We start from the raw sequence: 206,145 nt of genomic DNA, 5'->3' as shown, positions 1-206,145 counted from the left end.
TGTTTTGTTGTTCGGTGTTCGCCACGGTGCATGGACAGTCCGGCCGAATGGACGACAGGCAAGGATCGGTGACGCATCCCTGCCGTTAGTCCATGCAACCTGAAAGCGATCGCCAAGCGATCCGCAAATGACCCCGCAGCCCGGGCCCCCATGGTGATCGACGCGACAAGCGGGAGCCGCTGACGAGCGAGGCGATGAAATCGCCGCTTGCCCGTTGCGCGTCCGTTGTCCGGCATGCCAGGGGTGTTGCCCGGGTTGCGCTTGCGCCACGCAGCCCGTGTGGTGTTTGGACCCGGATTGTACCCCCCGCCCTAAGTTATCCACAAAGGATAAGTCTGTGGATAAGTTGTGAAAAAGCAGTGGATTGTTGTGCACAACCCTAGTTCTGGCGCGGGTTTCCGGGTAGTCAAAACGCGGGAAAACCCAGTCGAAACAGTGACTTCGCTCACCTTGGCCAACCCCGGGTGGCACCCCTGAAGAAAAAAAACTTACCCACTGGCGATTGTGGACAATGAAATACAACGGCCTGTTGCGTGTTTTTAAGGCAGGGGTGCTTCACAAGGCGCTAATCCATCTGCAGTCTTGACACGTCGCGCGAAACTCAGTTAAATGGCGGGTTCTGCGATGCCGCAGGGGATCACGTATGCGCATCGCCGGGTCTGACCTGTTCCGTGCAAGACTGGTGCGAATCCTTGGTGTTTGACTAAGCTGAGACGCGCCGGAAACAGCTGGATTGGCCGGAACAGGCAGCGGGCCGGGCAGGCTGATGGGGTTGGAACGGATGCGTTGGTTTTACGGTTTTACGCTTCCGCTCCGGCAAGATTCCCTCCCACAACTGCTTCGCGCGGCGTCGATGTCCGATTCGTCGGTGCCATCGATTCGCGAGATACACGGCCGGCAGCAAGATCACCACAGCAGTCGGCAACACCGCAAACCGCGGCAGCCCCATGCGAACCATACGCGGCGGCGCCCGGCTTAACGCCGGAAGCCGGGCGAGCCCAGATCAACCAGAGAGTGCAACATGAAACGTACATACCAACCTTCCGTTACCCGCCGCAAGCGTACCCATGGTTTCCGCGTGCGCATGAAGACCCGCGGCGGCCGTGCCGTCATCAACGCGCGTCGCGCCAAGGGCCGCAAGCGCCTGGCAGTCTAAGGGCCTGGCGACCGGCCACGGCGGTGCAGCAGCTTGCGCCGCCTTGGCCACTCGCCTCGCCTTTTGGACGGCCGGTAGCCAGCAGCCAAGCACAGCTTTTCCGCTCGCTTTGCCTAGCGTGACTACCTTTGCCTACCCTAAAGCCGCGAGGCTCACAAAAACGGATGAGTTTTCATCCGTTTTTGCATTGCGTCCGCGCCGACGCAGCCAGCATTTCGTGCTGTATGTGGGCGAGAACGGCCTGCCGCAAGCCCGCCTGGGCGTGGTGGTGGGCAAGAAGTTCGCAGCGCGTGCCGCCGAGCGCAACCTGGTCAAGCGCATGGTGCGGGAACTGTTCCGCCAGCGGCAGGACAAACTCGCGGGCCGCGATGTGTTGCTGCGCCTGCAGGCCAAGTTTCCGCGCGCGGAGTTTGCCAGCCGCACGGCGATACGCCGGGTGTGCCTGGCCGAGCTGACCGGCTTGTTCGAGGTAGCGGTCAAGCCGCTTGCCCCGCGCCCTGCTGCCCCTTCCGGGGTGTCGCCGCCAAAGTCCGCCGAGGCTGCGCCCACGGAAGTCCCGCCCTCGGGCGCTCCTGCCTGACACCGGCCCGCTGCCATGAAGCGAATCCTGCTTGCCCTGCTGCGCATCTACAAGATCGCCCTGAGCCCGTTCTTTGGCTCGCAGTGCCGCTTCCTGCCCACCTGTTCCGATTACGCCCGCGAAGCGATCCTGTGCCATGGCGCAGGGCGCGGCAGCTGGCTGGCCGCTTGCCGGCTATGCCGTTGCCATCCGTTCACGGATGGCGGGTATGATCCGGTGCCACCGGCATCGGCAACCAAGCAAGACCGGGCTCGCCCCGCGACTGGCCACCCAGTCACGATCCGGCTACCCCGCCCCTGATTTCCCCCGACCACAGCGAGACATGGATATCAAACGCACCATACTCTGGGTCATCTTCTCGATGGCCCTCGTGCTGCTCTACGACAACTGGCAGCGCGCCAACGGTCACCAGTCGATGTTCTTCCCGAGCGCGACGCAGCAGGCTCCGGCAACCGCAGGCGGCGCTTCGGCCCCGCAAAGCGATGTGCCCAAGGCCAACGCAACGGCCGGCGCCGCCGCAGGCGCTCCGGCGTCCGTGCCGGTAGCCGCGGCCCAGCCCAGCGGCGAGAAGATCGTGGTCAGCACCGACGTGATGCGTGCCCAGATCGATACCGCCGGCGGCATCCTGACGCGCCTGGAACTGCTGAACCACAAGGAGCATGACGGCAAGCCGGTCGTGCTGTTCGAGCGTGACCAGACCCGCACCTATATGGCCCGTTCCGGCCTGATCGGTGGCGACCTGCCCAACCACACCACGGTGTTTACCGCTTCGGCGGGCCCGCGCGACCTGGCTGGCTCGGACAAGGTGTCGGTGACGCTGACGGCGGAGAAGGACGGGGTCAAGCTGGACAAGACCTATACCTTCCACAAGGGCAGCTACGTTGTCGACACGAAATTTGCCGTGACCAACGACAGCGGCAAGCCGATCTCGCCGACGCTGTACATGGAACTGACGCGCGACGGCAGCAAGGTCGAGCAGTCGCAGTTCTATAGCACCTTCACCGGCCCGGCCATCTACACCGACGCCGACAAGTACCACAAGATCACCTTTGACGACATCGGCAAGGGCAAGGCTTCGGTCCCCGCGGCCGGTACCAGCGGCTGGGTGGCGATGGTGCAGCATTACTTTGCCTCGGCGTGGATTCCGCAATCGGGCAAGGAGCACAGCTTCTACGTCGAGAAGATCGACAACAACCTGTTCCGCGTGGGCGTGCAGCAACCGCTGGGCTCGATTGCCCCGGGTGCCACGGTGACCACCGATGCGCGCCTGTTCGCCGGCCCGCAGGAAGAGCGCATGCTCGAGAAGATCACCCCGGGCCTGGAACTGGTGAAGGACTACGGATGGCTGACCATCCTGGCCAAGCCGCTGTTCTGGCTGCTGGAAAAGATCCACGGCTTCCTGGGCAACTGGGGCTGGTCGATCATCGGCCTGACCGTGCTGATCAAGCTGGTGTTCTTCCCGCTGTCGGCGGCTAGCTACAAGTCCATGGGCAAGATGAAGGACCTGCAGCCCCGCATGACCGCGATGCGCGAGCGCCACAAGGGCGATCCGCAGAAGATGAACCAGGAGATGATGGCGCTGTACCGCACCGAGAAGGTCAACCCGCTGGGCGGCTGCCTGCCCATCGTGATCCAGATCCCGGTGTTCATTGCGCTGTACTGGGTGCTGCTGTCGTCGGTGGAAATGCGCGGCGCGCCTTGGCTGGGCTGGATCCATGACCTGTCGGTGCCGGATCCGTTCTACATCCTGCCGGTGCTGATGGCCGTGTCGATGTTCGTGCAGACCAAGCTGAACCCGACCCCGCCGGACCCCGTGCAGGCCAAGGTCATGATGATCATGCCGCTGGTGTTCTCGTTCATGTTCTTCTTCTTCCCGGCTGGCCTGGTCATGTACTGGGTCACCAACAACGTCTTGTCGATCGCGCAGCAATGGCAGATCAACCGGATGCTTGGCAAGAACAAGGCGAAGACCGCCGCAGTGGCCAAGGGCTGAAGTTGAAGTTGCAGTGAATCGATGCCAACGGGTGGCAAACCCGCTGGTGACAAAAAAGCCCGGTGCGATGCACCGGGCTTTTTTTTGCTTCACCAGCCGCGCCTGAACGAAGCCGACGATGCGCCAAAGCCGTTTGGAATGACGACGGCTGTTACTCCCTCTCCCCTCAGGGGGAGAGGGTTGGGGAAAGGGGTGGCTTAGCTAGGAGCCGCGTGAAGTGCAGCACGATGTGGCTGGCGCAGGCGCCCCCGTATCACTCGGGCGCGTGGCACACCGCTTCGATATTGTGGCCGTCCGGGTCCAGCACAAAGGCGCCGTAATAGTTCGGGTGATAGTGCGGGCGCAAACCCGGCGCGCCGTTGTCCCGGCCGCCGGCCGCCAGCGCGGCCTTGTAGTAGGCATCCACCTGCGCGCGCGAGTCCGCGCGAAAGGCGATATGCAGCGGTGGCTGGTTGGGCGTGCCGTTGCTGATCCAGAACTCGGGCTTCTCGGGCGGGCCGAAGCCGGCCACGTCGGTGTGGCCAGTCACGCTGGCGGGCAACTCCATGTTCTTGATGAAGCCGAGCGCGGCCAGCGCGGCGGTGTAGAAGGCCCGGCTCTTCGCGAAATCGCTGACGACAACGCCTGTGTGATCGATCATCTTGCAGTGTCTCCTTGGGTGTTTTTTGTCGTCCGGCGTTGGCCCGGTATTGGCGCAGTGCTGGCTCAGGCCAGGTCGAGCACGCTCATGGTGGCGTTGAAGCGGCTGACCAGCACCGCCTCGCCGTGCACGCTGGCGAAGACATCGGCCTCCACCACAATGATGGTGCGGCCGGATTTCAATACATCGGCGCGGCAGGTCAGGCGATCGCTGCGGGCGGCGCGCAGCAGGTTGATCTTGAATTCGGCGGTGACCACATGGCGCCCGGTGTCGAGCATGGTGCTGGCGGCCGCGCCGGCGGTGTGGTCGGCCATGGTGGCTTGCACGCCGGCATGCACGATGCCGCCATGCTGCAGGTGGCGGGGCGTAACCAGCAGTTCGCTCTCGCACCAGCCCGGCCCGCAATCCACCAGCCGGATGCCTACATCCGCGACAAAGGCAGCCTGGCGAAAGCCGGCCTCGATGGTGTCGCGCAGCAAAAGCCGTTCTTGTTCGGTGGACATGGCGCTGCTCCTCGCACGGGTGGTGATCGGGTACGGCCTTGTGATGCCTATTGTGATGGCTGGCCGGCTGGCGTTGCCTGCACGCATTGCAACCTGAAGCGCGCGGGCTGTCAATGGAGTGCGGCGCAACCGGCACAATCGCCTACACTGATTAGACGTGCACTGAAACGTGCACTGAAACGCGCCCGGAAACATGCCCTGAAGCGGGCTTGCGCAAGCTCAGGCTGTTCCGGTAGCTATGCCCACGCCGATACGTTATGCGCGCCGCCAACCTCCCCATGCAGCTGCACCCCCGCATGCGCGCCATCGATGCCTTCATCGAGCTTGGTGATGCGGGCCTGGCGGCGGTTGCCGATCAGCTGGATGCCTTGCACCGGCGCGACCATCCCGATGATGTGCATGCGTTGCGTGTCGCGGTGCGGCGTCTGCGCGCCGTGTGCTGGGCATTTGCCCCGGCCTTGCCCAAGGCCATCCGCGCGCGCTGGGATGATTGCCTGCGCAAGCTGGCGCAGGCCGCCAGCGATGTGCGCGACTGGGACGTGTTCGTCAGCGCGACCTTGCGCCCGGCGCTGGACTTGCAGCCTGAGGATCCGGTACTGCTGGCGGTGCTTGACACCGCGACTGCGCGCCGCCACTACGCGCGCGCCACCATGCTGGCGCAGCTCACCGAACACCAGCACTGGCCACTGCCCGTGCTGCACCGCGACCTCATGCACCTGGGCGCGGACGGCGCGCAGCGCGCGGGCGCTGCCGCGCAGGACCGGCTGGCGGAGTTCGCGCGCCGGCGGGTGCGCCGCGCAAGCAAGCGCGTGAAGTCGCTGGCGCGCGCCGCGCGCTCGAAAGACCTGGCGCGCGTGCATCGCTTTCGCATTGGCAGCAAGCGGCTGCGCTATGTGATCGAGGCCTTGGAGCCGGTACTGGCCAAGCGCTATGGCAAACGCCTGCTCGGCAAGCTGGTGAAGCGCCAAGGCAGCCTGGGCGACCTGATCGACGGCGCGGTGGCACGCCGCCTGATGATGGAGTGCCTGAACATGCCCGCAGCGGATGTGCCGGGGGCCACGGACGTGCCGGATCGATCTGCGACAATATCGCCATGACTGCCACGACCGCCATGACCGCAACCCACTCCCTCCAGCCTCGCTCCGCTCGCACCACGCCCATCGCCGCCATTGCTACCGCGCCGGGGCGCGGCGGCATCGGCGTGGTGCGCGTGTCCGGCCCCGACGTGAGCGCGATTGCGCAGGCCGTGTGTGGCCAGGCGCTGAAAGCCCGCCACGCCACCTACCTGCCGTTCCTGGATGCGCACGGCAAGGCCATCGACCACGGCCTGGCGCTGTACTTCCCCGCGCCGCACTCGTACACCGGCGAGGAAGTGCTGGAGTTGCAGGGCCACGGCGGCCCGGTGGTGATGCAGATGCTGCTGGCGCGCTGCCTGGATGCCGGGCGCGAGATAGGCCTGCGCCTGGCCGAGCCCGGCGAGTTCACGCGCCGCGCCTTTCTGAATGACAAGCTCGACCTGGCCCAGGCGGAAGCCGTGGCCGACCTGATCGAGGCCAGCACCGAAGCCGCCGCGCGCTCGGCCGCGCGCTCCATGGAGGGCGTGTTCTCCGACGCCATCCGCGCGCTGGTGGAGCAGGTGATCCACCTGCGCATGCTGGTGGAAGCCACGCTGGATTTTCCCGAGGAAGAGATCGACTTTCTGGAGGCGTCCAACGCGCGCGGCCAGCTGGCCAATATCCGTGATGCGCTGGGCGGCGTGCTGGCGCAGGCCAAGCAGGGCTCGCTGCTGCGCGAGGGCTTGTCGGTGGTGCTGGCGGGCCAGCCCAATGTGGGCAAGTCGTCGCTGCTCAACGCGCTGGCCGGCGCGGAGCTCGCCATCGTCACGCCGATTCCCGGCACCACGCGCGACCGCGTGCGCGAGACCATCCAGATCGAAGGCATCCCGCTGCATATCATCGACACCGCCGGCCTGCGCGAAGACGCCACCGACGAAGTCGAGCGCATCGGCATCGAGCGCACCTGGGAAGCCGTGGGCCGCGCCGACCTGGTGCTGCACCTGGTGGACGCGGCCGACTACGTGGAACACGGCTTGTCGGAAATCGACGACGCCATCGACGACCGCCTCTCCGGCCACCTGCCGCCGGGCTCGCCAATCCTGCGCGTGGTCAACAAGATCGACCTGGCGCCCAAGGTTGGCGAGCGCCACTTCGGCGCGGATCGCCCGCACGTGGTAGCCGCCATCGGCCCGAACCCGGCGGAGGTATGGATCTCCGCGCGCACCGGCGCGGGCATCGACCTGCTGCGCGGCCAGTTGCTGCGGCTGGTGGGCTGGCAATCCGGCAACGAAGGCACCTTCCTCGCGCGCGAGCGGCACCTCACCGCGCTGCGCAACGCGCAATCGCACCTGGACCTGGCCGAAGAGCGCGCAGCGCAAGAGGCGCAGGCGCTGGACCTGTTCGCCGAAGAACTGCGCCTGGCGCAGGACCATCTCAACAGCATCACCGGCGAGTTCAGCAGCGATGATCTGCTGGGGACGATTTTTACGCGGTTTTGCATCGGCAAGTAATCAGTTACCAAACGCCTGCAACGGACGCCCGCGAAGCAGCCCGTACCCGAGTGCTCGCGCCGGACGAGATCGGGACCATGTTCCGAGCAAACTACGCCTCTGACATCCGTCACCCGCTCAAGCTGACTGCGCACTTACCGGTGCTCATCATGGTCCGAAAGTCCGAACTGATTGAGGCGAAGGGCGACCAGTTCGGCCTGGACGCCGCAGTCTGGCGCATCCCTCTGACGCTATGAAGCTGCGCAAGGAGCCTGGGTCTACCTGTCCGCCCAGGTCGTGGAAATGCTGCGCGAGATCGGACTACGTACGTCTTCCCATTCACTCGCGGGCACCTTGAGGCCCCGATCGCGATTTCGCCTCTCAGGGGTAGTTCCGCCCTCGAACTCGATTTGTGCAACAACGCTGGCGAGCCCGGCCTGTCTGGTTCCGCCATCAGCGGGATGTCAGGACTTGTCAGCTTTTGCGGCGGGTGGCTCGCTAGCATGGACGCCCATCAGGAATTCCCGGCTTGTTGCCATCCTTGTTCCCTTTCGCGCGGAGACAGAAGACATGAAGAAGATTGCCACCATCCCCTTGGCCCGGCCGGCCATCGCGTCGCTGTGCCTGAGCCTGTGCCTGGCCGCCTGCGGAGGCGATGGCGACAATCCGCAGAGCGCGGGTTCCCCCAGCGGCGGGATCAGCAGTGGCGTCAGCGGCGGCGTCAGCTCCGGCTACAGCATCAGCGGTGTCGTCAGCGGCCTGGCCAGCGGCTTCTCGCTTCAACTGCTGAACAACGGCGCCGCCCCGCTGACACTGACCGCGAATGGCGCCTTTACCTTCGCCGCCCCCGTTGCGCTCAACAGCGCCTATGCGGTCACGATCGGTACGCAGCCGCTTGGGCAAACCTGCTCGGTGAGCAGTGGCAGCGGCGTCGCCACAGCAGCGGTGACGAACGTGACGATTTCCTGCGGCGCAGTGCAAGCGCGGGTGTCCACCCTGGCGGGTTCCACAACGGCGGGCTCCGCCGACGGCACCGGGACCGCCGCTTCGTTCAAGAGCCCGTTTGGCGTGGCGCTCGATGCAAGCGGCAACCTGTACGTGGCCGATACCGGAAATTCTGAAATCCGCATGATCACCCCGGCAGGCGTCGTCACCACGCTGGCCGGCTCCACAACGGCGGGCTCCGCCGACGGCACCGGCGCCGCCGCATCGTTCTGGGGGCCAACCGGGATTGCGGTGGATGCGAGCGGCAATGTCTATGTGGGCGACTCCACCAACAACAGGATCCGCAAGATCACCCCGGCAGGCGTCGTCGCCACGCTGGCCGGGACCAACACCCGGGGCTCCACCAACGGCTCCGGCGCCTTTGCGTCATTCAGCAATCCGCATGGCGTAGCGGTTGATGCGAGCGGCAATGTCTACGTGGCCGACTCCGGCAACAACCAGATCCGCAAGATCACCCCGGCGGGCAACGTCACGACACTGGCCGGCTCGAGTACCGCTGGCTTCGCGAACGGCACCGGCGTCTCCGCATCCTTCTCCAATCCGATTGGCGTGGCGGTCGATGCCAGCGGCAACGTCTATGTCGCCGATACCGGCAACAACGCTATCCGCATGATCACACCAGCAGGCGTCGTCACCACGCTGGCCGGCTCGGGCGCCACTGGCTTCGTCGACGCCACGGGCACTGCGGCAGCGTTCAACTCCCCCTATGCCGTAGCGGTCGACTCGAGCGGCAACGTCTATGTAACGGACAACAGCAATAATGTGATCCGCAAGGTGACTGCAGCCGGCGTCGTTACCACGCTGGCGGGCTCCAGCACGACTGGCTCGGCTAACGGCTATGGTACGGCAGCAACGTTCTGGGCAGTGGATGGTATTGCTGTCGATACCAAGGGCACGGTCTACGTGGCGGATGCGAACAATAACCAGATTCGCTTGATCCAACCGGCGCAGTAAGAAGCGGCGGACACAAGACTGCGGCGCAAGACCCCGCCGCACCGGCATGCACCGTGGGCCGCACGCCCTCCAGATCCCGCGCGCGACGACTTAGCGTCGGCGCGGGGGGAATGTCAGCGCGCGGAAACAGGCGTGCCTGAGCGGTGCGCGTCAGCCCTATTTCACCGGCATGCAGATCCGCGTTTGCAACTGCGCGGGCGGCGTGGTGCGAGGATCGTTCACGTATTGCTCGAACATGGGAAAGTCCGCCGGCACGACCCCGCTGTTCGGCAGCCATTCCGAGAACATCCAGTTGTACGCCTTGCCCATCTCGTTGTAGGGGCCTGTGTAAGTCAGTATCGCGCAGCGGCCCGCCGGGATGTCGAATCGCTCCAGTTCCTCGCCCAGGTCGGCATCCGGCGCCACCGGCATGCCGGCCAGCGAGCGCAATTGCGCTGCCGGCACCTGCTCGGGATCGCTGAAGTACACGCCAAAGCCGGTGGCGTCCGGGCTGGCAAGGCCCCGGCTGGCCGCCAGCATGAAGACGCGGGTGAACACCGGGCCGATTTCCTGATAGCTGCCACGATGGGGCAGCGTGGCCAGCACGGTGCCGGGAAAGGTTTCGATCGTGATGGGATACATGCCTAGCTCCTGAGGGTTGAAGGGACCGGAGCGGGCTGCGCGATACCGCCCCGGCGGGATGCCGAAGGCCGCGCCAAATGCCCGGTTGAATGCCGCGTCCGACTCGTAGCCGGCGCGCAGCGCCACATCACGCAATGAAACTTCGGTACCCGCCAGCGCGATCGCCGCACGGTGCATGCGCAGGCGTTGTAGTCCGTCCTGCAGAATGTTACGAAGCCAAGCGTGGCAAGGCCATGGCGAGAATTGGGGTGATGGAGAACTCCCAGAAGGAATATGAATCTGATCCCCTTTCTGGGAGTTTTCGACTTGCCGATGAGCACGCCCGACTTTTTCCGTAGCCGCCTTGACGCCATGATCGACCTGCGCCATCCGCTGGCGGTTCTGGCCATGCGTATGCCGTGGCCGCAGATCGAGGCGACGTTGGCGCCAGTGTTCGCACGCCAGGCGCGAGACGGACAGTTGGAGGTGGGCGAGGATCTGTTCGGCCCGACCCTGGCGGTGGCGGGTGCCGGTATCAGTGCCGCGGGTCGGCCGCGGTTGCCGATCCGTCTGATGGTCGCACTGCTGTACCTCAAGCATGCATACAACGAGAGTGACGAGTCGGTGTGCGAGCGGTGGGCGCAAGACGTCTACTACCAATATTTCAGCGGCCAGGAATACTTCGAGCCCCGTCTGCCATGTGACCCGACCAATCTGGTGCGCTTCCGGCAGGCATTGGGCGAGGCCGGCGTCGAGGAGTTGCTGGCGACCACGATTGCCGCTGCCGTGCAGATGGGCGCGATCAAGCCGGCTGAGTTCGAGTGTGTGATCGTCGACACCACGGTCCAGGAGAAGGCCATCGCCTATCCGACCGACAGTCGATTGCTGGATGTGGCGCGTGCCAAACTGGTCCGCCTGGCCAAGCGTGCAGGCCTGAACCTCAAGCAGACTTTCGAGCGCGAGGGCAAGAAGCTGCGCCGCAGTGCGGGCGGATACGCGCACGCCAAACAGTTCAAGCGACTGCGTCGAGTGCTCAAACGCCAGCGCACCATTCTCGGCCGGATCCTGCGGGATATCGAGCGCAAGTTGTCCGGGACATCGGACGCCATGCAAGCCACGATGCAGCCATGGATCGAGCGGGCGTGGCGAATCTGTCGGCAACGTCCGAAGGACAAGAACAAGCTCTATGCCTTGCACGCCCCGGAAGTCGAGTGCATCTCGAAGGGCAAGGCGCGCCAGCCGTATGAGTTCGGCGTCAAGGTCAGCCTGGCAGTTACTGCGAGCCAAGGCCTGATCGTCGGTGCACGCAGCTTCCCCGGCAATCCCTACGACGGCCACACACTGCATGCCCAGCTCGAGCAGACCACCATCCTGCTGCAGGAGCTGCCCGGCGCCCCGAAACCCAACACGGCTATCGTCGATCTGGGATATCGCGGCGTGGATGCCGAGGTGGCTCCGGTGAAGATCGTGCATCGCGGGCGAATCAAGACGATGAACCAAGTCCAGCGCAGAATGCTCAAGCGGCGCCAGGCTGTCGAACCCGTTATCGGGCACGTCAAGGCGGATCACGGACTACGGCGCAACTGGCTCAAGGGCGAAGCTGGTGACGCACTGCATCCGATCCTTTGTGCTGCTGGCTTCAATCTGCGCTGGCTGCTGCGGGCCATCGTCCGCCTGGGACTGTCGGCGGTATTTTTTGTTTTCCTGCTGCTGCGCTTGCTTGGCCGAACCGTTGTGCCCGTCGGCCAGCTCGCCCTGCCGAAGCTGCGGGACTGAAACTGCCGGTGCCGCCCTTTATCACCTCTTTTGCAGCTCAAGCCAATTTTGCAGGACCGACGTTGTACCGTGGCGTTCACCGTTTCTCCCATCATGGCGCGATAGACGCGATGGAAGTGGTACGGCGACAGGCAGGCCAGGTCGGCCAGCTGGTACAACTCCGGGTCCGCATCGGGGTGGCTTGCCAGCCAGCGCAGGACGGGTTCCATGCGTTGGGCGTACTGGATTCGGGTCTCGGGTTTCATGTGGTCTCCATGGCGTGCAATCTACCGGCGGCCGGTTTGCAGATTTTGCGGTTTTTTTGTGGCTTGGCTAGCGCAAAGTGCAGGCAAGCGCATGCGGATTGATTCCGGCAAGCTGCGCCGCACAAACCGGTCAGCCCTCGCCCCTATGAGTCCGCACACCCTCCTATACTGAAATCCCACCCCCATTTCGCCCGGCGCTGGTCCACGCGGCTGCCAGCGCGCGAGCCAATCGCAGAAGTGCCGCGCGGCAAGCCAACCAGGCAAGGCAAGCACAGGAAGCAGGGGCCTGAATCCCGCAGCGGCATCGACGCCAGGCGTGTAGCGTGCCGCGGATGTACGCGGGGGTTCACACGAGAATTCGCACGAGAATTCGCACGGGTTCCTGTCCATGCAAGACCGGCAAGGAGATCATCATGACCAACGCGCAAGGACAAATCGTCGGCACCCTGAACCACCTGATCGAGGTCGGCAAGGACGGCGAGCTCAGCTGCACGACCGGCGCCCGCGAGGTGCATAACCCTGAGATACGCGCGATCCTCACGGGGACGGCGGAGTCGTGCCGTGCCTCGGTGATGGAGTTGCAGGCACTGGTGACATCGCTGGGCGCGGAGCCCCGGGATCGCGGCAGCATGGGCGGCACGCTGCATCGCGGCTGGATGGAAGTGCTGCACGTGATCGCGCCGCACAACGACGATGCGGTGCTGCAGCTGTGCGAGCGCGATGAGGAAACGGCAAAGCGCGAGTACCAGTCGGCACTGACGAAGGACATGCCGCCCGAGATCCGCGCGGTGGTGCAGCGCCAGTACGAGGGCATACAGTGGCACCACGATCGCATCCACGCCATGCGCGGGATGCAGATTCACTGAGGCTGCGATGCGCTGATCGTCGGCAATCCCCTGCGATCAGCAACAAAGACCGCAGCAAGGACCGGTTGCCTGCCTGACGCCTGACGAACTACCAGACGAACGGGACCAGCCGGTATCGCACCCGGGCCGCATAGGCCGCGTAGCCCTTGAGGCCGCGCTGCAGCTCGCGGTCTTCCATTGCCGTGCGAAACACGATGCCGCCAATGAGCACCAGCGATGCGGCCACGCCGTACCAGGAGCCGAGCATCAGCGCATTGGCCGGCAGGAACACCAGCATGGTGGCGTAGAGCGGGTGGCGAACCACGGCGTAGGGGCCGCTGGACACCACCCGGTGCCCGCGCTCGGCCTGGATCCTGACCACGGCCGCGAGGAAGGTGTTTTCGTGAATCACGCGGTCGATCAGGAGAAATGACAGCACCACCAGCACCGCGCCCAGGCACTGCAGCCACAACGGCATCGCGGACCAGTGAAAGCGCACCGCATCCAGGCCCATCAGCACCATCCAGGCGATCCACGCCACGAGCACGAACGGCAGCAGGATCTTGTCCCAGAACGGCTGGCCGCGTTGCAGCGGCATCTTCATGCGCTCAGCAAGCAGTGCGGGATCATGCCGCGCGAGGCGTTGCGTGAGCCAATAGCCACCGCCAAAAAACACGATGAGATAAGCCCAGGCGGCGGGCCAGGCCAGCGTGCCCGCCGCGCCGAACAGCAGGGCCGCAAAGAGCAGGCCCTCCGCCGCCAGCGCCATTCCGACCTTGAATCCCATGGCGCCTGCCTCCTTGCCGGCGAACCGGTAGCCGCGCGTTTGTCGTTTCTCCACGTTAGCACGCTCTTGGTATGCCGGCGCACAGAGCGCGCCCGCGGGGCGGGCTAGATTTCATCCCGCATGCCCACCGGTTGCGCGCGCCGCGCGCGGCCACCGCGACGCCGCAGAGCGTCGTGGCGCGGCGGCAAGCGAGGGAGGCATGGCAAAGTACCGCGCCTCCCCCGACACCTTGAGGGGGTGAGACAGATGAGCCGTCGCGTTCTAGAGCTGACCGGGCTTCGCAGCGTCGCGGTCATGCTGGTGGTCATCAGCCATGCGGAGCACATGGCCAAGGGGGGGTACACGGGATTGCTGGCGCCGCTGCGGTATTTCGCGAACGGCGGCGTCGGCGTGTTTATCTCGTTCGTGCTGAGCGGCTTCCTGATTACGGAGCTGCTGCAGGCCGAGTGGCGGGCCTGCGGCTCCATCAAGCTGATGCGTTTCTACGGCCGCCGCGCGCTGCGCATCTGGCCGGCTTTCTATGTCTACCTGATCGCGATGGGCCTGTTCGGCATTGTCGGGCTGATCGATGTGGACGCGCGGCAGCTCCTGTTTGCGGCCGCGCACCTCTGGAATTACTCCGAGATGCTCGGGCTGGGCAACGTCAACATGGCGCATCCCGCCGGCGCGTGGCTGCTCGGCCATTTCTGGACGCTGGCGCTGGACGAGCAGTTCTACTGGCTGTGGCCGCCGGTGCTGTTGCTGCTGCTGCGCGGCAAGGATCCGCGCTGGCTGGTGCTGGTGATCATGCTGATGCCGCTGGTGCGGGTGCTCTGCTATTTCACGACGCCTTCGTTGCGCGGGCAACTGGGGTTGATGCTGCACACGGGCGTGGACCCGGTGCTGATGGGATGCTATATCGCGCTGGACCGCGAGCGGCTGAAGGCGCAACTGAACGCACGCTTTGCCGGCGCGTTTGCGCTGCCGGCGCTGATCCTGGTACTGCTGCTTGGCCTGCCGGTCATCGGCACCCTGGCCGGCGGCATCTGGACGGCGACCTATGGCCCGGTGGCGCTGGCGGCGGCGGCGGGCCTGCTGATCCTCGCCGTGGTGGAGCGGCCCGAGTTGTGGATATCGCGGCTGCTCAGGAGCAAGGCCTTTGTGTTCGTGGGCACGATCTCGTTCAGCTTGTACGTCTGGCAGCAGCTGTTTACCAGCACGGCGTCGCCGCTGGCGCTGCGCTTTCCCTTTTGCATCCTGGAGGCACTGGCAGCCGCGACGCTGAGCTACTTGCTGGTCGAGGCGCCTTTCCTGCGGCTCAGAAGCTGGCTTGGCAAGCGAGCGCGGGCAACAGCCCTGGAGACGGTGAGCGAGGAGGGCGGCGCGCCTGCGCGCAGCGTCGAGGCCGAACCGCTCCAGGACTTGCCGCAGCAGGCCTTGTAAGCGGGCGTTGCGACACGCCGGCCCGTGGGTCGGCCTGTGTTGGCTGCCACACCAACGCAGGCCAGGCCGCGCGGTACCTTTTGACATTGCACCACGGCAGCCCGGTGGGCTCGCCCGCGCCGGGCGTGGCCATCGCAGGCAGGGAGTAAACATGAACCGAGACGGTACACACGTTTGCGCGCTCGACGGTGTGCGGGGCCTGGCGGTCCTGATTGTCATGCTGTATCACTTTGCCCATGTGAGCCTGGTGTCGGACCTGCCGCTCGACCGCTTGTTCTACCAGTTGTCGATGACGGGGTGGATTGGCGTGGATATCTTCTTTGCGCTGTCGGGATTCCTGATCACGGGCATCCTGCTGCGCACCAAGGGCGCGCCCAACTACCTGCGCGCGTTCTACGGGCGCCGCGTGCTGCGCATCTTTCCGCTGTACTACTTCTACCTGGCCGTCCTGTTTCTGCTGCTGTTCCCGCTGATCTCGCACCGCGTCGGCGCCATTGAGCAGGCCAAGCTGGAGGCGGTGCAGGCCAGCTGGCCGTGGTTCGTGCTGTATCTGTCCAACCTCAAGCAGGCGCTGACCGGCACGTTCTTCGGGGCGGGCGCGGGGCATTTGTGGTCGCTTGCCATCGAGGAGCAGTTCTACGCCGTGTGGCCCTTGCTGGTGCTGCTGCTGCCGCTGGCCGCCATGCGCCGGCTCTGCCTGGTAGTGCTGGCGGGAACGCTGGCGGTGCGCGTCGGCATGGTCTTGCAAGGCTATAGCGCGGACGCCATTTCGGTGTTCACGCTGGCCCGGCTGGATGACCTGGAGGCGGGCGCGCTGCTGGCGATGGCGGTCCGGCGCGGATTGCACTTCAAGCCCTGGCTGGTGAAGGCGGCGCCGTTGGCGCTGCTGGTGCTGGCGGGCGGGCTGGCGGCCATGGGTTCCCGGCTGGAGTCCAGCCCGCTGATCTATACCGTGGGCTTCTCGGTGGTTGCCGTGGTGGCGGTGGGCCTGGTCTACGCGGCCTGCGCCACGGACCGGCACGCCGTGTTCAGCAACCGGTACCTGGTGTTCCTGGGCAAGTACAGCTACGCGCTTTACGTGTTCCACCCCATCATCCGCGTGGCGGCGGTCAAGGCGTTCGGCGAGCCACGCCTGCTGTTCGGCAGCCAGATCCCGTGGCAGCTTGGCTTTTCGGCGGCGTGCCTGTGCGCCTCCATCGCGGCGGCCTTGCTGAGCTGGCACCTGATCGAAAAACGCTTCCTGGGGCTCAAGGACATGTTGTTCCCCAACCGGGTTCCCACACCAGCGCCGCCCCCGCCATCCGCCGCCTTGCCGGCGCGGGACACATTTGGCGCCGATCCCGCCAGGCGCGGGCGGCCCATCATCTAGGCGCGCTGATGCGCGGCGGGCGGCGGCCTGGCAATGCCGGGCCGCCGCCCCACCGATGAATCGCATGCGGGCACGGCCAACCGCTACAATGGGCCGTTTCAGCGAACGAGCCCCTGCCATGACCGATCATCCCCGCTTTACCCTCAATCGCTCGCTCGTCGTATTGGTGCCGCAGCAGCCTTTCTTCGAATGGATCATGGCCGTGGATATCGACCCGGTAGCCACGCTGACCCTTGAGCATGTGCGCGAGGACCAGAGTGTGTTCCTGGTGCCGGACGATGTCTCGACCACGTCGGAAGCGCTGCAATGGGTGGAACAGCGCTGGCGCGGCTTGTTCGAATTCATGCTGGGGGAGTGGTTCGACGAAAGCCTGTGGCCGCAAACGCTGACGCTGCAGCAGTTCCGTGACTGGTTTACCGTGCAGCACCACTCGATGGTGTTCGACATGGCGCCTGACACCCCCATCGAACATGAAGACTGGGAAGACGAGGACGAAGACGACGACGAAACCGGGCTGCGGCACCTTCATTGATCGCGGCTTGCGGGTTGCGGCTTGATGCGGCGCAGCCCGGCAGCGCCGTAGCAAGCCAGCCTTACGTCACGCCATCGCCATGAAGTGCATGCGCATGCCCACTTGGATCCCCACGCGGCACCCAGCCCAGGCTGTGGACAAGTCTGTGGAGAAGACCGAACAACCCTGTGGGCAAAGCTGTGGGCAACTTTTTTGGCAAGCCCCGCCCGAACACCTGGCCTGGCACCGCCAGGCCTTGCCACAGGCGGGCTGGCAGCCGAGCCGAGCGTGCCGGCACGCGGCGCGCGCGCTCGATGCGCGCAGCCGGCGCCTGACAGCGCAATGGCCTATTCAATGGCCTATTTCTATCGCAGGAAACCCCGGATGTTGAACCGTACCCAGCAAATCCTTATCGGCGTTGTCGCCCTTGCCGTCCTTGGCATGTTGTGGCTCACCGGCAACCATGAAGAACAGCAGGAAGAGCCGGCCCCCGAGGCGGTCGCGGCAGCGTCCGCGGCGGTGCCGGAGCCCAACGCCGGCGCGCGCGGCGTGCCCAAGAACGGCACGCTGGACCCGATCAGCATCGACCCGAACCGCTCCACCGACATCCTGCCGCAATACCAGGCGGACACGCTTGTCGACGATTACCAGGAGAACGCCGGCGCGGCCAACGACCGCTACCTGGGCAAGTATTTCATCGTGGAGGGCGTGGCCAGCGGCGTGCGGCGCGAGGGAAACGACACCGTCTTCCTGGATATCCGCTCCAATAGCCCGACCCTGGTGGTGCGCGCCAGGCTCCTGCCGATCCAGATCTGCGGCCCCGCCGGGCGCACCTGCGAAGTCGAGGCACGCGGCACCATGGTCCGGCGCGGACAGAAGGTGGCCGTGGAATGCACCGGCGCGGGCCAGGTGGAGGGCTCGCCTATCCTCGAAGATTGCCTTGTGCGTGGCGGCGCGAACTGAGCGCGAGCCCTGACTTACCCGGATTTACCCAGATCGACATCCAGCATGCAAACCCTGCTTTCCGTACTCGCCCTGACCATCCTGATCGTCACCGTGGTGGGCCTGGTCTCGCCACCGTTCATCAGCAACGCCTTCCTGAAGGGCCGCCCGGTGGGACGCCTGCAGATCCTGCTGGTGGGGGTGTTCCTTGCCGCGATCTGCCTGATGGTGGTGGGCACGATGGCCAGCGGGGGGGCGGCAACGGCCTGAGGCCACCAACCGGGCCAAGACCGCGCGCCATGGCGACGGCTGCCTCTCCCTTTCCCCTCGGTTAACCGGTACGCCAATCGCCACTCCGGCGGCATGTAGGACACGTCCCACAGCAGGATCGGTGCGCTATCGATAATGGCGCGTTCCGGCGTTGTCTATCTTTCCATCACGATACGAACAAACGTCAACGACGGGACAAGGCAAAGCGGCCCGAAGCTCCCCTGGAGCGAGGGCCGCGCTGAATATCATGATGGAAGATCTCTCCCGGGGTACGCTGCCTGCCCCGCAAGTCCAGCAAGCCCAGGCACTCGCCAACATCCTCGCCATCACGCGCCGCGAGTGGCAGGTGACCGGGCTCGGTCACCTCGCCGTGGATCATGGCCGCACGGGCCGCCGCCGCGACCAGCTCGCGCAGCGCGCGGCCCGCGCCTTCGAGGCGCAGGTGATGGCGCTGCGCTGCCGCCAGGCCATTGTGCTCTAGGCTAACCTCGGGCGAGCCACAGAACCGTAGCAGAACCGGCGCAGAACCGGCACAGGACCGGTTTACCCGCTCTGTTCCAACGATTGCCGCCGCCGCAATGGCCTAAAGTTGCCTGGCGCGCTTGCCGACAACACGGTTCGGCACCCTTGCACCAGCGTTTCCAGGAACATCATGAAAAAAGCACTGCTAGCCGCCAGCCTAGGCTTGCTGGTCACCGGCTGCGCCACGTACCAGGCCGTCGTCCCGGTCGACCGCGGCGACCGTATCGCCTCCATGCAGCCGGCCGACGGCACGCTGTTTTGCGTGATCGCCAACCCGGGCAGCGGCGGCAATGCCTATGCGGAATTCATCCGCGACGCGGTGCAGCAGCGCGGCTTTGAGTTCAAGATGCTGTCGCCCGGCTCGTCGGTAGCGTCGTGCCCCTATACCGCCACGGTCTACATGCAACGCCAGACCTACTGGCGCGATTTCCTGAGTACGGCGGAGATCATCGTCTATATCAACGGCGAGCGCGCCGGCAAGGCGAACTACGACGCCCTGCGCAGCGCCGGCGGCATCAACCTGAGCAACCTGGTCCCGCCCGAGATGAAGATCGACGAGCTGTTCGAGCAATTGCTGCCCGGCATGCGGCCAAAGCCGTCCACGGCCGGCACGCCGGCCGCGCCGCAATCGCCAGCTACGCCAGCCTGAACACCTCCGCCGCCTTGACGACGGCGTACCCATTACAGCGATAAGTGCGTATTTACGCACTTAAATCAACCGATCAGCCTACCAGCTGCCCCAGCCGCACCACGGTCACGCCCGGGCGCAGTTGGCGTAGCGACGGCATCACCAGCACGCAATCCGGATACGGCGTGACCACCGGCTCGCCGTCGCGCCAGCCGATCACGGTGCCGGCTTCGGCGAAGGTTTCCAGCCCGGTGTATGGGCCGGCGAAGCGGAAATCCATGCTGCTGGCAACCACCGGCTCGGTCACGCGTACCACCCGCTGCGGTGCCATGGGCAGGAGCCAGCCGGCAGGCACGTCACCCGCATCGATCACGCCGGCATGGAGCAGGAAGCGCGCGGTGCTGTCCTGGGCCACGCCCACGGCAGCGGTTTCCCAGTGCTGGCCGCATTCGATCAGCAGTGCGTTCCTGGCGCTGGCCGGGTCGCCAAAGCCTTCGTAGTCACGCATGCGCCGTCCTTCCGGATGGCCCTCGTCCACGATCACATTGGCGGGCGCGCCCACGGCGCGCGACAGGGCGATGCCCTTGTCGAGCGGGCCGGACACGATCAGCGGCAGGCTTTTCTCGTGCATGGAGTGCAGGTCGAGCAGCAGGTCAACGGTGTCGATGACCGGGCGCATGGCGCGCGCGCGGCGCAGCTCGGACGAGTCACGGGTGGTGTCGTCGAGCACGGCGGCCGTCCACACGCGGTTGAAATCCTGGTCGACATAGCGCGACGCATCCGGGCGGGCGGCATCGAAGCTGTGGTACGCGTCGACGTTGGCAAAGGCCAACGTCAGGCGGCCGCGGCGCGGGCGCAGGCCCAGGTCCAGCAGCACCTTGACGGTGATGGCGCCGCACACCTCGTTGCCGTGGGTCAGCGCATTGACCATCACGTGCGGGCCGGGCACGCCGCTGTCGAAGGTGTGGACGTAGGGCACGCCGGCGTTGCCGGCGGCGTAGGCGGAGATATCGGGGAATTCGACTTCAACCGGGTAAGCGTCGAAGCTGGGGGCAGTGGTCGTCATGTTTTTGATCGGCAAGAGTGCCAAGTGATAGCGACTGAACAGCGAAAGTAGCGAATGAAGCGGGAGAAGGCGGGCGAGCGGCAACCGCCGGCACCGCCACTTGCGACAAGCAAATGGTACGCCTGCCGCCGTCCGCTTATTCGTGAATGCCGGCAGTCTGGACGATGCTCTTGTACTTCACCGTCTCGCGCTTGATAAAGCTGGCGAACTGGCCCGGGCCGCCCGGCGCCACTTCCACGCCGGCCTCGGCCAGCTTTTTCTTCACCTCGGGCATGGCCAGCACCGCCTGCATCTCGGTGTTCAGGCGATCGACCACGGCGCGCGGCGTATTGGCCGGCGCCATCAGGCCAAACCACACCCCCATGTCCACGCCCTTGAGCGCGCTGCTTTCCGCCAGCGCGGGCACGTTGGGCGCCACCTGGGCGCGGTGCCCTTCGGTCACGCCGTAGGCCTTGACCCGGCCAGCCTGGATATGCGGCAGCGCCGACGACAGCACCATCACGGCGAGGTCGATCTGGCCGCCGAGCAGGTCGGTGGACATGGCGGACGCACCCTTATAGGGCACATGGGTGATGTTGACCTTGCCTTGCTGCTTGATCAGCTCGCCGGCCAGGTTCAGCGGCGTGCCCACGCCGGACGAGGCATAGGCCAGCTTGCCCGGCTGCGCCTTGGCCAGCGCGATCAGCTCATCGGCGTTCTTGGCCGGCAGCGCGGACTTGCCCACCAGCACCATCGGCTGGGTGCCGACAAAGGTGATCGGCGCCAGGTCGCGCTCGCCGTCGTAGCGCACCGCGGGATTGGTCAGGCGCGCGATCGAGACCTCGCTGCCCGAGCCCATCAGCAGCGTGTAGCCGTCGGCGTCGGCCTTGACCACCTTGGACGCACCGATGGTGCCGCCCGCGCCGCCCAGGTTCTCGATCACCACGCTCTGGCCCAGGCGCTTGCCCAGTTCCGGCGCGATAGTGCGCGCCACCAGGTCGACGCTGCCGCCCGCGGTGTAGCCCACCACCAGGGAAATCGGCTTGGTCGGCCAGCCCGAGGCGCTAGCGCCGCCGGCAAGCAGGCAGAAGGATGCGGCAGCAGCCGCACGCAGCAGTTTGTTCATGGCAGGTCTCTCCGTTTCTAGATTTGCGCCGTATGCAGACAGGCAAGGTATGCAGGCATGCGGCGATCTTAGAGAGCGTGCGGGCGCAGCAACGTGCGGCTTTGGCAATGGCGCTTGCCGTTTTGGCAAGGGTGGGGGGTGGGTGGGGCGAGGGCGGGATCAGGCCGCTGGACCCGGCGCGTGGCGCCGGACAGCTAGCCGGCCACCGCCGCATGCCAGAAGGCCTCGCCCAGCGCCCGCATGGGCGCGCGCGGGCGATACAGCAGGATCTGCATCACGAGGTCCGTGTCGCCGCCGACCTCCAGCCCGGCGCGCACCAGGCGCCCGGCGTGCAGGTCATCGGCGATCAGCCGCGCGGGCAGCCACGCCAGGCCCATGCGCTGGCGCACCATTTCATGCACGGATTCGGCGAAGTCGCTGACCGCGATCACGTCGAGCCGGCTGGCCAGCCCGCGGCGCGCGATCTCGCCGTTGACCATGCGGCCCAGGGTCAGCGTCGGCGCGTAGGCGATCATCGGCACCGGGGCGCGCTGGCCGCGCGCGAGCAACTTGTACTGTGGCCCGCCGCCATCGGCCGCCGCGCTCACGCAAACGAGGCGCTCCTCGCCCACGAAGTGGTACTGGTAGCGCGCGCTGTCCAGCGTCACCGGCTGCTCTGGGGAGTTGTAGCAAAGCAGGAAATCCGCGTCGCCTTCGGTGAAGATCGCCAGCGCGTCGTGCGTGGGAAAGGTGGAAAGCCGCGTGCGAAAGCCCGCCGCCGCCTTGTCGTTGCGCAGCGCATGGCGCAGGCCGGCCAGCCACGCTGGCACCATCGAGCGCGCCAGCGTCTTGCCGGTGACGATCACCACGGTGCTGGCATCGGCCCGATGCGCCGCGCGCAGCGACATGCGCGTGTCGTCCAGCGTGCGCAGCGCGCTCTGCGCGGCCTCCAGAAACTGCCGCCCTTCATCGGTGAGGCGCACCGGGAACACGCTGCGATCGATCAGCGGCGCACCCGCCCAGACTTCCAGCGCCTGCATGCGGCGCCCGAATGCCGGCGGCGTGACGTTGCGCAGCTCCGCCGCGCGCGCAAGGCTGCCGGCCTGGGCCAGGCACACAAAATCCTCCAGCCAGCGGATATGCATAAGGACTCGCGCCAGGGCGCGCGCAGAAGTTGAATGGGGACGTTCCGGGCAAATGCCGCCGTCGCGAAGCGCGGCGCTGCGAATATTGTAGCTGTAGCTGTACGTGCCCCGGCGCGCAGCGCGCGGCATGCGACACACGGCAGCCGCACGACTCGGGTAGAATTTTTGCCATGGCCTTCTTCAAGCGCAGCGCTGCGCCCACCTCCTCGCCGTCATCCGCGTCCGCCGCCCACGATGCCGCCGGCTCCGGCCATGGCAATGGCAATGGCACGCCGCCGGAATACACCATCGACGAACTCGCGCGGGCGGCCGGCACCACGGTGCGCAACGTGCGCTCCTACCAGGACCGCGGCCTGATCGATCCACCCGAGCGGCGCGGCCGGGTGGGCATCTACACGCAGACGCACCTGGGCCGGCTACGGCTGATCAACCACCTGCTGGCGCGCGGCTACACGCTGAACAATATCCAGGAGCTGCTCAAGGCCATCGTGGAGGGGCACGACCTGCGCTCCATCCTCGGGCTGGAATCCGCCATCAGCAGCCCGTGGACCGATGAAGTGCCGCGCCACTATTCCTACCTGGCGCTGGCCAAGCTGTTCGGCCGCGCGATATCGCGCCCGGCGCTGGCCAAGGCCATCGCGCTGGGGCTGCTGGAGCCGGACGGCATGGGCTACCTCGCACGCAGCCCGCGCACGCTGGCTGCCGGCGCGGAGATCGCGCGCGCGGGATTTCCGCTGGAAGATGTGCTGTCCATCGTCGAGCACGCACGCGGGCACTTCGAAGCCGTATCGGACCGGATCGTGGCCATGGTGGTGCGCGAGCTGGACCGCTTCGGTGAAGGCAAGCTGCCACCGCCGCAGGACGTGCCGCGGCTGGTGGATATCCTCTGGCGCATCCGCCCGCTGGCCATGGTGGCGGTAGAAGCGGAGATGATGCGGGCCATGGAACAGTCGGCCAATAAATACCTCGGCGACCGCGTGGCGGCCATCATCGAGCACTTGCACGACGCGCCGGAAGACGGCGGCGCGGGCAACGCGCCAAAGGCCGGGCCGCGCAAGGCCAGGCGCTGATACAGGGACGTGCCCGCTCTAGCCCGCTAGCTAAAGCGCCACCATCTGGAAATCGCCCTTGCGCATGCCGCAATCGGGGCAGCTCCAGTCTTCCGTCACGGCACTCCATGCCGTGCCGGGCGCGATGCCATGCTCCGGCATGCCAGCGGCTTCGTCGTAGACCAGCCCGCAGATTTCACACTGCCAGACCTTCATGCCGCGGCCCTCACCGAAGGCGCCCGGCTGGATACGCCGGCCCGCGCGGAGTTGGCCTCGATCTCCGCGATCAGCGGCTCGATGCGCGCCAGCTGCGCACGGTTGTCATGATCCCACGGGTGGAAGCCCGGCCGGAAATAATCGAACCACTCCGGAATCATCTTGCGCAGCACGCCGGGCTTGCCCCACAGGAAACGCATCACGCCGCCAAAGCCGCCGAGCTTGTTGCGGCACTCGCGATCCGCCATCACCAGCCGGATGTGGAACACGAACACCATCGCCCAGAACGTCACCGTGGTGGTGAGCATGGTGAAGGTGCGCAGCAGATAGCGAGATAGCCCCGGCTTCATCACGGCATTCCACACGTCGTAGGCCACTGCCTTGTGCTCGGTCTCTTCCAGCGCGTGCCAGATCCACACCTGGTGGTAGCCGGGCTCGGAGCCGCCCATCTGGTCCGGGTCCGCCAGCAGCCCGCCGGCAAGCATGGCGGTGTAGTGCTCGAGCGCGATGGTGTGCGCGAGCTGCCATGACTTGGGCAGTATCTTGCGCAGCACGTTGAGCAGTTTGCCAACGAACCGGTCGAGCGGCTCGGCGGGCAGGCCCGCATCCGTCATCAGCCGGTTGTAGAGAATGTGCTCGCGCGTGTGCATGGCCTCCTGGCCGATAAAACCCGCGATGGCACGCTTGAGCTCGGGGTCGGTCACATCGTCGCGATAGGCGCGCACGCTGTCCATGAAGAAGCGTTCGCCCGCCGGAAAGAAGATCGAGAGCGCGTTGACGAAGTGGGTGACATGGCGGCCCCGCACGTGCCAGTCGCCGATGCGGCTGGCGGGCAAGTGGGGATGCACATCGCGTCGGACTGGCATCATGATGAGTACTCCTGTCGATTCGTGGAATGCGTCGGGTGCGTCGGGTGCGTTGCGTATGTCGGCGGTGGCCTCAGCGCCCGTCGAGAAAAGGCAGCAGGTCCGCCGCCACGCGCTGCGGATCCTCTTCCATGGGGATATGGCCCAGGCCGGCGTAGCGCTGCAGCCGCGCCCCCGGGATGCGCCCGGCAAAGGCTTGCGCATGCGCCGGCGGGATCCAGCGGTCACGCTCGCCCCACAGCACCAGCGTGGGCGAGCGGATGGCGTTGAGCGCTTGCGTGTCGAGCGCGTCGAAATCCAGCTTGGGCACCATGCGGCCCACCGCTTCGCGGCTGCCCTCGGCGTAGAAGAAATCGACATAGCGGCGGAAGGTGCCTTCGTCCACCCGCGAGGCATCGCCGTAGACGTCGCGCGTGGCGGCGCGGATCACGCACTCCGGCAGCAGCCACGGCGCCGACCAGCGCACCGGCGCGTGGTTGAACAGCGCAATATAGAGCGGCAACTTCATCGGGAAACCGGCGGCATCGATCAGCACCATCTTGTCGACGCGCCCTGGATGGCGCGCGGCCATGTCCCATGCGATCAGGCCGCCCAGCGAGTTGCCGATGACGCTGGCGCGCTGCAGGTGGATGGCGTCGCAGAAGGCGTCGATGAAGCGGCGGTACGTGTCCACATCCATGGTGAGAATGCGCCCGCGCGCATCGCGCAACGGCCCGGTCAGGCCAAAGGGCGGCAGGTCCACGCGCAGCACGCGATAGCGTTGCGCGAGTGCCGGCAGCACGCCTTGCCAGGTGTGCAGCGAAGCGCCGAAGCCATGGATCAGCAGCAGCGGCTCGCCGCCGGGCACGCCTTCATCGGTGTAATGCACGAGCGTGCCCATGACCTGCACCCAGCGCGAGGCGGGCAGCGCGTAGCGTCTGGCGAGCGTTTCACGCGAGAGGCTGAACAGCCCGACGCGGCCCTGGCCGAACCAGCGCGTGAGCGCGCCGGGTGGCTGCGAGAGGCGGCTGTCCGCCGGCATGGCGACGCGGTTCATTGCGCGTCTCCGCCATTGCCGCCGGCCTTGGCCGGCACCGTGCCGGGCACGCCCGCGGCGGGCTTGCCGAGCGGGCCTTTGCGCCGCGCGTCGAACACCACCAGCTTCTGGTAGGCCGCGGGCAGCAGCCGCGCCATCATGTCGGCGGCAACCGCATCCGGTCCGATCAGCACGCGGCGGCGGTTGTGGCGCACACCGTTGAGGATCACGCGCGCGGCCTTGTCCGCCGTGGTGATGAAATACTTCTCGAACTCATCGCGGCCCTGCTGCTCATCGTGCACGAGGAAGCCGGTGACGTTCGCGGAGATGCGGCTGGCCTGCGCAATATTGGTCTTGATGCCGCCCGGGTGCACGCAGGTCGCGGACACGCCGCAGGCCTGCATGTCGAGCTCCTGGCGCAGCGATTCCGTAAAGCCGCGCACCGCATACTTGCTCGCGTTGTAGCCGCTCATGCCGGGCTGCGCGAAGATGCCGAAGATGCTCGACGTATTGATCACGTGGCCTTCGCCGCTGGCCTTCAGGTAGGGCAGGAACGCCTTGGTGCCATGCACCACGCCCCAGAAGTTGATGCCCATGATCCATTCGAGGTCATCGTAGCTCATGCCCTCGATGGTGCTCGACAGCGCCACGCCGGCGTTGTTGAAAATCAGGTTGATGCGCCCGTGCGTGCGCGCGGCCTGTTCGGCCCAGGCGTACATCGCGGCGCGGTCCGATACATCCACGCAGTGCTGCGTGAACACCAGGCCTGGCGCTGCGCGCATGACCTCGGCCACCGTCTGCGCGAGGCCTTTTTCATTGCGGTCCGACAGCGCCAGCTGGCAGCCTTCGCGCGCCAGCGCGAGCGCCAGCGAGCGGCCCATGCCGGAGCCTGCGCCGGTAATGGCGGCCACCTTGTTCTTGAAATCCTTCATGCGGTGTCTCCTCGGTGTGCTTCTGGTCTGGCTCGTGGCCGGGCACGCGACGCGCTCACGCCTCGATGGCCCGGTTGGCTGCGTTGGCTGCGTTGGCTGCGTTGGCTGCGTTGGCTGCGGGCGCGTGGTGCATCAGCGGACGGATCTCGTAGTCAGCCATGCGAAAGCGTGCGGTGGCGCGGCGGAACTGCCAGGTGAACCCGGGCCACAGCGTGGTGTTCTTGCCGGTCTTGGGGTCGAGGTACCAGCTCACGCAGCCGCCCTCCGACCACACCGCGCCCGCCAGCTTGCGCTGCAGCCCGGCGTTGTAGTCGCGCTGCGCGGGCGGGCGCACGTCGATGGCCTGCACACGCTGCTGGCCCATGGCCTTGAGCGCGCCGAGGATGTAGTTCACCTGCGACTCGATCATGAACACCATCGAGCTATGCCCCAGGCCGGTGTTGGGCCCCACCACCAGGAACAGGTTGGGGAAGCCGGCCACGGTGGTGCCCAGGTACGCCTCGGCGCCATCGCGCCAGGCGTCGAGCAGGTCGGCGCCGCGCTGGCCGAGGATGGCGCCGCGCGGAATCGGGTCGGTGGCGTGAAAGCCGGTGCCAAAGATGATGCAGTCCGCCTGGCGGCGGGTGCCGTCGCGCATCACGATGGCGTCTTCCTCCACGTGGTCGATGCCTTGCGCCACCACATCCACATTGGCGCGCGCCAGCGCGGGGTAGTAGTCGTTGGAGATCAGCACGCGCTTGCAGCCGATGGTGTAGTCCGGCGTGACGGTGGCGCGCAGCACGGGATCGGCGATCTGCCGCTTGATATGGCGGCGCGCGATGCGCGCCACCACCGTCATCAGCTTGGGATGCACCACGAAGCCAAGCACGCGCGACTCCAGCGCCCAGTAGATGCCGGTGCGCATGAGCTTTTGCGTGAGCGGCAGGCGGCGGAACAGCCAGCGCTCGGCGGTGGACACCTTGCGATCGGGCTTGGGCATGATCCACGGCGGCGTGCGCTGGAACAGGTCCAGGTGGGCCACTTGCGCAGCGATCTGCGGCACGAACTGGATGGCGCTGGCGCCAGTGCCGATCACCGCCACGCGCTTGCCCGCCAGCGCGTAGTCATGGTTCCAGTGCTGCGAGTGAAACGCCTCGCCGCGAAAACGCGCCAGGCCCGGGATATCGGGATACGCCGGCCGGCTCAGGCCGCCCATGCCCGACACCAGCACGCGAGCGCGCACGCGCTTGCCATCGGCCATGTCGAGCTGCCACGTGCCGCTGGCGTCGTCCCACGCGGCGCGGCGCAGTTCGTGGTTCAGGCGCAGGTGGGGGCGCAGGCGGAACTGGTCGGTGCAGCGCTCCAGGTAAGCACGGATCTCCGGCTGCGGCGAAAACATGCGCGACCAGTCGGGGTTGGGCGCGAAGGAGAACGAGTACAGGTGCGACTGCACATCGCAGGCGCAGCCAGGATAGTGGTTGTCGCGCCACGTGCCCCCCACCGAGCCGGCCTTCTCGAACAGCGCGAAGTCATGCAGGCCTGCCTGCTTGAGGCGGATCGCCATGCCCAGCCCGGCGAACCCGGTACCGATGATGGCGATATCGATGTGCTCGGCAGGGCCGGGCCCCTGCGGTGACGGCTGGGCTGTGGATAACTCCGGGGGCAGGTCTGCTGGCGCATTCATAAGGCGTCTCTCGTGTCGCTTGCGTGCACGGCGGCATGCCGTATTGCGTCGCAACATCATTGATTGTGACATTGATGGATGTCATCGTAGGCACGCCAACGCCCGGGGTCAACCCGGAGATTTGAATCGCCATTCTAATTTTTAGCGGATTTTATTAGTGATTTGAGCGCATGAAACAGGTAAAAAGCGCGCTTTTCCGCACCGGAGGGCGTACCCGCCGCTGCGTTTGAAACCGCCTCCTATCTGCCAGATATTGCCGACAGGCGACGGTGGCTATCCCGGCGCGCGGCCCAGCAACCGCTTGCGCCAGGCGTTCGGGGTTTCCTGCGTCCAGCGTTTGAACGCATGGCTGAACGCGCTTTGCTCCGAAAAGCCGAGCAGCATGGCCAGCTGGGCGAGGCTGATGGCGGGGTCGGCGAGGTAGTGCTCGGCCTGGGCGCGGCGCACCCCGTCGACCAGCGCGGAGTAGCTCAGCCCCTGCGCCTGCAGCCGCCGCTGCAGCGTGCGCACCGGCAAGCGCAGGTGCGCCGCCACCGCCGCGATCGGCACCTCGCCCCGATGCAGCGCTGCGCTGATAAAGGCACGCGCCTGCGCGATCTCGCCGGTGCCGTCCGCCTCCAGCGCGCGCAGCTGGACCTGGGCGATGCGCGTCATCTGTGTCTGCATTTGCGCATCGGCCTGCATCGAAGGGCGCGCCAGCAACGCGGGATCGATGTGCATGGCGTGGCGCCCGGCGTTGAAGACCACCGGGCAGCCAAATACCCGGCCGTAATCGTCGGCGTGGCCACCGGGTGGCGGCGCGTGGGGGAACTCGATGCGCTCGGCAAAGAAGCCGTCGCCCAGCAGCCAGCGGGAAAAGCAGATCCACGTGGCCATGTGCAGCTCGTGCGCGTGGCGCGACAGCGGGCCGTGCTGCGCCTCCCACGTCATCCACGCGCCCTGCGCCGTTTCATGCAGGCGGGTGCGGCCGATATCGTTGGCCAGCACCTCGTAGCGGATGCCCTGCAGGATGGCCTCGCGCACCGTGGGCGTGGTCAGCACCACATAGCCCATCTCGGCATAGTGGCGCGGCCGGAACGCCGCGCCCGCGTGCAGGCCCGCCAGCGGATCGCCGGCAGCGCGCTCCAGCGCATCGAGCAGCGCAAGGTAGTGCGCAACGCCGATGCGCGTGGCGGGGCCGGCCGCGCTGTCGAGCAGGGCGGGATCAAGCCCTGCCATCACGAGCTGGTCGGCCGGCGCGATGCCGGCGGCCTCGCCATAGTCGAGCACGGTGCGCAGGTAGGGCAGCGACACGGTGCCGGGCGTCCGGGCAACGTAAGCCGCGCTGGCGGTGTCGGTGATAGCGGCGGCGGGGAGCGCCGCGTTGGCGCGTGGCATCAAATCACCTGTCATGCGGGATCAAGACCGGGGCCCGATCTTTATCCAAACTGCGGCGAGCGTCAATGCGGGGTATCGGCAACGCCCACCGCAAGGCCCGTGCAATGCCCGCACCATGCACCCGCAAGCCACCCGCAAGCAGACGGATCAGCGCAAAAAAAGGAGACATACCATGCACACCCCAGCCACCGAGCCGCGCGCGCTGTCGCGGCGCGGCTTTCTCAAGATTGGCTTTGGCTTGTCCGCCGCGCTCGCGTGCGCCGGCCTGGTCCCGGCATTGTCCGGCTGCGCGCCCGCGCACAAGCAACCCGCCGCCGGCATGCAGTTCCTGCGCGAAGGCGACGTGGCGTTGTTCACCGCCTTGCTGCCCGCCGTGGTGGCGGAGCTCGCCGAGCGCGAGCGCGGCCCGCGCGAACTGCAGCTCGGCCAGGCCGTGCGCAATGTCGACGCCACATGCGCCGCCATGGATGCCAACGCACGCGCGGAACTGCGCAAGCTGCTCGACCTGCTCGCCATCGGGCCGTTGCGCTGGGTGCTCGCCGGCGTGGGCCAGGACTGGAAGCAGACCGATACGCAGCAGGCACGCCAGTTTCTTGCGCGCTGGCGTGCCAGCCGCTTCGCCACCTTGAATGCCGGCGCCGTGGTGCTGGTCAAGCTCAGCAGCGTGGGCTACTACCTGCTGCCGGCGGCGTGGGCGGGCAGCGGATACCCCGGCCCCAATCCCGCGGTCTTTCGTGCGCTGCACGCCTGAAATCCCATACACGAGTCCCTCATGGCCATTCCCGATATCTATAGCGCCGGCATCGCAGCCGGCTGGAACGTGGTGGACGGCGCTGCGCTGACCGCGCCGATTTCGCTCGACGCCGACGTTGTCATTGTCGGCAGCGGCGCCGGCGGCGGCGTGGCCGCCGAGATCCTCAGCGAAGCCGGTCTGCGCGTGGTGCTGGTGGAGGAGGGCGCGCTGCGCACCTCCGACAGCTTCAAGGACATGGATGAGGGCCGCGCCTATCGCGAGCTGTACCAGGAGGGCGCGGCGCGTGCCACGTCCGATGGCGCCATCGCTATCCTGCAAGGACGCTCGGTGGGCGGCAGCACGACGGTGAACTGGTCGTCGAGCTTTCGCACGCCAAAGGAAACGCTGGCGCACTGGGCCGCGCACCACGCGGTAAGCGGCCACAGCCCCGCGGACATGGCACCGTGGTTCGAGCGCATGGAGGCACGGCTGTCGGTGGCGCCGTGGGGCATGCCGCCGAACAACAACAACGATGTGCTCAAGCGCGGCTGCGACAAGCTGGGCTGGGAGTCGCACGTGATCCCGCGCAATGTGAAGGGCTGCTGGAACTCCGGCTATTGCGGGCTGGGCTGCCCGGTCAACGCCAAGCAATCGATGCTGGTATCGACCATTCCCGCCGCGCTGGCCAGGGGCGCCACGCTGGTCCACCGCGTGCGGGTGCGCGCGCTGGAGCATGACGGCAAGGCGGTCACCACGCTTGCCGGCGAAGCGCTCGGCGCCGATGGCCGCACGCCTTCGGGCATCGCGGTGACCGTGCGCGCACGGCACTACGTGGCGGCCGGCGGCGCCATCAACACACCGGCGCTGTTGCTGCGCTCGCGCGTGCCGGACCCGTATCAGCGGCTCGGCGTGCGCACCTTCATCCATCCGGTCAACCTGAGCGTGGCGGTGATGCCCGAACAGGTCGACCCGTACTACGGCGCGCCGCAATCGATCGCCTCCGATCACTTCCAGTGGAAGGATGGCGCCACCGGCCCGATGGGCTACAAGCTGGAAGTGCCGCCCTTGTTCCCTGGCATCAGCGCGGGCGTGTTCAACCAGGTGGGCGAGGCGCTGCGCGCCGACATGGCTGCGCTGCCGCATACCAACGCGATGCTGGCGCTGCTGCGCGATGGCTTTGTGGCGCAGAGCGAAGGCGGCCGTGTGCGCATTGCCGACGATGGCAGCCCGGTGATCGACTACGACATCAGCGACTATGTCTGGGACGGCATGCGGCGCGCCTGGCTGAGCATGGCCGAGGCACAGTTCGCCGCGGGCGCGCTGCGGGTGCGCCCAGCCCACCTGGACGCGCCGTACTACGACAGCTGGGCGCAAGCCAGGCAGGGCATCGCCACGCTGCCGCTGGCCAAGTTCCGCGCCGCGCTGTTTACCGCCCACCTGATGGGCGGCTGCGCCATGAGCGACCAGCCGCAGGGTGGAGTGGTCGACAGCCATGGCCGCCATCACCAGCTGGCCAACCTGTCGGTGCTGGACGGCTCGGTGTTTCCGACCAGCATCGGGGCGAACCCGCAACTGTCTGTTTTTGCACTCAGCGCGCAGAACGCCCAGGCGCTGGCTGGGCAGCTGGCCCGATGAGCGCCGCTCGCCCCCCTTTAGCAGGGAAGCAAAATCCGGCATGGCGCGCGTGGCATGCAGGCACAATCCAATCCAGTTAGAGGCAACGCTCCAAAATTGCACTTGTGAAACGCGCGCAGCGCTAGCTAGGCTCCGTACAACTGTTTCAAGCATCCGTTTGCCGTCAGAGCAGGGAGCTGCTGCAGTGTGTGGAGTTTTGCTGGGGTTGTACGGCATGACCATAAGAGAGACGCCCCCCTATGAAGACCGGAAAAGGCACGGCAGGAGACACCAAGGCCCGCATTCTCGACGCCACCGAGCGCTTGTTCATCGAGGTTGGCTACGAAGGCACCTCGCTACGGCAAGTGACATCGCGCGCGATCGTCAACCTGGCCGCGGTCAATTACCACTTCCGCAGTAAAGACATCATGATGCAGGCGGTCCTGGGCCGCCGGCTCGATCCGCTCAACACGCGCCGCCTGGCGCTGCTCGATGCCTGCGAGGCGCGCTGGCCGGGCGCGCAGATCCGCTGCGAACACGTGATGGGTGCGCTCTTCGTGCCCGCGCTGCAAATGGCGCGCGAGCCCGAAGTGGGCGGCCCGTCGTTCCTGCGGCTGCTCGGGCGCGTGTATTCCGATACCTCGCCATTCATCCAGTCTTATCTGCTCGGCCATTACGCGCCGGTGTTCGGCCGCTTCTCCGATGCCTTCGCCCGCGCGCTGCCCGAGATCCCGCCGCAAGAACTGGGCTGGCGCCTGAACTTTGCGCTCAAGGCGCTGGCCGGTGTGCTGGCCGGCGAGGAGCTTGGCAACCTGCTGCCGGCCTTCACGCAAGGCAAGGACCTGAGCGACGCGCACGTGCTCGCGCAGTTGAGCGCGATGGTGGTGGCTGCGCTCAAGGCACCCGTGCCCGCCAGCCAGCAACTGTGCGCGCTGCAGGATGTATTCCAGATCGGCGCGACCCAGCATGCTGCGAAGCATGCCGAGCAAGCCGCGCTCCATGCCCTGGTGGCAGAACAGGCGCAACGCGCCGACACCCTTTCCGCTGCCGTGCGCAAGACACGCCGCGCGGCACGCAACGAGGGCGCGACACGCGCCGCCGTCACCAGCATGGCGGTGCGCGGCGCGCGCGAGCACCCCATCGTCTTCCCGAGCAATCCGCTCGACGACTGGATGCGTACCCGCTCCAGAACCTAGCGGCGCGCTGGCGCCGGTCAACAGCCGGCGCGAGCCTGGCCGCCTCCAGGAACCCGAGTTGCGAGAGCCCCGCTTGCGCCAGGCATCCGGCCGTCCTTAGCCCGGCATAGCCGCAGCGATCCGCACTCAGGCATTCCGTTCTCAATGACACCACGCGTGCGCCCCGCGCACGCGGTGGACCGCTGTCGCCCGCGTTTTCCGCGCGTTTTGCGCGCGGGCCGACGCCACAACTGGAGATCCGCATCGTGAAAGCCTTGTATTCCCACGCGCTTGGCGCATCCGTATTCGTATCCGTATCCGCATCGAGAATGCCATTGCCCTTGCTGCGCCACCTCGCGGCCGCCTTCGCCTTCCTCTTCGCGCTCGCGTTGCCGGCACTCGCACAAACGCAGCCGCAGGCCCCCGCCGGCTCCGGCACCGCCTACGACGGGCTCACGGCGCAGCAGCAGGCCGCGCTACTGTCCAAGCAGATCGCCAGCGGAGAACTGGCGAAGCTGCCCGACGAGCAACTGCTTGCGGCCATCAACGCGCTGCAGCCCGAGGCCGCGCTGCTGTGGGCCAAGACCGAGATGAACCGCTACCCCGAGTACGAGTACTGGATGACGCGCCAGGAGCGCCTCAACGGCCAGTGGCAAGAGCAGCCCGCGCGCATGATGATCCGCTACCGCCACGCGCCGCGCCAGCTCTATGCGAAGTGGCTGCCGGGCGGCAGCCAGGCCGGCCAGGAAATCATCTACGACGAGACGCAGCGCAAGGATGAGATGTACGGCCACCTCGGCGGCATGCTGGGGTTCACCTCGATGTGGATCGCGCTCGATGGCACCATCGCGCGCGCGCAGTCCAACCATACGGTGCGCGACCTGGGCTTCCAGTACGTGGTGTCGATGCTCGAGCGCGATGCCAGGTCGCTGCGCGCGGCCGGGCTCTCGGAGAAGTTCACACGCGCGGACATCGTGCAGGAGCAGGGCATGCGCATGGTCGCGCTCACCTGGGACCTGCCAGCCGGCGCGCCACGCTATTACGCCAAGCGGGTGCAGCTGATGCTGGACCTGAAGAACCCCTGGCCACGCGTGGAAACCGCCTGGGATGCCGAGGGCAACATGGTCGAGAAGATTGTCTTCGAGAAGGCGGTGCGCAAGACCTTTGACGCGAGCGCCTTCGACGCGAAAAACAGCGACTACAAGTTCTGATGCGGTATCACCGTGCCCGCCAGGCAGCGCCGCGCGCGTTTGAATCCGCTTGCGCAAGCACGCGCGCAGCGGTTTGAACAAACGGCACGAGCGCTTGCGCAGCGGTGGCAAGGGCACGGCGCGCCATGTTTGGAACGCGCACTCTATTGACGCTCGCTTGCCCCGGCAGCGAGAGTCGCTGCACGGAAAAGAACGATGCGTTGCCGTGCATTGCGGCACGCAAGACAAAACAAAACGGCACCACGCGCGACACAGCGCTTCAGGAGACAAGCATCATGCATCAGCATCCTTGGCAGCACGGACAGGATCGGCAGCATACGCCGTGGAGGCGTCATCATGGGCAGCGGCTCCTGCGCTACGCCGTGGCGCTGCTGGGTGCCACGATGCTGGCCGCCTGCGGCGGCGGCGGCGGCGGCGATAGCGGCAGCAGCGGTGGCAGCACCGCCGCTGCCACCAGCTCCGCCCCGGCCACACCGGTGCGGCTGTGTCCCGCGGCGCTGGACTACACCACCACCTTCACCGGTGGCACCGGCTCGGGGGAACTGGTCAAGGTGCAGATCGACACCAGCAAGAAGACCTGGCAAGTGACCTTCCTCGACTCCTCCGTGCCGCGCACCACGGGCACGGTCCTGCCGACCCGCAGCGACACCACCGGCGGCCAGAACGTGATGACGGGCACGCTGTCGCAGGAAACAGGCCTGCCCACCGACAAGCTCAACCAGTGCGCGTTCCAGCTCAACGGCGCGAGCCTGGACCCGAATCGCCCCGCGCGGCTGTTCGTTGGCGAGGGCGTGGCGGGCGGCACCATTCCGGGTGCGCGCATCCAGTTCAATGGCGTCCTGGGTGCGGGCGCGGTGCCGGATACCACCTTCCCGTATTTCCAGTTCATCGGCTTCGCGCAGACCGAAACCGACCTCACCAAGATCGCGGGCCAGTACAACGGCTACGGCTTTCACGAGGTGCCGTCGAAGAACTTCCAGACGGTGGCGCAGGACTACCGCATGGCGCTGGCGGCCGACGGCTCGTTCCAGGTGTGCGACAACAAGACGGGCGGCACCTGCTCGCAAAAGGGCAAGAACTTCGTGCCCCAGGCCAACGGCAGCCTGATGTCGGCCAACTACAAGGGTGAGATCGATCCGCCCACGCTCGGCGCCACGCTGGGCCGCGCCTACCTGATCGTGGGCAAGCTGCGCGGCCAGCTGGTCCCGGTGATGATCCGCGTGGGCTACGCCAACGGCTCGCTCACCAACGGCATGGCACTGGGCGCCGACGATGAGATCGGCATCGGCATGATGGCGCCGGCCGTCGCCGTGACGCAGGGCACGGTCAACGGCGAGTACGTCGGCGTGGACAGCAACTTCGCCTACCGCACCACCGCGCTGGTGGCGGCGGACGCGGCCATGCTCGACCCGTTCCACCCGTCGGATGCCTCGCTCGCCACGGCGCTCAAGCTGGACTTCTCGCAGCAATTGCCCGGCGTGGTCACCACCACGCGCAAGGATGGCGCGGCGGCCAGCCCCACCGGCAAGTTCATCTTCACCGGCGGCGTGTTCGGCTTCCTCGAGTCGCGCAGCGGCAGTCCGTACTTCACCATCGGCGCCTTCGTGCAATGACGGCCATGCAATCCCACTTATTCCAGGAAGACAAGATGACGAAGAATGCCTTTCGTTTGGCAGCGCCATTGCTGATCGCCGCGCTCGCCTGGCTGGGCGGCATGCCCAGCGCCCATGCACAGAAAGCCGGCGACAACGTCGTCGCTGCCGGCTGGTTCCACATCAACACCAGCGGCAACAGCAGCCCGTTCACCACCAGCGTGATCGATGCGCCCATCAACGGCCCGCTAGGCTTGCCGTCGTCATTCACGGCGCCGGGCAGCAGCATCAGCACATCCAACGCGGACACGCTGGGGCTGACCTTCAGCCACTTCTTCACGGACCACATCGCGCTCACGGCGGTGGGCGGCATTCCGCCCAAGTTCAAGCTCTACGGCCACGGCAACCTGATCCCGCCGGGCCCGGCGGGCGCGCTGGGGCAGCAGCCGCTGGGCGACCCGGGCCTGAACCCGATCATCACCAGCGCGCGCCAGTGGAGCCCGGCGACGATGGTGCAGTACCACTTCTTGGAGCCTACCGCGCGCGTGCGCCCTTTCCTGGGCATCGGTGTGTCGTACAACTTCTTTACCAACATCGAGCTCAACCCGGCCTTCGCCGCCTCGGTCAACAACAACCTGGGCGCCACGCTGGCCGCCGGCGCCGGCAAGCCGGGGCCGACATCGGTGGAGGCCAAGGCGTCGAACTCGTTCGCGCCGGTGTTCAACATCGGCGGCTCCGTTGCGATCACGGACCAGTGGGGCCTGACCGCATCGGTCACCTACATTCCGCTCAAGACGACGTCATCGATGATCATCAAGGCGTCAGACGGCACGGTGTTGTCCACCTCCAAGGCCACCATCAGCCCGAACCCGCTGATCATGTTTGTGGCGGCGACGTATAAGTTCTGAAGGGGGCAAGACGCTTGCCATGACGAGGGCAGTCACTCCCTCTCCCACGAGTGTGGGAGAGGGGGGCAACCCAGCGCTAGATCAAGGCGTTCAAACTCTCGCGGCCGGTACCGTCACGGTCTTGCGCACGGGGCTTGAGAGCACCAGCGATGTGGTCACCGAGCCGTGGGCCGCGAGCGTGTCGACCACGTGCTCCAGGTCGGCCGGATCGGCGATGGCGCAACGCACGATAAAGCAATGCGCCCCGGTCACGCGATCGGCGCTCAGCACTTCGGGCATGCTCTCGAACAGCTTCACATACTTCTGGATATAGGCGTGCGTGGTCTCGATATGGATGATCGCCTGCAGGCCAACGCCCAGCGCGCGCAGGTTCACCCGCGCGCCGTAGCCCTCGATCACGCCCGCGTCCTCCAGCTTGCGCACGCGCTCGCTCATGGCGGGCTGCGACAAGCCAATGCGCTTGCCCAGCGCTGCCAGGCTCTGGCGGGCATCGGCCTGCAGCGCCTCCAGGATCAGTCGGTCTTTCTTGTCCAGCTCCATCCCATTCTCCTATGGCACCTGTTGCGCGGCGCCGATGAATCATCGGTGCGCGATGCCGATTTCCGATGCCTTGCCATTCATGGCGATGGCGTGCTGCGATTATGCTGGAACTCAGTGCAGCGCAATGCGCAGCCCGATATCCTTCCGGAGGCAATATGCAACTCATCGGCATGCTCGACTCACCCTATGTGCGCCGCGTGGCCATCTCGCTGCGGCTGCTGGACCTGCCGTTCGAGCATCGGGCAGTCTCGGTGTTCAGCACGTTCGCGCAGTATCGCGCGATCAATCCCGTGGTGAAGGCGCCCACCCTGGTTTGCGACAACGGCGTGGTGCTCATGGAGTCCAGCCTGATCCTGGACTATGCCGAGACGCTGGCCACGCGCAGCCTGATGCCCGCGCAGCCCGGCCAGCGCCAGCACGCCTTGCGCGTGATCGGCCTGGCGCTGGCGGCGTGCGAGAAGACGGTGCAGATCGTCTATGAGCGCAACCTGCGCCCGGCGGAAAAGCAGCACGAGCCATGGATCGATCGCGTGCAGGGACAGTTGCATGCCGCCTGCGCGGCGCTGGAAGCAGAACTGGCAGGGGCCGCGCTTCCCGCGGAGGAGCGCTTGCTCACGCAGGCGGACGTGACCGCCGCCGTGGCATGGAGCTTCACGCAGCGGATGCTGCCGGCATGCGTCGAGGCGTCAGCCTATCCCGCGCTGGCGGCATTCGGCGCGGCCGCCGAACGCCTTGCCGTGTTCAAGGACACGCCGCAGACCTGATCCACGGCCGCGCTACGCGCGCAGGGCTTTCGCCATCTCGCTCGTGGCATGCCAGCCCAGCGCGACATACAGGGACCGCCCCATCTCGGTAGCGTGCAGGATCGCGTACTGGAGGTCGCGCCTGGCGAATTCGTCCTCCGCCAGCTGCATGAGGCGGCGCCCCAGCCCCTCTTTGCGATGCGTTGCCTCCACATACACGTTCAGCACGTAGCCACGCTTGTCCTGCGTGGGATGGGCCGGATGCGGCGGCCAGTCGATCGCCATCAGGCCGATGCCACCCACCGGCTGGCCCTGGTCCACCAGCACGAAGCCGAAGTAGCTGCCATCGCGCAGGCGTGGCACCAGCCACGGCCGGAACTGCTGCGTCATGGCCTGCAGGACCTCCTCGCTGCGCCCGGCCTCGCGGAACATGGACTCGCGATGACGGCAGACCAGTTCGACATCATCGGCACCAAGAGGGCGGACTTCCATGGCGGGCTACCTTGGGGATTGGCGTGGGTGGTGGGAGAGACATCTGCGCGGCGCGCACCGCCATCCTAACGCAGTGCATTGCGATTCGGAAAACTTCCCGCCTACGCCATGGCACGAAGCCGTGCCATAAAAAAAAAGCGAAGCGCTGTTGGCGCTTCGCTTCGAGGCCATCCGGGCAGGCCGCACCGGATGGCAGGACGAATCCTTCTGCCTTACTGCGTGGTCACTGCCGGCTTGACGTCCGCCGAGGCCACCGGACCGGTCTCGCTCAGGCCGCCGCCAAGCGACCGGTACAGGTCGATGGCGTTGTTCAGGCGCAGTTGCCGCGCCTGGATCAGAGCCTGGTCGGCCGCGAACAACTGACGCTGCGAGTCGAGCTGGTCCAACTGACTGGCCACGCCATTCCTGAAGCGCACCGTCGACAACTCGTAGCGCGCCGCCTCGGCGTTGCGCACCTGCTCCTGGCTGGTCACCTGCTCTTCCAGCGTGCCGCGCGCCACCAGTGCATCCGCCACTTCCGCGAAGGCCGTCTGGATGGTCTTCTCGTAGTTGGCGATCTGGATGTTCTTGCGCACGTTGGTCAGGTCCAGGTTGGACAGGTTCCGGCCGTAGTCGAAGATCGGCAGTACCAGCTGCGGTGCGAACGACCACGCGCCGGTGCCGGAGTCGAACAGGCTCGAGAAGGTCGGGCTGATCGCGCCAGCATTGGCGGTAAGCGTAATGCGCGGGAAGAACGCCGCGCGCGCCGCGCCGATATTGGCGTTGGCGGAGAGCAGCAACTGCTCGGCCTGGCGGATGTCGGGACGCTGCTCGAGCAGGTCCGACGGCAGCCCTGCCGGGATGTCGCTGATGATGCGCTCGTCCGACAGGCGCATCGGTGCGGGCAGGTTCTCGATGGTGCCAAGCGGCTTGCCCACCAGCACCTCAAGCGCGTTCTGCGCCTGCGCGCGCTGGCGTGCCAGCTGTGCGGCGGAAACGCGGGCCTGCGCCACCAGCGACTCGTTGTCGCGCAGGTCCAGCGCCGACGTGGCGCCCGCATCGAAGCGTTGCTTGGCCAGGCTCAGCGTGTACTCGCGCGTCTTCAGCGTGTTCTGCGCGAGCTCGTACTGCTCGGCGAAGGAGCGCTCGGACAGGTAGGCCTGGGCAACTTCGGAGACCAGCGAGATCTGCGCGGAACGGCGTGCTTCCTCGGTGGCGAAGTACTGCGACAGCGCCGCGTTGGACAGGCTGCGCACGCGGCCGAAGAAGTCCAGCTCGAACGAAGTCACGCCGGCGCCCGCCTGGAAGTACTCGGAGACGTACGGCTTGCCGGTGGCCGACTGCAAGGCGGGGGTGCGCGAACGGTTGAAACCGCCGGTGGCGTTCACCGTGGGCAGCAGGTCGGCGCGCTGCACCTGGTACAGCGCGCGCGCTTCCTCGATGCGCAGCGCGGCAGTGCGCAGGTCGCGGTTGTTATCCAGCGAGGTGGCGATGAGCGCTTGCAGGCGCGGGTCGCGGAAGAACTCGCGCCAGCCGATCTCGCTCGCCCGGCGGGTTTCGCCGGTCTTCACCTCGGCGGCTGCGTAGCCTTCCGGCGCGGCCGGGAAGCTGGTGGCCACCGGCGGGGCAGGGCGTTCATAAACGGGTGCCAGTGTGCAACCCGAGAGGACGCCCGCCACCAGCAACAGCGTGGTCAGTGTCTTTGTCATGTCAGATTCCTTCCTTGGGTTCGAGCCCTTGCTCGTTCAGCATCTGCTCGCGCTTGCTGCCCTTGAAGCGGCTACGGATCACCACGAAGAACACCGGCACCAGGAAAATCGCCAGCACCGTGGCCGTGATCATGCCGCCGATCACGCTGGTACCGATGGCGCGCTGGCCACCCGAGCCCGCGCCGCTGGCGATCGCCAGCGGGAGCACGCCCAGGATAAAGGCCATCGAGGTCATCAGGATCGGGCGGAACCGCAGGTGCACGGCTTCGAGCGTAGCGTCGATGACGCTGCGGCCCTGGGCCTGCAGATCCTTGGCGAATTCCACGATCAGGATGGCGTTCTTCGCCGACAAGCCAATCGTCGCGATCAGGCCCACCTTGAAGTACACGTCGTTGGGCATGCCGCGCAGGGTCACGCCGAGCAGCGCGCCGAGCACGCCGAGCGGCACCACCAGCAGCACCGCGACCGGGATCGACCAGCTCTCATAGAGCGCGGCCAGGCACAGGAACACGATGATCAGCGACAGCGTGTACAGCATCGGCTCTTGCGAACCGGCCAGGCGCTCTTCATAAGACTGGCCCGACCACTCGAAGCCGAAGCCCGGCGGCAGCTTGGCGAAGTTGTCTTCCATGATCTTCATGGCTTCGCCGGTACTGCGTCCCGGAGCGGCCTGGCCAGCGATCTTCACCGCCGGCAAGCCGTTGTAACGCTCCAGGCGCGGCGAGCCCATGATCCACTTGGAGGTGGCAAAGGCAGCGAACGCAACCATGTCGCCGTTGCTGTTCCTCACGCGCAGCTTGGTCAGGTCGTCGGGCAGCTTGCGGTCGTTGCCGTCCGCCTGGGCGATCACCTTGCGCACACGGCCTTCGTAGATGAAGTCGTTGACGTAGGATGAGCCGAACGCGATGGCCAGCGTCGAGTTGATATTGGCCACCGAAACACCCAGCGCGCGTGCCTTCTCGCGGTCGATGTCGATCTGCAGCTGCGGCGCGTCTTCCTGGCCTTCGGGGCGAACGCCCACCAGCGCAGGATTCTTCGCGGCCATGCCGAGCATCATGTTGCGCGCTTCCATCAGCTTGGCGTGACCCTGGCCGGTGCGGTCCTGCAGGCGGAAGTCGAAGCCCGAGGAGTTGCCCAGCTCGGAGATTGCCGGCGGGTTAAGCGGGAAGATGATGGCGTCCTTGATGAAGGACAGCGCACCAAACGCCCGGCCAACCAGTGCCTGCGCGGTCTCGTCCTTGCCGGAGCGGTCCTTCCAGTCCTTCAGGCGCACGAACGCGATACCGCCGTTCTGGCCGCGGCCGAAGAAGGAGAAGCCCGCCACGGTGATCATCTGGTCCACCACCTTGGATTCCTTCTGCAGGTAGTAGTCCTCGATCTGCTTGAGCACGCCGATGGTACGTTCCTGCGTGGCGCCGTTGGGCAGCTGCACCACCGTGATCATGTAGCCCTGGTCTTCCTCGGGGAGGAAGGACGAGGGCAGGCGCTTGAACAGCACCACCATGCCGACGATGATGAGCGCGTAGATGATCAGGTAGCGCCCGGCGCGCGCCAGGATGCGGCCCACCATGCTCTGGTAGCCGGTGGCGGCGCGTGCGAAGGTGCGGTTGAACCAGCCGAAGAAACCCTTCTTCTCATGGTGGTGGCCAGCCTCGACCGGCTTGAGCAACGTGGCGCACAGCGCCGGCGTGAGCGTCAGGGCCAGCAGCGCCGAGAACGCGATCGACGCGATCAGCGACAGCGAGAACTGGCGGTAGATGTTACCCACCGAGCCCGAGAAGAACGCCATCGGGATGAACACCGCGGTCAGCACCAGCGTAATGCCGACGATAGCGCCGGTGATCTGGCCCATGGCCTTGCGCGTGGCGTCGCGTGGCGAGAGTCCTTCCTCGCTCATGATCCGCTCGACGTTTTCCACCACCACGATCGCATCATCCACCAGGATACCGATCGCCAGCACCATGCCGAACATCGTCAGCACGTTGATGGAGAAGCCGAAGGCCAGCAGCATGCCCGTGGTACCCAGCAGGGCCACCGGCACCACCACCGTCGGGATGATGGTCGCGCGGATGTTCTGCAGGAACAGGTACATCACCAGGAACACCAGCACCACGGCTTCGACCAGGGTCTTGATCACTTCCTCGATCGAGATCTTGACGAAGGCCGAGGTGTCGTAAGGCACGGTGTACTGGTAGTCGGCCGGGAAGAACTTGGAGAGCTCTTCCATCTTGGCGCGCACCGCGGTGGCCGTGGCCAGGGCGTTGCCGCTCGGGGCCAGCTTGATGGCGATGGCCGCCGACGCCTTGCCGTTGGTACGGGCCAGCGTGGAGTAGTCGGCACCGCCGAGCTCGACGCGGCCGATGTCCTTGATGCGCACCGAGGAGCCGTCCGGGTTCGTGCGCAGCAGGATGTTGGCGAACTGCTCCGGCGTGGTGAGGCGGCTCTCGGTGGTGACGGTGGCGTTGAGTTCCGTGCCCTTGGGCGACGGCGTGCCGCCCAGCTCGCCCACGGCGACCTGGACGTTCTGCTCCGAGATGGCGGCGGTGACGTCCTGCGGCGTCAGGTTGAAGCCGGTCAGCTTGGCCGGGTCCACCCAGATGCGCATGGCGTACTCGGTGCCGAACAGGTCGGCCTGGCCCACGCCCGGCACGCGGCGGATCGAGTCGATCACGCTGGACGAGATGTAGTTGCCCAGCTGGATGGCGTCGGCCTGCCCGGACTTGGACGTGACCGTCAGGAACATCATGTAGTTGTTCCCGGCCTTGTCCACGCGCACGCCCTGCTGGCGCACTTCCGCCGGCAGGCGCGCTTCCACGCGCTTGAGGCGGTTTTGCACCTCGACCGAGTTCAGGTCGATGTTGGAGCCCGGCTGGAAGGCGATCGTGATCGTCGACAGGCCGGTGGCTTCACTGGTGGAGTTGTAGTAAAGCAGCCCGGGAATGCCGTTGAGCTCTTGCTCGATCACCGTGGTGACCGAGTCTTCAAGCGTCTTGGCGGATGCGCCCGGATAGGTCGCCGTGACCGAGATCGTCGGCGGGGCGATGTTGGGGTACTGGGCGATCGGCAGTTGCACCACCGACAGCAAGCCCCCCAGCACGATGATCAGCGCAAGCACCCACGCGAACACCGGCCGGTCAATAAAAAACTTGGCCATAACACTGGCTCCCTTCGAATTGCGCTGTGATTAGCCCTGCTTGGCGTCGGCCTTGTCCGCGGTCACCGCGGCAGGAGCCGAGGCTCCGCTGGCGGCCGGCTGCGCGTCGGGAGCCGAGGCGGCGGCGGTCTTCGAGACAAACGGCACGGCCTTGGCGGGCGCGCCGACCTTGACCTTCTGCAAGCCCTCGACGATCACCTTCTCGCCACCCTTGAGGCCCTCGGTGACGATCCAGCTCTCGCCGATGGCCTGGGGCGCCTTGACCGGCACGGCCGCGACGTTGCCGTCGCCGCCCACCACCATCACCGATGCGCCTTGCGCATTGCGGATCAGCGCGCGTTGCGGCACGGTCAGCGCGTTTTCGTCCACGCCTTGCTCGATCTTGACGCGCACGAAGGTGCCCGACAGCAGCTCGCGCTTGGGGTTGGGGAACTGCGCGCGCAGCGTGATGGCGCCGGTGGTCGGGTCAACCGTCATGTCCGAGAACAGCAGCTTGCCGGTTTGCTCGTACTCGCGGCCGTCCTCGATGAACAGGTGGACGCGCGCGCCACCGTCGACACCCTTGACCTTGCCGCTCTCGATGGCGCGGCGCAGCTTCATCACTTCGCTCGCGGGCTGGGTGAAGGTCACCCAGATCGGGTCGACCTGCTCGACCGTGGCCAGCTTGGTGGCTTCGCCGCTGCCGACCAGCGCACCTTCGGTCACCAGCGCGCGGCCCACGCGGCCGCTGATGGGCGCGGTGACGGCGGTGTAGCCGAGGTTGATCTGGGCGGTGGAAACGGCCGCCTTGGCCGAGGCGATGTCGGCAGTGGCCTGGCCCGCGGCCGCCACGGCTTCGTCGTATTCCTGCTTGCTCACCGCGTTGACGGCGACCAGCGGCTTGTAGCGCTCGGCCTTCTGGCGGGCGGCCACGGCGTTGGCTTCGGCGCGGGCAAGGCTGGCCTTGGCCGACTCGAGCTGTGCCTGGTAGGGCGCGGGATCAATCTTGAACAGCAACTGGCCTGCCTTGACCTCGCCGCCTTCCGTGTAGTTGCGGGACAGCACGATGCCGGCAACCCGCGCCCGCACTTCGGCGGTGCGCACGCCTTCGAGGCGGCCCGGCAGTTCATTGATGACAGAAACGGTCGTAGGCGTGACGGTAACGACACCCACTTCCGGCGGCGGCATGGCGCCGCCCTGTGGCTTCTTTTCGCCGCAGGCGGACAGCGCAAGCGCCGACAACACGGCAGCGGCAACGCAAGTAATACGTTGGGACTTCCTCATCGATAACCCCATGATGGCAATTTGAGATCGGCCGCATGTGCTCCCGGTGTCGCTTCCGGATACGGCGCGGCCCACCGCTGGCAGATGGCACAGAGGCGGGCAAAAAGAGTAATGCTAGCCACAATTTGCAACACTGACGTGGCACATGCGACGAAAGGTTGCAAATTAGTAACGACATGCCGACATGGCAGCGTGAACCGTGGAGCGGTGCGCGCCGCCGTCTGCCAGGCCATCACGCCGATGGGCTGGCCGAAAGTCAGGCGAACGCGTATTATATATACATTCAAGCATGTATGTAAGAACTTGTTGCAACGCGGCGATAACCGCTCTATATAACCCACGTCCTAACGCGCCAGCGCGGCGCGCACAGTGCAAGGCGGGCTTCACTGCCAGCACTCAGGGAGACAGAACCAGACCGGTCCGTCGTGGCCGGCACCAGAGAACATCATGGTCCGACGCACAAAGGAAGAGGCGCTTGAAACACGCCATCGCATTCTCGACGCGGCCGAGGCGGTCTTTCACGCCCGCGGCGTTGCCCGCCCTTCGCTAGCCGATATCGCGGAGGCGGCCGGCGTGACGCGCGGCGCCATCTACTGGCATTTCAAGAACAAAAGCGATGTCTTCGCCGCAATGTCCGACCGCGTCCACCTGCCGCTCGAGGCCCTGTGCGAGCCGGGACGCATCGCCAGCCAGGAAGACCCGCTTGCCAGCATCCGCGACATCTGCGCCTTTGTGATGCGCCAGACCGTGGAAAACCCGCAATGGCGGCGCGTGTTCGAGATCGTTTTCCACAAGTGCGAGATGGTGGCGGACAACGGCGCCATCTTCGAGCGGCAGCGCCAGTCGCACCAGGAGGGCACGGTGAAGATGCGCGAGCACCTGCGCATGGCTGTCGACCGCGGGCAGTTGCCGGCCGACCTCGACCTGGACCTGGCCGTCAATGTGTTCCACGCCTCGATTGGCGGAATGCTGTCGCACTGGTTGTTCGCCCCCGAGGATTTCGATCTCGAGAGCAATGCCGAGCGGGTGGCCGATGCCTTCATCGACACCCTCAAGCTCTCGCCGGCCTTGCGCCAGGGCTATGTGGCGCGTCCCGTGCCGAAGCTAGAGGAAGAAGTGGCCTCGATGTGCCAGGAAGCCAAGAAGAAGGCCGAGGCCGAGACCGAGACCAGGCGGGCTGCGCAGACTCTCGCCACCAAAGCGCTACCGGGCTGATCGCCACAGCGGCGCGCGAGCCACTCAGCCGCGCACGGCCTCGCGCCAGCGCGCCAGGAAATTGCGCTTGCGCAGGGTGTCCTGCGCCGCCAGCAGGCCGGGGCCGACGCTGATCGGCTTGAGCGCGTAGCCCAGCCGCTCCGACAGCGCCGCGGCGGTGTGCTCGCTCTCGGTGTCGGTGCGGATCGTGTAGAGCTGCGAGGCGCTCTGCCCCAGCAACGTCTGGCCCGCACGCGAGAGCAGGAAATCCAGCCATAGCCGGGACGCGTTGGGATGGGGCGCGCGGCGCGCGATGAAGGCCACGCGCGACATCACCAGCGTGTAGTCGCGCGGCGCGATGACATCGATCTCCGCCCCGCGCTCCATCAGCGACAGCGCGTACGAACCCAGCAGGTTGTAGCCCATCACGAATTCGCCGGAGGCGATGCGCTCGATCATGTTCGCGGTGGACGCGGACAACTGCACGCCGCAGCGCCCCAGCGCCTGGGCCAGGTACCAGAACTCATCGCCCATGCGCGCGTCCTGCTGCGCCAGCAGGTAGCCCACCCCGGACTTTTCGACATCGTAGGTCACCACCCGCTGGCGCCAGCGCGGTGTGTTTTCCTGCAGCAGGCGCGCCAGGCCGGTGCGGCTGCGCGGCGTGCGCATGCCGGCAAAATGGCGGCGGTTGTAGACGATCACGGCAGGCTCGAAGGTGGTGCCCCAGGCTTCGTCGCGCCAGGCAGCCCACGCCGGCAGGCCGGCGCGCTCGGGCGAGGGGTAGCGCAGGGCATGGCCATCGTTGACGAGCTTGATCTGCAGGTCCATTGCCGTGCTCCATAGCACGTCGGCGTAGTCGGGGCCGCCCACCTGGCCCGCGCCCAGCGCGGCGCTATCGGCCAGGAAACGGCCGTTCAGCTCCAGCGTATTGAGGTCCTGATAGCGCACCTTGATGCCAGGGTAGCGTGCCTCGAACGCGGCCAGCAGCGGCCGCGCGATCTCCACGTCGGTGGAGGCATGCACGTTGACCGAGCCTTCCTGCACGCCCCGCGCGATGATCTCGGCGTAGCTTGCCGGGTAGCCCGCCGGCACCGGCGGCACGCCCTGGGCATGCACGCCATGGCTCAGCCCCGCCAGCGTAGCCGCTGCGGCACCGGTCATGACGCGCCGCCGGTGCCAGCTTGCGGGTAGTCCGGCAACCGTGGAAGAAGGCACGAAGGGGGAAAGCAAGGGGGATGGGGAAGGGGGCAGCTTGCGCAAGGCGGGAACCATCGGTGGTGACATCGGTGGCCAAAAGGGGCCATGGCGCACTCGCCGCGCGCAGCCCGGGGCGGAGGTATTATAAGCGCCCGCGGCGTGTCCTCGCGGGGGCGGCGGCCTTGCCAGCCATGGCGGCAAAGCCTTCGCATGATTTCAAACGGACGCTTATCTGGCAGGGGAGGACCGCCGTGCGCTTATTGCTGGTGGAAGACGAGATTGAACTGGCGCGCTGGGTTGCGCGTGCCCTGGAGCAGGGCGGCTTCGTCATCGAGCATGTGGCCGATGGCCTGCAGGCCGAGGCGCGGCTGATGGCCGAGGAATACGACGTGGTGGTGCTGGACCTGCGCCTGCCCGGCAAGGACGGGCTGGCCGTGCTCAAATCCATGCGCGGGCGCGACGACCGCACCCCGGTGCTGATCCTGACCGCGCAAGACACGCTCGACGAGCGCGTGCGCGGCCTCAACCTCGGCGCCGACGATTACCTGCCCAAGCCCTTTGCCATTGCCGAGCTGGAAGCCCGCATCCTGGCGTTGATCCGGCGTAGCCGCGGCCGCGCCCATCCGCGCCTGCAGTGCGGCACGCTGGTGTTCGACGGCGAAACGCGCAGCTTCACGCTCGAAGGGGCGCCGCTCGCGCTGACCCCGCGTGAATCGACCCTGCTGGGCGCGCTGCTGGCCAAGAGCGGCCAGCCGCTGACCAAGGCACAACTGCTCGACAAGGTGTTCTCGCTCGATGCCGACGTCAGCCCCGATGCCATCGAAGTGCTGGTCTACCGGCTGCGCAAGAAGCTCTCGGGCCACGGTGTGACCATCGTCACGCTGCGCGGCTTCGGCTACCTGCTGGAACCGGAAGGACAGCCCTGATGCTGCGCCGCCTGCCACGGCACTGGTTGCGGCGCTGGCTGCAAGGCAGCCTGCGCCGCCAGTTGCTGCTGCTGCTCGTGCCCGCGCTGGCGGCCATGATGGCGCTCGACACGTGGCTGACCTACGGCACGCTGCGCGATGCCGCCAACGCAGCGTACGACCGCTCGCTGTACGGCTCGGTGCGCGCCATCGACAACGCCATCGGCATGGCCGGCGAAAGCGTGCAGATCGCGCTGCCGGACGCCGCCATGGAGATGTTCGAAACCGCGGCGCAGACCCATGTCTTCTACCGCGTCTCGCTGGAGCGCAACGGCAAGATCGAAACCGTCACCGGCTACGACGACCTGCCGCTGCCCAAGGGAGCGATCGCCAGCAACCAGCCGCGCTTCTACGACGCCGACTATCGCGGCGACCCGGTGCGCATTGCCGTGCTGGCGCACCCGGTGTATCGCCCCAACGCCCACATGCGCGTGATCGTGCAGGTGGCCGAAACCGCCGAGCCGCGCTTTGCACTGATCGCCACCGTGTGGCGCGGTGCGCTGGCGCGCGACGTGCTGCTGATCCTGATCAGCGCGGGCATCCTGGTGGCCGGCATCACCTATGTGCTGCGCCCGCTGGCGCGCGTGCGCGACGACGTGCAGGCGCGCTCCGCCGACGACCTCACGCCGCTGGCCTTCGACCATGTGCCCATGGAAGTCCGCCCGCTGGTCGATGCGGTCAACCTGCACGTCTCGCGCTCGGCCGCCATGACGCAGGCCCAGGCGCAATTCATCGCCGACGCCGCGCACCAATTGCGCACGCCGCTGGCCATCCTCAAGACGCAAGCCGAATTCGCCCAGCGCCAGCTTTGCGCCAGCGCCGACCCGGCGCGCGCGCGGGATGCCGCAGGGGAGGCGGTAGGCGGCATCGTCACGCAGCTGGAGCAGGCCGCGCGCCTGACCAACCAGTTGCTGGCGCTGGCGCGGGTACGGCAGCACCCGGGCAGCGACGCGCCCGGCGACGCCGAACCGCTGGAGCTGATCGACGCCGTGGCCGTGGCCGAGCAGGTGGCGCTGGACTACTTGCCGCTGGCGCGCGGCAAGCAGCAGGACTTTGGCTGGGAGCGGCCGCAGGGACTGGCGCTGCCGGTACGGGCCGATGCCGCGCTGTTGCGCGAAGCCTTTGCCAATCTTGTCCACAACGCGATCCAGTATTCGCCGCGCGGCAGCCGCATCACGCTTTCCGCCGCGCGCATCGGGGACGCCGCCCGCCTGGTGGTGGAGGACGACGGGCCCGGCATTCCTGCCGAGGAACGCGAGAAGGTATTTGCACGGTTCTACCGCCGGGTCGGGAATGTGGAACCGGGCTCCGGCCTGGGGCTGGCGATTTCCCGCGAAATGGCGGCACGCTTCGGGGGAACGGTCGCGCTGGGAATCGCGCTGCAGGGCAAAGGGGTTCGGGCGGTCCTGTCGCTGCCGATCGGGGAATGAGAAGACATGAGAGGGCGCTAAAAAGACCAAAAAGTCTAAAAAAGCAAATGTCCATACATCCATCCCCACGTAAACCCCACCCCATTACCTGACAAATTGACAGCCTTTTGACAGTTTCTACCCCCTAGAATCGCGCCATGGCCGCCGTACCGGCCAGACCAAGTCAGAAAGCCAAAGAACAAGTCCGGCATGCAAGCGCTGCCAGGGACAGGAGACAACGCCGAGCCACCCGGTCAACGCACGCAGGGCCGGCGCACCGCACGACTCTCCCGCCCCCGACAGCCCGCTTCACTTTCACTGCCAGCCGGATACCTCCGGGGTCGGTCCTCGCCAGCAACGCCGGCAACCGTTCACCGGCAATCCTCTGAACAAGAACAGGAGACCGTAATGCGTCGTTCGATTCATCGCTTTGCCCACGTCGTCATGGCTTCGGCCGCGATCACCGCCACCGTGGCTGCCGCGCCCGCGTTCGCGCTCGACAGCGTGAAGTTCATGATCGGCGCCAACCCGGGCGGCGGTTTCGACCAGACCGGCCGCTCGCTAGGCGCGGCGCTGGTTTCCGCCGGCGTGGCCAAGACGGCCTCATACGACAACAAGGGCGGCGCGGGCGGCACCATCGGCCTGACACAGTTCGTCAATACCGACAAGGGCAACCCCAACGCGATGATCGTCACCGGCGCGGTGATGGTCGGCGCCATCGAAACCAACCATCCCCCGGTCACGCTGAAGAACGCCACCCCGATCGCTCGCCTGTTCGCCGACACCATGGTGATCACCGTGCCGGCGAACTCGCCGCTGAAGTCCATGAAGGACCTGACCGCGCAGCTCAAGGCCAACCCGGGCAGCGTGAGCTGGGGCGGTGGCTCCAAGGGTTCGATCGACCACATCCTGGCGGGCCTGGTGGCCAAGGAAAGCGGCGTGGACCCGAAGAAGATCAACTACGTGCCTTTCCAGGGCGGTGGTGAAGCCTCGGCCTCGATCCTGGGCGGCCACGTGACCGTCGGCCTGGCCGGCGTGTCCGAGTTCCTGCCCTTCATCAAGAGCGGCAAGATGCGCGCGCTGGCCGTGACCTCCAAGGACCGCACCGCCGATATCCCGACGCTCAAGGAGCAGGGCATCAACGTGGAGATCTACAACTGGCGCGGCGTGTACGGCGCGCCGGGCATCACCGCCGAGCAACGCAAGGCGCTGGTGGATGCGGTGGTCAAGGCGACCGAGACCCCCCTGTGGAAGGAAACGCTGGCCAAGAATGACTGGACTCCGTTCCTGCTCACCGGCGACGAGTTCGGCAAGTTCGTGGACAGCGAGTCGGCCCGCCTGGGCGGTTCGCTGCGCGAGCTGGGCGTAGCAAAGTAAGCTGCCCCGCCTGAGCGTTTCACTGCTTGATCGTTTCAGCGTTTTACCTGTCGGCCCTGCCTGCGGCGCACCGTAACGCTCGGTGCGCATGCGGCAGGCGGGGGTCCGGTGTCCACCTGCGATACCCAAAAACCAAACTACACATCGCCGGACCCCCGCCTTAAGCGGGGACGACAAACCGCGGGACGCCAAGGGCCGGACAACACGGCCGCAGGCACCGCTTGAAGGAGCCACTTCTAATCATGAAACCCTCACACCTGGCGATCGGCATTGCCGTATTGCTGCTCTCCGCTTTCTACTTCGTCGGCCTGTCGGGCATCTCCGGCGACGAGGGCTATGCCGGCCTGTCGCCGCGCTTCATGCCCACGCTGGTTGCCATCGGCCTGGCCGCATGCGGCGCGGCGCTGACCTGGCAAGGCATTCGCGGCGGCTTTCGCAATATGCCGGAAGAAGACGCCGAGCTGCCTGACGCCCCGCACAATTTCCGCGGCTTCCTGTGGGTGGCCGCCGGCCTGGTGGCCAATATGGCGCTGATCGGCACGCTGGGCTTTGTGCTGGCGTCGACCCTGCTGATGGTCTGCGTGGCACGTGGCTACGGCAGCAAGCGCTTTGTGCGCGACGCCCTGATCGGCCTGTGCATTACGTTGCCGATGTGGGCACTGTTTGAATTCCTGCTCGGCATCAATTTGCCGTTGCTGCCCGTCGCCGGGTTCTGAACGGAGCTGATGATCCATGGATACGCTTAACCTGCTGATGCATGGCTTTGCCATCGCCATCACGCCAATCAACCTGATGTGGGCCCTGGTGGGCTGCTTCCTGGGCACCGCCATCGGCGTGCTGCCGGGCATCGGCCCCGCGCTCACGGTAGCGATGCTGCTGCCGCTGACCGCCAAGGTGGAACCCACCGCCGCGCTGATCATGTTCGCCGGCATCTACTACGGCGCCATGTACGGCGGCTCCACCACCTCCATCCTGATGAACACGCCGGGCGAGTCGTCGACCATGGTCACGGCGATGGAAGGCAACCTGATGGCCAAGAGCGGCCGCGCCGGCCCGGCGCTGGCCACCGCGGCCATCGGCTCGTTCGCCGCGGGCACCATCGCCACCGTGCTGCTGTCGATGTTCGCGCCGGTCGCGGCCGACGTGGCGCTGCAGTTCGGGCCCGGCGAGTACTTCATGATCATGCTGCTGGCCTTCACCACGGTGTCGGCGGTGCTGGGCTCGTCCTTGCTGCGCGGCATGACCAGCTTGTTCCTGGGCCTGGGCATCGGCCTGATCGGCATGGACTCGCTGTCGGGCCAGACGCGTTACTCGATGAATGTGCAGGAGCTGTACGACGGCATCGACATCGTGGTGGTCGCGGTCGGCCTGTTCGCGGTGGGCGAGGCGCTGTTCAACGCCTTCTTCCCGCAGCCCGCGGGCGGCTTCAACAAGCTCAGCTCGGTCATGATGACCAAGTCGGACTGGAAGCGCTCGGTGCCGGCCTGGATCCGCGGCACCATCATCGGCTTTCCCTTCGGCCTGATCCCGGCCGGCGGCGCGGAGATCCCGACCTTCCTGTCTTACGCCACCGAGAAGAAGCTGTCCAAGCACAAGGATGAGTTCGGCACGGTGGGCGCGATCGAGGGCGTGGCTGGCCCCGAGGCCGCCAACAACGCCGCCGTGACGGCCACGCTGGCTCCGCTGCTGACGCTGGGCATCCCCACCTCGAACACCACCGCGATCCTGCTGGCGGCGTTCCAGAACTACAACCTGCAGCCGGGCCCGATGCTGTTCCAGACCTCGGGCGACCTGGTGTGGGGCCTGCTGGCATCGCTGTACATCGGCAACGTGATGCTGCTGGTGCTGAACCTGCCGGCGATAGGCCTGTGGGTGCGCATGCTGCGCATCCCCACGCCGCTGCTGTATGGCGGCATCCTGATCTTCGCGGGCCTGGGCGCCTACGGCATCCGCCAGTCGTGGTTCGACCTGCTGCTGCTGTTCATCATCGGCGTGCTGGGCATGGCCATGCGCCGCTTCGACTTCCCCACCGCACCGGTGATCGTGGGCATGATCCTCGGGCCCATCGCCGAGAAGCAGCTGCGCAATGCGCTGTCGATCAGCCAGGGCGACTGGTCGATCTTCGTGACCCAGCCGATCTCGGCCACCATCCTGGCCATGACGGTGGCGGTGGTGCTGATCCCGCGCATCCTGGGCTGGCTGGCCCGGCGCTCGGCGCGTGGCAAGGTGGCTGACGCCACCGGTTGATTAGCGCAAAATGCGGGCAAGGCCCGGCACTCCAGGGTGCCGGGCCTTTTCATTTGTCGCGCCATGGCATCGGCCGCGCTATCTCTACATTGCGCTCCACCACAAGAACATCGCGCCGGCGCCCCGCGCGCCAGGCCGCTGCAACATGCCCTTTCTCCTTCACCGCTGGCGTCCGGTCCTCTTGACGCTGCTGCTCGGCCTGGCCGCCGCGCTCGTTTGCACGCTGCTGCACACGCCGTTGCCATGGATGATCGGCCCACTGCTGGCGGTCGCCATCGCGCGCATGCGCGGCGCCGACCTGCGCGCGCCCACGCAGGCGCGCAATGCCGGGCAGTGGGCCATTGGCACCTCGCTCGGGCTTTACTTCACGTCCGACGTGGTGGCGCGGCTGATCGAGTTCCTGCCGTATATCGTCGCAGGATCGCTGTTTGCGCTGCTGCTCGGCTGCGGCGGCGCCTGGCTGCTGCGCAAGACCACCGGCGTGGCGTTCAAGACAGCGTACTTCTCCACCGCCATCGGCGGCGCGTCGGAGATGGCCAACCTGGCCGAGCGCAACGGCGCGCGCATCGACCAGGTGGCGGCCGCGCATTCGCTGCGCGTGCTGATGGTGGTGGTGGCCGTGCCCGCGCTGTTCCAGTACGGCGGCATCCACGGGCTTGACCCATACGTGCCCGGGCCACGCACGGTGGACTACCTGTGGCTGCCCGTGCTGATCGCGATCACGGTCAGCGTGGCGCTGGTGCTCAAGCACTTCAACCTGCCCAATCCCTTCGTGATCGGCACGCTGCTGGCGGCCGCCGTGCTGACCGCCTCGGGCATCGAGTTGTCCGCCATCCCCACGTGGATGAGCCGCGCCGGCCAGTTGATGATCGGCGTGTCGCTGGGCGCGCGTTTCTCGCGCGACTTTCTCCATACCGCGCCGCGCTTTCTCGGCGGCGTGGCGGTGTACACGCTGGCGGCGCTGGTGCTCTCCGCGCTGTTCGGCTGGGGCCTGTCCGCACTGTCCGGCGTGCATCCCGCCACCGCCATCCTCGGCACCACGCCCGGCGGCATCGCCGAGATGTGCATCACGGCCAAGGTGCTGGAGCTTGGCGTGCCCCTGGTCACCGCCTTCCACGTGATCCGGATGGCCTTCGTGGTGCTGTGCACCGGCCCCCTGTATCATTGGCTCAAACATCGTGCCGCGCCGCAGGAGACGGAATAGCAACCTGGCCCGGCCCCATCCCAGACAAACGGGCGTGCCATGCCAGAGCCAACGCTAGAACCCACGCCGGAATCCGGCTTCACGCTTGCCGATATCGACCACACCCTGCAGCGGGTCCTGGCGCCATGGGTGCGCCAGCTCGGGCTGCGTGCCGAGCACGTTGATGCGCAGGGCGTAACGCTGCGCCTGCCTTTTGACGAATCATTTCGCCATGCGGGTGGCGTGGTGTGCGGCCAGGTGCTGATGTCCGCCGCCGATACCGCCATGATCGTGGCCGTCGCCAATGCACTTGGCGCCTTCAGGCCGATGACCACCGTCACGCTCACCACCAACTTCATGCGCCCGGTGATCGAGGGCGACGTGCTGGTGCGCGCCAATGTGCTGCGCCTGGGCAGGACCGTGGTGTTCGGCGAGATCGAGCTGACCGGCACCGATGGCAAGCTAGCCGTGCAGGCCACCACCACTTACGCGCTGCTGTGAGCGGCACATCACCCAATTGCACGCCAAATCGCACGCCAAATTGCACGCAATCTCCCAAGCTATCTCCATGCCTGAGCCCCGCAGCCTGACGCCTGCCCCCATCCCGCCCGCCGCCGCCTCGCGGTTCGACCAGGTGGTGTTTGCCGGCGGCGGCAACCGCTGCTGGTGGCAGGCGGGCTGGTGGGATACGGTGGCGCCCGAGCTGGGGCTGCGCCCGCGTGTCATCACGGGGATTTCGGCCGGGGCCGCCACGGCGTGCATGATCTATACGCACGACTCCCGCCAGGTGATGGCGTACTACGGCGAGGTGCTTGCGGGCAACCGGCGCAATGCGTACTGGGGCAACCTGCTGAGCAAGCAGCGCGTGTTTCCGCATTACGGCATCTACCGCACGGCATTGCTGAACATCTTCGGCGAGGGCCGCCTGGCAAACCTGCAGACGGCGCCGGAGATCCGCATCGGCGTGGCCCACATCCCGCGCTGGAGCGGCCCGCGGCTAGCGGTGATGGCCGGGCTGGTCGCCTACAACATCGAGAAACACTGGCTCAAGACCTTGCACCCGCGCCTGGGCCGCAAGCTGGGGTTTCATCCCGAGTTCGTGCGCGCGCAGGACTGCGGCTCGCCCGAGCAGCTGGCGGACCTGCTGCTGCAATCGTCCTCGACCCCGCCCTTCACGCCGGTGCTGCGGCGCGACGGCCGGCCCGTGCTGGATGGCGGCATGGTCGACAATGTGCCGGTCGACGCGCTCGACGCAACGCCCGGCAACGTGCTGGTGCTGGTGACGCGGCTCTATCCGCGCCCGCGCCGCTTTGTCCTGCAACACGGCGCGCAGCGCCGGCTCTACCTGCAACCTTCGCAACGGGTTCCGATCTCGAGCTGGGACTACACCCAGCCCGGCGCGATGATCGGTGCCTACGAACTCGGCCGGCGCGACGGGGAAACCTTTTTGCGTGACTGGCCGTCTGTCATGAAGACGGAGCTTGGCACCGCCGGGTAGCGCTCCAGCGCGCCGGCCGTGCTCGCGGCTCCGTCATCACGATGTGCAATGCGGCCTTCGCGCCGCCACAGGAGGCATTGATGACGAAACGCCAGGCAAGATCCACGACCGAGCGCCAGAGCGCCCGCAGGGCCAGCACCGAGCAGGCTGTCGAGCGAGTCCCCCGTCGTGGCAAGCGCAAGCCCGGCACGCAGCGCGAAGCGGATTTCGTGGTGATCGGTGCCGGCTCGGGCGGCGTGGCGGCTGCGCGGCGCGCGGCCACGCTGGGCGCGCGCGTGGTGCTGGTGGAGCGCGACGCGATCGGCGGCACCTGCATCAACCGCGGCTGCGTGCCCAAGAAAATGCTCTCGTATGGCGCCAGCCTCGCGGCCATACTGTCAGGCTGCCTTTCGCACACCGGCGGCAAGGAAGACTGGAGCGATGCCATTGTGCACGTCAACGCCGAAATGGCGCGGCTGCACGTGGCCTACACGCACCGGCTGCAGCAAGCCGGCGTGGAGCTGCTGCGCGGCGACGCCACGGTCAGCGCCGCCGACCAGGTACAGGTGGGCGCCGAGACCATCCGCGCCAAACGCATCCTGATTGCCACCGGCGCACGGCCGCGCGCGTTGCCGGTGCCGGGTGGCGAGCTGGCCTGCACCTCCGACGACATCTTCACCTGGCAGAGCCTGCCAGCCTCGCTGGTGGTGATCGGCGGCGGCTACGTCGCGGTGGAGCAAGCCTCGATCCTGTCGCGCTATGGCGTCAAGGTGGAGATGCTGGTGCGCGAGGCACGCCTGCTGACGCGCTTTGACCACGAAGTGGCCGAGGCGCTGGCCGAAGCGCTCGCCGCCAAGGGCGTGCGCCTGCATTTCAATGCCGAGGTGACGCTGCTGAACCAGGCCAACGGCGCCATCGACGTGTGCTACCGGCAGCATGGCAATGACCGCATCCAGACCGTGCGCGCGCAGGCGGCGCTGGCGGCGATCGGGCGCGACCCGCATTGGGACGGGCTCGGCCTGGAGGCGCTGGGCATCGCGAAAACGCAGAAGGGCGGCATCCAGGTGGACCGCTCGTTGCGCACCAAGGTGCGCTCGATCCATGCCATTGGCGACGTCATCGACGGCCTGCACCTCACGCCGGTGGCCGGCGCTCAGGGCCGCTGGCTGGCCGACCGCCTGTTCGGCCGCCGCGACGACCGCGCGGATTTCGACCTGGTGCCAACGGCGGTTTTCTGCGAGCCGGCGATCGGCAGCGTGGGACTGACGGAGCATGCGGCCATCGAGGCAGCTGGCAAGCCGGAGCGCATCCACACCGTGGTGCGCCGCTTCGTCTCGCTTGAGAATCGCTTTGCCGGCAGCGAGCAGGCGTCGATGGTCAAGCTGGTGGTGAATGCGCGCAGCGGGCGCGTGCTGGGCGCCCATATGATGGACAACGCCGCGCCCGAGATCATGCAGGCGTTTGCCGTGGCGGTGCGGCTCGGGGTGAAGCTGTCGCACCTGCAGACCACGGTGCAGCTGCATCCCACCGTGGCCGAGGAGCTGTTCGGCTAGGCGCGCCGCCGGATTCAGGCCGGCTCGGCCATTGCCGCCGGCTTGGCGCCCTCGCACGGATCAGGCCGCTTGTGCACCGGCACCAGCACCACGCGATCATAGGCGCCGATCTCGTGGCCGCTGGCCTGCTCCAGGTAACCCACGCTGTAGATCGCGCCCGGCTCGGCGGCGAGCCAGCGCGGCGCGCCCACATCGCGCCGCACGTGGCCGTTGCCGGCGATCAGCACGGCGCCGCGGTCGGCGTATTCGCGCATGGAGGCCGCCATGACCGCATCGCGCGCGGCCTGCGCGTCCAGCATGCCGGGCAGCATGGACTTGGGGAAATTGCCGCAGTGGCCACGGTCAAGCACCGCGGTCTGCTCGGTCACCACGTCCGCGGGCAGCGGCGCGGCGAGGCCGAGGCGCTTGCGCTGCGTCGCATCGAACACGCCGTCCAGCCCGTCGCGCACGATCTTGCTTGCATCCGCGCGCGACAGGTTGGCCGCCACCAGCGGCAGGTCGTAGCGCAAGGCCAGCGCCACTACCGGCGTGTAAAGCTCCCACTGCCAGCTCTTTCCACCCGCCTGCGCCACGACATACGCCGCGTCGCCGGGCCGCTCGCGGCGGGCGCGATCGATATCGGCCTGGCGCTCGCGGTCGAACTGTTCCATCGCGATGGCCGGGCGCCAGCCGGCTGCCAGTGCGTCGGACAACGCCAGCAGGCGCCGCTTTTGCCCATCGGCGTTGTCGTGGACCTCGCCCAGCAGCACATAGGTCTTGCCGGTGAACTGATGCGCGACATCGCCAGCCACGGCGGCGGGTGGCGTGCCGGCGCAACCGGCGAGCGCGGCGAACATGGCGGCCGCGAGCGCCAGTGCGGCGGCGCGGGTAGGGACATAACTGGCTAGGCTGGCAACGCTGTGACGAATCCGCATGGCTAAGTAATCCTGGTTGCGATGGCTCGCTTGTGCTCATTATTGCGCAGTTTTACCGCGCGGCCGCGGCTTCCGGCACATACACCATCGAGCCGTCCTGCAACCGGTACGCCACGCCGGCCTTGGTGCCGTCACCGCTGCCGACCTGGCCGCTGGCCTGGTAGCGCACGACCTTCTCGCCCTGCTTGGAGACGATCTCCATGTTGGGCTTGCCCGGATTGGTGATGATGGTGACGTCCGCGTGCGTGAACGGGTTCATCGGGTTCTGCGCGATGGCCACCAGCAACGCGGCGATCACCACCAGGAACACGTCGATCAGGTTGACTACCGACAGGATGGGATCGTCGGCCTCGCTCTCCTCCAGGAACTTCATGCGTCCACCTCCCACTGCGGTTGATGCTTGCCCAGCCACACCAGCTCCTCGGCGAGCCAGCGGCGACGCACGTTGACCACCCAGAAGGTGATGCTGGCAGCGATCAGCGCAAGAATCACCGCGGAAAACGCGATGGTGAGGTTCTCGCCCACGTTGGCGAGGTTGCCCCCGGACAGGCCCTTGAGCGCGGGCCCCATCGGGATCATGGTGGCCACCAGTCCTAGCATCGGCGCGACGCGCGTGGCAATGCGCGGCCACTCCAGCAGGCGGTGCGCGGTCACGTCAAGCGTGTCCGGGTCCTGGATACGGTGGCGCAGGGCGAACGCGACCAGCACATAGCCGCGCCCCGTCTCAATGCCGTGACGGCGGCGTTGCCAGCCTTGCGTGATGAACTCGCCGAGCGCCCAGAAGGCGTACAGGAACAGCAGCCCGATCAGGGCCAGCGTCGGAAACAGGAACAACTGGCCGACGTCGTACATCAGGGTTTCAAGCAGGGTAGGAGTCATGATGCGTCAGTGGGTTTCGGATTGCTTTTGGAAGAAGGGCGCAGCGCCAGCGCGGCGGCGCGCGCTGAGGGCGCCGCCCAGCATGGCGCCAGCCAGTGCGATGCCGCCGGCAAGCCACGACAGCACGGGCACGAGCGCCGCAGCGGGAGGCTTTTTCTCGACCAGTTGCATGCCTTGCACCGGCACCGTTTGCGGCTGTGCCTTGGGCTCGGGTTGCGGCTTGGGCTGCGCCTGCGCTTGTGCTTGTGCTTGCTGCCGGGCAGGACGCGGCGGCGCCAGCGGGGCCGCGGCCTTCGGCGCGGCGGCGGGCGGTGCCGTCGGAGCCTGCGTGCCATAGCCCGCGGCGCCGGGCGCCATGGCCTGCTGCTGCACGTAGCGATTGAAGCTGCGGTTGTCGCTGCGGATATCGTGCCGCTGCGACAGCGCCCGCCACCTGTCGGCCAGCGTCTTGAGCATCTCGGGATCGGCCCGCCAGTAGCCCTTGCGCGCGGCTTCCAGCATGCGCTCGATTACCTGCGCCTGGGCCTGTGGCGCGTTCTGCTCGAACCATGCGTCCAGGCCGAGCTTGTGCTTGTCCTTGACGTAGACTTCGGCGAACTCGGTCCACTGGTCGTCGCGCACAATCTCCGGCGCGACCGCGGTCCAGCCCCAGAAATTGTTCACGGTATCGAGCACGTTGAGCGCGCCGCTATAGCCCTCGGCCTTCATGCCTTCGATCCAGCCGGGATGGAAGTAGCGCGTGCGCAGCTCGGTGGCGAGGAAGGACGCCGCCGTCTGCGTGCGTGCGCTGTTGGCATCGCGCAGGTTGGAGATCAGCAGCTCCGGCGCCTTGCCCGTCAGGTGGCGCACGGCCAGGCCGATGCCACCGAGATACTGGAAAGGATCGTCGGTAGTCAGCATGCCGTACAGGTTGGAGCTACGCGCCAGCAGCGCGCCCTCCACGCCCTTGAGGTTCTCTGCGTAGAGATTGAGTTGTGGCAGTTTCTCGCCCCACGTCTTCTCGTCGGGCCCATAGCCGTATTGCATGCGCGCGAGATAGAGCTTGGCCAGCTTGGCGTCCGCTTCCTTGCCGCTACCGAAGCTGTCGCTGGCCAGCGTAGCGTCGTTCAGTCCCGTGCCATAGTTGCCGGTCTCGCTGGCGAAGACGCGCGTGAGCGCCAGCGACTCGATGCGCTCCGGGGTCATGTCCGCGGCCTTGCGTTGCGCCAGCCGCGCGCTGAGCGCGCGCGTGCTGGCGGCAACGGCGTTGTCGGGCTCGGGCTGCGCGGCGGCGAGCTTGACCGCTTCGGCCAGCCACTTGATCAGGTTGGGAAAGTGATCGCGATAGAGGCCGGTAGCGGACAGCACCACGTCCACGCGCGGCCGCTTGAGCTCGGCGGCGGGAATCGCTTCCACGCCGACCACGCGGCCGCCGCCGTCCCACTTCGGGCGAATGCCCATGGCGGCCATCGCCTGCGCCTCCAGCATGCCCTGATGGCGCATGGTCTCCACGCTCCACAGCGAGAAGGCCAGCTTGGTGGGCCATTTGCCGTGGCGCTTGCGCCAGTCGGCAATCATGCTCTCGGCCGTGGCCTGGCCGGCCTGCCACGCTTCGCGGCTAGGTACCTTCGAGGGATCGAACCCATACAGGTTGCGCCCGGTCGGCAGTGCGTCGGGATGGCGCACCGGGTCGCCGCCGGTGCCGGCCAGCACGTAGCCCCCGGCCAGCGCGGTGAGGATGGATGCGCTCTCCGGCGCGGCATCCAGGCTGGCGTACAGCGTGCGGGCACGCTCCATGTCTTCGCGCTGTCTGGCGTCGGCAAGGTTGGTCAGCGGCGCGCCGTCGATCACGTACTTGCGCAGCATGGCGTACGGCGCCGATTGCGCGAGCTGCTTGTAGTCGAGCGCGAACAGTTCTTCCGGCTCGTCGGGAAACACGCGCTTGAGCCACGGTTGCCCGAGCATGGCCATCACCGTGTACAACCGCAGCTCGGGATCCTGCGACTGGCCGAACGTATGCAGGCCGTAGGGCTGCAATGCCCCGGCGAGCTCGTGCAGATGCGTGTGCAGCGCATCGAGGTATTCGGCAAACTGCGCGCTCGCGCGGGCTTGCGGCCAGCCCATGTCGTCGAGCAGGTGCATGCGCGCGCTGCGCTTGAGGATGTCCTCGCGCAGCGTGTCCTTCACTGCGCCGTCGTCCTGCTGCAGGTAGTTGTGCAACTGGTCGTGCAGCGCCGACAGATCCGTGTGCAGGCCCGCCGGCTTGAACGGCGGCGTCTGGTGGCTGACGATGGTGGCGCGGCCACGGCGCTTGGCCTGCAGTGCCTCGCCGACGTCATCGACGATATAGGGATAGATCACCGGCACGCTGCCGAGCACCAGGTAGGGCTGGTCGGTCACGGACAGGCCGCGCTCCTTGCCCGGTGTCCATTCCTGCGTGCCGTGGGTGCCGTAGTGCACCAGCGCCTCGCGCCCTTCGCGCGCCCACAGGTAGGCCGCCATGTAGAAATGGCTAAGCGGCGTCTTGGTGGAGTGATAGAGCGCTTTCTCGGCGGCTTCGTCGCGCTCGCCGCGTGGCGGTACCGGCATCAGGGCCACGTTGCCGAGTTGCAGGCGCGGGATGGCGAAGCCGGCCACGCCGTTGCGCCGGATCGCCATCGACGAGGCTTCGGGTTCGCCCCAGCGCGCGCTGACCTCGGCGCGAAACGCAGCAGGTTGCGCGTCGTACCAGCGGCGGTATTGCGTCATCGGCATCCACACCGCGCGATCCGCGTCGAGCAGCGCGGCAAGTTGTCCATCGCGATAGAAGGGTGCGAGCAATGCGCCCAGATCACGCTGCAGCGCGAGCGCATCCGCAGCATCGGTACGGTAGCCGGCCCCATGCAATGCGGCCAGCGTGGACGACAGGCTGCGCGGCAGGTTGAGGAACGATGCCGACAGGTTCTTCTCGCCCGCCGGATAGTTGTAGAACAGGATCGCCACGCGCTTGTCGGCGTTCGGCGTGCGCTGCAGGCGCGTGAGCGCCAGCGCCTTGTCCGCCACGGCATCGAGCTGCGCCGGCAGGCTGACGATACTGCCGTCCTTGTGCGAGGTGGCTGCGGCCAGCATGGGATCGCTCACGCCGGCCAGCTCGGGCTGCACGAGGTAGAAGGGCGTGTCCGTGAGGCTGATGCCGTGCGGGTCGCGCTCCCAGTCCTGCGCGTCGCCCTTGCGATAAGGCATGACCTGCAGCACCGGGATGCCGAGCGCCTCGAACTCCGTCTTGCGGCCAGCCGCGTTGAGCATGATCTGGCCGTTGATGAGCACGTCGACGATGCGCTTGCCGCCAGGCGCGGCCATGTGCTGCACGCCGCCCGCCTCCATGACGCCGCTATAGAACACCAGCGCGCGCGCGCCGCGCGCTTCGATGCGCGCGATCAGGTCGTCGATAAAGGCACTGTCCAGCCCCGACACGTAGGCCTGGTGGATGGCGACGCCGATCACCGGTTCACCGGCGTGGCCGGACACCTTGAGTGCATCTTCCGGCGAGGCCGTCACCACGCTGGCAAGCCGCGGATGGTAGTAAGCGGCCTTGGGGAATACGACTGGCGCGGGAATAGCGTTGTCCACATGCAGCTTGAACTGCTGCGCAGCCAGCGTGCGCATCATCGCGTCGAAGTTGGCACGGCCGCCATTGACGTAGTACGCCTGCAGCTTCGCGCCCAGCGCGTTATCCACGCCGTGCGCGTCGAAGCGGTCAGTGGCAATCAGCAGGCGCGGCACGCGCGCATGGGTCCACAGCGGCCCGAGCTTGGCCAGCATCTCGGTGACGATATGGTCGCGTGGCGCATCCAGGATCAGCAGGCTGGCGCCGTCGATAAACGGCGCGATATCCTGCGCGTTCATGCGCTCCAGGTAGCGCGCATCCAGCGTCATGCCGTGCGCGCGCGCCATGGCCTGCAGCGGCTCGAACTTGCCGGCGGGCACGGGCGAGGTGGTCAGCACCGCGATGCGCGGCGCTGCCGACGCTGGCTGCATGCCGAGCACCAGCCAGGTTATCCACAGCAGGCACAACGCGCGGACAAGCCGCATCCTGGTTTTATCTTGTGGGGACATGTCGGTCGATTCGCCTCTGGTCAGAACGACAGCTTCACGCTGGCGGCAAAGGTGCGTCCTGGCTGCGTATAGAAGTCCAGGCCCGGCTCGCTGGCGGCCACGCTGCCTTGGCGCACATCGCCCCACAACCAGTACTTTTTGTCGAACACGTTATTCACCGAAAGCACCAGGCTGGCGTAGCGGTTAAAGCGCCACCAGCCCTGGATGTCGGCCACGCCATAGCCGCCCGGCTTGAAGTAGGCGAAGGAGGTGTCGTCGGTGCGCGTCACGGCGCGCGCGCCGCGCCAGCGCAGGCTTGCGCCCTGGCCCTGGCTGCTGCTGCCGCGCTCCCACGTCAGCGCGGCGCTGGCGCGCAGCGGCGAGACGCTGTTGAGGGGCTGGCCGGTCTGCTCGTTGTTGCCGTGCGCGTAGGCCACGGCGCTGTCCACGCGCCATTGCGGCAGGAAGCGGTAGCTGCCGCGCCACTCGGCGCCGTAGATGCGCACGCTGCTCTGGTTGCGGTACTGGTATGTCGCGCGCAGGCCGGCAAGACAAGCGGGATCCGACGGGCAGCGCAGCGCGACTTGCTCGATGAAGTCCTTGTAACGGTTGTCGAACACCGCGACGCTGGTCTGCACGCGTTCATCCGTATAGCGCGCGCCGATCTCGAACGAGCGGCTCTTCTCCGGGTTCAGGTCGCCATTGGGCGCGGCGCCGTAGCCCTGGATGGTGTTGCGAAAGCTGCCGTTGATCTCCTGGTAGTTGGGCGCGCGGTATCCGAATACGTACTGGGCCCACAGGTTGATGCGGTCGGTGGCCTGCCACAGCGCGGAGAGCTTGGGCGACAGTGCCGAATCGCTCTTGCTGATGGCGGGCTTGGAAGCCACGCTGTTGTAGAGCTTGTCGTCATCCGGGCCGAGCGAGTAGTGGTCAAAGCGCAGGCCCGGCGTGAGCGTGAAGCGGCCGCCGGCGAACTGCAGCTCATCCTGCACGAAGATGCCGGTCTGGCGCGTTTCGCCCTTGGGGAAATCGTGGATCGGGAAGTTGTCGCCGGCCAGCGATTTGGACACCACGCCGGTGGTGCGGTTGTAGGTGGTGCCGTCGCGCATCTCGCTGGTCTGGGTACGCAGGAAGTCCACGCCGGTGATCAGCCGGTGGCCGACAACGCCGGTATTGAACGACTTGTCGGCCTGCAAGTTGAAGCCGGTCTGCTGCTGGCGAAAACCGAACAGCAGGTTGACGTCACACAGGCTGGTGCCCGCGGTGGAGCCCGAGCAACCCGAACTGGTACGGCTGCGCACCTGGTTGGTCACGGTGTTGGACTCGCTCTCCTGGTAGAACACCGACGCGCTCAGGCGATCGATGACGCGGCTGGCCGGCTTCCATTCGTAGTCCAGGCTGACGCGGTTGCGCGACAGGTCCTCGGTGCCGTTGGCGGAGGTCACGCGCGGCAGCGCGGTGGACAGCCGGCGGATATCGGTGAAGGTGTCGTTGTCGCGATGCTCGTAAGTCAGCTTGAGGCGATGGCCCGCGGCCGGGTCGAGCACGATCTTGCCGAGCCACGCGTTGGTCTCGCTGTTCTGCGGATTGGCCTTGGTGCGGCCGGTCGACGTGGTGTCGTTGCCACCCATGCTCTGCACTTCGTGCCCCTTGCGGTGCGCGTACATGAACAAGCCCTTGATGGTCTCGTTGCCGCCGGCCACGCCCGCGGTCTGGCCGAAGCTGCGGTCGATGCCGTTCCACGACAGCCCGGCTTCGCCCCCCACCGCGCGCCCGCGCATGATGTCTTCGGGATCCTTGGTGACATACGACACCACGCCGCCGATAGCGTCCGAGCCGTACAGGCTGGACGCCGGCCCGCGCAGCACCTCGACCCGCTTGAGGAAGGAGAACTCGGGCGCGTCGCGCGTGGCGCTGGACAGGTTGGAGGGGCCGCCGCCGTTGTAGTAGTCGGGCAGGCGCACGCCATCGACCATCAGCAGCACACGGTTGTCTTCGATGCCGCGGATATTGATGCTGCCGGCACCAAAGCGGCGGCGGTCGCGGGGCACATCGATATCGGGCTCATCGGCGAACAGGGCGGTCTCGTCAACGGGCTGGGCGCGTTCGATCCGGCTGGCGTCAATGGCGGTGATGGTGGAGGCAACGGCATCGGCGCGCTCCTCGGTGCGCGTGGCGGTGACCACCACCTCGCTTAAGTGGCGGGCCGGATCGGCGGCCGGCTCGGCAGCCAGGACGGGACCGCCAAGGGCGGCGCAGACGGCGGCGATGGGCGTGACTCGGGTGACTCGGATAGAGGCAGAGGCGCGCAAGCGCGCCAGACAGCGGCGTTTCATGGAATTTCCCCAAAGAAAGCGAAACGCTGGCTGGCTAGTGCGAAGACTGTGGCTGGCTCGCGTGGTCAGGCGTGGCTCGGCGAACCCGGTCACGCATTATTGAGAATGCGAATTATTATCAATAAGTAACTATTTGTAAAGCATGGATCACCACAATCCCTGCCCCCGCGTACGGAGCGCCCCGATTGGTGGCAATGCCGCAACGAAGCCGCAACGCTGCCGAAACAAAAAGGGCGGTGCCGACCGATCCGGCACCGCCCCCGAGGCGTCGCGATTGGCTACGGCAGCACGCTCAGTGCGCAGCCTCCCCACCCACCAGGGCCGGCAGGCGATTGCCTTGTTCGTCGATCTGCAGCGGGCCGGTGCCCGAGAACCGATCGAGCGCCAGATAGATCACCGGCGTGATGAACAGCGTGATCACCTGCGAGAACAGCAGGCCGCCCACCACCGCCAGGCCCAGCGGCTGGCGCAGCTCGGCGCCCGCGCCCAGGCCGAGCGCCAGTGGCAGCGCGCCCATCACGGCGGCGAAGGTCGTCATCATGATCGGGCGGAAGCGCAGCAGGCAGGCCTGCCGGATCGCGCGCGCCGGGGCCATGCCCTGCTCGCGCTGCGCCGCCAGCGCGAAGTCGATCATCATGATGGCGTTTTTCTTGACGATCCCGATCAGCATCAGCACGCCGATGGTGGCGATCAGCGACAGCTCCACATCGAAGAGGAAGAGCGTCAGCAGCGCGCCAACGGCCGCCGACGGCAGGCCGGCCAGGATGGTCAGCGGATGGATGTAGCTCTCGTACAGCACGCCCAGCAGCGTGTAGATCACCGCGAGCGCCGCCACCAGCAGCAGCACCTGCGTAGCCTGGGACGACTGGAACACCGCCGCGTCGCCGCCCCAGCTCGTGAAGATCGAGCCAGGCATGGCGATCTCTTGCTTGTAGACATCGATCTTGGCGGAGGCCGCGCCAAGCGCCGCGCCCGGCGCAAGGTTGAACGACACCGTCACCGAGGGCAGCTGGCCCTGGTGGTTCACGGCAATTGGCCCGACCCGGCGCTCGGTAGTCGCGAAGGCGGAGATCGGCACCATCTGCCCGGTCTTGCTGCGCACGTAGAGCTTGGAGAACGCGGTCTCGTCGGCACGGTCGATATCGGCCGCCTGCAGGATCACGTAGTAGTTGTCGATCGGGGTATAGATGGTCGACACCTGGCGCTCGCCAAAGGCGGAGTACAGCGCCTGGCGCACGTCCTGGATCTGCACGCCCAGCGCATTGGCCTTGTCGCGGTCAATCGACAGCTGCGCCTCCAGGCCCGATTGCTGAGAATCGCTGGTGACATCGCGGAACAGCGGATCGGCGCGCATCTTGCCCATCAGCTTGTCGGAGTATTCCTGCAGCTGGCCGGCCTTCACGCTTTGCAGCGTGTACTGGTAGCGGCTCTTGCTCTGGCGCCCGCCCAGGCGCAGGTTCTGCACCGGCGAGAAGTAGACCGCCAGGCCGGCGATGCCCGACACGTCCTTGCGCAGGGACTCCACCACCTTGGCCATCTTGGGGCGCTCGCCCAGCGGCTTGAGCTCGATGAACATGCGGCCCGTGTTGATGGCGGGGGAGGGGCCGCCACCGATCGAGATCACGATGCTGCGCACCGCCGGGTTCTTGCGCATGCGCTCGGCCGCATCGCGCAGTCGGTCGGCCATGGCGTCGAAGGAAATATCCTGCGGGCCTTCGGCATTGACCTGGATCTGCCCGATGTCTTCTTCCGGGAAGAAGCCCTTGGGGATCATCACGAACAGCACCGCGGTCAGCACGAAGGTCAGGCCGGCCACCGCCAGCACCGACTTGCGGTGCGCCAGGCACCAGTCAAGCCCGCGCGCATAGCGGTGGAGCGTGAATTCGAACAGGTTCTCGAACCACTGGGTGGAGCGCAGCCCGATGGTCTGCTTCTGCACGATGGCCGGCGCGTGGCTGGCATCCGCGTGGTCGCCATAGGCATGTTGCGACTCGTCGATCGGCACGTTCTCGGCCGACAGGAAGCGCGCGCACAACATCGGGATCAGCGTGAGCGACACCAGCGCCGATACCAGAATGGCCAGCGACACCACCGCCGCGAACTCGTGGAACAGCAAGCCGATCACGCCCGGCATGAAGAAGATGGGGATGAACACCGCCACCAGCGAGATCGAGATCGAGAGGATGGTGAACCCCATCTCGCGCGAGCCGACCAGCGCGGCCTTGAGCGGCGGCACGCCCTCCTCGATATGGCGCACGATGTTTTCCAGCATCACGATGGCGTCGTCCACCACCAAACCCACGGCGAGCGTAATGGCCAGCAGCGACACATTGTCCAGGCTGTAGCCGAAGGCCTTCATCAGCGCCACCGTGCCGATCAGCGAGATCGGCAGCGACACGGTGGGAATCAGCGTGGCGGCGGCGCGGCGCAGGAACAGGAAAATCACCATCACCACCAGCCCGACGGTCAGGGCCAGCGTGAACTGCACGTCGTGGATGGATTCGCGGATCGACTGCGAGCGGTCGTTGACCACCGCCACGTTGACCGAATCCGGCATCTGCTGGATCAGGCGCGGCAGCGCGTTCTTGATGGCGTCCACCACCGCCACCGTATTGGCATCCGGCTGGCGCAGCACGGCCAGCACGATCGAGCGCTCGTTGTTGAGCCAGCTGCCGGTCTTGATGGTCTCGACGCTGTCTTCCACATCGGCCACGTCAGACAGCCGCACCAGCGCGCCGCTGGGCTGGCTGGCCACGATGATGTTGCGGAACGCGTCGGCGCTGGCAAGCTGGCGGTTGGCCTGGATGGTGAGCGTCTGGCGCGCGCCGTCCAGCGTGCCGACCGGCGTATTGGCGTTGGCGCGGTTCAGCGCCGTGGCCAGCTCATCCAGCGTGAGGCCGCGCGCGGCAAGCGCGTCCGGGTGGGCGCGCACGCGCACGGCGAAACGCTTTTGCCCGAACACCTGCACCTGCGCCACGCCTGGCAAGGTGGCCAGGCTGGGCGAGATCAGGTTGTCGCCGAAGGCGTTGAGCTCGGCCAGGCTCATGGCCGGCGAGTTGATCGCCAGCAGCAGCACCGGCGCATCGGCCGGGTTGACCTTGCGGTACGACGGCGGCACCGTCATTTCGATCGGCAGCGCGCGCTGCGCGCGGAACAGCGCCGCCTGCACGTCCACGGCCGCGGCGTCGATGTCGCGGTCGTTGTTGAACTCGATGGTGATGCTGGAGTTGCCGAGCGTGTTCGACGAGCTGATCACCGACACGCCGGGAATGGTGGCGAACTGCTTTTCCAGCTGGGTCGCCACCGAGGCCGCCATGGTCTCGGGGCTGGCCCCTGGCAAGGTGGCCGTGACCTGGATCACCGGCGAGTTGAACGACGGCAACGCCGCGATCGGGATGGTGGGGTAGAGCGCAATACCGGTGACGATCACTGCCAGGCATAGCAGGATCGTCATCACCGGGCGGCGGATACAAAGCTCGGACAGGGTCATGGTGTCAGTGCCCTGGGCTCAGTGCTTGGCATTGGCGTTCGCATCGGCGGCGGCAGCGCTTGCCGCGCCGGCCTTGGCCGCGGGCGTCGCTTCCCGCACCATGCTGCCGGCGCGCAGGTTCTGCGCGCCTTCCACCACCACGCGCGTGCCGGGCGGCACGCCCTCGATCACGGCGGCGCTGGCAGTGGAGACCTGCACCTTCACCGGCATCGGCTTGACGCGGTTGTCCGCCTGCACCGCATAGACAAAGCGGCCTTCCGGCCCCGTCACCACCGCCTGCGGCGGCACCGACAGCGCGTTCTTCAAGGTCTGCACCACGGCGTCCACGTTGGCATACGTCCCCGGCCACAGGCGCTGCTCGTCGTTGTCGAACTGCGCCTTGACGCGGATGCTGCCGTACTGCGGGTCCACCGTGTTATCCACAAAGCTGATCTTGCCGGTCACGGGGGTCTTGCTGCCGTCGTTGGGCAGCGCGGTCACGGCAACAGGGCCGGCGTGCAGGGCCTCGCGCAGCGCGGCGAGCTGGCGCTCGGGCAGGGTGAAGGTGACGGCAATCGGCTGCACCTGGGCGATGGTGACCATCGGCAGGGCGCTGTTGGGCGTCACCAGCGAGCCGGGGAACATGTTGATCACGCCGGTGCGCCCGCCGATGGTGGCGCGGATGGCGCCATAGCTGACCGCCACGCGGCTGGCCTCGATGGCGGCCTGGTCGGCGCGCAGGGTGGCCTCAAAGCCGTCGACCTTGGCCTGGGCCGTATCCACCGCGCTCTTGGAGATGAAGTTTCGCTCCAGCAGCTCATTGCTGCGCGCCAAGGTGCGGCGAGCATCGTGCAGGTCGGCCTGGTCGCGCATCAGCTGGGCCTGGGCCTTGGCGAGGTTGGCCTCGTCCATGCGGGTGTCGAGCGTGAAGAGCAGGTCGCCCGGCTTGACGGTCTGGCCCTCCTTGATATGCACGGTGCGCACGGTGCTGGACACTTGCGGGCGGATCTCCACCGTGGCGAGCGCACTCACCGTGCCGTTGGCCGTCACCCGCAGCGGCACGTCGCCCTGCTGCACCACGGCGGTCGTCACCACCACCACGGGCGGCGCCTTGGCCGCCGGCTTGGGCGCCGTCCAGGCACGCCAGCCGAACCATCCGCCAGCAGCCAGCGCGATCAAGACCGCGCCGAGCAACCAGGGCGACATGCCCTTGCCGGTACCCGTGGAAGAACTCCACTTAGCGTCGACGAAGCCCTTGGCCTGGTCGATCCCGTTCGTTTTCATGTGAGGACTCTCTGACAGTGCGCGCAAAATGCGCCCGCTCCCCCGTGGCCCGGCCTTCTGGGAAGCCGGTGCCGCGCCGCGGAAAACCGCTAGTAGTACAGGATCAGGGGCGTTGAAGGCCAGTACCCATGCAATCCGCGCCATTACAAACTATTACAGCGCGGAAGGATGCCTGCTTGTATCGCGAGCCAAACATTATCAGAAAAGCGGGGCCTGGCGGCCATTGCGTTGCCGGGTGTTGATGCTTTCTATCGCCACGTCGCGCGGTCCTGGCTCGATGACCACCGCGGCGCCGGCCTGGAGATCGCCCGGGGTGGCCACGCTCAGGTAAAAGCCGGAATACCCGCTTTGCACCATATGCTTGATCGCATGGCGGTAGCCCATCACGGCGTTGAACTTGTAGCAGGGCTGGCGCGGCGACTCCACCCGGAGCACGACGTTGCCAATGCGCAGCAGATCCCCCACCCACAGATCGGTCTCGAGCACGCCCTCCAGGGTCAGGTTTTCGCCCATGGCACCCGGCACGAGCGGCTTCTCGGCTTCAGGCAGCCGTGCTTCCCGGCGGCGCGCGTTCCACCAGTCGTAGTGTTCGGCCGGGTAGGCGTAGACCGCCTTGTCCAGGCCACCATGCACGCTCAGGTCAGCCTGCTCGTCGCCTGCCAGCCCCAGCGGGCGCACCGCCACCGACAGCGGGTGCAGCAAGGTGCTGAGCGGATGCTTGCGGATGCCGGACATCACCACCGCCTCGGTGCCCACCGCCGCCACGAAGAGCGGGACCGCCTTGCCAACGCTGATGGCGATGAGGCGCATGCCGTTGGATGTGCTCATGCCGTCTCCTTGATCCTGTGTTCTTTATCTTAGCGCCGGGATTTTCCAAACAGCGGTATCAAGCGGCTGCCGCGTGTGCGGCGCCGCACGGCTGGCGGCTTTGTCTGCTTTGTCCAGCGGGTTGTGAGTCGGCTGGCTCAGGCCTGCTGCCGTGCCGTCTCGCGCAGGCACCAGCGCTGCCCCAGCACCCGCGCCCGCTGCGACACCACCAGTGCCAAGAGCATCAGCGCTGCCGCCCCCCAGTGCAGGGAGTCGGGGCCGGCGGTCGCGTAGATCGCCGCACCGCCCATCGCGCCCAGGGCCTGGCCGAGGTAGATGGAAGACGAGTTGAGCGAGATCGATACCGCCGCGCGCTCCGGCGCCAGCGCAACCAGCCGCGCCTGCTGCGCGCTGTTGGTGGCAAAGCCGCCGACACCCCACAGCATGAAGATCAGCACCAGCGCCACCGGCCCCAGTGTCGCCAGCGGCCACAGCAGCATGGCCGCCAGCGAGGTCAGCATGGCGGCCTGAACGATGCGCGCGGGCGTGGCCCGGTCCATGCGCGACGCCGCCAGCACATTGCCGCTGACGCCGCAGGCGCCGTAAGCCAGGAACATCAGGCTGAGCGTGCCGCCGCTGATGCCATGCACGTCGCGCAGCAGCGGGGCGATATAAGTAAACAGCGTGAACATCCCGGCCGACTGGATCATGGTGGTGGCCACCACCAGCACCATCGGCGTGTGCCGAAGCACCGCGCCCCAGGCCGCCCGGCCCACCGGTTCCACATACAGGCGCGCAGGCAAGGCCCGCCACACGCCCACCGACGCGCCCAGCGCCAGCAAGCCCACCAGCCCCATGCTGAAGCGCCAGCCCAGCGTGCTGGCGATCCACGTCCCCATCGGCACGCCCACCACGCTGGCCACGCTCCAGCCCAGGAAGACAAAGCTGATGGCGCGCCCGCGCGTCTGCGCGTTGACCAGCAACGGCAGGGTGGCGGCAGCCTGCGGGGTGAAGATGGCCGCGCCGATGGCAGTCAGGAAGCGGATCGCCATCAGGCTGGCAAAGCTCGGCGCAAAGGCCGCGGCCAGGTGCATCGCTGCATAGACCAGCAATGAGCCCGCCAGCAGCAGCCGGCGGTCGATGCGCGAGCCGAGCGTGGCGAACAAGGGCGCGCCGACGCAGGTCGCCAGCGCAAACACGGAGATCAACTGGCCTGCGGTGCCGGCTCCAAGCTGGAAATCGCCGGCAATGTCATTGAGCATGCCGGTGACGATCATCGCGCCGGTGCCGATGACAAAATTGCCAAGGCACAGCATCACGAGCCTGGGATCCATGGCGACAGGGCGGGGAATGGAGGTGCGGAGGACGGAAAACGCGGCCAGAGGCCGCGCGGGAAGTCCGAGTGTAGCGGTTTTGCCCGGTTCGCGTTGAGCGTAGCGCACTCGCCGGCGAGGATGCCGGCTTGGGCGCCTGCGGGCTGGCGCTTAGCGTGACAGCGCCGGGGTCAGCGCCTTGGGATTGGCGATGCTGTCATGCTTGCCGCTCAGCACATCGAGGATGTTCTGGAAGGCGATGCGGAAGTACATCTCATAGCTTTCGCGTTCGACATAGCCCAGGTGCGGCGTGCAGATGCAGTTTTCCATGCGAAGCAGGGCGTGGCCCTGCAGGATGGGCTCGGACTCGAACACATCGACCGCCGCCATGCCGGGGCGGCCGCGGTTGAGCGCGGCCAGCAGGGCGTTTTCCTCGACCAGCTCGGCGCGGCTGGTGTTGACGAACAGCGCGGTGGGCTTCATGCGGGAGAAGTCGGCCAGCTTGACCAGCCCGCGGGTCTCGTCATTCAGGCGCAGGTGCAACGACAGCACATCGCTGTCGGTAAACAATTGCTCCTGCGACTCGGCCACGGCCAGGCCGTCCTCGCGCGCGGCTTTTTGCGAGTTCTCGCGTCCCCATACCAGCACATGCATGCCGAAGGCGCGGCCGTAGCCCGCCAGCAGCTTGCCGATCTTGCCGTAGCCCCAGATCCCGAGCGTCTGCCCGCGCAGCACCTGGCCCAGGCCGAAGTTGGGCGGCATGGTGGTGGACTTGAGCCCGGACTGCTGCCACGCGCCATGCTTGAGGCTGGCCACGTACTGGGGAATGCGGCGCTGGGCCGCCATGATCAGGGCCCAGGTGAGCTCGGCCGGGGCCACGGGCGAGCCCGCGCCTTCCAGCACCACCACGCCGCGCTCCGTACAAGCCTCGACGTCCACATGGCCGCCAACGCGCCCGGTCTGGCTGATGATCTTGAGTTTGGGGAGTTTTTCCAGCAGTTGCCGGGTGATGCGCGACCGTTCGCGGATAAGCACTACGGCTTCCACATCGGACAGGCGTGCCGCCAGCTGGCCAACGCCCTTGACAGTGTTGTTGAACACCTTGACGTCGTGACCATCGAGCAGGCTGAAGCACGACAGCTTGCGAACGGCATCCTGATAATCGTCGAGTACGGCAATCTTCATCGGAGACTCTATTTTGGCTATCGCAAGGTGCGCACACCCACATTGCGGCGCACCCATCAAAGTTATAGTTTTAGCATCTGCCGCCCGACACCGCACCGAGTGCGCAACGTGGCGGGAACAATCCCGCGCGACGCGAAAGTGAGCCGGCGCACAGGCAAACGAGACAATACGGCATGGCCCGGAATCGCGCACAAACATTGCTGCGGAGCAAAAAACAGCGGCGCGCGGCGGTGGTATCCTTGCCGGTTTCGGTGCCGCCCCAGATTGTCGGTCGAGCCTTGCTCCCGACACCCGGGCCGTGCCGGACAAAGCCTGCGCGGCCCTGCCACAGGCGAAGCGCCACTGTAGCGCAGCCGCGGGGCCTGTCGCGACCTTTTGCGCAGTTCCGGTCGCTGCGCAGTTGTAACGGGATGTGACGATCCTGGTCAGAGCCGCCCTACGCGGCCCGGTGCGGAACCCACGGCGAATTGCCGCGGTCTGCCCAGGTCATGGGGCGCTGCCAGCCGTCTCCCGACCGCGGCAACCGGCCAGGCTTTGCAAGATTTCCTTTACGCTTTGGAGTAGCAGTATGAACCACCCCACCATGCAGGGCACGCCCGCACTCAACGTACCGGCCTGGGTCAAGCACCAGAAGCTGGTCGCCTGGGTGGCCGAGTTCGCGGCCCTCGCCAAACCCGACAATATCTACTGGTGCGACGGCTCGCAGGAAGAGTACGACCGCCTGTGCGAGCAGATGGTCGCCGCCGGCACCATGAAGCGCCTGAACCCGGCCAAGCGCAAGAACTCGTTCCTGGCGCTGTCCGATCCGTCCGACGTGGCGCGTGTGGAAGACCGCACCTTCATCTGCTCGCAGAAGAAGGAAGATGCCGGCGCCACCAACAACTGGACCGCCCCAGCTGAAATGCGCCAGACGCTGTCCGGCCTGTTCGACGGCTGCATGCGCGGCCGCACGCTGTACGTGGTGCCGTTCTCGATGGGCCCGCTGGGCTCGCCGATCGCCCACATCGGCGTGGAACTGTCGGACTCGCCGTACGTTGCCGTCAATATGCGCATCATGACCCGCATGGGCCGCGCCGTGTTCGACGTGCTGGGCACCGATGGCGAGTTCGTGCCGTGCGTGCACACCGTGGGCAAGCCGCTAGCTGCCGGCGAGAAAGACGTGGCGTGGCCGTGCAACCCGACCAAGTACATCGTCCATTTCCCGGAAACGCGCGAAATCTGGTCGTATGGCTCGGGCTACGGCGGCAACGCCCTGCTGGGCAAGAAGTGCTTCGCGCTGCGCATTGCTTCCACCATGGGCCGCGACGAGGGCTGGCTGGCCGAGCACATGCTGATCCTGGGCGTGACCTCGCCGGAAGGCAAGAAGTACCACGTGGCCGCCGCGTTCCCGTCGGCCTGCGGCAAGACCAACTTCGCCATGCTGATCCCGCCCAAGGGCTTCGAAGGCTGGAAGGTCACCACCATCGGCGACGACATCGCCTGGATCAAGCCGGGCCAGGACGGCCGCCTGTACGCCATCAACCCGGAAGCCGGCTACTTCGGCGTGGCCCCGGGCACCAGCGAGAAGACCAACTTCAACGCGATGGCTACCCTGAAGGAAAACGTCATCTTCACCAACGTGGCGCTGACCGATGACGGCGACGTGTGGTGGGAAGGCATGAGCAAGGAAGCCCCGGCGCACCTGATCGACTGGCAGGGCAAGGACTGGACCCCGGTCATCGCCAAGGAAACCGGCGCCAAGGCTGCCCACCCGAACGCCCGCTTCACCGCCCCGGCCGTGCAGTGCCCGTCGATCGACGATAACTGGGACAACCCGGCTGGCGTCGCCATCGATGCGTTCATCTTCGGCGGCCGCCGCTCCACCACCGTGCCGCTGGTGACCGAGGCGCGCAACTGGACCGAAGGCGTCTACATGGCCGCCACCATGGGCTCGGAAACCACCGCCGCCGCCGCTGGCCAGCAAGGCGTGGTGCGCCGCGACCCGTTCGCCATGCTGCCGTTCTGCGGCTACAACATGAGCGACTACTTTGGCCACTGGCTGGCGCTGGGCAAGAAGCTGGAAGCTTCCGGCGCGAAGCTGCCGGGCATCTACTGCGTCAACTGGTTCCGCAAGGATGAGGCCGGCAACTTCGTGTGGCCGGGCTTTGGCGAGAACATGCGCGTGCTGTCGTGGATGATCGACCGCGTCGAAGGCCGCGGCAAGGGCACCGACCACGTGTTCGGCACCTCGCCCAGCTTCGAGGACCTGAACTGGGAAGGCCTGGATTTCACCAAGCAGCAGTTCGAGCAGGTCACCTCGATCGACCACGCCGCCTGGCAGAAGGAGCTGGCGCTGCATGAGGAGCTGTTCACGCAACTCAAGCACAACCTGCCGCAAGCCCTGGTGGATGCCAAGGCCGCGCTGGCCAAGCGCCTGGCTGCCTAAATAACAGGCACATCCGCCAAAGCCGTCGAACAGGCTAAAGCCAGGCGCCACGACGACGGCCGTCTCTCCCCCCTAAAGCCCACTCCGTCAACGGGAGTGGGCTTTTTTCATTTCACCATGACTCCAGCACCGAACTTCGCTGGACTACGCCGAAACCCGATGCAGCAGGTTTATCAATAACTTAGGCGAGTTCAACATATGCCGGTGCTTTCCGAAACCTGACCCGGCTTCCCCTCTGCTGGCCCCTACATGGCTCTTGGGAATCGGGTCTTTCCGAGGAGTCATCGTGGCAAAACTCAAGCTCACCAAGTCCGCAGTCGATGCGGCGCTACCCCAGGCGCAGGCCGTCGAACTCCGGGACACGCTGGTGCCCGGCTTCCTGTGCAAGGTTACACCAGCGGGCCGCAAGGTCTTCATGCTCCAGTACCGCACGAACGCCGGCGAGCGGCGCAAGCCCGCTCTGGGCCTGTACGGGGAACTGACCGTCGAGCAGGCCCGCTCGCTGGCCCAGGAATGGCTGGCCGAGGTGCGCCGGGGCGGCGACCCCAGCGCGGCCAAGGCCGCTGCCCGCGCAGCCCCCACGGTCAAGGAGCTGTGCACCAAGTTCATGGAGGACTACTCCAAGCAGCGCAACAAGCCCAGCACCCAGCGGGGGTATCAGGCCGTCATAGACCGCTGCATCGTTCCGATGCTGGGCCGCATGAAGGTGCAGGATGTGAAGCGGCCGGACGTGGCCACGGCGATGAAGAAGATGGCCCACAAGCCGGCCGAGGCGAACCGCGCTTTCAGCGTGATGCGCAAGATGTTTAATCTGGCCGAGGTATGGGGCCATCGGACGGACGGCACCAATCCCTGCCGCCACGTCCCGATGTACCCCAACGGCAAGGCCACCCACCTCATCAGCGACGAGGACATGGGCAAGCTGTTTCGGCGACTGGAGCACATCGAGGCCGAGGGCCTGGAGAACTACGTCATCCCGCTGGCGATCCGCCTGCAGTTCGAGTTCGCCGGTCGCCGCTCCGAAGTCGTCACGCTCGAATGGGCTTGGGTGGATCTGGAAAACCGGCGTGTAGTCTGGCCCGACAGCAAGACCGGCGGCATGTCCAAGCCCATGAGCGAGGAAGCCTACCGGCTGCTCTCGACGGCCCCACGGCAGGAGGGCAGCCCTTACGTGCTGCCTTCTCCGCGCCACCCCGGCAAGCATCTGACCACGGGCGAGTACTACGGCGGCTGGAGCCGCGCCCTCAAGGCGGCGGGCGCGGCCCATGTGGGCACGCACGGCATCCGCCATCGCTCGGCCACGGACATTGCCAACTCGGGTATCCCTGTCAAAGTCGGCATGGCGCTGACGGCGCACAAGACCGTGGCGATGTTCATGCGCTACGTTCACACCGAGGACGACCCTGTGCGCAAGGCCGCCGAGTTGGTGGCGAACCGGCGCAAAACGATCACCGAGGCGCAGCGGCCTGCGGAGGTGGTCGCATGACCAGGAAGACGCCTGCGGCGGTGGGAGCCGCACCCGCCGCCGTACCTGCCGGCTACGCGGGCATCCACGGCGGCATCGTGGAACTGCTCGATGCCGCGCGCCAGGCAGCAGCGCGCAGCGTCAATGCGCTGATGACGGCCAGCTACTGGGAGATTGGCCGCCGCATCGTGGAGGCCGAACAACAGGGCAAGCGGCGCGCGGGGTACGGCGAACAGTTGATGGCCCGGTTGTCCGCTGACCTGACCGCGCGGTTCGGGCGGGGCTTTGGCGTCAACAACCTGGAGAACATGCGGCGGTTCTTCCTCGCATACCCTGTTTCCGAGATTTCCCAGACACTGTCTGGGAAATTGGACAACGAGCTGCCTGATGAGAAATCCCAGACGGTGTCTGGGAAATTGAGCCTCGCCGAGCTGGCGCAAGTGTTCACGCTGCCGTGGTCGGCCTATGTCCGGCTGCTGGTGGTCAAGGATACCCATGCCCGGCGCTTCTACGAAACCGAGGCACTACGCGGCGGCTGGAGCGTGCGCCAGCTTGACCGGCAGATTGGCAGCCAGTTCTACGAGCGCACCGCCTTGTCCAAGGATAAGGCGGCGATGCTGGTCAAGGGAGCTGTGGCGAGGCCCGAGGATGCCGTCACGCCCGACGACGCGATCAAAGACCCGTATGTACTGGAGTTCCTGAACCTCAAGGACGAGTATTCGGAATCCGATCTGGAGGCCGCGTTAATCCAGCGGCTGGAGGATTTTCTGCTGGAGCTGGGCGAAGGCTTCACCTTCGTCGGCCGGCAGCGGCGCTTGCGCATTGACCAGACTTGGTATCGGGTCGATCTGCTGTTTTTCCATCGCAAGTTGCGTTGCTTGGTCATCATCGACTTGAAGCTGGGCAGCCTGACCCATGCGGACGTGGGCCAGATGCACATGTATTGCAACTATGCCAAGGAACATTGGGCCTACCCCGAGGAAAACCCGCCCGTGGGCTTGATTCTGTGCGCAGACAAGGGCCATGCGCTGGCGCGGTATGCGCTGGAAGGCTTGCCTTCGAAGGTGATGGCGGCGAACTACCGTACCGTGCTGCCGGATGCCGAACTGTTGCAGAAAGAGCTGGAAACCGCGCGGCACCTGTTGGAGTTGCGTACGTCGAAGTAGTCCCGGAAACTCCAGCAATAGCCGGGCGTCCTGGCGTGCCGCCGTCGGGTTCACGGGCTGCACCCCGCGCCTCTTATCGCTCTACGCTTCCGAGGCCGCGTCTGGCCCCGTCTTGTGGACGGCAAGTTCGTAGCCAACTTGAACCGGAACGACCTCTCCTTTGACTACCTCACGCCCGGTTAGATCCAGCACCCGAACCTTGGATGGCCCATACCGTGCCGGGTCTGGTGAACCCGGTGTCGGAAAGGGAAGAATTGAAACTGGCTGACCGTTCAGGGCGAGGTCGTGTTTTTCCGACGGTAACTGCACTTGGAATACCTCGTTCCCGTAGGCCAGTACCAAGAACATGTAGGGATAGTTCGCGACGTGAGCTTTTCGCCGCAGGACAAATGCGGCGATCAAATCGTTCGGCATTGGCCCTGGCTGAAATGTACGAATGATCGGGCACTGATCCGCAAATCGACGACTGTGGTCGGTTGACCTCACCCAACTCATCAAGTGCGGGAAGTTTCCGACTTCTTCGTCGGGGAGCAATGTCAGGCCAATCTTCATGAACGCCTTGAGCACTGCGACCGGCGTATAGGAATCGCGCTTGAGCTGAAAGGTGATCCGCTGGTTCGCTTCGTCTATCTGGTAAAGCGGGTCATCCTCATACGAGGTGATATTGAAGCCCGCAGCGCCGTACTCGATTCGCCAGCCTTTCCCGTCGCCGCCTTTCTTCAAGGTCGGCACGCCAGTTTTTCCACGAATGCGTGCGAAGGTACGTGTTGGCTTCGACCAGTTGCCTAGATCGTTCTCGATGCCGCGTCCAAACCCTTCATTGCAGTCGTCGCACTCATACGCGCTCTCTATGCTCTTGTTGCCGAGTGCTTCCGGTATCGCATGAGCGACCTTGCGGAAGGTCACCTCGGGCGGCTTCCTACCGCAAAACCTGCAAGTGCGATTCTGCCTGTCGCCGAGGACAACCTTATCTCCTGGGCGCAGGAACCATTGCCGCAGCATGTCGTAGTGCGTTTCGTAGAACTTGATATTGGCTTCGAGAGAGGTCATGAAGCTTTCGTTTTGAGATGATGGTTGAGCGCCTATGCGCGCGATACACGGCATGCAGGCCGGATTGTCGTTTGATCCGGCCCTTGGGCGTCGCAAAACGCCCAAGCGCACTGCGGCCGACGTGTCGGCGACGCTGTGTGATGACTTGAGCACCGAATGGGAAAGGTTGATGCTGCGAGTCTCCGAAACTCGATGAAAGTACCTTGAGCCGTCTACGGCGCTGCGGCAAGTGACGCGACGGCAGGTCCGGCCTTACGCTTCTTGGCCGTGTTCACGTTGCGTGTCTCGACCTGTCCGCGCCAAGTCTCCAGCGCCATGATGTCGGCGAGCAGTTCATCGGGTTCTGGGACGGCGACACCACCCATGAGTGCCTTATCGTGCGCGTAGTTCGAGCACTTTGTCATGCCCGCGTTCACTTGCGCGTAGTCATCATCCTCAACTACAACACCGGCCAGCCGCTGCGTCTCGACACCTTTGCGGAAGCGAAGGATGACCTCTCGCAGTAGTACTTCCTCGACGGCACGTTCCCATGCCATGCGCAAGCGGAAATAGGCATCGACGGTCTGCCGTCTGTGTTCTTGCTCTTCGCCGTCCTTGTGGAGTTTGGCGATGGCTTGATGCTGGGCTTTCAGGGCGCTGACGCGCTTGCTCGCGGTCTTTCCCTCGAATGGTAGATCGGGGTCTGCAACCCCGAAGCCCTCTGTGCGGCGGGTCAGACTTTGGGTTGCGATAGGGACACCCGCCAACTTCGCTTCTTCGACCAACAGGCACAGGAAGTAGATGTCATGGGTAAATACCGCAACCTGCCGCCGCGCTGCCTCTGCAGTCAGGCGCTTTGCCACACGTTCACGCCGACGGTGATCGAGAGATGACACCGGATCATCGAACACGATGCCGCCCTGCCCCCCATTTAGGCCGACCTCGGCAAGGAAGGAACCGATCGCGATCGCGCGCTGCTCGCCCTCGCTCAAGATCTCGCCCGGACTGCGGCTTTGTGGTAGTTCCAGCTTGAGCTTGTGCAGGGCTTTACCTCTATCCGACCGGCTCTGCAGCGAAACGCGCAACGTGCCGACACCGAGCGCCTTGAATTCGCGGTTCAGGGCGTCGGCCAGTTCCTTCGACACAACCTTCTCCGCCAGTTCCGACGCCTTTAACGAGATGGCGTTGGTCTTCACGGCAGACAGGCACTTCGTGAGCTTGGCCTGGTGGGCGAGTCGATTGACGGCGGTGACGACAGCATCCTTGATCTGACTCAGTCTTACCCGTGCATCCAGTTCCAGGAACTGCTTCTGCAGGGTCGCACGGGCCTTTTCGTCCGAGGCCTTCTCCAAGGTCACCGCTTCGGCATTCAACTTGTCAGCCAAAGCCTGAAGGCGCTCGGTCGGATTGACCAGAGGTTGACTGACGTCGTCCCACTGATGCGAGATCACTGCCGCTTTGATGGCCACCTGACGGGCGGCCAGGAGCGGCTCGAAAGCCTTGGCATCGGCGGCCAGTTGCGGGTCCAAGGCCTCGATTTCTCCATATGTCACGTCGTCGAGATTCAGCGTGAGAACCTGCGCAGCGAACGGCTTGTATTCCGCGTACAGGGCAACACGGCGTGCCTGGGATGTCTTCTCCGCTTCCTGTTGAATAAAGGCTTCGAAGCGCAGCAAGCGGTCGGAGCCTTCGGCAAGGGGTTGTTGGCAGAGCGGGCAAGGTGCGTCCGCGCCCAGCGCGGGGAACGATTTTTCTGGGTGGGACTCGATGGCGAACTTACGCGCTGCCTCGAATAGTTCACGCCATGTCTCGCCGCCAGTAGCCGGCAGCAGGTTCTCACCTTCCTTGAACTGCTTCGCGGCGAGGGCGGCTGCAGTCTGCGCCGTGCGATAGCTGTCTGCCAGACCTTTCAGCTTGGCGACGACAGCTTGATCCACCTGTGCGCCTTTGCTGGCCGCATTCGCTGCGATAGCTGTGATACGGCGAGCGCGCAAGCGCAGTTGCGCAGCCTTCTCCTTCGGGTTGTTCTCCTTTAGGCTCTTGTCCAGAGACGCATGCTGGGTCAGTTCCTCTGGGGTCACCGTTGCTAGCGCTTCAATCTGGGCAAGGGCCGTCTTGGCGGAAAGCGAGGCGACTAACTTGCCGACGGGTGTGTCGCCTTGCAAGGGCGCAAAGGCGGACAGATCAGCGGCGGATTGGGTGTATTCGGTTTCGATCGCCGTCTTCAACTGCTTGCAGACTTTGGCCAGCCCTTCGAATACATCGAGCCCGTAGGGCACATAGGAGAAATCGTCCTCTCTGTCGAGGTAGGCGCGAGCGCAACGCGAGTCAAAAATCGCAAATGACGAAAGCGCAGCAGGAGCCGCTTTGCCGTGGAGCCAGTGTGCATCTTGCGCAACTCCGTCGATTGCGATTTCGAATGTGGCTTCCGGAGTCCCGGCTTTGCCTGCAGGCAAGTTGGCGTTCGGATGAATAGCCTCCGTCTGATCGCGCGCACGACATGCGCGCTTGAGCACACGGGAGTACCCCGATTTGCCTGAACCGTTATCGCCATAGATGACGGTCATTCCAGAGGCGCCGAAGGGCAGACGCTGGTTCTCCGCAATCGCGTTGACGTGCCGCATGCTCTTGATGGCTCGCAGCTCAACGTGAGTTGCCGCTTGGACCGGAGCGGGAATCTGATCTGCCGTCAGCGGCTTGGGCTTGCGGTCTTTGGGATCTGTGATGCCATGTGCCGCCTTGAGTAGCGCGAAGAGGTCATCCTGATCCTCTATCGTGAGCGTTTGCTTGGCCAGCAGGCGGGCCACCGCATCGCTCTGCCACTCAGGCAACCCCTTCGTCCAGTCCAGTATCTCCTGCAATATCGACATAGGCCCCTCCCGCCGTCGTGTCATTTATCGTCCAGAAGCTCTCCCGATTCGCCGTACAGGCCATGGGAGCGCTGTTGCAAACGGAAACATTATGACCCCCCAGGGTTTCGCTGCAAGGCTCGCGCACAGTGCCTGGCGTTTCGCACCAAACCGCCACCACGCGGCATTGCCTTCTCATGCATTTGGTAGCGAGAAAACCCTTCGCCCTAAGTCCGCTCAGATACGTCCATCAATTGCACCTCCGATTTCCGTATGTCATAGCTGATGCCTTTGATTTCGCAGATGACTATGGACTGGGGGACAAGCTCCAACGTCGAATCGGTTTTTTCCAAGAAATCCCATTCATCGTTGAGCGATGCGGGATCTTCTTTGTACCAAACCTGTGGATGAAACCATTGATCACCCTCATCATCCGTTTCGTATAGATAGGCATTTAACTCGCGCCCATGTCTCTTGAAAAATCTCTTTACGAACGATGCCTTGTTGAATAGCGTGACGTTGAGCGGGCGCCTGTTTTCGGATGCTGGCACCTGCGCAGAGCGGAAGATTAATCCATCCAAATTGAGCTTCGCATGGGTGGCGAGATAGTCGGATATCACTTGTGTCAACAGATAGCCATCCTCACTGTGCTCAGGGAGGACGGGCTTGGTGAGTACTCTTTCGAGTTGAGAAAGGAACTTCTGTCGTCGCGCGATTTCCAGTGATGACGCATCGAACATGCTGCGATTTATGACAGATGGAATTTGCGGCAGGCGTGTCAAATCCAGCAATCGTATTGAACGAAGAATTTTGAATTCTGCAACCGCAACGCGGCTTCCAACGGGAGGCCGTACCTCGGCAATCGCGACATCTGGCGAATTGGCGCCGTAGAACATCGAGATGCCTCTGGCGTTCATGCGTCCCGCACCGCCAACACCCGAAGGGGCCCCAGTTGAGCGTCTGGGTCTTCCAGCGCCTTCTCCAAGGCATCGTCGTTCTGAAAAACACGTGCGCGGAAAAGAGTTCCCAGTTCATGACCGGGGCCGACCTCGACAATCAAAGGCTCGCCCGAGGCAGTGACATCTTTGTCTACCTTGTCGAAGACCATCTGGAGCACTTCGAGTGCGTCTGGGTTAACAAACCTAGTGCGTGTCCGAAGACTTTCCTGCATGTCATGCCATCGGCGATGAAGCCAGTGGTCTGCTACGCCAGTTTTAATGAATAAGGCGTCCGCCTCTGGTGCCTGGCCATCGTATGCATCGCGTTCCCAGATGGCCCACACGATTTCGAATAAATCGTCGGAAAGCGCATGGGATGCGGGTTCTACTTCTTGCTGAATGATCTCCTGGAGTTCATCCCCGAGAGACGGATACCCATGATCCTCACGAAGAATATTGTCGGCAACTTGATAGTTGTCCTGGAACTCGTGGTCAAAAATCTGTGCGATTTCATCTAGCCCCAAGGTCGGTGCGTTCCGTCCGCAATAGTCACACGCTACATCGGTCGTTTCGCTGGCACTTATCTTCTGGCTTAGGAACTTATTGCCGATGCATGTGCCACAGACTGCCTTTTCATCTAGATCGACTCCGCTCAAGATACTGCTCCATTATTTTTGAGTTGCTTTGTCCCCGGCGCCACACTGCACAAGCAGACGAAATCCTGCTAGGCAGGCGCCATGTCCCGGCCCTTTTCATGGGCGTGCCATCGCTAGATTAGCGTAACGACCAGTTACCAAGTTCGGCGCTCATGCTTTGTCGGTTGTGGATGCAGGGCGTCCCCGGCCAAGAAACATGGCCGGTCGCGCTGTCGTGCTGCGCATCGAGCCGCCTGCAGCGTCTCGCCCCATGCGGGCTTCCATCGTTCCCTCGCTCCGCTCGGCTGACGCCTCCGGCCCGGCTTCCAGCTTCGGGCCTGCGCGCTTGCGCTTGCCGTGCGGTCGGCACACAGGGAGGGCCGTTGCCATGTCCAGCCGTCTTCCCTGACTCCATCACCTTGTCAGCGACCGTAGCCCGCTCCCGTAGGCCGTCAAGGCGCGCAGGGCCGTGTCCTCGGCTGCGCCTGCGGGCCGCACCCACCCTGCGCTTGTTTCCTTGACGGCCCCCGTCCGCGCGCTCCTTTGGCCGCGGGCGATGAACTCAGGAAAGACGGTGGCAACAGGGCCAACCGGGTTCCTCGTGCCGACCGCACCGAACAGCCGAAAGGCTGGGCTCCGAATCTAGGAATCCGGTGTGCGGTTTTCTTCAACAGCCTCAGGAGAAAGACCATGCAACTCGCATCCCGCTTCGCTCACCACTCCCCCGCATTGCGCAGCGAAACCCCGCTGTCCGATGACCAGATTCGCAGGGTGGCCCCGTCCATCTTCGCGGACGCTCCGCATGAGAGCCGTTCCGAGCGGTACAGCTACATCCCCACCGCCGCCGTGTTGACCGAGCTTCGCAAGGAGGGTTTCCAGCCCTTCATGGTGTGCCAAACCCGCGTGCGCAACGAAGGCCGGCGCGAGCACACCAAACACATGCTGCGCCTGCGCCACTCCAACCAGATCAACGCCCGCGAAGCCAATGAAATCATCCTGCTGAACTCGCACGACGGCACGAGCAGCTATCAATTACTGGGTGGCATGTTCCGCTTCGTTTGCAGCAATGGCCTTGTCTGCGGCGACACCATGGGCGATGTGCGCGTGCCCCACAAAGGCGACGTGGCCGGGCATGTCATCGAGGGCGCCTATCAGGTGCTAGGTGGCTTCGAGCATGCGCAGGAATCGCGCGAATCCATGCAGGCCATCACGCTGGATGCAGGGGAATCGGAAGTGTTCGCCCGCGCTGCGCTGGCCCTCAAGTACGACGACCCGACCAAGCCCGCGCCCATCACGGAATCGCAAATCCTGATGCCGCGCCGGTTCGATGACCGCCGCCCCGACCTGTGGAGCGTGTTCAACCGCACGCAGGAGAACTTGACCAAGGGCGGATTGGCTGGCCGCGCCGCCAATGGCCGCAGGCAGCGGACCCGGCCCGTGCAGGGCATCGATTCCGATGTGCGCCTGAACCGCGCCCTGTGGCTGCTGGCCGATGGCATGCGTCAGCTCAAGGCCTGAACCGTTCCCCGCCGGAGGGGCGGTTCCCCTCCATTCCCTTGTTTCACTCGATTGGAGATTCACCATGAACGCCGTTACCTACACCGAAGCCCAAGCCCTCGACACCCGCGCCAACGTGCTGCAAGCCGCCGACCCGAGCAAGCCCATGATTCTGGTTCCCCTGTCGCGGCTGGTGCTGCGCCCCACGGGCCGCAACGTGCGCAAGACCCCGCGCATGTCCATTCCCGAACTGGCCGCGAGCATCCAGCGCGTGGGCTTGCTGCAAAACCTGATCGTGATTCCCGCTGCCGATGGCGAGCATTACGAGGTGGTGGCCGGTGGTCGCCGCCTTGCGGCCCTCAAGCTGCTGGCGAAGAAACACCGCATCGCCAAGGATTGGCAGGTGCCTTGCCTGCAAGTGGCCGATGGCACGGCCCGTACCGCGAGCCTCACCGAGAACGTGCAGCGCGAAGCCATGCATCCGGCAGACCAGTTTGAAGCGTTTGCGGCATTGGTGGCCGAAGGCCGCCCCATCGAAGACATTGCAGCGGATTTTTCCGTCACGCCGCTGGTGGTGCAGCGCCGCTTGAAGCTGGCGAACGTCTCGCCGCGCCTGATGGCGAACTACAGGGCCGATGCCGTGACGCTCGATCAGTTGATGGCGCTCTCCATCACCGACGATCACGCCGCGCAGGAGCGTGCGTTCTACGATGCGCCGCTGTGGCAACGCAGCCCTCCGCGCTGCGCGAACGCCTGACCGAGCGCGAGATTGACGCCTACCGCCATCCGCTCGTGCGCTTCGTGGGGCTGGATGCCTACGAGCAGGCAGGCGGCGGAGTTCGCCGTGACCTGTTCGCGGAGGATGACGCGGGCGTGTACCTGAGCGACGCCGCCTTGCTGGAACGGCTGGCGCAAGACAAGCTGGCAGGCATCGCCGCCGAGGTGAAGGCCGAGGGCTGGGCTTGGGCCGATGCCACGCCCGGCATGACCCATGCCGACCTGCACGCCTTTCAGCGTGCGCCGAGGGAGCGGCGCGCACCCAACAAGCGCGAAGCACAGCGCATCGAGAAGCTGCAAGAGAAAATGCGCGCCATTGGCGAAGCCGTGGACGCCGCGATGGATGCCGAGGACGAGGAGAAGGCCGACGCCTTGCAGGAGGAAGGCGAAGCCCTGGGCGAGCAGTTGCAGGCGCTGGAAGAAGGCTTGCGGGGATACGGCGCGAACGTGAAGGCCGCAGCCGGTGCCATTGTGACCATCGACCGCAACGGCGAAGTCGTGATTCATCGCGGGCTGCTGCGCGAGGCCGAAGCTAAGGCGCTGCGCACGCTCGAAAAGCTGCGCCAAGGCTTCAGCGACCCGGACGCCGCGAACGATGACGAAGGCGAGGAAGACGAAGCGCCCAAGACAGCAGCGATTTCCGACCGACTGGCTCAGCGCCTGAGCGCCCATCGCACGGCTGCACTGCAAATCGAGGTAGCCCGGCATCCACAGGTGGCGCTGGCCGCGCTGGTGCATGGCATGGTGCAGACCGTCTTGCAGGGCCGCTACTACGGTCATGATCTACCGCTGGGCGTGCGCCTGACGGTGCAAGACCGGCTGGAAGGCATGGCCCCGGACTGGCCCGATTCACCCGCCGCCGTGGCGCTGCGCGAATTGCAGCAGGCGTGGGGCGGCAAGCTGCCCGACGACAGCGCCGAACTGTTCGCCGCGCTGCTGGCGATGGAGCAAGGCGAACTGGTCAAGCTGCTGGCCGTGTGCGTGGCTTCGACCGTGGACGTGGTGACGCCGCGTGCCACGGTACAGCAGCCGGGCGCGGAACTGGTGCAGGCTGTGGGCCTCGACATGGCCGCATGGTGGAGGCCGACCGCAGAAGGCTACTTCAAGCACGTTCCGAAGGCAGCGATTCTGCAAGCCGTGGGCGAGTTGGTGCCCGAGAGCGTCAACCGGCTGGCGAAGCTCAAGAAGGCCGACATCGCCAGCGAGGCCGAGCGGCTGGCGGATGGCACGGGCTGGATGCCTGCGATCTTCAAGGCCGAAGGCCCACAGGAGGCAATGCAGGAAGAAGGCCCGGAGCAGGACGCACCGGCAGATGCCGAGGCCGTGGCGGATGAACCCGCCGAGGCGCTGGCCGCTTGACCCACGCCGAAGGCAAGCGCCCCGGCCTTGACCGGGGCGCTTCGCTGGAAGGAGAACAACCCATGACCCGCACCACGACCAGCCGCCCACACATGGCGGCGACCTACGCCCCCGGCACGGTTCGCGCCCGCCGCTGGCACGGCGAGAGCGACGTGCGCGGCTATCGCCCGCCCTCGGGTTGGATGGCCTGCGCCGACCTCACCGACATTCACCCCATCACGGGCCGCGCCTTGCCGCGTGCCGTGTGGTGGATCATCGAGACAAAGGAATAACCGCGATCAGCACCGCGCCCAGGCCGTTCCGCCCTGGGCGCGGTGGACGCAAAAATCCGGGCGCGGCAGTGGCCGCGCCCGGTGTTGAAGGCCAACAGCCCAATCAGAACACCGCCGCCTGATCTGTCGCTCAGACGACCTGTTAACGGCATCGTGCGATGCCTTCCTTGCCTCCCGGCAAACAGCGAGTGCTATTAAAGTGAAGTGATACGGGAGGCAATATCTGATGAGAAAACAACATCGTCCACACGGCAAGGCCCCTACTGCATGGGAAGCCGACATTCTCAAAATCCGGGCTTTTGAGATGGTGCTGATCCTTTTCTATATGGAGGATCTGCGACGCTTCATCATGGGTTCCATCGAGGCCACCGACAAACTGCATGGGGTGAATCGGCTGAGTGACGGCAAACCCAAAACCAAGGAAGGCAAGAAACTGGAGTTTGCCCGTGCCGTGTTGGTATCCGATGGGGTCATTAACCAGGCCGAGAGCGATGAACTCAAAGAACTGGTGGACTATCGCAACATCATTGGGCACACGATCCATGATCTGACCGTGGATGTGGGTGCCTATTCCGATCTGACAAGGCATCACCCCGAAACCTTCAAGCCGATGCCTTTGTATGACTACACGGCTGCCAAGCGGGCCAAGGTGCTCAGCGAGAAAGTGAGTAAGGGCATGATGAAGAAGTTCATGATGATGGCCTCGCTCGACTTCTTGGCCTTTGAAGCGGCGGAGAAGACCTATATTGCGGAAATTGAGCGACTGAAGGAGCGGGTCAACAAGGGCATTGAGAAGGCCAACAAGGTGATCGTCGAGACGAACCGCGTCATCCAGGCTATTCCGAAGTCGGTCATGGAATCGGCCCAACCTGGCCACCCGAGGAACATCAAGGAAAGCGGCGCCCTGAGCAAGCGCGGAGCGGAGTGCGTTTTCCAGCTCTTTGAAGCCCATGTCACCCCATTGGCTGTGGCTTACCTGATGAGGATTTCGCATCGTTCGGCCGCGCATTGGTTTGCCAAGTGGCAGGCCAGCAAGGCATAGACGTTTTCCGTCTGCGCTGTTCGGCTGAATACGCTGGGCGTGTCGGCGCAAGCGCCGCCGGGCTTTCGGGCTGCGCCCCGTGCCGTCTTTGTCGTCACGGCCTTCGGCTTTAATCCCTCACGCCTTCGCGCCTGCGGCGCTGCGCACTATGTTTGCCTCCAGGGGAAAGCCCTGCGGGCTATCCCCGCCGCGCAGGGCTTGGCGCCCCTTGATACCGCCAACCCGGCTGCGCCGCATCGGCCCGGCCAGCGCCCCGCCGTGTGGGCAGCGCGCTGGCGAACACGCTGGCGCTTGCTGCGGCAGGTTGTGCGGATGCGTGCCGTCCTCGACGCTGGCGGTCCCTGCCCATCACGTCTCGAAGGACGGTTTACGGACAACCCGCACGGCATCGCTATGGAGCTTCCACGCCACGCCTCAAGACCGGCGCCGCAGGGCGCGGCGGAGGCGTTCTTGTCTGTCGTTGGGTGGTTGCCCTGGCCCGCGTCAGGGGGCGAGCCAGTGCAGCCTTCGAGCGGGATGCCGAGTCTGCCCTGTCTCCTTTCGGAGGGGAGGTGGTTCGGCCCAAGGCGTCCTTGTGTTGTTGTGAATCCTGGCAGGGGCGCGGCTGCGCCTCGGGCTTCATGGCTGCAACCGTCCAGCGAAAACAATTTCCCCTGCACTGCGTGCATTCCTCGCGGGACAAATTCTTTTCGCCTCCCGGCCCTCCACTGCGTTGCGGCCGCAAGCGGTGCAGCCCGCCCGTCCCCCGCCGGCCGGATCACAACAAGGACGCGATGGGCGCGAACCTTGTTCCACCAAAAGGAGATCCATCATGGCCAACATCGGCACCTTCACCGCAGACAAAGACGGCTACACCGGCACGCTTCGCACCCTGACGCTCAACGTCAAGGTCAAGCTGGTGCCCAACGACAAGGGCGACAGCGAGAAGGCCCCGGACTTCCGCCTGCAGGCCGCCAGTCACGACATCGGCGCGGCGTGGAAGAAGACTAGCGAGGCCGGGCGGGAGTACATCTCCGTGACCCTCGACGATCCTTCGTTCCCGGCCACGGTCTACGCCCGCCTGATCGAAGGCGAGAACGGCACGCACGACCTGATCTGGTCGCGCAGCAAGCCTCAGGCGGCGTGACCGCCACCAGCGCCCCGCCTACGTGGCGGGGCGCTGTGCTGCTTTCGTCGCACTGTATGGAGGCAGCACCATCACCAGGGCTCGTGTCGAGTTGCTTCCGTCTGCGTTGAGTCTGTGGCTGCAAGAATGGCCGGGCGTGTCGGTGCGGTGCACCGCCGGGCTTTTCGGGCCACGCCCCGTGCCGACTTCGCCGTCACGGCCGTCCGGCTCCAATCCCTCACGCCTTCGCGCCTACGGCGCTGCGCGCTTCACTTGCCCTCCGGGGATCGGCACAAGGCCCATCCCCGCCGCGTTGCACTTGGCGCCCCTTGAACACCGCCGAACCGGCGGCGCCGGATCGGCCGGGCCGACGCCCGTTACCGCACATCCTCTTTCTTCGTCACGGCTTTCAGCTCCTGCCGCACCTGCGCGAGAAGCTGCTCGGCCTGCTGTGCGTCGTCGCCAGCGTAGGCCAGCGTCAGTAGCGTGAGCGGATGGATTTCCATGACCTCGCACAGCTCGGCCAGCTTGTTCAGGGTGGGGCTTTTGCGATCGCGTTCCAGCGAACTCATATAGGTGCGGCTGGACACGTCGGAGAAGGCTTCCTGGCTCAGACCACGCGCCTTCCTGATGGTTTTCAACGCCTCTGACAATGTGTGCTTCGCCGCCACTCTTGGAACTCCCCAAAATCCAAGATGACATCCGATTGCGCCCTATAGGGCTACAATCTATAGTGTTCATTCAAACTGCCAGGCGCCTTTCTGCTTTTACGGAAACCCGTTTTTACGGATGCGGACAGAACCACAAAGCCGCATCCGTGCCTTGGCGTGAAGCCGCAAATGCGGCTTCACGCTTCAGCGGATTTGTTCAATAAGGGGCCGCCGATGAACCGACTCATCACCGAGGACGAGCGCAGGGAGTTGCTGGCCCACGGCCAGGCCCGTGCCGACGGCGAGGCCATCGACCCGCTGCCCGTCGTGCGGCTGTTCACCCCGGATGCACACGCCATCTGGCTGCTGACCGCGCTCGATCCCGCTGATGCCGATACGGCCTATGGCCTGATCGACCTGGGGATCGGTATGCCCGAGCTGGGCCACATCAAGCTGTCCGACCTGGCTTCCATCGTGGGGCCGCGCAAGCAGCCTGTGAGGCGGGATCGGTATTTCCAGGCAGTTCGCCCGCTGTCGGAATATCTGCGGCAGGCCCAGGAGAACGGTTCCGTCCTTGATTGAACCGCCATGCTCCGGCCAAGCGAGGCGCATTGAGACTATTTCGATCTCATTCCAGACCTGTCGGGTCTGAATTCAGACCATTGCATCAATCCCAGGCGGGTATGACCCAATCAGTCACGATCCTTTTTACAGGTTCGGGCACGGTGTTTCTTGCCGCGTGCCCCATTCTGGTCAGGCGGCCGTCGTTTTCGGACGGGATTCGCAACGCACCGGAGCCAATTGATTTTGATACCGCATGTTACATGCTTGAGTTGATGCAGATGATGTTTTTGATCTGGATGCGGTAGCTCCGTTTCTGATTCGCCCGTGGCGGCGTTCCTGCGGTTCGACAGGAGTTTTCGCCATGGTCAATCCTCATCACGTCGCGCACTGGTATCCCACTGCTGCGTACCTCTACATCCTGGGCCTGGACATGTTGGCGTTGGCCTGGGAGTACCTGCGCAGACACCCCGACTACCGGCTCGACTGGCTGCGCCACCATCGCCGGCGACAACCAGCACATTCAGCGGCACATGCAGCCGCGCAGCGCTGGGGCTTGCGCCTGTGGGAAGACCCGGCCTTGGATGCGCGTGACGCGCATCCGGCCTGGCTGCCTGGCCACGATGCCGTGGTGCAGCTCTACCCGGATGCCGATCCGCCGCCCGAGGCGGACGTTTTCGATGTCTGGCGCATCCCTGGCCACAAGCAGTTGATCCACGATGGCAAGGGGCTCGCTCTGATCGCACGCAGCCCCGGCCGTTGGCAGCGCTTCGCGCTCGCGCCCGGGTTGGAAGACGGCATGGCCGTCGCCCATGCCCATCGCGGTCGCGGCACCACCCATGCGCCCGACACGCCCGCGCCCATGGCGCGGCCCAGGCCGCCGCCTTCGGCGCTGCTGGAGCTTCACACCCTGCAGGCGCTCGACGCCACCCTGGCGGGTGCGTCCTTGCGGGAGGTGGGCGAAGGACTGTTCGGCGCGGACGCCGTGGCCGATTGGTACACCGACGGCGGCCTGCGTTCCAAGGTGCGCCGCCTGGTGCGGCGCGGCGAAGCGCTGATGTGCGGCGGTTACCGCCGCCTAGCACAACTGCCCCCGCTTGAGAAGGGTCGTTTTGAAGGGGACGCAAAACGACCCTGAGCAAGAGGGCTTCGTTTTCTGAGACTGCCTCCATCCGGTTGCGCTGTGTGGCCGGAGCCCTGCAACCGATGGAGGTTCTCACCATGCGTCCTGCTCCCTTGCGGCCTGCCGCCGCTACCGCCACTGCCTCGACCGCTGCCGCGCAACCGCAGCGCTATCTCACCAACGACGAAGCGGCCGACTACCTGCGGCTGTCGCCGCGCACGCTGGAGAAGCAGCGCGTCCTGGGTGGTGGCCCCAAGTTCCGCAAGTTCGGCCGGCGCGTCATGTACGCCGTGGCCGACCTCGATGCCTGGGCTGCCGACCGCAGCTTCGAGAGCACATCCGATCCCGAGTACGCCGAGCACCACTCGGCGGACAGCCGTGCGCGCTGACCGCTGGAGCGCGGGAGGCCATCGCCATGTCCAGCCCCTCCGGGGCCGTCCGGCAAGAGCGCGAACAGCTCGACCTGTTCCGCGCCCTGCCGGGCGACATGGCGCCGCGCGACAGCCAGGACTTGATGGCCTTTCCGTTCTTCTCTCTGGCGAAGTCGCGGCGCACGGCGCCGATCGACTTCCAGGCGGGCGGCGTGACGATCCGCGTGGAAGGCACGGCGGAGCATGGCATCGCCACGATCTGGGATGCGGACATCCTGATCTGGGCGGCCAGCCAGATCGTGGAAGCCCGCGATGCGGGCCTGCGCCCGTCGCGCCTGATGCAAGTGCGTCCCTACGAGATCCTGCGCTTCATCGGGCGCGGTACGTCGCTGCGCGACTACCAGCGCCTCAAGGCCGCGCTGGATCGTTTGCAGTCCACGACGGTGGCCACCTCCATCCGCGAGACGACCGGGCGACGCTTGCACCGCTTCTCGTGGATCAACGAATGGAAGGAGCTGGCCGACGCCCGCGGCACGCCGCTGGGCCTCGAATTGATCCTGCCCGACTGGTTCTACGCGGGCGTACTCGACGCCGCCCTGGTGCTGACCATCGACCCGGCGTATTTCCGGCTGACGGGTGGCATCGAGCGCTGGCTGTACCGGCTGGTGCGCAAGCACGGCGGGCGGCAGCCGGGGGGCTGGCAGTTCGATTTCCAGCACCTGTACCGCAAATCGGGCAGCGTGGCGCGGTACTACGACTTCGCCGCCGACTTGCGGATGCTGGTGGCACGGCAAGCCCTGCCGGGTTATCTGCTGGGCATCGAGTATGTTTCCTACCTGCCTTCGCCGCTGCTGACATTCCGGCCCGTGCCGGCCACGGCACGGGGATAACTGCGGCAAAGCCTGTGGACGGGCTCGTGCTATCAGGCAACGAAAGTCTCGTGCTATCAGGCAACGAATCCTCGTGCTATCAGGCAACAAAACCGCCCGCAAACCCAGTTCTGGCGCGGGTTTGCGGCCTCTCTAACTTCCCTAACTTAAATTCTCTAACTTTTAGTAGAAGCGCCGCGCCACGGTGGACAACCACTCCGCGGCCAGCAACGCAGCGGCAACAGCCGGGCTTTCCAACACGGAGGGCCAGGCCATGATCGTTGCTCTGCTCAACCAGAAAGGCGGCGTGGGCAAGACCACGCTCGCCACTCACATCGCCGGCGAGCTGGCGATGCGCGGGCAGTCGGTCATCCTGCTGGATGCCGACCCGCAAGGCTCCGCGCTGGACTGGACGCAGCGCCGCAGCCAGCAAGGTTTGCCACGGCTGTTCGGCGCTGTGGGCCTCGCCCGCGAAACGCTGCACCAGGAGGCGCCAGAACTCGCCAGGCGGGCCGATCACATCGTCATCGACGGCCCGCCGCGCATCGCCGCCTTGGCGCGCTCCGCGCTGCTGGCGGCCGAGCGCGTGCTGATTCCTGTGCAGCCCAGTCCCTACGACCTGTGGGCCAGCGCCGAGATGGTGGCGCTGATCCGCGAGGCGCAGGTGTTCCGGCCTGCGCTTCGCGCGGCCTTCGTCATCAATCGGCGCGTCAGTACCACCGTGATCGGGCGCGAAGCACGCGGCGCTCTGGCCGAGCAGCCACTGCCCGCGCTGCGCTCGGAAGTGCATCAGCGCATTGTTTTCGCCGACAGCGTGGCCGCTGGCCGGCTTGCACGCGAGGCGGCGCCCGACAGCGCCGCCGCCCGCGAGATCACCGCGCTAGTGGACGAACTGCTGCGGTGGCCGTCATGACAGCGAAACCGCCACTCAGCAGCAAACGCCCGGCCAAGCGCGTCGGCATCGGCGCGCGCCCACCGGCGAATCCGCACGCTGAGGCGTGGATTCGCCAGGGCAGCGCCGACGACCTCCAGAAGGGCGACCTCTACACGGCCCGCCTGACCCTCGACATCACGCCCTCCATGCGCTCGCGCATCAAGGTGTCGGCCTTCACGCAGGGCGTGACGGTGGCCGATCTGCTGCGCGCATTGCTGGAACGGGAGTTCCCGGAGCAAACACCATGACTGCATGCGCTTTGCCTGCCGCTGACGCGGCCACGGCGGCACCGTCGCCACTGCTGGCCGCGCTCGCTGCGCAACCAGCCTCAACGCCGCTGACGCGCGTTGCACTGGCCTATGTTGACCAGCGCATCGACATTTATCTGCGCTTCGGCGAGCCGGCGCACATCATTCGGTTCGACCGCTGGCGGCGCTGCGCGGTGTTCCTGCCGAACGCCGTGTTCTGCCGCATCCGCTGGCAGTCCAACGACTACGGCACGATCCGCTGGCAGCTCATGGTGATGCAGACGTGCACGCCATTGGATGGCGCGCAGCGCATCCCCGGCGTGCAGCCGGGCGCGCGCTTGCTGCTGCACGCCGAAGGCGAAACCAGGTGCGCGCCGTGCTGGAGCGCATCGACGCCATCGAAGCGCTGGGCATCGCGTCTGCTGCCGTCTCGCCCGCGTACTGGCGCACGCTCGCCAACCGGCTCGCTGCGCGCCTGCCGTTGCCTGAATACACCGCCGAGAGGCACGCCGCCTGCCTGGCAGGGAGGGCGTTGCCATGACGATCCTCTCCACCATCGCCAGTACGTCCGGTGGCACGTTGCGTCCTCGCTCGCGCCTGCGCGCTCGCCTCGGGCTGGCGGGCCTGTCCGCCTGCGGCCTCGCTGCGCTGGCCTGGGCGTCCTTCGTGCACCCGCTGCCACGCCTGACCTACAACCCGTCCGATAGCGTGGCGGTCGGCTGGTATCGCGTCGATCCACTCGATCCGCGTACGGGCTCGCTACCAGCGTCATTGCGCGTGGGCAGCATCGTGCTGACCACGCTGCCGCCGGACGCTACTGCGCTGGCAGCGCAGCGCGGCTACCTGCCGACGCGCGTGCCGCTGCTCAAGCGCGTGGGCGCGATGGCACCGCAGGAGGTGTGCATCACTGGCGGCAGCGTCCGCATCGACGGCGTGCCGTCGGCCGCCGTGCTGTCCGCCGACCGCTGGGGCCGGCCGCTGCCATCCTGGAGGCAGTGCCGGCAGCTCCAGCCCGGCGAGCTGTTTCTGCTCAGTGTCACCAACCCGGCGTCTTTCGATAGCCGGTATTTCGGGCCGGTCAGCGCTGCCGCCGTGATCGGCGTGGCGCATCCGGTCTGGCTGGAGAAACGGCCATGACCGCCGCACTCGCGCTGCACGTCGCCGTGCATTGCGTCGTGCCACCGGGCATGTCGTCTCGGTGTATGGCGTCGCGCACTCGCGCATGTCGTGCGCGTGCATTCGCACCGCACTTCACGCGGCACTTTGCGCGGCATTCGGCGCTGCTGTCCGATGTGCCACTGATTGCACCGCAGGCCGGCGACTCGCTGCGCATCGGCGTACAGCCCGTCGTGCTATCAGGCGTGTTCGCGCTGATACAGGTGCCATGTCGCTGCACATGGCGTGCCCGTGCCTTCGCGCGGTACGCCGCGCTGCATTCGGCGCAGCCGTCCAAAGTGCAGGCGTCTTGCCTCGAACATGCCGGGCCTGTGGCCCTGGCCGCGTTTGCCGGGGCGCTGGCTGCTCACGCAGCAGCGCCACCGGGCCGCAGCGGCCGGGAGCGGATGCGGGAGGCCAATGCGGAAGGCAAGACAAAAGGGTTCGGCACCTGTCGGCCCGCAAAGCCAGTCTGCACATGGGGGTGGCGCGACACGCAGCAGCTTCGCCACCGTGCCGCGTGGGGCGCGAAGCCCGCGCCGATGCGGGCATGTCCGCGTGCTTCGCACGCCCGGACACGCCAGAACTTGCAAGGAGCACAGCCATGACCGACCGTCGCGACGACGATTTCCGCATCCGTCCCAGCGCCCCGAAGAACCGGGGCCAGAGCTTCGTCTCCAAGGTACTCAAGCAGGCGGGCAAGGCCAGCAGCGGCAAGTCGGCGGTGCGCCGTCCTGGTGGCAGTAGCAAGAGTGCCGGCTCCGGCCAGCGGCCCGGCTCACGCTTGGGACGCGGCCACACGGCGGCGCGCTTCGCGGGGGCGAAGCTCACGTCCATGTCGCGGCGTGTGACCATCAAGACGCTGCTGCTCAATCAGCACCGAACCAGCCCGCAGTCGCTTGCCAAGCACCTGCGCTATATCGAGCGCGATGGTGTGGGCCGCGATGGCGAGTCGGGCCAAGCCTACGGGCCGCAGACCGATGCCGCCGACCTCGATGCGTTCAAGGAACGCTGCGCCGACGACCGGCATCACTTCCGCTTTATCCTTTCGCCCGAAGATGGCGCGGAGCTGGAAGACCTGCGCACCTATACCCGGCACCTCATGGGTCGCATGGAGGCCGACCTTGGCACGGGCCTCGATTGGGTGGCCGTCAATCACTGGAACACCGACAACCCGCACACGCACATCGTCGTGCGCGGGCGCGACGACACCGGCAAAGACCTCATCATCGCGGGCGACTACATCGCCGATGGGTTCCGCCATCGCGCCGCCGAACTGGCGACCGAATGGCTGGGGCCACGCACCGAGCTGGAGATCCAGCAGACCTTGCGGCGCGAGGTGGATCAGGAGCGGTGGACGAGCCTGGATCGCACCTTGAAGCGCGAGGCCGGCGACGATGGCATGGTGCATGTCGAACGGCTCAACGAACCCCGACTGCAACGCCAGCGTCTGCTGCTGATCGGCAGGTTGCAGCGTTTGCAGCGCCTGGGCCTGGCCGACGAGGCCCAGCCCGGCACGTGGACCGTCCACAACGATGCGGAAAAGACCCTGCGCGCCCTGGGCGAGCGCGGCGACATCATCCGCACCATGCAGCGGGCCATGCGCGGCGAGCCGCGCGAACTGGCGGTGTTCGAGCCTGGGGACGATGGCCGAACCATCCTCGGCCGCGTGGCCGCGAAGGGGCTGGCCGACGAACTGCACGACCGGGGCTATCTGGTCATCGACGGCGTGGACGGCAAGGCCCACTACGTTGCGCTCAACGCCCGCGACGAGCTGGCGAACTATCCGACCGGCGCCGTGGTGGAGGCAAGGAGATCGGCTGACGTGCGCGCGGCCGACAAGAACATCGCCGCGTTGGCGAGCGATGGCCTGTACCGCACCGACCACCACCTTGCCATCGCGCAGGGTCAGGCCGTGCCCGGCCGCGATCCGCAGGAAGTGGTCGCGTCCCACGTCCGCCGGCTGGAAGCCTTGCGCCGTGCCGGTATCGTGGAACGGGTGGCCGAGGGGCTATGGAAGGTGCCGGACGACCTGCCCGAGCAGGGCCGTCGCTACGATGCGCAGCGCCTGGGCGGCGTGGCGGTGGAGCTGAAATCGCACCTGCCCATCGAGCGGCAGGCCCGCGTGATCGGAGCCACCTGGCTCGACCAGCAGTTGATCGGCGGCGGCTCGGGCCTGGGCAACCTGGGCTTTGGCAGCGAGGTCAACCAGGCGATGCAGCAGCGCGCCGAATTCCTGGCCGAACAGGGGCTGGCAGAGCGGCGCGGGCAGCGCGTAATCCTCGCGCGCAATCTATTGGCGACACTACGCGATCGGGATGTGATTCGGGCTGCCAAGGATATTGCCACCGAAACCGGGCTGGAACACCGTCTGGCGGCCGATGGCCAGCGCGTGACCGGCATCTACCGGCGCAGCCTCATGCTCGCCAGTGGCCGCTTTGCCATGCTCGATGATGGTATGGGGTTCAGCTTGGTGCCATGGACGCCGGTCATCGAACAACGACTCGGCATGCTGATTTCTGGGCAGGTACATGGTGGCACCCTATCCTGGCAAATCCGACGGCAGCAGGGTTTATCCGTTACCTGACGCCAGCAGCGATTGAGCACCTACCGACCGGATGCGTCTACAGCCGTTCAGCGTCCGGCAAACTGCGGGACTCGCTTTGCGACGAACGCGTGAACCGCTTCCAGCGAATCTGTGGTTTTCGAGGCTCGATTCATTTCGGCCGCCTCCAGCCTCAATGAGGTCGCCAGATCACTCTCGAAGGCAGCGAGTTGCAGGCGCTTGGCGCCCGCATAACCTTGCGTTGGTCCGACCGAAAATTGCACCGCCATACGCCGCGCTTCGCCCAGCAGGCTCTCGCCAGGAACCACTTTCTCGACCAATCCCCAGGCCAAGGCCTCGTCCGAACTGACTACGCGATTGGTCAAGATCATGTCTCGTGCGCGTCGTCCACCCACTGCGCGTGGAAGTAGCCAGCTGATGCCGAAATCCCCCGCGTATCCGAGGCCGGTATGGGCCGCCACAAACTTCGTCCCACTTGCGGCAATCAGGTAGTCAGAAGGCCAAGGCAAGCCCGAGACCGCCTCCGGCTACCGCGCCTTGTACGGCGCAGACTACCGGGAACGGCAGGCTGGCGAATTGAGGAATCATGCTTTCGGCCACTCTCAGTTCGTCATCGACCAAGGTAGACAACGCATCGCCTGCGGCCACCATTTCTTCGATGTCGCCTCCGCAACTGAACATCCGGCCCTCGCCGCGCAGCGGCAAAGCTCGGATCGAGCCATCGCGTTCGACATCTGCAATGACACCAGCGAGCACGTTTACGACCGACGTGCTCAACGCATTCATTTTTTTGGCGAGTTGAGTGTTATGGTCGCGACGGCACCATTCTTTTCGAGAATTACCGGATTTCCAGGCATGCTGACGTTCCCTGATTGATCAAAATTTCAGCGTCAGCGTCAGCGCGGCGCCATGCGAATGGCACCATCCACACGAATGGACTCGGCATTCATGTAGCCGCAAGTAACGAGAAACTCGACGGCCTGCGCGAATTCATCGGGGTCGCCTAAACGCTTGGGGAAGGGCACGCTGGCCGCCAGCGCCTGTTTGACGTTGTCCGGCAGACCCAGCAGCAACGGTGTACCGAAGATCCCCGGCATGATGGTGTTGATCCGGATCCCTTCGTCCATCATGTCGCGCGCGATTGGCAGGGTCATGCCCACGATGGCTGCCTTGCTGGCCGCATAGCTGGCCTGGCCGACCTGGCCGTCCTGCGCGGCGGCCGAAGCAGTGTTGACGATGGCGCCGCGGTCGCCATCGGCCAGCGGCGCGAGCGTCAACATGCCCGCAGCTGACTTGGCGATGCAGCGGAAGGTGCCCACCAGGTTGATCTGAATGATGCGATTGAAACGATCTGCCGCGCATGGGCGGATTTCGCCGGTTTTCTTGTCGCGGCTGACAGTCTTGACGGCATCGGCAGTGCCGGCGCAGTTGACCAGAATGCGTTCCTGCCCAATGGCCGCGCGGGCCTTGGCGAAGGCGGCGTCCACCTGCTCCTCGGACATCACGTCCACATTGCAGTAAACGCCGCCGAGTTCGCTAGCCAACGCCTGGCCGACGGTTTCGTTCATGTCGAAGATGGCGACTTTGACGCCATGGCTGGCCAAACGCCGGGCCGTGGCGGCTCCCAGGCCGGAAGCGCCCCCGGTGATGACGGCAGAGATGTCGGAGTTCAGTTGCATGGTTTTTCCTCGATGGGTGAGAAACAGGCGTTATTGGCCGGTAAAGTTGGGTGTGCGCTTGCCTAGGAATGCCGCTTGCCCTTCCAGGTTGTCGGCCGAACGCAAAGCGACGAGGAAATTGCGCTTCTCATGCTCCAGGCCTTGCGCGAGCGGAGTCTCAAAGCTGGCCAGTGCCGCATCTTTCGCCAGCGCCACGGCCAGCGGCGAATTGGCTGCAATCCGGTTGGCCATCGCCAACGCCGTCGGCAGGGCCTGGCCATCAGCCGTCACTTCGGCGACCATGCCTGCATCGCAAGCCTTGCGGGCGTCGATGAAATCGCCGGTCAGCAACAGGGCCATGGCCTTGGACTTACCGATAGCGTGGATCAGGCGCTGCGTGCCCCCGGCACCCGGAATGGCGCCCAGCTTGACTTCCGGCACACCAAAATTGGCAGACTCGCCAGCGATCGCGATGTCGCAGGCCAGCGCTAATTCTGTGCCGCCGCCCAGCGCGAGCTTTTCCACCGCTGCGATGACGGGCTTGGGGAAGCGCTCCAGTTCCGACCAAAAGTGGCCGCCTGCTGCCGCACGATCGCCCAGCAGTGGCTCGGCGCGCAGCGCATCGAAGGCCGTGATGTCGGCCCCGGCGCAGAACACGCCCTCGGCGCCGGTGATGATGACCGCGCGCACGGTATCGTCGTCGCGCAGTTGCACAAGCTGCGCACGCAGGCCATCGAATACCGCGCGGTTCAAGCTGTTCTTCGCGCGCGGGCGGTTGATGGTCAAGGTGGCGATGGCGCCATCGCGGCTGACGAGCACTTCGCTGGCTTCGCTCATGGTGGCCCCGCTCATCCAAGCCGCTCGATGATGGTGGTGTTGGCCGTGCCCGAGGCCTCGCAAATCGTCTGCAGGCCATAGCGGCCGCCCCGGCGCTCCAGCTCGCACAGCAGGTCAGTGAGCATGCGCGCGCCGGTAGAGCCCAGCGGATGGCCGATGGCTATCGAGCCGCCGTTGACGTTGAGGCGGTCGTCCAGGATGCCGAACTCCTGCTGAAACATCAGCGGCACGCCGCCGAAGGCCTCGTTGACTTCGAACAGATCGATATCGTCGAGGGTCAGACCCGATTCCTTCAGTGCCTTGCGGGTGGCGTCGAGCACGGCGGTGAACTGGATCACCGGGTCGGCGGCTGCCACGGCGGTGCTGACGAAGCGCGCACGCGGCTTCAGGCCGTATTGCTTGGCGTAGGCACGGCTGGCGATCAGCAGCGCGGCGGCACCGTCGCTGATCTGCGATGAGTTGGCGGCCGTGGTGGCGCCGTCGGCGGCAAACACGGCTTTCAGCGTGGCCATCTTCTCGGGGTTGGGGTCCGCGCGCACGCCCTCGTCGGCGGCGACGATCGGGCTGTCCGGATCAGCCGGATCCTCGGTCAGCCGCACCAGTTGATCCCTGACGCGGCCAGCCTGCGAGGCCTCGGTGGCCCGCCGATGGCTACGCACGGCGAAGGCATCCAAGGCCTCGCGCGTGAGACCGAAGCGCTTGTTCATCAACTCCGAGGAAGCGCCCTGCGGTATCAGCGGGTTGTCCTGGTAGCGCGCCAGTTCGCTCGGGCTGTATTGCGAGCCCAGCGGCGCGCCGGGCTTGAACGACGGCGGCATGGGGGCCTGCGACATCGACTCGACCCCGGCACCGATGACCAGTTGGTAAGCGCCCGCCCGGATGCCATGCACGGCAAAGCTCACCGCCTGCTGGCCCGACCCGCATTGCCGATCGACCGTCACCGCCGGCACGGATTCGGGCAGCCCCGCCGCCAATACGGCATGACGGCCCAGGTTGCCGTGCTGCTGGTCCCACTGCAGCACGCAGCCGACGATCACATCGTCCAGATCGGCCGGGTTGATGCCGGAGTGCTCGACCAGTTGGCGCAGCGTCTCGCCCAACAAATCGACGGGATGCCATTTCTGCAGGCGCCCGCCGCGCTTGCCCACGGGGGTGCGCAGCGCACCGACGATGACGGGTTCATGGTCATTCATGTTGTTCTCCTGGTTCAAAAGGTTGGCTCACTCGGCGTAGCGGCCCGCATGCTCGGCGCGGATGCGCTTCTTGTCGAGCTTGCCGACGCTGGTCTTGGGGATGGCTTCGACGAACAGGACCTGATCCGGCCACTGCCACTTGGCGAAGGCGCTGCCCAGGTACTCCTTCAGTTGTTCCTGGGTCGCCTGCTGGTCGGGCTTGAGCACCACCAGGGCTAGTGGCCGTTCCTGCCACTTCGAATGCGGAACGCCGACCACGGCGGCGTCGCGCACGGCGGGGTGGCCCATGAGCAGGTTTTCCATGTCGATGGAAGAAATCCATTCGCCGCCGCTCTTGATCACGTCCTTGATGCGGTCGGTAACTTTGAGGTAACCGTTCTCGTCCACCGTTCCGACATCGCCCGAGCGCCACCAGCCGTCTTCCAGGAAACGGTCTGCGGAATCAGGCATGTCGTGGTATCTGGCCGTGATCCAGGGGCCGCGCACGCAAATCTCGCCCGCTGACTTTCCGTCGTGCGGCAAGTCCTTGTCGTCGGCATCGAGGATGCGAATATCCACCCCGGTCAGCACCAGACCCTGCTTGCGCTTGAGGTTCCACTTCTCTTCCTCGGTCAAGCGCTTCTTGAGCGTGGACTTGAGGCGGTTCATCGTCACCAGCGTCGTGGCTTCGGTGGCGCCGTAGGCGTGCACCACCTCAGCACCCGTGAGGTCGTAGAAACCGATCATCATCGACAGCGGCGGCTCGGAGGCGCCAGACAGCATGCGCATGCGGCTGAAGTCCGGCTTGACCTGCATCGTCTCGATGTACTGCAGCATGGGCTGGAAGATGGCCGGTGCGCCGTTGGTGATGGTCACACCCTCAGCGATCATGGCGTCAACCAGCGGCTTGGTGTCTTCGGCAGCGTAGCGGCCCGGCAGCACGATCTTGTCGGCCAGCAGCGTGGCGGCCTGTGGCAGGCCCCAGCACTGCCCGTGGAACATGGGCGTGATGAGCATGACGCAGTCGTCCAGCGTCATGCCCAGATTGGTGGCCATGGCCGTGGAGTGCAGATAGATGCCGCGGTGCGAGTAGTACACGCCCTTGGGCTTGCCTGTGGTGCCGGTGGTATAGCAGGCGCTGTAGGCCGAGGTTTCGTCGATCTCGGGCCAGTCGATCTTCGTGTCGGCGGCGGCCAGCAGGTCTTCGTAGTGCAGCAGCGGTTTCAGCGTGGTCTTGATCTGGTCCAGCGGCTTGTCGGTCATGACAATCCAGCCCTTGATCTGGGGCGAATTCGCTGCGACGGATTCGGCAAGGGGTAGCAATGACTCGTCTACGCAAACGTAGGACACCTTGCTGTGGTCGACCACGTAGCCCAGGTCCTCTGGGCCCAGGCGCAGATTCATCTGCAACATGACAGCACCCAGGCCGGGAATAGACCAGTACAGCTCGAAGTGACGTCGGCTGTTCCAGTCCAGGATGCCGACCCGGTCGCCGGGCTCGACACCGAGCGCGCGCAGTGCATTGGCGCTGCGGCAGATGCGCGCGTAGCAGTCCGCGTAGGTGTAGCGATCCCAGCCGCCATCGGGTGTGCGGTAGACGATCTCCTGGTCCCCATGGGTGCGCGCGGCGTGCCGGATCAGCGTCGTGGTGTTGAGCTGGCGGTCGTTGCCCGTGGTGGACGGGCAGCCGCGGACGATGTGGGTGGTAGCAGTCATTTCTTTGTCTCCTGGGTGGTGGTTGCGTTGAGTGCCTGGAACCGTGGGGCCGAGGCCGCTTCGATGGCGCCGAAAGAGGTGGTCTGGTAGATGCCCCGTGCCGCGTTGTGCGGATGCCGCACTGCCTCGGCCAGGCTGAGCACGGGTGCAAAGCAGGCGTCGCTGCCTTCAAGCAGCGCGCACCAGTGCGCCTGGGGCTGGGTGCGGATGAGGGCCGCGATGCGCTCCTTCAACGCTGGCCACGCCGCCGTGTCGTACTGGTCTGCAGGGTTCACGTCCGCCAGGCCCAACTTGGACAACAGCAATGCGTAGAACGGCGGCTCGATCGCGCCGAGGCTGATGAAGCCGCCGTCGGCGCAGACGTACACGTCATAGAACGGCGAATCGTGGAACGGGCTCGGCTGTGCGCCGTCGATCTGCCCGTTGGCGCGAATCCAGTGCACCAGCGTGCCCAGCATGGCCACGATGTCCACGATGGCTGCGTCCACAACCCGGCCACGGCCGGTGGCCCGTGCATCGACCAGCGCGCAGGCGATGCCAAAAGCCATGCCTAGCGCCCCGGCACCGTCCCCGAGTACCGAGGGCGGCACGATGGGCGCCTGCCCCCTGTGCGCCGACAGCGACAGCAGGCCCGTCAGCGCGACGTAGTTCAGGTCGTGGCCCGCGGCGTGGGCAAGTGGCCCGTCCTGGCCCCAGCCCGTCATCCGGCCATAGACCAGCCGGGGATTGAGCGCCGCGCAATCTGCGGGGCCGAAGCCCAGCCGCTCCATCACCCTTGGGCGAAAGCCTTCGATCAGAGCGTCGGCCTGGGCAATCAGTTCCAGTGCGCGCGCCTTGCCACCGGGCGACTTCAGGTCGATGACCTCGACCTTCTTGCCGCGGTGCAGCGGGTTCTCCACCGCCCCGCCCAGCCGCTGCGCCCCAGCAGCCTGCTCGGCCCGTGCCAGCGCGATCACCTCGGCGCCCATGTCGACCAGCATCCTGGCGGCCAGAGGGCCTGGACCGATGCCCTCAAACTCCACCACACGGACGCCGTGCAGAGGCAACTGCAGCGTGTGCGGCATGTTCACAGCTTCCTCGAAACCAGGTCTTTCAGGACCTCGTTGGCGCCGCCGTAGATCTTCTGCACTCGCGAAGCGGCATACATCCGCGCGATCGGATACTCGGCCATGTAGCCGTAGCCGCCGAACAATTGGAGACACTCGTCCACCACGCGGCACTGCTGTTCGGTGCACCACCACTTGGCCATGTAGGCGGCCTCGTTGTCGAGTGTGCCGTCCAGCAGTCTCTGTGTACAGTCGTTGACGAAGCTGCGCACCACATGCGCGATGGTCGCCATCTCGGCCAGCTTTTGGCGCGTTGTCTGCATGTCGAACAGAGGCGCACCGAATATCTTGCGCTGCTTCGTGTATTCGATGGTGAGCTCCAACGCCCGGTCGATGACGGCCGCCGCCGGCACTGCAATGACCATGCGCTCGTAGGGCAGCGCGCCCATCAGTTGCCCAAAGCCTTGGCCTTCAACGCTCCCCAGCAGTTGGTCGGCTGGAACGCGCACGCTGTCGAAGAAGAGCTCCGCCGTGTCCGAGGCCTGCATGCCAATCTTTTCAAGCAGGCGGCCCACACGAAAGCCTGGCAGGTTCTCGGTCTCCAGTACGAACAGCGACACCCCTTTGCTGCCCGCGCCACTGGTGCGCGCCGCGACGATCAGCAGGTTTCCGGTGAAGCCGTTGGTGATGAAGGTCTTGGCGCCGTCGATCACGTAGTAGTCGCCGTCGCGCCGGGCCCGGGTGGAGATGGCCTTCAGATCCGAGCCGCAGCCCGGCTCGGTCATCGCGATTGCGGCCAGCATCTCGCCGTTCGTCACCTTGGGCAGCCAGCGCTGCTTTTGCGCTTCGGTGCCAAAGTCCAGGATGTAATGCGAAGCGATGGTGTGCACCGCGATATTGACCGGCATCTCGGCCTTGGCCAGTTCGTCCTGCACCACCAGCTGGTAGGCGAGGCTGGCGCCGGCACCACCATAGGTCTCGGGCATCTCGGGCAGCAGAAAGCTCATCCCGCCGAACGGACGCCAGACCTCGCGCGGGATGTAGCCCTGGCGGCGCCATTCGTCGAGCCGGGGAGTGAATTCGGCGGCAACGTAGCGACGCACCTGCTCGCGAAAAGCGTCGATCTCGTGGTCCATCCAGGCGTGGCGATACAGCTGTGGCAGCATGGGCATGTCTCCTTGTATGTTGGCTTCTGACCCCGCACCGGGCGTTCCGCACAGCGCCACTGCCGAAGTGTTTTTGGGGATGCGACAATCGTAATAATTGGCCCCTGCAAGGGCGATAGCGGATTGCCTCAATCAACTGACAAATAACTTCTTTTGGCCCGCGCGACCGGCGTTGGCTCCTTCGATCACACGCAATGCTGCAACCCGTCTTCACCGCTCCTATCTTTGCCGTGCATGGCCTGCTGGACGGCGCGCGCGGCAAGGGGCTGGCCACGCAAGAATGGCTGAAGGGCGTGCTGGGGCGCGCCGGCATCAGCGAATCGCTGCTGGAGCTCGAGGATTCGCGCGTAACCGTGGAGCAGTTCAACGCGCTATTTATCGCTGTCAAGGACAGCCTGAACGACGAGTGCCTGGGCTACCTACATGAGCGACCCATGCGCCCGGGCAGCTTCGCGCTAATGGTGCGCAGCGCGTTCACTGCCCATTCGTTGTCATGCGCCCTGCGTCGCCTGAGCGAATCCTTCGCCCTGCTGCAGGACGACGTGACGCTGGTGCCCGTGACCGAGGGCGCGCTGGGGGGCTTCGCGCTGGAGATGCGCGGCGGCCCGGGCGCACATGCCGAATTCCTTCATGCACATCTGCTGCGCGTGTTCTGGCGCTTGTTGCTGTGGCTGCACGGCGGCCGGCTGGTGCCGCAGCGATTCGACTTCAATTTTGCGCTGCCGCTCCATGCGATGAGCTACGGGCGCATCTTTTCCGGTTCGCTGTGCTTCGGGCAGCCGCGCACGGCCGCCTGGTTCGACGCCGACGCCTTCAAACTGCCGGTGCGGCGCGATCGGGACGCGCTGCAGTCCTTTCTGCGCGCCACGCCGGGCAACGTGGTGGGGCCGCACCTGAACGAGCGCAGCGCCAGCGCGCGGGTCCGCATGGTGCTGCAGCTGGCCAACCCCGAATGGCCCGACCTGCCCGTCACCGCGCAGCGCCTGCATATGTCGGTGAGTGCGTTGCAGCGGCACCTGGCCACCGAGGGCACTTCCTTCCAGGCACTGAAGGACCAACTGCGGCGCGACATGGCGATCGTGCGCCTAACCAGCAGCGAAGCCTCGCTCATCGCCATCGCCGCCGACCTGGGCTTCACCGACAGCACCGCCTTCCAGCGCGCCTTCAAGGTCTGGACCGGCAGCGCGCCGGGAGCCTACCGCGCCCGCTCGCGTAGCCCGCAGCACCCTACATAGAGGCATTCGACCAATTCCGGCACGGCCACGAGGCTGTAGCCGACCACCGAGAAGATCGGCGCCTTCATAGCTGCCGGGTCTTGGCCCACATCGAGCGAGGCTTTCGTGCGCTCAAGAGACTGTTTGCAGCCCTGGCAGTTGCACCGACGGCAGCGCAGCGACAGGCTGCGCCAGGAAGCAGACGCTTTCCGTCAGCCTATCGAGGTCATTCGTCATTGCCACCGTTGAGGCTGACTTCTAAGCTTCCTAAGCTAAAACTGAGCTCGCACTGCATAGGAGTGATGGCTCTGCGCCATTAGGAGCAGCACTGCCAGAATGTAAATCAAGCATCATGACCCACGCAGCCCCGGCACTCTCGTATCCGTTCTCGGATCTCCCACTCCCTGGCCAAGCCACGGAAATCAAGCCTGGTGTGCTGTGGCTGCGCATGCCGCTGCCGTTTTCCCTGGATCACATCAACCTCTGGGCATTGAGCGACGGTCCTGGTTGGGCGGTCGTGGACACGGGCATTCGCAGCGTGGACGTCAGGAACGCGTGGCTCGCCTTGCTCGCTCCGCAGGGGCCGCTAGCCGGCCGACCCATCTCCCGTGTGATAGCGACGCACATGCACCCGGATCATGTGGGCATGGCGGGATGGTTGACACGTCGCTTCGAATGCGCGCTTTGGATGACACGAGACGAGTATTTGAGCTGTCGGGTGATGCTTGCCGATACGGGGCGGGAAGCGCCAGTCGATGGCGTTCGCTTCTATCGGAGGGCCGGATGGAGCGACACCGAGGTGGATGAGTACCGCACCCGGTTCGGTGACTTCGGTAAAATGATCCATCCATTGCCTGACAGCTTTGTGCGGCTCACGGATGGCCAGATGTTGCGGATCGGGGACCAGGAATGGGAAGTCATCGTCGGCACAGGACATTCCCCCGAGCACGCGTGCTTCTACTCGCGCGAACTGGATTTGCTGATATCGGGGGATCAGGTTCTTCCCAGGATCAGTTCCAATACCTCCGTGTACGCCACCGAGCCGCATGCGAATCCTCTGCAGGGCTGGCTCGATTCCATCGACCGGTTGATGCAACGCGTACCTGGGAGCGCCCTGATTCTGCCTGCCCACAACGAACCTTTCCATGGCCTGCACCTACGGTTGGAGCAACTGCGTGCGAGCACCGTCAGAGGCACCGACCGCGTCAGGCAACAACTTGCGCAGCCTCTGAGGGTCATCGACCTGGTTCGCGCCCTGTACCGTTCGTCCATTGTTGCGGAGCAAATGCACCTCAACCTCTCGACCGGAGAGACGCTCGCCCACCTAAACTATCTCGACCAGCGTGCGGAAATCGTGTCTGCAGAAGACGAAGACGGCGCAATGCGCTATCGGCTCGCCTGATGCACTAATTTGCCCTCAAGGATATAGAAGTAACCCAATCAAGCCTGTCATTGACTGGGTTCTTTGCTGATGTGTTTCGAGAGCAATGAGTCCTTGCACCAGCGCGTCGTGTACGGCCTCCAGTTCTTTGAACACCGTGTTGGCAAACCAATCCTGGCACGGCACCTTCCACAGATGCTCGACCGGGTTCAGCTCAAGGCTGGCAGAAACTCTAGGCGCATATTCTGTGGCACATCCAAGTGACCCGCGATGTGCCAACCCGCCTGATCCATGACCATCATGATGAAATCGACGGCATGGCGTCGCGCCATCTCGGCCAGGAACACCTGCATCGTCTCAGCGTTGGCCCAGGGCAGCACCAGAGAGTCAATCACGCCATCGTGCGTGCTGACGGCGGCGAAGGCCGTACAGGGTCTGGCGTTGAGGCGTGCGCCGACGATGGGGCGCGAGCCCCTGGGCACCCAACACTGCCGGGGTGTTCCCAGCAGGCAGAAGCGCCCTTCGTGCTGGAATATCAGCCGCACGCGGCGACCATATTCAGCTTGACGCCTGACCTCTTGGCGCACTTGAACAGTGCTCTCAGAAAGGGGCCGTTTGTCATTCGATCGGGGCGCTTCGTCATCGCGGCTCGCAGCACCGGCACCTAGGATTCCTTGTGTGCGCTGGACGACATGTAGCGGAGCGGCGATGACCGCCGCCCCACGATCCAGAGCCTAACTCAAAGGAGACAAACACGTGTGCCAAATCGACATGCAGAAGCTCGCCGACGACGCTCGCTTTAACCGCTTTCATGCCAAGGTGCTTCTGTGGTGCCTGTTGATTCTCATCATCGACGGCTATGACATCGCCGTGGTGGGCATCGCCCTGCCGTCCATCATGCAGCAGATGGGCGTGAACGCATCGACTGCCGGTTTCATGGCCAGTTCGGCCCTGTTCGGCATGATGTTCGGCGCCATGGTTCTGGGCACGCTGTCCGACCGGATTGGTCGGCGCTGGGCCCTCTCCATTGGCGTCATGCTGTTCAGCGTGTTCACCGCGGCCGCCGGATTCACCAAGGATCCCATCAGCTTCAGCGTGGTGCGCTTCATCGCGGGCCTGGGGATTGGCGGTGTGCTGCCGGTCATCGTGGCACAGATGGTCGAGTACTCGCCCAAGAAGATCCGCAGCCTGATGACGGCGCTGATGACTTCGGGCTACGCACTGGGCGGCATCCTGGCCGCGGTGCTCGGCAAGCAGCTGATCGGCGAGTACGGCTGGCAGGTCGTTTTCATCGCAGCGGGTGTGCCGGTCCTGCTGATTCCGTTCATCCTGAAGCTGGTGCCGGAATCAATGACCTACCTGATCTCGCGCAGCCGCAACGGCGAACTGGCCGAAGTGGCCCGTAATCTCCAGCCGGGAGTCAAGCACCCGGCGGACGCCCAGTTCGTCGTGCCCACCGCCGACCGCGTGGCGGGTGCGCCGGTCTCCCGGCTGTTCCAGGACGGGCGAGGCCCGAGCACGGTGCTGTTCTGGATCGCCTTCTTCTCGGGCCTGTTCATGGTCTATGCGCTCAGCAGCTGGCTGACCAAGCTGATGGCTATGGCTGGCTACAGCCTGGGGTCTGCCCTCAGCTTCGTGATCGCGCTGAACGTTGGCGCCATCATCGGTGCCGTGGGAGGCGGGTGGCTCGCCGACAAGTTCAACATCAAGTGGGTGCTGGTGGGGATGTATGCGCTGGGCGGCGTGCTGCTGTACCTGATGACGTTCCAGACCTCGACCGAGCTGCGTTATCTGATCATCGGCGCGGTCGGCGCCTGCACCACCGGCGCGCAATTGGTGGCCTATGCCTACTGCGGGCAGTTTTACCCGATGTCCATCCGCTCGACCGGCATCGGCATGGCCTCCGGCGTGGGGCGCCTGGGCGCGATCGCGGCGCCGCTGCTAATCGGCCAGATCGTTGCGCTTGAGCTGCCGCTGGAGCAGAACTTCCTGGTGATCGGGGCTTTCGGAATCATCGGCTCGATCGCTCTGGCGTTCATCAGGCATGGCGGCCCGGCGTCGGTGGGCCCGCAAGAGGCTGCACGCGAGTTGCGCCCGTCGCAACAGACGCCGCAAAACGCCTGATCGTAGCCATCAAGGAAATTCGCTGTGTCTGTCTACATAGCCCCCCTGCGCGAAATGCTGTTCGCCATGAAAGAGGTCGGCGGCCTGGACGCGATCTGCGCCCAGCCCGACCATGAAGAAACCACGCCCGACCTGGTCGAGGCCATCCTGCAGGAGGCGGCTAATTACGCCGCTGGCGTGCTGGATCCGCTCAACCGCCCCGGCGACGTGCAGGGCGCGCGCTGGCACGATGGTCGGGTCACGCCCGCCGACGGCTTTCGCGAAGCCTGGGCCAGCTTCTGCGAGAACGGCTGGAACGGCATGCCCGCTGCCACCGAATGGGGCGGCCAGGGCCTGCCCACGCTGGTCTCCACCGCCGTGCTGGAGATGTGGAAGTCGTCCAACCTCGCGTTCAGCCTGTGCCAGATGCTCACGCTGGGCGCGGTGGAGGCCATTGCGCACCATGGCAGCGACGCACTCCAGCGCCGCTTCCTGGCACCCATGGTCGAGGGCCGCTGGACGGGCACCATGAACCTCACCGAGCCCCAGGCCGGCTCTGACCTGGCCGCGCTGCGCAGCCGTGCCGTACACGAGGGCGACCACTACCGCGTCAGCGGCAACAAGATCTTCATCACCTGGGGCGAGCACGACATGGCCGAGAACATCGTGCACCTGGTGCTGGCGCGCCTACCCGATGCGCCACCGGGGGTGAAAGGCATCTCGCTGTTCCTGTGCCCGAAGTACCTGGTCAACGACGATGGCACCCTGGGCGAACGCAACGACTTGGCCTGCACGTCGATTGAGCACAAGATGGGCATCCACGGCAGCCCCACGGCGTCGATGAGTTTTGGCGACAGCGGCGGCGCTATCGGCTACCTGGTCGGCGAGCCGCACCAGGGGCTGGCCTGCATGTTCACCATGATGAACCACGCGCGGCTGAACGTTGGCCTGGAAGGCGTGGGCATTTCCGAGCGCGCCTACCAGCGCGCACGCGCCTATGCGCTGGAGCGGGTGCAGGGCAAGCCGCTGATCAGCGGCAGCACCGCCATCGCAGGCCACCCGGACGTGCGGCGCATGCTGATGGACATGAAGGCCCGCACCGAGGCCATGCGCGCGCTGGCCTACTTCTGCGCCGGTCAGATGGACCGCGCCGCGGGCCACGCCGATGCGCAGGAGCGCGCGCAGGCGCAGGCCCTGGTCGGCCTGCTGATACCGGTGGTCAAAGGCTGGTGTACCGACAGCGCGCAGGGCATCACGTCCGACGGCGTGCAGGTGCATGGCGGCATGGGCTACGTCGAGGAAACCGGCGCCTCCCAGCACATGCGCGACGCGCGCATCACGACCATCTACGAAGGCACCACGGGCATCCAGGCCAACGACCTGATCGGCCGCAAGCTGGCACGCGAGGGCGGGCGCACGCTGAAGGCGCTGCTGGGCCGCATCGACGGCGATGCGCGCCGGTTGGTCGAATCGCCCGATGCAGTGCTGGCGCAGATCGGCCGCGCGTTGGCAGCCGCTGCCCAGGCGCTGGACGAAGCGGTCGACTGGCTGCTGGCCCACGACGGTCAACCCGCGCAGTGCGCGGCGGGCGCCGTGCCCTTCCTGCGGCTGGCGGGCACCGTGATCGGCGGCTGGCTGTCGGCGCGCATGGCCGAAGCCGCTACCGCGCAACTCGCGGCGGGCGCGGGCGATGCGGGCTTTCTCGGTACCAAGCGCGCCACAGCCAGCCATTACGCGGCGCATGTCCTGGTGCAGGCGCCGATGCTGCGCGACATCGTCACGGGCGGCGCCGCCAGCACGCTGGCCCTGGCGGACGATCAACTCTGAATGATCCTGAAAGGAAACCCTCCCATGAAAATCCTGGTTCCCGTCAAGCGGGTGGTTGACTACAACGTCAAGGTCCGCGTCAAGAGCGATGGCAGCGGCGTGGACATCGCCAATGTCAAGATGAGCATGAACCCCTTCGACGAGATTGCCGTCGAAGAGGCTGTGCGGCTCAGGGAGAAAGGCGCGGCAACGGAGATCGTCGCCGTCTCGTGCGGCGTGTCTCAATGCCAGGAGACGCTGCGCACCGCCATGGCCATCGGTGCCGACCGCGGCATCCTAGTCGAGACCAATGAAGAACTGCAGCCGCTGGCCGTGGCTAAGCTGCTCAAGGCCCTGATCGACAAGGAACAGCCCGGCCTCGTGATCCTGGGCAAGCAGGCCATCGACGACGACTGCAACCAGACCGGCCAGATGCTGGCGGCGCTGGCCGGTCTGCCGCAAGCCACCTTCGCCTCCAAGGTCGAGCTCGCCGGCGACAAGGCAGCCGTGACCCGCGAAGTGGACGGCGGCCTGGAAACCCTTAGCCTCACGCTGCCCGCGGTCATCACCGCCGACCTGCGTCTGAACGAACCGCGCTACGTCACCTTGCCCAACATCATGAAGGCCAAGAAAAAGCCGCTGGACACCATCAAGCCCGAAGACCTCGGCGTTCAAGTCGCCCCGCGCCTGAAGACCCTGAAGGTGACCGAACCCGCCAAGCGCGGCGCCGGCGTGAAGGTGGCTGACGTGGCCGCCCTGGTCGAAAAACTCAAGAACGAAGCGAAGGTGATCTAAATGTCGGTACTCGTTATTGCTGAACACGACAACGCATCCATCAAGGGCGCAACCCTGAACACCGTGACGGCTGCAGCCGCTTGCGGTGGCGACGTGCACGTGCTGGTGGCCGGCCACAATGTCGGCGCTGCCGCACAAGCCGCCGCCCAGATCGCCGGTGTCGCCAAGGTCATCCACGCCGACGCCGCAGGCTTGGCCCACGGCCTGGCCGAGAACGTGGCCGCCCAGGTGCTGGCCATCGCCGGCAACTACAGCCACATCCTGTTCCCGGCCACGGCCGGCGGCAAGAACGTGGCCCCCCGCGTGGCCGCCAAGCTCGACGTCGCCCAGATCAGCGACATCACCAAGGTGGTGAGCGCCGACACCTTCGAACGCCCCATCTACGCCGGCAATGCCATCGCCACCGTGCAAAGCAGCGACGCCACCAAAGTCATCACCGTGCGCACCACCGGCTTCGACGCCACAGCGGCGACCGGAGGCAACGCAGCAGTGGAAACGGCAACCGCAGCGGCAGACACCGGCAAGAGCAGCTACGTGGGCAGCGAAATCGCCAAGAGCGACCGGCCCGAACTGACGGCGGCCAAGATCATCGTCTCCGGCGGCCGTGCGCTGGGCAGCAAGGAAAAATTCGACGAAGTCATCACCCCGCTGGCCGACAAGCTGGGCGCGGCCATCGGCGCGAGCCGCGCGGCGGTGGATGCGGGCTACGCGCCCAATGACCTGCAGGTGGGCCAGACCGGCAAGATCGTGGCGCCGCAGCTGTACGTGGCGGCGGGCATCTCGGGGGCGATCCAGCACCTGGCGGGCATGAAGGACTCCAAGGTGATCGTGGCGATCAACAAGGACCCGGAGGCGCCGATCTTCAGCGTGGCCGACTACGGGCTGGAGGCGGACCTGTTCGCGGCTGTGCCGGAACTCGTCAAGGCCTTTTAACTTGGATGAGATACACCATGGAGCTTCGGCATTTGCGTTGCTTTATAGCGGTGGCCGAAGAACTTCACTTTGGCCGCGCAGCGGAAAAGCTGCACATCGATCAGTCCCCTTTGTCGCGCACCATCAAGGAGATAGAGGAAGAGCTCGGGGCGCAACTGTTCACGCGAACCACGCGAAGCACCCGCCTGACCTTTGCCGGAATGGCATTCCTGGAGCGGGTGCCGCGAATCTTCGAAGCTCTGAAACAGGCGTGTGACGGCGTCAAGTCCGCCGCCAGTGGGTTTCAGGGACAGTTGCGCATCGCTTTGTCCGATGGCATCACGCCCTCGCGAATGCCGACGCTGCTGGCACGGTGCCGAGAGGAAGATCCAGAGATTGACATTCGGTTATTTGAGGTGCCGTTGGACCAACAGATCAAGGGTCTGCACGATGACCTGTATGACGTCGGCTTTTCGATGGCCGAAGAGGTGGGCGACGGCATTGTGGTCAGGCCTGCGTGGGAAGACGAGCTGATGGTGGCGGTCCCAGCTCGCCATCCTGTGCTGGCCCACAAGCACGTTCCGTTGGAAGAAGTGCTGCGCTATCCGCTGGCGCTATGCGATCCGGCGATATGCGAAGGCCATGCACGCCAAGTTGATCGCGTTTTGCAGCGCTACGAGCAACAGCCACTGATCGCCCAGCGCGTGGCGTCCTATGAGGTGATGATGACCTTAGTCTCCGCCGGATTGGCACTTGGTTTGGCGGGCGCCGCGCACATTGCATCCGGCCGTGGGCCAGGTGTTGTGGCCCGGCGCTTGGCGGGCAAGTCGCAGATGCTGGCCACGTATCTGCTGCACCGTGACGTGGAGCCCTCCGAAATGCTGGCTCGGTTCATCGCACGAGTGGACTCCATTGATTCGGCGGATGGCTCCAGCGCCGCCGAGGACTCCTGATCCACCTGCTGAAAGGACCCAAGCCATGCCCCGATTCCTGTCGCTGCTGATGGCCGCTGCACTGACAGCCTCCTGTGGGCCATCCCAACCGACGGAAACCGTGGACTTCCTCGTGGCCCATCCTGAGCGTCTCAAGGAAGTCCAGCGCCTGTGCAAGGAAGAGCGCGCGAAGGCCGGCGAAGAACTCTGCCGACGTGCCGCCGAAGCCGCGAATCGCCGCTTCTTCGGTGATCGGCCGGAGCAGAAGCCTCAATAGGGCACCCCTCCGTCGCGGCGCCGCGACGAAGGTCTCACTGTTACCTCATCACGCCGCAGCGCGCTCGCGCATGCGGCATTTTTATTGTCTTCGCCACAGCAATAAGTCTGGCTCTTTTGGCCTGAATCCCCGCCACAACGGTCTTTGACCGACCTGCACGCTCGCCTTGATCCTCGGCACTACGGCACGTTCCTGTGCCGTAGTGGGAGGTTGACCAATGCAAGGAACGAACGTGCTGTTCGGTCAGATTGCCGTTGTCTTCGGCATCGTGATCGCTGGCGTATGGAGCGCTACGCAATGGACGGCCGCCGCCCTGGGCTACCAGCTACGCCTGGGCTCGCCGTGGTTCGATTTCTTCGGCACGCCGGTCTATCACCCCTGGCGCCTGTTCGAGTGGTGGTTCTTCTTCGACGCCTACGCGCCGCATGTCTTTGACGTGGGCGGTGCCATTGCCGCAGGCAGCGGCCTGATCGCGGTGGTGGTTGCCATCGGCATGTCGATCTGGCGCTCGCGCCAGTCCAAGCTGGTCACGACCTACGGGACGGCTCGCTGGGCCAACGCGGAGGACATTTGCAAGGCGGGGCTTGACCAGCCTGCGGGCGTGTTCCTCGGCCAGCATCGCCAGCAGTACCTGCGACATGAAGGCCCAGAGCATGTTCTGACCTTCGCGCCTACCCGCTCGGGCAAAGGCGTGGGCCTGGTGGTTCCCACCTTGTTGAGCTGGCCTGCATCGGCCGTCATTCACGACATCAAGGGCGAGAACTGGAGCATCACCGCCGGCTGGCGCTCGCGCTTCTCGCATTGCCTGCTGTTCAACCCGACCGATGCGAAGTCGTCGGCCTACAACCCACTGCTGGAGGTGAGGCGCGGCGCGCACGAAGTGCGCGACGTGCAGAACATCGCAGACATTCTGGTCGATCCCGAAGGAGCACTGGAGCGGCGCAACCATTGGGAGAAGACCTCGCATGCGCTGCTGGTTGGGGCCATCCTGCACGTGCTCTACGCAGGCGAAGACAAGACGCTGCGCGGAGTCGCCAACTTCCTCAGCGACCCGGCCTGTCCCTTCGAGCTGACCCTGCATCGGATGATGACCACGCCGCACATCGGTGGTGGGCCGCATCTGGTGGTGGCATCGGCAGCGCGCGAAGTCCTGAACAAATCGGACAACGAGCGTTCCGGCGTGTTGAGCACCGCCATGTCATTCCTCGGCCTGTACCGCGACCCCACGGTGGCCGAAGTCACCTCGCGCTGCGACTGGCGCATTGCCGACCTGATCGCGGCCGAGCATCCGGTGTCGCTGTACCTGGTGGTGCCGCCTTCGGACATTTCGCGGACGAAACCGCTCATTCGCCTGATCCTCAACCAGATCGGGCGACGGCTGACGGAATCGCTCGACGGCAGCGATGGCATCGCGCGCCGCCACAAGCTGCTATTGATGCTCGACGAGTTCCCCGCGCTCGGACGGCTCGACTTCTTCGAGACGGCCCTGGCCTTCATGGCCGGCTACGGTATCCGCAGCTTCCTCATCGCCCAGTCGCTCAACCAGATTGACAAAGCCTACGGCCAGAACCATTCGATCCTGGACAACTGCCATGTCCGGGTGACGTTCGCCACCAACGACGAGCGCACCGCCAAGCGCATCTCCGAAACGCTGGGCACCGCGACCGAGCTGCGCGCGCAGCGCAACTACGCCGGCCACCGGCTCGCGCCATGGCTCGGGCATCTGATGGTGTCGCGCCAGGAGACGGCACGTCCGCTGCTCACGCCGGGCGAGGTAATGCAGCTTCCGCCCGACGAGGCCGTGGTGATGGTGTCCAGCGTGGCGCCCATCAAGGCCAAGAAGCTGCGCTACTACGCGGACAGCAATTTCAAGCGGCGCGTGCTTCCGCCGCCGGTGCTTGCAACCCTGTCCATGCAGGGGCGCTATGCCGATGTGCCACCGGAACGCGCCGACGACTGGAGCGGGCTGGCGATTCCCGCCATGCCGGTCGCACCGACGGCCGACGCCGCCGATGGGCTGGAGAACCTGGGTTCGGCCGACGACAGCGGCCCACGCCGCCAGCCCGAACTTTCCGAAGCCGTCACCTACGACCCCGACCTGGTTGCGCCCGCAGCCGACCTCGGGCTGCTCGATGACGACGACATGCCGCATCCCCTTCCTCGCCAGCTCGATCCGGCCCTGCAGCGCACGGCCCGGCTGGCTTCCCTCGACCCTGACGACGGAATCGACCTATGACCCAACACCGCCTCAATGTGTTCATCCAGCCGGAGCACAGCAAGCGGCTCGATGAACTGGCCGCCAAGAAGGGCGTGTCCAAGTCCAGCATCGTCGCGGCGGCCCTGGCCTCCTGGCTGTCGCCCGATGCGGCCGACCAGCGCGAGGCGGCAATTGCCAAGCGGCTGGACCGCCTGTCGCGCCACGCCGAGCGCCTGGAGCGCGACCAGAACATTGCCATCGAAACATTGGCGCTGTTCATCCGCTATTTCCTCACGGTGAGCACACCCGTGCCCGAGGCCCATCAGGATGCCGCTCGCGCCCAGGGCAAGGCCCGCTTCGAGCAGTTCGTCGAACAGCTCGGACGGCATTTGCTGCGCGGGCGCAGCCTGGTGCGGGATGTGGTGGAGGAACTGCACACCGATCCGACGCGACCGGAGGGCGCTGCGGCCGTCGCGGATGCCCAGGAGCGTGCCTTATGAGCGCCGTTCCTTCCTCCTTCACGGCCACCTCGCTGGATCGCCGCATCCAGATGCTGCGCACGGCCATGGGGCCGCTGATCGCTGCCGCGCTCGAAGACCCAGACGTGGTGGAAATCATGCTCAACCCGGATCGCACGCTCTGGGTGGATCGCCTGTCCACGGGCCGCGCGCCGATGGGTGTGGAGCTGTCCGAGGCCGATGGCGAACGCATCATTCGCCCGTCGCTGCCCATGTCGGCGCCGAAGTGCATCGCGGCCAGCCGCTGTTGACGGCCGAACTGCCGGAAACCGGCGAACGCTTCGAGGGCATCCTGCCGCCCGCTGCGCCGGGGCCGGCCTTCGCGTTGCGCAAGCGCGCCGTGGGCGTGATCCCGCTGTCGCGCTACATCGAGGACGGAATGATGACCGCCGCGCAGGCGGGCCTGCTGGTGCGTGCGGTGCGCGAGCGCCAGAACATCCTGATCGCCGGCGGCACCAGCACGGGCAAGACGACTTTAGCTAATGCGCTGCTCGCCGAGATCGCAGCCACGGGCGACCGCGTGCTGGTGCTCGAAGACACGGTGGAGCTGCAATGCGCGGCGCGCGACCACGTGCCGCTGCGCACGCGCCAGGGCGTCGTGTCCATGACCGAGCTGGTGCGCTCGTCCATGCGCCTACGCCCGGATCGCGTCGTCGTCGGCGAGGTGCGCGGCGCCGAGGCACTGGATCTCATCAAGGTCTGGGGCACGGGTCACCCCGGCGGCATCGCCACGATCCATGCCGGCTCCGCGCTGGGTGCGCTGCTGCGCCTGGAGCAACTGATTCTCGAAGTGGCGGTGAACCCGCCCCGTGCGCTGATCGCGGAAGCGGTCAACGTGGTCATCCACATCGCCGGGCGCGGGCGCAAACGCCGCATCGAGAGCATCGCCCGCGTCGTCGGTTTCGATGGCGTGGGCTACCACCTGGCGGATGCGCTGGAGGCTCCATTCCCGGAGCTGCTGCCGCAGTCCGACCTTTCTTCTCTGTCCCCTGACCACTCTGGAGAACTGCCATGACGCAGATGATCGTTCCTGCTTTCCGTACTTCCGCAAATCCTCTTCGCCAGCCCGCGCGACTGGATAGCCTGGCTCGCCCGGCCATGCAGGGCTTGTTGCTCGCGGCGCTGATGCTGCTGCTCGCAGGCACTGCTCAGGCCGCCGGCTCCAGCATGCCCTGGGAAGGGCCGCTGCAATCCATCTTGGAGTCAATCCAGGGCCGGTGGCCCGAATCATTGCGGTCATCATCATCATCGCCACGGGCCTGGCACTGGCCTTTGGCGATACCTCGGGCGGGTTTCGCAAGCTGATCCAGATCGTCTTCGGTCTGTCGATCGCGTTCGCGGCTTCGAGCTTCTTCCTGTCGTTCTTCAGCTTCTCGGGCGGGGCCGTCGTATGAACGCGGCCCACGATGGCGTGCAGGGCAATTCATACGGTTCTTTACCCGGCTTCGAGGTGCCACTGCACCGCTCGCTGACCGAGCCGATCCTGCTGGGCGGCGCGCCGCGCACGGTGGCGATTGCCAATGGCACCTTGGCCGCGGCCGTGGGCTTGGGCCTGCAACTGTGGATTCCGGGCCTGGTGCTCTGGATCGCCGGCCATGCGTTGGCGGTCTGGGGCGCGCGTGTCGATCCGCAGTTCATGCAGGTCTTCGCGCGCCATATCAAGCACCGGCCGCTGCTGGACGTGTAGGGGCAAAGGGAGATATCGCATGCTGAACCTTGCCGAATACCGCCAGCGCCCGGCCTTGCTGGCTGACTGGCTGCCTTGGGCCGGGCTGATCGCTCCGGGCGTCGTGCTGAACAAGGATGGCTCCTTCCAGCGCACGGCGCGCTTTCGGGGGCCAGACCTCGACAGTGCCACGCAGGGCGAGCTGATCTCTACGTCAGCACGGTTGAACAACGCGCTGCGCAGGCTGGGTTCGGGCTGGGCCTTGTTCATCGAAGCCGAGCGCCGGCCCGCCGCCAACTACCCGCACTCGGAGTTTCCCGAGCCGCTGTCCTGGCTGGTGGACGAAGAGCGACGGGCAGCCTTCGAGGACTCCGGCAACCATTTCGAGAGCGGCTATCACCTCACGCTGGTGTATCTACCGCCCGAGGAGGCCCGCGCCCGTGCGGTCGGAATGCTGTACGAGAACCGTCCGACCGAGGGCGTGGACTGGCGTGAGCGCCTGACCGCGTTCGTCGCGGAGACGGATCGGATTTTCGACCTGCTCGATGGTGTGATGCCGGAGATTGCGTGGCTCGATGACAGCCAGACGCTGACCTACCTGCACTCGACTATTTCCACGCGGCGCTACCGCGTGGGCGTGCCAGAGGTGCCATTCCACCTCGATGCCTTGCTGGCCGATTCCGCGCTGATCGGCGGACTGGCACCGATGCTGGGCGACCAGCACCTGCGCGTGGCGACGGTGCGGGGATTTCCAACTTCGACTTGGCCGGGGATTCTGGATGACCTCAACCGTCTCAGCTTTGCGTACCGCTGGAGTACGCGCTTTCTCTGCCTCGACAAAGCCGATGCGGAAAAAGAGCTTTCCCGCCTACGCCGCCAGTGGTTCGCCAAGCGCAAAAACGTCATCGCGCTGCTGCGCGAGACGATCTTCCAGCAGGAAAGCCCGCTGGTCGATACCGACGCCAGCAACAAGGCCACCGATGCGGATGCTGCCTTGCAAGAGCTGGGCAGCGATCAAGCGGCCTTCGGCTACGTGACGGCGACCGTCACAGTCATGGACGCGGATGCCGCCGTGGCCGACGAGAAGCTGCGCAGGGTGGAGCGCGTCATCCAGGGGCGTGGCTTCGTCACCATCCCCGAAACGCTCAACGCCGTGGATGCGTGGCTGTCGTCCATTCCGGGCCATGCCTACGCCAACGTCCGCGAGCCCATCGTCTCGACGCTGAACCTGGCGCACCTGATGCCGGTGTCGGCGGTATGGGCCGGGCCGGAGAAGAACGCGCATCTCGACGGCCCGCCGCTGATCGTCACGCGCACTGAGGGCGCGACGCCGTTCCGGCTGGTTACGCACATCGGCGACGTGGGCCACACGCTGGTGGCTGGGCCAACCGGTATGGGCAAGTCCGTGCTGCTCGCCACTTTGGCGATGCAGTTTCGGCGCTATCGCGGCTCGCGCATCTTCGCCTTCGACATGGGGCGCTCGATGCGCGCCACGATCCTGGGCCTGGGCGGCGAGCACTACGACCTTGGGCTGGATGGCGAGATCGCTTTCCAACCACTCGCGCGCATCGACCGCGAGGGCTACCGCACCTGGGCGGCTGAATGGATCGAAGGCCGTTTGCGGCATGAGGGCGTGGCCGTCGGCCCCGAGGAGAAGGTGGCCATCTGGTCGGCGCTGGGAAGCCTGGCCGGAGCTCCGGTGGAGCAGCGCACGATGACGGGCCTTTCCGTACTGTTGCAATCGAACGCGCTGCGGCAGGCGCTCGCGCCCTATGTGCTCGGCGGCGCCCACGGCAAGCTGCTGGACGCGGATTCGGATCGACTGGGCTCCGGCTCCGTGCAGTGCTTTGAGATGGAAGAGCTGATGCACAGCAAGGCCGCCGTCATGGCCGTGCTGCATTACCTCTTTGCACGGTTCGATGAACGCTTTGACGGCGCACCGACGCTGCTGATCCTCGATGAAGCATGGCTGTTCCTCGATGACCCGGTGTTCGCGGCGCGCATCCGCCAATGGCTCAAGACGCTGCGCAAGAAGAACGTGAGCGTCATCTTCGCCACGCAGAGTCTGGCGGACATCAAGGATTCGAGCATCGCGCCCGCGATCATCGAGAGCTGCGCGAGCCGCATCTTTCTGCCGAACCCGCAGGCGACCGAGCCGCAGATTCGCACGATCTACGAGGGCTTCGGTCTTAACAGGCGGCAGATCGAAATCGTCACTACCGCGCAGCCCAAGCGCGACTACTACTACCAATCGCGCCTCGGCAACCGTCTGTTCGACCTCGACCTGGGCGCCGCGACTTTGGCCTTCGCGGGCGCCTCCACGCAACAAGACCAGCGTGACATCGACGCGGTGCTCGCTGCCGCTTCATCCGTCTCCACCCCGTTCGCAGCCGCATGGCTGCGCCACCGCAGCCTCGATTGGGCGGCCGATCTGCTGCGCGATTTCCCCGGCCCCGCGCCGGGTGCCGCCCCCATCCCCAGCCATCTCCAGGAGAACCTGCCATGAAGCCCCATGCCCACAAGCTCGCTGCGCTGACCACCGCCTGCGTGCTCGCCTTCGGCATCGCGCAGCCCGCGCATGCACTGTTCGGCGTTGGCGACATCGTGTTCGATCCGACCAATCTGGTGCAGAACACGCTCACCGCCGTTCGCACGCTGGAGCAGATCAACAACCAGATCCGCCAGCTCCAGAACGAAGCGCAGATGCTCATCAACCAGGCGCGCAATCTGGCCAGCCTGCCGTCCAGCGTGGTGGGCCAGTTGCGCGCGAACCTGGCGACCACTCAACGGCTGATCGCCCAGGCCAAGGGCCTGGCCTACGACGTGACGAGCATCGACCGCGAATTCGCACGCCTGTATCCCGAGCAGTACGCCGCCACGGTGAGCGGCAATCAGATGTACCGCGATGCGCGGGAGCGCTGGAAGCATACGCTCAATGGCCTGCAGACCACCATGCAGATGCAGGCCCAGGCCTCGCAGAACCTGAGCGACGACGAAGGCGCGCTGGCCGACCTCGTGGGCAAGAGCCAGTCGGCCGTCGGCGCCCTGCAGGCGATGCAAGCCATGAACCAGTTGCTGGCCCTGCAGGCCAAGCAGTCCATCCAGACGCAGCGGCTGCAGATCACGCAGGATCGCGCGGCCTCGCTGGAGCTGGCGCGGCAGGCCGCTGCCGTGGAGCGTGGCCGCGAGGTGAACCGGCGCTTCGTGGGCACTGGTACGCCGTACACGCCGCAGCCCGTGAACTTCTACAGCCGCTGACGGAGCCGGGCCATGAACGATGTTTCGGTCATTGACCGCTTCCTCGACGTTTTTTCGCGCTACATCGACTCGGGATTCGGCCTGGTGCAGGGCGAGGTGGCGTTCCTGACCGCAACGTTGATCGTCATCGACATGACGTTGGCCGGGCTGTTCTGGGCGATGGGGCATGCCACCGGCCAGGGCGAGGACGTGATCGCCAAGCTGATCCGCAAGGTGCTGTACGTGGGTGCCTTCGCCTACATCATCGGCAACTTCAACACCCTGGCGGGCATCCTGTTCCGTTCCTTCGCCGGGCTGGGCCTGACGGCCAGCGGCTCGACCTTGAGCATGGGCAACTTCCTGCAGCCGGGACGGCTGGCCAAGGCCGGTATCGACGCGGCGGCACCCATCCTCGACCAGATCCGGGAGATGGCGGGCTTCCCCGAGGTGTTCATCCACATCGCGCCCATCGTCGTGCTGTTCCTCGCGTGGCTGGTGGTCATCGTCAGCTTCTTCGTGCTGGCGGTGCAGCTCTTCGTCACGCTGATCGAGTTCAAGCTGACCACGCTGGCGGGCTTCGTGCTGGTACCGTTCGCCCTCTGGAACAAGACGGCGTTCCTCGCCGAGAAGGTCTTGGGCAACGTGGTGTCCTCAGGCATCAAGGTACTGGTGCTTGCCGTCATCGTGGGCATCGGCTCGGGGCTGTTCGCCGAATTCCGGATACCGCCTGGCTCCGAGCCCTCCATCGACCAGGCACTGGTCATCATGCTGGCCTCGCTGTCACTGCTGGCCCTGGGCATCTTCGGGCCGGGTATCGCGACGGGGCTGGTGTCCGGCGGGCCGCAGCTCGGCGCGGGTGCGATGGCCGGTGCTGCCATCGGCGCGGCCGGAACCGCCGTGGTGGTCGGCGCCGCGGCCTCTGGCGTCGGCAGCGCCGTGGCGGCCGGAGCGCGCATGGCACCTGCCGCCGCCAGGATGGCTGGGGACGGTGTCCGCTCGATGGCATCGACCGCCAGCGGCGCCCGGTCGGCGTACCTGGCGGGCTCCGCCTCAGCCGGTGGCGGCCTCGCCGCCGCTGGCGTGGGCAATGTCGCCAAGACCGGCGCACACGCGGCCGGGCAGAAGGTGGCCGACGGAGCGCGCTCGATGAAGGAGCGCGTCGCCGCCGCCTTCCGACCCGATGACGCCGAATCGACGTCGGGGCAGCTGCTGGGACGCAGAGCAGCAGCGAAGCCGCCGCACCGCCCCCATCCACCGAGCAGCCCGCCTGGGCCAAGCGCCTGCATCGCAGGCAGCAGCTCACCCATGCCGCGACCACCGCCGCCCACACGCTGCGCGGCGGCGATGGCGGCAGCTCCAGCCAGGGCCCAAGCCTTCGCGATTCCGATTCATAAGGAGAACTTCCATGCGATTCAAACGACCGCAGGTGCGCTACGCCGACACACCGCAACCTGCCACTCCGTACCAAGCCGCAGGCCAGGTGTGGGACGAACGTATCGGCTCGGCCCGCGTGCAGGCAAAGAACTGGCGTTTCATGGCACTGGGCTGCCTCACCTTGGCCGTGCTGATGGCGGGCGGCCTGGTCTGGCGTTCCGCGCAGTCCATCGTGACGCCCTACGTGGTGGAGGTGGACAACGCGGGCCAGGTGCGCGCGGTCGGCGAGGCCGCCACGCCATATCGACCCAACGATGCGCAGATGGCCTATCACCTGGGCCGCTTCATCGGGCTGGTGCGCTCGCTGTCCATCGACTCCATCGTCGTGCGACAGAACTGGCTCGATGCCTACAACTACACCACGGACAAGGGTGCCGTGGCGCTCAACGAGTACGCCCGCGTGAACGATCCGTTCGCGCGCATCGGCAAGAGTCGGTGACGGTGCAGATCAGCAGCGTGACCCGCGCCAGCGACCAGTCGTTCAACGTGCGCTGGACGGAGACGCGCTTTGTGAACGGTGCGCTGGATCGCACCGAACGCTGGAACGCAGTGGTTTCCATCGTGCAGCAGACGCCGCGCACCGAGCAGCGGCTGCGCAAGAACCCCCTGGGTATCTACGTCAACGGCCTGTCGTGGAGCCGCGAACTGGAAGGAAGCGAAGGAGCAAAACCATGAATTATCTTTTGCGTAAATCCGCCTTGCCGGTGATCCTGCTGGCATCCACCGTCCTGTTTGCAGGCTGCGCTTCGCAGGGCAAGCCGCCGCCGGCCATCTCGCTCGATGAGCCGGTACAGGCCCAGCCGCTGCCGGAGCCGCCTGCGCCTGTGGAGGTGGTGGCCGTGCCGCAGGTATTGCCGATGCCGGCGCAAATAAAACCTGTGCCGGATACCAAGCCCACGCCGGAGCCCGCCGATGAAACCGTGCGGGTGTCCCGCGCCAACGCCGAGGCGCGCATCGCGCCGACGCGCGAGGGCTACGTCAACGCAATCCAGGTCTGGCCCTTCACCGATGGCGCGCTGTACCAGGTCTATGCGGCCGTGGGCCGCGTGACGGTGATCGCGCTCCAGCCGGGTGAGGAACTGGTGACGGTGGCCGCTGGCGACACGGTGCGCTGGATCGTTGGGGACACATCGAGCGCCAGCGGCGATGCGTTGCGCGTGAACGTGATGGTCAAGCCGATCCGCTCGGGGTTGAAAACCAATCTCGTCATCACCACCAGTCGCAGGACGTATCTGCTGGAGCTGACCTCGACCGAGAAGACGTGGATGGCTTCGGTGTCCTGGGAGTATCCGAAGGACAAGATGCTGGCCTTGCAGCGCCAGGCACAGGTCGCGAATGCGGCTGCGCCGTTGGACGCTGGCCTGTCGCTGGAGAAGATCCGTTTCCGCTACGCCGTCAGTGGCAGCAATCCGCCGTGGAAGCCGCTGCGGGCCTTCGATGACGGGGAGAAGGTCTACATCCAGTTTCCGCCGGGCATCGCGCAAGGCGAGTTGCCGCCGCTGTTCGTCATCGGCGCGCAGGGTGACGGGCAGTTGGTGAACTACCGCTTCCGCTCGCCGTACTACATCGTGGACCGCCTGTTCGGCGCGGCCGAGCTGCGCCTGGGTGGTGGCAAGGGCACTGATGGCGACGTGGTGCGGATTGAGCGCACGGATGGCGCTTCGAGTGGCACGCGGAGGAACTGACCATGAGCCAGGACGATTCTCCTGACCTTGCGCCGCAGGCGGGCAAGGTGGCACCCGAGGCGGTGGCGCTGCGCGCGCAGCCGCGTCCGGTCACGCGCCTGAACCGGCGCACGCTGGCCATCCTTACCGGCGGGCTGTCGGTCGCGGTGCTCGGGGCCACGATCTGGTCGCTGCAGCCGCACCGGCGCAATGCGGGCGAGCAGCCCGAGCTGTACAACGTCGATCGTGTCTCGAAGTCAGAAGGGCTGGATGGCCTGCCTTCGGACTATTCCAAGCTGCCGGCCAAGGTGCCGGAGCTGGGGCCGCCGCTGCCGGGCGATCTGGGCCCGGCCATCGTGAAGTCGCAGCAGCCGGTGACGCCCACCTATGCGCCACCAGGCCACGATCCAGAGGATGCAAGGCGCAAGGAGGCCGACGCGGCCGCAGCATCCTCGGTGTTCTTCCGCTCGGGCACGCCCGGCAAGGGTCTAGCGACAGGCTCGGCGCAAGTCGCCGCCGCCGGTCCTGCATCGGCTTTGGCGGGATTCGATCCACTGGCCGCCGGGCCGGCCTCGACGGCGGCTCAGCCCACCGACCCCACCGCAGCGCAGAACCGGCAAGATCAAAAAGAGGCTTTCCTGAAAGGCGGCTCTACAGAAACCCGCAATTCCGGGAATCTGCAAATGCCGGCCTCGCCGTACCAGGTCATGGCAGGCACCGTGATCGCCGGGGCGCTGGTGACGGGCATCAAGTCCGATCTGCCGGGCGACGTGATCGCCACGGTGACGGAGCCGGTCTACGACACGGCCACGGGCAGGTTCCTACTGATCCCGCAGGGCTCGCGCATCCTGGGCAAGTACAACAGCCAGGTGAGCTACGGGCAGAGCCGCGTGCAGGTGGTGTGGAACCGCATCATCCTGCCAGACACGTCTTCGCTGAAGCTCGACAACCTCGCGGGCACTGATCCGGCCGGCTACGCCGGCCTGGAGGATGGCGTCGATTGGCATTGGGATCGCGTCTTTGCCGGTGCGGCGCTGACAACGCTGCTGGGCGTGGGTGCCGAGCTGGCCGCACCGGAGAACCGGCAGAACGGCAACCGTATCGTGATTGCCGGGCGCGACAGTGCGCAGGACAACATCAGCCAAGTGGGCCAGGAGATGACCCGGCGCAACATGAGCATTCAGCCGACCTTGACGGAGCGACCGGGCCTACCAGTGCGGATCATCGTCAATCGCGATCTGGCGTTGCGACCGTACCAGCCGGTGTTCTTCCAGCGGGGAGCAATGCGATGAGCACCACCAAGAAGCTGCGGCTCGGGCCGCTGCCCAAGACTGAAAGCGTCAAGCTGACCTTTGCCTGCCCGGTCAGCCTGAAAGCCGACCTTGACCGCTACGCAGCGCTACACGCGCAGACTTATGGCGAGGCTGTGGACGCAGTGACGCTGATTCCGCACATGCTGGAGGCATTCATCGCTGGGGATCGGGGGTTTAAGCGCAAACATGAAGCAAGTCGCGGCCTATAGGTGAGTGATCCCGAAGCCGGGTGCGTACCTCGGAGATCTTGGTCAACAAATTTCGCGAGAACTCTCCCTTGGGGGATGCGTCGGAGCAGACCTCCCATTAAAATTTTTAACAGAGTCGCTACGACTCTGCGGCAGCACCACAGGAGGGAACTATGAAGCGTCTCTGGATCGTACTGGGAGTGTCCGTCGCGTTTGCACTGGGCGGGTGCAGCGCAACAACGTCAGCCTATGTGAAGGCGGGCGAAGGTTTCACCGAGACCATGGATGGCGCGAAAGCCAGCGTCAAGCTGCTGGCCGACCAGCGCACTCGCGTGGCGCGCGTAGCGTATGCCGACAACTTGATCGTGCGTGGCCAGACTGCTGGCGGCACGGTAGAGAAGGAATTCGGCGACTTCGTCTGCAAGGGTGCAGGCGCGTTGGTCGACGCGCGTTCCGGCATGAAAGTGCTAGGGCAGTACGGCAAGTCTGTGAACGACCTGCTCAAGAAGCCTGATCAGGACGTGGCGAGCTTGTGGGAGTCGATGGCGACGATCGAAGAGCGGCAGGCAAAGCTCAAGAAGCCCAAGCAGTCCACGGAACAGTCGGATTGCGCAGACGAAGTGGCTGGACTGCTAGCGATGAATATGCCCACCGTGCAGGAGTCAGGCCTGCTCGCAGGCATCCTGACGATTCAGACGGTGATTGATGGTTTGAACAAAGCGGTAGTGGCCGTGATGAGTATGCAAGACGAGGCGGCCCGAGCCAAAGCATTGCAGGTCTACATCACCGCCAACACGAAGACGGTCGCTGACTTGATCGACAAGGTTGGCCAGATCAGCCCCGAATACGATGATCTTTGCCGTAGTGATACTGGTAAGCATCGCATTTTTTGCAAGGTCTACACAGAGAGGCCCGATGGCGCAGCGGCGGACTACGTGATCCCCGAGCCGAACAAACTTGCGGCGCAATTGCTGTGGCAGAAGTGGGCGTCGCTGCGCCAGCCGTACCTACACTTCCAGTCCTTTTCAGCGGCCGCTCCGGCCGCGCGCACGCCGCAGGAAAGGCGCGCGCCATGGACATGGCTTTGCGCATCCATCGACAACTCGGGGAATACGACGCACTGCGCGTCACCCCGTCGCCGCAGATGCTGCCCGGCGGCCTGCGCGAGGCACAACAGGCGCTGGTTGACGTAGCCGAAGGCAAAGTGCCACCGGGCACTGGCTGGGGCCGCATCATGGCCTGGGCTAAGACTTTGGGTGACGTAGCGTCAGGCCTGGGCGATGCGAAGAAGGCCATTGAAGGGGATGCTGAATGAGTACACACCGTCAACACTGGCTTCGTCGAGGCATTGTGGTCGCGGTGTTGTGGGGCAGTACGGTTTGCGCCTGGGCACAGGTGGAGAAAATCGCGTCGCGGATAGAGGAGCTGGGGCCGACACAGCAGCGTCAGCTCCAGGCGCTGATGGCGTCACGCCAGGAGCGAGGTGGCGCTCAATTGTTCACCGACGAGGAGGTCCGCACCGTCCGCGCCGCTGTGCCGACCGCGGTAACACCGCTGCCCAAGTCGGACATCGATCAACTATCACTGCGCATTCACAATGTGTTTGGCTCACGCGGCAATTACATGGATCGCATCGTTAGCGGCGATCCGGTATTTCCGGTCTGTCCAGGGTGCAACGATGGACTCGGTAAGACTTGCCACCAATCATCGTCGCAATCTCGCAGAGCCACTGCCAGTAGTCTGCTGACCCAGCGCCCTCATTTGGCTGAAGCGGTTGGTGGTCTGTACTTGATACAGGTGGATAGTCCACCGCAGCTCATGGGCACGGTTTTCGTGCTGCAAGGGCGTATCGTGACCAACGGGCATGTCTTGCTTAATGCAACTCAACCGACTGGGTCAGCCGACGTGCGTAAGCTCAAGCCTCAATACCGTTTGGAGGCAGTGTTCGGTGCCGGTGGAGTACGCCGAGTGGTCTTACCGGCAGATTCACCTTGGCGCCGTCATCCAAGTCTGGATCTCATTGTGACTGCATGGCCTGTAGGCGCGGTGGCGCCAATGGGGCTGACGCTTGCGACAGGGACACTCGCCACCAGCACGTCCGTGGCGCTGCTGGGTTTTCCGTCGGTAAACAACAATACGGATCGGCCTGAGGACGTTGATCGGGCTTTTGGCCGCTGCCCGGAGGTGCCTGTCTCCGAGCCGTCCATGGTGATATCAATGGGCCAGATCACGTCAGTGTCTGATGTGACCTTGGAGCACGATGCCAACACCATGGGCAACAGTTCCGGCTCACCGCTCATTCGAATGGCCGACGGCTTGGTTGTCGGAGTGCAGCGTGCCGACGGCCTGTCGTCGGATCGCAATTTGGCTGTGGTAGCAAGCGGGCTGGCCGAACTGGTGCTGGCCGCAGCGCCATGACTAGCGATGCGTACATTGGCAGCCGCGCACTCGTGCCTGCTGATGCGGCGGTCCATGCGCTACCTAACATTCCATATGGACAAGTTTTGATTCCGTCCCAGCCACCGCTGTGCGGAACCGGCAAGACCAGAAAGAGGCTTTCCTGAAAGGCGGCTCTACGGAAACCCGCAATTCTGGGAATCTGCAGATGCCGTCCTCGCCATACCAAGTCATGGCCAGGACGGTAATTGCGGCGGCGCTGGTGACTGGCAGCAAATCCGATTTGCCGGGCGACGTGATCGCCACGGTGACTGAGCCTGTCTACGACACGGCCCAGGCAAGCTCCTGCTAATCCCGCAGGGCTCGCGCCTCATGGGCAAGTACAACAGCCAGGTGAGCTATGGGCAGAGCCGGTGTGGAATCGCATCGTCCTGCCGGACGCGTCTTCTCTGAAGCTCGACAACCTCGCGGGCATCGATCCGGCCGGCAACGTCGGCCTGAAAGATAGCGTCGATTGACATTGAGATCGGTTTTTTGCTGGCGCGGCTCTGGCCACGCTGTTGGGCCAGGGCGCCGAGCTGGTCGCGCCGCAGAACCGGCAGGACGGCAACCGCGACCTCGTGCTGCTGCCGTGCCAGCCTCTGTTCTTCAACCAGGGAGCCGCGAAATGAACACCACCAAGAAGCTGCGTCTTGGGGCGTTGCCCAAGACCGAGGCCACGAAGCTTACGTTCTCTTGCCCAATCAGCCTGAAGGCTGAACTCGACCGCTATGCCGCGGTGTATGCACAAACCTACGGAAAAGCGGTTGATGCGGCTACGCTGATTCCGTACATGCTGGAGGCTTTCATGGCGAGGGACCGGGGCTTCCACCGCAAAGCGCAGAAGAGCCTGCCGGTGCGCGCTCCAGCCTGAACTTGCTAAAATGGTGCCATGCACGGGTAGGTGCTGGCCGTCCGCAATGGCAAAGTTCACTCACTACCAATGGCGATTTCCATTGGAATCTTGATCGGATTCCTACTGAGCGGGCCCTAGGAGTCTTCGATTGAGAAACCAATGAAGATGAACACCATCACATGGGTCGATCTGGCCCGCCTCAAGAAGGCCGCCAAGGCGGCCAAAGCAACACTCCCCGACCTGACGCATATGCAACGGCTCAATGCCATTGCCGCGGCCGAGTATGGAGTGCGCCACTTCCACGAACTGGAGAAGCGCTACGACGCGCAAGTGGCCAGCCACGTTGACGTGGACGGCGGTGCGCACCACTGCCGCTTCTGCTCCTTCACCTTTGATGGGACGCTGCCAGCTGACATCAAGGCGCACAGCGAGCGGCATCAGCTCTTCGCGGAAGCGCAGGCGACGCTGGGCTTCGTACCCATGTCGTACAAAGAGCGCGAGCAGGTCAAACGCACCGGATACGAATGGATGCGTTCGCCCGATCCGGGAACTCAGCGGCAAGGTGCGCTGGCTGTTCTGCTGTCCCACTTCGAACGCTCGATGGAGCACGCCGTCGACGGCGGGCGTTGGCACAAGCACCCATACTTCGTGGAGTACCTGGCGTATGCGCTGCCCGGCGCTGGCTTTGTTCCTGAGTCGATCCGACAGCGGCTTGCCAAGGAGTTCGGCGATAAGCCTGGGGGCATTCCGGCTGGCGCTACGGACTGGCCGTCGCAGGCCGCCGTCAAGGTGACCCGTTCGGCCTCAGATGCCGCTGCCTCTGTGCGGCTTCGCGAAAGTGTGTCGCAGGCGGCGAAAACTGCCGCAGAAGGATTGGTCGCTACCTGACTTGGGCTGCCCAAAGGAGGGGGAATTCCCCCTCCCGAGCATGACGGTGTTTGCCACCGCCATGCTCCCATATGGCACCTAGCTCACGAAGGCCAACCGCCGAAGAGTGCCCCGATCCGAGCCTAACTGCTTGTGGCGTATGGGAATTTACGCCCGATGCAGATCCACCTTGGGGACTTGACATTGGACATTTTTCATTGGGACCCGGTCGGGCCGCCCTCCGTGCTCCCTTGTTCCACGGCGAACTTCACCAGCTCCGCGCGGCCTTCGATGCCCAGCTTGCGCCGCAGGTTGAGCCGGTGGGTCTCGATGGTCCGCACCGACACGCCCAGCGCGGCGGCAATGTCCTTGTTGGCCTGGCCGCGGCCGATGCAGTTGAAGATATCGCGCTCGCGCGGGGTAAGCGCATCGAGCGGCCCGGCGGCCGGGGTTTGCTCGGCCATGCTGCGGGCAATGCGGGCGCTGTAGAAGACGCGGCCGGCCAGCACTGCGGCAATCGCGGCCATCAGCTCGTCGGCGGGCGCATCCTTGAGCACATAGCCGCGCGCGCCGGCGCGGATCGCCTGGCGCACGTATTCGAGGTTGTCGTGCATCGACACGATCAGCACGGCCAGCTCGGGATAGTCCTCATGCAGCGCGGCGGCCAGCGCGATGCCGCCCATGCCTCGCATGGCGATGTCGGTGATGACCAGTTCAGGCATGTGCTCGGCGCTGGCCCGCGCCAGCCAGGCCAGCGCGGCCTCGCCGTCGTCGGCTTCGCCCACCACGGCAAGCTCGGGCTGCAGGGCGAGGCGCATGCGCATGCCGTCGCGCACCAGCGCATGGTCGTCGATCAACAGGACGCGGGCGGGGGCGGGGGTCATGAGTGGGGGTTTCCTTGTGAATCTGGCGAATCCGGCCAATCCGGCGAATCCGGGTTGTGGCGTGTGGCCGGCTGCGGCGGCACCACCGGCACCGCCGCGCTCAGCCGGGTCGAGCCCGGCCCGGAGACGATATCGAACTCGCCGCCCAGCGCGGCGATGCGCTCGCGCAGGTTGCGCAGGCCGATGCCGCGCTTCGGATCGAGCTGCATGCGCGCCACGTCGAAGCCGGCGCCGTCATCCTGCACGGTCAGCCGGGTAGCGTTGGCATCGAACGCCAGCACCAGCGTGACATGGCGCGCATGCGCATGCCGCTCCACATTGGTCAGCGCTTCCTGGGCGATGCGATAGAGGGCTGTGGCCTGCTCATCGGCGAGTTCGCGCGGCTTGCCCGTGTGCGACACGGAAATCTGCAGCCCGCTGCCTTCTTGCATCTCGCGTGCCAGGTGCTCCAGCGCGGCGAACAGGCCAAGGTCATCAAGCAGGGCAGGCCGCAGGTTGCGCGCCACCCGGCGCACCTCATTAAAGACCGTATCCAGGCGGACCAGCGCCGTGCCGAGCACGGGCGCCACCGACTGGCCTTGGTCCGGGGCCATGCGCAGGCGGTTGGCGGCCGTCTCCAGCAGCAGCTTGACCGACACCAGCAACTGGCTGATGCCATCGTGCAGCTCGCGCGACAGCCGCGCGCGCTCCTCTTCCTGCGACTGCACCACGCGCTGCGCCAGCTGCCGCAGCTTGGCGTCGGCCTCACGGTGCTCGCTCACATTGAGCGCCAGGCCGCTGGCGGCCACCAGCAGGATGCTGATCGCGGCAATCACGCCGATCCACGCCATGGTCTCGCGGATATCGGTCTCCGCCCGCGCATCGAGCTGGCGCAGGGTGCGCTCCACGTCGTCGAGATAGATGCCGGTGCCCAGCATCCAGTTCCACTCCGGCACGGCGACCACGTAACCCAGCTTGGGGGCCAGTTGCTGCGAGGAAGGCTTTCTCCACATATAGCGCACCGACCCACCGCCGGAGCGGGCCGCGGCGATCAGCTTCTGGATGGTGAGCGCGCCCTGCGGATCCCGCAGGCTCCACAAATCCTGTCCGACCAGCTCGGGCTGGCGCGGGTGCATCAGATTGCGGCCTTGCAGGTCATAGAGGAAGAAATAACCGTCGGGGCCGTAGTCCAGGCGCGCCAGGGCCTGCATGGCGGCGTCCCGGGTGGCCGCATCGTTGTGGCCCGAGCGCACCATCGGCGCGATCGCGCTTTGCGCCAGTTCTACGTAGTGACGCAGCTCGGCTTCCTTGCTCTGCAGGTAGGCCGCCTCGACCAGGGCGCGCTCGTGGCTTGCCAGCTGGGTGGCCTGGTAGCGCACGGCCAGCGCGATGCCGAACATGGCCACGGCGAGCGGCGCGACGGCCAATAACAGGATTTTCTGACGGAGTTTCATCGAGACCGGGGTAAACACGGATGACGCGCAAGCCGCATGCGAGCGTCGATCTACGTAGTAACACGCAGCATCGCTGCGTAGTTCCGCGCTTGTGCCGCCAGGCACGGCTGTCAATACTACACGCCGGACGCGCGCGCGCCGCGCAAGTGGCGTAGTGCACGCGTCCTGCGCAGTGGGTGCGGCTAGCGTCTATGCTGTTTGCATCGCCCGCCTGCGACGACCAGATCCGGATCTTGCGAGACATACCGGGCGTCGACGGAGACATGGCAGGGACCATCCCGCCACCCAGCCCTCCGCCCGCCGCCACCAGGGGACGCCGCCCGCGCGCCCCCCTTGCTTCCGGCACCTGCCGCCGCCGGCATTCTTAAATATGGACTGAGGAGACCCTCATCATGAATCGCATCGGGCAACACCTGGTGTGGCTGGCCGTCGCCATACTTGGCGCCTTCGCCTTTGCCACCGTTGCACTGTCTCGCGGCGAAGCTGTCAGTGCCTTGTGGATCGTGGTCGCCGCGATCTGTATCTATCTGATCGCCTACCGCTACTACAGCAAGTTCATCGCCGAGAAGGTGATGCAGCTCGACCCCAAGCGCATGACGCCGGCCTGGCGCCATAACGACGGGCTGGACTACGTGCCGACCAACAAGGCCGTGCTGTTCGGCCACCACTTCGCCGCCATTGCCGGCGCCGGCCCGCTGGTGGGTCCCGTGCTGGCCGCGCAGATGGGCTATATGCCCGGCATGCTGTGGATCCTGGCGGGCGTGGTGTTTGCCGGGGCGGTGCAGGACTTCATGGTGCTGTTCATCTCCACGCGCCGCGACGGCCGCTCGCTGGGCGACCTGATCAAGTCCGAGATGGGCACGGTGCCAGGCATGATCGCCTTGTTCGGCTGCTTCATGATCATGATCATCATCCTGGCGGTGCTGGCGCTGATCGTGGTGAAGGCGCTGGCGGACTCGCCCTGGGGCACGTTCACGGTGGGGGTGACGATTCCTATCGCCCTTTTCATGGGCATCTACACGCGCTACATCCGCCCGGGCCGCATCGGCGAGGTGTCGGTGATCGGCTTCGTGCTGCTGATGCTGGCCATCATCGGTGGCCAGTACGTGCATGAGAGCGCCGTGCTCGCTCCGCTGTTTACCTACGACGGCAAGGCGCTGACGTGGATGCTGATCATCTACGGCTTTATCGCCGCCGTGCTGCCGGTGTGGCTGCTGCTGGCCCCGCGAGACTATCTCTCCACTTTCCTGAAGATCGGCACCATCATCGCGCTGGCGATCGGCATCCTGATCGTGGCGCCGGAGTTGAAGATGCCGGCGTTCACCCAGTTCGCCAAGGGCGGCGGCCCGGTGTGGTCGGGCAACCTGTTCCCGTTCCTCTTCATCACCATCGCCTGCGGCGCGGTGTCGGGCTTCCACGCGCTGATCTCCTCGGGCACCACGCCCAAGCTGCTTGAGAGCGAGGCGCATATGCGCTTTATCGGTTACGGCGCGATGCTGGCCGAATCGTTCGTGGCCATCATGGCGCTGGTCGCGGCCTCGGTGATCGAGCCGGGTGTGTACTTCGCCATGAACAGCCCGGCAGCCGTGATCGGCACCTCGCCGGAATCGGTGGCCCAGGTGGTGTCGGGCTGGGGCTTCGTGATTACGCCGGATGTGCTGATCCAGACCGCCAAGGACGTTGGCGAGAACTCCATCATCTCGCGCGCCGGTGGCGCACCGACGCTGGCGGTGGGGATTGCCCACATCCTGCACCAGGTGGTGGGCGGCCAGGCCATGATGGCCTTCTGGTACCACTTTGCCATCCTGTTCGAGGCGCTGTTCATCCTGACCGCGGTGGACGCGGGCACCCGCGCCGGGCGCTTCATGCTGCAGGACCTGCTGGGCAGCTTCGTGCCCTCGTTCCGCCGCACCGACTCGCTGCCGGCCAACCTGATCGCCACCGCGCTGACCGTGTCGTTCTGGGGCTACTTCCTGTACCAGGGTGTGGTTGACCCGCTTGGCGGCATCAACACGCTGTGGCCGTTGTTCGGCATCTCCAACCAGATGCTGGCCGCGGTGGCGCTGGTGCTCGGTACCTGCGTGCTGGTCAAGATGAAGCGCGGGCAGTACGCCTGGGTCACCCTGGTGCCCACCATCTGGCTGCTGATCTGCACGCTGACCGCCGGCTGGCAAAAGCTGTTCGACGCCGATCCCAAGGTCAGCTTCCTGACCCATGCGGCCAAGTTCAGCGACGCCATCGCCCAGGGCAAGGTGCTGGCCCCGGCCAAGTCGATGGAACAGATGCACCGCATCGTCTTCAACGACTACCTGGATGCCGGGCTATGCGCACTGTTCATGTTCGTGGTGCTGTCGATCGTGTTCTACGGTTTCAAGACCGCGATGAAGGCCCGCGCGGAAAGCCGGCCGACCGACCGCGAAACGCCGTTCGAACCGATGCCGGCTTCGGCTTCGGCGCAGCATTGAGTGTGCGCGCTGGCCACCGGCCAGCGCTGACCCGATATCGGGATCGGATTTGGAACTGGATTTGGAAACAGGAGATCCATCATGCTTGAGCAACTTGGAACCATGGGACGCTACCTGGGCCAGTCCCTGCGCCTGATGGTGGGTTTGCCGGATTACCAGACCTATGTGGCGCACATGGAGGCCACCCACCCCGACCGCGAGCCCATGACCTATGAGGCGTTCTTTCGCGAACGGCAGGAGGCCCGCTACGGCGGGGGCCAGGGAAAATGTTGCTGATCTGCACGTGGCACGCGGTTCGCTCAGGGGAAATGCGAGTGCGCGTAGCGGCACTTCGCTCCTAACCCCGTAGCAACTCCGCGCTTCACGCCGTCAAAGAGCGGGCCGCCAATTCTGGCGGCCCGTTTTACGTTTCTGTAGCGGTTACAGGGCCTTACACGTGGTTACAGCAAGCTCGCAGCTACATCTCTACACTTGCGCCACAGTTGCTCAACCCAAGGAAGAAGAACATGTCTCGGCACCCCGTTCGCAGTTTCACCCTGGCCATCGCCCTGGCGGCATCCGCGCTGCCGGTGTTTGCGGGCGATATGAATAATGCCCTTGGCGGCGCACTCGGCGGTGTCGCCGGCGCGGCGGTTGGCGGCGCGCTCGGCGGCTCGACCGGTGCGGTGATCGGCGGCGCGGTTGGCGGCGGCGCAGGCGGCGCGGTCACGTCCAACCGCCGCGAGCGCACTGGCGCCATCATCGGCGGCGCGCTGGGCGGTGGCGCAGGCACGGCAGCGGGCAACGCCATGGGCGGGCGCACCGGCGGCCTGCTGGGTGCGGCGGTTGGCGGCGGTGCAGGCGCGGCGCTGGGCGGCAACGTCTCGCGCAGCAACTCCTACGCTGACGAACGCGGCCGCGGCTACCGCGACGACCGCTACTACCGCAGCGGCTACAAGCGCAAGCACGGCCGTGGCCACCACCATCACGACGACTGATCTGCCTGGCGCAGGCGGGGATCATCCCCGCCCGCCGGCAGCCGGCCTGCGATGCCGGCAACAAGAACGGGCCATGACTGGCCCGTTTTTTTATGCCGTGATTGATGTCGCTGCGGCCCGAAAACCTCGTCGGAGGTATCATGCATCACCCGACACCGACAATCGCGTACAACAAAGCGGTGCCCCAAAAGCAAACACGCCCGTACCGGCTTGGTACGGGCGTGTCCTCCAGTTAGTACGGAGAAGGCGCTTTCGCACCCTCCCCGTCGGCCTGTGGAGATCAGCCGAAAGGGGCGGAACCGCCATGAGACGCGGTTCCCGCCGACAGGCCGCCTGAATTACAGGGCAGCGGCGCCGTCGGTAAATACGTCGAACTTGCCGGCCTTGGCGCCGTCGGTGTACGGGTCGAACTTGCCAACGCGGGCACCGTCCGTGAACGGGTCGAACTTGCCGGCACGGGCGCCGTCGGTGAAGCTGTCGAACTTGCCAGCCTTGCCGCCGTTGCTATAGACGGAGGTCTGGGTGGCGCGGGCGCCATCGGTGTACGGGTCGAACTTGCCGGCCTTGGCAAAGGCGGGGGCGGCGGTCAGGGCGGCTGCGAGCGTGGTGGCAGCGGCGATCAGGGCGAAACGTTGGCTTTTCATGATTGAATCCTTTCCACAGGCAGGACACCTAGTCTTCTCAGCAGCCTTCGCTGCAATGCGGCATCCGATGGGTCCATATTAGGTATTTCCCCGATATGAATAAACATTGCCCCTGACAATGATTAGTTGTAGTTTCAACAACAAATAACCCACTTTCCGTAAAAGTTCGCGGACAAGACTGGAGACTATGTCATGGACCGGCTGCAATCGATGCGCGTCTTTTCCAAAGTGGTCGAGTTGGGCAGCTTTGCTCGTGCAGCGCAACAATTGGAAATGTCCAATGCGGTAGTCACGCGCTACGTAGCCGACCTGGAGAGCCACCTTGGCACGCGGTTGCTGAACCGCACCACCCGCAGCCTGTCGCTGACCGACGCTGGGGAGACCTACCTGCAGCGTTGCCAGCAGATCCTGGAAGATGTGGAGGAGGCCGAATCGGTAGTGACGGCGCGCAGCCAGTCGCTCTCGGGCACACTGCGGCTGGTGGCGCCGGTGATGTTCGGCCTGCACCTGCTGCCCGCCACGCTGGCACGTTTCCAGGCCCTGTATCCCGAGGTGGTGTTCGACGTGCTGTTATCGGACCGTATCGTCGATATCGTCGAAGAGGGGCGCGACGTGGGCGTGGTGTTGTCCGACCTGGGGCTGGGCTCGCACCTGGTGGCACGCCCGCTGATCTCGGCAGAGATCATCCTGTGCGCCTCGCCAGGCTACCTGCGCCAGCACCCGCCGCTGCGCCAAGCGCACGAACTGACCAACCACCGCTGCATCGCGATGCGCATCCCCACCGCTGAGCATGAGTGGACGCTGTCGGGCCCGGAGGGCGAGGTAACGGTGCCGATCCGCCCGGGCCTGCTGTGCAGCAATGCCGAGTTGGCGCACCAGGCGGCGCTGGCCGACATGGGTGTGGCGATGCTGTCTGCCTATCTGGCGCGGCCGAATATCGAAGCGGGGCGGTTGACGCACATCCTCCAGCAATACCGACTGCCGAAGCGCGATGTCAGCGTGGTCTATCCCAGCCGCAAGTTCCTGCCAACCAAGGTCCGCGCCTTTATCGATTTCCTGCTCGAAGAGGGCAAGATCCGCAACGACAACCAATAAGGGGAACGCAGGATCGAGGGCTATTAAAGGGGGGAAGGGAAGCGCGGAACCGGCAGGACGCCGGCTCCGCGAGCGACTCACTCTTCCTCGGCGTCGGCCGTGGCTTCGTCGTCGGCGCGCGACTTGCCGGTAGCGCGCTTGGCGGCTGGCGTCTTGGCCGCGGCTTTCTTCGCCGCGGGGGCCTTCTTGGCAGCGGGAGCCTTCTTGGCAGCGGGAGCCTTCTTGGCCGCCACCTTCTTGGCCGGCGCCTTGGCCTTGCTCACCGTTTCCGCGGCCTGATCCTCGTCGCCAGCCTTGGCGGACGCGGTCTTGGCCGCCGTCTTGGCGCCCGCCTTGGGCTCGCGTGCCTCGAACTCGAAGCCGATCTTGCCGTCCGGCTGCTTGGCCAGGAAGGCCTTGAAGTTGCGCCCGGTGCGCGATGACTTGAAGCCGGTCAGCAGATCCGTGCGGCCCGCGCCCAGCAGCTTGCCGATCTGCTCGCGCGAGATCTCCTGCTGCAGGATGATCTTGCCCGTGGTGAAGTCGCAGCTCTTGGGCACGGCCACGCTGTTCTCGCACACGTACTTCATGCCGTGCTCGTACACCGAGCCACCGCACTTAGGACAAGCGCCTACCGCTTCCTGGCCGGTGAAATCGACCGGCTCGCCGTCGTTGTCGTCGTCATTCTGGCCGAAGTCGAATTCCATCTTGTAATGGCCTTCGTCGTCCTTGCCCAGCTTCAGGATGGCGGCAAACGGCCGGCCCATCTTGCTGCGGAAACCCTGCAGCGGACCGATTTCCTTCTTCAGCAGCAGTTCTTCGACTTCGTCGATCTCGAACTGGCGCCCACCCGGGATCTTGCTGATCGAGAACTCGCACGCGGTGCAGGCAAAGCGGCGGTAGTTCTCCTTGACCTGGCTGCCGCACTGCGGGCACGGCGTGGCCAGCGTGGCATAGTCGCCCGGGATGGTGTCGCTGTCGTATTCCTTGGCGCGCTTGACGATCTGCTGCGTCATCTGCGCGATCTCGCGCATGAACTCGTCGCGCTTGAGGCCGCCGCGCTCGATCTGCGACAGCTTGTGCTCCCATTCGCCGGTCAGCTCGGCCTGGGTCAGTTCCTGCACGCCCAGGCCGCGCAGCAGCGTCATCAGCTGGAAGGCCTTGGCGGTGGGAATCAGCTCACGGCCTTCGCGCACCAGGTATTTCTCGGCGAGCAGGCCTTCGATGATGGCCGCGCGCGTGGCTGGCGTGCCCAGGCCCTTGCCGGCCATGGCCTCGCGCAGCGCGTCGTCATCCACCAGCTTGCCGGCGCCTTCCATGGCGGACAGCAATGTGGCTTCGTTGTAGCGTGCGGGCGGCTTGGTGGTCAGCATCACGCCGTCGACCTTGTCGACCTTGACGCGCTCGTCCTTGGCCACCGCCACCAGGTTGGCATCGTCGCCCTGGGCTTCACGCCCGTAGACCACCAGCCAGCCGGGATTGACCAGGACCTTGCCTTCGGTCTTGAAATGATGGCCCGCCACCTCCGTGACACGAGTGGTGACCTGGAACTCGGCCGCCGGGAAGAACACCGCCAGGAAGCGGCGCACCACCAGGTCATACAGCTTCTGCTCCGGCTCCGAGAGGTTCTTCGGGGCTTGCAGCGTCGGGATGATAGCGAAGTGATCGCTGATCTTGCTGTTGTCGAAGATCTTCTTGTTGGGCTTGACCCACCCGCTGGCGAGCACCTTCTTGGCATGCGGCAGGTAGTTGGGCGAGCTCTCGGCCAGCATGTCCATGGTCTGCTTGACCGTGTCCATGTAGTCCTCGGGCAGCGCGCGCGCGTCGGTACGCGGGTAAGTCAGCACCTTGTGCTTTTCGTACAGCGCCTGGGCCAGGCCGAGGGTGTTCTTGGCCGAGAAGCCGAAGCGCGAGTTGGCCTCGCGCTGCAGCGTGGTCAGGTCGAACAGTGCCGGCGATTGCTGCGTGGACGGCTTGGACTCTTCGGTGACGGTGCCGGTCTTGTCACGGCAGGCCGCCACGATGCTCTTGGCTTCGGCCTCGCTCCACAGGCGCGACTCGCGCGCCTCGGGATCGAACTCGCTCTTCTTGAACTTGGGGTCGAACCAGCGGCCTTCGTAAAGGCCGGCGGCGGCGATGAACTCGGCGCGCACTTCCCAGTAGTCGCGCGGGACGAATTTCTTGATCTTCTCTTCGCGCTCTACGACGATCGACAGCGTGGGGGTCTGCACCCGGCCAACCGTGGTCAGGAAGAAGCCGCCGCCCTTGCTGTTGAACGCGGTCATGGCGCGCGTGCCGTTGATGCCCACCAGCCAGTCGGCTTCCGAGCGACAGCGCGCGGCGTCCGCCAGCGGCAGCATGTCGGCATCGTCGCGCAGGCGGGCAAAGCCATCGCGGATCGCCTGCGGCGTCATCGACTGCAGCCACAGGCGCTGCACTGGCTGCTTGGCCTTGGCGTGCTGCTGGATCAGGCGGAAGATCAATTCCCCTTCGCGCCCCGCGTCGCAGGCGTTCACCAGGCCGGTGACGTCCTTGCGCTTGATCAGGCGGTTGAGCACCTTCAGGCGCGACTCGGTCTTGGCGATCGGGCGCAGGTCGAAGTGGGGGGGAATCACCGGCAGGTTGGCGAAGCTCCACTTGCCTCGCTTGACTTCGTATTCGTCCGGGGCGGCGATTTCAACCAGGTGGCCGACGGCCGACGAAAGAACGTAATCGTCACTTTCGAAGTATTCGTCATGCTTGGTAAAGCCCCCGAGGGCACGGGCTATATCGGCAGCAACCGATGGCTTTTCCGCGATGATGAGGGCTTTTGACATGGATCGGGTCCTTGCTGGCCGCACTCTGGCGGCCTGCGAATTATTGCCACTAAGGGCTCTGCACTATATGTAAACAGCGAGCTTGGGGCTTTGAGGCGCCAATAATAAGCGCGGTTCCGACGGCGGTGCAAGCAAGCTGCCGTCGCCGTCGCCGTCAAACGGGCGCTGCTGGCATGCGGGCCGGCCCTGGACAGCCGCCGCCCGCTTCGTTTTTTGACTGCAATCCAGCGCTCGTGCTCCTGGCTTGCCCCGGGCGCCGATGACCGGCGTTAGTCGTCGTTAGCGTGCGGCGCCAGCCACTGCAGCACGTTCGGCACCGCTGCGCCGGCCGTTGGCGCCATCGCCGCGCCGCGCGCCAGCATGCGTTCGAGCACTTCAATGTGCGGCAGCAGCGTGCCGTAGAACTGCGCCGCGCCGCCCGCCGCCGGCTGCACCAGCAGCGTCGGAAAATTATCGATATCGAGGTCGCCCAGCTGGTCGGCATGGGTTTCGATATCGATCCAGACGAAGCAATCGCCAGGAAACCGTGCAGCAAGCGCCGCGAACGCCTCCTGGTAGGTTCCGCAGGTGCCGCACCAGGCTGCGCACAGGCAGGCTACCAGGCGGCCTTGCGGACGCGCTGCCAACACCTGGGCGATCACACCCTGGTCCTGCTCCGGAAAGTAAACGGTCATGATGGGGGAAACATGAGCCTTTTCAGGCACGGGAAATCGTTTGATTGTAGCGGTCGCCAGGAAATCCGTATTTCGGCCGGCGGTACCAGGGTCGCTCACTAGCTTACCCGGCGATAGACATTGCCCGGCAGCCGCTCTACCGCGCCCGCCAGTTCCAGTGTCAGCAGGCTGGCCACCACTTGCTCGGGCGGCAGGGCGGTGCGTGCGCACAGCGCGTCCAGCGTGACGGGATCGTGGGTGAGCGTCAGGCCAAGGACATCGTCCAGCGCCGGCATGGGCGCAGGCGCCACCGGCCGGGCGGCATCCCCGGCCATGCCGAGTTCCTCGAGCACATCCTGCGCGGTTTCCACCAGCTTGGCGCCCTGGCGGATCAACAGGTGGCAACCCTTGGACAGCGGTGCATGGATCGAGCCGGGAATGGCATAGACCTCGCGTCCCATCTCGGCTGCCAGCCGCGCGGTAATGAGCGACCCCGAGCGTGCGGCCGCCTCTACCACCAGTACGCCGCGCGCGAGCGCCGCGATGATGCGGTTGCGCTGGGGAAAGTGGTGGCTGCGCCCGGGCATGCCGAGCGCGAACTCGCTGACGATGGCGCCTTGGGCCGCGATGCGGTGGGCCAGGTCGCGATGCCGGGCGGGGTAGACCAGGTCGGCGCCGGTGCCGATCACCGCCACAGTGCCGCCAGCACCTTCCAGAGCCCCCTCGTGCGCTGCGCCATCGATGCCCAGCGCAAGCCCCGACACCACCGCCAGCCCGGCGCCGGACAACACACGGGCAAAGCGTCGCGCATCCTCCGTGCCCTGCACGGTGGCGCTGCGCGCACCGACCATGGCAATGGCCGGGCCGCCAAGCGCGCCCAGCTGGCCTTTGACGTACAGCACCAGCGGCGGGTCGGACAGATCCAGCAAGGGGCGGGGATAGGCGGCATCGGCCAGCGTCACCACATGGTTGCCGGGCTCGGCGGCCCAGGCCACGGTGCGCTCGACCAGCGCCATGGTGACAGCATCGGGCGGTGCCAGCAGCGCCCGGGCGTGCTTCTCGGGGATGACCGCCGCCAGTGCGCTGACGGTCTGTGCCAGCAACTGGTGCGGCAGCCCGAAGGTGGCCAGCAACTGGCGCAAGGCTCCTGTGCCCAGGCCACGGGCACCGGTCAGCCGCAGCCATGCCTCGATGTCGGCAGCGCTGCGGGTGGTGGTGGGCACCGGCGCCGGGTTGGCGCCGGTTGCTGCCAGCCCGGTCAACGCGGCGACGTCACGCGGTCGCCCACCTCGATCGCGTTCGAGGCGTCGGTGACCAGAGCGTAGGCCACGCCGGGAAACACGCGGAACACGAAGGCCAGGCCATAGCGCTCATCGGGCAACTGGATGGCGCGGTTGCCATCCGTGCGATCGCGCACCACCTGGCCGGCGCGCGACAGCGCAAGCACGTGGCCGGGCTCGAGGCCGGCGGCGGCGCCGATATTCAGCACGATCACCTGTTTGGCGCCGCCGAACTGCACGCCGCCGTAGACCGCCGCGATGCGGCCATCAAGCATGACATCCGGCGCGCGGGGCACGTAGCGCACCGGCTCGCGCGCCGGCTGGGGCATCAGCAAGGTGCCAGAGCCCATTTCCTGCTGGGCCGCCGTGACCTTGACGGAGGTTACCGCGTCGAAGCCTTCCGGCGGGCGCGACACACGGACGTTGCCCTGGTACTCGGCTTCATAGCCCAGCACGCGGCCGGTCACCGGGTCCTTGACCGGCTTGACCGGCTTGAAGGCCTGCCAGTCGCTGCCGACCACCGCCTCGGGCGGGGAAATGCCGCGCGCATAGGCGGTATCGCCCATGCCCAGGTAGACGCGCGACTCGGGCAGGGCGATGATGCGTGCCGAGGTCTCCAGCGTGCCCTGGTCCACCACCAGCGGGCGGATCAGGAACGGTTCGATGTCCTTGGCGGGAATGCTGGCGATGGCGCCATCGGGCCCACCTTCGCTGCGCACGCTTGGCGTGAGCCGCACCGTGCCGCCGGCATCGGGGCTGGTGGAAAGCCAGGCGCGGCCGTCGCGCTGAATCAGGTACAGGACCTGGCCGGGATATATCAGGTGTGGATTGCGGATCTGCTGCTGGTTCATCCCCCACAGCTCGGGCCAGCGCCAGGGCTGGCGCAGGAAGCGCCCGGAGATCCCCCAAAGCGTGTCACCCCCTCGCACGACATACTGCTGGGGCGCGTCAGGCGCCAGATCGGCGGCGGCAATGCCTTGCTGCGCGGTAACGGTGGCCTGGGCCCGCTGGGCCGGGGTGACGGTAAGATCGGCGGCATGTACTGGCGCCCCTGTGACGGCAGTGATTCCGGCCGCACACAACATCCAACGGGCAAACGCGTACGGCCTGCGGCCCGGCGCCGCCTGGTGTTCTTTGGTAAGATCGCGCATTTTCTCGAACCGGCTGGCAGAACAGCCGGATTGACCCTGGAGAGCGTGCCTGTTGCGGCGCGCCTTGAATTTTTGTACTTGCGCCCCGATTCTGCATGTAAACACCCGTAGCCGCAACGCGCGGGTCACATGTGTGAGCGGCAGGCGTTGCGCCCCAGCATCATGGCTAAACTCGATATCCTGACCTACCCCGATCCCCGCCTGCATACCGTGGCAAAACCGGTTGCCGTGGTGGACGACCGCATTCGCAAGCTGGTAGAGGACATGGCCGAGACCATGTACGAAGCCCCTGGCATCGGCCTGGCCGCGACCCAGGTGGACGTGCACGAACAGGTGGTGGTGATCGATATCTCCGAGACCCGTGACGAGCTGCAGGTCTTCATCAACCCGGAGATCGTGTGGTCCAGCGACTCCCGCAAGGTGGCGGAAGAGGGCTGCCTGTCGGTGCCCGAGGTCTACGACCGGGTCGAGCGCCCGGACCATGTGCGCGTGCGTGCCCTGAACGAGAAGGGCGAGCCCTTCGAGATCGAAGCCGACGACCTGCTGGCCGTGTGCATCCAGCACGAGATGGACCACCTCAAGGGCAAGGTCTTCGTCGAGTACCTGTCGCCACTGAAACTCCAGCGCATCAAGTCCAAGCTGGTCAAGCTGCACAAGCGCGAACGCACCCGCATGTAAGGCAGCCGCGCGCCGGCACTGGCCGGCTAGCGGTCTGCTATCGTATTGCCTTCCCGATGAATCAAGTTACCGGCCGCTGATGCGGCCGGTGCCGCTTTATGCCGGAGCGTGCCATGTCCCAAGCCGCAAGCCCATCCCAAGCGCTGCGCGTTGCCTTTGCCGGCACGCCTGAATTCGCCCGCGTGGCGCTCGAAGCCATCCACAGCGCCGGTTTCCCGGTGGTGGCGGTGCTCAGCCAGCCCGACCGGCCAGCTGGCCGCGGCTTGCAGCTGCAGGCCAGCCCGGTCAAGCAGTACGCGCTGGAGCGCAGCCTGGGCCCGGTGCTGCAGCCACGCTCGCTGCGCCGCAACGGCAAGTATCCCGAAGAGGCCGGCGCCGCCGTGGACGCGCTGGCGCAGATCGCCCCGGATGTCATGGTGGTGGCCGCCTACGGCCTGATCCTGCCGGCCGAGGTGCTGGCGTTGCCGCGCTACGGCTGCCTGAACATCCATGCCTCGCTGCTGCCGCGCTGGCGGGGCGCCGCGCCCATCCACCGCGCCATCGAGGCTGGCGATGCGCAGACCGGCATCACGCTGATGCAGATGGACGAAGGGCTGGATACGGGCGCGATGATCCAGGGCGAAACCGTGCCGATCGGCCCCGGCGACACCACCGGCACCCTGCACGATGCGCTGGCCGCACTGGGCGGGCGCATGGTGGTGGAGGCGCTGCGCCGCCTCGCCGCGGGCCAGCCGCTCACCCGCACGCCCCAGCCGGCCGAGGGCGTGACCTATGCCGAAAAGATCGCCAAGGAAGAAGCCCCGCTGGACCTGCGCCGCCCGGCTGCGGCGCTGGCCGCCCAGGTGCGCGCCTTCAACCCGTTTCCCGGCGCCACCGTGCAGGTCGGCGAGACCGTCATCAAGTGCTGGCAGGCCCAGCCGCTGGCGTCCACGGCCAGCCACCCGCAGGCGCCGGGCACCGTGCTCGCGGCGGATGCCGATGGCGTGGTGATCGCCTGCGGCGAGGGCGCGCTGCGCGTGACCGAGTTGCAGAAACCGGGCGGGCGCCGCGTGCCGGCCCAGCAGTTCCTGCAAAGCATGCCGCTGCCGCCGGGTACCCGCTGCGCCGTGGCCGGCGGCACGGCATAATCGCCCTGCGCTTGCGGCAAAGCCACGATGGCTGACTTGCCGCAAGCGCCCCATTTCTGTAGCGCATCCACCGGTAGCCAACCATGCTCGGCATTACTGACCTTCCCTTGTTCGTCGGTGCGGTGTTCCTGCTCAATGTGACGCCTGGCCCGGATACCGCCTACATCGTCGGGCGCAGCGTGGCGCAGGGCAGGGCGGCGGGCGTGGTTTCGGCGCTCGGGGTCAGTGCCGGCTGCTGCGTGCACTCGCTGGCCATCGCCTTCGGCCTGACTGCATTGCTGGCGGCATCGGCCACCGCCTTTACCCTGATCAAGTTTGCCGGCGCAGCCTATCTGGTGTGGCTTGGGCTGCGCCTGATCTGGCAGCGATCCGCATCCCCCGGCGCGGCCGCGGCCCCCGCTGCCCTGCCGGGCACACGCGGCCTGCGCGCTTTGTTCATGCAGGGCTTTCTCACCAATGTGCTGAATCCAAAGGTGATCCTGTTCTTCATTTCCTTCTTCCCGCAGTTCGTGGATCGCAACGCCGAGCATCAGGCCCTGGCATTCCTGGCCCTGGGCGGCGTCATGGTGGCGATGTCGACGCTATGGAACAGCCTGGTGGCATGGATGGCGGGCACCCTGACCCGCCGCGCCAACGAGGTGCCTCGCTTGAAGTGCTGGCTGGATCGCATTGTGGGCGTGGCGTTCATCGGGCTGGGCGCGCGCCTGGCCTTCGCCCAACGCTAGGAACCGTTGCCGAACCTGCTGGCGCAACGAACGGCCGCCGGCACTGGCTGCCCTTTTTTTAGGCAGGTGACGGTTGAATTTCCGGGGCGGGGTACTATCTAAACAGCACCGCGTCACGCTTTCCGTAGCACGGCCAGCCCGGCCACCGGGCGCGCGCGAGGATGATTTTTTCGGAGATCACGACAATGTTCAACTGGGTCAAGACCTTCATGCTGATGGCCGCCATCACGGCGCTGTTCATCGTCATCGGCGGCATGATCGGCGGCCGCAGCGGCATGATGTTCGCGCTGATCATGGCGCTGGGCATGAACTTCTTCTCTTACTGGTTCTCGGACAAGATGGTCCTGCGCATGTATAACGCGCAGGAAGTCGACGCGAGCACGGCACCGCAGTTCTACGGCATGGTGCAGGAGCTGGCGCAGCGCGCCCAGCTGCCGATGCCGCGCGTGTACCTGATCAACGAGGATGCGCCCAACGCCTTTGCCACCGGCCGCGATCCGGAGCATGCCGCCGTGGCGGCCACCACCGGCATCCTGCGGGTGCTGTCGGAGCGCGAGCTGCGCGGCGTGATGGCCCACGAGCTGGCTCACGTGCAGCACCGCGATATCCTGATCTCGACCATCGCCGCCACCATGGCCGGCGCCATCGCCGCGCTGGCCAACTTCGCCATGTTCTTTGGCGGGCGCGACGAGAACGGCAACCGCTCCAACCCCATTGCCAGTATCGCGGTGGCAATCCTTGCCCCGCTGGCGGCCTCGCTGATCCAGATGGCGATCTCCCGCGCGCGGGAGTTCGAGGCGGACCGCGGCGGCGCCACCATCAGCGGCGACCCGCAGGCGCTGGCAATGGCGCTCGACAAGATCCACCGCTATGCGCAGGGGATTCCGTTCCAGACCGCGGAGCAGCACCCGGCCACGGCGCAGATGATGATCATGAACCCGCTTTCGGGCAGCGGCATCGCCAACCTGTTCTCGACCCACCCGGCGACCGAGGAACGGGTGGCGCGGCTGATGCAGATGGCACAGACGGGCGTCTATCCGGTGTAAGCGCGGCCCAATCGAGGCACAAGCGCGGTCCAAGCCGCCGCGCTACCTCCCGCCGCGGCCGGCCAGGCGCAAAAACGCCGGTCCCCGCCACAGACAGGGTAAACTGCCCGCCGTGCTTCCCCGGAAGCGGCGGGCAGTGTTTTTTTGGCCTCGCCCGGCCTTGCCGCCAGTCCTCGCCGCTTGCGGCTTGCCCCCTGCCACCCCGTTTTACCGTCTCACTGCCCCACTGTCATGCGCCTGCAACACGAATCCCTCGCCTTCCAGATGCTCGCCGCCGCGGCTGCCGTACGCGGCGTCAACGAAGGCAGCGCGCTGCCGCTGGCCATCGAGAATGCCGCCGCCCAGTACCGCCTGGACCGCGTGCGCGACGCCGCCACGCGCGGCGCCCTGCAGGACCTGGCCTATCGCACCATGCGCCAGTTCGGCACGGCGCGCGCGCTGGTCACCAAGCTGGTGACCCGGCCGCCCGGCGCGCTGGTGGATTCACTGCTGGCCGTGGCCCTCGCGCTGCTGGTCGAGGACGAGCAGGGGGAAGGGGGTTATACCGAGTTCACCGTGGTCGACCAGGCCGTCAGCGCGGCAGCCTCCGAGCCCAAGACCGCGCACGCGCGCGGGCTGGTGAACGCAGTGCTGCGCCGTTTCCTGCGTGAACGCAAGGCACTGCTGGCCGAAGTGCGCCAGGACGACGAAGCGCGCTGGAACCTGCCCGCATGGTGGCTGGATGCGCTGCGCAAGGCGTACCCGGACCAGTGGACCGCGCTGGCCGAGAGCGCCAATGTGCGCCCGCCCATGACCCTGCGCGTCAATACGGCGCGGGTCTCGGTGCCCGACTACCTCAAGCGTGTGCTCAATGCCGGCATGGCGGGCGTGGCCATCGGCCCGCAGGCCGTGCGGCTGGTGCGCGCGTTTCCCGTGTCGCAGATCCCCGGGTTTGCCGAGGGCGATGTCTCGGTGCAGGACGCCGGCGCGCAACTGGCAGCTCCGCTGCTGGACCTGGCCGACGGCCAGCGCGTGCTCGATGCGTGCGCCGCGCCCGGCGGCAAGACCGGCCACATCCTTGAACTCGCCAACGTGGAAGTCACCGCGCTGGAGAGCGACGCGCAGCGCGCCACCCGCATCGACGAGAACCTCGCGCGCCTGGGTCAGCAAGCCACCGTGGTGGTAGGCGACGCAAGCCGCCCGCAGGACTGGTGGGACAACCGCCAGTACGACCGCATCCTGGCCGACGTACCGTGCTCCGCCTCGGGCATCGTGCGCCGCCACCCGGACATCCGCTGGCTGCGCCGCGAGGTGGATATCCCGCGGCTGGTCACCGAGCAGCGGCGCATCGTGTCGCGGCTCTGGAACCTGCTCAAGCCGGGCGGCATCCTGGTCTATGTCACCTGTTCTATTTTCCCAACGGAGAACGAAGAGCAGGCGCGCTGGTTTGGTGCACAGCTACCAGATGCGATACGATTGCAAGCGCCCGGCCAGATGCTGCCGGGTAGCAAGGATCAGTTGGCCGGTGGCGGAAATGGCAGCCAGGAAGGCCTGCCCACCGATCACGATGGCTTCTTCTACGCCCGTTTCCAGAAACGATCCTGACCGATCCCAATCGATCCCAATGCCGAACCCGCTTCGCTTGTTCGTCCTTCGCGTCCCAGACGACAGTGCGTGCGTGTCCCTTGCTGCGGCTCGTGCAGCTGGTTCAGTAGCCGGCGCCGGCCCGATATGCAGCGCGCGCGCGCGGCTGGCGTCGTGGTGGCTCGCGGCGACGATCATGCTCGGTATCCTGATGACGCTGGTCGCACTGCCGGGCACGGCGCGCGCCGACGGCATTGAAGTCAACGAGGCCCGCATCGAGTACCAGGATGGCGGCTTCGATCTGGCCGCGAGTTTCGATTTCGATCTGCCGCCGCCGCTTGAAGACGCGCTCAACAAAGGCATCTCGCTGTATTTCGTCGTCGATTTCCAGCTCTCCCGCCCGCGCTGGTACTGGTTCGATGAAAAGCCCGTCAATGCCAGCCGCAGCGTGCGGCTGTCCTACCATCCGCTCACACGCCAGTACCGCGTGTCCACCGGCGGCCTGCAATTGCCGTTCATGCGCCTGAAGGGCGCGCTGCAGTTCATCCAGCGCGTGCGTGGCTGGCGCGTGTTCGAGCGCAGCATGGTCAAGCCGGGCGAGACCTACCAGGCCGAAGCGCGCATGCGCCTGGACCTGACGCAACTGCCCAAGCCGTTCCAGATCAACGCCGTCAACACCCGCGAGTGGAACCTGGCATCGGAATGGCGGCGCTTCAGCTTCACCGTGCCGAGCGAATTCCCGCCGCCGCCCGCGCCCACGCCGCCGCCACAACTGGTGCCCGTGCCCACACCGGCGCCGGCGTCCGCCGCGTCCGCCGCGGTGGCAGGCGAAACGCGTGCGGTGCCGTTTGCGCAGACCGTATCGACCGTGCTCTCTCCCACCACCCTGGTGCAGCCGGCCGCGGGCCAGCCATGAGCGCCCCACCCAGCCTGTGGGACAGCCGGTTCCGGCGCGTGCTTTACCGCGTCGTGGCGGGCATCATCGTGTTCCTGGCGCTGGTGCTGGTGGCACTGCTCGCCGGCGCCTCGGCCAATACCGAATTCTTCGATCGGTACTTCACGCTGCTGTTCAAGATCAACCTGGTGATCGGCATCCTGCTGGTGCTGATCATCGGCGCGCTGGCGCTGACCCTGTGGTTGCGCTACCGCCGCGGCAAGTTCGGCACGCGGCTGATGACCAAGCTCGCCGTGTTCTTCGGCGTAGTGGGCGTGCTGCCCGGCGTGCTGATCTACCTGGTGTCGCTGCAGTTCGTCTCGCGCAGCATCGAGTCCTGGTTCGACGTTCGCGTAGAGACCGCGCTCGAGGCCGGCCTCAACCTTGGCCGCTCCACCATCGACAGCTCGTTGTCGGACCTGCAAGGCAAGGCGCGGCTGATGGCCGACCAGCTCACCAGCTCGCCCAACGTCGCCACCTCGCTGCAGCTCAACCGGCTGCGCGAGCAATACGGCGTGCAGGAAGCCGCCATCTTCACCGGCAGCGGCCGCGTGATCGCCACGGCGTCGAGCAACTATGCGTCGCTGGTGCCGGACCTGCCCTCTGGCGTGTTGGCCGAGCAGGCCCGGCTGGCCGGCGGCTATGCAGCGGTGGAAGGGGGCACCGATCCATCCGTCGATAGCCATCACCAGCCCGAGCGTACCGATGGCGCCCACCTGTACCGGCTGCGCGTCATCGTGCCGCTGGGCCCGGCGCCCACCGCGCAAACCGACGCACCCAAAACCGCGGATAGCGCCAGCGGGCCCGCGGGCAAGCCGGCCCTCAATGCGCCCAGCCGCTGGGCCGGGTCGGGGCTGTCTGTCGAGCGCCGCCCCGAGGACGCCGCATCGTCCGGGTTCGGGCTGGTGGGCGACACGGTGCGCGAGGAGCGCTACCTGCAGGTCGTGCATCCGGTGCCGGCAGCGTTGGCGCGCAATGCCGACGAAGTCCAGCGCGCCTACCAGGAGTACCAGGAAAAGGCGCTCGGCCGCACCGGCCTGCGCAAGATGTATATCGGCACGCTGACGCTCACGCTGTTCCTCGCGGTGTTCATTGCCGTGATGCTGGCGCTGCTGCTCGGCGGACAGCTGGCGCGGCCGCTGCTGATGTTGCTGCAAGGGACCAAGGAAGTGGCCGAGGGCGATCTCTCGCCCAAGCGCGAGCTAAAGAGCCGCGACGAGCTTGGCATGCTGACCCAGCAGTTCAACATGATGACGCGCCAGCTGTCGGAAGCACGCATCGCGGTGGAGCAGAACCGCAGCGCGCTCGAGAAATCGACGGCGTATCTCGAGAGCGTGCTGCAGAATCTCACCGCCGGCGTGTTCGTGTTCGATCGCAGCTTCGTGCTGATCACCGCCAACCCCGGGGCCGAGCGCATCTTCCGGCAGCCGTTCGCCGGCGCGCTGGGCCAGCCCATCGACAGCATCCCGGCCCTCGGCGACTTCGGCGACATCGTGCGGCAGGCCTTCTCCGAGCAGAGCACCAGTGAAATGCTGGGCGGCGCGCAGCACTGGCAAAAGCAGATCGAGCTGCCGCAGAGCGATGAGGAACAGGCGCTCACGCTGCTGGTGCGCGGCGCGCGCCTGCCGGGCGGGCGCGGCGACGAGCGCGACGAACCTGGCTACGTGGTGGTATTCGACGACATTTCCGATGTGATTTCCGCTCAACGCTCGGTGGCGTGGGGCGAAGTGGCCCGGCGCCTCGCGCATGAGATCAAGAATCCGCTGACCCCGATCCAGCTCTCGGCCGAGCGCCTGCAGATGAAGCTCTCGCCCAAACTGGAGGGCGCCGACGTCGACGTGCTCAAGCGCGGCGCCACCACCATCGTCAACCAGGTGCAGGCCATGAAGCGCATGGTCGACGACTTCCGCGATTACGCCCGCACGCCGCCAGCGCTGTTGCAGTCACTGCAGCTCAACGGCCTGGTCGCCGAAGTGCTGCATCTATACGGCATCGACGACACCGGCACGCACGAGCATGCCGTGATCCATCCGTCGCTGGCCGCCAACCTGCCCGAAATCAAGGGCGATCCGACCCAGCTGCGCCAGGTGATTCACAACCTGCTGCAAAACGCGCAGGATGCGGTGGCGGACAACCTCGGCGCGGCTAGGGCGGCGCCCCATATCGCTCTGCACACCGAGACTGTAGAATACAAAGATTCTGCCGGCGAAGACCGGCAGGCCGTCAAGCTCACCATTGCGGATAACGGTCCCGGTTTCGCTCCGCGTATCCTTAGTCGCGCGTTCGAGCCGTATGTGACCACCAAGGCCAAAGGAACAGGCCTGGGTCTTGCGATGGTGAAGAAGATCATTGACGAACACGGCGCACGCATCGAGTTGCGCAATCGCATGGAGGGTTCCGACATCATCGGGGCGCAGATCTCCATCCTGTTCGTTAAACTGGCATAGTCAATGTGCGGCCCCGAACCCGGCAAGCCGCGGTGGGGTCAAGAGGGGAAGTATGGCAACCATCCTCGTAGTCGACGACGAAATGGGTATCCGGGAGTTGCTCTCGGAAATCCTCAGCGACGAAGGCCATGTGGTCGAAGTGGCAGAAAACGCGCAGAAAGCGCGCGAGTACCGTGCCGGCAATACGCCCGACCTGGTGCTGCTTGACATCTGGATGCCCGATACCGACGGCGTCACGCTGCTCAAGGAGTGGTCGGCCCAAGGCTTGCTCTCCATGCCTGTCATCATGATGTCGGGTCACGCAACCATCGATACCGCGGTGGAGGCAACCAAGATTGGCGCGCTCAATTTCCTCGAGAAGCCAATTGCCTTGCAAAAGCTGCTTTCGGCAGTCGAGCAGGGCCTGGCGCGTGGCATCGAGCGTCCGCGCTCGGGCGTGGCCGCAGGCGCGGCGCTGCCAGCGAACGGCACTGGCGAGGGCACGGCGGCGATTGCCGCGGAAAGCGCCGCCGAGACCGCCAATGGCAGCCCGCAACGCTTGCCCGAAGCCGAGATGCATTTCTCATTCGACATGCCGCTGCGCGAAGCACGCGACCTGTTCGAGCGCGCTTACTTCGAATACCACTTGCTGCGCGAGCACGGCAGCATGACCCGCGTCGCCGAGAAAACCGGCCTCGAACGCACCCACTTGTACCGCAAGCTCAAGCAGCTTGGCGTGGAACTCGGCCGCAACAAGCCGGAACCAGCGGAACAATGATGCGGTGATGCACGCAGCGCTTGACCGGGTCGAAAAGCGCTGCTATAGTTTCGCTTCTTTGGCCCGGTAGCTCAGTCGGTAGAGCAGAGGATTGAAAATCCTTGTGTCGGCGGTTCGATTCCGTCCCAGGCCACCAGCATTACGAAAAAGCCCAAGATCTGAAAAGGTCTTGGGCTTTTTCCATTGTGGCCCAATCCCATTGGGGCCATCGTTTCATCGCTGCCTTGCCGGACCTTCTTCCGGCGCGCCTGAGAGGCGCAAGCCTGGGGCACCAGTCTTGCCCCATCCACTCGCATATCGCCGCTTAGAACGCGGCCTGGACGCGTCTATCACCTCCATTGCGGCGGCCTCGCCCCAAGCGCACAAACCCTTGCAATACCGCATGCCACCGCCTAATGTTCAGGCACGAATTCGTCCGTCCAGTGCCGTTGCGCCCGCGATTATCGGCATTGCGCCAATTACCTTCAAAATCCGCTTTTCGCATTCGGTCCTGACCGCCGATTTTCGCGATGTCATGTCACCATCCATGCCATCCCGATAGCGAATCAGCCAAGCACGCCAAGCACGCCAAGCATTCGATACCACCGGTTCATTCAAAACAACCCAAGCATGCATTGACGCTGCAAGGCGAAAGACGAAACACTGCGCGCTCCCGCCCATCACTGCAAACCCGATGCACGCGCCTTCCCCCGATGCCATGGCCGACCCGGCCCACGCTGCCGAACCGCGCAGCGCAAGCGTACCTGCGGCTGCGAGCACGCTCTGCCAGCGCCTGGTCGCCGAAGGACTCGGCACGGCGTTGCTGGTAGCGGTGGTGGTGGGCTCGGGCATTCGCGCGCAGCAACTGGCCGGCGGCAATGTCGCGCTGGCCTTGCTGGCGAACTCGCTGGCCACGGGCGGCGGGCTGCTTGCATTGTTGCTGGCGCTGGGACCGGTCTCGGGTGGGCACTTCAACCCGGTCGTCACACTCTGCGCGATGGTGCGTGGCGCGCTGCCAGCGCGCGATGCCTGGCGCTACGGACTGGTGCAGATGGGCGGCGCCATCGCAGGAGTCGCCTGCGCGCATGCGATGTTTGGCGAGCCGATGCTGGCCTGGTCGGCGCAAAGCCGCACCGGGCCATCGATGTGGTGGAGCGAGTTTGTTGCCACCTTTGGCCTCATCGGCATAGCGATTGGCACCGGGCGCAGCCGGCCCGGGCTGGTGCCGTTCGCGGTGGCGGGCTATATCACTGCAGGGTACTGGTTCACGGCATCGACGTCATTCGCCAACCCGGCGCTGACCCTTGCGTGCGCGCTGACGGCAACCTTCACCGGCATTCGCGCCATCGATGTGCCGGGCTTCGTGCTGGCGCAGCTGGCGGGCGGGCTGAGCGCCGCGCTGGTCTTCCACTGGCTGCTGCGAGCACCCGCGGTGCTGCCGGGCCGCGCGCCGCTCACGCGCAAGACGCCATGGCGAGCGGCGGCTGCAGCCGCTATCACGCCTACCAGCGGCGATTGAGCTGTACGCCGAAGATGGAGCCCGAGGTCTGCGAAGCCCAGGTATCGGCGGGTGAGGCAAAGGCGATGCCATCCACGTCGCTGGCCTTGCTGTAGGTGTAGAAGGCGCGCAGGTTGGCATTGCCGGCTGCCTTGCCAAGCGTGAAGGTAGGCGCCACGGTCACGGCCGTGCGCTGTCCGCTGGCGCCGAAGCCCGAAGAGATCTGATCGTGCGCCACCTCGAAGGTCAGCTTGAACTGGTCGCTCGCGATATAGGCGGGGCGCACGCGCGTGGCCATCCACTGCAGCGTGCCCACCGGCGAGCGGTCGAACTGCATGCTGGACTCGACCGAGCCCGCCAGGCCCAGCCCCGAGCGTTGCTTCCACTCCATCGATTCAGCCACGCGTACCCGCGACAAGGCGGGCCCCATGCCGGTGTAGCCGGTCAACGCATTACGGCTGCCCTCACCAAACTGCATGCCGAAGCGGTTGGTGCCGGCGAGCACGCCTTGCTGCTCGTGCATGGCTGACACCCACCACGCACTTCCGGTCTGCTGGATCAACGGCTGCGCTTCCACCCGCGTATAGCCCAGTTGCACCGAGCCTTTCTCATTGGTGGCGATGGGCGCGGTGCGCAGCGAGTGATAGCTCGGCAGGTTGGCGCCATTCAGGTCATTGCGCGCGGTGTACTGGTAGTTGAGCGCGATATCGCCAAAGCGGGCGTTATCCACGCCGAAACGCATCGCCGGCGACGTAGGCGGCAGCAGCCCCGACGACATCAGGAACGATGAGCTCTCGCGCCGGCCGGCCCACATCGTGGCGCCGTCCAGCACCGACAACCCGGTGACCGAGGTATAGATCTGCGGCAGCAGGGCATAGGGATCGACCGCGGCCGGGCGGCCATTGATCGACGTAGCATCGGTCCCCTTGGCCTGCGCCACCAGTTGTACCTGTGCGCCGCCGTCCAGCGAGAACAGGGACTCCTTGACCTTGACCTCGCCGGTGCTGCGGCAGGCGAGTCCGCCGCCGATGCCGGTGGACAAGGTGCCACCGCCAGCGCAGGCACGGGTGGCGGTAGTGCGATCGTCGTACGCGGCGCGCCCACTGTAGCCAAGCCGCCAGACCTGCTCGCCGGCAGGATCATCGGCGGGCAGCTGGGACACCAGCGCATAGCTTTCGCCTGCCAGCGCGGGCGTGTCGGCATCCTGGCCCTCGGCGGGCGTGGCGGTCTTGGGCATGGCGTCCGCCACGAACTCGCCAAGGCGCTTGGGAAAGAGCACCACGGGCGGGGGAGGCGCAACAACCGGCTCCGGAGGCAAGGGTGGATCGGGCGGGCCGGCGAGCTCGATGCCGTTGTCATCCAGGCCGGCATTGGCCCAGGTAGCAGGCGGGGGCGGCTCTGGCAGGGTGGGGGAGGTGGCAGTGCTGGTGGCGGGCGAAGCGCCATCCGCAGCGGCGGCCTTGGGCGCTTCCTGGGCGATTGCCGCAACCGGGGCGTCGCCGGCTATCTCGCCGGCTATCGGGGCTGCAGCCGCTTGTTCGTTCGAAATCAGCGCTGCCAGCGGGTCAGCCTCAGGCGGGGTAGCCGCACGCTGTGCCGCCATGGGCGTGGCCGGCACATCGGCTGCCGCCAGGTCAGGCCCGGTCTGCGCGCACGCGTTCCATCCCCAGGCGGCCAGCACGGCAACGGCGAGGCATCGCGAGCGGAGCGCCGGCAGGCGGCCGGAGGCGGGCGAAACGGCAAACAACATAGGGCGGGACCAGTAAGGCGTGATTTTTTTAACAGTCGAGCGATTGGACCGCAAGCGGGGTTACAAAATCCGCGGCGGGGCGTCCTTCTCACCATATGGAATACGTCGCTTGCGGCATCTGGCAAGGACGGTGCGGTCATGCCAATGGGAGCGGAGCGGGATGACAGGACGATGTACGGGCGCCCCTGAATCTGCACTTTCCTAGCGAAAACCCGGACTTGCGCGGCCCCCCGTGGCGAAAGGGCCACCGCTATAATCATCTGGCCTGTCCGACGGGTACGGACCGGCGCCCCCGAGCCTGTTACGAAGGCATGCCAGGATACGCCACATTCCTGGCGTGTCTCCGTAACAGGCTCATTGTTGCGCGGTGGCCTTACCCTGGCTGCTTGCGCGTCTCGGTACAGAGCGCAATGCCCGCGCATGACGCGGGCGTGCCCATCCCCTGCTGCCGCACTAAAAATCTATAAAAGAGGAGAAGTCATGGAACGTCGTTCCTTTCTGTTAAAGGCATCGGCCGTGGCCGCCACGGGTGCGCTGGCCGCGTGCGGCAAGGAAGAAAAGGCTGCCGCGCCGGCCGTGATCGGCAGCAATCCGGCCGTGGAATGGCGCCTGGCTTCGAGCTTCCCCAAGTCTCTTGACACCATCTACGGTGGCGCCGAGCTGCTGTCGCAACGGGTCAAGGAACTGACCGACGGCAAATTCAACATCAAGGTCTTCGCCGCCGGCGAACTCGTGCCGGGCCTGCAGGTGCTGGACGCGGTGCAGAACAACACCGTCCAGATCGGCCACACCGCCGGCTACTACTACTTCGGCAAGAACCCGACGCTGTGCTTCGACACCACCGTCCCGTTCGGCCTGACCTCGCGCCAGCAAAACGCCTGGATGATGCAGGGCAACGGCATGAAGCTGATGCGCGAGTTCTTCAAGGAATACAACGTCGTCAACTTCCTGGGCGGCAATACCAACGCGCAGATGGGCGGCTGGTTCCGCAAGGAGATCAAGACGGTTGCCGACCTGCAGGGCCTGAAGTACCGGATCGCCGGTTTCGCTGGCGTGGTGCTGTCGCGCCTGGGCGTGGTGCCGCAGCAGATCGCCGGCGGCGACATTTATCCCGCGCTGGAAAAGGGCACCATCGACGCGGCGGAATGGGTTGGCCCGTACGATGACGAGAAACTCGGCTTCTACAAGGTCGCCCCGTACTACTACTACCCGGGCTGGTGGGAAGGCAGCGCGCAGCTGTCCTTCTATTCGTCGGCAAGCGAGTACGAGAAGCTGCCCGCGCTGTACAAGCGCGCCCTGGAAACGGCCACGATCGAAGTCCACACCAACATGATGGCCAAGTACGACGCGGTCAATCCGCAAGCGCTGGCCCGCCTGCTGGAAAACGGCGTGAAGCTGCGTCCGTTCTCCAAGGAAATCATGGAAGCCTGCTTCAAGGCGACCCAGGACGCCTACGCCGAGGAAACCGCCAAGAACCCGTCGTTCAAGAAGATCTACGACGACTGGCGCGTCTTCCGCAACAACGAAGCAGCGTGGTTCAACGTGGCCGAGCAAGCATTTTCGCAGTTCAGCTTCGCGCGCAAACTGTAAGCGCGCTGCCGCCATCTGCGCGAGGTGGCGCAAGCCAGCCATGAGCCCGTGCCCAGCACGGGCTTTTTTACGCCGGTAGAATCCCCCGATTCATTGGGACTCTTCATGCAAACCGGCATCATCTACGCGCTGCTCGCCTACATCATCTGGGGCTTGCTGCCGCTCTATATCAAATCCCTCCACGGCATCGCGCCCATGGAGATCCTGCTGCACCGCATGGTGTGGTCCCTGGTGTTCCTGGGGCTGGTGCTGACCTGGCGACGCCACTGGGGCTGGCTGCGCGGAGTCTGGACCAATCCGCGCTTGCTGGCCGGCTTCGTCGCCAGCGCGCTGCTGCTGAGCGGCAACTGGTTTCTCTACATCTGGTCGGTATCGAACGGCCGGGTGGTCGACGCCAGCCTGGGCTACTTCATCAACCCGCTGTTCAATGTGCTGCTGGGCGTGCTGTTCCTGCACGAACGGCTGCGTCCCGGCCAGTGGGCCTCCATTGCGCTGGCTACGGCAGGCGTGGTCTGGCTGACCGTGGCCGCCGGGCAGTTGCCATGGATTGCGCTGGCGCTGGCCGCCACCTTCGGCGGCTACGGGCTGCTGCGCAAGACCGCCACGCTGGGCGCGCTGGAAGGCCTCTCGCTGGAGACCATGCTGCTGTTCCCGCTGGCGGCAAGCGCTCTGGCGTACCTGTTCGCGACGGGCCAGGCCGACTTCACCGAGGTGGGCGGCGGGGTGCAGTTGCTGGCGCTGCTTGCCGGGCCGGTCACCGCCGTCCCCTTGCTGCTGTTCGCGGCCGGCGCGCGGCGTATCCCGCTGTCCTTGCTGGGGCTGCTGCAGTACACCGGCCCGACGCTGCAGTTGCTGCTAGGCGTATGGCTCTGGAACGAGCCGTTCCCGGCCAGCAAGCAGATCGGCTTCGCGATGATCTGGATATCGCTGGTTGTTTATGCGGTCGAGGGGATATGGGCGGGACGCCAGCGCGCGAAGCTCGCGCCGCAAGGGTGAAAGAGGGGCCTCCAGGAGGCCCCTCTTTATTTGCACGAACAATGGACCAAGCCAATCGTAAATAGAAAATATTCTTTACATGGATAGCTTACGTGCCGTCGAGACAGTTCGCTCAACGAGTAGTGAGCCAGGTCTTGGCGATCCACATCGAAATTATTCTTTCCACTTATCAAATAGAACGTATAAAGACTACTTTGATTGGTAGCGAGAATACCAAACCCCGCTACCCGAACACACCCGGTCAGTAAAGCCCACGCACTTGCGCGTGCAGCCGTACCAGCCCCAGCAGCGCATCGATGTTGGGGGTCGCGATCCCGACGTGCTCGCCGATTTCCCGCACCGATGCCACCAGCGCATCGATCTCCAACGGCCGCCCGGCCTGCGCATCCTGCAGCATCGAAGTCTTGAAAGCGCCCAGCTTGCGCGTGACCTGGCTGCGCTCCTCGCCGCTCTGCGCAATCGGGCAACCGATGACCGCACCGATCTTGCTGGCTTCTTCCATCACCGCCAGGCAGAAACGATTGACCAGCGGATCGTCGAGGATGCGGTCACAGGTGGCGCCGGTCAGCACGGAGACCGGGTTCATCGTCATATTGCCCCACAGCTTGAACCAGACGTCCTGCTGGATCGCGGCGCTGCGCTCTACCTCCAGGCCGCCACTGGCAAGCAGGCTGGCCACGGCCTCGAGCTTGCCGGCTGCCTTGCCTGTAGCGCCACCCGCGGCGCCCAGGATCAGGCGTGCGCCAAAGCCGTGGCGCACCGTGGCCGGGGCCGGCGTGGAGGCGGTCAGGTGCACCACGCAACCGATCACCTGCGCGGACGGGATGGCGCGCGCAATGGCGCCTTGCGGATCCACGGTGCGCAGCGACAATCCGGCATGCGGGCCGGGGCGCTCGAAGAACCACCACGGCACGCCGTTCATTGCCGTCACCACCACCGTACCGGGACCGATCAGTGGCCCGATGGTCTGCGCCAGCTGCGGCAATGCCGGGGCTTTCACTGCCAGGATCACCACATCTTGCGTACCTAGCGCTGCGGGATCGCCTTGCGCGTTGACCGGAAACGTCTCGGTGCGCTCGCCCTCGATCAGGGTCAGGCCTTGCGAGCGCAGCGCCTCCAGCGTCTGGCCGCGCGCCAGTACGTTCAGCGCCTGGCCGGAACGGCCGAGCCGTGCGCCGATAAAGCCGCCAACGGCACCTGCGCCGACGATGCATAGGGATGTCATGACTGCCTTGTTCCAGTTTGTTTATTCTTACGACGAATCAACGGCAACTAATCACGATACGATTCATCGATACGATCAATTTCACGGGTCAGTGCTGCGAACACATCTTCACCCGCGCCGAACTTGGGATTGAACTGCAGCGAGTCACGCGTGCACTTGCGCTGGATCTCCTCGGGCACCGGCAGCGCCGCCCCCATGGCCAGCGTGGCCAGCTGGATCTCGCAGGCACGGTTGAGCAGCCAGAGCGTGGAAAAGGTACGCGCGATGCTGTCGCCCCAGGCTAGCAGGCCATGATTGCGCAGGATCACGGCGGGCTTGTCGCCGATATTGCGCACCAGGCGTGGCCCTTCGTCGTCGTGCACGGTGATGCCCTCAAACGGATGGTAGGCCACCTTGTCGAACAATTGCGCCGCGTAGAAGTTGCTCATCGACAGGCCCTGCGCCGAACAGGCGACCGCCATGCCCGCCGTGGTGTGCGTGTGCATGACGCAGTGCGCGCCCGGGATGCCGGCGTGGATGGCCGCATGCACAGTAAAGCCGGCCGGGTTGACCGGCCAGGGGCTCTCGCCGATGACCTGCCCCGCCAGATCGACTTTCACCAGGTTGGAAGCGGTCACCTCCGCATAGCGCAGGCCAAAGGGATTGATCAGGAAATGGGGGTTGCTGCCGTCGCCACCAGCCTGCGGCGGCAGGCGCAAGGTGATGTGGTTGTAGATCAGCTCGGTCCAGCCCAGCCGGTCGAAGATGCGGTAGCAGGCGGCGAGCTTGACGCGCGCCTCCCATTCCGCCGGATGACAGTTGGCTACAGCCATGCAGGTCTCCTCTCGCGTTGCTCGCGGCGTCGGTGCGCGCGCTTCCGGAATGCGGTTCTGGTGGGATTGGGCCCGGATGTTAGCGCGGGGGAAACCCATCCCGCTGCCCAATTGATTATCATGTTAATGATTTTACGGGACTGGTCAAGCCGGGGACTACCCGCAACGCCCCAGGCTCAAGGCAGCGTGTTGCGCATGATCAGCAGCCACGGCATGTGCGAGTTGGTGACGCCGTCGATCATGCCCGAATCACCGAGCTCGATCAGCTCCATCGACACCGATTGCTGGACATTGCCGCCGATGGCCTTGACCAGGCGTGCCGCCGGGTCGACCTCGACCACGATGTCGCAATGCATGGGCGTGGTGCCAAAGCCAATCTCGGCCGCGCTGTCGAGGTACTTGTCGCGCCCGCGCGCGGCGCAGATCAAATCGCCCGGGCGGGGCATGGCGGGCAACGGCTCGACGCGGAACGCCGGCGCGGGCAGGATGCCGTCGCGTGCGTCCACCACGTACATCGAGTGCGAATCGCCAGTCAGGAACTGGCGATCATCAAGGCCGGCCTTGCGCATCACCCAGGAAATAAACACGGCAGACCAGGCCCAGTTTCCCTGGGTGATCTGACGGCAGGTGACGGCCTTGCCAACGATCGCCCAGTAGCGTTGGGCGAGCTTGCAGCCCTGCGGCGTGGCCTCCATGCCGGTGCCATCCGGAAAGTGCAGGCAGGCCGGCTCGCTGCTCTCTTCTTCCTCGCGATCGGCGGAGCGGTCGGCAGAGCGGTCCGCGGCATCCTCCGCGCCATCCGCATTGGACCCCGCCACCGGCATGCCGGGCAATACAGGTGCTGGCAGCGGGCTGTCGGCCACGCACGCGGTGTCGTCGCGGCCCAGGCGCACGGTCTGGCCACCCCAGCGCTGCCATTCCTGCCAGGCGATCTCGACGATGCGCTGGCGCTGCGTGGCGCCGGGCGTTGTCACGGGTCTTTCCGTATCGGGGAGGGGGGTCGCCTGAGGCCGGGCGGGCGGGGAAGGCGTGGTGCAACCCGCGACCAGCGCGAGCGCCATCAACAGGCTCAGGCCAAGCCCTCGTACCTGTGGAAAATTTTGTGGGAAACGTTGTGAATAAAGCTGTGGAAATCTGCCGCGCGGCGAACGAAGGTGCATGAGAGTCCTACTGAGCAGGACGCCCTAGACCCTTGTATTTACTGAGGGAAGGCGCCGATAGGACACTATCTTACCGGGCTGGCGGAGGGTGCGGCGTATACCGCGAAGCGGCAGGATAACCGCGGGTCAAACACTGTGGATAACGCGCCCCGCCTGGCGCTCACCCATGCCATCAGGCAACTGGCGGCGGCACGGCGGGGTTGATCCAACGGGGCAGGCACGAAACCGCCCGCGGAACTCACTGGTTCACTGCGTCCTTGAACTTCTGGCCAGCCTTGAACTTGACGGTCTTGGCGGCTTCGACCTTGATTTCTTCGCCGGTGCGCGGGTTGCGCGCCATGCGTTCGCCGCGCTCGCCCTGGCTGAAGGTGCCAAAGCCGATCAGGCTCAGGGTGTCGCCCTTGGCCACGGCTTCCATGATGGCGCCAAGCGTCACGTTCAGCGCTTGTTCTGCCTTGGCTTTGGTCAGGCCGTCCACGCCGGCCGCGATGGCGTCGATCAGTTCGGTTTTCGTCATGCTTCACTCCGTGTCGAGTTGATAAAACAAGGACGCCTGGCTGGGCCGGCGCACTGCGCACCGGCGCCGGCAAAGGCGCCGCGGGCCACATCATACCGTGTCGGGCCACGCCAACCGGGAACAGATTGTTACAGCGCATCCCGCTCCAGGCCGCGCTGGCTGGGGCTTTGTGGGGATTCGGGGAGATAGGCAGGGCCTTCGACGGCGTCAGGATGGGCCTCAGGTGCGTAAACGCACCCAGGTGTCCCAGAGGGCATCCACGCCTGAAAAACGGCGCCAATCGCCTTATAGACCCTCTCAGGGGCATTGCATCGCAGTAGCGCGGCCCGGTGCCAATGGCCATTGAGCGGCGTGCAGAGGCTATGCCCGCTCGCCAAGGGCTCCGAGAGGCGCTGTGAGCGTTTCTTTCGCTGGAGCCGAGCTGCGGGACCGCGTACCCATTGCAGCGTAGCAGCGAGGCTCGTGGGGCCATCAGGGATGGTATGCACTATTGTGCATGCCGCTCGATGGGCAAGCGCGGCCGAAATCCCGGTGCTATTCGCGTCGTGCATGCGCAGGCCTGGCGGTTAACGGTGCGCGTTTACGCGCCAGGCGGCGCGAACGTATACCGCTGCCAAACGGAGCGTATACGTCCGCGTCCGGCATGAAGAGGAGGCGTATACGCGGTCTTTCTCGTCAAAAAGCCATCGCGGCACGGCAGTAAACCGTGCTGCGGGCAGCAAATTTCTTCTGCTCAAAAAAGAAGCCACGTCTGAAGCGGCTTTTCAGCCCTTTATTTTTGCCTGGTTCTTTTTGCTCACCGATAGCAGGACGTAGTCCTTTCTGTTTACTTCTTTCTTTAATGTATACAGATAGTAGTAGTAGGTAAACGGCTGCCTTTTCTGTGGATAACCGCGTAAACGCTTTTCAAATCAGTGTGTTGCAAGAAGCAGAAGTGGTGGGACCCGGTGTTGGCGGACGTGGATGACTTAGCCGTTTGGCGGAGGGTGTCGGGTGCAACCCTCCGACTTATGCCTGATGCATCCCCATGCCAACCCCAGGCAGCCCACATGAATTGCATGTCTTTATCCCCAGATTTTTGCCGGGTTATCCACAGACGATCGACGGTGCCGCGGTCGTATACGTAAACATCGAAGCGCTGATTGAGGCTGTTTTTGGTGATGGGCCTTCCCTGTCAACCAGCGCGTCGTATACCTGGCCTGACGGGTAAGGGTTCAGGCGGATTGCCCGTATACGCCTATTTGCCGGCAAGGGGATGCCGCAGCCAATATGGGCAGGTATCATCGCCATCGCGCCCGGGCGGCGCACGGCCACGCGGGGTGGCAGGCAGGCGGATCTATACGGGATGGCACATGGCGGAACAGGCAAAGCAAGAGGCATTGAAGCAGGAAGTGACTGACGCGAAAGACGCCAAGCGCGTCAAGAGTCCGAACGAAGGCAAGCGCAAGACCGCGTCCGACCGCGTTGAAGTGCGCCGCTCTGGCGTGCATGGCAAGGGCGTCTATGCGAACGCACCGATTGCCGAGGGTGAGCGCATCATCGAATACAAGGGCGAGCACATTTCGTGGAAGGAAGCGCTCAAGCGCCATCCGCACGATCCGGCGGATCCCAACCATACCTTCTACTTCAGCCTGGAAGACGGTGACGTGATCGACGCCAAGTTCGGCGGCAACCGCGCGCGCTGGATCAACCACGCCTGCGAGCCCAATTGCGAGGCGCGCGAGAAAAAGGGGCGGGTGTTCATCCACGCGCTGCGCGACATCGCCGGCGGCGAGGAGCTGTTCTATGACTATGGGCTGGTGATCGACGCGCGCTACACCAAGAAGCTCAAGAAGGAGTTCGAGTGCCGTTGCGGCAGCCCGAAATGCCGCGGCACCATGCTGGCGCCGAAGGAAAAGAAGGCCAGGTAGGGCGCTGGAAAAGAGAAGGGCGAGCCGCTTCGCAGCTTGTCCTGCCTCAGACCGTCCCGGCGGCCTCGCACGGGATGCGGATCACAAAGCGCATGCCGCGCACCTCGGCTTCTTCCCCGGAGGCGGGCACATCCTCGATGCGGATGGTGCCCTGATGCAGGCTGATGATCTCATGCACGATCGCCAGGCCCAGGCCAGCGCCGCCGGGCGGTTGCGCCGGTGCATTGGGCCCGGGCGTATGGTCGCCGCGGAAGAAGCGCTTGAAGACTTCCTCGCGGCGCGCCGGTGCGATGCCTGGCCCGTTGTCTTCCACCATCACCACCGCCATGCCGCGATGGCCGAGTGCCTCGCCGCCGGCGCGTACGGTGATGCGCCCGCCGGGCGGCACATATTTCACGGCATTGTCGATCAGGTTGCTAAGCGCTTCGCGCAGCAACAGGCGGTTGCCGCGCACCATTGACGGCGCGGTGCCGGTAAAGGTGGGGCCGGGCAAGGTCTCGAAGCCCAGGTCGATCTGGCGTGCCAGCGCCTGCGGCACCCACTCGGCGCCGGTCTCGAAGGCCAGCGTGGCCAGGTCGAAATGCTCGATCGGGCCCAGCCGCTCCAGCGACAACCCAGGCTCGGCGCGGGCCAGCGAGAGCAGCTGGTTGGACAGGCGTACCGCGCGGTCGGCTGCCGATTGCAGCTCGCGCAGTGCGTGGTCTGTCACCGCGGGATCCACCGACTGCACCGCGCGGTCGGCGTGCAGCTTGACGGCGGTGAGCGGCGTGCGCAACTGGTGCGCGGCATCGGCGATGAACTTGCGCTGCGCATCCAGCGCATCTCGCAGCCTGGCCAGCAGTGCGTTGAGCGCGCGGATCAGCGGCTCCACTTCGGCCGGCACCTGGGTTTCATCGAGCGGCGCCAGCGAGCGCGCCGTCTGGCGATTGAGCTTGTCGGTGAGGATCTGCAGCGGCACCAGTTCTTCCTTGAGCACGTGCGAGAGGATCAGGCTGCCCACCACCAGCAGCAGGATCAGCGGCACGGAGACCGAAAGCAGGATCTCGTTGGCGGCGGTCTCGCGCCGGTCCAGCAGCTCGGCCACTTCCACCACGATGGGTCCGCGCGGGACGCGCCCGGCCTCGCTGGTGGCCAGTTCATCCGAGGCCGGGCTGGGCAGGTTGACCGGTAGCCGCACGGCGCGCACCTGGCGCCCGCTGAACCAGGCGTAGAAGAGCCGCGCATCGTGCAGCGAGGTTTGCCCGGTGCCGTAGCCCAGCCAGGTGTCCATGCCGCCGATCAGCCCGTCTGGGCCGTGGATGCGCCAGTAGATGCGGTCGGTGCCTTCGGCCTCGACCAGCGTCTGCGCAATCATCGGGATGTCTTGCTCCAGCCGGGGGCCGGCAATGCGGATCTGCTGGGCGATATTGTTGGCCACGCCATACAGGGCGCGGTCGAATACCTGCGTGGTGTAGTGCGCCGCCAGCCAGTAGGAGAGCGAGCCGCTGGTCAGCACCAGCGCGAACAGTGGCGTGGCCAGCGCGCGCAGCAAGTGCACGCGCAGGCTTTGCGTGGAGGCCGAGCGCGCGGATGGCGTCGCGGCGGTGGTTGCAGCGGCTGTTGCGGCTTTGCCGGATGCGCCGCCGGCGGCGTCGGTCAGGGCCTTGGGAGGCTGGGCAGGACGTGGGCGCAGCCACATGGCAGGCTTCTCCCTGGGCGCGGCGTCAGGTGCCGGCGCGGATCTGCAGCAGGTAGCCGAAGCCGCGCACGGTCACGATCTCCACGTCGCATTCTTCGAGCTTCTTGCGCACGCGGTGCACGTAGACCTCGATCGCGGTATCGCCGACCGTGTCGCCGCCTTCCCCTGCGGGATGCGCGAAAGTGGCGAGGTGGTCCTGCAGCTGTGCCTTGCTGACCACGCGGCCCTGGCGCTGCAGCAGCAACTCCAGCACGGCGAATTCGCGCGGCGAGAGCTCCAGCGGCTTGCCATCGATGAACATGCGGCGGTCGTTGCCCGACAGGCGCAGCCGGCCGAGCCGCACGTCGCGCTCGGGCGCGGCCTCGCCGTGCTGGCTGCGGCGCAGCAATACGCGCACGCGCGCCTCCAGCTCGGGCAGGGCGAAGGGCTTGACCAGGTAGTCGTCGGCGCCGGCGTTCAGGCCGGAGAGCTTGTCTTCGAGCTCGTCGCGCGCGGTCAGGATGATGACCGGCGTGGAGCGGTTGCGGGCGCGGTAGCGCGCCAGCAGGGTCATGCCGTCGATGCCGGGCAGGCCCAGGTCGAGGATCACCAGGTCATGTTGTTCGCGCAGCAGGTGCTCGGTGGCGTAGACGCCGTCGTGCACCACGCGCACTTGATGGCCGGCTTGGGCCAGGCCGGCTTCGACGCCACTGGCGATCTGACGGTCGTCCTCGATCAGAAGGATACGCATGGTGGCAGGCTGGGAGGCTGGAAAGGGATCGGGAGAGTAACGAAAGTTACAAACGGTCAGCCGCTGATTGTACAGCGCACGACCGCCAGCGAGCTTTCGGTTTGCCTACAGTCTCCGGAGTGTCCTGGCTTGCCGCGTGCGTGCTCAGGCTTTCGCCAGCGAAGCCGCCACGCGGTCCATGAAGGCGGCCAGGTCGGTGTCGCGCCGGGTCAGGCCGTTGGCGTCATGGGTGGACAGGGTGACGTCGACCCGGTTGTAGACGTTGAACCACTCCGGATGGTGGTCGGCCTTTTCCGCGGCCAGCGCCACGCGCGTCATGAAGGCGAAGGCGGCATTGAAGTCGGCAAAGGTGAAACGCTTGTGGATCGCGTCGCGGTCATCGACCGTGCTCCAGCCGGGCAGGCTGGCCAGCAGCGGTGCACGTTCTTCAAGCGTTAGGGGCACGACAGGCGCAGGGGACATGATGGGCTCGATGGTCGAAAAGGAAGTGGGCAAAGGGCAATGCCGGCCCGCCTGCTAGGCCTCCCGGTCCTTGCGATGTGCATGGAGGTGGGGGCGGAGCGGGCATGCCGTCATTGTTTCACAAAGGGCGCGCGCGGGTAGCGTGGGTAGCGCGTGTCAGACGTCGTCGCTGTCGGCCCAGCCTTCGCGCGAGCCGCGCTGGAGCACGAGGTCGGATTGCCCCACGTCGCCCGCGCCTAGCGTGGGCTGTGCGCGCAGTTCCTCATACAGCGGCGCAAAGTCGGGGCGGGTGGCGTCGAACAGCTGATCGAAGCTGTCGATCACGAAGTACGTCTTCTGGAAGGTGTCAATGCGGTAGCGCGTGCGCATGATGCGCCGCACATCGAAGCCGATGCGGTTGGGGCTGGCCGAGTCCAGGCTGTAGATCGATTCGCCCTGGCTCGACAGGATGCCCGCGCCGTAGATGCGCAGGCCTTGCGGCGTGCGGATCAGGCCGAATTCCACGGTGTACCAGTACAGCCGCGCCAGCATGTCGAGCGCGCCCAGCGAGGCGGCCTTGAGCCCGCCCTTGCCGTAGGCCTCCATGTAGTTGGCAAAGACCGGGTTGATCAGCAGCGGCACATGGCCGAACACGTCGTGGAAGCAGTCGGGCTCCTGCAGGTAATCGAGCTGCTCGGGCTTGCGCATCCACCAGCTGGCGGGAAAGCGGCGATTGGCCAGGTGCTCGAAGAACACGGCATCCGGCACCAGGCCGGGCACCGCCACCACCTGCCAGCCGGTGGCGCGCATCAGGGTTTCGTTGAGCTGGTCGAAGCTGGGCACGCGGTCGCGCTCCATGCCCAGCGCGGACAGGCCTTGCAGGAACTCATCGCAGACGCGGCCGCGCAGCATCGAGGCCTGGCGGTCATAGAGCTTGGCCCACACCGCGTGGTCGGTGTCCGTATAGCGGTCCAGTGGCTGCGCGATGGTGAAATCGGGGCGCAATTCCTGGCCAGACAGCAGGCCGGCGTCGAATTGTTCCTTGAGCTTGTCGGTCAGGGTGCCGGAAAAGCTGGCCTGGGCGTCGCCAGCGTGGGTGGCGGTAGCCATTGCGTCCATGATGTTTTATCTCCTGCAGATTTACCGCACAGTTTAGCTAGGAGATGACGCAAATGGCCCGCAAAAACGGCTTGGATTCGTCAAGTGATGCACTAAGTGCGCAAAAATTTGGTATTGTCTGCGGGAAATGTGCGTGGGTGCGCTGCCAGCGACAATCGGCGTGCCGCCAGGCGGCGCGGTAGCATTCCTAGCCGCAGGCCTGGTGCACGACAAGAAGCGATTCCGACTCGACCAACGCGACCGAAGCGACATGACCATGATCAACCTCGACCCATTCGACCTCGCGCTGCTGGCGGCGTTGCAGACCGACGGCCGCTCCACCCACCAGCAGCTCGCCGAGCGCATTCATCTCTCACCCAGCCAGATCGGGCGTCGGCTTGCGCGGCTGGAGGCCGACGGCGTGATCACCGGCTACCGCGTGGTGCTGTCGCCGCCATCGCTCGGGCTTGGCGTACTGGTGTTCACCAGCGTCAAGCTGGCCCACCACGGTGACACGATCGTCGAGCGTTTCCGCGAGGACATCCTGCTGCTGGAAGAAGTGCAGGAGTGCTACTCCGTGGCGGGCGAGGCCGACTACCTGCTGCGCATCATGGTGCCCGACCTGCCGACGCTGGCCGAATTCACGATGAAGAAGCTCATGCGCGTGCCGGGTGTGGAGAGCGTGCGTTCCAACATCGTGCTGACCGCGCTCAAGCGCGACGGGCCGTTGCCACTGTCGCATTTGCGCTAGCCTGCGGGCCGCTCGCAGCGCGCGCGGGCTTGCGCTTGCCATCGGCGCATGTCACCCTCGCCGGGTGCCGTAATCGGAAGGGGGCAGGATGACGCAGATCGTCGCGCGGATGGACAAGCGTGAGAGACGTGGGTACTGGTGGGCCGCCGCGGCCTGCCTGCAGGCTGTGTTGGCGACGATGCCGGGTTCCGGCCAGGCAGCGCAGGTGGTCCGTTTCTCGCCGGAGGGCGAGGTCGCTCGCGTGCGGCAGGTGGCGATCCGCTTCGACGAAGCCATGGTGCCGCTGGGCGACCTGCAGGCGAGCCCGCCCGCCACGGTGTCCTGCAATGGCAGCGCGATCACCGGACAGGCACGCTGGATCGACGCGAAGAACTGGGCATTCGATTTTGCGCGCGACCTGCCGCCAGGCGTCAAATGCACGGTGCGCATGGTGGCCGGCCTCAAGAGCGAGGCCGGCAAGGCATACACCGGCAAGCCGGAGTATCGCTTCGAGAGCGGCGGTCCCACCGTGGTCTCCGCGCGTCCCGGCGGCGGCGAGATCGAAGAGGACCAGGTCTTTGCGCTGCGCTTCAACGGCCCGGCCACCGCCGACTCGGTGCGCAACGCCGCCTGGTGCCAGGCGCAAGGCCTGGGCGAGCGCATTCCCGTGCGTCTCGTTGCCGGCAAGGAGCGCGACGCCGTGCTGGGCGCGCTGCGCTGGAAGCTGAAGGCAGACGAGGCGGATACCGTCCACCTGCTGGCCTGCCAGCAGCGCCTGCCGTCCGGCGCGCGCATGCAACTGGTGCTGGGCGGCGGCGTTGCCACGCCATCGGGGCTGGCCACGCGCGACGAACGGCGCTTCGACTACACCGTGCGCGAGCCCTTCACCGCGAGCTTTACCTGCGAGCGAGAGCGCGCGCAGTCGCCCTGCACGCCATTGCGGCCGATCTCGCTGTCGTTCTCCGCGCCGATTTCGCGCAAGGACGCCGAGCATATCCTGCTCAATACGCCAAAAGGCCCGCGCGCCCCGCAGTTCGAGCCGGAAGCGGCGCGCGACGCGCCCGTCAGCAATGTCAGCTTCAAGCCACCCTTTGCCGAGAAGACCGAGTTCACGTTGTCCGTACCCGCCGGCCTGAAGGACGACAGCGGCCGCTTGCTGTCCAATGCCGAGCTGTTCCCGCTCAAGGTGAGCATGGCCGCGATGCCGCCGCTGGCGAAATTCTCGGCCGCGCCGTTCGGCGTGCTCGAGCGTTTTGGCGAGCTGCCCAAGGGCAAGCCAGCAGCCGACTATCCGGCGCTGCTGCCGGTGACGCTGCGCAATGTCGAGGCCGACCTGCCGGCACAAGGCGTGCGCGCGCAAGCCGGCACGGTACGCCGCCTGAAGGTGGACGACGATGGCGCGGTACTGCGCTGGTACGGGCTGGTTCGCCGGCTGCACGAGGGCAGCTGGACGCGCGGCGAGCTTGATGCCATTCTCGCCGGCCGCTCGCCGTCCGAGGTCAACAACCCGCGCAATGCGCCCTCCATCGAGACCCGCTCCATCTCGCTGCTCGATGGCGTGGCCGGTGCGCGCAAGCTCGCCATCCCGCAACTGGCTGAGCCGGGCGGCAAGGCGCCACGCCCGTTCGAGGTGGTCGGCATTCCCCTGCCCGAAGCTGGCTTTCACGTAGTGGAGATCGCTTCGCCGATGCTGGGCGAGGCGCTGCTCGGCAAGCCGGCGCCCATGTACGTGCGCACTGCCGCGCTGGTGACCAACCTCGGCGTGCATTTCAAGCTCGCGCGAGGCCCCGGCAAGATGACCGCGCTGGCATGGGTCACTACGCTCGACGACGGCAAGCCGGTGGCCAATGCCGCGGTGGCGCTGCGCGATTGCAGCGGCAAGCTGCTGGCCTCGGGCCGCACCGATGCCGCCGGGCTGGCGAGTTTCAACGGGCTGGACGACGTGCGCGAACGCAGTTGCGACGACACCGGGCTGTCTGGCTATTTTGTTTCGGCACGCATCGCCGCGGACCATCCGCAGGCACGCGGCCAGGCCGACATGGCTTTCGTGATGTCCGACTGGAACCAGGGCATCGAGAGCTGGCGCTTCAACGTGCCGACCGACACCAGCGCGGTGCCGGACGTGCGCGTCCATACCATCTTCGACCGTACCTTGCTGCGTGCCGGCGAGACCGTGTCGATGAAGCACATGATCCGCACCGAGACTGCGAATGGCTTCGCATTGCCGGGCGCGGGCGATCCCTTGCCGGCAAAGCTGGTCATCCAGCATGAAGGCAGTGGCCAGACTTACGAGCAGCCGGTGCAATGGCGCAGCACCGCTACCGGTGGGCGCAGCGCCGAAAGCCCGTTCGCGATTCCCGCCGCGGCGAAGCTGGGCGTCTATACGGTGTCGTTCAGCGATGCGAAGGACCGCGTGCTGGACAGCGGCAGCTTCCGCGTCGAGGCCTTCCGCCTGCCGGTGCTCGCGGGCACGCTCAAGGCCGGCAGCGGCGGGGCGCTGGTGGCCCCGGCGGAGGTGCCGCTCAACCTGGAAGTGCACTACGTCTCGGGTGGTGGCGCGGCAGGCTTGCCGGTGCAGGTGTCGGCGCTGCTGCGCGACAAGTACGTGCGCTTTGCCGACTACGACAGCTATGCCTTCGCCGCGCCGCGCAAGCCGCAAAAGGACAGCAGCGGCGATGAGGACGAGGGCGAGGATGGCAATACGCAGCGCGACGATGGGCAGAAGCTGGTGGCGGACAAACTGGCGCTGAAGCTGGACAAGAACGGCGGCGGCACGCTCACCCTCAAGAGTATGCCGAGGCTAGACGCACCCAAGGACCTGGTGGTGGAGTCGGGCTTTGCCGATCCCAACGGCGAGATCCAGACGCTGCGCCAGACGGTGCCGATGTGGCCGGCGGGCGTGGTGGCAGGCATCCGCACCGAGAGCTGGGTCTCGGTCAGGCAGAAGCTTCCCGTGCATGCCGTGGCGCTCGATCCGCAGGGGCGGCCGCAGGCCAACGTGCCGATCTCGCTGCGCGCGCAGGTGCGCATCACCACCTCGGTGCGCAAGCGCGTGGTGGGCGGATTCTATCGCTACGACAACCGCAACGAGAACAAGGACCTGGGCATCGTGTGCGAGGGCCGCACGGATGCGCAAGGCCGCATGCAATGCGACGTGACGCTGCCCGAGGCCGGGCAGGTGGAACTGATCGCGCAGGCCCGGGATAACGCGGGACGCGTATCGCAGGCCGCCACCTCGGTCTGGGTGACGCGCCAGGGCGAGCTGTGGTTCGGCGGCGAGAACAACGACCGCATCGACCTGCTGCCCGAGAAGAAGGCCTACGCGCCGGGCGAGACCGCCGTGTTCCAGGTGCGCATGCCGTTCCGCCACGCCACCGCGCTGGTGGCGGTGGAGCGCGAGGGCGTGCTGGAAACCAGCGTGGTGGAGCTCAACGGGCGCGATCCCACGGTGCGGGTCAAGGTCAGGCCGGAGTGGGGCCCCAATGTGTATGTGTCGGTGCTGGCGTTGCGCGGGCGCTTGCGCGAGGTGCCCTGGTATTCGTTCTTCACCTGGGGCTGGCGCCAGCCGACCGAGTGGTGGCAGGCGTTTCGCAGCGAGGGCCGTGAGTATGCCGCGCCGAGCGCGCTGGTGGACCTGTCCAAGCCCGCATTCCGCCTCGGGCTGGCGGAGATCCGTGTGGGCAACGAGGGCTACAAGCTCGACGTGAAGGTGACGCCCGACAAGACGAGCTACCCCGTGCGCGGCAAGGCACAGGTAGCCGTGCAGGTGAAGCTGCCCGACGGCAAGCCTGCCGCCAATGGCGAAGTCGCGCTTGCCGCGGTGGATGAAGCCCTGCTGGAGCTGATGCCGAACACGAGCTGGGATCTGCTCGACGCCATGCTGCGCCGGCGCAGCTATGGCGTGGAGACCGCCACCGCGCAGATGGAAATCATCGGCCGGCGCCACTATGGCCGCAAGGCCGTGCCGGCGGGCGGCGGCGGCGGCAAGAGCCCGACGCGCGAGCTGTTCGATACCTTGCTGCTGTGGAATCCGCGCGTGCAGCTTGACGGCGAAGGGCGCGCCACGCTGACGGTGCCGCTCAACGATTCGCTCACGCGATTCCGCATTGTGGCCGTGGCCGACCTGGGCGTGGGCCGCTTCGGCAACGGCAGCGCCACCATTGCCGCCACGCAAGACCTGCAGGTGATCTCGGGCCTGCCGCCGCTGGTGCGCGAGGAAGACCGCTATCGCGCCCTGTTTACGCTGCGCAATACCACGCAGCGCGCGATGACGGTGCAGGCCGTGGCCCGTGTGAGCCCGCCGGGACAGTCCGCGCAGCCGCAGGCGCTGGCTGCGCAGACAGTGGAGATTCCCGCGGGCGAATCGCGCGAGGTCGGCTGGGATGCGGTCGCGCCGCTGTTGCCGGCGGGCTCGTCGGCCCAGGACGGCACGGTGCAGTGGGAGGTGGAAGCGACCGAGGCCGGCAAGACGGGCGGCGCCAGCGACCGCGTCAAGCTCTCGCAGCAACTGGTGCCGGCGGTGCCGCTCACCGTGCAGCAAGCCACGCTGGCGCAGCTCGCGCCAAACCTGTCGGTGCCGGTACGCGCACCGCAGGGTGCGCTGGCCGATGGCGCGGGGCAGCCTCGCGGTGGCTTGCAGGTGAACCTGCAAGCCTCGCTGGCAGGCGGCATGCCGGGCGTGCGCGAATGGTTCCGCAACTATCCGTTCTCGTGCCTGGAGCAGCGCGCCTCGCGCGCGATCGGGCTGGGCGATGCGGCGCAGTGGAATGCACTGACTGCGCAACTGCCCGGCTATCTCGACAACGACGGGCTGGCCTCGTATTTCCCGCTGCAAAACGACGGCAACGCCGGCAGCGAAGTGCTGACCGCCTACCTGCTGGCGGTGTCCGACGAAGCCGTGCGCGCGGGGCTGCCGCTGCGCCTGCCCGACGAAACGCGGGCCCGCATGGAAAGTGGATTGGCCGCGTTTATCGAGGGCCGCATCAAGCGCGAACGCTGGGCACCGACGCAGGACCTGGAAGTGCGCAAGCTGGCGGCGCTAGAAGCGCTGTCGCGCAGCGGCCACGCGCAGGCGCGCATGCTGGGCTCGATCCAGATCCTGCCGGCGCAGTGGCCCACCTCTGCGCTGCTCGACTGGATTGCCGTGCTGTCGCGCGTGCAGGATATCCCGCAGCGCGACGAGCGCCTCGCGCAAGCGCAGCAGATCCTGCGCTCGCGGCTGACCGTGCAAGGCACGCGGCTGGCGTTTTCCACCGAGCGCGACGACAACTGGTGGTGGCTGATGAGCGGCGGCGATCTCAACGCCGCGCGCCTGTTGGCGTTGTCGCTCGATCTGCCCGGCTGGAAGGACGAAAGCGCGCAACTCGCTACCGGCTTGCTTGGCCGGCAGATGCGCGGCGCCTGGGGCACGACCACGGCCAACGCCTGGGGCTCGCTGGCGATCACGCGCTTTGCGCAAGCCTTCGAGAAGACGCCGGTGTCGGGCGCCACGCGCGTGTCGCTGGAGGGGGTGCCGGATGCGTCGCGCAGCTTCGACTGGGCGCGCGCCGCGAAGGCGGATGGCGTGGCAAGCGGCAGCCTCACCCTGCCGTGGCCACGCGCGGGCGAGTCCGCCACGCTGCAGGCCGTGCAGCAAGGCGCCGGCAAACCCTGGGCCACGGTGCGCGCGCTGGCGGCGGTGCCGCTGGCCGCGCCGCTCTCGGCGGGCTACCGCATCACGCGCAGCGTGACGGCGGTGGAGCAGGCGGTGGCGGGCAAGTGGTCGCGCGGCGACACGTATCGCGTGAAGCTGGAGATCGATGCGCAGGCCGACATGACCTGGGTGGTGGTGAGCGACCCGGTGCCCGCCGGCGCCACCATCCTCGGCAGCGGCCTCGGGCGCGACTCGGAGATCGCCTCGCGCGGCGAGCGGCGCAAGGGCGCATGGCCTGCGTTTACCGAGCGCACGCCGCAGGCCTTGCGCGAGTACTACGCTTACATGCCGCGCGGCAGTGCCACGGTGGAATACACGGTGCGCCTGAACAATGCCGGCGAGTTCGCCTTGCCGCCCACCCGGGTGGAGGCGATGTACGCGCCGGATGTATTCGGCGCGCAACCCAATGCCAGACTGACCGTAGGAGTACGCCCTTGAGCTGGCTTGCAATGATGATGCCCGCGCGGGTGCGCGAGTGGTGGCTGGCCGGCGCGATGGCCGGCCTGGTCTACGGCGGCCTGCTGGTCACCGTCGCGATGGATTCGCCGCCCGGCGCGCCGTTGAACGGGCAGATCGCCTTCCAGCCGTTGTGGAAGACCGCCATGGCGTTGCTGCTGGTACGCGCCGCGCGCTTCCATCCCTTGCGTCGCGAGCGGCGCTGGCTGATGGCGGCGTTGCTGTTTTCCGCACTGGGGGACTTTCTGTTGGCGATGCCGTGGCTGTCGTTCTCCTTCATCGGCGGCCTTGGGGCTTTCCTGATCGCGCACTTCGCTTACCTCGGCTTGTTCGTGCCCATGGCGGGCGACTGGCGCGCGCATCGCCTGATCGCTTGCGGTGTGGTCATGGGCGCGGCTGGCGTGATGCTCGCGCGTTTCTGGCCCAATCTGGGCACGTTGGCGGTGCCGGTCTCGGTCTATGTCGGCGCGCTCGCGGCGATGGCTTGCGCCGCGTTACTGGCGAAACTGCCGACGCCGCTGGCGGCAATCGGCGCGCTGTGCTTCGCCGTGTCTGACGGCCTGCTCGGCACCGCGCGGTTCCTCGTGCCGTTCGATACCTTTGCGCTCGGCATCTGGTGGACCTACGCGGCCGCGCAAGTGCTGCTGGTGGCCGGCGTGGCGGCCGGGCGGGACAAATGAACGCGGGGCTGCGCGCGGTAGCCGTGATGGCCTGCGTGGCCTGCGCGCCCGCGCCTGCGCTGGCGCTGGCTTCCTTCGACAGCGTGCGCGCCGGCTGGCGCAGCGCGGATGTGGTGGTGCTCGACCGCCATGGCGAAACCCTGTCCCGCGTGCGCGACGATTTCCGTGCGCGCCGCGGCGACTGGGTCACGCTGGTGGAGATATCGCCCGCGGTGCGCACCGCTATCGTGCTGTCGGAGGACCGCCGCTTTTATGCGCACAGCGGCGTGGACTGGCAGGGCGTTGCCGCCGCGGCGTGGGCCAACCTGTGGAACACGCGCACACGCGGCGCTTCCACCCTGACCATGCAGCTCGCCGGCTTGCTCGACGAGGACCTGCGGCGTGCCGACAGCGGCCGCAGCCTGAGCCAGAAGATGGCGCAGGCGGTGCGCGCGACGGCACTGGAGCGCAACTGGAGCAAGGACCAGATCCTCGAGGCGTATCTCAACCTGGTGCCGTTTCGCGGCGAGCTGGTTGGCCTGTCCGCGCTGTCGCAGGCGCTGTTCGGCAAGTATCCGAGCGGCCTCGATGCACGCGAGGCGGCCCTGGCGGTGGCGCTGGTGCGTGCGCCCAACGCGCGTGCGCCGCAGGTGGCGCAGCGCGCGTGCGGCATCCTGCGCGAGCAGCAATTGCCCAAGGCATGCGACGGGCTGGACGGCTTCGCGCAACTGGCGCTGCTGCGCAGCAGCGCCAGCACCACGGGCATGACAGCGATGCCGAACCTCACGCCGAACCTGGCACCGCATCTGGCGCGCTTGCTGGTATCGCAAGCCCGCGGCGCCGGCCCGGTGCCTGCCACCATCACGTCCACGCTCGATGCCGGCCTGCAGCGCATCGCCACGGCGAGCCTGGATCGACATCTGCGCGAGCTTGCCGGGCGCAATGTGGAAGACGGCGCCGTGGTGGTGATCGACAACGCGCGTGGCGACGTGCTGGCCTATGTGGGTTCGTCGGGCGCGTTGTCGGCGGCCGCGCAGGTCGACCACGCGGCCGCGCCGCGCCAGGCCGGATCCACGCTCAAGCCGTTCCTCTATGAGCAGGCGCTGGAGGCACGGCGGCTGACCACGGCATCGCTGCTGGACGACCGGCCTGTCAACCTGCCCACGGGCGGCGGTGGGGGCCTCTATGTGCCGCAGAACTATGACCGGCAATATGCGGGCTGGGTGAGCATGCGGGCCGCGCTGGCGTCGTCGCTGAACGTGCCCGCGGTGCGCACGCTGGTGATGGTCACGCCGTATCGCTTTCACCAGCGCCTGACCGCGCTCGGCTTACCGCTGGCGCAGGCCGGCGATTACTACGGCTACAGCCTTGCGCTGGGTAGCGCCGATGTGCCGCTGGTCGCGCTCACCAATGCTTATCGCGCCTTCGCCAACGGCGGGCGTTTTTCGGGCGTGCGGCTGCGCGCCGATGCACCGCCGGCGACCGTGCGCGCGGTGATGTCGCCAGCGGCGAGCTACCTGGTTGCCGACGTGCTGTCGGATCGCCATGCGCGGGCGCGCACGTTTGGCCTGGACAGCCCGCTGACCACGCGCTTCTGGACCGCGGTCAAGACGGGCACGTCGAAGGACATGCGCGACAACTGGTGCGTGGGCTGGTCGCAGCGCTACACGGTTGGCGTGTGGGTGGGAAACGCCAGTGGCGCAAGCATGCATGAGGTCTCGGGCGTGTCCGGCGCCGCGCCGGTGTGGCACGAGATCATGGAGGCGCTGCACCGCTCGGTGCCGAGCGTGGCGCCATCCATGCCTGCCGGCGTGGAGCGTGTGCCGTTGCGCTTCGCCGATGATCTCGAGCCCGCGCGCGATGAGGTCTTCCTCGCGGGTACCGCCATGCGTGTTGTCAACCTTGCCAGCGCGGATAGCGTGCGTGCCACCAGGGATCGCGTTACCGCCATCGCCAGCCCTGCCGACGGGACCGTGTTCGCGCTCGATCCCGATATCCCTCCGGCAGCGCAGCGCGTCTGGTTCCATGCCGAGGGCGTCAGCGGGCAGACCGCGCAACGCGTGAGCTGGCGCATCGACGGCAAGCCGCTGGGGCGCGGCGGCCAGCTCTCCTGGCTGCCCTGGCCGGGCCGGCACGAGGTGGAGTTGCTGGATGCCGCGGGCAAGGTGGTTGACCGCATCGGCATCGAAGTGCGCGGCGCCGTCGCCAAGGCGCCGCGCCGCTGATTACGCGGCTGACGATGCCGGCGCGAGCGGTGCACGCGCCTTGAGGAAGTCGACGAACACGCGCAGCTTGGCCGGCATCAGCAGGCGGCCCGGGTAGTAGAGGTAGAAGCCATCGAACGGCGGCAGCCAGTCGTCCAGCACCGTGACCAGATGGCCCGAGGCGAGCGGTGCGCGCAGCAAGGCCTCGAACTCGTATAGCAGCCCGAGCCCGGCGAGCGCTGCCTGGTGCAGCAGGGCCTTGTCATTGGCGATCAGCGCGACGCCGGTATCGACCGTGGCCTGGCGCGCGGCGTGCATGAACTCCCAGCGATAGACCTGGCCCGCGGGGCCGAAGCGGTAGTGCAGGCAGGCATGCGCCTGCAGGTCACGCGGCAGCTTGGGCTTGCCATGGCGCGCGAAGTAGTCCGGCGTGCCGGCCACCACCATGCGCATCGGGCCGGTGATGGGAATCGCCACCATATCGCGCTGCAGTGCTTCGCCCAGGCGCAGGCCTGCATCGAAGCCCTCCGCGATCAGGTCGGTCAAGCGGTCGTCGACGGCCACGTCGACGCAGATCGACGGATAGAGCCGCATGAACTCCACCAGCACCGGTTGTAGCGCGGTGGCCGCAGCCGAGTACGAGGTGGTGATGCGCAGCGTGCCGGCGGGCATTTCGCGCTGCTGACGCGCGTCGTCGGCCGCGGCCCCGATCTCCGTCAGCGCGGGCTCCACGCGGGCCAGCAGCGCGGCGCCGGCTTCGGACAGGCCGACCCGGCGCGTGGTTCGTTGCAGCAGGCGCACGCCCAGGCGCTGCTCAAGTTGGCGGATGGTCTGCGAGATGGCCGATGGGCTCACCGCCAGCGCCGCGGCGGCGGCGGTGAAGCTGCCCAGGCGCGCCACGCGGACAAAGGCGGCCATGGCGGGCAGCAGGTCGGGGTCAAGGGAGACGTCAGGCTTCATGATGCGGCGAGGGTAGCATGGCGCGCCTTGCCGCGAAGCGTGCGGCGGCGCGTTGCTAACGCGAGGCTTCTGGCGCGGATACTGACAGATGCGGCAACCGTGAATGGCTGAGCAAGCCAAATACCAATGCCGCCGACGCAACGGTGATCGCTGCAAGGATATACAGCAGGAGCCGGAAGGCATCGCCATAGCCTTGCACCAGTGCCTGCTCGCTCGCCTGCGGCAGCAGGGCCATGGCGCGGGGCAGGTCGCCCATGGCGAGCCGGTGCGCGGCTTGCGCCAGCGCGGCCGAGGGCGCAGTGGCGATGGCGTGCAGCCTGGACTGGGCAAGCCCGGCAAGCATGGCGCCAACGATGGCCAGGGCAATGCCTTCGCCCGCCACCCGCGTGGTGCTGAAGATGCCGGTGGCCATGCCCGCGCGCTCTTTGGGCACCACGCTGACGGCCAGGCCATCCATCAGGCCCCAGGGCAGGCTGATGCCAAGGCCAATCGCCAGCATGGGCAGCACCAGCCCGGCGCTTGGCTGGCCCGGCGCGCAGTGGGCCAGCCATAGCAGGCCGGCGGCGCACACCAGCAAGCCCAGGCCGCAGATCAGGCCGGCCGAGAGCCAGCGGGTCAGATGGCCGGCCAGCAGCGGCACCACCAGCATCGGTGCGGACAGGGCAATCATCATGCGGCCGGCTTCGATCGCGCTGTAGCCTTCGATGCCGATCAGGCGGACCGGCAGCAGGACTTGCAACACCACGTACGAATACGCGGGCGCGGCCGCCAGGAATTGCACGCCGACAAAGCGCGGATAGCGAAACAGCGACAGGTCCAGCATAGGCGCGCGCACGCGCTGCTCGATCATGACGAACGCCAGCATCAGCGCGGCGGCGCTGGCCAACAGCACGACCACCGGCAAGCTGTCCCAGCCGCTGTCCGGCGCGCGCAGCACGGCATAGGTGAACAAGCTCAGCGCGCCGGTAAAGGTGCCCGCCCCTGGCCAGTCGAGCCCGCTGGCGGCGGGGTCGCGCGACTCACGCATGCAGCGCGCGCCCAGCACCACGGCGCAAACGGCGATCGCGGCTGCGCTGAGGAAGACGCTGCGCCAGCCGGCTTGCCCGATCAGCCATCCCGCCAGCACCGGCCCGAAGGCGAGTCCCACGCCGAACGTGGTGCCCAGCAAGCTGAATGCGCGGGTAGCGGCCTGCCCCTCGAACTCCTGCGCCAGTGCTGCCATGCCCCCGGCGAAGGCGGCGGCACCGGCCACCCCTTGCGCTGCGCGCAGGCCATCCAGCCAGGCGATGTCGGGCGCTGCCGTGAGGGCCAGCGAGCTAAGCGCAAAGCCGGCAATGCCGGCGAGGAATACGCGCTTGCGCCCGAAGCGGTCGGCCAGCGCGCCGGCTGCCATCAGGCAGCTGCCGAAACACAGCATGAAGGCGTTGGTGACCCAGTTCAGCGCGATGGGGCTGCCGCCGAGATCGGCGGCAATCGCTGGCAAGGCGACCGCCGGGCCGGTGAAGCTCAGGGGCATGGCCAGCGCGGCAAGACAGACCGCGCCAAGGATCATCAGTTTTTGCGCCGTGGTGTGCGCGGTGTCAGGTGCAGGTTTGGGCATCGGGAGTCCGGGTTGGAGGGCGGGCGAGCGCCGCATGTTGCTGCCGCCGATCGCACGTGACCGTGGGCATTCGCGGAAGTGGACTGATGATAGGATGGCCTTAATGCGTCTTAAAGCACCCGTAATGCCGTGCTTAGCGGACAAAAATTCTCTAATGAAGCGGCATGGATCGTCATGGATATGCATGGATAGTCTTAGTGGCCTCTACGCCTTTGTGCGCGCGGCGCAGACCCGGAGCTTCGTCGCGGCGGGACGGCTTCTCGGTGTCTCTCCATCGGCCATCGGCAAGAGCGTGATGCGGCTCGAGGCCAGGCTTGGCATCCGGCTGTTTCACCGCAGCACGCGGCAGATCCGCCTGACGGAGGAGGGCGCGCTTTTCTTCGAGCGCTGCCGCCGCATCCTCGAGGAAATCGACGACGCGGAACTGGAGTTGTCGCGGCTGCAGGAGGCGCCGCGTGGCCGGCTGCGCATCAGCGTGCCGGCGATCGGCTATCGCCTGTTGCTGCCCGACCTGGCTGCGTTTTGCGCCGCTTATCCGGAGATCGAGTTCGACCTGGATTTCAGCGACCGCATGGTGGACGTGGTGGAGGAGGGCTTCGACCTGGTGATCCGCAGCGGCGAGCTGGTGGATTCCCAACTGATGGCGCGGCGCCTGCGGCCTTTTCGCCAGGTGGTGTGTGCCGCGCCGGACTACTTCGCGCGGCGCGGCATGCCCAGGCGGCCGAAGGACCTGGAGCAGCATGTTTGCCTGCGCTATCGTTTCCCCTCCAGCGGGAAACTGCAGGACTGGGTGTTGACGCAGGATGCCGATGGCGAGGAAGTGCGTTTGCCGGGCACGTTCGCCTTGAACAACATCGAAGGCGTGCTGGCCGCGGCGATCGGCGGCCTGGGCATTTGCTACGTGCCGGATTTCGTGGCGCAGGAGGCGCTGAGCGATCAGCGGCTGGTGACGGCGCTGGACACGTACAACGTGGTGCAAGGCACATTCTGGATGCTGTGGCCATCGAGCCGGCACATGCTGCCTAAGCTGCGGGTGCTGGTTGACTTCCTGTCCCGCCGGGAGAACCCGGGATGAGAGCCCGTTGCCCTTCCCATCGACCATGGGGTCCAGCTTAAGAAGGTAACCCGATTGTGAAGCTATGCTTCATGACGCATGCAGCGTAGCCGGCTGTTTCCGCGCCCCGGTCTTGGCGATACTGCCGAGGTTCCTCAACCAAGGAGTTCCGCATGACCGCACTACGCAAGCTGGGCCAGCATGGCCCACAGGTATTCCCGATTGGCCTGGGCTGCATGGGCATGAGCGAGTTTTACGGCGCGCATGACGACGCCGAATCCATTCGCACTATCAATCATGCTATTGATAAAGGCATCAATTTTATCGATACCGCTGATATTTATGGTCCGTATACCAACGAAAGCCTGGTAGGCCGGGCCATCGCGGCTCGCCGCGACAGCGTGGTGCTGGCGACCAAGTTCGGGATTGTGCGCGACGCCGCCAACCCGGTGGCGCGCGGCGTGGATGGCCGGCCCGAATATGTGCGAGCCAGCTGTGATGCCAGCCTCAAGCGGCTCGGGGTGGAGCATATCGACCTGTACTACCAGCACCGGGTCGATCCGCAGGTGCCCATCGAGGAAACCGTGGGTGCGATGGCGGAACTGGTGAAGGCGGGCAAGGTGCGCTGGCTGGGACTGTCGGAGGCCGGCGCGCAGACCATCGAGCGCGCGCATGCCGTGCATCCCATCACCGCGCTGCAAAGCGAGTATTCGCTGTGGACGCGCGACGTGGAGGCGGGTGGCGACCAGAGCATTCTCGCTACGTGCCAGCGGCTCGGTATTGCCTTCGTGCCATACAGCCCGCTGGGCCGGGGTTTCCTGACCGGTGCCATCCGCAGCCCTGAGGATTTCGCGCAGGACGATTACCGCCGTACCAGCCCGCGTTTCATGGGCGAGAACTTCGCGCGCAACCTGGTGCTGGTGGACAAGGTGAACGCGCTGGCGCGCGACAAGGGCTGCAGCCCGGCGCAACTGGCGCTGGCGTGGGTGCTGGCGCGTGGCGAAATGCTGGTGCCGATCCCTGGCACGCGGCGCGTGGCCAACCTTGACGACAACCTTGGCGCGCTGGACGTGGTGCTGAACGCGGCCGACATCGCGGCCATCGACGCCGTGTTCCCGGCAGACGCAGTCGCGGGTACGCGTTATCCGGGGCAGGTGATGTCCTTGCTGGCGCGCTGAACCGGCTGAACCTGTGGAGCGTGGGGGGAGGCCGGCGGCGAGTTCACCGATAATCCAGCATCGCGAACCGCCTCCGGAGCCACCTGCCATGTCCGTTGCCCTGCTAGACGCCGCCCAGACCGCGGCCCGCCTGCCTTACCCCGCGCTGGCCCGCGCCATTGCCGACATGCTGGCCGAGCTGCGCGCGGGCACGGCCATGGCGCCGCCGCGCATTGCGTTGCCTGTAGGGGACCCCGCTGGCGGCGAGGGCACGCTGCTGGTGATGCCGGCGCGTAACCGGGAACTGGTGATGACCAAGAACATCACCGTGCACCCCGGCAATCCGCAACGCGGCCTGCCCAATATCCTCGGCGAGGTGGTGGTGGCCGACGCCCATACCGGACGCCGGCTGGCGCTGCTGGACGGCCCCACCGTGACGGGCCGGCGCACCGCCGCCGTGTCGCTGCTGGCGGCACAGTGCTTCGCGCCGGATCCCGCTGGGGAGCTGTTGATCATCGGTGCCGGCGTGCAGGCGCTGACCCATCTGGAGGCCTTTGCCACCGGCCTCTCGCCGCGCCGGGTGTGGCTGCATTCGCGCACGGCCGCGAAGGCAGAAGCCCTCGCCGCGCACGCGCGCACGCTGGGCGTGGAGGCGCAGACGGTGGATGACGTGCGCACGGTCTTGCCGCGCGTGTCCATGGTGGTGACGGTGACGTCCAGCCTGGTGCCGGTGCTGCCGGACCTGGATAGCGGCCTGTGGCGCGACGATCATTTCATCGCCGCGGTGGGCGCGTTCCGCCCGGAGATGTGCGAGCTGCCGCCGGCGCTTTGTCAGGCGGCCTCGGCGCATGGCCGGCTGCTGGCCGATACCTTGTTCGGCATCGAGGAGGAGGCGGGTGACCTGCTGCAGGCGGGCATCGCTTGGCCCACCGTGCAACCGTTCGAGCACGCGATCCTCGCCGCGGACGCACTGCGCGCGCGCCGCGGCAGCCCGCTGGTCTTCAAGAGTGTCGGTTACGCCCTGTGGGATCTGGCCGCATGCGTGCTGGCGAGTGCCGGCACGGCGTAATTCCCTTGTCGCCAGTAGGTCTATACCGTGCAGTAGGTTTTTTGTCCGGCGAGCGTCGCAAATTGCATACGGTTTCGCCGGTCGATTTGGCTCGTTTGCCGGCGTTTTTAATGGTTAACCCGTGATTTAGGGGCGGCCTTCTACAAAAGTGTTAAGCGTTTGAAACAGACAGGTCACACCAGACCGGATAATGCCTGCCTCGGGTAGAGAGTCAACAAAAGGAGTAAGAGGCATGTCCCCCAAGAAGATCCTGCTGGCCAGCGTAGCCATGCTAATTGCCGGTGCCGCGCAAGCGCAGAGCGCCGGCAGCAATATTGTCAGCCTGGGCTGGTTCCGCGTGATGCCGACGAGTTCGGCCGATGCGCTGGTCGTCGATAGCATCGGTGGCTTCCCCGTCAACCAGACCGAAGCCGGCACGAGTGCCAAGATCAAGTCCGCGGATACGCTTGGCATCGCGTTCACGCACTTCTTCACCGACAATATCGCAGGCGAAATCGTGGCGGGGATTCCGCCGAAGCACGACGTAGAGGGCGCTGGCACGTTTGCCAAATACGGCACGCTGGGCAATGTGAAGCAATGGAGCCCGGCGGTACTGGTGAAGTACTACTTCGGGGAAGCGAAGACCAAGTTCCGCCCCTACGTGGGCCTTGGCGTGAATTACACATGGTTCACCGACGAGACCATCAACAACCAGACTTTCGTCCGCTCCGAGTTTGGTCCGAACGCCAGGATGACGGCGAGCGCCAAGAGCTCGTGGAATCCGGTGTTCAACGTCGGCGCGACCTACGCCGTCACCGATAACTGGTTCGTCGGCTTGTCGGTGTCCTACCTGCCGCTGTCCAGCACGGCCACGCTCACCACGCAGAACGCGGGTGCGGCGGGCAATGCTACCGTGGTGTCGCATACCAAGATCAATATCGATCCGGTCGTGACCTACCTGAACGTCGGTTACCGCTTCTAAGCGGCTCGCCAGACGACAAAACGGGCGCCATTGCTGGCGCCCGTTTTGCTTTGTGCCGCTGCCGGCTCAGCCCGCGGCCTGGGTGCTGCCCTTGACGGGATAGCCCGCGGCCTCGATGGCTTCGCGCAGCGCTTGGCCGCTGGCGGTGGCCTCTACCGTGACTGCCTGCGCGGAGATATCGGCCGACACCTTCGCGGCGGGATCGAGCGCTTGCACGGCGCGGGTGATGGCGCCCACGCAATGGCCGCACGACATGCCTTCAACCTGGAACTGGATCATCTGGAATCTCCTGTTGGTACCTGGGGTAAGGAATCAAGGTGAGCGTCCGGCCGTCCAAAAAGCGTACCTGTCGCTGCGCTGGCCGGGCCGGACTTCGGTCTACCCCTGAAGTTTGCACCTTCCCACCGTGGGAAGCGCAAGGCCTTTTCCAGACGTTCTCGCGTGCGACACGTGATGAATGCGTTGCTTGCGCGCGGGCTTGACCTTCCCAACATGGTAAGGTCCATGATGTGGTTGTCATCACTGTGGACCCGATCCCTGCCATGCCCGCTAACTCCCAACTCCTTCCCGTCCCCGGCGCCGCAGCAGGCGCGCCGGCCTCCGAATGGCGGCTGCCGATCGGCGGCATGACGTGCGCCTCGTGCGTGCGGCGCGTCGAGACCGCGCTGGGCAAGGTGCCTGGCGTGCGCCAGGTCGCCGTCAACCTCGCCACCGAAGAAGCCACGCTGCAGGCCGATAGCGCAGCCGTGCTGCCGGCCGCCGCCGAGGCCGTGAGGGCCGCTGGTTACGAGGTGCCGCACCAGGCCGTGACCTTGTCCATCAGCGACATGACGTGCGCTTCCTGCGTGGCCCGTGTCGAGCGTGCGCTGAAGGCCGTGGCCGGCGTGGTGGATGCGCAGGTCAACCTGGCCACGGAGCAGGCTGAGGTGACCGTGCTGCGCGGTGCCGTGGATGCCGATGCGCTGGCTGCTGCGGTGGCGCGCGCCGGTTATGGCGCGGTGCCGGTCACCGGCGAATTGCCGGCCGGGGCGGTGCCTGGCGAGGGCTTCTGGTCCGGGCCATGGCCGGTGGCGATCTCGGCGGCGCTATCGTTGCCGCTGGTGGCGCCCATGGTGGCCGAATGGTTTGGCGTGCACTGGATGCTGCCGGCCTGGGTGCAGTGGCTGCTGGCCACGCCGGTGCAGTTCGTGTTTGGCTGGCGCTTCTACAAGGCTGGCTTCAAGGCGGTGCGCGCGGGTGCGGGCAATATGGATCTGCTGGTCGCGCTTGGCACCTCGGCGGCTTATGGCCTGTCCTTGTGGCTGATGTGGCGTGGCGCGGACGATATGCCGCACCTGTACTTCGAGAGCGCGGCGGTGGTCATCACGCTGGTGCGTCTGGGCAAGTGGCTGGAAACGCGTGCCAAGCGCCAGACGGCGGATGCCATCCGCGCGCTGGCCGCGCTGCGCCCCGATAGCGCGATCGTGCGCCGCAACGGCGCCGAGGTGAGCGTGCCGCTGGGCTCGGTGCGGGTCGGCGATGAGATCGTGGTGCTGCCGGGCGCACGCGTGCCCGTGGATGCCAAGGTCATCGAAGGCAGCAGCCATGCGGACGAATCCATGCTGACCGGCGAGAGCCTGCCGGTACCGAAGGCGCCCGGCGCGCTGCTGACCGGCGGCGCCATCAACTACGAAGGCCGCCTGGTGGCGCGCACGGTGGCGGTGGGCGCGGAGACGGTGCTGGCGCGCATCATCCGCATGGTTGAGCACGCGCAAGCCGCCAAGGCACCAATCCAGCGCATGGTCGACCGCGTGAGCGAGGTGTTCGTGCCGGTGGTGCTGGGCATCGCGCTGGTCACGCTGCTAGGCTGGGGCCTGTTAGGCGGCAACTGGGAGGCGGCTTTGCTCAACGCGGTGGCGGTGCTGGTGATCGCCTGCCCGTGTGCGCTCGGCCTGGCCACGCCGACCGCGATCATGGCGGGCACGGGCGCGGGTGCGCGCGCCGGCATCCTGATCAAGGACGCCGAGGCGCTGGAAGTGGCGCACCGGGTCAAGGTGGTGGTCTTCGACAAGACCGGCACGCTGACGGTGGGTAAGCCGGAAGTGGTGGCGCTGGCGGTGCCGGCGGGTGCCGGTGAGGATGCGCAGCCGCGCTTGCTGGCGCGCTTGGCCGCGCTGCAGGCCGGCAGCGAGCATCCGCTGGCGCACGCGGTGCTGGCAGCGGCCCGCGCGCGCGGCATCCACGTGCCGACGGCAACCGATGTGCGTGCATTGCCCGGCATGGGCTTGTCCGGCAAGGTCGATGGCGAGGCGTTGCAGCTTGGCAGCGAGCGCCTGCGCGCCTCGCTGGGCGCAGCCGCGGGTACGCTCGAAGCGCAGGCGCAGGCACTGCAGCAAGCGGGCCGCACGGTGTCCTGGCTGATCGAGACGGGCGCGCGGGATGCGTCGCCCACGCAAAACCGCGTGGTAGGGCTGGTTGCCTTTGGCGACGCCATCAAGCCGGGTGCGCGGCGCGCGATCGAGCGGCTGCGCGCCGCCGGCGTGCGCACGGTGATGCTGTCCGGCGACAACCAGGGCGCCGCCGCGCGCGTGGCCCGGACGCTGGGGCTGGACGAGGTGCAGGCGGAAGTACTGCCGGCCGACAAGGCCGAGCGCGTGAACGGGCTCAAGGCGGGCGGCACCGTGGTGGCGATGGTTGGCGATGGCATCAACGATGCGCCGGCGCTGGCTGCGGCGGATGTCGGCATCGCCATGTCGACCGGCACCGATGTGGCCATGCATGCTGCCGGCATCACGCTGATGCGCGGTGACCCGGCGCTGGTGGCCGATGCGCTGGCGATTTCGCACCGCACCGTGCGCAAGATTCGCGAGAACCTGTTCTGGGCCTTCTTCTACAATGTGATCGGCATCCCGCTGGCGGCGGCCGGCCTGCTCAACCCGGTGGTGGCCGGCGCGGCCATGGCATTCTCCAGCGTGAGCGTGGTCGGCAATGCGCTGCTGCTGCGGCGCTGGAAGCCGGCGGGAGAGCAAGCATGAATATCGGCAGGAATATCGGCGAAGCAGCACAGGCTTCCGGCGTCTCCGCCAAGATGATCCGGCACTACGAGTCCATCGGCCTGCTGGCGCCACCGCCGCGCAGCGAGGGCGGCTACCGCCGCTACGACGAGCGCGCGGTGCACACCTTGCGCTTCGTGCGGCGTGCCCGTAATCTCGGGTTCTCGCTCGACGAGATACGCGGGCTGCTGTCGCTGTGGCACGACCGCGCGCGGGCCAGCGCCGACGTCAAGGCGCTCACCTTGCGCCACGTGGCGGACCTGGAGCAGCGCATTGCCGAGCTTGCTGCCATGCGCGACACGCTGCGCCAGCTGGCCGAGGCCTGCAGTGGCGATGCGCGGCCCGACTGCCCGATCCTCGCCGATATGGCGCAGGCAGGATTCGGCCTGGCGGAGGAAGCGGAAGCGGGCGGCAACGGCAACAACGATGGCGCGGTGCCGGCCTGCCATCGTCACGGCGAGGACAGCACCGCGGCTTCCTAGCCGGGGAAGGCCGGAGGCATCGTAGCGGAACACAGATGGAGATCAACCGAATGGATCGACCGAGTACCGCTGCTCCCGCCGAGCCGACCGACGTCGGCGGCCCTGCCGTGGCGGCCCCCGCGCGGCCCGTCACCCCCATCGAAAGCCGCCAGCGCATGCGCGACGGCACGGAACTGTTCCTGCGCACCTGGCAGCCCGATCCCGACCTGTTCCCGGAGCCCACCGGTTCGCTATTGCTGGTGCACGGCCTGGCCGAGCATTGCGGCCGCTACCAGCATGTCGTGGAGCTGCTGTGCGCCCTGGGCTTGCGTGTGCGCGCCTACGATCAGCGCGGCCATGGCGCCAGCGGCGGTCCGCGCATGGTGGCGGAGCATCCGGATGTGTTTGTCGAAGACCTCACCGAAATCCACGACGCCGCGGTGGGCCAGTGGCAGGAGCTGCCGTTCCTGCTGGGGCACAGCATGGGCGGGCTGGTGGCCGCGCGCTTTGCCACCGCGCGCGTGCGGCCCATCCGCGCGCTCGTGCTGTCATCGCCGGCGCTGGCCTTGAGGCTGTCCGCCCCGATGCTGGCCCTGCACCGCATGCTGCTGACGCTGGTGCCGCGCCTGCGCGTGCCCAACCCGATCGATGCGCGCTACCTGTCGCACGACGCCGCGGTGGTGGCGCAGTACCGCGCCGATCCGCTGGTGCAGGGCACCATCAGCGCCGGCGTGCTGGAGACCTTTGTGCGCGGCATGGCGCAGGCGCAAACCGACGCGCCCCTGCTGGAAGCACCCATGCTGATGTTGGTGGCGGGCGACGATCGCATCGTCGATCCGGCCGGCAGCCGCCGCTTTTTCGACAACGCGCCGCCCGACCTGCGCGAGGCGCTCTGGTTCGACACCGGCTACCACGAGATCTTCAATGAGGCACGGCCGCTGCGCGGCGAGGTACTGGCCGCGCTCACCGGCTGGCTGCGCAAGCATCTGCAGCCGCAGGCGGCGTGAGCGCGCATGATGTGGCCCTGGCTGACATCTCCTGAACCATTGCGCGCAGCCACGGCCCAAGCTCGGCATGCCGCGCATGGACGCATGCATTTGCCATCCTGGCGGGATATTCCCGCGCGGGCTCATCATCAACCTTTCCAAACGTGGCGCAAGGCCTGACAAGAGAAAGCATGGAGACATACGACTACATCATCGTCGGCGCCGGATCGGCCGGCTGCGTGCTGGCCAACCGCCTGACCCAGGACCCCGAGGTGAGCGTGCTGCTGCTGGAAGCCGGCGGGCGCGACGACTACCACTGGATTCACATCCCGGTGGGCTACCTGTATTGCATCGGCAACCCGCGCACCGACTGGATGTACCGCACCGTGGCGGAATCCGGCCTGGGCGGCCGCTCGCTGGGCTACCCGCGCGGGCGCGTGCTGGGCGGCTCGTCCTCGATCAACGGCATGATCTATATGCGCGGGCAGCGCGAAGACTATGACGACTGGGCGCGCCTGACTGGCGACGACGGCTGGCGCTGGGACAATGTGCTGCCGCTGTTCAAGCGCAGCGAGGACCATCATCGCGGCGGCGATGAATTCCACGGCGCGGGTGGCGAATGGCGGGTGGAAGGGCAGCGCTTGCGCTGGGACATCCTGGAGCGCTTTATCGATGCCGCCGAGCAGGCCGGCATCCCGCGCACCGATGACTTCAATCGCGGCGACAACTTTGGCGTGGGCTACTTCGAGGTCAACCAGCGTCGCGGCATCCGCTGGAATACCGCGAAGGCGTTTCTGCGCCGCGCGGCGGAGCGGCCGAACCTGACGATCGTCACCGGCGCCCAGGTGAGCGCGCTGACGTTCGAGGGACGCCGCTGCACCGGCGTGGACTATCTCGGCGGCGGCAAGCCATTCACGGCGGCAGCGCGCGAGGAGGTCATCCTGGCGGCGGGCGCGATCAATACGCCGCAGCTGCTGGAGCTGTCCGGCATCGGCCAGCCCGAGCGGCTGCAGGCGGCGGGCATCGCGGTGCGCCATGCGCTGCCCGGCGTGGGCGAAAACCTGCAGGACCATCTGCAGCTGCGCAGCGTGGTCAAGGTGGAGGGCGTGCGCACGCTCAACACGCGCGCGGGCAGCTGGTGGGGCAAGCTTGGCATCGGCCTGCAGTACGCGGTCAACCAGAGCGGCCCGATGAGCATGGCGCCGTCGCAGCTCGGCGCCTTCGCGCGCTCGGATGCATCGTATGCGCGGCCCAACCTCGAATACCACGTGCAGCCCCTATCGCTCGACAAGTTCGGCGATCCGTTGCATCGCTTCAATGCGTTCACCGCCAGCGTGTGCAACCTGCGCCCGACTTCGCGCGGCAGCGTGCACATTGCCGATCCGGATTTCCGCCACGCGCCGGTGATCGCGCCCAACTATCTGACCACCGACGCCGACCGCAAGGTCGCGGCGGATTCGCTGAGGCTGACGCGGCGCATCGTGGCCTCGCCCGCGCTCGCGCCCTACAAGCCGCAGGAATGGCTGCCGGGCGCGGCGTTCGAGACCGACGAGCAACTGGCCCAGGCCGCGAGCGAGATCGGCACCACCATCTTCCATCCGGTGGGCACTTGCCGCATGGGCCGTCCCGATGACCCGCAGGCCGTGGTGGACCAGCGCCTGCGCGTGATCGGCATCGATGGCCTGCGCGTGGTCGATGCATCGATCATGCCGCTGATCACCTCGGGCAACACCAACTCCCCGACCATCATGATCGCGGAGCGTGCCAGCGACATGATCCGCGAGGACCGGCGCCGGCGCGCGAGCGGCGTGGCGCAAGGGGTCGCGCATGGCGCTGTTTCCCCGGCGGGGGCTTCGCTGGACAGCAAAGCGGGAGCCACAACCCAGGCCTGAGTACGCCGCCTGCCGCGAACGGGGGGCGAACGCGCGGCAAACCTGACACCAACCTGACATCTGGTTCATGTTTCATAATCAGTGCAAACCCGGATGTTTTGCGACGCAGCAGACGCACACAATAGACGCCCAGATGCCGTGCAGCACCGCTCACATTGGCGCGCCCCTACAAGGGCGCGTCGCGCGTTCCGGGAGGGGCGCGCACGGCGGACATCCAGGCAGCAATAAAGACAGCAAATAAATACAAGCGGCGCGAGAGCCGCAACAGCCACGGGGAGCGCAACTGGATTGGCGTGACCTGTGCGGTGGTGGTGCGACTGGCACCACAGTTCTGACCATTTGGCGGTGCCGACCAGAAGCCGGCGCCGCTGCAAGAGGGCGGGCAGGAGACCATGAATCAGCAAGAAACGATCCTGGAAACGCGGAACCTCACCAAGGAGTTCAAGGGGTTCACCGCGGTAAGCGACGTCAACCTCAAGGTGCGGCGCGGCTCCATCCATGCCTTGATCGGCCCCAACGGCGCCGGCAAGACCACCTGCTTCAACCTGCTGACCAAGTTCCTCGAGCCGACCACGGGCACGATCCTGTTCAACGGCATCGACATCACCCGCGAGAAGCCGGCGCAGATCGCCCGGCGCGGGGTGATCCGGTCGTTCCAGATCTCCGCCGTGTTCCCGCACCTGACGGTGCTGGAGAACGTGCGCATCGGGCTGCAGCGGCAACTTGGCACGTCCTATCATTTCTGGCGCAGCGAAACCACGCTCGACGCGCTGAACGCGCGCGGCATGGAGCTGCTGGAGCAGGTCGGGCTGACCGATGTGGCGCAGACGGTGACGGTCAACCTGCCGTATGGCCGCAAGCGCGCGCTCGAGATCGCCACCACGCTGGCGATGGAGCCGGAGATGATGCTGCTGGACGAGCCGACCCAGGGCATGGGCCACGAAGACGTGGCGCGCGTGACCGAGCTGATCCGCAAGGTGGCGGTGGGGCGCACCATCCTGATGGTGGAGCACAACATGAACGTGGTTTCGTCGATTGCCGACAAGATCACGGTATTGCAGCGCGGCGCGATCCTGGCCGAGGGGCCGTACGCCGAGGTATCGAAGGACCCGCGCGTGATGGAGGCCTATATGGGCACCGTCGAGGCTGAACTGCAGGGCGCGCACTGAGGAGCCAGGATGAGCACAACGCCCGCACTAGAAATCAAGGACCTGCACGCCTGGTATGGCGAATCGCACATCCTGCATGGCGTGGACCTGACCGTGAATGCCGGCGAGGTGGTGACGCTGCTGGGGCGCAACGGCGCCGGGCGCACCACCACGTTGCGCGCCATCATGGGCCTGACCGGCCAGCGCAAGGGTTCGATCCGCGTCAACGGCACCGAGACCATCGGCATGCCGACGCACAAGATCGCGCACTGCGGCATCGGTTATTGCCCGGAAGAACGGGGCATCTTCGCCAGCTTGTCGTGCGAGGAAAACCTGATGCTGCCGCCGCTGTTGAAAGGGCAGGGCGCCAGCGCGGTCACCGGCATGAGCGAGGCCGAGATCTACGAGATGTTCCCTAACCTGAAGGAGCGCCGCCAGAGCCAGGGCACGCGCCTGTCGGGCGGCGAGCAGCAGATGCTGGCCGTCGGGCGCATCCTGCGCACCGGCGCCAACCTGCTGCTGCTCGACGAGATTTCGGAGGGCCTTGCGCCCGTGATCGTGCAGGCGCTGGCGCGCATGATCCTGATGCTCAAGAAAAAGGGCTATACGGTGGTGATGGTGGAGCAGAACTTCCGCTTTGCCGCGCCGCTGGCCGACCGCTTTTATGTGATGGAACACGGCACGATCGTCGAGCGCTTCGCGGCTGCGGAGCTGCAGGCCAAGATGCCGGTGCTGAACGAGCTGCTTGGGGTCTGATTCGAATCGGCGCGCGGCGCCGTCATGAATCGCAGGCATTGTTTTAGGGCAGGAACGGGTGGCGTCAGGTGCCGCCGAAACTAAGGAGACAGGCAATGAAGATGACTCGGCTGGCGGTCGCTCTGGCGGCTATCGTAACGGGCGTGGCAATGGGTTCGGCATCGGCGCAGGTCTCGGGCGATACCGTCAAGATCGGCTACATCACCGACATGTCGGGCTTGTACGCCGACATCGACGGCCCGGGCGGCCTCGAAGCCATCAAGATGGCAATCGAGGACAACGGTGGCAAGGTGCTGGGCAAGCCGATCGAGCTGGTCTCGGCCGATCACCAGAACAAGGCCGACATCGCCGCCTCGAAGGCGCGCGAGTGGATGGACCAGCAGGGCCTGGACGTGCTGATCGGCGGCACCAATTCCGCTACCGGCCTGGCCATGAACAAGGTGGCCTCGGAGAAGAAGAAGGTCTACTTCAATATCGGTGCCGGCTCGGCGCGCCTGACCAACGAAGAGTGCTCGCCGTACACCGTGCATTATGCGTATGACACGGTGGCGCTCGCCAAGGGTACCGGCAGCGCGGTGGTCAAGCAGGGCGGCAAGTCGTGGTTCTTCCTGACCGCCGACTACGCCTTCGGCCACTCGCTGGAAAACGATACCGCGGCGGTGGTGAAGGCCAACGGTGGCACGGTGGTGGGCTCGGTGCGCCATCCGCTGTCGGCCTCCGACTTCTCGTCGTTCCTGCTGCAGGCGCAAGCGTCCAAGGCGCAGATCCTGGGCCTGGCCAATGCCGGCGGCGACACCATCAACTCGATCAAGGCGGCCAAGGAATTCGGCATCACCAAGACGATGAAGATCGCCGGCCTGCTGATGTTCATCAACGACATCCACAGCCTGGGCTTGAAGAACACCGAAGGCCTGCTGATGACCGACAGCTGGTACTGGGACATGAACGACGATACGCGCAAGTTCGCCGCGCGCTTCTTCACCAAGATGAAGAAGATGCCGAGCAGCTTGCAGGCCGCCGACTACTCCGCCGCGCATACCTACCTGAAGGCGGTCGAGGCGGCCAAGACGGATGACCCGGACAAGGTCATGGCCGAGCTCAAGAAGATGAAGATCAACGACTTCTACACCAAGGGCTACATCCGCCAGGACGGCCGCGGCATCCACGACATGTACCTGATGCAGGTGAAGTCGCCGGCCGAATCGAAGAAGCCGTGGGACTACCTGAAGGTGGTGGCAACGATCCCGGGTGAGCAGGCTTTCACCACGGTGGCGGAATCGAAGTGCGCGCTGATGAAGAAGTAAGCGTTTGAACTGAGTTGAGTTGCGTAGAGTTGATTGAGGTATGGCGCCCCCGCCCGGGACTGTTGCATGTTGACCGGGTTCGGGAGCGGGGGCCAGTGTCTTTCTTCGCTTCATTTTGACAGCGCCTGCCTGGCGGGGAACGACGAATCCCGGCTGGTGCGCAAACGGTAACGCCTGCGATGGACATCTTCGGTATTCCTCTGCCCGCCATGCTGTCCCAGTTACTGCTGGGACTGGTCAACGGTGCCTTCTATGCGATGTTGAGCCTTGGCCTCGCGGTCATCTTCGGGCTGCTCAACGTCATCAATTTTGCCCACGGGGCGCTGTTCATGCTCGGCGCGGTCCTGGCCTGGATGGGCATGGAGTACGCCGGGCTCAACTACTGGGTGATGCTGGTGTTGTCGCCGCTGGTGGTGGCGCTGATCGGCGTCGTGATCGAGCGCACCATGCTGCGCTGGATCTACAAGCTCGACCATATCTACGGCCTGCTGCTGACGCTCGGCATCACGCTGGTGATCGAAGGCATCTTCCGCTCGATCTATGGGGTGTCGGGACTGCCGTATTCGGCGCCCGAGGCGCTGAGCGGCGCCACGGATCTGGGCTTCATGATCCTGCCGAACTACCGGGCCTGGGTGGTGGCTGCCTCGCTGGTGGTGTGCTTCTCCACCTGGTACCTGATCGAGAAGACCAAGCTGGGCGCTTATTTGCGCGCTGGCACCGAGAACCCCAAGCTGGTTGAGGCCTTTGGCGTCAACGTGCCGCTGATGGTGACGCTGACCTACGGGTTCGGCGTGGCGCTGGCGGCGTTTGCCGGCGTGCTCGCGGCACCCGTGATCCAGATCTCGCCGCTGATGGGGCAGAACCTGATCATCATCGTGTTCGCGGTGGTGGTGATCGGCGGGATGGGCTCGATCATGGGCTCGATCCTGACCGGCCTCGGCCTGGGCGTGATCGAGGGCCTGACCAAGGTGTTCTACCCCGAGGCCTCCTCCACGGTCGTGTTCTTCATCATGGTGATCGTGCTGATGCTGCGCCCGGCCGGACTGTTCGGGAGGGAGAAGTGATGAACCAACCAATCGGCGCGGCAGTGGCCGCGGGGCAGACAAGACAGGGGCGGGGCGTGCAGAAGAAACTGTTGTACGGATTGTTGCTGGCAGCGCTGATCCTGGCGCCGATGGCCGGAGCGTATCCGGTGTTCGTGCTCAAGGTGCTGTGCTTCGCGCTGTTCGCGTGCGCCTTCAACCTGCTGATCGGCTATACCGGGCTGCTGTCGTTCGGCCATGCGGCCTTCTTTGGCGGCGCGGCCTATACGGCCGGGCATGCGATGAAGGTGTGGGGCGTCACGCCTGAGGTCGGGCTGGTGCTGGGCACGCTGGCGGGCGCCTTGATCGGCTACGTGGTCGGGTACATCGCGATTCGCCGGCAAGGCATCTATTTCTCGATGATCACGCTGGCGCTGGCGCAGATGCTGTTCTTCTTCTGCCTGCAGGTGCCGTACACCGGGGGCGAGGATGGCTTGCAGGGCATTCCGCGCGGCAAGCTGTTCGGTGTGTTGTCGCTGGCCAACGATCTGACGCTGTACTACGTGGCGCTGGCGATCATCGTGGCGGCCTTCGCGCTGATCGTGCGGACCGTGCATTCGCCCTTCGGCCAGATCCTCAAGGCAATCAAGGAAAACGAGCCGCGCACCATTTCGCTGGGCTACGATACGGACCGCTTCAAGTTGATGGTGTTTGTGCTGTCTGCGGCGCTTTCCGGGCTGGCCGGGTCGATCAAGGCGCTGGTGCTGGGCTTTGCCACGCTGACCGACGTGCACTGGTCCATGTCGGGCTCGGTGATCCTGATGACGCTGGTTGGCGGCCTGGGCACGCTTTCAGGACCGCTGGTCGGGGCTTTCGTGGTGGTGGCGCTGGAAAACAAGCTTGGCGACATTGGCACCTTCCTGGCCTCGACGACGGGCATCGAGTGGTTCAACTCACTTGGCGAATCCGTCACAATGGTGACCGGCGTGATCTTCGTGATCTGCGTATTGACGTTCCGCCGCGGCATCATGGGCGAGCTTCTTGCCCGATTTGGGAAGGCCCGGGAGTGATCGTGGGGCGACATGCCCGATTTTGGGGCTAGGGTTTCTTCTAGCTTGCTCGAAACGCACCGCTTCGTTACATTGCATATACGGTTTTCGCAGGTTAAATGGAGGCGGAAGCGAGGAGACGACAGGCGCGCAGTCACTAGGCTGCAGTGTCAATATAAGATAAGGGCGTTGCTGGGTGATCCTCAGCAACGCCTTTTTTAATTTCCGTGTTGCATGCCCGTTTCTGGTGCGTGATGTTTTCGCCATGCGGAATCGTCGTCGAAGCCACCAATTGCGCATGCGACAATGCGGCCTTGCCACCGGGCCCGCCATGCCGTCAGATTTCCCCTCTCTCATTCCTTCCTCGCCTGAATTCGCCTTGTCCCCGGCCTCGATACGCCTGGCCGGTACTGGCGATGCGCAAAGCCTGGGTGCCTGGCTGCAATCACGGCACGCATTGCCCGTAGCGGCGGCGCGTGCCCGGCAGGCGCTGCTGGAGGGCCTGCTTGCCCGGCCTGAGCGCGGAGCCTGCGTGGTGGCGCAGGCCAGCGCCGGCCAGGATCTGCTCGGTTGCCTGCCCGTTACGCTGATGCCGCATCTCGGACTTGCCGGCCTCACGGCGCTTGTCACCGAATGGTGGGTCGGTGACGTGGCGGCGGACAGGGGTGCCGCCTTGCTGCTGGATTGCTGCGGCCTGCTGGCCGACTGGTGCAGCGCGCATGGCGTGCGCCATCTGTTGCTGGCGCCGGCGCTGCTGTCCGCGGCGCAGGCTGCACCGGCGGGTTTTGCGCCGCATGCCAGTGGCCTGTGGCATTTCAATTTGTCACCAGCCGCCAAGATGCTGGGCTGACGCATCCAGCGCGCCTGCCGCGCTTGGTTCGCCTCCTTCCTTCGTTCCCTCCGTTTTCTCTTTCTTTTCTCTTTCTTCATCTCCCCGCGTCCATGGAATTCGCGTTTCTTGCTGTTGCCGCTTTTCTTGCCGGCCTGATCGATGCTGTCGCCGGCGGCGGTGGCCTGGTGCAGATCCCCGCGCTGTTTTCGGCCTATCCCAACATGGCGCCGGCCACGCTGCTCGGCACCAGCAAGGTGGCGTCGCTGGCCGGTACCACCAATGCGGCGTTGCGCTATGGCCGCAGCGTGCGCATCTACTGGGGCGCGACCTTGCCGACGATGCTGTCGGCCTTCGCCTTTTCGATGGCGGGCGCCTACGCGCTCACGCTGATTCCCGCGGAGCCGCTGCGCAAGTCGCTGCCCTTCATCCTGGTGGCCCTGCTGGTCTATACGGTGGCCAAGAAGAGCCTGGGCACCGAGCACGCACCGTCGCTCTCCGGCGGCAAGGAGCGCGCCGCGGCTTTGCTGGCGGGGGCGGTGATCGGCTTCTACGACGGCGTGTTCGGGCCGGGCACCGGCAGCTTCCTGATGATCGTGTTCGTGCGCGTGTTCGGCTACGATTTTCTGCACGCCTCGGCGTCGACCAAGGTGGTCAACCTCGCCACCAACCTGGCGGCCTTGCTGCTGCTGGCGGCGAAGGGGCACGTCTGGTGGCAGCTCGGGCTGGTCATGGCGGTGGCTAACGTGGGCGGCAGCCAGATTGGCAGCCGCCTTGCGCTCAAGCATGGCAGCGCCTTTGTGCGGCGCGTGTTCATCGTGGTGGTGGCAGCGCTGATCGTGAAAACCGCCTGGGATGCGTTCGGCCGCTGAGCGTCGGTTCGTGGCCGTGTCGCTTGCATGCAGCGATGCGGGTTAATCCCGCTAGCCCGGCGATATGCCTGTTGCTAGACTCGCTACGCATTCCCGACCGGGCGGTCGGTGAATGAGCGGCCGGCGTGGCGCACCATGGCATTGCCTGGCGAGCCAGCCGAGCGCCGCCGGGGATCACGCGCAGGACGGGAGACGGGGGCAGGGTGGATGCGGATTCGCCCATCGCCCCGGGGTAGCAGGCAGGCGCCGGCGTTGCGCCTGGATACGGGCCTGAAAAACGAGCGAAAGGGCACCGGCACAATAAGATCCACCAGGACAAGAAAGACCAGAAGATCAAAAGATCAGAAGACCAGATTGAGGCATCCGGCTGGCCGCGAGGCGGCATGGATGCCTCTTCCGTTTGCCGCAATGGAAGGAGACACGATGACATTCAAGCGCGCCAGCCTGCTGGCTCTCGCCGCCGCCAGCCTGTGTGCCGGCACCGCCAGCGCACAGGTCAAAGTCGGGGTAACGCTATCGGCCACCGGGCCCGCCGCGTCGCTGGGCATTCCCGAGAAGAACACCATCTCGCTGCTGCCCAAGGAGATCGCTGGCAAGAAGATCGAGTACATCGTGCTCGACGATGCGTCGGACACGACCACGGCGGTCAAGAATACGCGCAAGCTGATCAGCGAAGACAAGGTCGACGTGATTGTCGGCTCCACCGTGACGCCCAACTCGCTGGCCATGGTGGATGTCGTCGCCGAGAACGAAACGCCGATGATCACGCTGGCCGCCTCGGCCCGCATCATCGAGCCGATGGATGCCAAGCGCGCCTGGGTCTTCAAGACGCCGCAGAACGACTCGCACATGGCCACCGCCATTGCCGAGCACATGACCAACCACAACGTGAAGACGGTTGCCTTTATCGGCTTCGCGGACGCCTATGGCGATAGCTGGGCGCAAGAGTTCGCCAAGGTCGGCGAGATGCGCAAGATCAAGGTGGTGGCCAACGAACGCTTTGCGCGCACCGACACCTCGGTTACCGGCCAGGTGCTCAAGATGATGGGCAGCAACCCGGACGCCGTGCTGATCGCAGGTTCGGGTACGCCCGCCGCGCTGCCCGCCAAGGCGCTCAAGGAGCGTGGCTGGAAGGGCAAGATCTACCAGACCCACGGTGTGGCCAACGCCGACTTCCTGCGCGTGTGCGGCAAGGATTGCGAAGGTACCTTCCTGCCGGCCGGGCCTCTGCTGGTGGCCGAGCAGCTGCCGGACACCAACCCGGTGAAGAAGCCTGCCATCACCTACAAGACGGCTTACGAGAAGGCATTTGGCGGCCAGGTTTCGACCTTCGGCGGCCACGCCTGGGATGCCGGCCTGCTGCTGCAGCGAGCCATCCCCGAGGCGCTGAAGAAGGGGCAGCCGGGCACCAAGGAGTTCCGCAAGGCGCTGCGCGATGCCATGGAGCAGACCAAGGAGCTGCCGATTTCCCACGGCATCATGAACATGGCGCCGACTGACCACCTTGGCCTGGACCAGCGCGCACGCGTGATGGTGGAGATCGTCGACGGCAAGTGGAAGCTGCAGACCAAGTAAGCGGCGAAGACTGGCTGCATTTGATGCAAAAAGGGCGCATGGCCAGCCATGCGCCCTTTTTGTTGGTGCCGTCTCATGCCATCCCACGTCACTGCGCGACTACAGGCAATCCCGCACTTGACACCGCATCCGCCATGCGAGATCTTTAACGTGTTAATGAATTGAGCGTTTGCCAAGAATTTGCCAAGGCAAGCGCACGGGATGATGGCCATGGTGCGCCGCGGATATGCTGCACCCGGCATAGGCATAGCTTCCCGCCTGCCGTGCCAGATTACCGATGCGGCACTGCGCAATCTAAGGGTTCGTCGGGATTTCCGCTATGCGTAAGTTGTTTCATATTTCGTAACTCGTAATTTCACAAGCCAGCCGGCCTCCCTCCGCCGGCCGGACTCACCAACAATACGGGGAGACAATGGACCTCTCGATCGCCGCCATCCTGGCGCAGGACGGCATCACCTCGGGCGCCATCTATGCGCTGCTCGCGCTGGCCCTGGTGCTGGTGTTCTCGGTGACCCGCGTCATCTTCATTCCGCAAGGGGAGTTCGTCGCCTATGGCGCGCTGACCCTGGCGGCGATCCAGTCCGGCCATGCGCCGCAAAGCAGCTGGCTGCTGCTGGTCATGGGCGTGCTGACCTTTCTCTATGAGACGGTCACCATCCTGCGCAGCGCCGAACTGCGCCGGACCGCGCCCAGGCGGATCGCGGTGCTGGCCGGCAAATACCTGGTCTTCCCGCTGGCCGTGCATCTGCTGGCGCAGAACTTCGACGGGCAGTCGATGCCCATGCTGGCGCAGATCGCGCTGACGCTGCTGATCGTGATTCCGCTCGGGCCCATGCTGTACCGCCTTGCCTACCAGCCGCTGGCCGAAGCCAGCACGCTGGTGCTGCTGATTGTCTCGGTGGGCGTGCACTTCGCACTGGTGGGGCTGGGGCTGGTGATGTTCGGCGCCGAGGGCTCGCGCACCGCGCCTTTCTCCGAGGCACGCTTTGAAGTGGGCAGCCTGACGATCTCCGGTCAGAGCCTTTGGGTGGTCGGCGTATCGGCACTGATGATCGCGGGGCTGTATTTCTACTTCGAACGCACCATCGCCGGCAAGGCGCTGCGCGCCACGGCGGTCAATCGCCTGGGCGCGCGGCTGGTCGGCATCGGCACGACGCAAGCCGGGCGCCTGTCGTTCACGCTGGCAGCGGCGATGGGCGCGCTGTGCGGGATCCTGATCGCGCCGCTGACCACGGTGTACTACGAATCTGGCTTCCTGATCGGCCTGAAGGGCTTCGTCGGTGCGATCGTGGGCGGTCTGGTGAGCTACCCGGTGGCGGCCGCCGGTGCCATCCTGGTGGGGCTGCTCGAATCGTATTCATCCTTCTGGGCCAGTGCGTTCAAGGAGGTCATCGTGTTCACCCTGATCCTGCCCGTGCTGCTGTGGCGCTCGCTCACCAGCAAGCATGTGGAAGACGAGGAATAAGGGACACGCCATGAACACCAACCTCAAGAACCGAATCTTCCTGCTGGCCTTCGCGGTAGTCCTGGCGCTGTTGCCGGTGCTGCCCACGCCCGAATTCTGGATCACGCTGGGCAACTACATCGGCCTGTACAGCATCGTTGCCATCGGCCTGGTCCTGCTCACCGGCGTGGGCGGCATGACCTCGTTCGGCCAGGCCGCTTTCGTCGGGCTGGGTGCTTACAGCACCGCCTACCTCACCACGCAGTTCGGGCTGTCGCCCTGGCTCGGCCTGCTGGTCGGGCTGGTGATCACGATGGCCTCGGCCTATGTGATCGGCCTGATCACCATGCGCATGTCGGGCCACTACCTGCCGCTCGCCACCATCGCCTGGGGCCTGTCGCTGTTTTTCCTGTTTGGCAACCTGGAATTCCTCGGCAAGTACGACGGCCTCAACGGCATTCCGGTACTGCATGTGCTCGGTATCGAGCTGGCGTCCGGGCGTTCGATGTTCTACCTGATCTGGGCCGTGGTGCTGGTGTCGGTGATCGCCATGCAGAACCTGCTCAACTCGCGCCCGGGCCGCGCCATCCGCGCCTTGAAGGGCGGCGGCACCATGGCCGAGGCGATGGGCGTGAACACCGCATGGATGAAGGTGGTGATCTTTGTGGTGGCGGCGATGCTGGCCTGCATCTCCGGCTTTCTCTACGCGCATCTGCAGCGCGCGGTGAACCCCACGCCGTTCGGGCTGAACTACGGCATCGAGTACCTGTTCATGGCGGTGGTGGGCGGGGTAGGCCACGTGTGGGGCGCGGTGCTTGGCGCCGGCATCCTCACCATCCTGAAGGATGTGCTGCAAGGCGTGCTGCCCAAGCTGCTGGGCGCCAACGGCAACTTCGAGACCATCGTCTTCGGCGTGCTGATGGTGCTGCTGCTGCAATACGCACGAGATGGCATCTGGCCGTTCATCAAGAAGCTGTTCCCCAGCGGGCCGCCGGTGCTGGCGCCGGCGCAAGCGCCCGCGCTGCCATTGCGCGCCAAGCCGCAGGCCGGCGAACTGATCCTCGACGTCAAAGCCGCGCGCAAGGAGTTCGGCGGGCTGGTGGCGGTCAATGACGTGAGCTTCCAGGTCCGCGCGGGCGAGATCATCGGGCTGATCGGCCCCAATGGCGCGGGCAAGTCCACCACCTTCAACCTCGTCACCGGCGTGCTGCCGGCCACGCGCGGCGAGGTGCTGTATCGCGGCGAGCAGATCTCCGGGCTGCCCTCGCGCGAGATCGTCAAGCGCGGCATCGGCCGCACCTTCCAGCACGTGCATCTGCTGCCCACCATGACCGTGCTGGAGAACGTGGCCATCGGCGCGCACCTGCGCGGCGACTTTGCGCCGCAGGGCGGCGTGACGGCAGCGATCCTGCGCATGAACAAGAACGAGGAGGCCAAGCTGCTGCACGAAGCCGCGCGCCAGCTCGAGCGCGTGGGCCTGGCCGACTGCATGTACATGGAAGCCGGCAGCCTCGCGCTGGGCCAGCAACGCATCCTGGAGATCGCGCGCGCGCTGTGTTGCGATCCCGCGCTGCTGTTGTTGGATGAGCCTGCGGCAGGGCTGCGCTACAAGGAGAAGCAGGCACTGGCCGAGCTGCTGAAGAAGCTCAAGGGCGAGGGCATGAGTGTGCTGCTGGTCGAGCACGACATGGACTTCGTGATGAACCTGACGGACCGGCTGGTGGTGATGGAGTTCGGTACGCGCATTGCAGAAGGCGTGCCCGAGGACGTGCAGAAAGACCCGGCGGTGCTCGAGGCCTATCTCGGCGGCGTGGAGTAAGGAAACGACAATGAGCCTGATCCTGGAAGTGAAGGACCTCCACGTGCGCTACGGCAAGGTCGAAGCCGTGCATGGCGCCAACCTGAAAGTGGAAGCGGGAAAGATCGTCACGGTGATCGGCCCCAATGGCGCGGGCAAGTCCACCATGCTCAACGCCATCATGGGCGCGCTGCCGGTGAGCGGTTCGTCCACCGGCGCGGTGACCTACCTCGGCCACGACCTCGCCGGCCTGCCGGTGGAAGGGCGTGTGGCGCGCGGCATGTGCCTGGTGCCGGAGAAGCGCGAACTGTTTGGCTCGATGAGCGTGGCGGACAACCTGGTGCTGGGCGCCTATCGCCGCAAGCGTGCGGGTGAGAAGAACTTCCTGGACCAGATGGAAGTGGTCTACGGCCTGTTCCCGCGCCTGAAGGAGCGGGCGAGGCAGGACGCCGGCACCCTGTCCGGGGGCGAGCGCCAGATGCTGGCGGTTGGCCGGGCGCTGATGGCCAAGCCGCAGTTGCTGATGCTGGACGAGCCGAGCCTGGGGCTGGCGCCGCTGATCGTCAAGGAGATCTTTCACATCATCAATGACTTGCGCAAGACGGGGGTGGCGACACTGCTGATCGAGCAGAACGCGCGGGCGGCGCTGCAGGTCGCCGACTACGGGTACGTGATCGAGACGGGGGATATGGCGATGGAGGGGCCGGCTGCCGAGCTGGCAGCTAACCCGAAGGTGATCGAGACGTATCTGGGGCTGGCAAAAAAGGCGGCCTAGGCCCCATCGATCGCCAGAATTTATACGACGAATAATGACTGGCATTGCCGGTCATTATTATTTGTGCGCTGGATTGCTAGAAGCCGGACCTTTGCGGAAGTGTTCTTGATCCAGGGTTAGCGCAGCGATAGGTACGCTGAATATCCATGTAAAGAATGTTACGACTCATAAGAATTGACGATACATTCGTTATGTAGATATCGGTGCACCAAGAGACAATTAAATATTCGCTAAACAAAATAATTTCCGGGATCAGGACTTCTGCTATTTATCCGGTGAATTATCCTGATTGGCCTGCAGTACATCGGGATCTTGCGCTGCCATGCCAAGTAGCCACGCACGAAACTTGGCAAATGCGGGATGGTCCCGCCTCTCCTTCGGCGCACACAGGAAGTATCCCCGCGTCAGCCTGATCGGCAAATCAAACGGCGCCACTACGCGCCCTGCGGCGATCTCGTCCCTTACCAGACAGCGCTGCAACACGGCCACGCCCATGTCCGCCTTGACCGCCTGGACCAGGATCGAGACCTGGTC

General features: G+C 66.0%; 172 protein-coding genes, 1 tRNA gene and 9 pseudogenes (1 of these 182 cut by a window edge). 118 read left to right on the top strand and 64 right to left on the bottom strand.

The genetic code is table 11. The features are described 5' to 3' along the window. The first annotated feature begins 1,021 nt into the window (after positions 1-1,021). The 4 genes from rpmH (at position 1,022) to yidC (ending at position 3,729) form a co-directional block, all read left to right on the top strand. On the top strand, positions 1,022-1,156 hold the full coding sequence (gene rpmH / locus F7R26_RS20965) for a 50S ribosomal protein L34 (protein ID WP_006578231.1): 135 nt from the start codon (positions 1,022-1,024) through the stop codon (positions 1,154-1,156). Positions 1,157-1,274: 118 nt separating this feature from the next. Beyond that, positions 1,275-1,736, top strand: coding sequence for a ribonuclease P protein component (rnpA, locus tag F7R26_RS20960; RefSeq protein ID WP_150985330.1), 462 nt, complete (start codon positions 1,275-1,277; stop codon positions 1,734-1,736). A 15-nt stretch (positions 1,737-1,751) separates the two neighbouring features. Further along, on the top strand, positions 1,752-2,036 hold the full coding sequence (yidD, locus tag F7R26_RS20955; RefSeq protein WP_082054956.1) for a membrane protein insertion efficiency factor YidD: 285 nt from the start codon (positions 1,752-1,754) through the stop codon (positions 2,034-2,036). A gap of 22 nt (positions 2,037-2,058) precedes the next feature. After that, positions 2,059-3,729, top strand: a complete 1,671-nt coding sequence (gene yidC / locus F7R26_RS20950; protein WP_150985329.1) for a membrane protein insertase YidC — start codon at positions 2,059-2,061, stop codon at positions 3,727-3,729. Positions 3,730-3,982: 253 nt separating this feature from the next. On the opposite strand, the gene F7R26_RS20945 is transcribed toward yidC, so the two are convergent. Both F7R26_RS20945 and F7R26_RS20940 read right to left on the bottom strand, forming a co-directional pair. Beyond that, positions 3,983-4,369 (bottom strand): VOC family protein, encoded by a 387-nt coding sequence (locus F7R26_RS20945; protein WP_150985328.1) that lies wholly within the window; start codon positions 4,367-4,369, stop codon positions 3,983-3,985. A 65-nt stretch (positions 4,370-4,434) separates the two neighbouring features. Next, positions 4,435-4,872: a PaaI family thioesterase gene (locus F7R26_RS20940; RefSeq protein WP_150985327.1), complete on the bottom strand. Its 438-nt coding sequence runs from the start codon at positions 4,870-4,872 to the stop codon at positions 4,435-4,437. A gap of 278 nt (positions 4,873-5,150) precedes the next feature. Between F7R26_RS20940 and F7R26_RS20935 the strand changes: the two genes are divergently transcribed. The 4 genes from F7R26_RS20935 to F7R26_RS20920 all read left to right on the top strand — a co-directional run bounded on the left by F7R26_RS20935 (position 5,151) and on the right by F7R26_RS20920 (position 9,376). Next, positions 5,151-5,969: a CHAD domain-containing protein gene (locus F7R26_RS20935; RefSeq protein ID WP_241754378.1), complete on the top strand. Its 819-nt coding sequence runs from the start codon at positions 5,151-5,153 to the stop codon at positions 5,967-5,969. Positions 5,970-5,983: 14 nt separating this feature from the next. Then, the gene (mnmE, locus tag F7R26_RS20930) at positions 5,984-7,438 is read left to right on the top strand and encodes a tRNA uridine-5-carboxymethylaminomethyl(34) synthesis GTPase MnmE (RefSeq protein ID WP_150985451.1); all 1,455 of its coding nucleotides are present in this window, start codon (positions 5,984-5,986) and stop codon (positions 7,436-7,438) included. Between the two features lie 77 nt (positions 7,439-7,515). Beyond that, positions 7,516-7,674, top strand: a complete 159-nt coding sequence (locus tag F7R26_RS20925; protein WP_170301828.1) for a hypothetical protein — start codon at positions 7,516-7,518, stop codon at positions 7,672-7,674. Between the two features lie 313 nt (positions 7,675-7,987). Then, positions 7,988-9,376 (top strand): NHL repeat-containing protein, encoded by a 1,389-nt coding sequence (locus F7R26_RS20920; RefSeq protein ID WP_150985325.1) that lies wholly within the window; start codon positions 7,988-7,990, stop codon positions 9,374-9,376. Positions 9,377-9,532: 156 nt separating this feature from the next. Here F7R26_RS20920 and F7R26_RS20915 read toward each other — a convergent pair. Beyond that, positions 9,533-10,186, bottom strand: a pseudogene (locus F7R26_RS20915) (AraC family transcriptional regulator); the annotation flags it as partial. Between the two features lie 123 nt (positions 10,187-10,309). Between F7R26_RS20915 and F7R26_RS20910 the strand changes: the two are divergent. Further along, complete coding sequence (locus tag F7R26_RS20910) at positions 10,310-11,752, top strand: IS5 family transposase (protein WP_150993646.1); 1,443 nt, start codon at positions 10,310-10,312, stop codon at positions 11,750-11,752. 59 nt (positions 11,753-11,811) lie between these two features. On the opposite strand, the pseudogene F7R26_RS41055 reads toward F7R26_RS20910, so the two are convergent. Then, positions 11,812-11,997: pseudogene (locus F7R26_RS41055) on the bottom strand (AraC family transcriptional regulator); the annotation flags it as partial. Between the two features lie 413 nt (positions 11,998-12,410). Between F7R26_RS41055 and F7R26_RS20905 the strand changes: the two are divergent. After that, on the top strand, positions 12,411-12,863 hold the full coding sequence (locus tag F7R26_RS20905) for a PA2169 family four-helix-bundle protein (RefSeq protein ID WP_150986431.1): 453 nt from the start codon (positions 12,411-12,413) through the stop codon (positions 12,861-12,863). Positions 12,864-12,951: 88 nt separating this feature from the next. Here F7R26_RS20905 and F7R26_RS20900 read toward each other — a convergent pair whose 3' ends face one another. Further along, positions 12,952-13,629: a methyltransferase family protein gene (locus tag F7R26_RS20900; RefSeq protein ID WP_150986440.1), complete on the bottom strand. Its 678-nt coding sequence runs from the start codon at positions 13,627-13,629 to the stop codon at positions 12,952-12,954. Positions 13,630-13,875: 246 nt separating this feature from the next. Between F7R26_RS20900 and F7R26_RS20895 the strand changes: the two genes are divergently transcribed. The 7 genes from F7R26_RS20895 to F7R26_RS20865 all read left to right on the top strand — a co-directional run bounded on the left by F7R26_RS20895 (position 13,876) and on the right by F7R26_RS20865 (position 19,314). Then, positions 13,876-15,051: an acyltransferase family protein gene (locus tag F7R26_RS20895; RefSeq protein ID WP_150986430.1), complete on the top strand. Its 1,176-nt coding sequence runs from the start codon at positions 13,876-13,878 to the stop codon at positions 15,049-15,051. A gap of 151 nt (positions 15,052-15,202) precedes the next feature. Then, positions 15,203-16,420, top strand: coding sequence for an acyltransferase family protein (locus F7R26_RS20890; RefSeq protein WP_150986429.1), 1,218 nt, complete (start codon positions 15,203-15,205; stop codon positions 16,418-16,420). 118 nt (positions 16,421-16,538) lie between these two features. Next, entirely contained in the window at positions 16,539-16,952 is a 414-nt protein-coding gene (locus tag F7R26_RS20885) for a hypothetical protein (protein ID WP_043352493.1), read from the top strand. A gap of 363 nt (positions 16,953-17,315) precedes the next feature. Beyond that, positions 17,316-17,894 (top strand): OB-fold protein, encoded by a 579-nt coding sequence (locus F7R26_RS20880; RefSeq protein ID WP_150986428.1) that lies wholly within the window; start codon positions 17,316-17,318, stop codon positions 17,892-17,894. Between the two features lie 45 nt (positions 17,895-17,939). Beyond that, entirely contained in the window at positions 17,940-18,143 is a 204-nt protein-coding gene (locus F7R26_RS20875; RefSeq protein WP_150986427.1) for a hypothetical protein, read from the top strand. A gap of 247 nt (positions 18,144-18,390) precedes the next feature. Then, positions 18,391-18,624, top strand: a complete 234-nt coding sequence (locus F7R26_RS20870) for a hypothetical protein (RefSeq protein ID WP_150986426.1) — start codon at positions 18,391-18,393, stop codon at positions 18,622-18,624. 171 nt (positions 18,625-18,795) lie between these two features. Beyond that, entirely contained in the window at positions 18,796-19,314 is a 519-nt protein-coding gene (locus tag F7R26_RS20865) for a hypothetical protein (protein WP_150986425.1), read from the top strand. 73 nt (positions 19,315-19,387) lie between these two features. Here F7R26_RS20865 and F7R26_RS20860 read toward each other — a convergent pair whose 3' ends face one another. The 3 genes from F7R26_RS20860 to F7R26_RS20850 form a co-directional block, all read right to left on the bottom strand. Further along, on the bottom strand, positions 19,388-20,359 hold the full coding sequence (locus tag F7R26_RS20860; protein WP_150986424.1) for a M14 family metallopeptidase: 972 nt from the start codon (positions 20,357-20,359) through the stop codon (positions 19,388-19,390). A 136-nt stretch (positions 20,360-20,495) separates the two neighbouring features. After that, positions 20,496-21,464 carry a Bug family tripartite tricarboxylate transporter substrate binding protein gene (locus tag F7R26_RS20855; protein WP_150986423.1) on the bottom strand — a complete coding sequence of 323 codons (969 nt, stop codon included), beginning with the start codon at positions 21,462-21,464 and terminating at the stop codon, positions 20,496-20,498. A gap of 194 nt (positions 21,465-21,658) precedes the next feature. Continuing rightward, the gene (locus F7R26_RS20850; RefSeq protein ID WP_150986422.1) at positions 21,659-22,588 is read right to left on the bottom strand and encodes a LysR family transcriptional regulator; all 930 of its coding nucleotides are present in this window, start codon (positions 22,586-22,588) and stop codon (positions 21,659-21,661) included. Positions 22,589-22,758: 170 nt separating this feature from the next. Here F7R26_RS20850 and F7R26_RS20845 point away from each other — a divergent pair, with 170 nt between their 5' ends. Then, entirely contained in the window at positions 22,759-23,658 is a 900-nt protein-coding gene (locus F7R26_RS20845; RefSeq protein WP_150986421.1) for a MerR family transcriptional regulator, read from the top strand. A 30-nt stretch (positions 23,659-23,688) separates the two neighbouring features. On the opposite strand, the gene F7R26_RS20840 is transcribed toward F7R26_RS20845, so the two are convergent. The 6 genes from F7R26_RS20840 to F7R26_RS20815 all read right to left on the bottom strand — a co-directional run bounded on the left by F7R26_RS20840 (position 23,689) and on the right by F7R26_RS20815 (position 29,706). After that, the gene (locus tag F7R26_RS20840; RefSeq protein WP_150986420.1) at positions 23,689-23,853 is read right to left on the bottom strand and encodes a rubredoxin; all 165 of its coding nucleotides are present in this window, start codon (positions 23,851-23,853) and stop codon (positions 23,689-23,691) included. Beyond that, a complete protein-coding gene (locus F7R26_RS20835; protein WP_150986419.1) occupies positions 23,850-24,722 on the bottom strand; it encodes a metal-dependent hydrolase in 873 nt (290 codons plus the stop codon). Before F7R26_RS20835 ends, F7R26_RS20840 begins: the two co-directional genes overlap by 4 nt. 70 nt (positions 24,723-24,792) lie before the next feature. Beyond that, complete coding sequence (locus F7R26_RS20830; RefSeq protein ID WP_150986418.1) at positions 24,793-25,755, bottom strand: alpha/beta fold hydrolase; 963 nt, start codon at positions 25,753-25,755, stop codon at positions 24,793-24,795. Then, a complete protein-coding gene (locus F7R26_RS20825) occupies positions 25,752-26,666 on the bottom strand; it encodes an SDR family NAD(P)-dependent oxidoreductase (protein ID WP_150986417.1) in 915 nt (304 codons plus the stop codon). The genes F7R26_RS20830 and F7R26_RS20825 overlap by 4 nt, the downstream gene beginning before the upstream one ends. A 55-nt stretch (positions 26,667-26,721) precedes the next feature. Then, a complete protein-coding gene (locus tag F7R26_RS20820) occupies positions 26,722-28,329 on the bottom strand; it encodes a flavin-containing monooxygenase (protein WP_150986416.1) in 1,608 nt (535 codons plus the stop codon). A gap of 273 nt (positions 28,330-28,602) precedes the next feature. Beyond that, complete coding sequence (locus F7R26_RS20815; protein ID WP_150986415.1) at positions 28,603-29,706, bottom strand: AraC family transcriptional regulator; 1,104 nt, start codon at positions 29,704-29,706, stop codon at positions 28,603-28,605. A gap of 172 nt (positions 29,707-29,878) precedes the next feature. Between F7R26_RS20815 and F7R26_RS20810 the strand changes: the two genes are divergently transcribed. The 6 genes from F7R26_RS20810 (at position 29,879) to F7R26_RS20785 (ending at position 36,939) form a co-directional block, all read left to right on the top strand. Then, the gene (locus F7R26_RS20810; protein WP_150986414.1) at positions 29,879-30,457 is read left to right on the top strand and encodes a hypothetical protein; all 579 of its coding nucleotides are present in this window, start codon (positions 29,879-29,881) and stop codon (positions 30,455-30,457) included. A 21-nt stretch (positions 30,458-30,478) separates the two neighbouring features. Further along, positions 30,479-32,074, top strand: a complete 1,596-nt coding sequence (locus F7R26_RS20805; RefSeq protein WP_150986413.1) for a GMC family oxidoreductase — start codon at positions 30,479-30,481, stop codon at positions 32,072-32,074. A 239-nt stretch (positions 32,075-32,313) separates the two neighbouring features. Continuing rightward, positions 32,314-33,249, top strand: a complete 936-nt coding sequence (locus tag F7R26_RS20800; RefSeq protein ID WP_150986412.1) for a TetR/AcrR family transcriptional regulator — start codon at positions 32,314-32,316, stop codon at positions 33,247-33,249. Between the two features lie 308 nt (positions 33,250-33,557). After that, positions 33,558-34,439: a DUF1571 domain-containing protein gene (locus F7R26_RS20795; protein ID WP_241754556.1), complete on the top strand. Its 882-nt coding sequence runs from the start codon at positions 33,558-33,560 to the stop codon at positions 34,437-34,439. 383 nt (positions 34,440-34,822) lie between these two features. Beyond that, positions 34,823-36,052 (top strand): DUF2957 domain-containing protein, encoded by a 1,230-nt coding sequence (locus F7R26_RS20790; protein ID WP_241754555.1) that lies wholly within the window; start codon positions 34,823-34,825, stop codon positions 36,050-36,052. A gap of 35 nt (positions 36,053-36,087) precedes the next feature. Continuing rightward, positions 36,088-36,939 (top strand): OmpW/AlkL family protein, encoded by an 852-nt coding sequence (locus tag F7R26_RS20785; RefSeq protein ID WP_150986411.1) that lies wholly within the window; start codon positions 36,088-36,090, stop codon positions 36,937-36,939. A 90-nt stretch (positions 36,940-37,029) separates the two neighbouring features. Here F7R26_RS20785 and F7R26_RS20780 read toward each other — a convergent pair whose 3' ends face one another. Beyond that, positions 37,030-37,479 (bottom strand): Lrp/AsnC family transcriptional regulator, encoded by a 450-nt coding sequence (locus tag F7R26_RS20780; protein ID WP_150986410.1) that lies wholly within the window; start codon positions 37,477-37,479, stop codon positions 37,030-37,032. Between the two features lie 155 nt (positions 37,480-37,634). On the opposite strand from F7R26_RS20780, the gene F7R26_RS20775 reads away from it, so the two are divergent. Then, entirely contained in the window at positions 37,635-38,243 is a 609-nt protein-coding gene (locus F7R26_RS20775; protein ID WP_150986409.1) for a glutathione S-transferase family protein, read from the top strand. A 12-nt stretch (positions 38,244-38,255) separates the two neighbouring features. Here the strand turns inward: F7R26_RS20775 and F7R26_RS20770 are convergent, their stop codons facing one another. The 4 genes from F7R26_RS20770 to F7R26_RS20755 form a co-directional block, all read right to left on the bottom strand. Beyond that, positions 38,256-38,714: a GNAT family N-acetyltransferase gene (locus F7R26_RS20770; protein WP_150986408.1), complete on the bottom strand. Its 459-nt coding sequence runs from the start codon at positions 38,712-38,714 to the stop codon at positions 38,256-38,258. Between the two features lie 212 nt (positions 38,715-38,926). Continuing rightward, complete coding sequence (locus F7R26_RS20765; protein WP_150986407.1) at positions 38,927-40,402, bottom strand: efflux transporter outer membrane subunit; 1,476 nt, start codon at positions 40,400-40,402, stop codon at positions 38,927-38,929. A 1-nt stretch (position 40,403) separates the two neighbouring features. Next, positions 40,404-43,556, bottom strand: a complete 3,153-nt coding sequence (locus F7R26_RS20760; RefSeq protein WP_150986406.1) for an efflux RND transporter permease subunit — start codon at positions 43,554-43,556, stop codon at positions 40,404-40,406. 30 nt (positions 43,557-43,586) lie between these two features. Continuing rightward, positions 43,587-44,819 carry an efflux RND transporter periplasmic adaptor subunit gene (locus F7R26_RS20755; RefSeq protein ID WP_150986405.1) on the bottom strand — a complete coding sequence of 411 codons (1,233 nt, stop codon included), beginning with the start codon at positions 44,817-44,819 and terminating at the stop codon, positions 43,587-43,589. A gap of 447 nt (positions 44,820-45,266) precedes the next feature. Between F7R26_RS20755 and F7R26_RS20750 the strand changes: the two genes are divergently transcribed. Then, positions 45,267-46,034, top strand: coding sequence for a TetR family transcriptional regulator (locus tag F7R26_RS20750; RefSeq protein WP_150986404.1), 768 nt, complete (start codon positions 45,267-45,269; stop codon positions 46,032-46,034). 24 nt (positions 46,035-46,058) lie between these two features. On the opposite strand, the gene F7R26_RS20745 is transcribed toward F7R26_RS20750, so the two are convergent. Continuing rightward, positions 46,059-47,174 (bottom strand): ABC transporter substrate-binding protein, encoded by a 1,116-nt coding sequence (locus F7R26_RS20745; RefSeq protein ID WP_150986403.1) that lies wholly within the window; start codon positions 47,172-47,174, stop codon positions 46,059-46,061. A gap of 287 nt (positions 47,175-47,461) precedes the next feature. On the opposite strand from F7R26_RS20745, the gene F7R26_RS20740 reads away from it, so the two are divergent. The 9 genes from F7R26_RS20740 (at position 47,462) to F7R26_RS20700 (ending at position 57,421) form a co-directional block, all read left to right on the top strand. Beyond that, entirely contained in the window at positions 47,462-48,136 is a 675-nt protein-coding gene (locus F7R26_RS20740; protein WP_043352486.1) for a response regulator, read from the top strand. Then, positions 48,136-49,605: a sensor histidine kinase gene (locus tag F7R26_RS20735; protein WP_150986402.1), complete on the top strand. Its 1,470-nt coding sequence runs from the start codon at positions 48,136-48,138 to the stop codon at positions 49,603-49,605. The genes F7R26_RS20740 and F7R26_RS20735 overlap by 1 nt, the downstream gene beginning before the upstream one ends. A 387-nt stretch (positions 49,606-49,992) precedes the next feature. After that, complete coding sequence (locus tag F7R26_RS20730) at positions 49,993-50,961, top strand: tripartite tricarboxylate transporter substrate binding protein (protein ID WP_150986401.1); 969 nt, start codon at positions 49,993-49,995, stop codon at positions 50,959-50,961. A gap of 242 nt (positions 50,962-51,203) precedes the next feature. Next, the gene (locus tag F7R26_RS20725; protein WP_043350988.1) at positions 51,204-51,677 is read left to right on the top strand and encodes a tripartite tricarboxylate transporter TctB family protein; all 474 of its coding nucleotides are present in this window, start codon (positions 51,204-51,206) and stop codon (positions 51,675-51,677) included. Between the two features lie 16 nt (positions 51,678-51,693). Further along, the gene (locus F7R26_RS20720) at positions 51,694-53,208 is read left to right on the top strand and encodes a tripartite tricarboxylate transporter permease (protein WP_006162311.1); all 1,515 of its coding nucleotides are present in this window, start codon (positions 51,694-51,696) and stop codon (positions 53,206-53,208) included. Between the two features lie 145 nt (positions 53,209-53,353). Next, a complete protein-coding gene (locus tag F7R26_RS20715; protein ID WP_150986400.1) occupies positions 53,354-54,412 on the top strand; it encodes an AbrB family transcriptional regulator in 1,059 nt (352 codons plus the stop codon). Between the two features lie 39 nt (positions 54,413-54,451). Next, positions 54,452-54,892 carry a PaaI family thioesterase gene (locus tag F7R26_RS20710; protein ID WP_150986399.1) on the top strand — a complete coding sequence of 147 codons (441 nt, stop codon included), beginning with the start codon at positions 54,452-54,454 and terminating at the stop codon, positions 54,890-54,892. A 67-nt stretch (positions 54,893-54,959) separates the two neighbouring features. Further along, positions 54,960-55,889, top strand: coding sequence for a patatin-like phospholipase family protein (locus F7R26_RS20705; protein ID WP_150986398.1), 930 nt, complete (start codon positions 54,960-54,962; stop codon positions 55,887-55,889). Between the two features lie 80 nt (positions 55,890-55,969). Then, positions 55,970-57,421 carry a dihydrolipoyl dehydrogenase family protein gene (locus F7R26_RS20700; protein ID WP_150986397.1) on the top strand — a complete coding sequence of 484 codons (1,452 nt, stop codon included), beginning with the start codon at positions 55,970-55,972 and terminating at the stop codon, positions 57,419-57,421. Between the two features lie 14 nt (positions 57,422-57,435). Here the strand turns inward: F7R26_RS20700 and F7R26_RS20695 are convergent, their stop codons facing one another. The 10 genes from F7R26_RS20695 to F7R26_RS20650 all read right to left on the bottom strand — a co-directional run bounded on the left by F7R26_RS20695 (position 57,436) and on the right by F7R26_RS20650 (position 73,661). After that, positions 57,436-58,335, bottom strand: a complete 900-nt coding sequence (locus tag F7R26_RS20695) for a ChaN family lipoprotein (RefSeq protein WP_193692106.1) — start codon at positions 58,333-58,335, stop codon at positions 57,436-57,438. A 52-nt stretch (positions 58,336-58,387) separates the two neighbouring features. Continuing rightward, positions 58,388-58,708, bottom strand: a complete 321-nt coding sequence (locus F7R26_RS20690; RefSeq protein ID WP_150986396.1) for a DUF2149 domain-containing protein — start codon at positions 58,706-58,708, stop codon at positions 58,388-58,390. Then, positions 58,705-59,214, bottom strand: a complete 510-nt coding sequence (locus tag F7R26_RS20685; RefSeq protein ID WP_150986395.1) for a MotA/TolQ/ExbB proton channel family protein — start codon at positions 59,212-59,214, stop codon at positions 58,705-58,707. Before F7R26_RS20685 ends, F7R26_RS20690 begins: the two co-directional genes overlap by 4 nt. A 6-nt stretch (positions 59,215-59,220) precedes the next feature. Beyond that, complete coding sequence (gene cobN, locus F7R26_RS20680) at positions 59,221-63,264, bottom strand: cobaltochelatase subunit CobN (protein WP_150986394.1); 4,044 nt, start codon at positions 63,262-63,264, stop codon at positions 59,221-59,223. A 44-nt stretch (positions 63,265-63,308) separates the two neighbouring features. Beyond that, on the bottom strand, positions 63,309-65,603 hold the full coding sequence (locus F7R26_RS20675; RefSeq protein ID WP_150986393.1) for a TonB-dependent hemoglobin/transferrin/lactoferrin family receptor: 2,295 nt from the start codon (positions 65,601-65,603) through the stop codon (positions 63,309-63,311). A gap of 292 nt (positions 65,604-65,895) precedes the next feature. Then, positions 65,896-69,093: an efflux RND transporter permease subunit gene (locus F7R26_RS20670; protein ID WP_150986392.1), complete on the bottom strand. Its 3,198-nt coding sequence runs from the start codon at positions 69,091-69,093 to the stop codon at positions 65,896-65,898. Between the two features lie 18 nt (positions 69,094-69,111). After that, entirely contained in the window at positions 69,112-70,356 is a 1,245-nt protein-coding gene (locus tag F7R26_RS20665) for an efflux RND transporter periplasmic adaptor subunit (protein ID WP_150986391.1), read from the bottom strand. Positions 70,357-70,554: 198 nt separating this feature from the next. Further along, complete coding sequence (locus F7R26_RS20660; RefSeq protein ID WP_150986390.1) at positions 70,555-71,184, bottom strand: MOSC domain-containing protein; 630 nt, start codon at positions 71,182-71,184, stop codon at positions 70,555-70,557. Between the two features lie 137 nt (positions 71,185-71,321). Next, on the bottom strand, positions 71,322-72,497 hold the full coding sequence (locus tag F7R26_RS20655; protein WP_150986389.1) for an MFS transporter: 1,176 nt from the start codon (positions 72,495-72,497) through the stop codon (positions 71,322-71,324). A 150-nt stretch (positions 72,498-72,647) separates the two neighbouring features. Then, positions 72,648-73,661, bottom strand: coding sequence for a D-2-hydroxyacid dehydrogenase family protein (locus F7R26_RS20650; RefSeq protein ID WP_150986388.1), 1,014 nt, complete (start codon positions 73,659-73,661; stop codon positions 72,648-72,650). A gap of 568 nt (positions 73,662-74,229) precedes the next feature. Here F7R26_RS20650 and F7R26_RS20645 point away from each other — a divergent pair. The 3 genes from F7R26_RS20645 to F7R26_RS20635 all read left to right on the top strand — a co-directional run bounded on the left by F7R26_RS20645 (position 74,230) and on the right by F7R26_RS20635 (position 78,717). Further along, entirely contained in the window at positions 74,230-76,086 is a 1,857-nt protein-coding gene (locus tag F7R26_RS20645) for a phosphoenolpyruvate carboxykinase (GTP) (RefSeq protein ID WP_150986387.1), read from the top strand. Between the two features lie 286 nt (positions 76,087-76,372). Next, positions 76,373-77,572 (top strand): tyrosine-type recombinase/integrase, encoded by a 1,200-nt coding sequence (locus tag F7R26_RS20640; protein WP_150986386.1) that lies wholly within the window; start codon positions 76,373-76,375, stop codon positions 77,570-77,572. Then, positions 77,569-78,717, top strand: coding sequence for a PDDEXK nuclease domain-containing protein (locus F7R26_RS20635; protein ID WP_150986385.1), 1,149 nt, complete (start codon positions 77,569-77,571; stop codon positions 78,715-78,717). Before F7R26_RS20640 ends, F7R26_RS20635 begins: the two co-directional genes overlap by 4 nt. A gap of 81 nt (positions 78,718-78,798) precedes the next feature. Here F7R26_RS20635 and F7R26_RS20630 read toward each other — a convergent pair whose 3' ends face one another. The 4 genes from F7R26_RS20630 to F7R26_RS20615 all read right to left on the bottom strand — a co-directional run bounded on the left by F7R26_RS20630 (position 78,799) and on the right by F7R26_RS20615 (position 84,189). Further along, the gene (locus F7R26_RS20630; RefSeq protein ID WP_150986384.1) at positions 78,799-79,767 is read right to left on the bottom strand and encodes an HNH endonuclease; all 969 of its coding nucleotides are present in this window, start codon (positions 79,765-79,767) and stop codon (positions 78,799-78,801) included. 212 nt (positions 79,768-79,979) lie between these two features. Beyond that, positions 79,980-82,616, bottom strand: coding sequence for an AAA family ATPase (locus F7R26_RS20625; protein WP_150986383.1), 2,637 nt, complete (start codon positions 82,614-82,616; stop codon positions 79,980-79,982). A gap of 206 nt (positions 82,617-82,822) precedes the next feature. Next, positions 82,823-83,512, bottom strand: coding sequence for an RES family NAD+ phosphorylase (locus F7R26_RS20620; RefSeq protein WP_193692105.1), 690 nt, complete (start codon positions 83,510-83,512; stop codon positions 82,823-82,825). Then, positions 83,509-84,189, bottom strand: coding sequence for a HEPN-associated N-terminal domain-containing protein (locus tag F7R26_RS20615; protein WP_193692104.1), 681 nt, complete (start codon positions 84,187-84,189; stop codon positions 83,509-83,511). Before F7R26_RS20615 ends, F7R26_RS20620 begins: the two co-directional genes overlap by 4 nt. A gap of 669 nt (positions 84,190-84,858) precedes the next feature. On the opposite strand from F7R26_RS20615, the gene F7R26_RS20610 reads away from it, so the two are divergent. The 5 genes and pseudogenes from F7R26_RS20610 to F7R26_RS20590 all read left to right on the top strand — a co-directional run bounded on the left by F7R26_RS20610 (position 84,859) and on the right by F7R26_RS20590 (position 90,241). Then, positions 84,859-85,686: a DUF932 domain-containing protein gene (locus tag F7R26_RS20610; RefSeq protein WP_150986381.1), complete on the top strand. Its 828-nt coding sequence runs from the start codon at positions 84,859-84,861 to the stop codon at positions 85,684-85,686. Positions 85,687-85,750: 64 nt separating this feature from the next. Next, a pseudogene (locus tag F7R26_RS20605) lies at positions 85,751-87,801 on the top strand (ParB/RepB/Spo0J family partition protein). A gap of 62 nt (positions 87,802-87,863) precedes the next feature. Beyond that, positions 87,864-88,073 (top strand): hypothetical protein, encoded by a 210-nt coding sequence (locus F7R26_RS20600; protein WP_150986379.1) that lies wholly within the window; start codon positions 87,864-87,866, stop codon positions 88,071-88,073. A 226-nt stretch (positions 88,074-88,299) separates the two neighbouring features. Next, positions 88,300-89,115 carry a hypothetical protein gene (locus F7R26_RS20595; protein ID WP_150986378.1) on the top strand — a complete coding sequence of 272 codons (816 nt, stop codon included), beginning with the start codon at positions 88,300-88,302 and terminating at the stop codon, positions 89,113-89,115. A gap of 811 nt (positions 89,116-89,926) precedes the next feature. Next, positions 89,927-90,241 carry a DUF736 domain-containing protein gene (locus F7R26_RS20590; protein ID WP_150986377.1) on the top strand — a complete coding sequence of 105 codons (315 nt, stop codon included), beginning with the start codon at positions 89,927-89,929 and terminating at the stop codon, positions 90,239-90,241. Between the two features lie 356 nt (positions 90,242-90,597). Here F7R26_RS20590 and F7R26_RS20585 read toward each other — a convergent pair whose 3' ends face one another. Then, positions 90,598-90,891 carry a helix-turn-helix domain-containing protein gene (locus F7R26_RS20585; RefSeq protein WP_150986376.1) on the bottom strand — a complete coding sequence of 98 codons (294 nt, stop codon included), beginning with the start codon at positions 90,889-90,891 and terminating at the stop codon, positions 90,598-90,600. Between the two features lie 213 nt (positions 90,892-91,104). On the opposite strand from F7R26_RS20585, the gene F7R26_RS20580 reads away from it, so the two are divergent. The 10 genes and pseudogenes from F7R26_RS20580 (at position 91,105) to F7R26_RS20535 (ending at position 98,718) form a co-directional block, all read left to right on the top strand. Then, positions 91,105-91,452, top strand: a complete 348-nt coding sequence (locus F7R26_RS20580) for a DUF2958 domain-containing protein (protein ID WP_150986375.1) — start codon at positions 91,105-91,107, stop codon at positions 91,450-91,452. A 343-nt stretch (positions 91,453-91,795) separates the two neighbouring features. Next, positions 91,796-92,569: a DUF2285 domain-containing protein gene (locus F7R26_RS20575; RefSeq protein ID WP_150986374.1), complete on the top strand. Its 774-nt coding sequence runs from the start codon at positions 91,796-91,798 to the stop codon at positions 92,567-92,569. A gap of 83 nt (positions 92,570-92,652) precedes the next feature. After that, positions 92,653-92,943: a helix-turn-helix transcriptional regulator gene (locus tag F7R26_RS20570; protein WP_150986373.1), complete on the top strand. Its 291-nt coding sequence runs from the start codon at positions 92,653-92,655 to the stop codon at positions 92,941-92,943. Between the two features lie 26 nt (positions 92,944-92,969). Further along, positions 92,970-93,815 (top strand): replication initiator protein A, encoded by an 846-nt coding sequence (locus F7R26_RS20565; protein ID WP_150986372.1) that lies wholly within the window; start codon positions 92,970-92,972, stop codon positions 93,813-93,815. 253 nt (positions 93,816-94,068) lie between these two features. Further along, positions 94,069-94,707: a ParA family partition ATPase gene (gene parA, locus F7R26_RS20560; protein WP_150986370.1), complete on the top strand. Its 639-nt coding sequence runs from the start codon at positions 94,069-94,071 to the stop codon at positions 94,705-94,707. After that, positions 94,704-94,976 (top strand): chromosome partitioning protein ParB, encoded by a 273-nt coding sequence (locus F7R26_RS20555; protein WP_150986369.1) that lies wholly within the window; start codon positions 94,704-94,706, stop codon positions 94,974-94,976. Before parA ends, F7R26_RS20555 begins: the two co-directional genes overlap by 4 nt. Further along, a pseudogene (locus tag F7R26_RS20550) lies at positions 94,973-95,517 on the top strand (DUF2840 domain-containing protein). The gene F7R26_RS20555 and the pseudogene F7R26_RS20550 overlap by 4 nt, the downstream one beginning before the upstream one ends. Further along, positions 95,514-96,113, top strand: a complete 600-nt coding sequence (locus F7R26_RS20545) for a S26 family signal peptidase (RefSeq protein ID WP_150986366.1) — start codon at positions 95,514-95,516, stop codon at positions 96,111-96,113. Before F7R26_RS20550 ends, F7R26_RS20545 begins: the two are co-directional and overlap by 4 nt. Next, entirely contained in the window at positions 96,110-96,739 is a 630-nt protein-coding gene (locus tag F7R26_RS20540) for a hypothetical protein (RefSeq protein WP_241754377.1), read from the top strand. Before F7R26_RS20545 ends, F7R26_RS20540 begins: the two co-directional genes overlap by 4 nt. Then, the gene (locus F7R26_RS20535; protein WP_050873407.1) at positions 96,736-98,718 is read left to right on the top strand and encodes a relaxase/mobilization nuclease domain-containing protein; all 1,983 of its coding nucleotides are present in this window, start codon (positions 96,736-96,738) and stop codon (positions 98,716-98,718) included. Before F7R26_RS20540 ends, F7R26_RS20535 begins: the two co-directional genes overlap by 4 nt. A 47-nt stretch (positions 98,719-98,765) precedes the next feature. Here F7R26_RS20535 and F7R26_RS41490 read toward each other — a convergent pair whose 3' ends face one another. The 8 genes from F7R26_RS41490 to F7R26_RS20500 all read right to left on the bottom strand — a co-directional run bounded on the left by F7R26_RS41490 (position 98,766) and on the right by F7R26_RS20500 (position 106,292). Beyond that, positions 98,766-99,158 carry an enoyl-CoA hydratase/isomerase family protein gene (locus F7R26_RS41490; protein ID WP_253279287.1) on the bottom strand — a complete coding sequence of 131 codons (393 nt, stop codon included), beginning with the start codon at positions 99,156-99,158 and terminating at the stop codon, positions 98,766-98,768. Positions 99,159-99,189: 31 nt separating this feature from the next. Beyond that, positions 99,190-99,483 (bottom strand): enoyl-CoA hydratase/isomerase family protein, encoded by a 294-nt coding sequence (locus F7R26_RS41485; RefSeq protein WP_253279286.1) that lies wholly within the window; start codon positions 99,481-99,483, stop codon positions 99,190-99,192. Positions 99,484-99,593: 110 nt separating this feature from the next. Further along, positions 99,594-100,376, bottom strand: a complete 783-nt coding sequence (locus tag F7R26_RS20525) for an SDR family NAD(P)-dependent oxidoreductase (protein WP_015014604.1) — start codon at positions 100,374-100,376, stop codon at positions 99,594-99,596. Between the two features lie 30 nt (positions 100,377-100,406). After that, entirely contained in the window at positions 100,407-101,192 is a 786-nt protein-coding gene (locus F7R26_RS20520) for an enoyl-CoA hydratase/isomerase family protein (RefSeq protein ID WP_027015145.1), read from the bottom strand. An 11-nt stretch (positions 101,193-101,203) separates the two neighbouring features. Further along, entirely contained in the window at positions 101,204-102,385 is a 1,182-nt protein-coding gene (locus tag F7R26_RS20515) for a thiolase family protein (protein WP_027015144.1), read from the bottom strand. Between the two features lie 27 nt (positions 102,386-102,412). Beyond that, entirely contained in the window at positions 102,413-104,080 is a 1,668-nt protein-coding gene (locus tag F7R26_RS20510; RefSeq protein ID WP_043373381.1) for a long-chain fatty acid--CoA ligase, read from the bottom strand. After that, complete coding sequence (locus tag F7R26_RS20505; RefSeq protein WP_043373378.1) at positions 104,077-105,144, bottom strand: CaiB/BaiF CoA transferase family protein; 1,068 nt, start codon at positions 105,142-105,144, stop codon at positions 104,077-104,079. Before F7R26_RS20505 ends, F7R26_RS20510 begins: the two co-directional genes overlap by 4 nt. 2 nt (positions 105,145-105,146) lie before the next feature. Next, positions 105,147-106,292, bottom strand: a complete 1,146-nt coding sequence (locus F7R26_RS20500; RefSeq protein WP_012436220.1) for an acyl-CoA dehydrogenase family protein — start codon at positions 106,290-106,292, stop codon at positions 105,147-105,149. Positions 106,293-106,486: 194 nt separating this feature from the next. On the opposite strand from F7R26_RS20500, the gene F7R26_RS20495 reads away from it, so the two are divergent. Next, positions 106,487-107,527: an AraC family transcriptional regulator gene (locus F7R26_RS20495; RefSeq protein ID WP_027015141.1), complete on the top strand. Its 1,041-nt coding sequence runs from the start codon at positions 106,487-106,489 to the stop codon at positions 107,525-107,527. 331 nt (positions 107,528-107,858) lie between these two features. After that, positions 107,859-108,908: an MBL fold metallo-hydrolase gene (locus F7R26_RS20490; RefSeq protein ID WP_172671677.1), complete on the top strand. Its 1,050-nt coding sequence runs from the start codon at positions 107,859-107,861 to the stop codon at positions 108,906-108,908. 188 nt (positions 108,909-109,096) lie between these two features. On the opposite strand, the gene F7R26_RS20485 is transcribed toward F7R26_RS20490, so the two are convergent. Then, entirely contained in the window at positions 109,097-109,474 is a 378-nt protein-coding gene (locus F7R26_RS20485) for a transposase (RefSeq protein WP_051962189.1), read from the bottom strand. 169 nt (positions 109,475-109,643) lie between these two features. Here F7R26_RS20485 and F7R26_RS20480 point away from each other — a divergent pair, with 169 nt between their 5' ends. The 23 genes and pseudogenes from F7R26_RS20480 to F7R26_RS20370 all read left to right on the top strand — a co-directional run bounded on the left by F7R26_RS20480 (position 109,644) and on the right by F7R26_RS20370 (position 132,109). Continuing rightward, a complete protein-coding gene (locus tag F7R26_RS20480) occupies positions 109,644-111,011 on the top strand; it encodes an MFS transporter (RefSeq protein ID WP_012436225.1) in 1,368 nt (455 codons plus the stop codon). 24 nt (positions 111,012-111,035) lie between these two features. Continuing rightward, positions 111,036-112,817, top strand: coding sequence for an acyl-CoA dehydrogenase (locus F7R26_RS20475; RefSeq protein ID WP_043373373.1), 1,782 nt, complete (start codon positions 111,036-111,038; stop codon positions 112,815-112,817). Between the two features lie 24 nt (positions 112,818-112,841). Beyond that, a complete protein-coding gene (locus F7R26_RS20470) occupies positions 112,842-113,591 on the top strand; it encodes an electron transfer flavoprotein subunit beta/FixA family protein (protein WP_015014594.1) in 750 nt (249 codons plus the stop codon). Further along, on the top strand, positions 113,592-114,524 hold the full coding sequence (locus F7R26_RS20465; RefSeq protein WP_043373371.1) for an electron transfer flavoprotein subunit alpha/FixB family protein: 933 nt from the start codon (positions 113,592-113,594) through the stop codon (positions 114,522-114,524). It abuts the gene before it with no gap. A gap of 17 nt (positions 114,525-114,541) precedes the next feature. Continuing rightward, positions 114,542-115,456: a LysR family transcriptional regulator gene (locus tag F7R26_RS20460; RefSeq protein ID WP_027015136.1), complete on the top strand. Its 915-nt coding sequence runs from the start codon at positions 114,542-114,544 to the stop codon at positions 115,454-115,456. A gap of 25 nt (positions 115,457-115,481) precedes the next feature. Continuing rightward, on the top strand, positions 115,482-115,712 hold the full coding sequence (locus F7R26_RS20455; RefSeq protein ID WP_027015135.1) for an EexN family lipoprotein: 231 nt from the start codon (positions 115,482-115,484) through the stop codon (positions 115,710-115,712). Between the two features lie 217 nt (positions 115,713-115,929). Next, a complete protein-coding gene (locus tag F7R26_RS20450; protein ID WP_043373367.1) occupies positions 115,930-117,948 on the top strand; it encodes a conjugal transfer protein TraG in 2,019 nt (672 codons plus the stop codon). Further along, the gene (locus F7R26_RS20445; RefSeq protein ID WP_012436232.1) at positions 117,945-118,409 is read left to right on the top strand and encodes a CopG family transcriptional regulator; all 465 of its coding nucleotides are present in this window, start codon (positions 117,945-117,947) and stop codon (positions 118,407-118,409) included. The genes F7R26_RS20450 and F7R26_RS20445 overlap by 4 nt, the downstream gene beginning before the upstream one ends. Next, positions 118,406-119,442: pseudogene (gene trbB / locus F7R26_RS20440) on the top strand (P-type conjugative transfer ATPase TrbB). The gene F7R26_RS20445 and the pseudogene trbB overlap by 4 nt, the downstream one beginning before the upstream one ends. Then, a pseudogene (locus F7R26_RS20435) lies at positions 119,439-119,821 on the top strand (TrbC/VirB2 family type IV secretion system protein). Before trbB ends, F7R26_RS20435 begins: the two co-directional pseudogenes overlap by 4 nt. After that, the gene (locus F7R26_RS20430; RefSeq protein ID WP_050873417.1) at positions 119,818-120,114 is read left to right on the top strand and encodes a VirB3 family type IV secretion system protein; all 297 of its coding nucleotides are present in this window, start codon (positions 119,818-119,820) and stop codon (positions 120,112-120,114) included. The pseudogene F7R26_RS20435 and the gene F7R26_RS20430 overlap by 4 nt, the downstream one beginning before the upstream one ends. 19 nt (positions 120,115-120,133) lie before the next feature. After that, a complete protein-coding gene (gene trbE, locus F7R26_RS20425; protein WP_193692174.1) occupies positions 120,134-122,599 on the top strand; it encodes a conjugal transfer protein TrbE in 2,466 nt (821 codons plus the stop codon). Continuing rightward, a complete protein-coding gene (gene trbJ, locus F7R26_RS20420; protein WP_043373357.1) occupies positions 122,596-123,351 on the top strand; it encodes a P-type conjugative transfer protein TrbJ in 756 nt (251 codons plus the stop codon). Before trbE ends, trbJ begins: the two co-directional genes overlap by 4 nt. A gap of 12 nt (positions 123,352-123,363) precedes the next feature. Next, positions 123,364-124,724: pseudogene (trbL, locus tag F7R26_RS20415) on the top strand (P-type conjugative transfer protein TrbL). 11 nt (positions 124,725-124,735) lie between these two features. Continuing rightward, positions 124,736-125,439 (top strand): annotated as a pseudogene (trbF, locus tag F7R26_RS20410) (conjugal transfer protein TrbF). Further along, positions 125,436-126,449 carry a P-type conjugative transfer protein TrbG gene (gene trbG / locus F7R26_RS20405; protein WP_043373349.1) on the top strand — a complete coding sequence of 338 codons (1,014 nt, stop codon included), beginning with the start codon at positions 125,436-125,438 and terminating at the stop codon, positions 126,447-126,449. The pseudogene trbF and the gene trbG overlap by 4 nt, the downstream one beginning before the upstream one ends. A 2-nt stretch (positions 126,450-126,451) precedes the next feature. Continuing rightward, the gene (locus tag F7R26_RS20400; protein ID WP_050872231.1) at positions 126,452-127,720 is read left to right on the top strand and encodes a TraB/TrbI/VirB10 family type IV secretion system protein; all 1,269 of its coding nucleotides are present in this window, start codon (positions 126,452-126,454) and stop codon (positions 127,718-127,720) included. Next, complete coding sequence (locus F7R26_RS20395; RefSeq protein WP_027015124.1) at positions 127,717-127,950, top strand: DUF2274 domain-containing protein; 234 nt, start codon at positions 127,717-127,719, stop codon at positions 127,948-127,950. Before F7R26_RS20400 ends, F7R26_RS20395 begins: the two co-directional genes overlap by 4 nt. A gap of 152 nt (positions 127,951-128,102) precedes the next feature. Next, the gene (locus F7R26_RS20390) at positions 128,103-129,122 is read left to right on the top strand and encodes a hypothetical protein (protein ID WP_193692103.1); all 1,020 of its coding nucleotides are present in this window, start codon (positions 128,103-128,105) and stop codon (positions 129,120-129,122) included. Positions 129,123-129,240: 118 nt separating this feature from the next. Continuing rightward, entirely contained in the window at positions 129,241-130,347 is a 1,107-nt protein-coding gene (locus F7R26_RS20385; RefSeq protein WP_050872233.1) for a trypsin-like serine peptidase, read from the top strand. 79 nt (positions 130,348-130,426) lie between these two features. Continuing rightward, positions 130,427-130,997: pseudogene (locus tag F7R26_RS20380) on the top strand (TraB/TrbI/VirB10 family type IV secretion system protein); the annotation flags it as partial. After that, complete coding sequence (locus tag F7R26_RS20375) at positions 130,994-131,239, top strand: DUF2274 domain-containing protein (protein ID WP_027015120.1); 246 nt, start codon at positions 130,994-130,996, stop codon at positions 131,237-131,239. The pseudogene F7R26_RS20380 and the gene F7R26_RS20375, both read left to right, overlap by 4 nt. Before the next feature lie 141 nt (positions 131,240-131,380). Continuing rightward, on the top strand, positions 131,381-132,109 hold the full coding sequence (locus F7R26_RS20370; protein ID WP_027015119.1) for a hypothetical protein: 729 nt from the start codon (positions 131,381-131,383) through the stop codon (positions 132,107-132,109). A gap of 194 nt (positions 132,110-132,303) precedes the next feature. On the opposite strand, the gene F7R26_RS20365 is transcribed toward F7R26_RS20370, so the two are convergent. Further along, complete coding sequence (locus F7R26_RS20365) at positions 132,304-132,972, bottom strand: response regulator (protein ID WP_150993606.1); 669 nt, start codon at positions 132,970-132,972, stop codon at positions 132,304-132,306. After that, on the bottom strand, positions 132,969-134,405 hold the full coding sequence (locus F7R26_RS20360; protein ID WP_150993608.1) for a cache domain-containing protein: 1,437 nt from the start codon (positions 134,403-134,405) through the stop codon (positions 132,969-132,971). The genes F7R26_RS20365 and F7R26_RS20360 overlap by 4 nt, the downstream gene beginning before the upstream one ends. Positions 134,406-134,797: 392 nt before the next feature. On the opposite strand from F7R26_RS20360, the gene F7R26_RS20355 reads away from it, so the two are divergent. The 3 genes from F7R26_RS20355 (at position 134,798) to F7R26_RS20345 (ending at position 137,847) form a co-directional block, all read left to right on the top strand. After that, positions 134,798-136,870, top strand: a complete 2,073-nt coding sequence (locus F7R26_RS20355) for a carbon starvation CstA family protein (protein WP_150993610.1) — start codon at positions 134,798-134,800, stop codon at positions 136,868-136,870. An 81-nt stretch (positions 136,871-136,951) separates the two neighbouring features. Then, positions 136,952-137,146 carry a YbdD/YjiX family protein gene (locus tag F7R26_RS20350; protein WP_006162283.1) on the top strand — a complete coding sequence of 65 codons (195 nt, stop codon included), beginning with the start codon at positions 136,952-136,954 and terminating at the stop codon, positions 137,144-137,146. Positions 137,147-137,376: 230 nt separating this feature from the next. Next, positions 137,377-137,847: a hypothetical protein gene (locus F7R26_RS20345; protein WP_043350936.1), complete on the top strand. Its 471-nt coding sequence runs from the start codon at positions 137,377-137,379 to the stop codon at positions 137,845-137,847. A gap of 338 nt (positions 137,848-138,185) precedes the next feature. Here F7R26_RS20345 and F7R26_RS20340 read toward each other — a convergent pair whose 3' ends face one another. Beyond that, positions 138,186-138,491 (bottom strand): hypothetical protein, encoded by a 306-nt coding sequence (locus F7R26_RS20340; protein WP_150987611.1) that lies wholly within the window; start codon positions 138,489-138,491, stop codon positions 138,186-138,188. A 192-nt stretch (positions 138,492-138,683) separates the two neighbouring features. Between F7R26_RS20340 and F7R26_RS20335 the strand changes: the two genes are divergently transcribed. After that, positions 138,684-139,586, top strand: a complete 903-nt coding sequence (locus F7R26_RS20335; protein WP_150987609.1) for a LysR family transcriptional regulator — start codon at positions 138,684-138,686, stop codon at positions 139,584-139,586. 77 nt (positions 139,587-139,663) lie between these two features. Here F7R26_RS20335 and F7R26_RS20330 read toward each other — a convergent pair whose 3' ends face one another. From F7R26_RS20330 to F7R26_RS20315, 4 genes are all read right to left on the bottom strand, one after another. Then, entirely contained in the window at positions 139,664-142,381 is a 2,718-nt protein-coding gene (locus tag F7R26_RS20330) for a DNA topoisomerase III (protein ID WP_150987607.1), read from the bottom strand. A 269-nt stretch (positions 142,382-142,650) separates the two neighbouring features. Continuing rightward, entirely contained in the window at positions 142,651-143,055 is a 405-nt protein-coding gene (locus F7R26_RS20325) for a thioredoxin family protein (RefSeq protein WP_150987605.1), read from the bottom strand. 98 nt (positions 143,056-143,153) lie between these two features. After that, on the bottom strand, positions 143,154-144,296 hold the full coding sequence (gene dprA / locus F7R26_RS20320; protein ID WP_150987603.1) for a DNA-processing protein DprA: 1,143 nt from the start codon (positions 144,294-144,296) through the stop codon (positions 143,154-143,156). Then, entirely contained in the window at positions 144,293-145,465 is a 1,173-nt protein-coding gene (locus tag F7R26_RS20315) for a LysM peptidoglycan-binding domain-containing protein (RefSeq protein WP_150987602.1), read from the bottom strand. The genes dprA and F7R26_RS20315 overlap by 4 nt, the downstream gene beginning before the upstream one ends. A gap of 162 nt (positions 145,466-145,627) precedes the next feature. On the opposite strand from F7R26_RS20315, the gene def reads away from it, so the two are divergent. The 10 genes from def to F7R26_RS20265 all read left to right on the top strand — a co-directional run bounded on the left by def (position 145,628) and on the right by F7R26_RS20265 (position 156,240). Beyond that, the gene (gene def / locus F7R26_RS20310) at positions 145,628-146,143 is read left to right on the top strand and encodes a peptide deformylase (RefSeq protein ID WP_150987600.1); all 516 of its coding nucleotides are present in this window, start codon (positions 145,628-145,630) and stop codon (positions 146,141-146,143) included. A 113-nt stretch (positions 146,144-146,256) separates the two neighbouring features. Further along, positions 146,257-147,270 (top strand): methionyl-tRNA formyltransferase, encoded by a 1,014-nt coding sequence (fmt, locus tag F7R26_RS20305; RefSeq protein WP_150987598.1) that lies wholly within the window; start codon positions 146,257-146,259, stop codon positions 147,268-147,270. An 83-nt stretch (positions 147,271-147,353) separates the two neighbouring features. Continuing rightward, on the top strand, positions 147,354-147,995 hold the full coding sequence (locus F7R26_RS20300; RefSeq protein WP_150987596.1) for a LysE family translocator: 642 nt from the start codon (positions 147,354-147,356) through the stop codon (positions 147,993-147,995). Positions 147,996-148,180: 185 nt separating this feature from the next. Beyond that, positions 148,181-149,041, top strand: a complete 861-nt coding sequence (gene htpX, locus F7R26_RS20295) for a zinc metalloprotease HtpX (protein ID WP_043350911.1) — start codon at positions 148,181-148,183, stop codon at positions 149,039-149,041. A 231-nt stretch (positions 149,042-149,272) separates the two neighbouring features. Beyond that, positions 149,273-150,625, top strand: coding sequence for a 16S rRNA (cytosine(967)-C(5))-methyltransferase RsmB (rsmB, locus tag F7R26_RS20290; RefSeq protein WP_150987594.1), 1,353 nt, complete (start codon positions 149,273-149,275; stop codon positions 150,623-150,625). 19 nt (positions 150,626-150,644) lie between these two features. Next, positions 150,645-151,520: a DUF4390 domain-containing protein gene (locus F7R26_RS20285; protein WP_416351291.1), complete on the top strand. Its 876-nt coding sequence runs from the start codon at positions 150,645-150,647 to the stop codon at positions 151,518-151,520. Beyond that, positions 151,517-153,985, top strand: a complete 2,469-nt coding sequence (locus tag F7R26_RS20280; protein ID WP_150987590.1) for a sensor histidine kinase — start codon at positions 151,517-151,519, stop codon at positions 153,983-153,985. Before F7R26_RS20285 ends, F7R26_RS20280 begins: the two co-directional genes overlap by 4 nt. Positions 153,986-154,037: 52 nt before the next feature. Further along, a complete protein-coding gene (locus tag F7R26_RS20275; RefSeq protein ID WP_150987588.1) occupies positions 154,038-154,742 on the top strand; it encodes a response regulator in 705 nt (234 codons plus the stop codon). A gap of 60 nt (positions 154,743-154,802) precedes the next feature. Further along, a tRNA-Phe gene (locus F7R26_RS20270) sits at positions 154,803-154,878 on the top strand. Between the two features lie 561 nt (positions 154,879-155,439). Next, complete coding sequence (locus tag F7R26_RS20265; RefSeq protein WP_150987625.1) at positions 155,440-156,240, top strand: aquaporin; 801 nt, start codon at positions 155,440-155,442, stop codon at positions 156,238-156,240. Here F7R26_RS20265 and F7R26_RS20260 read toward each other — a convergent pair. Further along, positions 156,224-157,969, bottom strand: coding sequence for a carbohydrate porin (locus F7R26_RS20260; protein ID WP_150987586.1), 1,746 nt, complete (start codon positions 157,967-157,969; stop codon positions 156,224-156,226). The genes F7R26_RS20265 and F7R26_RS20260 overlap by 17 nt on opposite strands. 480 nt (positions 157,970-158,449) lie before the next feature. Here F7R26_RS20260 and F7R26_RS20255 point away from each other — a divergent pair, with 480 nt between their 5' ends. Continuing rightward, positions 158,450-159,559, top strand: coding sequence for a TRAP transporter substrate-binding protein (locus F7R26_RS20255; RefSeq protein WP_150987584.1), 1,110 nt, complete (start codon positions 158,450-158,452; stop codon positions 159,557-159,559). 105 nt (positions 159,560-159,664) lie between these two features. Continuing rightward, complete coding sequence (gene rarD / locus F7R26_RS20250; RefSeq protein WP_150987582.1) at positions 159,665-160,555, top strand: EamA family transporter RarD; 891 nt, start codon at positions 159,665-159,667, stop codon at positions 160,553-160,555. Between the two features lie 241 nt (positions 160,556-160,796). On the opposite strand, the gene F7R26_RS20245 is transcribed toward rarD, so the two are convergent. The 4 genes from F7R26_RS20245 to F7R26_RS20230 form a co-directional block, all read right to left on the bottom strand. Then, positions 160,797-161,780, bottom strand: coding sequence for a 2-dehydropantoate 2-reductase (locus F7R26_RS20245; protein ID WP_150987581.1), 984 nt, complete (start codon positions 161,778-161,780; stop codon positions 160,797-160,799). A gap of 47 nt (positions 161,781-161,827) precedes the next feature. Next, positions 161,828-162,592, bottom strand: a complete 765-nt coding sequence (locus F7R26_RS20240) for a class II aldolase/adducin family protein (protein ID WP_150987579.1) — start codon at positions 162,590-162,592, stop codon at positions 161,828-161,830. Between the two features lie 176 nt (positions 162,593-162,768). Further along, on the bottom strand, positions 162,769-163,752 hold the full coding sequence (locus tag F7R26_RS20235; protein WP_150987577.1) for a DUF2272 domain-containing protein: 984 nt from the start codon (positions 163,750-163,752) through the stop codon (positions 162,769-162,771). A 238-nt stretch (positions 163,753-163,990) separates the two neighbouring features. Next, the gene (locus F7R26_RS20230) at positions 163,991-164,269 is read right to left on the bottom strand and encodes an HU family DNA-binding protein (RefSeq protein WP_006162250.1); all 279 of its coding nucleotides are present in this window, start codon (positions 164,267-164,269) and stop codon (positions 163,991-163,993) included. Between the two features lie 1,352 nt (positions 164,270-165,621). Between F7R26_RS20230 and F7R26_RS20225 the strand changes: the two genes are divergently transcribed. Continuing rightward, complete coding sequence (locus F7R26_RS20225; protein WP_193692102.1) at positions 165,622-166,179, top strand: SET domain-containing protein; 558 nt, start codon at positions 165,622-165,624, stop codon at positions 166,177-166,179. A gap of 46 nt (positions 166,180-166,225) precedes the next feature. Here F7R26_RS20225 and F7R26_RS20220 read toward each other — a convergent pair whose 3' ends face one another. The 4 genes from F7R26_RS20220 to phhA all read right to left on the bottom strand — a co-directional run bounded on the left by F7R26_RS20220 (position 166,226) and on the right by phhA (position 170,138). Beyond that, a complete protein-coding gene (locus F7R26_RS20220) occupies positions 166,226-167,857 on the bottom strand; it encodes a sensor histidine kinase (RefSeq protein ID WP_150987575.1) in 1,632 nt (543 codons plus the stop codon). 25 nt (positions 167,858-167,882) lie between these two features. After that, a complete protein-coding gene (locus F7R26_RS20215) occupies positions 167,883-168,587 on the bottom strand; it encodes a response regulator transcription factor (RefSeq protein WP_150987573.1) in 705 nt (234 codons plus the stop codon). A gap of 144 nt (positions 168,588-168,731) precedes the next feature. Then, on the bottom strand, positions 168,732-169,049 hold the full coding sequence (locus F7R26_RS20210) for a 4a-hydroxytetrahydrobiopterin dehydratase (RefSeq protein ID WP_150987571.1): 318 nt from the start codon (positions 169,047-169,049) through the stop codon (positions 168,732-168,734). Positions 169,050-169,205: 156 nt separating this feature from the next. Next, entirely contained in the window at positions 169,206-170,138 is a 933-nt protein-coding gene (gene phhA, locus F7R26_RS20205; RefSeq protein ID WP_150987621.1) for a phenylalanine 4-monooxygenase, read from the bottom strand. A gap of 259 nt (positions 170,139-170,397) precedes the next feature. Between phhA and F7R26_RS20200 the strand changes: the two genes are divergently transcribed. The 4 genes from F7R26_RS20200 to pbpC all read left to right on the top strand — a co-directional run bounded on the left by F7R26_RS20200 (position 170,398) and on the right by pbpC (position 179,888). Beyond that, positions 170,398-170,877 (top strand): Lrp/AsnC family transcriptional regulator, encoded by a 480-nt coding sequence (locus F7R26_RS20200; RefSeq protein ID WP_150987569.1) that lies wholly within the window; start codon positions 170,398-170,400, stop codon positions 170,875-170,877. Positions 170,878-170,965: 88 nt separating this feature from the next. Then, entirely contained in the window at positions 170,966-176,986 is a 6,021-nt protein-coding gene (locus F7R26_RS20195) for an alpha-2-macroglobulin family protein (protein ID WP_150987567.1), read from the top strand. Continuing rightward, entirely contained in the window at positions 176,983-177,684 is a 702-nt protein-coding gene (locus F7R26_RS20190) for a lysoplasmalogenase (protein WP_150987565.1), read from the top strand. Before F7R26_RS20195 ends, F7R26_RS20190 begins: the two co-directional genes overlap by 4 nt. Continuing rightward, positions 177,681-179,888: a penicillin-binding protein 1C gene (gene pbpC / locus F7R26_RS20185; RefSeq protein ID WP_150987563.1), complete on the top strand. Its 2,208-nt coding sequence runs from the start codon at positions 177,681-177,683 to the stop codon at positions 179,886-179,888. The genes F7R26_RS20190 and pbpC overlap by 4 nt, the downstream gene beginning before the upstream one ends. Here the strand turns inward: pbpC and F7R26_RS20180 are convergent, their stop codons facing one another. Together F7R26_RS20180 and F7R26_RS20175 are read right to left on the bottom strand one after the other, a co-directional pair. After that, positions 179,889-180,827, bottom strand: coding sequence for a LysR family transcriptional regulator (locus tag F7R26_RS20180; RefSeq protein ID WP_150987561.1), 939 nt, complete (start codon positions 180,825-180,827; stop codon positions 179,889-179,891). Positions 180,828-180,882: 55 nt separating this feature from the next. Beyond that, entirely contained in the window at positions 180,883-182,427 is a 1,545-nt protein-coding gene (locus F7R26_RS20175) for an MFS transporter (RefSeq protein ID WP_206702497.1), read from the bottom strand. Positions 182,428-182,611: 184 nt separating this feature from the next. Here F7R26_RS20175 and F7R26_RS20170 point away from each other — a divergent pair, with 184 nt between their 5' ends. The 4 genes from F7R26_RS20170 (at position 182,612) to F7R26_RS20155 (ending at position 186,668) form a co-directional block, all read left to right on the top strand. After that, positions 182,612-183,502 (top strand): LysR family transcriptional regulator, encoded by an 891-nt coding sequence (locus F7R26_RS20170; protein ID WP_150987559.1) that lies wholly within the window; start codon positions 182,612-182,614, stop codon positions 183,500-183,502. A 152-nt stretch (positions 183,503-183,654) separates the two neighbouring features. Further along, a complete protein-coding gene (locus F7R26_RS20165) occupies positions 183,655-184,659 on the top strand; it encodes an aldo/keto reductase (RefSeq protein ID WP_150987558.1) in 1,005 nt (334 codons plus the stop codon). Positions 184,660-184,747: 88 nt separating this feature from the next. Further along, positions 184,748-185,707, top strand: coding sequence for a delta(1)-pyrroline-2-carboxylate reductase family protein (locus tag F7R26_RS20160; protein ID WP_150987556.1), 960 nt, complete (start codon positions 184,748-184,750; stop codon positions 185,705-185,707). Between the two features lie 232 nt (positions 185,708-185,939). Next, positions 185,940-186,668: an OmpW/AlkL family protein gene (locus F7R26_RS20155; RefSeq protein ID WP_150987554.1), complete on the top strand. Its 729-nt coding sequence runs from the start codon at positions 185,940-185,942 to the stop codon at positions 186,666-186,668. A 66-nt stretch (positions 186,669-186,734) separates the two neighbouring features. Here the strand turns inward: F7R26_RS20155 and F7R26_RS20150 are convergent, their stop codons facing one another. Further along, a complete protein-coding gene (locus F7R26_RS20150) occupies positions 186,735-186,947 on the bottom strand; it encodes a heavy-metal-associated domain-containing protein (RefSeq protein ID WP_150987552.1) in 213 nt (70 codons plus the stop codon). A gap of 263 nt (positions 186,948-187,210) precedes the next feature. On the opposite strand from F7R26_RS20150, the gene F7R26_RS20145 reads away from it, so the two are divergent. The 15 genes from F7R26_RS20145 to F7R26_RS20075 all read left to right on the top strand — a co-directional run bounded on the left by F7R26_RS20145 (position 187,211) and on the right by F7R26_RS20075 (position 205,611). Further along, positions 187,211-189,682, top strand: a complete 2,472-nt coding sequence (locus F7R26_RS20145) for a heavy metal translocating P-type ATPase (RefSeq protein WP_150987550.1) — start codon at positions 187,211-187,213, stop codon at positions 189,680-189,682. Beyond that, a complete protein-coding gene (cueR, locus tag F7R26_RS20140) occupies positions 189,679-190,182 on the top strand; it encodes a Cu(I)-responsive transcriptional regulator (protein WP_150987548.1) in 504 nt (167 codons plus the stop codon). Before F7R26_RS20145 ends, cueR begins: the two co-directional genes overlap by 4 nt. Positions 190,183-190,232: 50 nt before the next feature. Continuing rightward, positions 190,233-191,168: an alpha/beta fold hydrolase gene (locus F7R26_RS20135; protein WP_150987546.1), complete on the top strand. Its 936-nt coding sequence runs from the start codon at positions 190,233-190,235 to the stop codon at positions 191,166-191,168. A gap of 170 nt (positions 191,169-191,338) precedes the next feature. Continuing rightward, positions 191,339-193,039 (top strand): GMC family oxidoreductase, encoded by a 1,701-nt coding sequence (locus tag F7R26_RS20130; RefSeq protein WP_150987544.1) that lies wholly within the window; start codon positions 191,339-191,341, stop codon positions 193,037-193,039. A 392-nt stretch (positions 193,040-193,431) separates the two neighbouring features. Next, positions 193,432-194,208, top strand: a complete 777-nt coding sequence (locus F7R26_RS20125) for an ABC transporter ATP-binding protein (protein WP_150987542.1) — start codon at positions 193,432-193,434, stop codon at positions 194,206-194,208. A 9-nt stretch (positions 194,209-194,217) separates the two neighbouring features. Beyond that, positions 194,218-194,943, top strand: a complete 726-nt coding sequence (locus F7R26_RS20120) for an ABC transporter ATP-binding protein (protein WP_150987541.1) — start codon at positions 194,218-194,220, stop codon at positions 194,941-194,943. Between the two features lie 95 nt (positions 194,944-195,038). Beyond that, entirely contained in the window at positions 195,039-196,247 is a 1,209-nt protein-coding gene (locus F7R26_RS20115) for an ABC transporter substrate-binding protein (RefSeq protein WP_150987539.1), read from the top strand. A gap of 179 nt (positions 196,248-196,426) precedes the next feature. After that, the gene (locus F7R26_RS20110) at positions 196,427-197,311 is read left to right on the top strand and encodes a branched-chain amino acid ABC transporter permease (protein ID WP_150987537.1); all 885 of its coding nucleotides are present in this window, start codon (positions 196,427-196,429) and stop codon (positions 197,309-197,311) included. Further along, the gene (locus F7R26_RS20105) at positions 197,311-198,339 is read left to right on the top strand and encodes a branched-chain amino acid ABC transporter permease (RefSeq protein WP_150987535.1); all 1,029 of its coding nucleotides are present in this window, start codon (positions 197,311-197,313) and stop codon (positions 198,337-198,339) included. The genes F7R26_RS20110 and F7R26_RS20105 overlap by 1 nt, the downstream gene beginning before the upstream one ends. A gap of 310 nt (positions 198,340-198,649) precedes the next feature. After that, a complete protein-coding gene (locus tag F7R26_RS20100; RefSeq protein ID WP_241754376.1) occupies positions 198,650-199,168 on the top strand; it encodes a hypothetical protein in 519 nt (172 codons plus the stop codon). Between the two features lie 92 nt (positions 199,169-199,260). Beyond that, positions 199,261-200,019, top strand: a complete 759-nt coding sequence (locus F7R26_RS20095; protein ID WP_150987533.1) for a TSUP family transporter — start codon at positions 199,261-199,263, stop codon at positions 200,017-200,019. A 423-nt stretch (positions 200,020-200,442) separates the two neighbouring features. Beyond that, positions 200,443-201,594, top strand: coding sequence for an ABC transporter substrate-binding protein (locus tag F7R26_RS20090; RefSeq protein ID WP_150987531.1), 1,152 nt, complete (start codon positions 200,443-200,445; stop codon positions 201,592-201,594). A 412-nt stretch (positions 201,595-202,006) separates the two neighbouring features. Next, a complete protein-coding gene (locus tag F7R26_RS20085) occupies positions 202,007-203,059 on the top strand; it encodes a branched-chain amino acid ABC transporter permease (RefSeq protein ID WP_150987529.1) in 1,053 nt (350 codons plus the stop codon). A 10-nt stretch (positions 203,060-203,069) separates the two neighbouring features. After that, positions 203,070-204,857 carry a branched-chain amino acid ABC transporter ATP-binding protein/permease gene (locus F7R26_RS20080; protein ID WP_150987527.1) on the top strand — a complete coding sequence of 596 codons (1,788 nt, stop codon included), beginning with the start codon at positions 203,070-203,072 and terminating at the stop codon, positions 204,855-204,857. A gap of 10 nt (positions 204,858-204,867) precedes the next feature. Next, positions 204,868-205,611 (top strand): ABC transporter ATP-binding protein, encoded by a 744-nt coding sequence (locus F7R26_RS20075; protein WP_150987526.1) that lies wholly within the window; start codon positions 204,868-204,870, stop codon positions 205,609-205,611. 264 nt (positions 205,612-205,875) lie between these two features. On the opposite strand, the gene F7R26_RS20070 is transcribed toward F7R26_RS20075, so the two are convergent. Continuing rightward, positions 205,876-206,145, bottom strand: partial view of a LysR substrate-binding domain-containing protein gene (locus tag F7R26_RS20070; protein WP_150987524.1) — the 3' portion only. The gene runs 675 nt beyond the window's last position; 270 of the gene's 945 nt are visible here — the last part of the coding sequence; its start codon lies beyond the right edge, outside the window — the gene reads right to left on this strand; it ends in the stop codon at positions 205,876-205,878.

The organism is Cupriavidus basilensis (assembly GCF_008801925.2).
In the GTDB taxonomy this organism is placed as follows: Bacteria; Pseudomonadota; Gammaproteobacteria; order Burkholderiales; family Burkholderiaceae; genus Cupriavidus; species Cupriavidus basilensis.
This window is presented reverse-complemented; position numbering and strand designations above follow the sequence as displayed.

Excerpts from the sequence above, each read along its gene's own strand:
- F7R26_RS20755 (WP_150986405.1), bottom strand. The coding sequence starts at position 44,819 with ATGAGGAAGTCCCAACGTATTACTTGCGTTGCCGCTGCCGTGTTGTCG.
- F7R26_RS20180 (WP_150987561.1), bottom strand. The coding sequence starts at position 180,827 with ATGAAGCCTGACGTCTCCCTTGACCCCGACCTGCTGCCCGCCATGGCC.
- F7R26_RS20545 (WP_150986366.1), top strand. The coding sequence starts at position 95,514 with ATGACGATCCTCTCCACCATCGCCAGTACGTCCGGTGGCACGTTGCGT.
- F7R26_RS20260 (WP_150987586.1), bottom strand. The coding sequence starts at position 157,969 with ATGTTGTTTGCCGTTTCGCCCGCCTCCGGCCGCCTGCCGGCGCTCCGC.
- F7R26_RS20370 (WP_027015119.1), top strand. The coding sequence starts at position 131,381 with ATGAAGATGAACACCATCACATGGGTCGATCTGGCCCGCCTCAAGAAG.
- F7R26_RS20495 (WP_027015141.1), top strand. The coding sequence starts at position 106,487 with ATGCTGCAACCCGTCTTCACCGCTCCTATCTTTGCCGTGCATGGCCTG.
- F7R26_RS41485 (WP_253279286.1), bottom strand. The coding sequence starts at position 99,483 with ATGAATGCGTTGAGCACGTCGGTCGTAAACGTGCTCGCTGGTGTCATT.
- F7R26_RS20795 (WP_241754556.1), top strand. The coding sequence starts at position 33,558 with ATGCCATTGCCCTTGCTGCGCCACCTCGCGGCCGCCTTCGCCTTCCTC.
- F7R26_RS20775 (WP_150986409.1), top strand. The coding sequence starts at position 37,635 with ATGCAACTCATCGGCATGCTCGACTCACCCTATGTGCGCCGCGTGGCC.
- F7R26_RS20675 (WP_150986393.1), bottom strand. The coding sequence starts at position 65,603 with ATGAAACGCCGCTGTCTGGCGCGCTTGCGCGCCTCTGCCTCTATCCGA.
- F7R26_RS20735 (WP_150986402.1), top strand. The coding sequence starts at position 48,136 with ATGCTGCGCCGCCTGCCACGGCACTGGTTGCGGCGCTGGCTGCAAGGC.
- F7R26_RS20490 (WP_172671677.1), top strand. The coding sequence starts at position 107,859 with ATGACCCACGCAGCCCCGGCACTCTCGTATCCGTTCTCGGATCTCCCA.
- F7R26_RS20245 (WP_150987581.1), bottom strand. The coding sequence starts at position 161,780 with ATGACATCCCTATGCATCGTCGGCGCAGGTGCCGTTGGCGGCTTTATC.
- F7R26_RS20885 (WP_043352493.1), top strand. The coding sequence starts at position 16,539 with ATGACCGATCATCCCCGCTTTACCCTCAATCGCTCGCTCGTCGTATTG.
- F7R26_RS20720 (WP_006162311.1), top strand. The coding sequence starts at position 51,694 with ATGGATACGCTTAACCTGCTGATGCATGGCTTTGCCATCGCCATCACG.
- F7R26_RS20105 (WP_150987535.1), top strand. The coding sequence starts at position 197,311 with ATGAACCAACCAATCGGCGCGGCAGTGGCCGCGGGGCAGACAAGACAG.
- F7R26_RS20800 (WP_150986412.1), top strand. The coding sequence starts at position 32,314 with ATGAAGACCGGAAAAGGCACGGCAGGAGACACCAAGGCCCGCATTCTC.
- F7R26_RS20325 (WP_150987605.1), bottom strand. The coding sequence starts at position 143,055 with ATGACCGTTTACTTTCCGGAGCAGGACCAGGGTGTGATCGCCCAGGTG.
- F7R26_RS20620 (WP_193692105.1), bottom strand. The coding sequence starts at position 83,512 with ATGAACGCCAGAGGCATCTCGATGTTCTACGGCGCCAATTCGCCAGAT.
- F7R26_RS20785 (WP_150986411.1), top strand. The coding sequence starts at position 36,088 with ATGACGAAGAATGCCTTTCGTTTGGCAGCGCCATTGCTGATCGCCGCG.
- htpX (WP_043350911.1), top strand. The coding sequence starts at position 148,181 with ATGTTCAACTGGGTCAAGACCTTCATGCTGATGGCCGCCATCACGGCG.
- F7R26_RS20345 (WP_043350936.1), top strand. The coding sequence starts at position 137,377 with ATGTCTCGGCACCCCGTTCGCAGTTTCACCCTGGCCATCGCCCTGGCG.
- F7R26_RS20125 (WP_150987542.1), top strand. The coding sequence starts at position 193,432 with ATGAATCAGCAAGAAACGATCCTGGAAACGCGGAACCTCACCAAGGAG.
- fmt (WP_150987598.1), top strand. The coding sequence starts at position 146,257 with ATGTCCCAAGCCGCAAGCCCATCCCAAGCGCTGCGCGTTGCCTTTGCC.
- F7R26_RS20220 (WP_150987575.1), bottom strand. The coding sequence starts at position 167,857 with ATGTGGCTGCGCCCACGTCCTGCCCAGCCTCCCAAGGCCCTGACCGAC.
- F7R26_RS20375 (WP_027015120.1), top strand. The coding sequence starts at position 130,994 with ATGAACACCACCAAGAAGCTGCGTCTTGGGGCGTTGCCCAAGACCGAG.
- F7R26_RS20565 (WP_150986372.1), top strand. The coding sequence starts at position 92,970 with ATGTCCAGCCCCTCCGGGGCCGTCCGGCAAGAGCGCGAACAGCTCGAC.
- F7R26_RS20390 (WP_193692103.1), top strand. The coding sequence starts at position 128,103 with ATGAAGCGTCTCTGGATCGTACTGGGAGTGTCCGTCGCGTTTGCACTG.
- F7R26_RS20895 (WP_150986430.1), top strand. The coding sequence starts at position 13,876 with ATGAGCCGTCGCGTTCTAGAGCTGACCGGGCTTCGCAGCGTCGCGGTC.
- F7R26_RS20360 (WP_150993608.1), bottom strand. The coding sequence starts at position 134,405 with ATGAAACTCCGTCAGAAAATCCTGTTATTGGCCGTCGCGCCGCTCGCC.
- F7R26_RS20655 (WP_150986389.1), bottom strand. The coding sequence starts at position 72,497 with ATGGATCCCAGGCTCGTGATGCTGTGCCTTGGCAATTTTGTCATCGGC.
- F7R26_RS20120 (WP_150987541.1), top strand. The coding sequence starts at position 194,218 with ATGAGCACAACGCCCGCACTAGAAATCAAGGACCTGCACGCCTGGTAT.
- F7R26_RS20900 (WP_150986440.1), bottom strand. The coding sequence starts at position 13,629 with ATGGGATTCAAGGTCGGAATGGCGCTGGCGGCGGAGGGCCTGCTCTTT.
- F7R26_RS20240 (WP_150987579.1), bottom strand. The coding sequence starts at position 162,592 with ATGGCTGTAGCCAACTGTCATCCGGCGGAATGGGAGGCGCGCGTCAAG.
- F7R26_RS20150 (WP_150987552.1), bottom strand. The coding sequence starts at position 186,947 with ATGATCCAGTTCCAGGTTGAAGGCATGTCGTGCGGCCATTGCGTGGGC.
- F7R26_RS20340 (WP_150987611.1), bottom strand. The coding sequence starts at position 138,491 with ATGAAAAGCCAACGTTTCGCCCTGATCGCCGCTGCCACCACGCTCGCA.
- F7R26_RS20230 (WP_006162250.1), bottom strand. The coding sequence starts at position 164,269 with ATGACGAAAACCGAACTGATCGACGCCATCGCGGCCGGCGTGGACGGC.
- rsmB (WP_150987594.1), top strand. The coding sequence starts at position 149,273 with ATGCGCCTGCAACACGAATCCCTCGCCTTCCAGATGCTCGCCGCCGCG.
- F7R26_RS20925 (WP_170301828.1), top strand. The coding sequence starts at position 7,516 with ATGTTCCGAGCAAACTACGCCTCTGACATCCGTCACCCGCTCAAGCTG.
- F7R26_RS20465 (WP_043373371.1), top strand. The coding sequence starts at position 113,592 with ATGTCGGTACTCGTTATTGCTGAACACGACAACGCATCCATCAAGGGC.
- F7R26_RS20870 (WP_150986426.1), top strand. The coding sequence starts at position 18,391 with ATGATGGAAGATCTCTCCCGGGGTACGCTGCCTGCCCCGCAAGTCCAG.
- F7R26_RS20725 (WP_043350988.1), top strand. The coding sequence starts at position 51,204 with ATGAAACCCTCACACCTGGCGATCGGCATTGCCGTATTGCTGCTCTCC.
- F7R26_RS20625 (WP_150986383.1), bottom strand. The coding sequence starts at position 82,616 with ATGTCGATATTGCAGGAGATACTGGACTGGACGAAGGGGTTGCCTGAG.
- F7R26_RS20635 (WP_150986385.1), top strand. The coding sequence starts at position 77,569 with ATGACCAGGAAGACGCCTGCGGCGGTGGGAGCCGCACCCGCCGCCGTA.
- F7R26_RS20350 (WP_006162283.1), top strand. The coding sequence starts at position 136,952 with ATGCTTGAGCAACTTGGAACCATGGGACGCTACCTGGGCCAGTCCCTG.
- F7R26_RS20145 (WP_150987550.1), top strand. The coding sequence starts at position 187,211 with ATGCCCGCTAACTCCCAACTCCTTCCCGTCCCCGGCGCCGCAGCAGGC.
- F7R26_RS20815 (WP_150986415.1), bottom strand. The coding sequence starts at position 29,706 with ATGCCACGCGCCAACGCGGCGCTCCCCGCCGCCGCTATCACCGACACC.
- F7R26_RS20280 (WP_150987590.1), top strand. The coding sequence starts at position 151,517 with ATGAGCGCCCCACCCAGCCTGTGGGACAGCCGGTTCCGGCGCGTGCTT.
- F7R26_RS20645 (WP_150986387.1), top strand. The coding sequence starts at position 74,230 with ATGAACCACCCCACCATGCAGGGCACGCCCGCACTCAACGTACCGGCC.
- F7R26_RS20715 (WP_150986400.1), top strand. The coding sequence starts at position 53,354 with ATGCCCTTTCTCCTTCACCGCTGGCGTCCGGTCCTCTTGACGCTGCTG.
- F7R26_RS20075 (WP_150987526.1), top strand. The coding sequence starts at position 204,868 with ATGAGCCTGATCCTGGAAGTGAAGGACCTCCACGTGCGCTACGGCAAG.
- F7R26_RS20535 (WP_050873407.1), top strand. The coding sequence starts at position 96,736 with ATGACCGACCGTCGCGACGACGATTTCCGCATCCGTCCCAGCGCCCCG.
- F7R26_RS20365 (WP_150993606.1), bottom strand. The coding sequence starts at position 132,972 with ATGACCCCCGCCCCCGCCCGCGTCCTGTTGATCGACGACCATGCGCTG.
- def (WP_150987600.1), top strand. The coding sequence starts at position 145,628 with ATGGCTAAACTCGATATCCTGACCTACCCCGATCCCCGCCTGCATACC.
- F7R26_RS20135 (WP_150987546.1), top strand. The coding sequence starts at position 190,233 with ATGGATCGACCGAGTACCGCTGCTCCCGCCGAGCCGACCGACGTCGGC.
- F7R26_RS20595 (WP_150986378.1), top strand. The coding sequence starts at position 88,300 with ATGAGAAAACAACATCGTCCACACGGCAAGGCCCCTACTGCATGGGAA.
- mnmE (WP_150985451.1), top strand. The coding sequence starts at position 5,984 with ATGACCGCAACCCACTCCCTCCAGCCTCGCTCCGCTCGCACCACGCCC.
- F7R26_RS20510 (WP_043373381.1), bottom strand. The coding sequence starts at position 104,080 with ATGACTGCTACCACCCACATCGTCCGCGGCTGCCCGTCCACCACGGGC.
- F7R26_RS20695 (WP_193692106.1), bottom strand. The coding sequence starts at position 58,335 with ATGCGGATTCGTCACAGCGTTGCCAGCCTAGCCAGTTATGTCCCTACC.
- F7R26_RS20395 (WP_027015124.1), top strand. The coding sequence starts at position 127,717 with ATGAGCACCACCAAGAAGCTGCGGCTCGGGCCGCTGCCCAAGACTGAA.
- F7R26_RS20130 (WP_150987544.1), top strand. The coding sequence starts at position 191,339 with ATGGAGACATACGACTACATCATCGTCGGCGCCGGATCGGCCGGCTGC.
- F7R26_RS20630 (WP_150986384.1), bottom strand. The coding sequence starts at position 79,767 with ATGACCTCTCTCGAAGCCAATATCAAGTTCTACGAAACGCACTACGAC.
- F7R26_RS20335 (WP_150987609.1), top strand. The coding sequence starts at position 138,684 with ATGGACCGGCTGCAATCGATGCGCGTCTTTTCCAAAGTGGTCGAGTTG.
- F7R26_RS20825 (WP_150986417.1), bottom strand. The coding sequence starts at position 26,666 with ATGAAGGATTTCAAGAACAAGGTGGCCGCCATTACCGGCGCAGGCTCC.
- F7R26_RS20855 (WP_150986423.1), bottom strand. The coding sequence starts at position 21,464 with ATGAACAAACTGCTGCGTGCGGCTGCTGCCGCATCCTTCTGCCTGCTT.
- F7R26_RS20195 (WP_150987567.1), top strand. The coding sequence starts at position 170,966 with ATGACGCAGATCGTCGCGCGGATGGACAAGCGTGAGAGACGTGGGTAC.
- F7R26_RS20845 (WP_150986421.1), top strand. The coding sequence starts at position 22,759 with ATGGCCTTCTTCAAGCGCAGCGCTGCGCCCACCTCCTCGCCGTCATCC.
- F7R26_RS20330 (WP_150987607.1), bottom strand. The coding sequence starts at position 142,381 with ATGTCAAAAGCCCTCATCATCGCGGAAAAGCCATCGGTTGCTGCCGAT.
- F7R26_RS20780 (WP_150986410.1), bottom strand. The coding sequence starts at position 37,479 with ATGGAGCTGGACAAGAAAGACCGACTGATCCTGGAGGCGCTGCAGGCC.
- F7R26_RS20450 (WP_043373367.1), top strand. The coding sequence starts at position 115,930 with ATGCAAGGAACGAACGTGCTGTTCGGTCAGATTGCCGTTGTCTTCGGC.
- F7R26_RS20455 (WP_027015135.1), top strand. The coding sequence starts at position 115,482 with ATGCCCCGATTCCTGTCGCTGCTGATGGCCGCTGCACTGACAGCCTCC.
- F7R26_RS20805 (WP_150986413.1), top strand. The coding sequence starts at position 30,479 with ATGGCCATTCCCGATATCTATAGCGCCGGCATCGCAGCCGGCTGGAAC.
- F7R26_RS20745 (WP_150986403.1), bottom strand. The coding sequence starts at position 47,174 with ATGACCGGTGCCGCAGCGGCTACGCTGGCGGGGCTGAGCCATGGCGTG.
- F7R26_RS20875 (WP_150986427.1), top strand. The coding sequence starts at position 17,940 with ATGCAAACCCTGCTTTCCGTACTCGCCCTGACCATCCTGATCGTCACC.
- F7R26_RS20920 (WP_150985325.1), top strand. The coding sequence starts at position 7,988 with ATGAAGAAGATTGCCACCATCCCCTTGGCCCGGCCGGCCATCGCGTCG.
- F7R26_RS20155 (WP_150987554.1), top strand. The coding sequence starts at position 185,940 with ATGTCCCCCAAGAAGATCCTGCTGGCCAGCGTAGCCATGCTAATTGCC.
- F7R26_RS20710 (WP_150986399.1), top strand. The coding sequence starts at position 54,452 with ATGCCAGAGCCAACGCTAGAACCCACGCCGGAATCCGGCTTCACGCTT.
- F7R26_RS20275 (WP_150987588.1), top strand. The coding sequence starts at position 154,038 with ATGGCAACCATCCTCGTAGTCGACGACGAAATGGGTATCCGGGAGTTG.
- F7R26_RS20705 (WP_150986398.1), top strand. The coding sequence starts at position 54,960 with ATGCCTGAGCCCCGCAGCCTGACGCCTGCCCCCATCCCGCCCGCCGCC.
- F7R26_RS20460 (WP_027015136.1), top strand. The coding sequence starts at position 114,542 with ATGGAGCTTCGGCATTTGCGTTGCTTTATAGCGGTGGCCGAAGAACTT.
- F7R26_RS20110 (WP_150987537.1), top strand. The coding sequence starts at position 196,427 with ATGGACATCTTCGGTATTCCTCTGCCCGCCATGCTGTCCCAGTTACTG.
- F7R26_RS20570 (WP_150986373.1), top strand. The coding sequence starts at position 92,653 with ATGCGTCCTGCTCCCTTGCGGCCTGCCGCCGCTACCGCCACTGCCTCG.
- pbpC (WP_150987563.1), top strand. The coding sequence starts at position 177,681 with ATGAACGCGGGGCTGCGCGCGGTAGCCGTGATGGCCTGCGTGGCCTGC.
- F7R26_RS20820 (WP_150986416.1), bottom strand. The coding sequence starts at position 28,329 with ATGAATGCGCCAGCAGACCTGCCCCCGGAGTTATCCACAGCCCAGCCG.
- F7R26_RS20660 (WP_150986390.1), bottom strand. The coding sequence starts at position 71,184 with ATGAGCACATCCAACGGCATGCGCCTCATCGCCATCAGCGTTGGCAAG.
- F7R26_RS20840 (WP_150986420.1), bottom strand. The coding sequence starts at position 23,853 with ATGAAGGTCTGGCAGTGTGAAATCTGCGGGCTGGTCTACGACGAAGCC.
- F7R26_RS20175 (WP_206702497.1), bottom strand. The coding sequence starts at position 182,427 with ATGCCCAAACCTGCACCTGACACCGCGCACACCACGGCGCAAAAACTG.
- F7R26_RS20100 (WP_241754376.1), top strand. The coding sequence starts at position 198,650 with ATGCCGTCAGATTTCCCCTCTCTCATTCCTTCCTCGCCTGAATTCGCC.
- trbE (WP_193692174.1), top strand. The coding sequence starts at position 120,134 with ATGCTGAACCTTGCCGAATACCGCCAGCGCCCGGCCTTGCTGGCTGAC.
- F7R26_RS20830 (WP_150986418.1), bottom strand. The coding sequence starts at position 25,755 with ATGAACCGCGTCGCCATGCCGGCGGACAGCCGCCTCTCGCAGCCACCC.
- F7R26_RS20085 (WP_150987529.1), top strand. The coding sequence starts at position 202,007 with ATGGACCTCTCGATCGCCGCCATCCTGGCGCAGGACGGCATCACCTCG.
- phhA (WP_150987621.1), bottom strand. The coding sequence starts at position 170,138 with ATGGCTACCGCCACCCACGCTGGCGACGCCCAGGCCAGCTTTTCCGGC.
- F7R26_RS20590 (WP_150986377.1), top strand. The coding sequence starts at position 89,927 with ATGGCCAACATCGGCACCTTCACCGCAGACAAAGACGGCTACACCGGC.
- yidC (WP_150985329.1), top strand. The coding sequence starts at position 2,059 with ATGGATATCAAACGCACCATACTCTGGGTCATCTTCTCGATGGCCCTC.
- F7R26_RS20600 (WP_150986379.1), top strand. The coding sequence starts at position 87,864 with ATGACCCGCACCACGACCAGCCGCCCACACATGGCGGCGACCTACGCC.
- trbJ (WP_043373357.1), top strand. The coding sequence starts at position 122,596 with ATGAAGCCCCATGCCCACAAGCTCGCTGCGCTGACCACCGCCTGCGTG.
- F7R26_RS20765 (WP_150986407.1), bottom strand. The coding sequence starts at position 40,402 with ATGACAAAGACACTGACCACGCTGTTGCTGGTGGCGGGCGTCCTCTCG.
- F7R26_RS20315 (WP_150987602.1), bottom strand. The coding sequence starts at position 145,465 with ATGCGCGATCTTACCAAAGAACACCAGGCGGCGCCGGGCCGCAGGCCG.
- F7R26_RS20170 (WP_150987559.1), top strand. The coding sequence starts at position 182,612 with ATGGATAGTCTTAGTGGCCTCTACGCCTTTGTGCGCGCGGCGCAGACC.
- F7R26_RS20445 (WP_012436232.1), top strand. The coding sequence starts at position 117,945 with ATGACCCAACACCGCCTCAATGTGTTCATCCAGCCGGAGCACAGCAAG.
- yidD (WP_082054956.1), top strand. The coding sequence starts at position 1,752 with ATGAAGCGAATCCTGCTTGCCCTGCTGCGCATCTACAAGATCGCCCTG.
- F7R26_RS20835 (WP_150986419.1), bottom strand. The coding sequence starts at position 24,722 with ATGATGCCAGTCCGACGCGATGTGCATCCCCACTTGCCCGCCAGCCGC.
- F7R26_RS20890 (WP_150986429.1), top strand. The coding sequence starts at position 15,203 with ATGAACCGAGACGGTACACACGTTTGCGCGCTCGACGGTGTGCGGGGC.
- F7R26_RS20860 (WP_150986424.1), bottom strand. The coding sequence starts at position 20,359 with ATGACGACCACTGCCCCCAGCTTCGACGCTTACCCGGTTGAAGTCGAA.
- F7R26_RS20210 (WP_150987571.1), bottom strand. The coding sequence starts at position 169,049 with ATGTCCCCTGCGCCTGTCGTGCCCCTAACGCTTGAAGAACGTGCACCG.
- F7R26_RS20940 (WP_150985327.1), bottom strand. The coding sequence starts at position 4,872 with ATGTCCACCGAACAAGAACGGCTTTTGCTGCGCGACACCATCGAGGCC.
- F7R26_RS20285 (WP_416351291.1), top strand. The coding sequence starts at position 150,645 with ATGCCGAACCCGCTTCGCTTGTTCGTCCTTCGCGTCCCAGACGACAGT.
- F7R26_RS20770 (WP_150986408.1), bottom strand. The coding sequence starts at position 38,714 with ATGGAAGTCCGCCCTCTTGGTGCCGATGATGTCGAACTGGTCTGCCGT.
- F7R26_RS20355 (WP_150993610.1), top strand. The coding sequence starts at position 134,798 with ATGAATCGCATCGGGCAACACCTGGTGTGGCTGGCCGTCGCCATACTT.
- F7R26_RS20910 (WP_150993646.1), top strand. The coding sequence starts at position 10,310 with ATGAGCACGCCCGACTTTTTCCGTAGCCGCCTTGACGCCATGATCGAC.
- F7R26_RS20525 (WP_015014604.1), bottom strand. The coding sequence starts at position 100,376 with ATGCAACTGAACTCCGACATCTCTGCCGTCATCACCGGGGGCGCTTCC.
- F7R26_RS20300 (WP_150987596.1), top strand. The coding sequence starts at position 147,354 with ATGCTCGGCATTACTGACCTTCCCTTGTTCGTCGGTGCGGTGTTCCTG.
- F7R26_RS20080 (WP_150987527.1), top strand. The coding sequence starts at position 203,070 with ATGAACACCAACCTCAAGAACCGAATCTTCCTGCTGGCCTTCGCGGTA.
- F7R26_RS20850 (WP_150986422.1), bottom strand. The coding sequence starts at position 22,588 with ATGCATATCCGCTGGCTGGAGGATTTTGTGTGCCTGGCCCAGGCCGGC.
- F7R26_RS20265 (WP_150987625.1), top strand. The coding sequence starts at position 155,440 with ATGGCCGACCCGGCCCACGCTGCCGAACCGCGCAGCGCAAGCGTACCT.
- F7R26_RS20090 (WP_150987531.1), top strand. The coding sequence starts at position 200,443 with ATGACATTCAAGCGCGCCAGCCTGCTGGCTCTCGCCGCCGCCAGCCTG.
- F7R26_RS20865 (WP_150986425.1), top strand. The coding sequence starts at position 18,796 with ATGAAAAAAGCACTGCTAGCCGCCAGCCTAGGCTTGCTGGTCACCGGC.
- F7R26_RS20750 (WP_150986404.1), top strand. The coding sequence starts at position 45,267 with ATGGTCCGACGCACAAAGGAAGAGGCGCTTGAAACACGCCATCGCATT.
- F7R26_RS20610 (WP_150986381.1), top strand. The coding sequence starts at position 84,859 with ATGCAACTCGCATCCCGCTTCGCTCACCACTCCCCCGCATTGCGCAGC.
- F7R26_RS20200 (WP_150987569.1), top strand. The coding sequence starts at position 170,398 with ATGACCATGATCAACCTCGACCCATTCGACCTCGCGCTGCTGGCGGCG.
- rarD (WP_150987582.1), top strand. The coding sequence starts at position 159,665 with ATGCAAACCGGCATCATCTACGCGCTGCTCGCCTACATCATCTGGGGC.
- F7R26_RS20515 (WP_027015144.1), bottom strand. The coding sequence starts at position 102,385 with ATGAATGACCATGAACCCGTCATCGTCGGTGCGCTGCGCACCCCCGTG.
- F7R26_RS20555 (WP_150986369.1), top strand. The coding sequence starts at position 94,704 with ATGACAGCGAAACCGCCACTCAGCAGCAAACGCCCGGCCAAGCGCGTC.
- F7R26_RS20665 (WP_150986391.1), bottom strand. The coding sequence starts at position 70,356 with ATGAAAACGAACGGGATCGACCAGGCCAAGGGCTTCGTCGACGCTAAG.
- F7R26_RS20650 (WP_150986388.1), bottom strand. The coding sequence starts at position 73,661 with ATGAAGATTGCCGTACTCGACGATTATCAGGATGCCGTTCGCAAGCTG.
- F7R26_RS20670 (WP_150986392.1), bottom strand. The coding sequence starts at position 69,093 with ATGACCCTGTCCGAGCTTTGTATCCGCCGCCCGGTGATGACGATCCTG.
- F7R26_RS20095 (WP_150987533.1), top strand. The coding sequence starts at position 199,261 with ATGGAATTCGCGTTTCTTGCTGTTGCCGCTTTTCTTGCCGGCCTGATC.
- F7R26_RS20760 (WP_150986406.1), bottom strand. The coding sequence starts at position 43,556 with ATGGCCAAGTTTTTTATTGACCGGCCGGTGTTCGCGTGGGTGCTTGCG.
- parA (WP_150986370.1), top strand. The coding sequence starts at position 94,069 with ATGATCGTTGCTCTGCTCAACCAGAAAGGCGGCGTGGGCAAGACCACG.
- trbG (WP_043373349.1), top strand. The coding sequence starts at position 125,436 with ATGAATTATCTTTTGCGTAAATCCGCCTTGCCGGTGATCCTGCTGGCA.
- F7R26_RS20580 (WP_150986375.1), top strand. The coding sequence starts at position 91,105 with ATGAACCGACTCATCACCGAGGACGAGCGCAGGGAGTTGCTGGCCCAC.
- F7R26_RS20905 (WP_150986431.1), top strand. The coding sequence starts at position 12,411 with ATGACCAACGCGCAAGGACAAATCGTCGGCACCCTGAACCACCTGATC.
- F7R26_RS20540 (WP_241754377.1), top strand. The coding sequence starts at position 96,110 with ATGACCGCCGCACTCGCGCTGCACGTCGCCGTGCATTGCGTCGTGCCA.
- F7R26_RS20470 (WP_015014594.1), top strand. The coding sequence starts at position 112,842 with ATGAAAATCCTGGTTCCCGTCAAGCGGGTGGTTGACTACAACGTCAAG.
- F7R26_RS20225 (WP_193692102.1), top strand. The coding sequence starts at position 165,622 with ATGGCGGAACAGGCAAAGCAAGAGGCATTGAAGCAGGAAGTGACTGAC.
- F7R26_RS20500 (WP_012436220.1), bottom strand. The coding sequence starts at position 106,292 with ATGCTGCCACAGCTGTATCGCCACGCCTGGATGGACCACGAGATCGAC.
- F7R26_RS20730 (WP_150986401.1), top strand. The coding sequence starts at position 49,993 with ATGCGTCGTTCGATTCATCGCTTTGCCCACGTCGTCATGGCTTCGGCC.
- F7R26_RS20115 (WP_150987539.1), top strand. The coding sequence starts at position 195,039 with ATGAAGATGACTCGGCTGGCGGTCGCTCTGGCGGCTATCGTAACGGGC.
- F7R26_RS20690 (WP_150986396.1), bottom strand. The coding sequence starts at position 58,708 with ATGAAGTTCCTGGAGGAGAGCGAGGCCGACGATCCCATCCTGTCGGTA.
- F7R26_RS20160 (WP_150987556.1), top strand. The coding sequence starts at position 184,748 with ATGTCCGTTGCCCTGCTAGACGCCGCCCAGACCGCGGCCCGCCTGCCT.
- F7R26_RS20700 (WP_150986397.1), top strand. The coding sequence starts at position 55,970 with ATGACGAAACGCCAGGCAAGATCCACGACCGAGCGCCAGAGCGCCCGC.
- F7R26_RS20685 (WP_150986395.1), bottom strand. The coding sequence starts at position 59,214 with ATGACTCCTACCCTGCTTGAAACCCTGATGTACGACGTCGGCCAGTTG.
- F7R26_RS20505 (WP_043373378.1), bottom strand. The coding sequence starts at position 105,144 with ATGCCGCACACGCTGCAGTTGCCTCTGCACGGCGTCCGTGTGGTGGAG.
- rpmH (WP_006578231.1), top strand. The coding sequence starts at position 1,022 with ATGAAACGTACATACCAACCTTCCGTTACCCGCCGCAAGCGTACCCAT.
- F7R26_RS20215 (WP_150987573.1), bottom strand. The coding sequence starts at position 168,587 with ATGCGTATCCTTCTGATCGAGGACGACCGTCAGATCGCCAGTGGCGTC.
- F7R26_RS20385 (WP_050872233.1), top strand. The coding sequence starts at position 129,241 with ATGAGTACACACCGTCAACACTGGCTTCGTCGAGGCATTGTGGTCGCG.
- F7R26_RS20235 (WP_150987577.1), bottom strand. The coding sequence starts at position 163,752 with ATGCACCTTCGTTCGCCGCGCGGCAGATTTCCACAGCTTTATTCACAA.
- F7R26_RS20165 (WP_150987558.1), top strand. The coding sequence starts at position 183,655 with ATGACCGCACTACGCAAGCTGGGCCAGCATGGCCCACAGGTATTCCCG.
- F7R26_RS20880 (WP_150986428.1), top strand. The coding sequence starts at position 17,316 with ATGTTGAACCGTACCCAGCAAATCCTTATCGGCGTTGTCGCCCTTGCC.
- F7R26_RS20255 (WP_150987584.1), top strand. The coding sequence starts at position 158,450 with ATGGAACGTCGTTCCTTTCTGTTAAAGGCATCGGCCGTGGCCGCCACG.
- F7R26_RS20520 (WP_027015145.1), bottom strand. The coding sequence starts at position 101,192 with ATGAGCGAAGCCAGCGAAGTGCTCGTCAGCCGCGATGGCGCCATCGCC.
- F7R26_RS20810 (WP_150986414.1), top strand. The coding sequence starts at position 29,879 with ATGCACACCCCAGCCACCGAGCCGCGCGCGCTGTCGCGGCGCGGCTTT.
- F7R26_RS20790 (WP_241754555.1), top strand. The coding sequence starts at position 34,823 with ATGCTGGCCGCCTGCGGCGGCGGCGGCGGCGGCGATAGCGGCAGCAGC.
- F7R26_RS20945 (WP_150985328.1), bottom strand. The coding sequence starts at position 4,369 with ATGATCGATCACACAGGCGTTGTCGTCAGCGATTTCGCGAAGAGCCGG.
- cueR (WP_150987548.1), top strand. The coding sequence starts at position 189,679 with ATGAATATCGGCAGGAATATCGGCGAAGCAGCACAGGCTTCCGGCGTC.
- F7R26_RS20430 (WP_050873417.1), top strand. The coding sequence starts at position 119,818 with ATGAACGCGGCCCACGATGGCGTGCAGGGCAATTCATACGGTTCTTTA.
- F7R26_RS20400 (WP_050872231.1), top strand. The coding sequence starts at position 126,452 with ATGAGCCAGGACGATTCTCCTGACCTTGCGCCGCAGGCGGGCAAGGTG.
- cobN (WP_150986394.1), bottom strand. The coding sequence starts at position 63,264 with ATGCGGCTTGTCCGCGCGTTGTGCCTGCTGTGGATAACCTGGCTGGTG.
- F7R26_RS20935 (WP_241754378.1), top strand. The coding sequence starts at position 5,151 with ATGCAGCTGCACCCCCGCATGCGCGCCATCGATGCCTTCATCGAGCTT.
- F7R26_RS20575 (WP_150986374.1), top strand. The coding sequence starts at position 91,796 with ATGGTCAATCCTCATCACGTCGCGCACTGGTATCCCACTGCTGCGTAC.